The organism is Lactobacillus sp. WILCCON 0058 (genome assembly GCF_057198005.1).
In genome coordinates this window covers 57,066-287,107 of sequence record NZ_JBUBHM010000001.1, presented here as the reverse complement: position 1 = coordinate 287,107, position 230,042 = coordinate 57,066, and the positions used below count along the sequence as shown (strand labels likewise).

Sequence of the window (230,042 nt, the reverse complement as noted above, 5' to 3'; positions counted from 1 at the left end):
CAGACTTGATACCCGGGACAGACGGGTCTTGAATGGCACGTTGGAAACTTCGACCTTCATGCCCAGGGTTGATTCCAGGGCACTTTGGATGAATTCGGTAACCTTCTTGGCGTCATCAGTGTCATCCCCAAGCAGGTTGATCGTGATCTGCTTCTTGCCCAGTTCCTTCAGAGCCTTCTTGTAGTATTCCTTGGCCTTGGCCTTGTCGTAGCCTTGAACTGCCTTAGTAGCAGCGGTTTGCACTTCGCTTGAGAAGTCCTTGCCAGTGCTTGAGTCAGTAATGCCGGCAGCCGTGAAGGAAACAGCCGGGTTGTTGGCGGCACCAACAGTCGTTGCCAGTTCCTTCTTGTTGATAGCCAGGGAGATGGCCTTACGCAGGTTGGCGTTAGCTAAGTTCTTGTCCTTGGCGATATTGTATTGCAGGTACTTGGTTGAAGCAAACTTTCTTACAGTCCAGCCGGTTGAACCCTTAAGCTGCTTGCTTTGCTGGGCGTTCAAGTTGGTTTCGTCCAGCTTGCCGCTTTGGTAGAGGTTGTAGCTGGTTGACTGGGTCTTTTGGACGCTCATGCTGATCTGGTCCAGCTTGACGTTCTTCTTGTCCCAGTAGCTGTTGTTCTTAACCAGCTTCCAGGAGAGGTTGGTCCCAGTCCACCCGGTCATCTTGAATGGACCGTTGGACAGAACGTACTTGGCAGCCGTACCGTACTTGTCCCCGCACTTTTCCACGAACTTTTGGTTTTGTGGGAAGAAGATGTAGAAGCCCATCAGCAGCTTGAAGTATGGGATTCTCCGGTCCAGGGTCACCGTCAGCTTGTACTTGCCGTCAGCCTTGATACCCAAAGTGTTGACTGCCTTCTTGCCGGCAACGATCGCGTCAGCGTTCTTGATGCCTGAGAAAAGGTAGGCGTATTCAGAAGCAGTCTTTGGATTGACCGTTCTTCTCCAGGAGTAGACGAAGTCCTGGGCGGTAACTTCATCCCCGTTGGCCCATTTAGCGCCCTTGCGGAGGTTGAAGGTCCAGGTCTTGCCGTCAGAGCTTTCCTTCCAGCTCTTGGCGATGCCTGGAGTGGCCTTGGCATTGTTGCTAAGCCTGATCAAGCCTTCCATGACGTTGTTGAATTGGTCAGCGTCGTAACGGTCGGTGGCCTTGGACGGGTCCATGGTCGTCAGTTCGGCAGCTTCAGTCCAGGACAGCTTTTGCGCCTTGGATGATGAGCTTGACTTGCTTGATGAGCTGCCACAGGCTGCCAGAAGCGCAGCTGAGGCGAGCAAAACTGAGCCGGTAGCGAATAACTTCTCTTTTCTCATAATTGCACCTCGTTTAATTAAAAAACAAACATAAATTAGACTAGAATTAAAAGCTATAACTTAAGTCTAATTATAACGGGGATTTTTTAATTTTCAACCCCTTTTTTAAAAATAAAAGCAGACAAAAAAGAAAACGCCTTCCGGCGTTCTCTTCTAAGCTTTAACTTGCTTGTTTTTACTTGATGTAGGCGTCCTTGAAGTTCCAAGTACCACGGTTTTGGATGACGTTCTTGACGCTTGGACGGATCATCCAGACATTAGTGTCGTAGTACAATGGTGAGATCCCGGCATCCTTCAGCAGGATGGTTTCAGCCTTGCTCAGATCGCTCCAGCGCTTGCTTGCGGAAGCAGTGGTCTTGGAGTCGGCAACCAGCTTGTCGTAAGTTGCGTTCTTCCACTTACCGTTGTTTTCAGAGTTGGTTGAAGTGAACAGGTCCAGGAAGGAGATTGGGTCGGCGAAGTCGGCGCTCCAGCCGGAGACAACGATGTCGAAGTTGCCAGCAGTTGACCGGGACAGACGGGTCTTGAACGGCAGGTTTTGCACGCTGACGCTGACCTTGTCGCCGAAGGTTGATTCAAAGTTGGACTGCAGGGCTTCAGTGGTCTTGTTGCCGGCGTCAGTGTCGTCAGACAGGATCTTGAAGCTGAACTTGCTTACGCCAAGTTCCTTCAAGCCCTTGTTCATGTACTTCACAGCTTCCTTCTTGTTCGGGTTAGCTGGGTACAGAGTTTCAGCTGAGCTTGGGATCAGCTTGGTGTAATCTTCCCCGTTGACGCTAGTCAATTGGGTTGGAGTCAAAGTGTTGGCCGGTTGGTTGTTGCCGCCCAGAGTAGTAGTCAAGCCCTTCCGGTTGACCGCCAGTGACAAGGCCTTGCGGACGTTGGCGTTGGCCAGGTACTTGTTCTTGGCAATGTTGAATTGCAGGTAGAAGGTAGCACCTTGGTTAAGTTCGGTATAACCCTTTTGGTTCTTCAATTGCTTGGTTTGTGAAGAGTCCAGGGCCGTAGCGTCCAGCTTGTTTGACTGGTAAAGGTTGTAGGCGGTTGATGGAGTCTTTTGAACAGTCCACTTGATAGTGTCGAGCTTGACGCTCTTCTTGTCCCAGTAGTATGGGTTCTTAACCATCTTCCAAGACAGGTTGGACCCGGTCCAGCCAACGTGCTTGAACGGACCGTTGTAGAGCATGTACTTAGAAGCCGTGCCGTACTTAGAACCGTACTTGGTTACGGCCTTTTCTGACTGCGGGAAGAAGACGGCAAAGCCCATCAGCTTGTCAAAGTATGAGATCCGCCGTTCCAAAGTCACGACCAGCTTGTACTTGCCAACTGCCTTGATCCCCAAGGAGCTGACTGGCTTCTTGCCAGCTACGATGGCATCAGCATTCTTGATCCCGGAGAAGAGGTAGGAATATTGGGAAGCGGTCTTTGGGTTAACGGTCCGGCGCCAGGAGTAAACAAAGTCCTTGGCGGTCAATTCACTGCCGTCGCTCCACTTAGACTTGCGCAAGGTATAAGTGTAAGTCTTCCCGTCCTTAGAAACCTTTTCGCTGGTTGCCAAGCCCTTTTCCAGCTTGGAGTTCTTGCCTAAACGGTAGAGACCTTCCATAGTGTTGGAAATCTGGTTGAAGGAAGCCGCGTCGGTGGCCTTTGAAAGGTCCATCGTTGGAATTTCGGCTGAATCCATCCAGGTCAAGGTCTTCTTGCTGCTGGATGATGAAGAACTGCTATTGCTGCCACAAGCAGCAAGCAATGCTGCTGAAGCCAGAACCGTGGCTCCCAGGCTTAAACTCTTAGATAATTTCATCTTTTTCTCCTTGCTTTTACTGACTGTTCCAGCGCCTCGCTAGTTAAGACTCCACAGCAGTCTTTAATGATATTTTCATTATAATTCTCTGTTTGATCAGCTTCAAGCGTTTTTAAGAAAAAATGTCATATTATTTCATCAATCTAAATATACCAAAGCAAATACAAGTCAATTAAACATATATCAAAATAAGCAGACAAAAAAGAAGAGGCAGAGCCTCTTCTTTTTGCTTGATTACTTGATGTAAGTGTCCTTGAAGTTCCAAGTACCACGGTTTTGGTAAACGTCCTTAACAGTTGGACGGATCAAAGCAGCATTAGTGTTGTAGTAAAGTGGAGCAACACCGACATTGTTCAGCAGGATGTCTTCTGCCTTGGTCAGGTCGTCCCAACGCTTGCTGGTTGAAGCAGTAGTCTTGGAGTCAGCGATCAGCTTGTCGTAGCTTGAGTTCTTCCACTTACCGTTGTTTTCTGGGTTAGTTGAAGTGAACAGGTCCAAGAAGGAGATCGGGTCAGCGAAGTCGGCACTCCAGCCGGAGATTACGACATCGAAGTTACCTGCAGTTGACCGTGACAGACGGGTCTTGAATGGCAGGTTTTGAACTGAAACGCTGACCTTGCTGCCGAAGGTTGATTCAAAGACTGATTGCAGGAATTCAGTAGTCTTCTTGCCTGAGTCAGTGTCGTCGGACAAGATCTTGAAGCTGAACTTGCTTACGCCCAGTTCCTTCAAGCCCTTGTTCATGTACTTGACAGCTTCCTTCTTGTTGGTTGAAGCTGGGTAGTAGCTTTCAGCAGACTTGGAGATCCGCTTGGTGTAGTCTTCACCGTTAACTTCAGTCAATTGAGTTGGAGTCAAAGTGTTGGCTGGAACACTGTTGCCGCCAAGTGATGAAGTCAAGCCCTTACGGTCGATAGCCAATGACAAGGCTTTGCGGACGTTAGTGTTAGCCAGGTACTTGTTCTTGGCTTGGTTGAACTGCATGTAGAAGGTAGCACCTTGGTTCAAGGTTACGTAGCCCTTCTGGTTCTTCAGCTGCTTGGTTTGTGAAGCGTCCAGGCCAGTGTAGTCCAGCTTGTTTGATTGGTAAAGGTTGTAAGAAGTTGATGGAGTCTTTTGCACGCTCCAAGTGATAGTGTCAAGCTTGACGTTCTTCTTGTCCCAGTAGTATGGGTTCTTGACCATCTTCCAGGACAGGTTTGAGCCAGTCCAGCCAGTTTGCTTGAACGGACCGTTGTACAGCATGTACTTAGAAGCAGTACCGTACTTAGAACCGTACTTGGTTACAGCCTTTTCTGATTGTGGGAAGAAGACGGCAAAGCCCATCAGCTTGTCGAAGTAAGCGATCCGGCGTTCCAAAGTAACAACCAGCTTGTACTTGCCAACAGCCTTAACGCCCAAAGTGTTGGCCTTCTTCTTGCCGGCTACGATCGCGTCAGCGTTCTTGATCCCACTGAAGAGGTAGGAATATTGTGAAGCAGTCTTTGGGTCAATAGTTCTGCGCCATGAGTAGACGAAGTCTTGGGCAGTAACGTCGCTGCCATCGCTCCACTTGGACTTGCGCAGAGTGTAAGTGTAGGTCTTCCCGTCCTTAGAAACCTTTTCGCTGGTTGCCAAAGCCTTTTCCAACTTGGAGTTCTTGCCCAAACGGTACAGACCTTCCATAGTGTTTGACAACTGGTTGAAGGAAGTAGCGTCAGTGGCTTTGGACATGTCCATGGTTGGGATTTCAGAAGCAACCGTCCAGTTCAAAGTCTTCTTTGAAGAAGAGGATTCCTTACTGCTGTTGCCGCCGCAGGCAGCCAAGAGAGCAGCTGATGCCAGCACAGTTGCACCAACGCTCAAAGTCTTAGATAACTTCATCTTTTTTCTCCTTATAACACATATTTGTTTGCGCTGAAAAGATGGCCAACACAGCTTTAAGCCGTCTCTCAGTCAACATGATAAATTGATTATAATTCTAAGTTAGACTCTTTTCAAGGGCTAACTTAAAGAAAAATAAATTTTTGCCGAAAAATAAGCGAAAAATGTCAAGAAAAAGATAAAAAAGAAGCGACCACCTGGTCGCTTCTTGTCAAATTCTTTTAATTTTGTTGTTATTGTTGTGATTTGCTCGGAATTACTTGCTGCTGCTGATGTAGGCATTCTTGAAGTTCCAAGTCCCCCGGTTCTGGATGACGCCCTTGACGCTCGGCCGGATCAAGGAAGCGGTCGTGCTGTAGTAGAGCGGAGCCACACCGGCATCATTAAGCAGGATGTTTTCAGCCTTGCTCAAGTCGCTCCAGCGCTTGCTGGTTGAAGCCGTGGTCTTGGAGTCGGCAATCAGCTTGTCGTAAGTCGAGTTCTTCCACTTCCCGTTGTTTTCAGAATTAGTGGAAGTAAACAGGTCCAGGAAGGAGATCGGGTCGGCAAAGTCGGCACTCCAGCCGGAGATGACAACGTCAAAGTTGCCGGAAGTTGACCGGGAAAGCCGGGTCTTGAATGGCAGGTTCTGAACAGTGACGCTGACCTTGCTGCCGAAGGTGGCTTCGATGTTGGACTGCAGCAATTCTGCCGTCTTCTTGCCGGAGTCAGTGTCGTCAGCCAGGATCTTGAAGCTGAACTTGCTTACGCCCAGTTGCTTTAAGCCCTTGTTCAAGTACTTGACTGCCTCGCTCTTCTTGGTTGAGGACGGGTAGAGGCTTTCAGCTGATGATGAAAGCAGCTTGGTGTAGTCCTTGCCATTGACTTCGGTTAAGCCAGTTGGAGTCAGAGTGTTGGCCGCCACGTTGTTGCCGCCAAGTGATGAGACCAGGCCCTTCCGGTTGACAGCCAGGGACAGAGCCTTGCGAATGTTGGCGTTGGCCAGGTACTTGTTCTTGGCAATGTTGAACTGCATGTAGAAGGTTGCCCCCTGGTTCAAGGTGGTGTAACCCTTAGTCGTCTTCAGCTGCTTGGTTTGTGATGAGTCCAGGCTGGTGTAGTCAAGCTTGCCGCTTTGGTAAAGGTTGTAGGAAGTTGATGGCGTCTTCTGCACGCTCCAAGTGATCGTGTTCAGCTTGACATTCTTCTTGTCCCAGTAGTACTTGTTCTTAACCATCTTCCAGGAGAGGTTGGACCCGGTCCAGCCTTTTTGCACGAACGGACCGTTGTAGACCATGTACTTGGAAGCCGTCCCGTACTTAGAGCCATACTTCTTGACCGCCTTTTCAGACTGCGGGAAGAAGACCGCGAAGCCCATCAGCTTGTCAAAGTAAGGAATCCGCCGCTCCAAAGTAACAACCAGCTTGTACTTGCCGACAGCCTTGATCCCCAAACTGTTGACAGACTTCTTGCCGGCCACGATGGCGTCGGCATTTTTAATCCCGGAGAAAAGGTAAGAATACTGGGAAGCCGTCTTTGGGTTGACCGTTCTTCTCCAAGAGTAAACGAAGTCCTTAGCCGTAACTTCTGTCCCGTCGCTCCACTTGGACTTGCGCAGGGTATAAGTGTAGGTCAAGCCGTCTTTAGAAACCTTCTCGCTGGTTGCCAGCCCTTTTTCGAGCTTTGAGTTCTTGCCTAAGCGGTAGAGACCTTCCATGGTGTTGGAGAGTTGGTTGAAGGAAGTAGAGTCAGTGGCCTTGGACAAGTCCATGGTCGGAATTTCTGACGCGACCGTCCAGTTCAAGGTCTTTCTGGTCGACTTGGAAGACGAGGAACTTGAGCCGCAAGCAGCTAGCATTAAAGCAGATAATGTTACCGCTGCTCCAGCTCCTAAAAACTTGGAAACTTTCATAGTGTTTTCTCCTTACTTATCTATACTGATGATTGACTCACATGTCTAACCAAAAGTTTAATGTTTACGTTAGAGAAAAGCAAGGATAGTTTCATTTAAAGTTCATTTGCAAATCGGCTGAGCAATTGGTATAACAATGATCCAACGGATTGTTTAAATGTTTCTGTATTTCCTTAAGAAGAGGTAAACTTCATTAAAATTAATCTAAATCCCATTCATGTCTAAATTCCTGGACAAAATCTCGCATGTATTCTGTCCGCCGGCGGGCTTCCTTTTGGGCAGCCTGGCTGTTCATCAGCCCTTCCAGCTTAAAAAGCTTTTCATAAAAATGATTGATCGTAGTTTCTTCATGATTCCGGTATTGATCATGACTGACCAATTCCATCGGCGGAATTTCCGGGTCGTAGATCTTGTCATCGTGCTTGCCGCTGTAAACGAAAGCTCGGGCAATTCCCATCGCCCCCAGAGACTCCAGCCGGTCGGCATCCTGGACGTACTCTCCTTCTAAAGAAAGCTGGTAGTGGCGGTCAATGTTTTTGGAAAAAGACATGTGCTCGATCGTGAAAAAGACGTTTTCCTGGTCCTCTCGGCTTAAGCCGGCTGCCGTGAAGACTTTCCGTAATTTAGCCAAAACTTCACTTGGGTTTGGGCAGACCTTCTCATCGATCGTATCGTGAACAAAGCCCGCCGTATAAGCAATGTCCCGGCTCTTTTGGCTAGACTCCGGGTGATCCGCCAGCAGCATTCTTTCAGCTAAAACCGCCACCCGCTGGCCGTGGTAATAATCATGCCCCGTTCTTTCTTCGGCCAGGTTTTCTTTGACAAAATCCGCAATCAGTTTCCGTTCCATTTTTACCTCCGTGTTTGCTTTAATTATTTTTTCAATTATAGCGGATCGCTCTAAAATTGCAAGCAAAAAAGAGAACTAGAGTTCCTAGTTCTCTTTTAGAATCTTATAGTCATTCTGCAATGACAAGGTGACATAAAAGACCTTGCCATAGCGGGCGTCTTCAACTAGCCGGGTCTTGCTGAAGACCTTCTCGCAGCCGCCATCCTTGGTTAGCAGGCGGCAAGACAAGCAGCGAGGCCGGTCAGGTACCCGTCTTACATCCTCACCGGCCACCAAGTCAAGCAATGCCCGGTCAGAAGGGTAGATTAAAGCCAGCAGCTTGCCAGCCGTAAAGGCAATTAAATCCGCGAAACCCTTGAAGCCCAGCATGTCCAGAAGGGACTGGTTGGCAAAAAGAATTTCCCTCTCCCCTTCTGCCTGGCAAATGAAGAAAGAAACCGGCAGGTTGTCGGCCACCTCCCTTAAGGTAAAGCCAAACTGCTTCCGGTCAGTTCGCGTCATTGCATCGTTGTACTCCCGCCAGCCATGCTTGCCATCGTCCTTGACCACGTAAAGGGCCAGGTCTGCCTTAGCCAGGGCATCAGCCACCGAGATGGCCTGCTGGGGGTAGTGAACATAGCCCAGGGAAATGGAAAAAGGATACTGCTGCTCTTTAGCGGAAAAAACCTGGTCCAGCTTGGCCAGATTGGCGACCTGGTCGTCGCTTGTGTCCGGAACGAACGCGCAGAATTCATCACCCCCGTTGCGGCAGATGATTGCCTCGCTGCCCAGGGTACTCTCCATGTTGAGGGCCAAAGTCACCAGAACCTGGTCACCCACATTGTGACCATGGACGTCATTGATCAGCTTGAAATTGTCGATATCCAGCATGACGAAGCTGCCCTGGGCAGCCGGATGCTGGCGAAGGTAGTCATTGACCCGGTCATCAAAGGCCGCCCGGTTCAAAAGGGTGGTCAAGTCGTCCCGGCTGGACATGTATTCCAGCTGCTTCTGCCTTTGCAAAAAATAGCGGAGCAAAACCAGCAAAGCCGTCAGCAGCCCGGCGATCAAAAGATGGGCCAACAAATATTTTCCGTCCAGCAGGTAAAACTTCCCGTCATCAGCTATGAAGTCCCGTGACCGGGTTTCTATCGCGGCTAAAGCAACTGTAAAAATAACCAGAACAATGGCCGTCGTATTGGCAAAATTGGCGAATCGCCGCCGAATGACCAAGAGCCGGGTCGAAAATTTCTGCATGCGATCCCCTCCAAAATAACAATTGACTAATAATTCTTAGTATATCAGTATTTTGAAGAGCGATGCAAATAATTTAATCACTTTTGCTGATCATAAGCTGCTAGCCAGATTTGAACTGGCGACCTCCTCCTTACCACGGCGGTGCTCTACCTCCTGAGCTACAGCAGCGCCTTAATTGTAACATGCCGGCTTCTTTTCGGCAAAAAGATAAAAGCGAGAAAAAAGAAAAAGAAAGCTTCCAGTTTGGAAACTTTCTTAAAATCTTTTTAGCCCTTGATGTGCACCAAGGTGTACTTCTTCTTTCCCTTGCGGATGATGACGAACTTGCCGTCAAAAGCAGCTGCCGGGTCAACTTCAAAGTCAGTGTCCTGGATCCGGTCACCGTTGACGTAGATGGCACCGTTGTTAACGTCTTCTCTGGCCTGCCGCTTGGATGATTCGATCTTGGTGTCAACCAGGAAGTCCACCAGATTCTTCTTTTCTGCCCCGCTCTCAGCACTTGGCGCCTTGGCCAGGGCGATTTCTACCTGCTTGGTGGGCAAGTCCTTCACGTTGCCGGAGAAGAGGGCCTCAGTGACCGTTTGGGCTTCCTTCAAGCCGCTTTCGCCGTGAACGAACTTAGTCACTTCTTCCGCCAGCCGCTTTTGGGCTTCCCGCTTCCAAGGTTCAGTCTTGACCTTTTCTTCCAAGGCGTCGATTTCTTCATGGCTGAGGAAGGTGAAGTACTTAAGGTACTTGATGACGTCCCGGTCATCCTGGTTGATCCAGAATTGGTAGAATTCGTAAGGACTGGTCTTTTCCGGGTCCAGCCAGACAGCGCCGCCGGCAGACTTGCCGAACTTGGTCCCGTCAGCCTTCAGCATCAATGGAATAGTCAAGCCAAAGGCTGGCCGGTCTGCCCCTTCCAAACGGTGGATCAAGTCGATCCCGGCCGTGATGTTGCCCCATTGGTCAGCCCCGCCGATCTGCATTTGAACGCCGTGGTCCCGGTTCAAGATGTAGAAGTCGATGGCCTGCAGAATCTGGTAGGAGAATTCAGTGAAGGAGATCCCGTTTTCCAGCCGGCTGGCAACGACTTCCTTGTTCAGCATGTTGTTGACCTGGAAGAGCTTGCCGTAGTCGCGGAGGAATTCCAGCAGGGTCATCTTGCCCAGCCAGTCGCGGTTGTTGACGATGCGGAAGTTTTCCGTGCCAAAAAGCTTGACCATCTGCGCCGTCAGCGCTTCTTCATTGTGCTTGATCGTTTCTTCAGACTGCAGGACCCGTTCAGTTGACCGGCCAGATGGGTCACCGATTGACCCGGTACCCCCGCCGATAACGATGACTGGCTTGTAGCCGGCCAGTTGGAATCTCTTCAAGATCATGAAAGGAATCAAGTGACCGATGTGCAGGGAGTCACCAGTCGGGTCAGTCCCGCAGTAAAGAGCCAGGTCGTCATGCTTGGCCAGGTAATCCCGCAAGCCTTCCTCGTCAGTTTCCTGGTTGATGGCGCCGCGCCATTTCAAATCTTCCAAAATGTCAAAATTTGCCATTTCTGCCTCCGGATAAAAAAAGTCCCTGGATCAAAAGATCCAGGGACGACTAAATTCTGTCTTAGCCGTGGTACCACCCACGTTCGCACAAAGTGCCTCTTTGGAGCTTCTTAACGGGGCTCTCCTCCCCGCGCTGTATTTCGTCTGCCTGGCCTGTCTAGCTCGCACCAACCGCTAGTTCTCTGAACGCTGAACCAGGCAGCTACTTCGCTGTCGCGTTTTTATAAAAATAACATGATTTCGCCCCGGGGTCAAGCGCCTTTTTAAAAAGCAGCAGGAGGAGCAGCAGCCAGGAAAACCAGCACAGGTTAATCAGCAAGCTGCACCATAAAGGCTGTTTAAAGGTCATAATCACGGTATTCTTGCCCATTCTAGCCCGCACAACCGGGAAGCCGCCGCTTTTTCTTTTTAGATTATGGATCTTGCGGCCATTGAGCGTTAATTCTGTCTGCGAGTATGCAACAAGTGGCAAGGTTATTTTGCCGCCAGTACTTGTCCAGCTTAATTTAAGCCTGCCGCCAGTCATTACCTGGTGGTCAAACTTCTTCCAGCGTTTAATTACCAGCATATGGTATTTGTGGCCTAAGTTGTCTTCTTTCCCAACAACGGGCAAATAATCCGGCTGATTGCCATAACTCATCACAGAAATCAAGGGTTTAAGCCCTTTGCCCACTACCTGGGCCATTTTAGGCGTTCCATTAGCGTGAAAAGTATTTTTCCGATGGCTTTCCGCTACCGGGACAGCCGTATCTAGCAGCAAAGCCAGCAATAAAAGCAGCAAGAATGGCTTCCCGCCTTTAGCTGCAAGTTTCTGGATGCTTAAGCCAAAAGACAGAATCACCATTGGGTAGATTATAACCACCAAACGGAATGGAAATTGAAAGTTGCTGGCCAGAACTGGCCACTTATTTTGCACATACCCCCAGGGAAAGCGGTTGGATGCAATGAGCATAAGTACTAAAGACCACATTGCCAAAAGCTTTTCCACGCTTTTGGCAGCCCGGTTAAAAAAGATGTACAGGAAATTCAAAAGAATTATGGCCAAAAACATCGGCATCAACTGTCCATAGCTGCTTCCCAGGTCGTTTTGGTAACTTCCCAGCTTCAAGCCGCTTACTGCCATATTATAGGCATCCAAGTGGGCCATCTTGTTGCTGGCAGCCAGCCAAAAAACTGCAACAATCGTATTCAAGCCCAATGCGCTGGCCAATGCAACTGCCTTAAAGAAGTCTTTCCAAACATTTCTCTTTTTAAAAAGCGCCAGCAAGAAAAACGGGGCCAAAAGCACGCATGCCAATAGGGCGCTGAGCAGGTGAACCTGCAAAAGCAAACCCATCGTTGCCCCAAGGATGACCCAATCGATCGGCTTTTCCTGGTCTTTAACCATTCGCACCCCATTAAGCAGGACCAAGGGCATGAAGGCCTGCCCCCAGCCGCTAAAGGAACTGGCGTTGATAAAAGCGGGTATCATGCCGATATTGATGTACACCAAGCTTAAGAGCAAACTGGCGATTTTGCTGACGCCGCTATAGCGTAAAAGATGCATCATATTTCCCGCGGCTAACAGGCAAAGCAGGTAAATACTGATGATTTGAAAAGTAAACCAATTTCCGCACAGCAGAAGCAAGGCACCATTAAAATAGGCAAACAATGGCCCATAGCAGGCGTTAATGATCCGGCCGCTTTGCTGGAAACCATAGTTTGTTTGAAAAAAGCTGTAATGGCCAGTCTTAATCTGCATGGCCGCATCATAAAAGCGGCCAAAGTGAAAGCGGGCATCTCCAGCAATAATTACCCTTTTAGCCTGCAGCTGCGGCCAAATAACCACCGTTGTTACCAAAGCAACTGCCAAAAGCGGCCAAAGATAAGCCCAAAGATTTTTTACTTGTTTTTTCATTAGTTTTATATTTACAATCCTCTATTTTTTTCAAGAGCTAGAAAAATTGTAACATACCAATCAAATACGTTTTAACAAAAAAGCAGGCTAACCTACTAAGTTAGTCTGCTTTTGCCAGGTATTCTGGCTGTTTAAACTATTTCTTCATGGTATAGAAGCCCTTGATCTTCAAGGCATAGGCTGAACCAGCCGTCATGTCGTATTGGATCATTTCGTAGTCCTTGAGCAGAGCTTGCTGTGAGCTGGTCAAGGTCTTCGGGTCAACTTCCTTGCCCTTTTGGTCGACCAGGGTAAAGCCAGTGTCATCGCTGTAGCTGATAGTCAAGGCTGGCAGCTTCTTGTGCACTTCAGTCAAAAGTGCCTGGTAAGCCGTCACCTTGCTGTTGGTCTGTTCCAGCATCATGGCGATGAAGTCACTGGTGTTGACGTAGTTGGTCTTGGAAGTCAGTTTCGCCTTAGCCCCATGCTGACGAGCGTACTTGTTAGAGTAGATGAAGTAGCGGGTCGAGTGCATTTGAACCGGGTACTTAGACGTGTATGACTGGGAAACGATTGACGGGTAGTGGTCCCCGTAGAAGACCAGGGTGATCGGCTTCTTGATCTTGTCGATCTGCTTGATGAACTTCTTGACCGCCTGGTCAGTGTAGTGGGTCCCCATAATGTAGGTTGCCGCTTGCGTTCTGATGCTGCCGTCGTCAAAAAGATCACCGGAAATCTTGCCAGCATAGTAGTTCTTCGGGTACCAGTTGTTGTACGGCATGTGGTTCTGAATTGAAATCAAGTTGATAAACTGGCCGCCCTTGCGGGAGTTGATCTGCCGCAAGCCGTTGGCGTAAGTCGTGAAGTCAGAGTTGTAGGAACTGGTCCCCAGCTTCTTTTGGTCCACGATCTTGTACTTGGAACCCAAGTAAACGAACTTGTTGAACTTGAAACGCTTGTAGTCTTCAATTCTTGAGTAGTAAGTCCCGATGAACGGGTGAACTGCTGAAGAGTAGCTGAAGTTAGCCCCAATAGTCGGGTAGTACTGGTATTGCGGAACGACTTGAACATAAGGCGTCAAAGTAGTGCTGAAGGCCCCCATGTTGAAGCCAGTCAGTGATTCCCATTCCATGTTGGCCGTACCACCGCCGTAGCCGGCACTCAGCATGCTGCCGTAAGTGGTAGTCTTCTGCAATGAGTGAATGTAAGGAATCGGGTCCTTGGTCCCCTTGGCGAACTTGATCGTCGGGAAAGTAGTCGGATCGATAAAACTTTCACTCAAGTTAAAGATGACGGTCTGCTTGGACAGGTCGTTGGTCCGGGTCTTGTTGATCTGGTCAGCCACCTTTTGGTACTTCTCATAGAGCTTTTGAATCTGGCTCTTGGAGTAGTTGCTTGGCTTGTCCATGATCTGCAGGTCGATGTAGTTGAGGAAGTTCAAGATCGGCCCGTTGACCTGGATGTCTCTTTCCGGGTTCCGGAAGGACTGCTTGTTGTCAAAAGCCCGGTTCAAGCGGTAGATGGCTGACCCCTGGTGGTTGAACCACATTGGCGTCATGAAGAGGGCCAGGCTGGCCAGGGCCCACATCCCCCGCCGCTTCCAATTGCCGCGCTTCTTGACCTTGAACTTGATCTCACAGAAGACCATCAAGGCAATAACAGCAGCTAAAGCCAGCAGGATCATGATCAAGGTCTTCTGTCCCCCGATCATGCTCAACAGACTGTCAGCGTTGGTTACTTCAGACAGTTCACTCGGGTAGATCGGCTCGCCCCGGAGGTCAAGCTTGATCTTGTTGGCAACCGCCCAGCCGATAACGACCGTGGAAGTCGTAATAAGTGAAACCCAGTATCTGGTCGTGACGAAGTAAAGGATCGTGAAGAAGGCGTCGATAAAGATCGTCGTCAAAATCAAGGCCCCAAGCTTGGTCCCAACCAGCCAGACTACGGCGTTAACGTTGGAAGCAGTCGTGATCTGGATCCGCATATTGTCGGATTCGATCAAGAAGGAGGCAAAGGACAGGATAAAGAAGAAGGTCCAGGTCAAAAGGTTGGTCCGGTGGTACTTCATCCAGCCCCACAGGCGGTTAAAGGCTCCTTCAGCCGCTGCCCCGAAGCTCTTGCTTTCGTACAAGAAACGGTTAGCCCGCTTAACCGGCTTGAAGCGCCACAAGTAGCGCTCAATCAGCCAGTGCCAGACAATGGCGATGGCCAGCATGATCAAAATCGTGATCATTCGGTTCAATTGCCGGCTGCCGGTGCCGTACTTAAAGGACGACATGAAGGAGTTGGCGTCTGGTACCTGCATGAAGACGATCAGCGGAACCAGGAAGTCCAGGTCCCTTTCTTCCAAAGCCTTGATCGCCGGCCGGGCAAAAGCAAAGGCCGCCAAAGCGATGATGAAGATGAATGGTGAGGTCACGTTGATCAGGAACTGGTAGTTCCATGATGACGGGTTGGCCCGCCAAGACATGATCTGTGACCAGTAAACGGCGTTAAAGCCGGCTACCCCGACAATTACCATCCCCAAGGAGAGAATGCCGGCCACAATAAAGATGGCCGTTTGCTTGACAGAGAAGTCAACCTTCCCTAAGAACATCCCCCAGGCAAATGGCAGGGCCAGGTAGAGACCATAGATGGAGTAATTCATCTCGAAAGTCCCAGCCGACAGGGTAAAGCCCAGCAAAGTCAAGGCGATCAAAATGATCAAACTCTGCTTCTTGCTGAACTTCTCCTGCCAGTCATAGATGACCGGCTGCACCAGCAAACTGAAGACCAGACCCGTCATTAAAACGGAAGTCGAGGTCAAAATCGGGAAAAGGATGCCCCAGAAGCGCCAGGCATTTAAGTGCCATGGCTTGGAGATAAAGAAGACAAGGTAGTAGGCCAGGAGGGTCACTTCCATAATGGCCCAGGCCTTAAAGCCTTGGTTAAAACGCAGCTTGCGCTTGCTGTAAACTGCCCCGAAGACCATTGGAATAAACCAATAGGTCACGCTTTCCACGATTAGCGGCAGGTGGCGCAGATAGGTAATTGAGCTTTTCAGCATGCTGGTTTTGAAATTAAACATCTGCAGCAAAAGCACCAGAGCCGCCAGTACGAGAAAGCCGTACTTCAGCAGATTATGAGTTTTTCTGGATTGTGTTTGTTCACTCATCGATATCGGAATAATTCTCTTTCTTTTGCAAATTCATTATCCATTATACCCAGCTTTTTTTAAAAAAAGGCCAAGAAATTATTTCAAAATTCCCAATTTCTTCTTGATCGTATACAAAATATCGACCCGTTTGCCATGACCCGTGAAAAAGTCCCGGATATCGTAGCGGAACTTGAAGGCCATGATCCCCGTGATAATCAAGAAGATCACGCCAGCTTCCAGCGACTTGGTTATTTCATAAATGCTGAAAGACAGCATGAAAACCAGCGGCGGGATAGTCAGATTCTGCATGATGCAGGTCAAAACCAGAGCCACCAGCAAGGTGATAAGACCGGCCCGCCAGTCATAGAGAACCGTAGTCATGGCCATGACTGCCACCGCCTTGCCCCCCTTAAAGTGGTTGAAGACCGGGAAACAGTGGCCTAAAACCACGCCTAAGCCCGTGTAGGCTGTCAGCAAGTGCTGATGGTAGATGGCATAGACCAGGCCGATGGCCAGCAGGGTTTTAAGCAGGTCGCCGATGCAGGTCAAAATCCCCGCCTTCTTGCCAAAAACCGCCCCCATATTGGCCGTACCTGGGTTGCCCGACCCGTACTTGGTCGGATCCTTGTGCAGGTAATACTTGCCCACGAACATGGCACTCATGAAGTTGCCAAACAAATAGCCAATGACTACTGCCAAAAATTTGCTAAGCACCTTTAATAGCCCCCTGAAAACGGATTGGTATTGTAGTTGTAATTATAACTGTAACTATAAGTCGTATCGTAGTTCGTGCTGCTTGAGTAGCTTGTGCTGGCACTTGTGCTGTAAGCAGTATTACTGCTGGAAGCCTGACTGCTGGACTTAGAACTTGTCTTGGTCTTGCCGCTCTTGACGCTGTCAGTCGTCGTGCCAGGATCATAAATCGTGTAATTCTGGGTCTCGCCGCTGCCAAACTTGAAGCCGCTGGCCTCGTTCAAGGTATTCAGCTCAGTTTCCCGGTTGGAAACAGTAGCCGTCTTGAGGCCCAGCAATTTTCTAATCTTGTTGGAGATCCGCTGCAGTTCACTGGTTGACGCGATCTGGTAGGCCGCGTCGCCAACATAAGCACTATAGCCATGCAGGTAGTCGCTGTCACTGGAAGAAGTACAGTCTGAGTAGTTAGCCAGGATTGACTTCAAAGCCTGGAAGCTCAAGTTAGTCTTCACGTTGGTCGACAGGTTATTGGCGATCTTGCTGAAGTTCGTCAGTGAATCTGCCGTGGCCAATTTCTGGACCAGCTTGGTGATGACTTCTCTTTGCCGTTTCTGCCGGCCGTAGTCGCCTTGCGGGTCATCATAGCGCATCCGGCTGTAGGCCAGAGCAGCCTGTCCGTTTAAGTGCTGGCGGACTCCCTTTTTGAAGACTATTGTATTGTAAGTAAATGACAATGGCGGCGTCACGTAAATCCCGCCAACATAATCAACCAGCTTCATCAGCCCGCCCATGTTGACCAAGGCGTAGTACTTGACCGGAATGTTCAAGAGGTTAGAGACAGTCTTCATGGCCATCTTAGCCCCGCCAATCGAGTAAGCCGCGTTGATCTTCTGCACGTCATTGGAATCATCGCCAACCATGTCAGCCATAGTATCCCGCGGGATCGAGACCATCGTATAGTTCTTCTTCTTAGGGTTGACCACGACAACGATGATCGTGTCCGTATTCCCGCGCTTTTCAGTTCTGTTCAAAGCCCCGGTGTCGGTCCCTAAGAGCATGACGGCAAAAGGCTTCTTGCCGTTGAATTCGCCATAAGTCGTCTTGACCGCGTTTTCCGAGTCATAAGCCTTGTTGGCCGCCTGCTCAGCCGTTTTGTACAGATGTGCCGCGTACAAGCCCACTCCGGCAGCAATCGCGCAAACGACCGCCAAAACGCCGATGATCCAGTTGCGGACCGTCTTTTGCTTGCGTTTTCTGGCATGTTGCCGAGTTTCGGGCAAGGCCCGTTTGTCTTCTTTCTTCATATAGTTGATACCCACTTAAAAAATCACATTAGTCTGTATTATAGCAAAAAAGCCCCGCCAACTTTTGCCTGCTGTTTTTTCTTATTGAAATTGTAAAAAATCAGCCGGCATTTTCAGTAGAGCAGGCTTACGATATTTTCCGGTAAGTATCCCTGTGCACAACTTTCCTATCTAAGCTATCATCTTAGCAAGTCATCTGTCAATCCTTAATCAGTTCAACAAAAAAAGCGAAGCCGGAGCTTCGCTTTAATTAAGGAAAGAGGACTTAGTCCAGCTTTTCCTTGCTTACAACGTTCAACTTGTCGTCGAAAGTGTAAACAACTGGTTCACCAGTCTTCATTTCAACATCCATGATGTCTTCGTCAGAGATGTTTTCGATGTACTTAGTCAAGGCACGCAGTGAGTTGCCGTGGGCAGCGATGATCACGTTCTTGCCAGCCAGCAGGTCTGGAGCAATGTGGTCTTCCCAGAATGGCATAACTCTGTCCAGAGTAACCTTCAGGTTTTCTGCCTTAGGAACGATGTGTGGGTCCAAGTTTGCGTAACGACGGTCGTTAGCTTGGCTGAATTCTGAGTCGTCAGCCAAAACTGGTGGCAAAACGTCGTATGAACGACGCCAAATGTGAACTTGTTCGTCGCCGTACTTTTCAGCAGTTTCAGCCTTGTTCAAGCCTTGCAGAGCGCCGTAGTGACGTTCGTTCAGTCTCCAGGTCTTAGTTTCTGGAACCCAGAGTTGGCCGCTTTCTTCCAAAGCGAAGTGCAAAGTCTTGATCGCACGGGTCAAAACTGAAGTGTAAGCTTGGTCAAATTCCAAGCCGGCTTCCTTGATCAAACGACCAGCCTTCTTGGCTTCTTCAACACCCTTGTCTGACAAGTTAACGTCAACCCAACCAGTAAATTGGTTTGAAAGGTTCCATTCACTTTGACCGTGACGGATTAAAACTAATTTAGACATTAAAAAATCTCCTTTAGCAAATTAAACGTTTCACTAATTATTATACGGCCTCTCGCGGCCTTTTCAAAGTCCTAAAGGCAAAAAAAGCACTTTTTCTGAGTGCAATCGCTAACAATCAATCAGTGATTTGTTAGAATTGAAGAATAAGGATGTGATTCATACTATGCCGTCAAAGAAAAAGAAATTTCACCTGCTCGCCCTCCTGACCCTGGTCAGCCTTTTTCTAGCTGCCTGCTCCAAACCCAGCCCCCAGAGCTTGATCAAAAAGGCCCAGCAGAGCAAGATCAGCAATTTCCAGCTGAAGGTTGACGAACGCTATTACGAGAACGCCAAGCCGGTCCGTTTCTACGGCCAGATCAACTACCAGCGGTCTCCTTTCGTCATGCAGACCGACTTGACCCAGAGCGGGGACCAGAATGTCAAGATGTGGGTAGGCCAGCGCTATGCCTACGTCAAGTTCTATAAAGGCCAGCAGGCTGCTTGGTACAAGGCCAAGCTCAGCCAGTTCACGACCATCTCCCACTTCCAGCAAGTGGTCAAGGACATGGACACCCTGACCCTCAGCCAAAAGAGTGCCAAGCTCTTCACCGTCAGCCAGGCCAAAAGCGGCTGGCGGCTCAGCTACACGGGCAAGAGCCAGCGCTTATGGAAAGAGATCACGGAAACTAACGGCCTGGCCAGCCTGTCAAACGACAGCCAGATGGCCAAGGCCAAGCTCCAGCAGATTAAAATGACCATCGATCTCAATCAGAAAAAGCAGCTGACCGGCCTGGCGATTTACGCCAAATACAAGGTCAAGGGGCAGACCAGCTCAACCAAGCTGTCCATGCTCAAGGTCAACCAGCAAAAGAAGCTGGCCATTCCCAAGACGGTCAGCAAGAATTCCGTTGACGTCAGCAAGCTGAATAAATAAGGAGGCAAAAAATGCAACTCGGAATCATCGGCAGCGGCAAGATCGTCAAAGACTTTCTCACTGCCCTTCCCCTGCCCGGCTTAAGTTTAGCCGCTATCGCTACGACCAAGCGGTCGCTAGCCACTGGCCAAGCCTTGGCTGAGCAATACGGCATCAGCCGCGTTTACGACGACTATCTGGCCATGCTCAAAGACGACCAGGTCGACACGGTTTACGTGGCTACCCCTTCTTCCATGCACTATCAGATGTGCCTGGACTCCCTGGAAGCCGGCAAAAACGTGATCTGTGAAAAGCCCTTTGTCTTCACTACTGAAGAAGCCTTAGAGCTCAAGCAATTAGCTGACCAAAAAGGCTGCCTCATCACCGAAGCCATCACCAACCGCTACCTGCCAGCCTTTAAGTCTTTGGCAGGCGACTTACAGCTTTTAGGCCCGGTTCACGTAGTCAGCCTCAACTACACCCAGTATTCTTCCCGCTACGACCGCTTCTTAGCTGGCGACATTGCCCCGGCCTTCAATCCGCGCCTGGGCGGCGGGGCCCTTTTGGACTTGAACGTCTACAATATCCACTTAGCCGTCAGCCTTTTCGGGGCACCTTTGGACGTTCACTACTTCCCTAACCTGCAAAAAGGCGTCGACACTTCTGGCGTTTTGGTCCTGGGCTACGACGACAAGCAGGCCAGCTTGACCGCGGCCAAGGACTCCCAGGCTTTTGCCCACAATCCGTCAATGATTGCCGGGGAAAAAGGGGCCATCAGCTTTAGCGGCAGCCCAGGTGACCTCAGAAGCTACCGGCTGGAAACAGCAGGCGGGCAGACTGACAAGAACTTTGACCAAGACCTGCACCGGATGATCCCGGAATTTACCGAATTCATCCGGATCTTTGACCAAAAAGACAAGACCGCCGCTGACCGGGCCTTCGCCCACAGCCTGCAGGTCATCGCCGTCCTGGAAGCTGCCAGGGACTGCATGCCTTAAGCAAAAAAGCAAAAACAGATAAAATAAAGAACTAGAGCACTAAACAAGAAAAATCGCTTTGCCGTTTGGCAGAGCGATTTTTTGGCATATAATCTTTTTTCTATTCCCGGCTCAAAAGCTGGTGAATCCGGTCGGCTTCCCGCCAAGGACCGCTGTAGATCAGTTCGTCGCCTGGCTCGATCACGGTTGACCCATGCGGGGAAATCCACTTGTCCCCCCGCCGGATCCGGGAAACGGTGATCTGGTCGACGAAGTCCCAGTCCATCAGCTGGCGGCCGGTGTAGGCTGAGTTTTTGACGACCACGTCGTAGAGGGCATTGTTGGTGTCCGTGATGATCCGGTAGACGGCCGGCGATTCGATCAAGGCCCGGAGCATGGCCCCATGCAGGTTGTTGAAGGCAAAAAGCTCGATGCCTTCCTCTCTGAGCTGATCGACCGTGTCGGCCACGACCTGGCTCTGGCTGACGATGACCCGCTTGACCCCAGCCTGCTTAGCCGCCCGGCCAACTTCCAAATTGGCCTGGTCATCAGTGAAGGTGGCCACGAAGATATCGGTATCAAAGGCCCCGGCTTCTTCCAAAGTATCCAACTTTTTATCTGGCAGCAGTTTCAGATTCTTGACCTTGCTCTTGTAGGTGTCGTATTTTTCCTTCCGGCAGGTCAAGACCTGGACTGAGTACCAAGAGTCGTGCAGGTCCTGGTAGACCGTCATGGTCACGGCATTGAGGCCGAAGATCACGACTTTTTCCTTGATCTTGTCTTCTGGCGTCAAGGCAAAAGTTGAATTGAAGACGATTGGGCAGGCAATGCAGACGATGACCGCCGCCAAGATGAAGGCACTGGACTGGGTAGCCGTAATTGCGTTCAGCTTCCGGGCTACCTGCAGGGTTGGCAGAACGATCGTGATCGTCGTTGCCGTCAGGAAGCCCCCGGCAAAAGCATTCCGCTTGTTAAAGGCCCGCATGTAGGTCAAGGTAACCGGCAGCTTGGCTAAGAAGAAGCAGATGACCAAAACCGGCAGCAGCATCAGGGCTTGCGGGTTGGCAAAGAGCAGCTTCAAGTTGAGGTTGACCCCGGTCCGGATGAAGAAGATCGGGATAAAGAAGCCATAGCCGATGGAAGTCAGCTTGTCCTTGGTGGCTTGGGTTGGCTCCAGCAGCTTCATGACCATCCCAGCCAAGAAGGCCCCCAGGATGTTTTCCGCCCCAACCTGTTCCGCCACCGTCACCAGAGCAAAGATCAAGAAGAAGGCCAGGCGGACGTCCAGCTGGGTCGTGGCCTTGGTGATCTTGGCAAACCACAGGTAAGGCCGCTTGAAGCGCCGCAAAAGGATAATCGCGGCCACAAACAAGAGGATGATCAGCCAGAGCTTACCGGCATCCCCGCCGTTAACGGAAGAATAGATAGTCAATAAAAGCAGGGGAATAACTTCTCCCATGACCGCCGTCAGCAAAATCGTCTGCCCGATCGGCCGGCCCAGGATTTCTTTTTCCTTTAAAGTAGCGATGACCACGCCCAAGGCCACGGTCATAAAGATGATCGAAGCCAGGGCCACATCGTTAAAGAGGCCCAGGGCCTTCATCCCCAAAGCCAGCAAAACTGAAGCCACCGCTACCCCGCCAAAGGCGACGGCAGCCACAACCATAGGCTTGACCTGCTTGCCGCTCTCTGACTTCCGGGCCCGGGTGTGCTTTTTCGGGCTGAGCAAGTCAAAATCGATTTCCATCCCTGACAAAAACATCAAGACGATGACCCCCAGGTTGGACAAAAAAGTCAACTGAGAAGTCTGGGTAATCAGGTTTAGGCAGCTCTTGCCCATTAGGATCCCGACAATAATCTCGGCCACGGCGGTCGGCACCGTGGTCACCCGCAGGCGGGCCATGACGATCGGAATCACCAGGGCCAAGAAGACCGTTAAAAACAGTGATAGTCCTTCCATGCTAAAAAGTATCTCCTCACTAATTACAGTTTTTCTAATTATACAATAATCGCCAGATTAAGAAAGAAAAACGGACCCAGGCTAAACCTGAATCCGTTCCTTGTCTTCAATTAAAAGTTGCCGGCCTTGAGGTAAAGGGCGGTTTGGCCGGAGAAGCCGACCATGTAGTAGTATTTGCCGCTAAGCTTGACCCGGCTGCCGTAAGTTACGACGGCCGTGCCTTTAAGGCGCTTGGCTTCGTTCCAGTTCCGGGCTCCCTTGACCGTGTACACGTAAGCGTTGTGGGTCAAAGTCCGGCTGGTCCCGTCGATGTTGCCAGCCTTCACGTACTTGTTAGTACCGTACTTGTAGTACTTGGCATTGCCGATCGTTACAGCTGAACCGTAGACCTTAAGGTAAGTACCCGCGGTCAGCTTGGCGTTTGACAACTTTTTACCAGAAGCATCGTAGCTGTAGGAGTTCCGCATCAAGCGCTTGGTCGTGGTAGTTTCCACTGGCTTGGCTTGGAAATTGCTTGCCTTAACGTACTTAGCCACGTTCTTGCTGGTAAAGCCAGTCATGTAGTAGGCCTTGCCCTTGATCTTGACCTGGCCGCCGTAAGTCGTCACCTTGGTCCCCTTAAGCAGCTTGGCCGTTGATGTCTCCCGGCTGCCAGTGCTGGTGTAAGTCCAAGCATTGGCCGTCAAAGTCCGGCTAGTCCCGTCAATGTTGCCGGCCTTGACATACTTGCCATCTGCGTACTTGTAGTACTTGGCATTGCCAATCGTTACGGCTGAACCATAAACCTTCAAAGAAGAGCCAGCCTTCAGCGCCGCGATTGACAATTTCTTGCCAGAAGCGTCATAGCTGTAGGAGTTACGCATCAACTTGACCGTCTTGGTTGATACCGGCTGGGTAGCTGGTGCTTGGCTTGAGCTGCTTGAACCACTATTGTTTGTATTATTGCTAGTGTTGCTGCTGGTCCCCAGCTTGTTGTAATAGTAAGTGATCAAGCTGTAGAAGTCGCTCATGGAGTAGCCCCATTTAGCAAAGTAGCTGTCCGGGTCCCCGTGGTCGGTCCCGCCCAGGTACTGGGAAACTTCGTTGTGGGACCAAATAGTGCCTGACCCGTCCTTGCTTGCCCGGGATGGGGTCAAGTTGTATTGGTGCAAAAGAGTGGCGATGTAGTAAGCATCGTTGGCCACGCTCTGCACGAACTGGGACCGGCTTGAGACTTCACAGAGTTCGATCTGGATGTAGCGGACGTTGGCGATTGGGCCTGCCCCCCAGGTACCATAGTCAGTCGACATCAGCTGGATGGTCTGGCTGTTGTCAACCACAGCGTGGACGTAAGAGTAGACGCTGGTCCAGTTGTTGTTGAAGTAGCGCCCTTCATCCCAGGCCGTAGCGCTAGGGGTCGCCGTTTCGTGAACAACGATCCCTTCCGGTTTGCCGACCCCATTCCGGTAGCCAAAGCGGCTGCCATATTTCTTGCCGTTGGCCACGCTGTTGAACTGGTTGTAAGACAAGCCTGCTGCCTTGAGCAGGGTTTCCAGTGACTTGGTGCCGCTGTAAGTCGTCTTCTTGGCATCACTGTTGATTGAAGCTTGGGCTGCCTGCCCTTGGCCAAAAGTAAAGGCCAGGCCGAAAGCCGCGGTTGCCGCCGCCGCGGCAAAAAATCTTCTAAATCTCATTCAGTTTTCTTCCCCGTCTCCTTAAAAGTTGCCCTTCTTGACATACTGGTTCAGGCCAACAATGTAGTACTGCTTGCCCTTGATCTTCACGCTGCCGCCATAGACGGTGTGGGTGCTACCCTTGAGCCACTTGGTCTTGCCAACCCGCTTGCCCGCTTTGTTGTAGATGTAGGCGTTGTGCTTGAGCTTGCGGCTTGCGCCGTCAAAGTTGCTTGCCTTGATGAACTGGTCAGCGCTGGCTGAGTTAACCCGGTAGTACTTAGCCCCGTTGATCGTGACTGACCCGTAAGTCGTCACGCTCTTGCCGGCCTTGACAGACTTGGCCGTGCTTCTCTCCCCAGTGCTAGTGTAGACAGCAGCTGAGTGCATCAACACCTTCATTTGCCCGGAAACGCTAGCGGCATTGTCCGCACTTGGCGCTTGTGAAGTGCCAGTGTTCAAGTCTTCGCCGTTGATCCAGCCCAGGCCCTTGAGGTACATCCGCTTCTTGCCATTGTAGTAAGTGTAGGTCTTGGTAACCGTTACGCTTTGCCCGGCAGTCACGTAAGACTTCTTCGGTGAAACAGAGTGGTCAGTTGGGTAAAGGTAAGTTGCCCCGGACTTGGCTACCTTGGCCGTATAAGTAGTGCCGGAGTAAACCGGGTCATACTTGGTCAAGTTGTAGGTCGCGATGTGGTTGATCAGCTTGGTCGCGTAATTCTTGTCGGTCGCGTAGCCGGCAGCCTTGATGGCCTTAGCGGCAGCTGAGGCACTTGAGGCGTTTTCCAGCCAGGTCTTGCTGTAGCGCAGACCCCCGTTGCCCAAAGTCGTCCGCATCTTCAAGCCGTAGTCGTCAAAAGAGGCCTGGTAGCTGCTGTACTTTCTAAAAGCAGCCGTGATGTAGTAAGTCTTGCCGCTGGAAGTCTGTTCAGCCGTCTTAACGCTGTAGGTTGCCCCGGTCCAAGTATCAGCAGCCTTCATCCCAAAGAAGTTGTTGGCCTGGGTGGACAAGGTTGAAGTCCCCCAGCCGGATTCCAGAGCAGCCTGGGCCAGCATCAAAGAGGCGTAGACGCCGTACTTCTTGGACGTCTTCTGCGCCTGCAGGCTGACCTTGCTTAAAAAGGCATCACTGGTGGCTGATGCCTGAACTGCCTGATTTGAGAGAAACATGTTGTTGGTCACTGGAACGGCGACGGAAGTCAGCATCGCTGCGGTAGCAAGTCCAGTCAAAAATCTTCTCTTCATTAATTTCCTCCTAATAATTTCAATCGTAACCTCTATTGTATGTGCTCAGCGCTCTAGTTACAATCGAACGCATATTCTGTAAAGCAAAAGTAACAATTTACTTAAGCAATTACATTTTTTAAAGGAAAAAACCGCTTTTTCCAAAGCTTTTGCCTTAAAAAGCAAAGGACAAAAAACATGTATTATGTGAATAAAAACACGAAAACAAGCAAAAATGAAAAAGAAAAGAGGCGGCCAAGGCCGCCTCTCGGGTACAAATTTTGCAGCCGGCTAAAGAGGCCAGATCTGCCTAATGATTACTATCGTCAAACACACCCGTAACAGTACGTTCAATATAGTTTGCAGCCAGCGGCTGAGCATAAAGGACCTCCCCTTCCTTGACGAACACGCCCTCGCCGGCGATGGCTGCCGCGGCCTCCCGGACCACGTCCGCGCTCAAGCCCTTGACCGCGTATGGCAGGTTCAGGCTCTTCTTTTTGCCGGCACTGGACTTAAAGGTTAATTGCAATTCGGTAGTCGTAGTCATGATTTTTTCTCCTGTTTCTTACTCAAAAATTCTTTTTCTGTCAGTTTCCGCGTCAAAGAGTTAGGCCAAGGTCAAATTCTGCTTTTGGACCAGGGTCAAGGCAGCCAGTTCATCGCCCTGCAGCTTGCTGATAGCCTGGCCCACCTTGACCAGGCTTTCCGGGCTGGCATCTTTCTTGACGTTTTGCAGGCTGCGCTGCATCTGTCCCTTGTCGTACTTGTCGGCCTTGAAGGTGTATTGAATGCTTTGATCAGCTAAAGTAAAGTTCATTTTTTCTCTCCTGTTTCTGTTAAAAAATCCAATCTTTCCGCGAAGCTGCGGGCTTCGCTCCGGCCGGCCCCGGCGCCTCGGGCCTGCACTGATACTAACGTTTTAGGAGGCTCAAGTCGGCCACTTTTTGTTAAAGAACAATTACAAGTTGGACCAGCTGGCTAAAGGGAGGGGCGATTCTGGTATAATTGAGGATATTAACGAGGAGGTTATTTATGAAAAAATCGACTATCTGGTCCATCATCGTGGTGGCCGTGCTCGCCTTGGGCGGGGCTGGCGTCTACTTCTACTCCAGCCAGCAAAAGCAGAGCCAGGAGCAGACGGCAAGTTCCAGCTACTCCAGCCACATGCAGGCCGGCAAAGAGGCCGTAAAGGCCAAGAAATACAGCCAGGCCGCTGATGAATTTGACCAGGCCTACCAGGCTAAGGCAACTGCCCAAGCCAAAAACTACAAGGCCCAAGCGGAGAACCTGGCCGACTCCATCAAGTTAGCCAAGACGACAGTCAAGTATGCCAGCGCCTTGAACCTGGCCCAAAAGGCGCAAGAACAAAATGGCGGCTACAGCGTCATGACCAGCCAGGCCAAGAAGCTGGTCAAGAAGCTTAAGGCCGTTAAGGACAACTACGACAGTGAAATCAAGCCGCTCTTAAAGAAGGCCGCCCAGGCCATGGAAGACGGCGACTACGACAGCGCCGTTTCCACTTACAGCAGCATCTTAGACTTGCCTTACATCAACGGGGCTTACTACGCCAAGGTCCGGTCTAACGTCAAGGACCTGCTCAAGGAAGCCAAGAGCAAGCAGGCTGACTCCAGTTCCAGTTCTGAAAGCTCAAGCTCATCCAGCTCTTCTGACTCTTCCAGCAAGTCCAGCAGCCAGGAATCCAGTTCCAGCTCATCTTCTGCTGCTTCAAGCTCATCCAGCTCTTCCAGCAACCAAGCTGAAGGGTCCGGGACCAGCAACAACGACAAGGTCGGCGGCAGCACCGTGACCAGCCGGGACGTCCAACAGATCAGAAACCAACTGGACAACCTGGGCGAAAGCACGGCCGGCTGGAGCCCGCAGGACTTGATCAACCTGTTCAACTACGCCTACCAGCAGGGCCACACCACTATCGACTCCATCACCAAGGATGACGTCGAAGGCTACCTGAAGTCAGGCAAATAAGAAATAATTCAGCGCCAGGTCTTGATTTATGGGGGCCTGGCGCTTGCTTTCTGGCCTTAAAGCCGTTAAAATTACTATTGACTTTATGGACTTTTATTTAAAAAGGAGCTACAACTTTGGCAGAAGAAGAAAAGAAACACCGCAGCAATGAAGACATGTTCAAGATCGTGATGCCTGAACCAGAACGCGTAACCATGCCAGCACGCGAAGTTGCCGACCAGCCGGCTTACCTGGTCAACTTCGCCAACTTCTACGTTTCTTCTTTCGAACGCGACGACCTGGAAATCATCAGTGAATTTGACGAAGACCACAACATGGTCAACATCAACCACTACCTCCTGCTTAACCAGCCATTCTCCCGCAAGAACCTGGTCAAGCACGTGCTGATCGACCACGCCCACAATTTCCAAGCCATCCTCGACAAGATGAGCGAAGAAACCGGCGTTGACCCGGAAGCAATGACCACTTACGAAGACTGGAGCGACTGGTACGAAGGCATTCGCGCGACGATCGAAAGCAGTTTGTCCTAAAAGACTTGAAACTTTACTCTAAATATAAGAAAATTACAGTAAAAAGAATGTCTCCTGGCATTCTTTTTTTACTTGTTAAATTTAAGCACAGCTTTAAATTTGTTTTTTAGTGTATCACAGGCTTTTTTAAAGTTTGAGGAGTATTTAATTGCTATGGAAGCAGAAAATAAACGCAATCGCATGACGGCCGCCGGCCTCTTGATCGCGATTGGGATTGTTTACGGCGACATCGGGACCAGTCCCCTCTATGTCATGAAATCCGTAATCGCCGGCAACGGCGGTATCAACACGGTCAGCCGCGACTTGATCATCGGGACCATTTCCTTGATCCTGTGGACCGTGACTGTACTCACGACGGTGCAGACCGTGATTATTGCCTTGAAGGCGACCAACCACGGCGAAGGTGGTATCTTCGCCCTCTACGCCTTGATCAGAAAGAAGGCTGCCTGGCTGGTCTGGCCGGCTTTGATCGGCGGGGCCGCCATCCTGGCCGACGGGACTCTGACCCCGGCCGTGACGGTTACGACCGCCATTGAAGGGCTGAAGGGCCTGGAATTCGGCAAGGGCAATGTCCCGGTTAGCAACCAGACCACGGTCTTAATCATTACTATTGTTATTTTGCTGGTGCTTTTCTCCATCCAGCGGATGGGGACCAGCATCATCGGGAAGGCTTTCGGCCCGGTTATGTTTATCTGGTTCGCCTTCCTGGGCGCCATGGGTTTGATCAACATTGGCGGCAACTGGTGGATTCTCCAGTCCTTGAACCCTTACTACGCGATCAAATTGCTCTTTAGTCCTTACAACAAGGCGGGCTTCGCGATCTTAGGGTCCATCTTCCTGGCCACTACTGGTGCTGAAGCCCTCTACTCCGACGTCGGCCACGTCGGCAAGGGGAACATCATTGGCTCCTGGCCATTTGTTTTCGTCTGCCTCTCCCTGAACTACTTCGGGCAAGGGGTCTGGATCTTAAACAACACCAACATGCGCTCAGCTACTGAAATCAACCCCTTCTACGCCATGATTCCGGAAAACATCCGGCTGGCCTCAATCGTTCTGGCCACCTTGGCCGCGATCATCGCTTCCCAGGCCTTGATCACGGGTTCCTTCACCCTGGTGGCTGAATCAATCAACCTGAAGTTCCTGCCGCGGATGAACATCCTCTACCCATCTGATGAAAGAGGGCAGATCTACATCCCGGCTATCAACAGAATGCTGGGCATTACTACCATCGCCCTGGTTCTCTTCTTCAGAACCTCAGCCCACATGGAAGCAGCCTACGGTCTGTCAATCACGATTTCCATGCTGACGACCACTATCCTGCTTTACGAATGGCTGGTGCTCAAGCAGGGCCACAACCTGGCCAACCTGCTCTTCGTGATCTTCTTCAGCACGATCAACATCCTCTTCATGGGGTCAAGTCTGAGCAAGTTCACCCACGGCGGTTACGTATCACTGTTGATCACCCTCTTGATCGCTTCAGTCATGGTTGTTTGGTACTTCGGCAACAAGGTCCGGGACCAAAACGAAGCCGGCAATGCCTATGTCCGCTTGGATGAATACACGGACATGCTGACCGACCTCAGCCACGACGACAACTACCCGACTTACGCCGACAACTTGGTTTACATGGCCAACGTCAAGTACAACAAGTTCATCAAGCGTGAAGTCCTCTACTCAATTCTGGACAAGCGGCCTAAGCGGGCCCGGGCTTACTGGTTCGTCACGGTCAACGTGACCAACGAGCCGTTTACCGCTGAATACGCGGTCAACACTTTTGGTACCAAGAACGTGATCAACATCCAGCTCTACCTCGGTTTCAAGAAGCAAACCAGCGTCAACGTCTACCTGCGTCAAATCGTCCACGACCTGATCAAAGACAACACGATCGAGGCCCAGCCACAGGAATACACGACTACTCCTGGCCGGGATGTCGGCGACTTCAAGTTCGTCATCGTCAACGACGTCATCTCACCTTCGACCACCCTGTCTTCTTACAAGAAGTGGCTGGTCAAGGCCCGGGTCCAGCTGCAGAACCTGTCGCCTAACCCGGCTCAATGGTTCGGCCTGGAATTCGCGGACACGGTTATCGAACGCGTGCCTTTGATCCTGGGCAAGCAAGAGCCTGAAAGAATCAAGCGGGTTGCCCCAGTCGACTACAGCAAGACCATGCTGAACAAGAACGCGGGCAAAACCAAGAAAGAAAAGAACAAGTAATTAAGCAAATAAAGAAACGGCAAGGCGCGAAAGCTTGCCGTTTTTGCTTTTAGAAAGTCTTAAATACTCTAGAAAATTACAAACTTTTTTTCATTGAAGCAAAGCAGATTGATCACAGCTTTTTTACAAAGGGCCGTTATTATATAACCATAGTCAGAAGCAAGAAATTGCTTCTCCTATAGGAATTAATTTTTCTTTTTCTTTTCCTCTTTTACACACACATATATTAGACAAACACACAGCAGCAGAAAAGCAGTCATTGATGGAATGACTGCTTTTTTGTTGCTTATGAAATTTTATGAAAAACTACCAGATCTTGACCCGGTCTTCCGGAGCCAGATACATCCCGTCGCCTGGCTTGACGTCGAAGGTCTCGTAGAATTCGTCCTGGCACTGGGCCTGGACATTTGCCCGCAACGGGCCCGGCGCGTGCACGTCAACTGAAACGATCATCTTGATGGCTGCTTCCAGGGACTTTTGCGCCCAGACTCTGGCCCAGTTGGCGTAGAAGTCTTCCAGGCCCTGGCCTTCTTCCTTGCAGGCGGTCATGGCCGCGGTCAAGCCGCCCTGGTCAGCGATGTTTTCTGACACGATCTGCTTGCCGTTAAGAGTGGTCGGGCCGAACTTGAGCCCGTCAAAGAGGGCGATTTCCGCCTTGGTCCGGTCAGCAAATTCCTTGTAGTCAGCTTCGGTCCACCAGTTCTTCATGTTGCCGAATTCGTCGAACTGGGCCCCGTTGTTGTCGAAGGCGTGGGAAACTTCGTGGGCAATCACGGCCCCGATCCCGCCGTAGTTGGCTGCCCGGCTCTGGTCAGCGTTGTAGAACGGTGCCTGCAGGATAGCTGCTGGGAAGGTGATGTCGTTTCTTTGCGGGTCGTAGCAGGCGTTGACCAAGTTGCCTGGCATCAGCCAAACAGTCCGGTCAACCGGCTGGTGGAGCTTCTCCAGGCTGTACTTGATGCTTTCCTGGCTGGCGGCCTGCAGGTTGCTGTAAAGGCTGCCGCCGGCTGAAGCTGGAGTAACTTGAAGCCGGTTGTAGATGTCTTCAATCTTGTCCGGGTAGCCGACCTTCAAGATCAAAGCCTGCAGCTTGGTGATGGCCTTGTCCTTAGTCGCCTGGGAGAGCCAATCGTTCTTGGCCAGCCGGTCCTCGTAGACCTTCAGCATCCGCTTGATCATGCCCAAAACGTCTTCTTTGGCAGCTGCCCCGAAGTAGGTCTGCCCGTAGTAGACGCCGACAACTTCACTGAAAGTGCTGTTGGCAATCCGGTAAGCCTGCTTGATCCCGCTGGCCAGTTGCGGCTGGCCGGTCAAAGCCTGGCTGAACGGGAAGGCAGCTTCTCTGAATTCTTGGGACAGGGATGAAGCCACGTCGTTGATGAACTTGACCAGCATCCAGCCCTTGATTTCGCTGAAGCTTGCTTCGTTTAAAAGACCTTCCGCCTGGTCCAGGTAGCGGGGCTCAGTGTTGATCAAAACTTCTGGTTCTTCGCCCAGGAACTCTTCCAAGAACTGGCTCATGTCAAAGCTGCTGAACTTGCCCTTGAAGTCAGCCAGGGAAATCGGGTTGTACATAGCCGGGTAGTCAGCCCATTCTTCGCTGGACTTAACCACCTTGGCCAGGCGCTGGTCGTAAGCCAGGGCCCCGTCCACGTATTCGTTTGCTTTTTCTTCGCTGACCCCAGCCATTTGGAAGAGCTTGAGGGATTGCTCTTTTAAAACGCCCAGCAATTTTTCCGCGTCTGGGCTTTCGTAAGTGGTCGTGTCTGGCAAAAAGATGTGGGGACCGCCGAAGTAGACCGTGTTGACCTTGGTGTTCTTCATGTCCGCGTCAACGGAGAAGGAGAATGGCAAGTCAAAGCCTTCCTTAGCCAAATCAGCTGCTGCGCCTTGCAGGTCAGCCCAATCCTCCAGACCTTCCAGCTTCTTTAAGTCAGCCTGGATTGGCTTGGCCCCGTCAGCGTTCCGCTTGTCAAAGTCCTTGGCCAGCTTGTAGAGTTCAACAGCCTTGGCCAGGTTCGGCACGGCCGGGACTTCCTTTTCCCCGCTGGCAAAAGCCGCGAAGTCAGCCATCAGGCTCTTTTCAACGTTTTCAGCGATTTGGTCAAAGCTCCCCATCCGGGACCGGTCAGCCGGAATTTCCAGCTTGTCCAAATAGTCAGAGTTAACGGCCAAATACAGGTTGTCCTGCGGGCGGGCAGTCTTGTCAACGACGGTCGTGTCGCCGCTGCCGCCGCGGACGGCAAATTTATTGTTCAATATTTTTTCCTCCTTGTTTTTCAGCTAACAGTTGTGCTGACGCAGGTCGCACTGGGCCTTGATTTCTGCCTTGGCCTGGTCGGCTGCTTCCGGCCAGATTGGCTCTAAGCCCTGGTCCTTTAAGAAGCCTTCCCAGTCAGTAAAAATTTCTCCGTCTTCCTTGACGCAGGCCGGAATCCCCGCGTTGCCCTGCTCTTTAGCGTGAGCAAAGGCGGGACTGGCATCCCGCAAGCGCAAAAATTCCTTGAAATCCGGCATGGTGGCGAAAATATTGATAAATTCGTAGTCAATGCCATACTTTTTAAAACTGGCCTCACAGGCGATGCAGTCTGGACAGATCTTTGTCCCGTAAACTTTAAGCATGTTTTTTCCTCCTTTTCTCACTATCTTCTTATTTTACACATTAACTGCTTCCCTGTTCAATCAAAGTGCAAAAAAATAAGGCTGGTTGGCAAAACCTGCCTTATTTTTCAAAAATGCTAAAAATATCCTACTTGAAGAACTGCACCTGGTCCTTCAACTTGGCTCTCAGCGGCAAGAGGGCCAAAAGGCACAGGAAGATGCCGCAGCTGGCGACCACGAACATGGTCTTGTAGCCGAAGAGGTCGATCAAGGTCCCGCCGAAGAGCGGACCAAAGGCCCGGCCGACCCCGCTGGCCACCAGAGTCATCCCCTGATACTTGCCCTTGCTGGAATACGGCGACATGTCATTGACATAGGCCGGGATAGCGGAAAAAGCCGTTGATTCACCCAAGGTCAAGATCGACATGGACAAGACGAAGCCCGGGTAGGTCTTGGCAAAAATCAAGGTCAGCCAGGACACGGCAAACATGAAGATCCCAAAATAGATCTGCTGGTAGATGCTCTTGAATATCCGCGGGAAGCGGGCCAGAATGAGCTGGACAACCACGATGATGCTGGCGTTGATCGTCCACAGGGTTGAATAAAGGTGGAAAGGAATCCCCAGGCTGACCATGTAGACGGACAGGTTGGACTCCCAGTTCATGTACATCAGCCAGGTCACGCCCAAGGTGATGAAGAAGCCCATGGTCATCCAGAAGTTGGCCTTAGGCATCTTTTCCGCCTTCAGCGGCGCCTGGCCGGTCTTCTTTTGTTCCAGCCGGCGGGCATGGTAGGCCACGATTGGCTTGAACTTGAAAAAGGCAACCAAGGCCCCGATCAAGAACAGGCAGCTGGCAATGATAAAGAGCAGCTCAATTGAATAGTCATAGAGGTAGCCGACGATCAAGGTCCCGATAACCACCCCCAGGTTCTGGGAGAAGTAAAGAATGTTGAAGACGTAACGGCCAGGATACTTGCGCAGACTGGTGGCGATGGAATTGACCAGGGCGCCGTTCCAGCCCCCTAAAAAGCCCGTACAGATCAGCCAGAACCAGTAGATCGGCCAGCCGTGGAAGAAGGCCATGGCTAAAAGAACCAAAGCATCCAGCAGCATCCCGCCCGTGATCAAAGGATAAGGGTTAAGGCGGTCAAAGAGCCGGCCGCTGATGGTTGACCCCAGCATGTTGGCCGCGCAGTTGCAGAAGAGGACGATCCCGATTACCGACAGGCTGATCCCCAGCCGCTTGTTCAAGTAAACGGAAGTCAGTGGCCAAATGAAGCTGGCCCCGATCCAAGTAGCCAGTTCGGCCACGACCAGCCAGGGCAGCGCGATTTCCGGCAACTGGCTCTGTCCGTGTTTAGTTTTCATTTTTCCATTACCTCCCTACATTCAGCAAAAAATAACAGTAAAAATTATCCAGGCAATAAGAAAACCACGACTCAGCAAGTCATGGCTTCTCTCTTTATTACAATTCTACAACTCTTTCTTCTTTCCTTGCAAGGCGCGCAGGTCGGTAATATCCTGCAGGACTTCCAAAACGCCCAGATACTCCCCGGCCTTGTTTCTGACCGCCAAGTATTGGATGTAGACGAAGCGGCCCCGGACTTCAAACCAGAAAGCATGCTTGTCTTTTCTCCCGCTTCTGAGGTCGTCCACGATGGCCTTGACCTTAGGCACGCTTTTTGGCATGTGAATGCTAAAAAGGTTCATCCCCAGGTCATTTTTCGAGTGGGGATAAAAGCCGCAGCTGCCGCCAAAATAGCGGATGACGTCGTCCTTGTCCACAAAGACCAGGTCCAGGGGCAAAAGGTCCAGGACGGCAGAAAGCTGCTCATAGCTGAGGCCGCCTTCCGCGAACTCAATGAAAGAGTCAGTCAAGGCCGGCCGGGCTTTTTCTTCCGGCCGGCTGACTTCCACCATCTTTTGGTAGTTTTCGGCTTCATTGCCGCCAAGCTGGCCGGCAAAAGCCCCGATCTGGTCATTCCATTTGGCGATCGCTGCCGGGTCAGCTTCCTTTTTCTCAGCAAGTTCAGCAGCCGACGGCCGCCAGGCTGGCGGATCAGGGATCAGGCAGTAGCCTACCCGGACCTCGTCTTCCTTGACTCTGAGCCAATCGGCCGGCGTCGCCACTTCTGTCAAGAGCGGCAGCATGATTGCCTCTTCCTTAAAGATCATTTCGGTGACTTCCTTAGCCGCCTGCTTGACCTTTTTGGCCAAAAATTTTGGATCACCTGCTTCCGCCGCCTGCCGGGCCTCCTTGATCCAGCCCCGGATGTCGTCGTCTACCCCCCACATGACCTGGGGCGGGGCGGTAATGCCGTACTTGGTCATCAAGGGAAACATGGAGATTTCTTTTCTGGTGTAGTGCTTGTCCACTTGGGCCAGGTCAGCCAGCTCCTGCTTGATTTTTGCCAAAAGTTCCGGCTCTTCCTTCTCTTCATACTTGGCCAGGTCTGGCAAAAGGGCATCGTTGACCAAAGAGGTCAAAACGACATTCTCCTGCTTCAAGGTCTGGACCGGGTGGCCGGGCCGGGCAAAGGCATCCCCCACTTCCTGCTCGCCGATCGACCCCCGGAAGACTTCCGCGTGAACCGTGCACAAGTTCTGGATTTCCTGGGGGTCGAGGCCGCCGGCGATCAAGGCCCGCTCAGCTTCCGTGATTTCCTTGACCGAGACTGAGGAAAAAGCTTCATTGAACATAGCCTTGGCCTGGTCAAAGTCCCCTTTTTCCTGCAAAAGGCGCAAGATCTCCAGCAGCTTCTCCTGCCGCTCTTTTAAAGACATGGTCATTACTCAGTCACCTCGTATCCCTTCAAGCGCAGCTTCTCCTTGACCTCTTCCAAGTCAAAGCCCATGGCCCGGCAACCCATTGGCAGGGTCATCAGCCGGCCCACCGTGTCCAGCATGCTTGGAATCTTGATCCGGTTGAAGCCAATCTCGGCCATGTCCTCAATAAATTCCGGATACTGGTCAGCGAAAGTCTTGATCGGCTGGTGGAGGTTGATCTCCTTAGCCGCCGGAGCCGGCTCTTCCTTGATGCCCAGCTGCTTTTTCGCTTGCTCGCTTAAGCGGTCCGGGGTCCAGACCGGGTACCAGACCAGCTTGATGTCCACCTGCTTGATGGCGTCCAGCTGGCCTACGGCCTGGCGGATTTCCCGGTTGAGGTAGTCGTTTAAGGGGCAGCCGGCCGTCGTCAAGGTCATGGTCACCAGGCAGTTGCCCTCATCATCGATGTCGACTCCGTAGATAAGGCCCAGGTCGACCACATTGACCAGGAGCTCCGGATCGATGACGGTCTGCAGCTGGCCGATAACCTGGTTAACCAAAGCGCGTTTTTCTTCGTCCATTTTTTCCTCGCTAAAAAACTATCTCTGCAGCTTGTCCCAGATGACCGGATGCAGGTCCGGGGTCTTGAGGGACTTCTGCACGTCGATGATCCGCTGGTTGCTGGACCCTCTGAACTGCAGGGTCAAGTCCTTCAAGTTGTCCATGAAGCGGCCGTCGACCAGGATGTCCAGCTTCTTGAGCATTTCCACCTTGTCCGGCGTCTCCTTTAAAAGTTCCTCCCAGGTATAGCCGGACCAGGACCAGATGTCCTTGCTGTGGCCGTATTCAGCCCGGACCCGGTCGATGATCCGGTTGCAGACCCAGGTGTTCAAAAAGGGCTCCCCGCCAAGCAAGGTCAGCCCTTGGACATAGGACTGGCCGATGTCTGCAATGATCTGGTCTTCCAATTCCTGGGTATATGGCCGGCCGTAGTTGAAGTTCTGGGCAGCCAGGTTGTAGCAGCCCGGGCAGTCAAAGAGGCAGCCGGACACGTACAAGGAGCAGCGGACCCCTTCCCCGTCAACGAAGTTGAAGGGCTTGTAGTCGGCAATCTTGTGCTTGCTGTAGTCTTCTGAGATCCATTCGCCCGGCTTGGGATTCTTGGGCTGGCGCTTCATCTTCCGGGGCTTGGCCGTCTGGCCGGCATTTTTAGCCTTGTACTGGTTGGCGTCCACAAAGACCGTTTCCCCGCCGACGCTGATCCGGATCAGGTTGTCCCGGACGTCAGGGCCTTCTTGCTGATTCTTGTCTTTCTCTGGCATCGTGCTTCTCCTTTGCTCTCGATAAAAAATAGGCAGGAAAGATTCCTGCCTATTAGTATAATTCTTTTCGTTTAGTATTGGCTGTTCTTCTGCTTTTCCAGGCTGGCTTCCTCGCTGACCATGCCCAAGCTCATGTGCTTGGCCCGGTGGGCGATTTCTTCGTGCCGGCCGTGGACCATTGGCCGCTTCAATGGGTTGCCCAGGTAGCCGCAGGTCCGCTTGACGCAGTCACAGGTTTCCGGGTTGTGGTTGCCGCATTGCGGGCATTCAAAGCCCTTGGCGGTTGACTTGAACTCGCCGGCAAAGCCGCATTCGTAGCACTTGTCGATTGGCGTGTTGGTACCCAGGTAGCCGACTCTGTCGTAAGCCCAGTCCCAGACAGCTTCCAAGGCGGCCGGGTTTTGCTTCAAGTTCGGGTATTCGCAGTAGTGGATGAAGCCGCCAGCAGCGTAGTATGGGTAGTCCTTTTCAAAGTCCAGCTTTTCAAATGGGGTCGGGTGCTTGCGGACGTCGTAGTGGAAGGAGTTGGTGTAGTATTCCTTGTCCGTGATGTCCTTGACCTTGCCGAACTTTTTCGTGTCCAGGCGGCAGAAGCGGTCAGTCAGACTTTCGCTTGGGGTGGAGTAGACGCTGTAGTGGTAGTGGTTCGGGTCTTCCTTTTCCCACTTGGCGCAGGCATCATGCATCTTTTTGACCACTTCCAAAGTGAAGGCCTTGGCTTCCGGGTTCTTTTCCCAGTTTGGCCCGTAGAAGACCGTGCCGACTTCGTAAAGGCCGATGTAGCCCAGGGAAACCGTGGCCCGGCCGTTCTTGAAGAAGTCGTTGACGTCACCGTCATCGCCAACACCTTTGCCAAATGCACCGTATTCGTACAGGGTCGGAGCGTTGACGGGCTTAGCTTCAGTGACCTTCTTGGCCTTGTATTCGCAGGCTTGCCGGCCCAGTTCCAGGCGGTCATTGAAGATTTCCCAGAAGCGGTCCATGTCGCCCTGGCTTTCCATGGCGATTCTTGGCAGGTTCAAGGTAACCACGCCCAGGTTCATCCGCCCGGAGTTGACTTCCTGGCCATTTTCATCCTTCCAGCCCTGCAGGAAGGACCGGCAGCCCATTGGGGCCTTGAAGGAGCCGGTGATGTCGATGATCTTGTCATAGCTCAAAACGTCTGGGTACATCCGCTTGGTAGCACATTCCAGGGCCAATTCCTTAACGTCGTAGTTCGGGTCGCCTGGGTGCAGGTTCAGCCCCTTCTTCAAAGTGAAGACCAGCTTCGGGAAGATGGCCGTCCGGTGTTCCCGGCCCAGGCCTTCGATGCGGACCTTCAGGATGTCCTTTTGGATTTCCTTTTCAATCCAGTTGGTCCCCAGACCGAAGCCCAAGGTGGTAAAAGGCGTCTGCCCCTGGCTGGAGAACATGGTGTTGATCTCGTATTCCAGGCTCTGCATCGCGTCGTAGATGTCCTTTTGGGTCCGCTTCTTGGCAAAAGCCTGCACCTTGTCTTCGTCGTCGATGAATTCGCGCCCTTCTTCCAGGTGCTTTTCGTAGTTCTTTTCAGCAAAAGGCGCCAGAACTTCGTCGCAGCGGTCAAAGGAGCAGCCGCCGTATTGGCTGGAAGCAACGCTGGTGATGATCTGGGCTACCTGGCTGGTGGCCACCCGGATGGAGTTCGGCACTTCCACGAAGGCATTGCCGATCTTGAAGCCGTGGTTGAGCATGTAGTCAAAGTCGATTAAACAGCAGTTGGACATTGGTGAAAGGGGCGTGTAGTCCAGGTCGTGCCAGTGAATGTCCCCGCGCAGGTGGGCCTTGGCGATGTGCTGGGGCATCAAGGTCAGACCAACCGTCTTGCCCACAGTCCCGGCCGTCAGGTCACGCTGGGTGGCAAAGACGTCAGAGTCCTTGTTGGCATTTTCGTGGACGATGCTTGGGTCCTTGTCGACCAGCTTGGCCAGGCGCTGCTTGGTGTCAGTTTCTGCCTTCCAGTCAGCTTCGTCTTCCTGCCGCTTGGCTTCGTATTCCTTGGCTTCATTCAAGTAGCCCAGCTCGTTCAAGCTGGCCTTAAAAGCATCATGAACTTGAACGGCGTCAACCGTGTAGGCGGCCAGCTTGGCGTAAACCTTGCTCAAAACGGCAGCCTTGATTTCGCTGTCTTCCAGGCCAAGTTCGTCCAGAACCATTTCCAGCTTGAACTGCTCAAATTTAAATGGGGCACCGTCGCGCTTGATGAACTTCTTTGGCGCATTGGCAAAATCCAGGCTCACGGCTTCTGCTGCTGGCTTTAACATGACAATCAACCTCTTATCTCTCAAAAATACTTTACATTTTTTACATCCAGCCCCTGGGGCCGGTTAAGCGAGTTACCCACAAGCAGTAGACTATCTTGTGGATTAAGTGTGGATAACCACCACATCTTGTTTTGTTTATGAGATAAGCATAGCACAAAATACCAGATCTTGTGGTCTATACAAAGACGCATTTGTGTTAAATGACAGAGCAGAATTCAGTTGCCACGGGACTTTGGGCCCGTATATTTTTAAAAAAAGAATATTTTGTTCGGACAAATATTTTTGTCCTTTTGCCAAAGTCCTTCGAAAATTTCAAAAAGATAAAAAAACGTCTAGAGAAAATCAAGAAATTCCAGAATACAACTGTTCTATGTTTCGCCAACTGAGCCAGCAGAGTCTTAGATATTTCAACACAGTCGATTAGCAAACGAAAGTCTCTCACCGCGGGAGACTTTCGCAGTGAGTCCGTATAGACTATTTTTTAGTACAGTACCCTCATCCTCAAATTTTTTGAGACTGGCGGGCAATCTTTTTTAGTGACAATATTTGACAATAACGACATAAAGTGATAATCTGTTTTATGTCGATAACAACATTTATGAAAGGTGGAAAATAATTATGGCAAATTTAAATCACATGGACAAGCAATTCAAAACATTGGATGACTTTTTAGGAACGCATTTCATTTATACGTATGATAATGGCTGGGAATATGAGTGGTACGCTAAGAATGATCACACGGTCGATTATCGAATTCATGGCGGAATGGTTGCTGGACGTTGGGTTAAGGATCAGCCTGCGCATATTCATCAATTAACTGAGGGCATTTATAAAGTTGCTTGGACCGAGCCAACGGGAACCGATGTTGCCTTGGATTTCGTTCCTAATGAACATAAGCTTAACGGTACGATCTTCTTTCCAAAATGGGTACAAGAACATCCAGAGATTACGGTCTGCTTCCAAAATGAACATATTGATTTAATGCATGAATCACGTGAAAAGTATGAGACTTATCCAAAATTGGTGGTTCCTGAATTTGCAACAATTACCTATATGGGCGATGCTGGTCAAGATAATGATGAAGTTATCAACGAAGCTCCTTATGCCGGTATGACCGACGATATCCGCAATGGTAGCTTCTTTGATGAAAATTATCATCGCTTGGCTAAATAGCTTGTTATATAATATTTTGCAGAATCAGATCGGAAAGGATGCTGCAAAATGCCGCAAAAAAGGATACTCCCTTATGTTATTATGGGGATTCTGCTTAATAAGGACTGTACTGGAAAGCAGATTATGGATGAGTTTCGCTTTGACATTGGAGAATTCTGGCAATCATCACATAGTCAGGTTTATCCAGAGCTAAAACGCATGGAACAAGATCATTGGATTGAAAGCTATTCAATGAAAGGTAATGATAAAGAGATACATTATCATTTAACAGCTAATGGTTATGAAGTTATTAATAGTTGGTTGATGGAACCTGTTGATAAGCTGCCGGTATCCAAAGACCTATTTTCCTTAAAGATATTTTTCATCAATGACTGTAATGATCCGAGACTAGAAAAACTGTTTGACCACCAGATTCAATTGGTCAGCGACAGTCTTAATCATCTGCGCAAGCGTCAGCAAGCATTATTCAGCAGCCAAGAACAGATTGATCAACAATATGGACATTATTTGATTTTAACTCGCGCGATCAGCCGGCAAGAAAATCAATTGGCCTGGTTGGAAGATAAATTGAATAATCGGTAATGAAAAGAGCAATCGCGGTATGAGTCTGGGAAAAACTAGGCTCTAGATAAATAAAAAAGGTGAAACTCGATGTAATATTTCGAGCTTCACCTTTTTTGCTTGCTGGACAGCTAATATTTTTATTCGTTAGAGTCTTTTTCTCCAGACTCTTGTAACATCATTTCTTATTTGTCGAAGTACTGGCCCTTGTTGACCTGGAAGTAGGTCTTGAAGCGCTTGTAGTAGTTGTGGAACATGTACTTCATCAAAAGCCAGCGCTTAAAGGAGCTGTCCTGGTCGTAGAAGACGGTCGTCCCTACCTGGCCGGCGTCGATCAATTTTAAGGCCGCCTGCTTGGCCTCGTTGTCAACGGCGTATTCCTTGAAGATCTTCTCCGGCACGCCCAGCCAAAGCATGTGGCTGCTTTCCAGTTTGTTGGCGTAGACGGTCTCCTGGCCGGCCAAGGAGTCTTCAGCGTAGTCTTCCACGTACCACTTGGCCAGGTTGTAGCCGTTCAAGGTCACGTAGAAGCTGGACCGGCCTTGGCGGAGGTTGATTTCAAAGAACTTGTACTGGCCGTCGCGGGCATCGTACTTGATGTCGAAGTTGGCCATGCCGACATAGTTGATCTTCTCCAGGAAGGTCTGGACGGTCTCGTAGAGCTTTTCATCATAGGCAGGCAAAATAGCCATGTAGTTACCGATTGACTGCGGAGTCGGGTCTTCCAAGAGTGGGTGGCCCAGGCACATCATCTTGACCTGGTGGTGCTTGTCCACGTAGGCGTTCAAGACCCGCATGTTGGAGTCATCGCCCGGGATAAAGTCCTGCAGGATCAAGTCTTCCTTGTAGCCGTTGGTGTAGATCTTGCCCACGATGTCCTTGAATTCATCCAGGTCCTTGATGACAAAAGCCTTCTTCCGGCCTTCAAACTGGACGTCCAGCCAAGAAACCGGGTCTTCCGGCTTTAAGGCAACCGGAAAGGCAAAAGGCACGTCGGCGTATGAGCCGTCCTGGTAGTCAGCCAGCTTGATGATCTTGGTCTTCGGGTAAGGCAGGCCGTATTCTTCACAGACCTCGTAGAAGCCTTCCTTGGAGATCAGCTTTTCCAAAAGCTGGTAGTCGATGTAAGGAACAACGAAGGTCCCTTCCAGCTCTTGCTTGTGCTTAGCCAGCAGTTCCGCGTAGCCGTCCCCACAGGCAATCAGAATGACTGGCTCTTCATGATTCTGGTATTCCTTGATTTTTTCCTGCATGACTTCCATGAAGCCCGGGTCTTCGGAAAAACCAGGGTGCACTTCAACGTCCACGATCTTGGAGTAGCGGGTTGCCGCCAATTGCGTTGCCGCCCAAGCCTGGACCTTGATGCCGTAAGCTTCGTTAAAAGACCGCGCCATCCCATAGACGTTGATGTCGCTGCCCAGCAAAATTGGTGTAAATTTAGCCATTAGTAATTAAATTCTCTCTCTTCTTTTTGGATTAGAGCAGCTTGCCTTGAGCAATCAGGCTGGCCACTTCTGGCTGCACGTGTTGGTACTTGCGCACAGTTCCCTCGTAGTCAACGAAGAAGAGCTTGTACCAAACCAGGAAGGTGTAAATTGCCCAGATCTGCCGGCGGTGAGAACCGTCCCCATTGTAGTTCTCGTCCAGCAGGTCCAGGATCTTCTTTTGTTCAAAAATATCATTGACGAAATCTTCGCTGAAGAGGTCTCTGACCTGCTTGTAGAAACGCTCTTCCTGCAGCCACTGCTTGATTGGCGTCGGGAAGCCCAGCTTCGGCCGCTTGGCCCATTCATCCGGCAGAACCTGTTCTGAGGCCTTGCGCAGGGCATACTTGGTGTCGTACTTGTTGACCAGGTACTTGCTTGGAATGGAGTTGGCCAGTTCGGCAATCTTCACGTCCAGGTAAGGCACCCGGAGTTCCAGGGAGTGGGCCATGGAAATCTTGTCGGCCTTCTGCTCGATGTCGTTGAGCATGAAGTGGTGCAGGTCAATGTACTGCATCTGCTTGACATTGTCCAGGTCCTTGACCTTCTTGAAGTCTTCCTGGTAGTTGCCGTTGACCGTCAATTTGTTCCGGTAGCTTGGCTGCAAGACGGCGTTAGCATCCTTGGAAGTGAAGATGGTCGGGTAGTCCATGTCGTAGATGACTGACTGGCCCACGTAGAATTCACTTGGTTCAGCCAGGTTGGTGTAAAGGTGCACCTTGCCCGGGAAGTTCGGCATCTTCTTGATCTTGTGAGCCAGCTTGACCCGCTTGCCCTTTGGCAGCTTCTTCAGCTTGTCGGTAAAGACCTTGATGACATTGTTGTGGGTGTGCATCCCGTAGTTTACGTAGCCGGCAAAAAGTTCATCGGCCCCTTCCCCAGACAGGGCAACGGTCACGTGCTTTCTGGCCAGTTTGCACAGGTACCACAAAGGAATGATTGACGGGTTGGCGTCTGGTTCGTCCATGTGATACTGCATTTCCGGGAAGTCCCGCATGGCTTCTTCTGAGTAGACCTTGTCGGCGTAGAAGTGCCAGCCGTTGATGTCCGCCAGGGCCTTGGCCTTGGAGGCTTCGTCGTAGGTGTTGTCGTCAAAGCCGATGGAGAAGACTTCGTCCGGGTCCAAAAGGGCCGTCAGGAAGCTGGAGTCAACCCCTTCGCTGAGGAAGGCCCCGACCTTAACGTCGGCGTTGCGGTAAAGGTCAACCGTTTCCTTCAAGTCTTCGTTGATCTTCTTGACCGTTTCTTCAAAGGAAAGGTTGTTGTCCTTGTATTCGGCATCCCAGTACTGGTGGGTCTTCATCTTGCCGTCCTTGTATTCAAACCAGTGACCTGGCTGGAAGCGGTAGACGCCCTTGAAGAAGGTCTCCTTGAGGTCGTTGTACTGGTTCATCAGGTATGGCTTGACGGCTTCGGTGTTCAGTTCCTTTTTAAAATGAGGGAAGGCCAAAAAGCTCTTCAGTTCTGAGCCGACCAAGAGGTGGCCGTCCACGTCCTGGTAGTACATCGGCTTGATCCCGAAGAAGTCCCGGGCCCCGTACATGGTCTGGGTGTTGCCGTCCCAGATGATGAAGGCGAACATCCCCCGGACCCGCTTGAGGATCCCGTCCATCCCCCATTCTTCATAGCCGTGCAGGATGACTTCAGTGTCGGCCTTGGTGGTAAAGGTGTGGCCTGCCTTGATCAGTTCTTCTCTCAAAGGCTTGAAGTTGTAGATTTCCCCGTTAAAAATGATCGCCCGGCTGCGGTCTTCGTTGTAGATTGGCTGACTACCGCCCCGCAGGTCGATAATCGACAGTCTTCTGAAGCCCAGGGCCACCTTGTCGTTGGTGTACATCCCATCGCTGCTTGGTCCCCGGTGTTCAATGGTAGCCATCATCTTGCCGATGGCCGCCTGCTTGTCATTGATTTCTGGATCGTAAAAGGCGACAATTCCGCACATATTTTCTCTTCCTTAATTCTAGTTAGTTTCTATAAAGTCAACTTCTTATTATAAAACAAGGGCTCTAATGTTTACAGAGTCCTTGTCAATCTTTACTTAAATGAAAAAAATTCTCCGTCTGGTCGCGGCCCCATAGCCAAAGACCTTGATCCGCCGCCGAAAAAGGTCCACGTTGACGATGTAGCCGGCAAATTCATTCTGGTGGTCCATCTTTCGGTTTAAGTTCTTGTTATACTTGGTCGTCAGCTGGTGGCTTGGGCCCATCAAGGCTGAGCAGTTGAACAGAACGTACTGGATCCCGTTGATCCGGTACTGGTCTTCCACATGCCGGTGGCCGCAGAAGTAGGCGATGATCCGGGCGTCCTTGACCTTGGTGAAGTCAAAGTCATTGCTTAAGCGGAATTCCGCTGGCACGTCCTTGCTGGAGTGCATCCGGCCCTTTTCCTTCTGGTTGAAGGCCACTAAGAGCTCATGCAGGGACCGCCCGTTGTACTTCAAGGCATTGCCGCCCTTTCGGTTGATCGGGTTGGCGTGGCTGAGCAGGATGACCTGCTTGCCGCTTGACTGCTGCAGGATTTCGATCAATTCCTGCACTTGGTCTTCCCGTACCCCCAGGGTCAATTTGACGTCGTACTTTTTCTGTCCTTTTTCATCCAAAATGTAGGGAATGTCTGACGTGTTCAGACTGATCACCCGGACATGGCCCTGGTCAAACCAGGCCACCCCGTGCTGGCGGGAAACATAGCCCAATTCCCGCTGCCGGTACATCTCCGGCCACATGATCTTCTCAAACTCCCGCTCCGGGAAGCTGGCCTTTAAGTCATGGTGCTCGTCAAACTTGTCGTTTTCATCATGGTTGCCCTTGATCATGAGGTAAGGCACCTGGCTGGACTTAAAGGAGTCCCGCAGCTTCATCAGCTCGCTTTCGCTGATGAGGCCGGCATCAGAACCGTCGATCCAGTCGCCCAAGTGGCATTTGAGGTCCAGGATGTCCAGCTGGTCCAGGTAGGAAAACTCTCTGACATGCATCAAGCCGTTCCAGCCATAGAAGTCCAGACTGTCGACGTTCTTGAAGTGGGTGTCGGTAATGACCCCGATATTGACGGAGTCGTCGCCTTCCCTGATTTCCTTTTTCACGTCGGAGGCAAAGCGGGTCAGGTAGTCTTCCACGACATAGCGCCGGCCCGTTTCCCGGCTGCGGAAAGCCTTGAAGCGATTCAGTTCCGGCACGAATTTCCGGTCGTATTCAGCAGCCAGGCTGTCGGTGTTTTCCGGACTGAGCGCCTGGTGCAGGATGCCCTGGTCATCTTGGTAGACCGTCAAGGTAAACGGCCGGCCGTCAGGCGTTGCGTCGCGAGCATCGACATGGTACTCCCCTACCGTCAGATACTTCTGCATGGGATCCAGGAGCTCGCCGCCATTCTTTTGCACGGCGCGCAATTTGGAAGCCCCAACTGCCTTGTCAATAATTCCCTTTGTGTATTTAAACAGGTCCATTTCTACCCTTCCAAAAAGCCTAAAATCACAAAAAGCCGGGCCTCCCCCGGCTCTCAATTATAGATTTTCTGCTAAAGCGTGTGCCGCCAAGCCCAGGGAAAGCACGGCATCCTTGGACAAGACGTTGCGCAGGTCGGCAGCGGCGATGGCTTCAACCGCCCCGATGACCTTGAGCCCGTAGACCAAAACGTGCATGTCGGTTCTTGGCACGTAGTTGCCTTCGACATAAACGTTTTCGTGGTTGTAGGTCAGGTTGATTTCGTCCTTGTCAACGAAACCATCCACGTGGTTGGTCAAGATGCGGTCATGCAGGTCGCCCAGCTTGCCGGTCAGATTAGTTAGGGCCAGGTAGTGGTCACTTTCAGTTTCATAGTATTCATCTTCGGTCCGGTCGAAGTAATTGCTGATGGGATCGTTCAAGACGCCCAAATCATCGATGGCCTGGTAAACCCGGCCGGTATCCAGCTTTGCTTCACCGTTAAGAATCTTGTCTTGAGCTTCAGCCAACTCGTCAGCCAGCTCCATGGTAGTTAATTTTTCCATGTTGTCCTCCTTGCAATCTTACCCTAATTATAGCAAAAAGTCGGTCTGGAATAGCTTTTTGATGTGACCCCCAAAATTGGGACAATTTAGTATTACGCCGTTAAGGTTGTTAAAACATGATTCCGATATTCAATCGGGGTCATGTTTTTTCGTCCTGTCTTGATTCTTACGTTGTTGTAGTAATCGATGTATTTGTGAATAGCTTGTTCAAGCTCATTTAAGTCCTTGTATTTATGTTCTTGGCCGTAGAACATCTCCCGCTTAAGAATGCCGAAGAAGCCCTCCATTAAGCCGTCATCAAGAGAATTACCCAACCTGGACATGCTCTGATCGATCCCTCTGTTAGCCAGAGCCGCTTGATATGCTTGGTGCTGATATTGCCAGCCACGGTCTGAGTGGAAAATAAGCCCGTTAAGAGCCGGGTGCTTCTCAAATGCGTCATCTAGCATAGTCATCACTTGCTTAAGGTCTGGGTGCCTAGAAATGTTGTAGGAGATGATTTCTTGGGTACAACCATCGATAATTGGAGAAAGGTAGAGCTTTTGATCTTTAAGATGGAATTCAGTCACGTCGGTAAACCAATGTCTGTCCGGAATAATTGCGTAAAAATTGCGCTTGATTAAGTCTGGCTTGATCTTGCCTTGAACGCCGTAATAGCTGCTGTATTTACGTTTCTTGCGGATTGCGATGGCGAATAAGCCCATCTTTTGCATGAGCCTCTGCACCTTCTTATGGTTGATCTCATAGCCTTCCCGGCGAAGCTGTCCGTAAATTCGCCGGTACCCATAGCGTCGGCTGTGTTCAAGAAAGATCTCTTTGATTCTATCCATCAGCTTCTGGTTACCAGAATCCTTATCAGGCTTATGGATTTGGTAGTAGTAGTTACTTCTTGAGATATGAGGCAATCCAGGGTTGGCATTGATAACGTCGATAATGTACTTAACGCTAAGCCGCAATTCTTGCCTTAATTCAGTGATTGCACGAGCTAATTTTTCTTTTCTTGGCTCTTCCGTTCTTGAATTAAGGCCTCCAATTTTTTTATGTATGCAAGCTCGACTGTAAGCCTCTTTACCTGCTCTTCCAGCTCTTTGATCCGTTGTTTGTCCTTGCTTTTGGGCATTCTTGGGTGGTCTACCTTTCTTCTTGGTAATGACAGTATACCCGTTTTCTTTGAAAGAGCGAAGCCAATTTGCAAGAATTCCTGTATTTGTAAGCCCTAAGTCTAAGGAAACCTGCCTAAGAGCTTCACCACCTAGCAGAACTCTATCAATGGCAGCAAGCTTGAAATCAGCAGTATATTTCTGTTGTGGGCGATCCAAAATGTCTTCGCCATGCTTTTGGATCAAGTCTACCAAATATTGGATTCCTCCGCGCTCCATCCCATATTTTCGGCTGAGGTAGGTGCCTCTTCTATGATCGTCTACCCATTCGTGGTAAATAGCGAGTTTGATTTCTTTAGTGTATTTAGTCATGAAAATAACCCCCGAAATTAGTGTCCTAATTTCGGGGGTCATATCATTTTTTACTTGGGCAAAGCGCTTTTTTAAGGATAAAAAGAGTTTCCTAAAAATAATGACAAAAAAATTAAAGTCCATCTGGTATTTTTTAAGTTATTTGCTATAATTAGTAATATCTCTTAGATCAGTAGTTTAGCTGCATCTATCTGGCTGTGTCGTAATATATGAGTTTTATAAGAAAAAGAAGGCAAAAAAATATGAGAAGCAAGAAACTTTTAGCCAGCTCAGCCGTAATCTTAGCCAGCGCGGCCACCTTAGCCGCCTGCGGGTCAAACAGCTCACAAACCAGCGCCAAGAAGCAGACCCTTACTTGGATGAACACCGCGGAAATGGCGACTTTGGACGCCTCCAAGGCAACCGACCAAGCATCTTATGAACAAATCAACAACGTTGAAGAAGGGCTCTACCTTTTGGGCAAGAACGCCAAGGTGCAAAACGCCCTGGCCACTTCCACCAAGAACAGCGCTGACGGGAAGACCTGGACCTTTACTTTGAGGAAGAACGCCAAGTGGTCCAACGGGGACCCGGTTACGGCCCAGGACTTCGTCTATTCCTGGCGCAGAACCATCGACCCGAAGACCGCGTCTGAATATGCCTATTTGTTCTCCGGCATCAAGAACGCTGACGCGATCGCGGCTGGCAAGAAGAAGCCAACTGCTTTGGGGATCAAGGCTGACGGCAAGTACAAGCTGACGGTTACTTTGGAAAAGCGGATCCCTTACTTCAAATTGCTGATGGCCTTCCCGCTCTTCTTCCCGCAAAACCAGAAGTTCATTGAAAAGGCGGGCTCTAAGTACGCAACCTCATCCAAGTACATGATCTACAACGGGCCATACAAGCAAGTCGGCTGGACTGGGTCCAACCTGACCTGGAAACTGGTCAAGAACGACAAGTACTGGGACAAGAAGAGCGTCAAACTCGACACGGTCAAGTTCAGCGTGCAGAAGACTCCTTCAACTGACTACAACCTTTACCAAAGTGGCAAGCTTGACGCCGCCTTCCTGGATGCCCAAGCCACCAAGTCTTTGAAGGGCAAGACCGGCTACACCCAGCGCAAGATGTCCACGACCCAGTACCTGTCCTACAACACCAAGAAGCACCCGGAATTCAAGAACAAGAATCTCCGCTTGGCTATTTCCATGGCCATCAACCGGAAGGAACTGGCTTCAACTCTGGGCGGGGCAGCTACTCCGGCGACGACTTTTGACCCAGAAGGCATGACGACTGTTAACGGCAAGGACTACACTGACACGGTCAAGAACGCCGCTACTGAAAAGGCAACGACTTACAATGTCACTGAAGCCAAGAAGCTCTACAAGCAAGCTTTGAAGGAAACCGGCAAGAAGAAGATCTCCTTCACTCTCCTTGGCGACGACGACGATACGGCCAAGAAGGCAGCGGAATTCGTCCAAAGCCAACTGGAAAACAACCTGGGCATCGACGTGCAAGTTCAGAGCATCCCGAAGAAGACCCGGCTGACCAGAATGATGAGTGGCAACTTTGATGTTGTTTCAACTGGCTGGAACGCCGACTTCTCCGACCCAATCTCCTTCCTTGACCTGCAGACTACTGGTGCTTCATACAACTACGGCAAGTGGTCAAACAAGACTTACGACAAGTACGTGGCTGCTTCTAAGACGACTGGTTCAGATGCTGACCGCTTCAAGGACCTGGCCAAGGCTGAACAAGTTCTGCTGGAAGAACAAGGGGTTACCCCACTCTACCACCCAATCGAAGCCTGGATGGTCAAGCCTAGCGTTAAGGGCGTGATCTACAACGGCGCCGGGGCAAACTACAGCTTCAAGTACGCTTACCTGAAGTAACAAGCAGCAATAGCGATAGAAAACAAACACTAGATTACAGACAACAGACTAGAAACAAAGAAAAGAGGCTCGCGTTACGCGAGTCTCTTTCTTTTGCCTAAGGAAGGCAACAATAGTAAGAAGCAAGTAATGATGATTGTCACTGTTAAAGTAATAACGCCATGGTTAAAGTCGATGGCTTGATTGTTTACCTGCTGGGCCAAGCTGTTTGAGCTGACGCTCAAGCAGTTAAGATAAGTGCTTGGCAGCCATTGAGCAACTTTAGTCACTGGCACAATAACATATACACACAGGTTCAAACCGACCGTCAGCAAGAGCACGATCAGTAAAGTCGGGAACTTGTCGCGGATGATTTTGGCAATAAGTTCCGTCAAGCTGGCCAGCTGGAGGAGCAGCAAGAGCTGCAGGCAAAGAGCCGGAGCCAGCAAGCGCCAGCTGGCAATGTAAGCCGGATAGCTTTTTCCGCCATGCCAGTGGTAGACCAAGTATGGGTAGTCCCAGCTGCCCAGGCCGTAGAAGAGGCTGGCCAGAATAAAAGCCAGAAGGTTGATCAGCAAAAACATGCCAAGCAAGGTCAAGAAGTTGGCAGCAATTTTTTCACCCAGGCCGGCCAAGCGGCTGCCTGGCAAAAGGCTGGTCAAATCATATCTCTGCCGGTAAGAATCAGTCGCCAGCTGAGACAAGATAAAGACACCAATCAAGGCAAAAACGATTGGCAAGTAGGTTTCGTTCAAGTTAAACAGGAACTGAATGCCTTTTGAAGGCTGCTCAGTCTGATAAGGCTGGGGATGCTTCTTTAAATAGGAAAACAAGAGAGTTTCCTTATTTAGTTCTGCAATTAGCTCTTGATCTTGTCCTTGATCCGAATCCACAGATTGCTTAATTTCTTGTACATCAACAAGTTTATGTTCATAAACTTGCTGCCATTTTTTCTCTTTGAGCAAGCTCATCAGTTCTTGATTTCGACGAATCTTTTGCTGGTTTACTGTTATGTCTCCCTTAATCTGCCGATATTTAGCACTTGATTTCGCAGATTTTTCTAGACTCTTTTGCTGTTTGCTCACAATATTGTTTCCTTGAGCAATGCTTTCAGCTGTCTGTGCCTCCAAAGTCAGTGTCCGTGAATTTCTGGCATTCAGATACAAGACGCCAAAAGACAGGGCCAGAGCCAAAGTCATGCAGATTAGGGTCAAGTTGCTTTTAACTGCCTTCTGCAGTCTAAAAATCATGTACGACATCAGACTCAACTTCTTTCAAGCTTCCATTCATCAGCTGCAGGCGCTGACTTTGAAAAGCACGAACCTCACTTGCATAGTGGGAAGTCAGCAGAATTGTCTTTCCCTGCTCAGCTTCCTGGGCCAAGCGTTGGTAGAGCTGCTGGCGGCTGGATTCATCCAAACCATTGGATATTTCATCCATCAGCAGGTATTTGGCCCCGCTGGTAAAATACATCGCGATTATCAGCTTTTGCTTCATCCCGAGAGAGTATTTCTTGATTGGCAGTTTGGCAAACGCACCCACGCCCATAAAGTCCAATTCTTTTGCTATATCCACGTTAGAATGCCACTTTTTCTGCACCAATTTTAAGTAGTCCAGGGCATTCAAGCTAGGATTCAGCCAGTCATTGCTCTCAAAAAAGAAGATCTGGTCGCGGACCTGCTCGTAAGGCCGACCATCAAATTCAATCTGCCCTTGAAAAGGAATCAGATTTGTCATCGCTCTCAGCAAACTAGTTTTACCAGCCCCATTTTCAGCCGTAATCTGATAGAAGGCTCCATCAGCAAAGCTGTAGTTGCAGTTGGTCAGGATCGGCTGCCTGGTTTGCAGAGTCAAATTCTGCAGCTTCAACATTTTGTTTCCCTCCAAAACTTAATAATCCGTTTAATATATTATAAGGTTAAGTCACTTGGTAAATCAATTAATTATGTAAAAAAGTTGAAGCTTATGAATTAACTATTAACTTTTTTGCCCTCTCTTAAAAAATAAAAAAAGCCGTGGCAATCGCCACAGCTTTTCAAAGAGTTATTATTCAGTATTTTTTAGACCAGCTTCTTCCGGATAGCACCAGAGATCCAGTCGATGACCACAACCATAACGATGATCCCCAAAAGGATGATCCCGACCCGGCTCCATTGCCGGTAGTTCAAGGCGATGATCAAAGGATAGCCGATACCACCGGCACCAACCAGACCCAAAACGGAAGCGGACCGGACGGACACGTCAAAACGGTAAAGGGTGTTGGAAACGATGGCTGGCATCAAGTCAGGCAGGGTTGCAAAAACTGCAACGTTGAACTTGGACCCGCCGACCGCCGTAATAGCTTCAGCTGGACCATCATCCAAGCTTTCAATCGCTTCTGAGAACAGCATGGCCAACATCCCGACTGAGTGGAAACCCAAGGCCAGGGCACCGGCTGGAGCGCCTGGGCCAACGGCCTTAATGAACATCAAGGCCAGAACGATTTCCGGGAAGGATCTGATGAAAGTCAAAACGATCTTCCCACTTTCAGATACCCAAAACTTCTTGTGCCGGGTGTTGGCAGCCCAGAAAGCAAAAGGAACTGAAATGATGGCGGAGATGAAAGTACCCAGGAAGGCAATACACAAGGTCTGCCACAATTGGGAAACCAAGTCTTCCCCGCTGCCGTTATAAACATATGACCAGTCCGGGTGGAAAAGACCATTGAAGATCGCCCCGGTAATCTGGCCGGCAGTTGGCTTGATCCCGCCGAAGTCGATGCCCGTGCAGGACCAAATGATGATGGCGATGGAAATGATCCAGCCGCCCCACTTCATGGCTCTGGACTTGGCCGTCACTGGTTTTGGTGGTAATTTCTTCATTGTCGTATCCATTAGCGCATCAAAGCCTCCCTTGCTTTAGTTGAAACAAAGTCGATGACCAAAACAACCAGGAAGACAACCAGGATGATCATCCCCGTTTGGTTGTAGCTGAACATGTCCAAAGTGTTCTTCAGCTGCAGACCGATACCACCGGCACCGATGTAACCGAGGATCGTAGATGCCCGGACGTTGATTTCAAAAGCATACAGGGCGTAGCTGATGAAGTAAGGCAAAATCTGCGGCATAACGGCAAACATGATGTTGTTCATCCCGTTGCCCCCGACTGCCTTGATGGCTTCACTTGGACCTGGATCAATAGTTTCGATGGCTTCGTAGAAGAGCTTGACCACAACACCGAAGGTGAAGACGATCAAGGCCAAGATACCGGCAACAGGGCCGATACCAACGATGGCAACGAAGATTGAACCCAAGAGCAGGTCTGGGATAGTTCTGATGATGTTCATAATGAAACGCAGAACACCGGTAATTACCCGGTTGTGGACAATGTTTCTGGCAATCAAGAGTGAGTAAACGAAGGCCAAAAGGGACCCGATAACCGTACTGATGATGGCCATCTTGATCGTTTCCACCAGGTAAGGAATGGCAGTGCCGGCGTATGACCAGTCCGGCTGGGCCATCTGCACGAAGATTTCCGCGAACTGGTCAAAGTTGGCGAAAAATTCCGGCAGACTTGTCTGCGTGTTGTTAACAGATAAAACCAGACCCAGGATCATCAAGATGACCCAGACCCAGTTCCACATCTTAAACTTCTTTTTTGGAAGTTTTAACATGTCGCGGTCAGTTGCTGACATTGTTAGTCTTCCTCCTTACCCTTGCCGCCATTGTAGATGTTGTCGAAGACGCTTTGCGGCGTGTCTTCCATCTTGCCGTCATATACGATTTCCCCGGCCCGGACACCGATGACCCGGTGGCCGAATTCCTTGGCCAATTCAATTGAGTGCAGGTTAGCCACGACCGTCATATCATACTTTTCGTTCAGCATCTTCAAGTCTTCCATAACCTGGCGGGAAGTCTTCGGGTCCAAAGAAGCAGTTGGTTCGTCGGCTAAAATAATTTCCGGTCTTTGGGTCAAAACCCGGGCAATAGCCACCCGCTGCTGCTGACCACCGGACAACTCGTCAGCCCGAGAGTAGACCTTTTCAGCCATACCAACGCTTTGCAGGGCTTCATAAGCTCTTTGCTTGTCTTCGTCAGTAAAGAGGTTGAAAGTCGTCTTCCAGGTTGGGTAGTAAGCCAGCCGGCCAGCCAAAACGTTCCGCAAAACGCTGGAACGCTTGACCAGGTTGAAGCTTTGGAAGATCATCCCGATCTTGCGCCGCATAAGGCGCAGGTTCTTGCCCTTGGCCTTGGTGATTGACTCACCGTCAATCAAGATGTCACCTTCAGAAATGTCGTGCAGGCGGTTGATGGCCCGGAGCAGAGTAGACTTGCCGGCACCGGAAAGACCAACGATTACCACGAACTCACCCTTGTTGATTTCCAGGTTGATGTTCTTCAAACCAACGGTACCATTGTCGTAGACCTTGGTAACGTTCTTCATTTCGATCATCGGCTGTTCTGCCATGAATAATAACTCCTTAAATAACTAAATTTGCTTTTTCATTGAAAATCGTGTCCTACGTAAAGCGGGGCACGATTTCACTATAGTATTCAGTTGATAGTCTTTGTGATATCAATGACTACTTGGTAGCAGCCATCTTGTCGTACTTGCGGACGATGTCGAAGTTTGAGTCCTTTGAAGGGGTGTAGCCTTCGTGGCTGTAGATGCTTTCGATAATCTTCAAGCTCTTCTTGTCATCGCGCAGAGATTCGAAGGCCTTGGACAGCTTCTTGCGGAAGGAGCTGCTCATGTCTGAACGAACTGAGATAGTGTCGTTAGGGATGCCCTTAGTGAAGTAGATTGGAACAACCTTCTTCATGATGTTTGGTTGGTCTGCCAAAACAGTGTTACGTGCGTCTTCGAAAGTGAAGGCAGCGTCGACGTCCCCGTTAAGAACGTCAAGCACGGCTTGGTCGTGGCCAGTTACAGTTACCAGGTTGGCGTTGCCCTTCTTAGTCAAGTCCAGGCCCTTTTCCTTCAATTCAGCGATTGGGAAGATGTAGCCGGCTGAAGAAGTAGCGTTTTGAACGGCAATCTTCTTGCCCTTCAAGTCCTTCCAGCTCTTGATCTTTGAGCCCTTCTTAACCAGGATTTCTGCCCGGTAGAACTTAACCAGCTTGTTGGTTGCCTTACCGCCTGGTTGCTTTACCCCGTAACGGAGAGCTTGCAGCAGAACGTCAGCAGCCTTTTGCTTGTGGGCCAAAACGTAACCATCTGGTGGCAGGAAGCCAACGTCAACCTTCTTTGACTTCATGGCTTCGACAACCGTGTTGTAGTCGGTTGACATTGAGATCTTAACCGGAACGCCAAGCTTCTTGGAAAGGATCTTTTCAAGCGGCTTAGCCTTGGCTTCCAAAGTGGAAGCAGCTTGACTAGGAACAAATTGGATCGTCAAAGGGTGTGACTTTGATGGAGTGTAGCCCTTTGATGAAGAAGATGATGACTTGCTTGAAGAGCAAGCAGTTGCCAGCACGGCAGCAGCAACAGTTAAAGCACCAAACAATGCTTTCTTGAACTTTTTCATTATTTCCCCCTGAAAAATGGTTAATGAAAGTTAAAACAGTACAACAGCAGCATAAGGGATGAGCCTGAAAGCAGCCAGAGGAAGGCACACACAAAAGCTTCCTCTATCGGCGGCTCTCACACTCATGCATCTCATCGGAACGACAGCTAGGCGAATCTCGCTTCTGTGTTCTGGAACAATTCTACCAGAAATATTCGGGTTTTAGCAAGCTTTTTTCGGTTTTTTTACCCAAACTAATTGATCCGGTCCAATTTTGTAAACAAAAAGTTAATGAAATAGCGAAAAATTACACAAACTACTAACTTAATCGGCTGAAATCCGAACAAAAGTAAAATTCTAGTTAAATAAACAAGAAATAAAAGAACGTTTGGAAATTGTTCCAAACGTTCTCTTTTTAAGCTATACTTTTATCAGCCAGCTTACTTGGCAGGCATGTTGTTGACGTCAGTTCTGACGATCAAGACATCGGCCATGGCGTGCTGGTTGACGTATTCGGTAACTGACCCCATCAGCATCCGCTCAACAGCGTTCAAACCGGTGGCGCCCATCACGATCAAGTTGTTGCCGTGGTCCTTGACGAAGTCGTAAGAGATGATTCTCTTCGGGCTGCCGTAACGGATGTGGTAGTCAAGGTCGTCAAAGGCCAGGTTGTCGTGGGCCCATTGCTTAAGGCTCTTGAGGTATTCCTCTGAGTCTTGGGTCATTTGGTAGATCGTGTCGCCTGAGATCAAGGTGTCCTGCATTTCGCCCATGAACTGCCGGGTGTCGATCACGTTCAAAACATCAACGTGGTAGCCGTTGTTGGCGGCAATCTTCACGGCCTTGTCAAAAGCACGTTCAGCGGATTCAGATCCATCGACAGGTACCAAAATTTTGATTTTTTCTTCAGTCATAGTGCTCATCTCCCGTACTATCTACGTATTTCGCTTATCTATATTTTAACATAAGTCACGGTTTAGTAATGCGCTTTCGCAAAATTGTTACATCTTAAACTTGCAAGGGAGCATTTTTTAAGCGGGATGAAAAAATCAGTCAATTGAAAAACAATTGAAAGAAAACAGAAAAGACAGATATATATAAATAAGAAAGGATTTAACCATGACTTCATTAAAGCAGCAATTGCTGGCCGTTAAAGCCGGCCGGAACTTCCGTGAACTGGGCGGCTACCAGACCGTTTCCGGCAAAAAGATCAAGATGCACAAGCTGATCCGGAGCGGGCACTTGGCCGACCTGCTGGCCGAAGACCAGGAATACCTGCGCCGCTACGGGCTCAAGTATGACATCGACCTCAGAACCAGTTTTGAAAGAAAGAAGCAGCCGGACCGGAAGATCGCAGGTGTTGAGTACTTTGCCGACCCCGTTTTCGATGAGGACTTGACCAACTCCACCATGAGTATTTCAGACATGGCAAGAGAAAGCCAGGATCCAGGCTGGGGCTACCAGCGGATGCTGTGGGCCTACAAGAACATGGCGACCGGGAAGAACGCCAACAAGGCCTACCAGCACTTGTTTGAAGTTCTCCTGGCTAATGAGAAAGACGGTGAGAGCGTGCTTTTCCACTGCACGGCCGGGAAAGACCGGACCGGTTTCGGGGCAATCTTGATCTTGACAGCCTTGGGCGTGCCGATGAAAACGATTGAAAAGGACTACCTCTTTACTAATGAAGTAATCAAGGACTTTGTCAGCCAGCTTTTGGCCAAGGAAAAGGCCGCCGGAGCTGATGACAGCCTCCTGGCGACCTTCCGCGATTTGCAGACCGTGCAGCCAGCCTACTTCAAGTACCTGCTGGACGTCATCAACCGGGACTACGGCAGCATCAATGCCTACCTTCACCAGCAGATCGGCCTCTCTAATGCTGACCTGTTGGATTTGCGGACGATATACCTGGAGAAATAAGCTAAATAAAATTTAGATTGACATGCCTTTTTTGAAATGCTATTATTGCACATAGTCTAGATTACTTATACACATTAGTATTAAAAATAAGGGAAAACAAAAAGTAATTACCAAGCATCTGGCAAGCCAGATGCTTTTTTAGGAGGAGCAACATGATAAAACAACAGCTTATCCGGCTCAGCAAGCGCTGGCAGGGCTGGCTTGCCCTGGCCATTGGCTTTGCCATAATTTTCCTGCAGGCCCGGACTATCTCATCTGCAAATGCGCATTTTATCAACAGTGCCTATGTCCATTTAACTGGTTTTGACTATACCGGGCTCGGCAGCCGCAGCTACTATGTTATTCTGCCTTTAACTGCTGCCTTAGCCGCCGGCAGCACCATTGCTGAAGATAAAAAGCAGCACTTTCGCGAAATGCAGCTCAGCCGATTTCCATTAAATAAATACTTTGCCAGCTGTTCAGCAAGTTCTTTTATTTTTGCTGGTTTAATCGCGGTTTTGCCGCTCATTTGTGAGGGGATCTTTTTCTTTAGTCAATACTCCCTGGCTCCCTTATCCCGAAAATATGAACTAACGCCAATCAACCCTGGCGGCTGGAGCGCAGGTCTGTTCTACTCTCATCCAATTGTTTTCTGGCTGCTTGGCTTGCTTATCGTCTTCATTTTTGCAGGTCTCTTGAGTCAGCTATCACTCATTGCTTCAGCTTTTGGTCTGCGCAATGGATTGGAAGTCATCGTTCCTTTTGCCATCACGCTGACCAGCAGTATTCTGCGCGACTTCAGCGGTTTTGAACCGCTCTCTATTCCCAGCATTATCACCCCAACATTCAGCAATGAATATCCCTTCACGGTCTTTGGACTTATTGTTTATTCCATCTTAATCCTCGCTGTAGTTTGGGGTGGTTTCCTAATAAAGGAAAGAAACGATGTTCTTGATTAAACAGCTCTTAATCATTCAAAAAAGGCGGCTGCTGATCATCGCGGCCGTCTTTTCGCTTCTCCTGCTTGCCCTCCTGTTTGCCGAACCAGCCGGCTCTGCTGCCAGCCTTCAGCTACTGGAAGCCAACCTGCTTTTTCCAGTAATTTCTTTATTCAGCGGTTTAACAGCAGCATTTTTCCCATCAAAAAATGACCCATTGGCCCGGGTTCGCTGGAAAAGTCCTAAACGCTGGCTGACCTGGAAGCTGACTTGGCAGTTGCTCATATCATTTGCTTGTGCAATTTGGTCAGCCTTCCTGGCAGCCATTGTTTTTTCCAGTAGCGGCAAGATCGAATTAGCTAGCAGCCTGCTTTCCATCTGGCTGCTGTTGCAAAATCTTTGTTTAACGCAAAGCATAGTTCTTGTCATCTGGCTGCTCATGCCACACGGCAATTTATACCTGCTGACTTGCCTATGCTATCTGGCAGCCTGGCTTTTCTTCATGTCAGCCTTCTCCAAAAACTGGCTGAGCCTGTTGACCGGAACTGCCTTTGCTGGCCAGCCACAAATTTTGTTCTACTTTAGTCGCTTGGTCTGGGGCGTAATTTTGCTGCTATGGTTCTTAGCTGACTGTCTGCTTAGCCAGGAGGAAATCAAATGAGACTTCATTTTCATAATCTGAAGCGGCGGCAACTCTTTTGGGCAGGCATTTTGTTTGCCTGCCTAGTCTGGAATTTAGCCAATCCATTTTCCGGCAACCGCAATCCATTTGATGTAATGCAGCTGCCCGATCTGACCGTTATCAGCGCTAATCTGGCTTGGATCTGCTACTATGCCCTGGCTGAATTGCTGCTCTTGCCGGAAATGAAGAGCAGCCTGCTGATACTTAATCCTTTTGTTTATGTCAGGCAGGCTGACCGACGGCGTCTTTTTCGAGCCAGTCTAATTAAAATGCTGCTGTTTACAGTTAGCTACAATATCCTGTTTTCACTAGCCCTGCTGTTCTGTTTCGGTTTTACCGCTTGGATGCTGCTTTTGCGGATTTTGGCGCCAGCTAGTTTGAGCCTTTTGGCTTTCAACCTGCTCTTAACCAGTCTATTGCTGCTTGGCAGGGACTATGCCCTGCCGGTCGTCATTGGCTGCGGACTGGCTATCCTGGATCTTGTAAGTAAGAAAAACTTAATTTTGCTCGCCAATATCGCTGCTTTTTCCTACTTCTTAGAATTAATCGTGATATTAACCTTGGCTGCTGTTCTTTATTACATTAACCTGCAAACAGAACTTCTGTAAATCAAACGAAAGGGAAAAATATGTCATACCTTACTCTCAATCATGTTTCCAAGACAATTAAGGGCCAGCCGGTCTTAAACGATATCAATTTATCTGTCGAAAAAGGCGAAGTTGTTGCTTTCACTGGCGACAACGGTTCTGGCAAAACCATGCTTTTACGCGCCATCTTAGGCTTTGTCAAAACTAGCGGTGAAATCAAGCTAGCCGGGCAATCGGTTCGTTTTAATCAACAGTTGCCAGTAAACTGCGGCACAATCATCGAAACCCCAAATTTTATTCCTTACTTGACAGCACTCGAGAACCTAAAGAACCTCGCGGCCATCAACAATACCATCAATGAAGCTGAAATTATTGAAAGCATGAAGATTTTCGCCTTGGATCAAAAAAAGGACTCTAAAGTAAAGTCCTTTTCCTTAGGCATGCGGCAAAAACTGGCCATTATTCAAGCTGTTATGGAGAAGCCTGATCTGCTGCTTCTGGACGAACCAACGAATGGTTTGGATGCTAAAGCTATCCAACTTTTTATCTCTTTGATCAAAGAAATGCAAAAGCAAGGAACGACTACCCTTTTGGTTAGTCATGATCCTCTGCTATTGCAGAATTTACCGCAAAAAATTTACCATTTGACGGATGGGCAATTAGACCAAAGTCAGAATTAAAATCCCGCATCCCACAGGGCAGAGTACAAGCCGGCAGGATCAGTCTGGGCAAAAATCCGGCTGAGGGCTTCTGGTTCAGCCTGGCTGAGGAAGGTCATGGTTCTGGCCAAAAGTTCAGCTTGGCCGTCCGCCTTTTGGTCCAGCAGCATGAAGCAAAAGCCAACTGGCAATTCACGGCTGGGATCGACCATGCTCTTGAAGCTGACCGGGTCCAGCAGCTTAATGGGAACGACCCGCTGCTGCTTGACGAAGCAGCCTTCCGTATGCGGAAAAGCCAGGTTGGGGAGACCCGGGGCCAGATTGCAGCTGGCCAGGCCAGTCGGAAAATCCTCTTCCCTGTCCACCACCTGGTCTAAAAAGCCGGCCGCTACCAGCCCCTGCTCCAGCAGCTTTTTGTAGACTTGGGCAAACATGTCGGCCCGGTCTTCGGCCCGCAAAACAAAACAGCTTTCCGCTTTTAAGAGTTCTTCAGTCACTTTTTCCACCCCTTTTTAAAAATACAACTACCCTTATTATAAGCTATATAGCGCTGGCCAACTTGACTGGCGCTTAATTTTTGACTAGTCAGCCGGGGCGGAAAATGGTAAAGTTATTCTAGAAAAAGAAACACAATATCTCGCAACAGACATGAAAGGAATACAAGATATGCCAAAAAAGACGATCTACTTCGGTGCCGGCTGGTTCACTGACCGCCAAAACAAAGCCTACAAGGAAGCCATGGAAGCCCTCAAGGAAAACCCAACGATTGACCTGGAAAACAGCTACGTTCCCCTGGACAACCAGTACAAGGGTATCCGGGTCGACGAACACCCGGAATACCTACACGACAAGGTTTGGGCTACAGCCACCTACAACAACGACTTGAACGGGATCAAGACCAACGATGTCATGCTGGGCGTCTACATCCCTGACGAAGAAGACGTCGGCCTGGGCATGGAACTGGGTTACGCCTTGAGCCAAGGCAAGTACGTCCTTTTGGTTATCCCAGATGAAGACTACGGCAAGCCGATCAACCTCATGAGTTGGGGCGTCAGCGACAACGTGATCAAGATGAGCCAGCTGAAGGACTTCAACTTCAACAAGCTGCGCTTCGACTTCTACGAAGGTGCCGTATATTAAAAAAGCTACATCTAACAAAAAGCCTGCCTTCCGCAATCTTGGAAGACAGGCTTTTTCTCTTTTCTAAAACTCCCGGGGGGCTTTTAAAGCATTTGGCACAAAGACTTCGGCTCTAAATTCTCCCCCGCCGCTGGCGAGCGCGATTTTCGGGCTAAAAGTTAACCGCAGGCGGCCGTGGTAAGGCTCCAAAAAGGATTTGACCTTGCCTAAGCCAATCCCCGTCCGTCCGTTTGCCGCAACACTATCCCCTTCTGGCCCGACCTTGACCCCCTTATCCGTTTGATTGGCTACGGTCAAAAGCATGGTTTTCCCGGAAAATTTCAGCACTGCCTTAACCTGGTGGTCTGCCGCCAGTGAGGCTGCCTGGCAGGCATTTTTCAAAAGATTGCCGGCAATAATGCACAGATCCAGCTGCCGCAAGGCTAAGTTGCCGGGAATCACCCCAGTCCAGCTGATTTCAACCTGCGGATACCGGGCGGCCAGGTCACCAATCACGGCATTGATTCCGCTGTTACCAGTATCGATCAATTGCCGGGTCATCTGGCTGCTACCAACCAAGTCGTCAATATAGGCAGTCAGTTCCTGATACTGGCCGGCATGAGCCAGGCCCTGCAGGCTGACCAAGTGCTGGCGGGCATCGTGGCGGAACTTCTTGGTTTCTTTCTCCCGGGCCAAAAGCGATTCATAATAGTTTTCCTCAGCTTGGAGCAGCTGCTCTTGTTCACTCATCTCGCCTTTTAATTTCCAAACCCTAAACTGTCCTTGTAAAAGAGCCATGTCCAGCCAGACGGCAGCTCCAGCCAAGCAGGCCTCTAGCACTGGCAGCTGCTTTTGCAGGCGAAGATAGGCTTGAAAACGACCTGCTGTCAGACTCGCCGCGCCCAAAGCCAGAATTTCCAGGAAAACAAACAGCCACTTGGCCTTGTCCGGCCAGCTGGCAAAAACATTTTTGACCTTAGGCGCCAAAAACAGGTAAACGAAAGTCAAAGCTATGGCAGCTTCAAAAATAAGATCAGCCGCGCCAACTTCTTGACGGCGGAGCAGCTGCTTTAGACTCAGATCCAGCAGGCTTAAAACCGCATAGCTGCCCAGCTGGCTGAGGTCTTTTTCCTTTAATGGCCCCAGCAAAGTCCGTCCCAAAGCAAGCAGGGCATAGATCAAAGCTTCATTCAAAAGTCCCAGCTGGGGACCGGCCAGGCAGTAGGCCACCAAACCAAAAAAGTAAATCCCCAGCAACCAGGCCGGCCTGATTTTCTCGGCAAAGAGATAGGCAAAAGCCAGATAAAGCTTGCTGAACTGCAGCAGGATAAAAGCCGTGTTCAAAAGCGTCACGGCATCGATAGACAAATTCATATTATGCTCCAAAATCACAGCGGCTGGGCATAAAAGCGCAGGTAGTCAAGCCAGGCAGCTTCAACAGCTTTGACCTGGCGGCGGGGAAGCAGGATTGGCTGCTTAAGGCCGGCAAGGTAGAGCTGATTATGCTTCAGATCACTGATATGCTGGTAAGCCACGATGTATTGCCTGCTCACCCGGCCAAACAAGGCGCTGTCCAGTTGTTTTTCCCAATACTTCAAGGGTTCTGGGCTGATTACTTTTTTGTCAGCCATATAGATGCAGCTCTGGTCTCCCAAACTTTCCAGCAGGCGGATTTCATTTAAGGGCAGAGCAGTCATTGCCTTGTCCGGCAAAGGAACTGCCAAGAGCTGCCTGGCCAGGATTTCCTGGTAAGCAGCCCGCAAAACCAAGGCAATATCCTCCTTCTTCCAGGGCTTGAGCAAGTAGCGGAAGGCCTTCACTTCGAAGGCGGAAGGCATATAGCGGTCATAAGCAGTTAAAAAGACCAGCAAATCGCCGCGCTTATCACGGCGCAGGCGGCGGGCCGTCTCCATTCCGCTTGTGCCAGGCATTTCGATGTCCAGGAAAATCAAGTTGTACTTTTTCCCTGCTTCAAGCAGGTCATCCCCGCTCGCGTAGCAGTCGACATGTGCGGCGTTTAGCTCCATGACCAGCAACTGCCGCAAACTCGCGCGTTCTTTTTCCTCATCGTCGCAAACCGCTATCCGCAGGCCCAGTTCCTCTTTCATCCTCTTCTACCCTTTCCGGCCAATCATCCGTTTAACTTCTGTTTTGCTCTTTTTGCTCAAGAGCTTTCCATATACCAAAGTATACAGCAGGATAAAGGAAAACTGGCAGATCAAAAGCCCAGCAGGACTTGCAGCGTAAAGGACAAGCAAGATAGCCGTGACCAGAAAACAAACAAGCAGCGCTAAGGCAGCCGCCACCGCGGCAGGCGGGAAGATTATTCTCCACTTGTGCCCACTGGTAAACAAGGCGAAAACCTTGGTCCGGTTGAGCTGAACCCAGGCAGCAGCTTGATAGTTCAAGATGCTGGCCAGCAAAAACAAGAGCAAGGCGCTGTTCAGCAACTCCCACAAGCAGCTCTTTAAGTAGAGCTTGGCCAACTCCAACTTGCTTTGGGCGAGCTGCTTCAAGCGGAAAGGCTCTGGCGAGTAAATTTTTGTCAAGCCGCGCCGCTTTAAGGCAGGAATAAGCTTATCTGACCGGATAAAGAAGAGATTGCCCGTCGACAAAGCTGGATATAAAAAGCCATGCATGTCATAAATCTGGCTGGGCCATTTGCTGTAGATGATCAAGGGATTGCGGCAAAGTTGAAAATCTTGCGTTTCATTTAAAGCGGCCAGCTTTTTCCGGCTGGTCAACAAGTGCATCCCTTTCGGCACGGTTTGCCGCTTTGCGGTATTAAGTGGCAAGATTCTGCGCAAGAAATTCCGGCTTTCTGCTGGCAAGTCGGCCAGGGCAACTTCCTTTAGGTCTTGGCGGCTGATACCGGCCAGCTTTAAAGCCTGGTCATTGACAAAAACGATGTGGTCATATCCCCCTAATTCAGCTTTTGACGTTTGCATTTGGTCATCCATGATTAGGGACAAAACCGCGTTGCCTTGCCGCTCTTCATCTTTGATGAGCGCGAGTTCAGCCGGGTAATGATCTCTTTGGTCCAAGCGGCCATCATCATCAAAACTGACGGCTGCTGGAACTTGCTGCCATTTTTCCTTTGACTGGTAATTTTCATAGGCACTCTTGGCCAGTAAGGCCGCTTGCGGCAGGGACCAGGCTAACAGCAGCAAGGCTGATACTTGCAGGCAACGCAGGGCGATTTTTCCTTGATTTTTTCCAGAACCGCGGCTGACGCGAAATTTGTCCGGCAGCTTCATCAGCAGCAGTGAACAGAAAATCAAGACCAGTTCAATCAACAGTAAAAGAGCAGAATTGCCTAAAAAACTTTTTTCACGAAAAATCAGACCAAACAACAAAATACCAAGCAGGCTGCCATCAAGGCTCCAAACAAAGAGACAGGTAAAATTATCCAGACAGATTTCCAACCTGCTGATTCCGGCCAGCAGGCGAATAGTATCTTTGCGATAGCCAAGCTGCAAAGGCAAAAGCAGGCTTGTGACGTATAAAAGCAGGCTGCAGATCAAAGGCAGCCGGTCTACTGCATCGCGGCCGGGTCCAAGAGAATACAGAAAGACAAGGGCGAAGAGCAAACTGGAAGCGGCAATGTTGATTCTATTACGCATGGTCATTCTCCCAGACAAATTCGCGCGTCACACTTTTGCGCCAGGTCTTCATCGTGGGTGGCGATAAAGACGAGCGCGCCTGCCTGTGCCTGTTTTAAAAGCAAATCAGTGACCAGCCGGCGGTTGGCCGCGTCCAAAGAAGCGGTCGGTTCATCCGCGTAAATCACCTGACCCTGTTTGTATAAAAGGCGGGCCAGACCCAGACGCCGCTTTTCCCCGCCAGAAAGCACGGCTGCTTTTTCATGAGCTTGCGTTAAACCAAGCATTTTCAAGCAATGCAAGGCTTGTTCCTGGCTCTTTTTCGCCTTAGTCAAAGAAACGTTGTACAGCAGGCTTTCTTCATCGATGATTCCAGCATCTTGATAGAGAAAGGCCGCCTTTTCCCGCCAAAATTTCTCCCTTTTCCCTTCCGGCCAGCTGCTGGCATTCTCGCCATTGATCAGAATTTTTCCCTTGCTTGGCAGGCTTAACAAGCCGAGCAGGTTGAGCAAAGTGGTTTTGCCAGCGCCGGACCGGCCAACCAGGGCAACTGCTTGCCCGCCATTTGCTTGAAAAGATAAATCTTGAAAAAGCAGCTTGTCTCCTGTTTGCGCCGTAATCTGATCGGCAGAAACACTTATTCCTTTCATCGCGCTACATCCTCCTTTGTTTCAACACCGTAATTCTATCCCTAAAAAAAGTTCCAAAACCGCAAATGCCGTTGAATGGTCATCTGCGCCGGTGAATGGCAGCAAAAAAGCCCGCTGACCAGCAGCGAGCTTCGCTATTATTCTTCCCAGCGAATTTCCCCATTCAAGTAGGTCTTCGCCAGGGACATGTCATCCTTCAAAATCAAAAAGTCAGCAGGCAGGCCCGGACGAATTGCCCCGCACTTGTCCAGCAGGCCTTGGCTGCGGGCCGGGTTATAGCTGGCCATCAAAACAGCCTCTTCCTTGCCGGCCAGCCCCCAGTCAACCAGGTTCTTTACCCCGTCCTTCAGCTGCAAGACGCTGCCGGCCAAGTTGTCGCCATCCTTCAAGCGCGCCATCCCGTCCTTGACGTATACCGGCAGTTCCCCCAGCATGTAGTCGCCATCCGGCATCATCCCGGCTTCCATGCAGTCAGTGATCAAAACGATATGATCCTTGCCTTTTGCCGCCAGTAGGGCCTTGATGGCGCTAGGCGTGACGTGGTGACCATCCGCAATCAGTTCGTTATCCATGTTCTCTAAGGCCATGGCCGCGTTGGCGATATTTGGCCGGTTGTGGGAAAAGTCCGGCATCCCGTTAAAGGTGTGGGTAAAAATCGTTGCCCCAGCCTGAGCAGCTGCCTTAGTCTGGTCGTAGCTGGCACTAGAGTGACCCAAGGCCACCTTGACTCCCCGGCTGACAGCATAGCTTACGAATGCTGGCGTTCCCGGACGTTCTGGCGCAAGAGAGATCTTCTTCAGCATCCCCTTTGACGCTTCCAGCCACTTGTCCAGTTCTGCCGGGCTTGGGTCCATCATGTATTTTTGATTTTCCGCCCCCGCGTGTTCTTCCGTGAAAAATGGGCCTTCAAAGTGAATCCCTTGAATCTTAGCTCCGCTTTCTTCTCCCTGGTGAGCAGCCAGCATCCGGCAGACTTCAGCCAATTGCTCACTGGACGCGGTCACTGTCGTTGGCAGCCAGCTGGTTACCCCGGCACTCAGCAAGGCTTCAGACAGACGGTTGATCCCCTCCCAGTCGCTCTTCATCACGTCTTCTTTAACAGAGCCGTGGATGTGAGTATCGACATAGCCCGGTGCCACGCTAAAGCCAGTGTAGTCCACCGCGTCCGGCACTTGGCTGCCTTCTGGCAGGTAGGCCCCGAATTTACCATCAACAATCTCTAAATAGCCGCCTTTTTCCCGGCCATTTGGCAGGTAAAACTGATCAGCATGAATGTAATAGCGCATTTTTTCTCCTTAGTAAAACAATCTTTTTCTTCTATTATTCTTAACTCTGTAAGCCTTTTAGTCAATGCTTTGCTAAAAAATGAGCAAAAATAAAACTGCCTGTCTTAGGCAGTTAAAGATCAGCTATTGGATTTTTTGAAGAAAAAGCCCTGCGACCGGACCAGGTCTTCAGCAACTTTCTTCTGCTCATCCGTCAAATTGTAAAAACTTAGCCGCAAGCCGCCTTCAAAGAGCATCAATGCCAAATTGTCATGATCCTGCAAGGCAATTTTTAAACCAAGTGTTTCGTTCACACAAAAACGCTTGATGAGCTTGCTCAAGTCCGGGTATTCTAATTGGCTTAGAAGATCTTGATGACGCAAGGCGTTCAGCCGGTCATCACCGTAATCCACATCATGCAAATAGATTTCCGCGTCATAATAGCTGACCAGGCCCAAAATAATGAAAGAAAGCTTTTTAGAAAAAGATTTATAGTACTTTTCTTGAATAAATGACTCAAACTCATCAAATTTATCATTTCCAGCTTGAAAGGTTACAGGGAAGAAATCAAGGTAATACCATTTGCCTTCATTCTCTTCGTCATCTTTCGCCAGAATATCATCTAGTTTATTTTCCAACAATTCTACCCCTAAATCTGCCTTCATCTAACCCAAAGATAAACACAGGCAAAAGCCCAGCCGAATCAAAGTTAAAAGCAGGATGATCAGCCAGCTCTTCTGCAGCTTCATCCCTGCCCAAGCGGCTAAGCCTGTTAACACAACATACACCAGCAATCCGAGCAAAAGCTGCCAGCTGAAGGCCAAGAATAAAATAAGGAGGTTGGGCCAATAAGCTGTTGCCAAACCTGGACTAAGCAATTGCCAGATGGCGCGGTTTTCTTCTTTCGCTGACAATCGCCGCACCTTCATGAAGACCCACACTTCCTGCAAGTCTTGCTGGCAGGAAACAAAGATCCACAGCTGCATGGCCAAAAGGCCAAGGCCACACAAGATAGTGACTGGGGTGAGCAGGTAGATCCCATAGCTGATCTGCCCTGCCGCTGCTGCTTTCTGCGGCCCCTGGACTTCTAAAAGCCAGACCTCCAGCAGACTGACGACCGCGCTTAATTGCAGAAATTGTTTGTTAATTTTCATTTTGAGTCAGCACGCCTTGCTCTAAGACATAATGCTTGTTGTAGTTGATGCCTGGCACTTGATCGTGGGACGCGATCACCACGCTCCGCCCTTCTTTAGCCAGGTCATTGACCAAGTCCGCGAAAGCCAGCAAAGAATCCGCGTCCAAGCCTCTTGACGGTTCATCCAGCAGAATCACGTTCTGCTTTTCCATGATGGCCTGGATGATCCCGGCCTTCTGCCGCATCCCAATTGAATACTTGCTCATGCGCTGCTTGCTGGCTAAATCCAAGCCCAGTCTTTGACAAAAAGTCTGCGTGTAGTCATAGTCAAATTCATGCTTGAGCTTGGCCAGAAAACTCAAATTGCTCTTCAAGTCAGCAAATTCCAAGAAACCAGGGTTTTCAATCAAGGCGCCAATTTCATCTTTTTTGCCCAAAGTGCACTTCCCGCCAGTTGCCTGGTAGATGCCGGTAATTGCTTTAAATAAGGTAGATTTTCCGCAACCGTTTGGCCCAGTGATGTGGGCCAGGTCGCCTGGCTCAAGGGTAAAGGTCGCGTCCTTGATTACTTCCTGCCCTTGAAAAGACATCTGCAAGTGGTCAACTTCTAACATTTCTTTCCTCCAAAAATTATCAGCTTAATCGTCCTACAAACTGCCAATAGCTCTAAGCGCACCATAAAGAGGCCCAAGCTCAATTAAGTAGTGATATAAAAGTGGCAACAAAGTAGCTGCCGCTAAAAGCGGCCAGCCATTTGGCAACGTAAAGCTATAGGCATACAAGGACATTGTCAGCAGCAGAATCAAAAACTTAGCCAGCAGAATGATGATCGTCAGCCGAAACTCAGCTGGTCCTGCAATGCGGGCTCCAAACAAAAAACAAATCGCAAGTTGGCTTACGTAAAAGAGACTAGCAGTCAGCAGATTAAACTGAAGAATTTTTACATAAACCTTAGCAAGCGACTGACGTAATTCGACTAGCTCCCGGCTCTTTCTAAGAGCCAAGTCATAGCCCAAAATGATCAAGCAAGCCGGTAGCTGGATTAAGTAGGTGTAAAAGCCCGCCAAACCAATTCCAAACAGATTTTTTATCGGTGAGATGACAGGAGCAATAAGCGCTAAAAAGAGCATCATCCCCCAGACAGTCTTGGCTTTCGGATTCCAAAAAATCAGCTTCATTAATCCAGCAGTCCTTGCCCTGCTCTATGCATATAAAGACGCGCAAACAAAACAGAAAGGCCAGCATAAAAAATCAGGCTGACAAGCGGATATACAATTGTAACTCCCATTAGTTTTCCATTAACAGTCATGACACCTGGAGCCTGTATATTGCCAAAAAGCAGCGCGTATGCAAAATCATAGAGAACCGGAATATTCGTTTGAGCAATGACTATTGGAAGAACTGAACCAGCAAAACTGACCAGCAAGGCTACAGGAATCACCAAAATCGTCCGTTTGACAAAGAGACAAGTACTATAAGTCAATAAAGCCCAAATTCCCCAGCCCAGTGCTGAAATAACAGTATAAATCAAAAATTGTAAGCTTGCATTTTGGTTAAAAAGCGTAAAAGAAGTTTCTGATTGCTTAAAAGTAAGAGAAAAATCCAGATATCCGAACTTGACTGATACAAGCAAAAGTTCCATAGCGGTCAGCAATAAGCGGTACACGGCAGCTAGCACAAAAAGCTGCAGCCCCTGCTTGGCCCAATAGTTTCTCCTATTTACACGGGTCAAAGCGCTGCTGTCCAAGTTGCTGTTCTTTTGATAGATTAGCATCCAGCTGACGATTGCTGGGAATAAGGCCAAAAATAATACAAAGTGAATTATCGACTCATATCCACCCGCGAGCTGCGAGTTATAAAACAGTTGCCAAGCCAAATTCGAACTAGGCTTAAGCATCTTATTTGCCTCAATAGCGCCAAGCTGGTTCTGTGCATCAACCAGTGTCAATAAGGCTAATCCACCGAAAACATAGCGATTCTTTACTAAGTTCATCCCTTTCACCTACTTTTTATCCGCACTAAAGTGCAGTCTTACATTGCTGTAGTTGGGTTCGAAATTAGAAGATCTCACTGCCGCACGATAATGCTTATTTTTCACGCCAGTGTTATTGCCCCCTCTAGTTGTTTTATTTTTTTGCAAATTAGTTTCCGCTGATCGTGTTTCACCAACATTATTCACTAATTTAACTTTATAGCCAAAAGAATTTGGCATAGCATCACCATTAAATGACGCGTACTGGCTATTAGTTGTCTTCAAATTTGACTTTTGAGTTACACCCCATTGCCCCCAGCCGGGTACTCCAGTTGTTCCAGCGGTCCATGTTGCAGCACCAACTAACCCAGTTACTGATAATAGTGACATTGCAATTAACCCTGCCGTCAATAATTTTGCTTTTTTCATTACATTTTCCTCCTTGTTTTATAAAAAATAACCTATTTTTTCTTTTTGATTATATCATTATTTGTTTTTTTGCGTCAATGTGAAAAAGAGTTTTTTGTTATATATTATGCTTAACAAGCGCTAAGTATTTTCAGCTTTTTGCTAAATATTGTTAGACAGGTACTTCCTTTTTTATGAATAAAATATGTCTGCAGCTTATCCGGCAACCCATCCTGGCAACCCAAACTGGTATAGGCTATTTTTTCCAATTTATCGGCTTTTTGGCTATAATTAGATTAGATATTTCATGACATAAAGGAAAAAGATTATGACTGCAGACCTGCAAAATTCAAGACATCAATTAGGAAGACTGGTTGGCGTCAATAAGCGTGAAAATTACTATGAGCTTCATTACGCGACCGGCGAGATCGCCCGCGTCTACTTGATCGCAAGCGGCATCTTCCGCTACTGGCTGGATCCAAGTCAAGAATTTGCCGAAACAGATGACATGCTGGTCAAAGGCATCGAGCCCGACCCGCAATGTTTCGCCCGGGCCACGGCCCACGCGACCAGCGACATGTTCATCATCACCGCTGGCAGCTGCAAGTTGATTTTCCAGCAGAAAACCGGCACCTTCAGCATCTTTGACGAATCCGTCCACCGGCCGCGGATGGTCCAAGCTTCTGCCCTCGAACTGAGCGGCAAGCACAGCATCGAAATTCTGAAACAAGGGCAAAACGAATACTACTACGGCGGCGGAGTTCAAAACGGCCACTTCAGCCACAAGGGCGAAAAAATCACCATCAAGACCGATGGCATCACCGGGGCTGACGGCGTTCTGGCTGCCGTGCCTTTCTTCTGGACCAACGCTGGCTTTGCCGAACTGCGCAACACGACCGCGACTGGCCACTACGACTTCGGCCGGCAAAATTCCCAGCTCACCATCCTCAGCCACCGGACCCCGGTCTTTGACAGCTACTATATAATAGGAAACTCTCCGCAAGAATTGCTGTCCAGCTTCTATTATTTGACGGGCAAACCCTTCATGCTGCCCAGCTACGCCCTCTCCTTCGGCCACCTGGGCAACTTCCTTGATGGCTCCTGGCAAGAAGCTGACGGCAAGGGCCATGAAGCAGTCCGCTTTGAAGACAACCGCTACTACTCAAGAAAGGCTGAAACCGGCGCTCGCCTGCCTAGCCTGAACGGGGAAAAGGACTACCAGTTCTCCGCCCGGGCCATGCTGGACCGCTACCAGCGCTGGGGCTTCCCATTATCCTGGATCATCCCCAACTATGAAAGCCAAACCGCGGCCAAGCCTGATGACTTTGCCGCCTTTGCCAGCTATGCCCAAAATCGCAACTGCCATCCAGGCTTCTGGAGTGAAAAAGGCCAGCCTTTAGCCCGGCACAGCGAATTTGCCGCGGTCGACGACCCAAGCAGCGACTTGACTGCCGTCAATTCCGACCTGGCTAAGGAAAATCCGAAAGCCAAGCCCCTCACCCTGGTCCGCGACAGCCTCCTTCCTTACCAAGGCCAGGCTGCCCTGGCCTTCGGCGATGTCAGCGGCGACTGGTCCAGCATCAAAACGCAAATCTCTACCTTATTAGGTGCTGGTTTGTCCGGCCTGCCCTTCATTGGGGCAGCGGCTGGTGGCAAGCACGGGCAAGAAAACGCCCAAGTCGCCGTCCGCGACCTGGAATGGAAGACCTTTACCCCGCTTTTCTTCGTCATCGACGACCAAAGTCCCCTCAGCAAGACCCCTTTCGCCTTCAACAATAAGGTCTCCCGGATCATGAAGGCCTACCTTGGCTTGCGCGAGCAGCTAAAGCCTTACCTTTATGCCCTCAGCCGCCAGGCCCAAGACGGCCTGCCCCTGGTCCGGCCGCTCTTGATGGCCTTTCCGCATGAACAGGTTGGCTACGGCCGGGACTTTGCCGATGAATTCATGCTGGGCGACCAATTGCTTGTCGCGCCAATCGTCAACGGCAAGTCTGACAATCAAGGCATGAGCGTCCGCGACCGGATCTACCTGCCCGACAAGCAGACTGTCTGGATCGACCTCTTTACCGGCGACCGTTTGATGGGCGGCCGGGTCTACAACCGGCGCAAGTACCCTCTTTGGCAATTGCCCGTCTTCGTCAGAGGCGGCAGCATCTTTGACCTGGGCAACCGGCGCTTCGTTTTCTACCCGCAAGGCGACGCCTCCATCAGCACTTACAGCGACAACGACCAAAGCGACTACAAGCACAACAGCGCTCAAACCGTCATCCGCACCCATGTGGCCGACAGCAAGCTGCGCGTGATCATCGAACCAACCACCGGCTACTACCCGAACATGGCCATTAAAGAGAAAACCTTCCTTTATATATACTGTGACCAGCACCCAGATGAAATCCAGCTCCGGGCCGGCGACAATGAAGTCATCACCTTGACCGAATACGGCACGCCGGAAACCCTGCAAAGAGCCAAGGAAGGCTTCTACTACGACAACAAGTTCTGCTGGCCGGAAGGCTTCAAGGACTTGGGTTCAACCCCTCGCCCAGCTTTGATCATCAAGTTGCAGGAGCGGGACATCAAGCAGGAAAAGCTGGAAATCCTGGTCAACAACTTCCGCTTCGCCAATGAGCAACTGGTTCACCAGATCACCGACGCCGCCCTGCCCCTGCCGGGCAAGGTCGAAGTCGACCGAGATAAAATCAGCGCTCACTCTTTGACGGTCAAGTGGGCCCAGCGGACGCCTAGTGTCCAGATCGAATTGAACGGCCTGCTCTACACCGGGATCAGCGGGAACATCTTCACCTTCACCGACCTGGCCGCCAACACTGGCTACCGGCTGCGCCTCCGCTATGAAGCTGGCTACAAGGTATCCGAATGGTCCGACCTCTTGCAGGTCAAGACCAAGCGGGACCCGCGGGACTTTATCATTTCCAATGTCAAAGTCACTTCCAGCCAAGAAAGTGAACGTGGCCACCAGCTGAAAAACCTCCTGGACCGGCGACTGGCAACCGACTGGCAAAGCGTGGGCAAGCCAAGTGAGGACCAGCCACTGACTTTGACCTTCAGCTTCCCGGACCAAACGGAATTAAACAAGCTGATCTACCTGCCAAGAGCCAGCAGCCGGGATGGCCGGCCTTTGAAGATGCGGGTTGAAATCTCCACCGACGGTGAAAACTTCACCAGCTACGGATCTGACTACCAGTTCAACAGTGACTGCAAGAACAAGGTCATCGGTCTCAGAGGGGTCAGCGCCAAGGCTGTCCGCCTCAGCATCCTGGAAACGACCGGCGATTACGCTGCCGCCAGCGGCATCGACTTCTACCGGCCCCTTAAATAAGCAGTAGTTTTTAGACAATTTTAGACAAAAAAACAGTGGAAAGCTTCGCTATGAAGCTTCCACTGTTTTTCTTTAATCGAATCCGAGATATTCTCAGATTCTTTTCGCTGAGAAGGCAAGGATTGAATGAAATGTTGTTTGGATTTGTGTGTTAACCCTTGTCAGCACCTGCAGTAATCCCACTGACGTAGAACTTCTGCATGATGATGAAGAGGATCGTGATTGGGATAGCAATGATGACACAGCCAGCCACGAATTGGGCGAAGTAGGTCGTCGCGCTCCCCTTTGAAGAAGAAAGCATGTTGTACAGACCGTACGCGATCGTGTAGGTCTTTGGGTCACCTGAAGTAGAGAGGATGATCCCGGAGAAGATGAAGTCTACCCATGGTGCCATGAAAGTCGTTAAAGCTGTGTAGACGATCATTGGCTTGGAGAGCGGCAGGCCGATCTTAGTGAAGACCTGCCATTTGGTTGCACCATCCAGTTCAGCTGCTTCATCCAGTGACCGCGGGATAGTGTCGAAGAAACCCTTGGCAACGTAGAAGCCAAGGCCGGCACCACCGACGTAAACCATGATCAAGCCGCCCAGGTTCAGCATGTTCAGCCCCTTCAAGATGTAGTAAAGGGCGATCATGGACATGAAGCCAGGGAACATGCCCAAAACCAGGGCAATCTGCAGGAATGGCTTGCGGAATTTAAAGCGTAAGCGGGACAGAACGTAAGCAACTGAGATTTGGATAAAGGTTGACAGAGTAGCGGAAATAATCGCTACGATCAAAGTGTTGATAATCCAGTGCAGGTACGGGAACTGGGAGTTGGTAAAGATCCCGATGTAGTTCTGCAAAGTCCATTTTTCAGGGAAGAAGGTTGAGATAAAGCCAGTGTCATTGTATGAGAAGCTGGCCAAAACGATCCAAAGAATGGGGATCAGCCATAAGATTGCCAAAATCGTCAGCAATAAATATCTGAAGAAAAGGGATACTTTTCTCTGGTTAGAGTAAGACTTCAATTTTATCCCTCCTTAAACGCGGTGGTGTGACGGTAAGCGATCAAGGAAATCGTCGCACTCAAGATGAAGATCAAGATGCCCAGAACGGCTGAGGCGTTGTAGCGCTGCTGCTGACCGAAGGTCAAGTTGTAGAGCCAGTTGACCAGAAGGTCGGTTGAGCCGGCACCGTTGTAGTTGTTGTTCATTGGCTTACCACCAGTCAACAGGAAGATAACGTTGAAGTTGTTGATGTTGCCGATGAACTGCTGAATCAAGGACGGACCCATGACAAAGAGGATCTGCGGGAAGGTAATGTTGTGGAAAATCTGGAAGGAGTTAGCCCCGTCGATTCTCGCTGCTTCAATCTGGTCTTGTGGCAGGTTTTGGATAATTGCCATGGAAACCAGCATTGAAACCGGAATACCAATCCACATGTTGACGATGATGACCGTCAGCCGGGCTACCCAAGGGGCAGCTTCATTGTCGATGAAGTGAATCGGTCCTGAAATCCAGCCCCAGTTCTGCAGCAGGGTGTTCAAAGGCCCCTGCGCGTCCAGGAATTGCGCGATCAACAGCAAGGAAACGAATTGCGGTACAGCGTAAGCAATGATGAAGATCGTCCGCCATACTTTCCGGTGCTTGATCCCCTTGGATTCAATCAAGAGGGCCAGGAGCACCCCACCTAAGAAAGTGGTTGCCGTGGCAGCTACGGCCCAGATCAAGGTCCAGCCCAGGACAGGGAAGAAGGTCCCGGCCAGGTCCCCGCTCAAAACATTGCCGAAGGCTTGGAAACCAGTCCAGGAGAAGCCGATCGGGTGTTGGCGGTCGTAGTTGGTAAAGGCCATGGAAATCATGAAGACAGTTGGCAAAACAGTGAAGAGGATAATCCCCAGCAAAGGTACGAACATTAAGGTCGCGTGCAGGCGGGAGTCCAGCAGGCTGGCCAGTTCTTCCTTGTTGGTGGCAATGTGCTTGCCATCACGCTTCTTGATGTAGTTGGCCCGGGTTGAGCGCAAGTTGGTAATGTAGAGGCAGATGAAACCGATGACCAAGAAGAGAGCCATAATCCCGAAGAGGAGGATCAGGACTGAATTATCTGGCTGTTTAGTCACGTAAACGCCTTGAGCTTGGTCAAAGACGACTCTCTTGGTCTTGTTTTCCCCAAGGTTGCTCAGCATGCTGAGGGCACTGGCCCCGCTAAAGATGAACCAGACCAGGAAAACAATTTCACTGATCAGCAGGCTGAGGCCCTTGGCCCACTGCTTATTCTTCAGGGCGCTGGCGCCCATGAAGAAGAAGGACAGCTTGTCAGCCGCGTCCCCCTTGGACCAGACTTCTTTGTAGCTGGCTGCCGGAGGAACATGTCCTTTTCTTTTAAACATTTTTCATTACTCTCCTTCTCAAGCTTAATTAAAGTTGTTGCTGCTTAATTAAATTACTTTTGAGAAATCTTCTTTGAGAACTTGGCAAGTTGAGCCTTGTATTGGCTGGCCTTGATCTTGCCGTCGTAAGTACCGCTGATCAGAGGAGCTGCACCGTCCCAGAAGGTTGCCATTTGTGGCAGCTTTGGCTGCAGAACTGAGTTGCCTGGTTGCGCCATTTCGATAACTGACTTGGCAACTGGGTCGTTTTGTACGGCACTTGAGTTAACAGCGCTCTTCAAAACTGGGATTTGACCAGCCTTTTCGTGGGCGATCAATTGTGACTTCTTGTTGGTGATGTAAGCAGCCAGTTGTGAAGCGGCCTTGGCATTTGAAGTGTGGGAGTTAACCGCGAACCCTTCGATACCCAAGAAGGCTTCCAATTGCTTCTTCTTGCCGCCAACAGTTACAGTTGGGTACTTGGCAACAGCAAAGTTCTTGCCCAAGATCTTCTTGATGTTGGCAGCGTTCCATGGACCGTCCATGATGGCGTCAGCATTGCCCTTCTTCAGCTGGTTCAAAGCGTTTGAAGTCTGCATTACACCCTTGTTGCTCTTTTGCTTGGCAATCCAGGTCAAAGCGTTGACACCGTTTTGGCTGTTGAAGGTTGACCCCTTCAAGCTTTCACCGTTTTCCCCGTACAGGGTAGTGCCAGCTGAGAAGAAGATTGGCCACATGGTGTAAGCGTTGGTGAAGTCAGTTGCCAGAACGCCCTTGGAAGTCAAAGTGTCCCAGTCCTTAACATCGCTGGCTGACAGCTTGGACTTGTTGTAGTAGATCGTGTCGGCTTGTTGAGCGTATGGGTAAGCGTAAACCTTGCCCTTCCAGGTAACGCCCTTGTATGCCTGGGTGACATAGTTCTTCTTGATGTTGGCAGTGTCACTTGGTGACAGCGGGTTGATGTAACCTGCGTTTGCCATTTGGCCTAATTGGTCGTTTGGAACTTCAAAGACGTCGGCTGCTTTGGAAGCGTCCTTGCCAACGTCAGTCTTGGCGTTAGCTGAACCGTTAGGACTTTGGGTAACCTTAACAGTAATGTTTGGATACTTCTTGTGGAAGTCCTTAACAATGTCCTTGTAGTATGATACTTGTTCAGTGTCTACCCACAAGGTAAGTGATGCCTTCTTGTCGGCAGTTGATGAACTGCTGTTGCTGCTCTTGGAGCATGCTGACAAACTCAAGGCAGCCAATACTGCCGCGCTGCTCAAAGCAGCCTTCTTAAAGAAACTCATTTTTTCCTCCTAAACAAACAATTGTTTATTTTTTCATCATCTTGCAGCTCGAGCTGCAAGTTGATTAGCTGAATTAATTATTCTTAAGCGTCCGATATTTGATGGAATTAATCGGTAATCGTTACTTGCGTTTCCTTGTCAAAGAAGTGGGCGTTGTTCAAGTTGAAGCCCGCCTTGACGCTGTCGCCTGGCTTATGGAAGTCACGGGCGTTGACAACGCCGACGAATTCGGTCTTGTCAACGTTCATGTACAGCTGGCTGGTTGCACCCAGCAATTCGGAAACGACAACCTTGGCGGAAACGACCGCTTCCGGCCAGGTTTCCAGGAAGGCTTCTTCCATGTGGATGTCTTCTGGCCGCAGGCCCATTACGACCGGCTTGCCGTTGTAGCCCTTGGCGTCCAGCGTCTTGGCCCGGCCTTCCGGCACCTTAAGCTTGATGCCTTGACCATCGTCAATGTAGCCGTCCTTGTAGGTCACGTTGAAGAAGTTCATCTGCGGTGACCCGATGAAGCCGGCAACGAACTGGTTGGCTGGCTTGTTGTAGACTTCCTTTGGCGTGCCGATCTGCTGGATCCGGCCGGCGTTCATGACAACGATCCGGTCAGCCAAGGTCATGGCTTCGGTCTGGTCGTGGGTAACGTAGATGGTGGTCGTCTTCAAGTTCTGGTGCAGCTTGGCGATTTCCGCCCGCATGGAGACACGGAGCTTGGCGTCAAGGTTGGACAGAGGCTCGTCCATCAGGAAGATCGGGGCGTCACGCACGATCGCTCTACCCAAGGCAACCCGCTGTCTTTGCCCACCGGACAGGTCGGCTGGGCGCCGTTCCAAAAGGTGGGCCAGGCCCAGGACTTCAGCGGCATTCTTGACCCGCTTGTCGATTTCATTCTTGTCATAGTGGCGCAGCTTCAAGCTGAAGGCCATGTTGTCGTAAACCGTCATGTGCGGATAAAGGGCGTAGTTCTGGAAAACCATGGCGATGTGGCGGTCGCGGGGAGCCACGTCGTTCATGACCTTGCCACCGATTTCCAAAGTCCCTTCAGTGATGTCTTCCAAGCCGGCAACCATCCGTAAGGTCGTTGACTTACCACAGCCAGACGGGCCGACAAAGACGATAAATTCGTGATCGCCAATGTGCAGGTCGAAGTCTGACACTGAGTAGTCGTCAGCGTTTGGATACTTCTTGTAGATGTGATTTAAGTTGATTTTTACCATTTTTCCTTACCTAATTCCCTGCTTCAAAAACTTTCTCAATCTCGGTCAAATCCAAGGCGCTGGTTGAACCAACGATGTAGTCGGCCCCTTTCAAAACGATCGGATCGCCAATCCCGACCGCGAACTGGCCGGCCGCCTTGATGGCCGCTACGCCTGCTGGCGCGTCTTCGAAAGAAATTACTTCATTCTTCTCCAAACCAAGCAGTTCCTGGGCCCGGATGTAGATTTCCGGATCCGGCTTGCCGTGCTTGAGGGTGGCCGGGTCAACCCGGGCGTCAAACATGTCTTCCAAATCCAGCTGCTTCAAAATCAAAGGAGCGTTCTTGGAAGCTGAGGCCAGGCCCATCTTTAAGCCTTGAGCCTTGGCCTGCTTGAGCAGGTCGTCCATCTTTGGCAAGATGTCGGCCCGGGTCATGTCCTTGACCGCGTTCACGTAAGCCTCGTTCTTCTTGGCCGCCAGGGCTTCTTTTTCTTCCTGGCTGTAGTCGTTTTCCTTGTGCCCGTATTCCAGGATGATTTCCAAAGAATCCATTCTGGACAAGCCGCGCAGCTTGTCGCCGAATTCTTCCGGCAGTTCAATCCCGATGCCGCGGGCCAGGTCTTGCCAAGCCTTGAGGTGGTAGACGGCCGTGTCAGTGATGACCCCGTCCAGGTCAAAAATTAATCCTTTAAGCATTGGCTTTGTCCTTCTTTCAAAGTTACTTCCTGGTCCCAAACCTTGACTGGCAAGTCTTCACCAGACAGAAGGGTCAGCTTGACTTCCTTGTCCTTTTCAACTGCCAAAGCCAAGATGCGGCCGCGGTAGTTGATCTTGAAGCTGTAGCTGGACCACTTCTTTGGCAGGAATGGGGCAAAGCTGATGCCGTCTTCGTTGTAGCGCATGCCGGCAAAGCCTTGCACGATGGCCAGCCAGCTCCCGCTCATGGAAGTGATGTGCAAGCCGTCAACCGTGTCGTTGTTGTAGTTGTCCAGGTCCAGGCGGGCAGTCCGTTCATAGAATTCAACCGCCTTGTCCTGCTTGCCCAGTTCAGCAGCCAGAATGGCGTGAATTGACGGACTCAGGGAACTTTCGTGAACCGTCATCGGTTCGTAGAAGTCGTAGTTTCTTTCCTTCTCTTCCTTGGTGTAGTGGTCATTCAAGAAGTAGATCCCTTGCAAAACGTCGGCTTGCTTGATGAATGGGGACCGCAGGATCTTGTCCCAGGACCAGTGCTGGTTCAGCGGCAGTTGGTCAGCCGGGATGGTGTCCTTGCTTCTGAGGTCCTTGTCCAGGTAAGTGTCATGTTGGACGAAGATGCCCAGTTCCTTGTCTTCTGGCAGGTACATCCGGTCGACAATGTCTTGCCACTTGGCCAGTTCCTCGTCAGTTACCTGCAGGCGCTTCTTGGCTGCTTCCGTTGCCAATGGCCAGCGCTCGATCGTGTAGCCCAGAAGCCACTTGGCCATGGTATTGGTGAACCAGTTGTTGTTGACGTTGTTTTCGTATTCGTTCGGGCCGGTTACCCCGTGGATCATGTATTGGCCCTTGCGCTTGGAGAAGTGGACCCGGTCAGCCCAGAAGCGGGCAGTTGAAACCAAGACGTCCATGCCTTCGTCCTTGACGTAGGAGTCATCACCCGTGTAACGGGTGTATTGGTAAATAGCGAATGGAATGTCCGCGTTCCGGTGGATTTCTTCAAAAGTGATTTCCCATTCGTTGTGGCATTCAATCCCGTTGAAGGTAACCATTGGGAAGAGGGCACCCTTGAGGCCTTGCTGGCGGGCGTTGTGGAAGGCACCTGGCAATTGTTCATGCCGGTATTCCAAGAGGGACTTGGTAACTTCCTTAGGCGCAACGGCCAGGTACATCGGCACGATGAAGGCTTCAGTGTCCCAGTAAGTGGCACCGCCGTACTTTTCACCGGTAAAGCCCTTCGGCCCGATGTTAAGGCGTGGGTCTTGGCCGTAGTAGGTCATGAAGAGCTGGAGGATGTTGAAGCGGATCCCCTGCTGAGCAGCCGGATCACCTTCAATCGTCACGTCGCAGCTTGCCCAGCGCTTTTCCCAGACAGCTTCATGGTCGGCCAGGTTCTGGTCAAAAGTCTTGCTGGTCAATTTGGCCATCAGTTCATCGGCCTTGGCTGCTTGTTCTTCATCAGCCACGTCCCGGCTGGTGATGACGATGACGTCCTTTTCCAGTTCCCAGCTTTGGCCGGCCGCCAAAGTCTTGGCGAAGTGCTCGCTGACTTCGCCGCTGGCGGTAGTCACGTCGCCGGAAAGGATTTGACCGTCTTCCCGGGTAACTTCCTTCAAGAGAACCGTGAATTGTGGGGTGCCGAAGTTGTTTGGCTTGGTCCGCAGCTGGATGCTGCGGCCGTCAGCATCTTCGCTTAAGGCATCCCAGAAGCCTTCTTCGTAGTTGCTGTCTTCGTTGACCACGTTCCCGTTCAAGCGGCTGGCAATTTGCAGGTCAGCTTCACCGCTGAGGACAGTGGCCTTGACCTTGATCAAAGCAGCTTCCTTGATGACGGAGCTAAGGAAGCGGGTGAAAGTAAATTGAACCCGGCAGTCCTTGCCTTCATAAATAAAACTTCTGGTAAGCAGGCCTTGGTGCATGTCCAGGCTAAGACTGAAATCACTGATTTCATCAGTTGCCAGGTCCAGCTTGTGACCGTTGATGGTCACCGGCAGGTCAATGAAGCTTGGGGCGTTCAAGGTCTTGCCGAAGTAGTCCGGGTAACCGTTCTTCCACCAGCCGACCCGGGTCTTGTCCGGGAACCAGACACCGGCGTAGTAGGTACCCTTCAAACTGTCGCCGCTGTAGCCTTCTTCAAAGTTGCCGCGCAGACCCATGTATTCGTTGCCGATTGAAGTCATGCTTTCCTGAAGGCGCTTGTCTTCTTTTGAAAAGGTATGACTGGTCAATTTCCAGGGATCAATTTCAAAAATTCTTTTCATCGCTGTTCTTCCTCGCTCAAATCATTCTGTAATCATTATCAGCTAATATGCAAACGCTAACAAGCTTTATTTTTATGTTACCGTTAACAGCTTCTATTTCACACTCAGAACATAGCCCTTGTCAGCCAGCTGGCCAGCTTCCAAGCCCCGGCTCAAAGCGGCTTTCGCGCTTAGGCTGACAGCTTGGCCGGTCGTGTTGAACCAGCCTTCGATAGTTTCCTTGCCGGTCCGCTTGACGTGAATTAAACCGTTTTCGGCAACTTCCAGCCAGGTCTGCCCCTTGCTCAGGCTTTCCCAGTGCTGGCGGCGGAAGGCGATGATCGCCTGAACTGCCTGCCAGACCGGACTGCCCTTTTGGCTCCAGTCCATTGGCTTGCGGCAGTCAGGGTCATTGTCCCCGCTCATGCCCATTTCCGTCCCGTAGTAGATGCATGGAGAACCGGTTTGAATGAAGGTGAAGGCCAAAGCCTGCAGGGCCTTGTCTTCATCTTCACCGGCCACCGTCTTGATCCGGGCAGTGTCGTGTGAGTCCAAAACGTTCAGCATGGCTGAGTTGCTCTGCTCTCTGTAGAGGAAGAGCTGGTCAGTCAAGAGTTCAGTCATGGTCTTGGCATCTTGCGTCCCCTTGAGGAAGTGGTCGGCAATCTGGCCAGTGAATGGGTAGTTCATGGTACCGGAGAATTCATCCCCATTCAGCCAGGATTGGCTGGAGTGCCAGGATTCGCCCAGGACGTAGAAGTCAGGCTTGATGGCCGTAACAGCTGCCTTGAACTTCTTCCAGAATTGGTGGTCAACTTCGTCAGCCACGTCAAGCCGCCAGGCATCGATGTCGAATTCCTTGACCCAGTAGGTCGCGATCGTCAAAAGGTAGTCCACGACTTCCGGGTTGGCGGTGTTCAATTTCGGCATATGCTTTTCAAAGGCAAAAGTCTCATAGCTTGGGTCGGCCGGGTCATATGGTTCAACCGGGAAACGGTTGATGTGGAACCAGCTGGCAAAGCGGGATTCCGGCCCATTTTTGACAACATCCTGCCACTGCATGGAGGAGTCGCCCATGTGGTTAAAGACCGCATCCAGCATGACCTTCATCCCCCGGGCGTGGGCTTCGTTGACCAAGCGGGCAAAAAGCTGCTTGTCCCCAAAGTCCGGGTCGATTTCCAGGTAGTCAATCGTGTCGTACTTGTGGTTGGAGCTGGCCTTGAAGATCGGGCAGAAGTACAGGCCGTTGATCCCCAATTCTTGCAAGTAGTCCAAGTGGTCCAGCACCCCTTGCAGGTCACCGCCGTAGTAGTCTTCCCGGCCTGGGTGGTCGCTTGGATTCCAAGCCTTGACGCCCTCTGGGTCATTGCTCTTGTCCCCGTTGGCAAAGCGTTCCGGGAAGATCTGGTACCAAACTGTCTCCTTGACCCAGTCCGGGCTCTTGGTCATGTCGACTGCATGGAAGTAAGGGAGCTTGAAGTAGTTGTTCGGGTCCTCGTAGCTTTCCTTTTCGTTCTTTCTAAAGCCACGGTCGCCGTAAACCCATTCCTCGCCATCTTCGCCGTGAATTTCAAAGACATACTGGGCCCGGTGCAAAGGCAAAGTCACTTCCGTTTCCCAGTAGTCGTTTACTTGGCCGCGTCCGGCCAGGTCCATGGCCTGCTTCTTCAAGTTGGTCAAGGGTTCGTGAACGTCACAATAGTGGACGTAGACTGCCTTGACGTCGCGGCCCGTGTGCAGGCGCAGCTTCATGGTCTCCGTCGTCACCAGGTAGCAATCTTCGCTTTCAGGTCTGTGTCTAACTGCTGCTGTTTGCATTTTTGTTTCCTCGCTAAAAAATCATCATCACGTTTGTTATTTGCTTCTTGCTTTATTGCTTATTTTTTCTTTTGCAAAACTGCCCCGGCAAAAGGCATCAAGGTCAGTTCCTTGCCTTGCAGGTTGATGCTGCCAGCCGTCAAGACGGAAGTCATCTCTTCTGGCAGGGTCAAGTGCTCCTTCTTGGCGCTGAGGGAAACGACCACTAAAGCCCGGTCATCCCCTAAATCCCGCTGGTAGACCAGGAGGTCTGCTTTGGTATCCAGCAGGTAGTAGCTGCCCTTGGTAAACAAAGGCGTTTGCTTCAATTTCAGCAGCTGCCGGTAGAAGTTGAGCATGCTGGATGGGTCAGCATCTTCGCTGGCCACGCTGACCTTGTCCCGGCTTCTGCCAGTCAGCCAAGGCTTGGCAGTGCTAAAGCCGCCATACTGGCTGTCGTCCCAAGGCATTGGTCCCCGGGCCGGCAATTTATGGGTCTGGCTGGCCATTTCCAGAGCCGCTTTTTCATCGACTCCGGCTTCGCCAGCTTCCTTGACAAAGTCAGCCACCGTTTCATCAGCAAACTGCTCTACATTGTCAAATTCCAGGTTGTGCAGGCCTAATTCTTCTCCGTAGTAAATCACCGGGATCCCCCGCTCCAGGTACATGGCCATGGCCAAAGACCGCTGCTGAACCGGAGTCTTGGCGATCCGGGTCGCCAGGCGGGCCATGTCATGGTTGCTCCAGTACAAGGTTGGCGCGGCCGACAAAGTCTGCTGCCAGACGGTCTGGTTTTGCTTGAAGGCCAGCCAGTCAAACTCTTTTGGCTGGTATTGGCCGCTGAAGTCGGGGTTGACGGAATCTTCTTTTTCCGTAAAGTAGCGGAAGGTAATGACTGAGTCCATCAAATTCCGCTGAGGGTCGGTGTAGTCGGCCGCCAGGTTGATGCTGGCGCTGGCCGCTTCCCCCAAAAGCAGGAGATTAGGAAATTCTTCCCGCAGGCGAGCACAGAAAGGAGCCAGCCATTCCTGCACTTCCGGCCGGTTGGCGAAAAAGTCTTCCGCGATGACCGGCTTGTCGTCCTCACTTGGGTAGGACTGGCGCAGGTCAGCCTTGGCGATGTGGATGAAGGCATCCAGGCGCAGGCCGTCGACCCCCTTCTTGAGCCAGAACTCAGCCGCCTTGAACATTTCCTCGCGGACAGCCGGATTCTTCCAGTTAAGATCTGGCATTTCCTTGGCAAAAAGGTGGAAGTAGGACTGGCCCGTTCCGGCCGGGTCAGCTGCCCAGCAGCTGCCGCCAAAGAAGCTGCCCCAGTTGTTTGGCCGGATCCCGTCTTTACCGGCAAAAATGTAGTAGTCCCGGTAAGGGCTGGCCGGATCACTAACCGCGGCCTTAAACCATGGATGCTGATCAGAAGTGTGGTTTAAAACAAAGTCCATGATCAGCTTGATCCCGGCCTGGTGCAGGTCGGTGACCAGCGCTTCAAAGTCTGCCATGGTCCCCATGACCGGGTCGATCTTGTAGTAGTCGCTGACGTCATAGCCATTGTCGACGCCCGGTGACTGGTAGATCGGGTTGAGCCAGACAGCGGTGATGCCCAGCTGCTTTAAGTAGGGAATCCGCTGGCGGACGCCGTTTAAGTCGCCGATGCCGTCGCCGTTGCTGTCTTGAAATGATTTCGGGTAAATCTGGTAAATAATGGCATTCTTTTGCCATGCATCCTGCTTAGTCATGTTTCTTTTTCCTCCAGTAAAAATTTAACCAAATTTGTTGTAGCGCTTACAAGCATAGCCTGTCTGTTATCGGTAACAAAAGGCAATGAAAAAAGCATCCCTAAGGATGCTTCAGTCACTATTTGGTTGATTCGGCCTCGCTCAAGCTTGGTTCGATAAAGACCTCCCCTTGCGGAGCGCCATTTTGGGAAATTTTTCTTAAAATGAGTTCCGCCAGCTTCTCGCCAATCAGCCACAGGTTCTGCTTGACAGTCGTGATCGTCGGCGATGACACCCGGTCTAAAAGGACCCCGTCATAGCCGATCACGCCAAAGTCTTCCGGAATCTTGGCTTCTGCCTCTACCAGGGCCTGGATAACCCCCATGGCAATCCGGTCGCTGGCGCAGGCAAAGCAGGTGTTCTTGGGAAATTCACCCAAGTGTTCCTGGATAAATTCGCGGGCCGCGGCTGAGCTGTTTTCCACCCGGAAGACACTGGGAATCTTCTTGTTTTGCTGCATGGTGTTGACATAGCCGGCTTCTCTGGAAAATTCAAAGGCTTCACGGACATCGATGCCGATAAAGACCACGTTCCGGTAGCCAGCCTTCAAGGCGTACTTGGTTGCCATGGTCTCACCGGCCAGGTTGTTGGTGTCAACAAAGTCGTAGCCGCCCCGGTTCTCGCCAAACAAAACAAAGGGCTGCTTGAGCTCATTGAGCATGCCGTAGTCACTGGTTCTGGCCCCGGTGATCACGTAGCCGTCGGCTGCCCCCTGGTCCAGCTGGCTCCCCTTCAAGAGCAGCTGGAGAGAATAGTTTTTCTTCTTCAATTCCGTCGCCATGCCAAACAAGACATTGGTAAAGTAGGGGTCAGTCTCATCGATGTCTTCCAAAATCACGAACTTCACCACGCTGGTCTGGTTCTTGGCCAGGGCCCGGGCAGCGTTGTTGGGGTGGTAGTTCAACTTGTGCATGGCATCTTCAACGACCACCTGCAGTTCCGGGGCGACCAATTCGGGGTGGTTGATCACCCGCGAAACGGTCATTTTCGACACGTGGGCCTTGCGAGCCACATCTTCTAAAGTAGCGGTTCTCTTCAAGCAAATTTCCTCCCATCAAGGATTCATAGTCTAACTTTTTCCTTCTTCACTTCCTACGCTAGATTCTAACACAAAATAGTATATTTTTTGTAAGTTTAAAAATTCGCTTTCAAAAAATTAGATTATCTATTCAACTAATCAGATAAATGACTTATTTTTCCACCCGGCAAAGAAAGGCCGCGTAAGGAGGTAACAGAGACTTGGACAGGTCTTCCGGAACGGGAACGTTGGCCAGGAGGACTTCCTTGACCTTATCCGGCAAGGAGACTTCCTGCTCCTCGCCAGTCAAGTTGCAGACCAGCAGCCACTTGTCTTCGGCGTTTTCCCGGTGGTAGGCCATGACGCCATCTGCCGTGTCCAAAAGTTCAAAGGACCCATCGGTCAAGATCCGCTCCTGGTGGCGGAGGGCAATCAGCTTCTTATAGAAATAATAAATTGAATCAGGATCATTCACTGCATTTTGAACGTTTATTTTCTGGTAGTTGGGGTTGACCGCCAGCCAAGGCCGGCCACTGGTAAAGCCGGCCGAGCTTGAATCATCCCACTGCATTGGGGTCCGGGCATTGTCCCGGCCGCGAGCATTGATGGCCTTGATCAGGTCCTCCTTCTTCCAGCCCTCTGCCAGCCGCTCTTGATACATCCGCCGAGCTTCGATGTCTTCTACCTCGTCGATAGCAGAAACCGGGCAGTTGGTCATCCCGATTTCCTCGCCCTGGTAAATGTAAGGTGTCCCCCGCAAGCCGTGCAGGAGCAGTGCCAGCATCTTGGCGCTGCGCTCACGGTACTGCTGGTCATTGCCGAAGCGGGACACGATCCGCGGCAGGTCGTGGTTGTTCCAAAAGAGGCTGTTCCAGCTGTGGTTGAAGTCCAGCTTTTGCCACTTGGCCAAGACATTCTTCAAATCGCCGTAATTAAGGGGCTTGGTGTCCCACTTTTCCTTGCCGGCCTGCTTGTCCAGTTCCGTGAATTCAAACTGGAAGACCATGGACAGCTCTTTTCTGTCCGGGTCGCTGTAAAGGGGAGCGTTGGCCAAAGTTGCCCCCCAGGTTTCCCCGACCGTCAAAAAGTCCCGGTCGCCAAAAGTCTTCCGGTGCATCTCCTGCAGGTAGTCGTGCAGCTTAGGGCCGTTGGCGGTGATCTCTTCTTCTGGCACCTTGCCGATCAGTTCGATTACGTCCATCCGGAAGCCCCCGATCCCCTTGTCGATCCAGAAGTTCATCAAGTCGTAGACCTTCTGCCGCAGGGCCGGGTTCTTCCAGTTCAAATCCGGCTGCTCTTTGGCAAAAAGGTGGAGGTAGTACTGGCCGACCTGGCCGTCATATTCCCAGGCGCTGCCGGAAAAAGCCGACTTGAGCTCATTGGCCTTGTCCGCCCAGACATAGTAGTCGTGTTCCGGGGAGGATGGATTTTTCCGGGCTTCAATAAACCAAGGGTGCTGGTCAGAAGTGTGGTTGACCACCAGGTCCATCACGATCCGGATCCCCCGCTTCTTGGCCTCACTGATTAATTCCTCCATGTCCGCCATGCTTCCGTACTTAGGATCAATCGCTTCGTAGTCGGCGATGTCATAGCCATTGTCAACGCCTGGTGACTTGTAGACCGGGCAGAGCCAGATAGCATCGATGCCCAATCCTTGCAGATAGTCCAGCCGCTTGATGATCCCCTGCAAGTCGCCGACCCCGTCACCGTTAGTGTCCTGGAAGGACTTGGGATAAATCTGGTAAATCACGGCCTGCTTCCACCATGGTTCTTGCTTTTCTGTTGTCATTTTATTTCCTCAAACTCTCATCTAAATTCAGCTGAAGCGCTGTCATTTTTCTACAAGTTTAGTATAGGAAAAACAGGCGCGGATGCAAGCAGTTACCGCTAACCAAATGAAAAAGAGCTGCCAGGGCAGCTCTCATAAATACATTATCGTGCTATTGGTAAAGCTGGGTCAGCTTGTCCTTGTTTTCGTCATAGTTGATCCCGGAGAAAAGATGGTCCAGCCACTCCAGGCTCAATTTAAACCAGCGGGCCGTGTGGGGATTGCCCTGCCAAAAGATGTCTTCCGTGGACAGTTCCGGCGTGGCCAAGGAGTAGCCGTGATAGCCGATGTCAAACATGTGTGCCTCGCACTTGACCTTGTTTTTGAACAAGGCTTCCTCGTAGGCCATGGCATTGGTTGGCAGGCAGATCGGGTCATTCCAGGACTGAAAGATGAAAGTCGGCGGCGTCTTGGGAGTTACCCCCAAGGCCGTGTCGATCAACTTCGGGTCATCCGGCAAGGCCCCGTCAGCCCGGCCGCCAATTTCAAAGGCCACCTTGTGGACATCAGTCAAAGGATAACCCAGAATCGTGGCATTTGGCCGGACCTGGTCCCCCTTATAGCCATACTTTTCCTGGTATTCAGCTTCGTCAGCCAGGTAGTTGGCCGCGCTGACGATATGGCCGCCGGCAGAAAAGCCGATGGTCATGATCTTGTCTGGGTCAATCTGGTATTCAGCCGCGCGTTCGCGGTAGTAGCTGACCGTGCTGAGGACGTCCAGGCCGGCGTCAGGGTAGATCTTGCCTTCATCCTGCAAAAGATTGTAGCTGACCACGCAGGCGTTGAAGCCCCGGCTGACATAGGCCAGAGCCACCGGCTCACCTTCCTTGACTGACAGGTGGGTGAAGGAGCCGCCCGGCACCACGATAGCCAGGGGGCGGAGCTTGTTTAAGGGAGCATGGCTGCTTTTGACCGTATAGGTCTGCAGCTGGTAGGTCCGGCCGTTAAAGTTCTTGATCTCTAGTTTTTTCGTTTCCATTTTTTGCCTCACTTTGCCGGCTCATTCCCTTGGCCAGCAAAAAAGTCGCCAAAGGAACCGTCAGCAGCACACCGAGCAGAGAATACATGATAATCAGTGCTTCATTTACAAAAAGTTTATCATTAATCACCTCACTAAAGGAATAGTGCAGGCGGTAATACCATAAAAAGAGGGACAAAAAACTGCCAAACATCCCGTAGATGATGGTGTTCATGGCCGTGCCCAAAACGTCGTAGCCAATCGCTGCCCCGCTCTTCATCAGCTGTTCTTCCGTAATCTCCGGCTTGGCCTTCTTCAATTCCAAAATCCCCGAGCTCATCGATACGGCAGCTTCCGCCACCGCCCCAAGGGCTGAGAAAATGGCCACGGTAACGGCGATCTGCCCGTAGCTGATCCCCGGCATCTGGGAGTGGCCCAAGAGAATTTCCCCGGCTTCCGGCCCCAGACCGGCGGCTTGCGCCAGATATTGGATGCCTAAGATCAAAACGCTGACCAAGCCTAGGACGATCAAAGAGGCATAGAAGGAATTTTTGGCCACGGTATAGTCATGGGTGCCCAGGAAGATGATCGTGACCAGCTTGAGGGGCACGAAGATCGCGGTGATAACGGGGATGCTCAAGCCCCAGGAGATGAGCATGGCCACCAGGACCAGCAAGAGGCTGTTGATCAATACGCTGAAGAAGCTGCGGATCCCGGTCTCCCCGCCGATGACGGTCATCAAGATGGCCAAAACAATGATTAAAGCACCAAGGCTGCTCATTATTGCTTACCTCCTTTCTCCGGCTTTTTTAAAAAGAGAAGGCTGCAGAGGCTGGCAAAAACGATGGTCAAAACGATCCCGATCGCTGAAACCGCGCTCTGCGTTGCCCCCAAGGACATGGTGAAGTTAAAAGTCGTCCCGATAGTATTGTTGTCCCGGAAGTACAGGATGCTTTCAGGCAGGGCTTCAGAAATGAAGATCAAAACCAAGACGTTGATCAAGGGTCCCATGATCTCCTGCCCCATCGTCCGTCCGCTGGCCAAAAGCTCCTTGACGGTGATATCGGGCTTGTGCTGGATCAATTCATACAGGCTGGAAACAATGTCCGTTGCCTCGTCCATCACTGCCCCAAGTACCCCCAGCAGGGCCTGGGCCATGAAGATCCCCCGCGTGTCCTGGGTAGCGTAGTCGCCCATTTCATAGTTGAGGTAGGTCTCCCCGGTCAGTTTAATAACGGCGTAACAGAGAGCAAAAGAGACGAAGACCCCGAGCAAGGTCGCCAGCCAGGTGACCAACATCTTTTTATTAATCCCCTGCACGATCGCCAGGCTGAAGAAGGAGAAGACGATATCAGCCACAGAGAACATCCAGATGATCCCGGCCCCGTTGACTGCCACGTCCCAGAGAATCAAGCAGTAAAACAGGATCCAGCTGATGGCCATGGAGACGATCAAGTGCCAGCTCCGCCGGCCGACCACGGCCACCATCAAGGACAAAGTAATGGCCAAGGTCATGACCAGAATCCAGTCTCTTTTCGGCGAAACCAAGGCCAGGCTGCCGTCGGTTACAGTCACGAAGACCCGCTCGCCGGCCCGGTACTTCTGGGTGACCAGCTGGGAAGGATAGTAGGTATTGACCGTTTCAAAGGTCTGCCCCTTGTACTTGCCGGTTAAGACCTGGACATGGAGGTACTGCCGGCGTTCTTCATCCTTGTTGCCGTAAATATCAGTTTCTTTTTTCAGCAGCCGTTCCTTGATCTTCGTGTCCGTGATCACCGCCACTGGGTTCTTGTAGCCAGTCGTCTTAAAATAGGTCAGCGCGGCCAGGCCCAGACCCACGGCCAGCAGAACCAGGGCGGCCAAGAAGCGCTGCTTTTTCGTTTCCATCCTCTTCGCGTTTGCCTTTCTGTTTTTTGTTTTAGTTTTCAGCACTTTTTATTTTAGTGCAAAAAAAGGACCGCTTTCGCGGTCCCCCTTAATATTTAAGCTTAATTTAGCAATTTGCGCCATTATTTAAAAATTTTCTTCCACCAGGGAGTCTTCTTAGGCGCCAGCTGCATGTCGGCCAGGGTCCGGTAAGTTGGTGCCCCTTTGGCCGCGTTCTCCTGGGCCCGGCTGAGCAGTTCCCGGTGGACTTCCTGGTCGCTCTTGGCCATGTCAGCCACGACCTGGGCCCTTTTTTGTTCCGGGGTGACTGGCTCTTCTTCCAAAAAGCCGTCATCAAAATCGGGCAGGTCCAGGACATCGTCGGCTGCCTGCTCTTCAGCAGTTTTTTCTGCCTTATCCGCTTTCAGCTGGGCCAGCTGCTCTTTCAGCTCGGCAATTTCCTGGTCCTTAGCGGCCAGGGCGGCTTCCAGCTGGTCTTCCCTGGCGGTTTTTACCGGCTCTTCTTTCTTTTCGCTGGCAAAAAGTTCCCGGGCAGCTTGGTCGACCTTCTGGCCCTTCTTGACCAGGTCCTGCATTTGCTTCAGCTTTTCCAAGTCTGCTGGCCGGTAGCGGCGGGCATTCTTGACCCGGGGAAAGTAAGCGGGTGATGTGGCCTTTTCCACCGCCTGCGAATACTTGCGCAGGGTGTTTTCGCTGACCCCAAGGGCCTGGGCGGCTTCACTGGTCTTCATCTGCTCACTTATCTCACTCATGTTCTGACTTTCTTTCGCAAAAAACTAAATTTTCAAAGAACTTTTCCCTTAGTCGTGCTTGTGCAGGAGGGTCTTCTTGTGGGCGTAGCGCTCTTCAGCCAGCTTGATCAAGCGGGTGATCAAGTCTGGGTAAGAAATCCCAGCTTCTTCAAACAGCTTCGGGTACATGCTGATGTTGGTAAAGCCTGGCAGGGCGTTCAATTCGTTGAAGATGACTTCCCCGTCGCTTTCTCTAAGCATGGAGTCAACCCGGGCCATGCCGCTGCATTCAGTGATCTGGTAGATCTTCAAGGCGTTTTCCCGGACCTTTTCCGCGGTTTCTGCCGGGATCTGGGCTGGGATCTGCAGGGTCGTGGTTGATTCTTCGCTGTACTTGTTTTCGTAGCTGTACCAAGTGTTATCGGCGTTGATGATCCGGCCGACCCCGGAAACTACCGGGTGGTCATTGCCCAAAACGGCAGTTTCAACTTCAGTGCCGACGATCCCTTCTTCAACCAAAACCTTGTCATCGTACTTGAAGGCTTCAGCCAAAGCTTCAGCGTAATTGCTGTCGTCAACTACGTGGGTGATGCCGACGGAAGAACCCTGGTTGGACGGCTTGACGAAGAGGTTGCTGGTGCCCAGCTGGCCGCTGACCCAGTCGTAGCTGAGCTTTTGGTTCTTGGCGTCTTCGTATTCGTAGCGCTTGATGGATACCCACTTGGCTACCGGCACGCCGGCTCTTTGGGCCAGGATCTTGGTGAATTCCTTGTCCATGGTTACGGCTGCCGCCAAAACGTCGACCCCGACGAAAGGCTTGTCGATCAGGCGGAAGAGGCCTTGCAGAACCCCGTCTTCGCCCAGGTTGCCGTGGACGATTGGGAAAAGCACGTCCAGTTCCGGCCGGGAAGCCAGCTCGATCAAGTTGGAAAGGTTGGCCGTCTTATCGGTCTTTTCCACCATGTAGTCTGGCTCTTCCAGGACCTTGTATGAATCAGCTTCACTGGCCACATAGCCGGAGTTCGTGATCCAGATCGGGTGCACGTCAAACTTGTCCTTGTCGATTGCCTTGTAGATGTTGCCGGCTGAAGTGATTGAAACTTCGTATTCGGAGGAGTTCCCACCAAAAATCAAACCAACTTGTGTTTTTTTCGTCATTGTTTCGTCTCCTTTTATCAACTCTGTATTATACCGAAAACTCGGGCTTTTGGCGCACTTTCCCGGCAAATTTTAAGCTTTTTTAGCGAAAGCGCTTAATGGCGAAAAAAGAAAAAAATCAGCTATAATATAAACTAGAAAGGGGTTGATGAAGATGCGTCATAAACCAGTACTGTTTTTGCTGCCGACAATCTTTTTGGCAGTGGGGCCTACGACTGTCCAGGCAGCGGAATTCACGCCGCAGGAACAGGCAGAGGTGCTTCGTTTTCAAAGAGAATACCAGGCCTTGAGCAAGGCCGTCTACACCCAGCAGAATATCTATGCCAGCAAGCCTTCCTTGAAGAAGAAGTTCAAGGCGGGCAGCTTAAAGACCAGCTACATCAACGAGCAAGTCGCCTACATCAACTACTACCGTGACCTCTTCGGCTTAACCGCCGTCAAGACGACCAGCCAGGGCAACAAGAATGCCCAGACGACAGCCGCCGTCATGGCCGCCATCAATGCCAACCCGTTCGTCAACCAGCACGGGCTGCCAAACGAGAAGCGGCCAAGCTACATTTCAAAAAAGAACTGGCTTTTGGCCCAGGATATTTCCAACTCGGCCAACCTTAACTTCAATGCCAGCCCGCAGACAGCCGGGGATGTCGTGACCGACCTCTTGACCGACCGCTACAACCTGTCAGGTTCTGACACCGGCCACCGGGCTTGGCTTTTGTCCACCCGCCTCAGCAAGATCTCAGTTGGGGCAGCCTACGGGACCAATGGCTACCGCTACTCAGTCAATCAGGTTTTGAACGTAGGCGACAGCTCAAGAACTGCCAGCCGGGAAATGGTGGCCTATCCAAACGCCGGGGTCTTCCCCCTGGAGCTTTTAAATGGACAAAACATCGCCTGGTCTTTGTACTTCTCAAACAAGATCGTGACCTCAACGCCAAAGATCACCGTTACTGACGATGATACCGGTAAGACAGTCACGGCCAGCCAGGTAGCCAACTACAGCGAATACGGCTTCGGCAACTTCCAGACCGTGATCACCTACTACCCAAGCAAGCTGCAGCTGACAGCCGGCCACAAATATACGGTCAGAGCCGGTAACCTGGCTACTTACAGCTTCAAGCTCTTCAAGCAGAGCAGCAGCCAGACTTATTCCAGCAAGGTCTCCTCTTCCAGCACCCAAAGCAAGAACAAGGTCAGCCAGCAGGATCTGCAAAACAAGGGCCTGGCCAAGTACCTCTACAAGGTCGGCAAGAAGATCTCCACCGTCAAGAGCAAGAAGATCACCAATGCCAAGGCGGTCAAGAAGACCAGCAAGGCTAAGAAGACTACTAAGAAATCCAGCAAGAAGTCTAGTAAAAAGTCCACGAAAAAGTCTGGTAAGAAATCTAAGCCTAAGGCTAAATCTAAAAAATCTAGCAAGAAATCCAAGTCTAAAGCTAAAAAGACCAGTAAGAAATCTGCTAAAAAATCCAGTAAGAAGAAGTAAACAAGTAAGTGTATAAATTAAAGCAAAACAGACAACTATGCAGCAACACGACGAGTTAAATTGCATCAGCCACGTGCCGATTTTCAAGAACCTCCCCCTGGACCTGCGCCAGGACTTGGTTCACATTTCGACCCACCAGCAGTTTTTTAAAAAAGGGAGCTTGATCCATGCCCCGGGCGATGGCCGCTTATCGGTCATGTCCCTGGACTCAGGCCGGGCCAAGGTCTACAGCCTCAGCCCCGACGGCCATGAGCAGGTCCTCAGCCTAATGCAAAAGGGCGACATCAACGGGGAAGAAAACCTCTTTGACACGGAAAACGACGACCTCTTCATCGAAGCCCTGGAAGACAGCACGGCCTGCTCCATCAACTATTCCGACTTCCAGGACCTTCTGCTCAAGTCACCAGAGCTGTCCTTGCACCTCTTAAACGAGTTCGGCAAGCGCCTGGTCAGTGCCCAGAAGAACGCCATGCGCCGCAACAGCCTGGAAGCTGGCCCCCGCCTCTACGCCAGTCTTAAAGACTACGCTGATGAAGCCGGATCAAGCACCTTCACCCTGCCCCTAAAGAAGAAAGACCTGGCCAGCCTGCTGGGCATCACCCCCGAAACTCTCAGCCGGGAGTTCTCCAAATTAAAAAAGGATGGCTACATCGCCGCCAAAGGCAAGCAGATCACCATTCTCAAATAGAGTAAATAGCAAACTAAAAAGGCAAAGCCGCTGGCTTTGCCTTTTTGCTATGTTAATTTGAAGTTGCCTGCCATGGAATGGCGCTGACAACATATAAAATGACGCCGGCGATCACGAAGTCCAGGAAGACCCCGCTGGCGATTTCCAGCCAGTAGCCCAGGTCGGCCACGGTAATCACCGAGGTATCCATAAAGATCGGCACCATGGCCAAGATCCCGTAAACCAGGATGAACCAAAAGGCGGTCCACATCAGCCCGGCTGTCATGTCGTGAATCACTGCCCGCTTGGTGTGACTGGCGAAAGCCTCCCGCAAAATCGAGACTAATGCCACCAGGCAAAGCAGAATCACCAGCAGGTTGACGATCCGGATGATCGTGATCAAGTTGGCCTCCAGCATGACCGTGGCCAGGTCAAAGGCGTTGCTGACAATATAGACTGAAGAATTGCTCTGCTTCTTCAGCTTCTTGCGGATGGCGGTCACCTGGTCGGTGTCCGTCTGCTCCTTCTTCAAGATCACGGCCTTGATATCCTTGGCCAGATCAAGATTGCTGGTATGGATAAAGTGCCAGCCGTACTTGTAGTCAATGATCAAGTCGGCAACTTCTCTGGCCTGGTCGTCAGAGATCAGGTTCTTTTCATCGCTGGACCCGTTGACGATCGTGGCCAGGCGGTTAAAGTGGCTGTTGACCTGCTGACTGACCACAACCGTATTGCTGTCGGTCTTGATGGTTTCCTTCATGAAAGCAGGATTCAGAAAAGTTCCCGTGGCCAGCAATAAGCTGAGCAATAAGAAAGCTATAAAGGCCAAGGGACGCTTGTATTCTAACGCGTTGTCCGCGATTTCATAGTTGTTCCTTCGTCTGCGCGTTCCGGAACTTTCTGCCATGCGCTCGCTCCTAACTGTAAATTTCCTTGCCTTCGTCAAACATAGTGTCGATCTCGTTGTGGACCTCACCGATGTTGCTGTCGTCAATGATTCCGTGACCTTCTTCCAGCACGGCCGTAATTTCTTCCGGATCCGCGTGCAAAAAGCTGTACATCAGGGAACTGGTTGAGTAGTCGGCCAGCTGGGTCGCGTTAAGACCGTGCTTTTCCCGGTCCCGGTACAAACGGCCGACCCCCGTAACGATAAAGGCAATCCCGGTCCGGATTTCCTGGTAGTTGCTGTATTCAGAAAAAGCATGGTGGGACTTCATCCACTCATCCAGCATCCGGCTCCAGTTGTCCAAAGAAGTCTGGTCAGTAAAGGCCTCCGTAATTACCCGGTCCAAGCCCTTGTCCGTCATCCCCAAAGTCGCGATCGTGTAGATCAAAGCATCCACCCGGGCAAAGGGGTTCTTCTTGGGCACGTGATAGTTTGCTTCTACCTGGTCCCACATGGTGTTGAACAGGTTTCTGACGATATCTGTCATCAATCTTGCCTTGTGTGGGTAGTAGGACTGCAGCAGGGACTTGGAAATACCCGAGTTCTCCGCGATCATCTGCAGGGAAACATGGTCAAAGCCATTGGCTCTGATCAAGCGGAAGGTGTTGTCCAAAATCTCCCGCCTTCTCTGCATGTTCTTTCTTCTTGCCATCGATCATCTCATCCTCTCTGTAAAGTTAATAAAATTATAGCAAGATTTCCTTGCCTAATCACAGCGATAACGCTTGATTTTACCCAAATCTGTTATTTTTCCCGCTTTCTTCAGTCACATTCCCAAAAATAATCTAAAAAACAAGAGCAAAATAAGAGAAAAATCAACATAAACAAAAAAGGAGACCGCTAGCGGTCTCCCGTTTGATCGCGCCTTAGTCTTTGGTGAAGCGGTTTTGTTCATCAAAAATGTCGTGAATTGAGCGATCGTTGTAAATATGGTCAATCCCCTTGGCCAGGAGGCGGTCAACTGAGATCCGGACCATCCGGTCAGGATACTTTTCATGCTTGATGGTATCCGTAACCACGATTTGTTCCAGCGGCAAGCCGTTCAAGATCTTGATCGCGTCTTGTGACAGCAAGGCGTGGGTGGCAGCCGCGTAGACCTTGGTCGCGCCGGCAGCGAAGACTGACCGGGTTGATGAAGCCAGGCGGGTGCCAGTGTCGATCAAGTCGTCAACGATGATGCACTTCTTGCCCTTGACGTCACCGATCATGTCGTGGACGCTGTCATCGTAGCGGGCCCCGCGCTGGTCAACGATGGCGATCGGCGCGTTGAAGTACTGGCCGAAGACCCGGGCCAACTTAGTGCCGCTGTGGTCTGGTGAAACAACGACCACGTCGTCGTCATCCTTGGCCGCGATCCCGTTGTCCAGGAAGTACTGGCCCAAAAGCGGCATCGCGTGCAGGTGGTCAACCGGCACGTTGTAGAAGCCCTGGATTTGAGAAGCGTGCAAGTCGATGGTCAATACCCGGTCGATCCCGGTCAGCTGGAGCAGGTTGGCAATCAGCTTGGCCGTGATTGGTTCCCGGGACCGGGTCTTGGTGTCAGAGCGAGAGTAGGCCAGGTACGGAATCACGCAGTTGACCGTGTGGGCTGAAGCCCGGTGGAGGGCATCCAGGACGATTTCCAGTTCCATGAAGTTTTCATTGACCGGATCTTGAATTGACTGGATGACGAAGACGTCGCAGCCCCGGACGCTTTCCGCGATGTTGACCTGGATTTCACCATCGCTGAAGTGGTGAACCGTCGTTTCGATCAAAGGAACGCCCAGCGTGCTGGCTACCTTTTCGTTCAATTGCGGATTGCCGCCGAGCCCGATCAGCTTCATCGGGTTGAGCAGCTTATGAATTTCTTCTTTTGTAATTGATGTCATCATGAGCCCCTTAGAAACACTCTCATTAATTGAATCTATTGTATCTACAGTAACATTATAGCAAAGGTTCGGCTTTGATCGGCCGTTTTCTCATTATTCCTTGCAAAAATCTTTGATCAGGTCCAAAATCTTCAAGCTGTCCACCACGTAGGAATCATGGGTCTGCCGCGGCATCAAGGCCAGGCGGCCGTTTGGAATCAAGCTGCTGTACCAGCGGACATGTTCGACTTTGACCCAGTCGTTTTCCCCGACCACGCAGAGAACGGGAATCTTGATCTGCTCCAGGCTTTCCGGCTCCATATAAGATTCAGTAAGTTCCACCCGGCTGTCGCGGTCAAAGCGGAGAAAACGCCGGACACCTTCAGTCAGATAGTGGTACTTGTGGATTCCCCGGCCATCAATGAAGACCCCGGCCACGATCGCCTTGCCCAAAATATCGGGCTGCTGGCTGGCCAGCATCAAGGTCACTAAACCGCCGGAGTCGTAGCCAAAGACGTATGGCTGCTCCAAACCAAGCTCTTTGATGAAGACGGCCAGGTCTTCAACTTCGGTCTGGTAGTGTTCAGCCCCGTCGCCGCCACTTAAGCCGTGCCCCCGCATGTCCAGGGTATAGACCGTGTAGTACAGTGACAAAGGAGCAATCACCTTGCTGTACATCCCCCCGTCCAAGTGGTGGCCGTGCAGCAGGATCAGGGGGTGGCCCTGACCGAGCTTTTGGTAGTAAAGATCGACTCCATTAACTTTGATGATCATCTTTGATCCTTTCCCTTACATAACTGCCTTGGTATTCCGAAGTCTGCGGCCGCTTGCTGAGGAGCTTCTTCCACAAGTGGGAAAAAATGCTCTTGTAGATCGAAATGTTGGCCCCCACGATGCTCCAGAAGTGATCCCAGCTGACTGTATGAACCGCGCTGTCGGCCCTTTGCCAGTAATGGTAAAGCGGCACGGAGCTGTAGTAGCAGCCTTCAGTCTGCATGAGATAGTCAATATTGAAAACCTGGTCTTCCATTAGGTCCAAGTCTTCGTTAAAGCGCAGGTGCAGGCGGCGGACCAGCTGGGTCTTGTAGCACTTGTTCCAGGTATAGCCCTTCACCGGCGAGTGGGCACTGCCCAAGACCTTTAAAACAGCCTCAAGCCGGGTCAATTCACCTTCAACTGGCTTAGTAATCGGCACGGACGGCTCCCCTGCTTGATCGACGTAGTAGCCGCAGGTCACCATGTCATCATCCGGGTGGCGGTCAAAAGCCTTGATGAAGTAGTCAGTGTAGTCCGGCTCAACCCAGTCGTCTCCATCATGAAAAATAAAGTACGGCGTGTCGACCATGTCCAGGCCCAGGTTCCGGGCGGCAGCTACCCCTTCATTAGCCTTGCTGACCAGGTCAAAATACTGGAAGCGGTCCTGGTAGCTGGCCGCGATTTCCGCCGTCGAATCAGTCGAGCCATCGTCAATGACCAGCAGCTTGAACTGCTGGTTCTTCTGCTCAAGCAAATAGTCCAAGGCCCGAGCCAGGTATTTCTCTTGGTTGTAGACAGTCATGATGACTGTCAGCTTCAAGTCGGCATTTGCTGGCAAAGCCGCATCCCCCTCTCCAAATCTATCCTTTACATTATATCATCTTCGCCGCGAATCTGCCGCTGGCCCGGGCTTGCTTAAATTTTTGCTAAGAGAGATATCCCCAAAACAAACTCTAGTATAATTATAGGCGGAGCATGAAAACAAAAAACAAGGAGACTTAGCAAAATGAACATGAAAATCAAGAAAATCATTACGGCCTGCGCCCTCTTTTTGGGCTTGGGCCTAGCGGCTGGCAGGGTCTCTGCCGCCGAAGACACCACCCCGGTCATTACCCTGGGGACGTCATTAACTGAAAGCCAAAAGCAAGGCACCTTGGACGTTTTAAAAGGCGCCCTCAGCGACTCCAGCAGCTACAACACCTTGACGGTAACGGGCAGCGACCTGGTTACCTACCTGAACCCGTCCGGCAGCTCCTTTACCTCCTCTTCGGGGGTCTGGTCCAGCGCTGCCATTGAAAAAACCAGCTCCGGCAGCGGGATCAACGTCCGCATCCTCAACTACAACGGGCAAAACAACATCACTACCATTACCGCCAACCAGTACAGAAACGCGGCGGTAACGGCCGGGATCACTGACGCCAACATCTACGTCACTTCCGCGACCCCGATCGACGGTTCCGGCGCCCTGGCTGGGATCTACAAGGCCTACGCCAAGAGCGGGGAGAAGCTGAACCAGAAGCAGATCACCGCGGCCCAGGACGAATTGAACACCTTAAGCGGCATCACCAAGGAAAACAAGGGCAAGGACGGCTACTCCGACGCCCAGCTCAACAATGCCGTGGCCGGGGCCAAGAAGGAAATGGCCCAAAAGGGCTCAAGCATCACGAAGAACCAGATCGTTACGATCGTCAACAACCAGATCAAAAACAACAATCTGACCAACGTGATCACCAACGAACAGAAGCAGCAGATCGTCAACATCCTGGTTGAAATCCGCGACTCTGGTGCCCTCAACTCCTCTTCCTTCAAGCAGCAGGCCAGCCAGGCCATGAGCGCTATCCAGAAGAGCGCCAAGGGGATCTTCGCCAAACTGAATACCAGCGAAAACCGCAACGCCCTGCAGAAGCTCTGGGACGCCATCGTCAACTTCTTTACCAGCCTCTTCTCCAGTTTTGGCAAGTAATGAAGCAATAAAAGTTGGACAATATCTAAAAATTAAAATATTCATGCAAAAAGCCCGCGCCAAGCGCGGGCTTTTTCTGTCTCTGCCTTACATCTGGTCCATGTACTTGTTGAGCAGACCGTCGACAAAGTTGTTGCCGGCACTGTTGGCGTGCCCCTTGACCCATTCAAATTCCGGCTGGGCAAACTTGGCCATTTCCCCGGCGATTTCCTGCCAGAGCTCGCGGTTGGCAACTGCCGACCCATCTGCCTTCTTCCAGCCCCGTCTCTGCCAGCTCTTGATCCAGGCCGGGCCTTGCTCTGTGTCGCTGACGGCCTTGATGACATACTGGGAGTCTAAAGAGAACAAGAGAGGCTGGTTATTTAAGCCCAGTTCTTCCAGCTTCTTCAAGCTTTCCAAAAAAGCAGTCATTTCCATTTCGTTGTTGGTGGCCCCAAAGCGACCGCCGCTGGCGGACAATTTCTGGCCGCCATATTCGATCAAATAAGCCCAGGCTGCCTTGTCGTCTGCCTGTACGTGCCCGCCCTTGTGGGTCCCGTTGTTCCGGCAGCCCCCGTCGGTAAAAATATGGGCGACGTACTTAGAAGCTGACGTAAATTCTTTTTTGCTCTTATTTTCAGCTTGTTTATTTTGCCTTCCGCCCTGTCTGACCCGGGAAATAGCGGCCTGCAGGTCGTCCTCAGCCCCCTGCAGGGCCTTGAGCGAGTCTTCCGGGTCCATCTGCAGGTAGTCCAGGGCCTCCATCATATTGCTGAAGGACTTGTATTCCGCCCCGGAAAAGCCCTTGACCTGCTCCTCTGCCTCCGGCCAACTGTGGTAGATTCCTGGCCGGTAGCCTTTTTTAACAACGTAAAATTTCATCTGCTCCCTCTCTTCTGCTAAAATGGTATGATGTTTACAAAGCAATTGTATCAGAGAAATGATGTGACCCCCAAAATTGGGACAATTTAGTATTACGCCGTTAAGGTTGTTAAAACATGATTCCGATATTCAATCGGGGTCATGTTTTTTCGTCCTGTCTTGATTCTTACGTTGTTGTAGTAATCGATGTATTTGTGAATAGCTTGTTCAAGCTCATTTAAGTCCTTGTATTTATGTTCTTGGCCGTAGAACATCTCCCGCTTAAGAATGCCGAAGAAGCCCTCCATTAAGCCGTCATCAAGAGAATTACCCAACCTGGACATGCTCTGATCGATCCCTCTGTTAGCCAGAGCCGCTTGATATGCTTGGTGCTGATATTGCCAGCCACGGTCTGAGTGGAAAATAAGCCCGTTAAGAGCCGGGTGCTTCTCAAATGCGTCATCTAGCATAGTCATCACTTGCTTAAGGTCTGGGTGCCTAGAAATGTTGTAGGAGATGATTTCTTGGGTACAACCATCGATAATTGGAGAAAGGTAGAGCTTTTGATCTTTAAGATGGAATTCAGTCACGTCGGTAAACCAATGTCTGTCCGGAATAATTGCGTAAAAATTGCGCTTGATTAAGTCTGGCTTGATCTTGCCTTGAACGCCGTAATAGCTGCTGTATTTACGTTTCTTGCGGATTGCGATGGCGAATAAGCCCATCTTTTGCATGAGCCTCTGCACCTTCTTATGGTTGATCTCATAGCCTTCCCGGCGAAGCTGTCCGTAAATTCGCCGGTACCCATAGCGTCGGCTGTGTTCAAGAAAGATCTCTTTGATTCTATCCATCAGCTTCTGGTTACCAGAATCCTTATCAGGCTTATGGATTTGGTAGTAGTAGTTACTTCTTGAGATATGAGGCAATCCAGGGTTGGCATTGATAACGTCGATAATGTACTTAACGCTAAGCCGCAATTCTTGCCTTAATTCAGTGATTGCACGAGCTAATTTTTCTTTTCTTGGCTCTTCCGTTCTTGAATTAAGGCCTCCAATTTTTTTATGTATGCAAGCTCGACTGTAAGCCTCTTTACCTGCTCTTCCAGCTCTTTGATCCGTTGTTTGTCCTTGCTTTTGGGCATTCTTGGGTGGTCTACCTTTCTTCTTGGTAATGACAGTATACCCGTTTTCTTTGAAAGAGCGAAGCCAATTTGCAAGAATTCCTGTATTTGTAAGCCCTAAGTCTAAGGAAACCTGCCTAAGAGCTTCACCACCTAGCAGAACTCTATCAATGGCAGCAAGCTTGAAATCAGCAGTATATTTCTGTTGTGGGCGATCCAAAATGTCTTCGCCATGCTTTTGGATCAAGTCTACCAAATATTGGATTCCTCCGCGCTCCATCCCATATTTTCGGCTGAGGTAGGTGCCTCTTCTATGATCGTCTACCCATTCGTGGTAAATAGCGAGTTTGATTTCTTTAGTGTATTTAGTCATGAAAATAACCCCCGAAATTAGTGTCCTAATTTCGGGGGTCATATCAAAAGGCGGGACAACTGTGCTCTTTTTTAATTCCAAAAAGTATGCTGAAGAAACTGAAAAAAAGCGCGGCAAAAATCCCGACCCCCGGGACCACTCCCTGGCCATGATGTTCTTCTTGGGCATCCTGGCGACCTTTCCGCCTTGCCGGATCTTGCTGAAGCTGCGGGGCAAGCGGGTCAGCGACCTGGCTGAAAACCAGGCAAGCGGCTCTGACCAGGTTCCGATCATCTACGTCCACGGCTTCCGCGGCGGGGACTACACCACTAAGGTGATGGTTGAAGATGCCCTCAAGCAAAAGGGCGACTCCCGCTTCTTGAAAGTAGAAGCTGACTTGACTGGCCGGATCAAGCTGACTGGCTGCTACACTGGTGACAAGCAGCCAATCATCCAGCTGGCCTTCAAGGACCGGATTGCCGGCTACCAGGCCATCAACTACTACCTCAGCTTCATCCTGCCTTTTCTGAGCAAAAAATACGGCTTTACCCGCTACAGCGCCGTGGCCCATTCTTTGGGCTCGCCTTGCGTGGTCGCTACGGAAATGCGCTATGCCAAGCGGAAAAACTTCCCCCACCTGGCCAGCTGCGCTTTGATCGCCGGCCCCTTCAACGGTGTCATGTATTTAGGCGACATCCCCAATGTCAACCGCTTGACTGAAAATGGCCGGCCCAGCGTAATGACCCCGCACTATTCCTATATGCTCCGCCACCGGCGGGACTTCAGCCCCAGCATCCGGGTTTTGAACATCTACGGCAACGTCTTGGACACGACCAATTCCGACCGCTTCATCTCCGTGGTTTCCGCCAAAAGCATCCGCTATATCCTGGCCCCGGACGCGGTCTACTACCAGGAAGTCGAGGTCCGCGGCGACAATGCCGAGCACTCGCAGATGCATGACGAGCCCTTCGTCATCGGCATCCTGGACCGTTTTTTAGGCTTAGACAAAATCAAGAAAGGACTTTAAAAGTGACTGCCATCTCTTGGATCGATATTTGGCACATCATCTTCTTCGCCAACGCCATCCTGGCCCTCTGGACCGTCTTCCACAGAAAACGGTCGGTCGCCACCTCCTGGGCCTGGCTGATCGTCTTGATCATCCTGCCGGTTGTTGGCTTCATCATCTACGGCTTCGTCGGCCGGGGGATTTCCCAGGAAAACCTTTTTGCCATCAACCGGCAAAAGCACATCGGCCTCTCCAACGTGCAAAAAATGATCACCGAGGCCCCGGCTAAAATTGACCAAAATGACACCTCCCCTAGCGCCCACATCTTGATCAAGTACCTGGACAAGGACCAAGAGTCCCCCATCACCAAAAACAACAAGCTTAAGCTTTACACTGACGGGCATGCCAAGTTCCGGGACCTTTTTGCCGACATCAGACAAGCAAAATCCAGCATCAACGTTGAATACTACACCATCTATAACGACGCCATCGGCAACGAATTCCTCAAGCTTTTGATCCAGAAAGCCCAAGAGGGCGTCCAGGTCCGGGTCCTCTACGACGCCTGGGGGTCATTCGGGGCCTCCAAGAGCTGGTTCAAGCAGCTGGTTGACGCCGGCGGGGACGTTTTGCCCTTCATCACTTCAAGGAACATGATTTCCCGGAACCGGATCAACTACCACCTCCACCGGAAGATCGTGGTCATCGACGGGGTTACCTCCTGGACCGGGGGCTTCAACGTCGGCGACCAGTACTTGGGCCGGAAGAAAAAATTCGGCTACTGGCGGGACACCCACCTCCGCCTGGTCGGGTCAGCCTCCCTGCTTTTGCAGGAAAGATTCGTGATGGACTGGAACGCTTCCGCCGTCCGGGAAGAAGAACTGATCAGCTTTGACGAGAAGCTCTTCCCCGATTTGGATGAAAACGACATCTCTAAAGGCGATATGGCTGTCCAGGTTGTTTCCGACGGTCCCGACAATGACGAGCCATACATGAGAAACGGCCTGGTCCGCTTGATGATGCTGGCCAGAAAGCGGGTCTGGATCCAGACCCCTTACTTGATTCCGGACGAAGCCATGATTGCCGCCTGGCAGATCCTGGCCAGCTCAGGGGTTGATCTGAGGATCATGATCCCCTGCATGCCGGACCACCCCTTCATCTACCGGGCAACCCAATGGTACGCCAACCAACTGGTCAAGATCGGGGTCAAGGTCTACACCTACAACAACGGCTTCATGCACGCCAAGACCATCATCGTCGACGACAAGTACGCGACTGTCGGCAGCGTCAACCAGGACTACCGGTCTTATGACCTCAATTTTGAAGACAATGTCTTCGTTTACGACCGGGCCTTCAACAAGGAGATGTCCGACCAGTTTGAAAAGGACATGGAGCAGTCAACCCTTCTGACGCCGGAAATAATCAAGAAGCAGTCCCGCTGGCTGCACGCCTTGCAGAACTTCTCCCGCCTTTTATCACCAATTCTGTAAAAAATAAGAAACAAGAAAACAAGAGAAGATAAAACAAGAACAATTTAGAACAAAAAACGGGTTAGTCAGTTGACTAACCCATTTTTCTTACGTCAATATTTACCCCGCGTTCCAGGCGCTGCATCAAAAAAGAGACCACGTCGCTGGCCTGCTTGTTGAAGCGGAGGTAGTAGATCTGGTGGCGGCTGGTTTCCAGGGCCGCGATCGACAGGTCGCCCACTTCCGGCGGCGCCGCGGTCAGGATCACCTGGCTGATTTCACTGTATTTCAAGGTCCGGCGGAAGTAGCCGCTCAAAACGACCCGCTTGTCGGCCAAGCCTGACGTGGCTTCCAGAATCCCCGTCAAAATAAAGAGGGCCAGGAAGATGATAAAGCCAGGAGTGCCCATGTCCGAATAGCCCCAGCTGGTGGCCCCCAGCCAGACCAGCAGGATTGGCATGATCACCGCCGTCATCCGCCAGCGGGCCCGCATGATCACCGAAGCCTGGCAGTACCAGCTGTAGCCGGCATAGGCCGCCAGCAGGGTGTCGGCGACCAAGTAAAATAACGTGTCCATGGATTCACCTCAAATATAATATCTTCTGAAACTAGTAGCTTAATTATAGCAAATCAAGCGCTTATAATAGAATCAAAAGGCATTAAGCCGATTTTTCTTAAGAAAGAGGCAAAAAAATGGACCAAGCAAAACTTGCTGAATTTAAAGCAGACCTGAAAAAGGCCAAGCACCCCGTCTTTTTGACCGGGGCTGGCGTGTCAACCCACTCCGGCATCCCCGACTACCGGTCCAAAACTGGCATCTACAACGGGGTCAGCGAACCCCCGGAAGTCATCTTGAGCGAGGAGACCCTCTATGACCGGCCCCAGCTTTTTTACGACTTCGTCATGCAAAACATGTACTTCCCGGACGCCAAGCCGAACCTGATCCACCAAAAGATCGCGGCCATCTGCAATGAAAAAGGGGCCCTCATCACCCAAAACATCGACACCCTGGACCGGCAGGCCGGCAACCAGCACGTGACCGAATTTCATGGCAACCTCTACGACATCTACTGCTCCAAGTGCAAGCAAAAGGTCAGCTATGAGGAATACGCCAAGGGCTACAAGCACGAGTGCGGCGGCATCATCCGGCCCGGCATCGTCCTTTACGGGGAAGGCATCAACCCGGACAATGTCAACCAGTCCATCCTGGAAATGCGGCAAAGTGACCTGGTCGTGATCGTCGGCACCAGCTTCGTCGTCTACCCCTTCGCCGGCCTCTTAGGCTACGCGCCAAAAGACGCCAAAATTTGGGCGGTCAACCTGACTGAGATCCCGGCACAAGGGATCAAGCAGCTGATCGGCGACGCCTTGGAAGTTTTTAAGGAAGTTTAGCCAGAGCAGCTTCAGCTGCTTCTTTTAAGACAATGGCCTGGTTGTGCTCTTCATCTTTAGCCCCGTACAAAAAGAGGACATCTTCTTTTTGCAAGAGCTCTTGCAAATGTTCCACGAAAGCCGGCCATTCCGGATTGTCCGCTAATTCTTCCAAGTAATATTGACGGAAGTCCGGATACCGGTCCGGGTCATGCTTGAACCAGCTCCGCAATTCCCGGCTGGGAGCCAGCTCTTTCTCCCACTCGTCCAAATTGGCGGCTTCTTTTTTGACCCCCCGGGGCCAGAGCCGGTCGACTAAGATCCGGTAGCCAGCTGGCTGCTCTTTGGCATAGATACGGACAGTTTTGATCGTTGACATAGATGCACGCTTTCTCTTAAAGATGTTTTTTATTACGGCTTTTACTGTATTTCTTATTTTAGTTAGAAAGATTGATTAAGCAATGGACTACAGGAATTTTTTCACCGGCCGGCCCACCAGCGAGATCTGCCAGGACTTGATCGGCCGCCCTTTTTACTATCAAGCCGGCGGGGAAAAAATCGGCGGCTATATCGTTGAAGCCGAAGCCTACCTGGGGGTAAAGGACCGGGCCGCCCACTCCTTTGGGGGAAGAAGAAGCCAGGCCAACGAGGGCCTGTGGCGGGCAGGCGGGACAATTTACATCTATGCCCAGCGGCAGTACGTCTTTTTCGACGTGGCCTGCCAGGAGGAAGGCAACCCCCAGGGGGTCTTAATCCGGGCCATTGAGCCAGTCTGGGGCATCGACGAAATGACCAAAAACCGGGGCGGCAAAAACGGGGTCCTTTTGACCAACGGACCAGCCAAATTAATGCAGGCCATGGGTATCAAGTCAAGAAAATGGGACCTGGCCCCTTTGGCGGACAGTCCTTTCACCATTGATTTGACTGAGAAAAAAGCGGCTAAAGAGATCGCCGCTTCCCCTAGAATCGGGATCGTCCAAGCTGACCCGGAATGGGCCCAGGCGCCTCTTCGCTATTACCTGGCCGGCAACCCCTACGTTTCTGGCATGAAGAAGCGGGACTGGGCGGAAGATCATGGCTGGGCGTGAATAAGAAAAGCGCTGACAATCGCCAAAAATTCAAAAAGCTAATTTTTTCTTGACATTTTCTTAAAAGTAATTTAGCCTAAATGTAGTTAAAAAATTATCCAATACAATAGAGGTCGCGATCGTTCACAAAAGCAAGGGGAGCTCACTGACAGTGCTGAGCCTTGTCACTAAGGGATATCGCCGAAATCAGCAGGGTAGTCGTGCGCGCTGTTGGTTGGGCTGCAGGAGAAAATTCTGCAGACTGTCCTAGTTTTCTAGGGAGCGCTATAATTTTTGGTATTCATACTGAATTTTACAGAAACAAAGCAAGCCTCATTGTACACGCAATGGGGCTTTTTTGCCGCTTTTTATTGTATTTCATAACTTGCAAAAAGCATATCGGAGGTTTATTCAGATGAAAAAGCACAGCAGCTGGATCAGCGCCTTAATGGCGGCGGTCCTGACGCTTGTCTTAGCTGTCAGTTGGAGCCAGCCGGCGCAAGCCAGCGGCACCTTGAAGATTGGGATGGAAGCCAACTACGCTCCATACAACTGGACCCAGACCACGTCCGCTAACGGCGCGGTCAAGATCGACGGGACCAGCTCCTACGCCAATGGTTACGACGTCAAGATCGCCAAGATCATTGCCAAGAAGCTGGGCAAGAAGGTCATCGTGGAAAAGACCCAGTGGGACGGGCTTTTGCCAGCCCTGACCAGTGGCAAGATCGACTTGATCATTGCCGGGATGAGCCCAACGGCTGAAAGACGGAAGGCCATCAACTTTACCACTCCATACCGGACCACCAACTTCGTGGTCATCGTCAACAAGCAGAGCAAGTACGCCAAGGCCAAGTACCTGACTGACTTCAAGGGGGCCAAGCTGACCGCCCAGCAAGGGACTCTGCACTATGACCTGATCAAGCAGCTGCCAGGCGCTACGCGTGAGCCAGCCTCCAAGGACTTCGCCGCCATGCGGGAATCCCTGGAAGCAGGGACGATCGACGGTTACGTGGCTGAAGACACGGAACTGACCTCCTTCAAGATGGTCGACTCCAACATCACCGGGGTCAACCTGTCCAAGATGAAGGGCTTCAAGGTCTCCTCTTCTGACGCTGAAGTTTCCATCGGGGTCAAGAAGGGCAACGACCAGCTGCTCAGTCAGGTCAACAAGGTTTTGGCCGGCATTTCCACTTCAGAAAGAAACAAGCTGATGAAGGAAGCTGTTCAGCAGCAGCCGCAGACCAACACCAAGAAGGAAAACTGGCTGGTCTCCATGCTGAAGAACTACGGGCAGATGATCCTGGAAGGGATCGGGATGACTCTCTTGATCTCCTTGATCGGTACCATTGCCGGTTTCTTCATCGGTTTATTGGTCGGGATCGTGCGGACTATTCCAGAGCCAAAGAACAAGTTCAAGAAGGGCCTTTTAGCCTTCTGCAAGTGGCTTTTGTCAGTCTACGTTGAAATCTTCCGCGGTACGCCAATGATGGTTCAAGCCGCGGTTATCTACTACGGGATTGCCCAGTTCTGGCACATCAACTTGAACAGAACGGTTGCCGCTTTGATCATCGTCTCCATCAACACCGGGGCCTACCTGGCCGAAGTCATCCGCGGGGGGATCATCTCCACGCCGAAGGGGCAGTTTGAAGCCGCCAGTGCTTTGGGGATGACCCACAACCAGAGAATGTGGAACATCATCCTGCCACAGGCCATCCGGAACTGTCTGCCGTCAATCACCAACGAATTTATCGTCAACATCAAGGACACTTCAGTATTGAGCATCATTTCAGTATCAGAACTGTTCTTCGTTGGTTCAACGATTGCCAGCCAGAGCTTCCAGTTCTTCCAAACCTACCTGGTCATCTCGGTCATCTACCTCTTCTTGACCTTTACGATCACCCGGATCTTCAACTTGATTGAAAAGCACATCGAAGGTCCTGAAAACTACAATATGATGGCCAACCAAGTTCAAGTCGGCAAGCAGGAAGGAGACAAGTAAAAGATGGCTGATTACAAGGACAATGAAACTATTTTAAACGTTCAGCACCTGCAAAAGGCTTACGGTGAACACCAGGTTTTGAAGGACATTTCTTTTGAAGTCCACAAGGGCGAGGTTATGACGGTCATCGGTCCTTCCGGTGGCGGTAAGTCAACCATGCTCCGCTGCATCAACTTGCTGGAAGATCCAACTGGCGGGAAAATTCTTTTCCATGACCAAAACATCCTGGATGAAAACTTCAACATCCCCCACTACCGGTCCAAGGTCGGCATGGTTTTCCAGCAGTTTGAGCTTTTTGAAAACAAGAACGTCTTGCAAAACTGCATGATCGGCCAGGAACTGGTTCTGAAGCGGTCAAAGGAAGAAGCCAAGAAGATTGCCTTGGAGAACCTGAAGACCGTTGGGATGGACCCCTACGTCGACGCTAAGCCCCGTCAACTGTCTGGTGGGCAGAAGCAGAGAGTAGCGATTGCCAGAGCCATCTCCATGAACCCGGAAATCCTCCTCTTCGACGAACCGACTAGTGCCCTTGACCCGGAAATGGTCGGAGAAGTTTTGGAAACCATGAAGAAGCTGGCCAAGACCGGTTTGACCATGATCGTGGTTACCCACGAAATGGCCTTCGCCAAGGAAGTTTCCGACCAGGTCCTCTTCATGAGCGATGGTTACGTGGCTGAACAAGGCAGTCCGGATGAAATCTTCAACCATCCGCAAAGCGAAAAGACCCAGAAGTTCTTAGCCAACTTCCGTGGCCCGCAAATTTAATGAATGCATAGAAAAAGCAGCCTCACGGCTGCTTTTCTGTTTGCGGAAAATAACGCGATTTAAATTCTTGCGAAGTTCATCGAAAAATTTCAAAAAAACTTTTTTAAACAAATAAGTAAAAATCAAAGAAAAAACAGCTAAATTTATGTTTCAATGCCAAATCAAAGTACTTTAAGAGTATAATTAACTATATGAAAAGTTTGTGAGATGATGAGCTTTTCTTGTTGTGCTAGTGTATTGCTGCGATAGTGCTGAAGAATGATAGGAGTATATGTTTCTTGTGCACGTTTCTTCATTACTAAAAATACTGTAGTGCTATTACACTAACGAGAAAGATGGACTTTGTGAGGTGGAAAGGATGAAAAGAAAAATTGTATTTGGTCTGCAATTAATCGTTAACGTGTATTTTGCTACTTGGCCTTTGCGGTTGATTGTAGATAATTCAGCTAAGTGGCGCTTGTCTGGACCAGCCAATGGCTTTTTTGGCTTCATGGACCGGGTCGCCAAAAGTATTTCTTGGCCGCTCTTTTTAGTCTACCTGCTATTGCTGGTAATGATTGCAGTGGCCGCTCTTTGGACTTGGTTCTTTGAGTGCAAACAAGACACGATAAAACAAGGTTGGCAGAAGATTATCTGGTTTTTGCAATTGATCATTAATGAGCTGGGTTGTCTGGGTTTGACCTCATCATGGACTATGATGCTAGAGTACGACAGTGATCCAGGATGGGCCATTATTGTTGACCTGTTCATGCTTTTTATCATAATTATTTTCGCTTTTGCCTTAACTGAAAAGTTTACTAATCGTGGAGGAGATAATTCTGGATCATATCCATCGTAGCACTAACAACTAAATCACAAATACAAGAAAAGGCTTCCGCGACGCGGAAGCCTTTTGCTTATCTTCTTTCTACCCTACTTGGCCAAGCCTTCAAAGGTGTAGACGAAGGCGTCGCGCTGACTCTTTTGGTCGTGGGCCAGGTAGCGGACCTCCAACAAGTACTGCTTGCCCTTGAAGTTATAGACGCGGCCTACTTGCTCTTTTTCTTTAAGGCTCTCATCCATCAGTTCCAAAAGCGTCTGCTTGAATGGATAATCCTGACTGAGTTGCTCAATGGCGCCTTCAGACGGTTCACCATAGCGGCCCAAGGCCCGCCGGCAGCTCTCATTCATGAAGCTGGCCCGCACCTTATGGTCAGTGCCGCGCTCCAGGATGCAGATCGGCAACTTGATGCCAACAGCTGACTGACCGGTCTGATCAATCATCGGGTCAAACAGCACATTAACCTGGCTGATTTGGTCATAGTAGTGGTTGCTGCAAGGATCCTCCAGTTGGCCGGCCTCCAGCTTTGCCAAAAATTCTTCTTCCGGAATCGGCTTGGAGAACAAGTAGCCCTGCTGGCGCTCGCAGCCAATTTCTCTGAGGAAATCCGACTGCTCCTGGGTTTCCACCCCTTCACAAAGGGTGTGCATCCCCAGCTTTTTGGCCATGTCAACCACAATGGCCAGCAAGGTCTTGACCTTGGACCGGCTGTTAAAGTCCCGCAAAAAGACCATATCGATCTTCAAAAGGTCAAAATCATATTCATCCAAATTATTGAAGTTGGAATAGCCGCTGCCGAAGTCGTCCATCCAGACCTCATAACCGCTCTTATGGAAATTGGCGATAGCCTGCCGCAATTCCTGCGGTTTGCTGGTCACGGTCGATTCCAGGATTTCGATTTTCAGCAGACTGGACGGCAAGTTGAAGTGCTGACGGATTTTTTCAATCTCGGCAAAAATGTCGCAGACCTGGAAGTCCACCCGGGAGAGGTTGACCGAGATCGGCACCAAAGGCTTCTTTTCCTCTCTTCTTCTGGCCAGCATAGCGCAGACTTGGCGGATGATGGATAAGTCCAGCTTGTGCACCAGGTGGGCCTCTTCCAGAACCTCAATAAAGAAATTCGGTCCCAAAACCCCGTACTTTGGGTCAACCCAGCGGGCCAGGGCTTCTGCCCCGCAGATCCGCCCGGTCAAGCTGCGGCTCTCCAGCTGGAAGTAAGGCCGGATCCAGCCCTCGTCCAAGGCTTTTTGGAAGTTCTCCAGGACATAGCCCCGTCTTTCAAATTCTTCCCGGACTTCCCTGTTGTAGACCTGGCAGACAACAGCCCGGTTGTTGTTGAGGTAGCGCAAAGCCCGCTTGGCCTTGTCGACCGCCGTCATCAAACCCTCGCTGACGTCTTTATAGTGGTAGACCCCGGCCCGGATGCTGGCGTCTGTCTCCTTGTTAACCTCATCTGCCGCCTCTTCCAGGCTCTTTACCAGGTCGGGCGCGTCCGTGGCCAAGAGGAAGTTGTCTTCCGCGAAGCGGACCAATACTCCATCCTTAAAAAACTTCTGCAGAATTTGGGCAATCTGCAAGAGAAGCTGGTCGCCCTTCTCAAAGCCATAGCGATTGTTGTAGGCCTGCATGTTACTGACATTGATCAAAACAACAGCAGGCGTATCCCCTTTTTCCAGGCAAGACTTAAGGTAGGAGCGGGCAAAACTGTGGAAGTAGTTGGTGTTGGGCAGGCCAGTCACCTTGTCGACGAAGAAGTTGTTTTCCCGGATTTCCCCATCCAGGTCCCGCTTTTGGTGGTAGACCTTTTCTTCCGCGATCCGCAATTGCGCCGCCAGATCCCCGTCAGCCATGTCCAAGCGGACAGCAGAAGTCACCAGCTGGGGCGAAACAGACAGGCCATGCACATCAGACAGATGCTTGACCTCTTCCTGCATGTCGTCAAAAAAGCTTTTGACCGCGGCGTCATCAGCCAGCTTCACCACGGCCAAAAATTCATCCCCGCCATAGTGGCAGCTGAAGCCGTGCATTTTTTCCGACAATTTCTCAACCGCCTGGCTGACCACAAACAAGACCCGGTCGCCTTCTGACCGGCCATAGATGTCATTGATCGACCTGAGGCCGTTCATATCGATTAAAAGCAGGTAGTATTCACGGCTGCTTCCCCGTCTTTGAATGCTTCTTAGGTGGGTTCTCAGCTTTTCCCGGCCCTTGATGTTGCTCAAGCTGCCCAAAGACACGGTGTCAACCAGAGTTCTAAACTGGTAAACCGCCAAGAACAAGAGGCAAGCCGTGGCCACGTAGGCGTAAAATGGAAAGGTATCAACGTAGATGTCCAGGCCACCGAAGATGACCAGGAGCATCGGCCAGCTGGCCGTGGTCAGGTAAAATTGCCGGATATTTTTGGAAGGGCTCTGCCGGATCCCATTGATGGCCAGACCAATCGCGGCCAAAGAATACAGGAGGGGAACCAGCAAAAGCAGGAGGTTGTAAAGGAGGGTTGGCTGAAGCTTGGCCGTTAAGAGCCTGCCAGGGTTGATCAAGAGAACGAACAGTTCAAAGATCCCATTAAGCAGGGCAACTGAGCAGACCAGCATCCGCTTGGACCGGCTGTCGGCCAGGCTGAATTCCCCACATTGATCGATGTAGAAAAAGACTGCCAGACTGACAAAGTCCAGCATCCACAGCTTATACGTCCCGGTAAAAAGCAGACCTGCCTGGCTGGCTGGCAGAACCCCGCCCGTTTGCAGCTTGTCCAGGGCGTCGCCTAAAAAATAAAGGGTTTCACTGACCAGCGATACCGCCAGCCACTTTTCTCTTTTGCCATAGTTCGTAATTGGCTTTAAAGCGCCGGTCAAGATCAGCATGATTGCCATGCAGAAGAATTCCCCCAGCGCGTAAAGCAGAGCCGTATTTGTCATTTTCCCGCGATCCCCTTTAATCTAAAAGTTGCCTACCTTAATTTGTCCTTTTTACCTTTAGATTATAGCCCATATTTGCTTGAAAAAAAGTTTTTTTGAGCTGATAGCTTATTAAATTATAGCTGCAACGCTATCTAGTTATAAAAGTAATTTTAACAGCGTTTTCCGAACAATTATTTTATTATCTGTCTAAATCCCGTTATAGCGGCTTTTATTCAAAAGTTTCAGTAGATATTATAATAAAAGCAAAATTAAAAAGCTGACAATTATAAACAAAATAGTACACCCTTGCTTGTGGCCCAGAAAACGAAACAACGCCAGCCGGCTGGCTGACGCTGCTTGAGAACTGTTTGCTATCAATGAGTATTTTAGCCTAAAACGCGAACGGCAAAGCTTGGCGTGTAGGAGGACACGCTGCCGACCATCACGTTTTGGCCTGGGGCTGGAGCCATGACATATTGGCCGCCGCCCAAGGCGATGGCTACGTGGTAGGCTGAACCGTATGAACCCCAGAAGTAAAGGTCACCGGCTTGGGCGCTGGCTACGCTGATCTTGGTGCCGGCGTATTGCTGGGTGTAAGTAGTCCGGCCCAGGTTGATGCCGAAGTGGCTGTAAACGTATTGTACCAAGCCAGAGCAGTCAAAGCCGCTTGGCGTGGTCCCGCCCCAAACGTAAGGCACGCCCAGGAAGGTCAAAGCGTATGAAGTAATCGCGCTGGCACTGGCTGATGCGGTTGAAGTTGAAGTTGAGCTAGAAGTTGAACCAGTTGGTGCCTGGCTGACTGCTTGACTGCTGCTTGCTGCAGTATTGGTATTTGAAGCCGTCGTGTTAGTGCTTGACGCGGTGTTGTTAGTTGCTGCCGTGTTAGTGCTTGAAGTGGTACTTGAAGCAGTGCTTGCTGCAGTATTAGTGTTGGTCGTGGTGGCCGCACTGGTGTTAGAAGCAGTTGACTGGCTCTGAGCCTTGGCACTAGTGCTGGTGTTAGTAGTGGTACTCTTCGTCTTAGTAGTAGTCTTCTTTGCCTTGGGTGCCTGGCTGGAAGCAGTCGTGCTGGCTGATGCAGTGTTAGTGCTTGCAGCAGTTGAGCTTGAGCCAGTAGTTACGCCGCCCACCCCGTAAGTAGTCATGCCGGCCCGCAGGTTCAAGCTTTGGCCGATCAAGATGGTGCTGCTTGATAAGTTGTTGGCCTTCATCAAGGCACTCACGGAAACGCCGTACTTCTTAGCCAGGCTCCACAAAGTGTCGCCCTTTACAACCGTGTGGGTAGTTGCAGTAGTGTTTACGCTAGTTGCAGCAGACGTGCTAGTCTTGGCAGCCTTGACTGCCTTAGTTGACTTGGCTGGGATCTGCAGCTTCTGACCCACATAGATCAAATGGCCGGAAACGCCGTTAGCCTTCTTCAAGTCGCTTACTGAAACGCCGTACTTCTTTGACAAGCCCCACAGGGTGTCGTTCTTAACAACAGTGTAGCTGTCAGCCAAAGCGTTGGCACCCGTGGTCAAAAGGGCGCCGGAAGCACTCAGCGTTGCCAAAGCAGTCATCAACAGATTCTTTTTCTTCATGAAACTTCTTTTCTCCTTTAACATGTGGTTTGTTTGCTAACAATCTATAGTATAACTTTCAATTGTTACAAGAATGTATCGGTCTGATTACAAAACGAAAAAGCGCTGCAGGTTGTTCTGTAGCGCTTTTGTAAATTTTGTAAGCCTGTACATTCTGGAGTTTTTTTCTGCAAAAAGCTTTCCGGTCTAACTTTTAGTGCTCTCTTCATAAGGCTTAAGTTATCCAAACTAGATGATTTCCTTGTCCTGCTGGGCCAAATAGAGCTTCCAGCCCAACTTGAAGTGGTCCTCGCGCAAGTGGCGAGCCGCGTCATAGTCGCTCTCCAAGCTGTCGATAGCATCCCGCAGGCGCTTGTTTTGCTTGCGGATAGCGGCCAGTTCCGGGTCATTCACCACGCCCTTTAAATGCACCTTGGCCGCCAGCAGATTCCGCCGGTCCTGGAATTCTTTTTCCAAAGGGCCCAGGGCATTCTCGTACTTGACCAGCTTCTTGTTTAAAGGCTGCAATTCTTCGTTCAGCTTAACGAAAAGGTCATAGGGCATGTTGGACTTGATCCGGTTGCACTCGCTGCAAGACAGGGTCAGATTGTCCAGGCTGTTATCGTGTGAAACAGAAACAGGGTCCTTATGGTCCACGCTCCGCCCCCGCCGGCCGCAATACTGGCAGCGGTACTTATACTTGGCCCGGATCCGCTCCCGGTCGATGTAGTCAACCTCGTTTAACTGGAAGTCAACGCTGAGGCCTAAAGCTTGGAGTTTTTCCGCGAAAGGCAGTTTCCCTGGTAAAAAGAAGCTGGGATCATCCTCTGCCTTGATCACGGCCTGGTTGAAGTCTGATCTGGAGAGCTGCTGCTTGGCCAGGACATTGCCGTCATAGTCCTGCATGAGGGCCTCGTAGGACCGGCGGATTTTTAAATCCGGCAGGGTAAAGTCATCAGCAGCTTCCCCGTCCTTGCCCACAAAGGCATAGAGGAGGTTGGCCGCGAAGAGCTTGACCACGGGATTAGGGTAAGCTGCCGGATCCAGCCCCCGCTGCCGGCAGATGTCACACAGGCTGGTCAGGCGGTCGTTGACCAGGCCGGGCAGCTTGAAATGCAGGGATTCCAGTCTTAAGCCGCAGCTGCTGCACTGAAACTTCATTATTGCATCCTCTTTTCTTACTTACTTGTCTCTTAGCTTTTCCTATCATAAGGCAAAAAGCGGGCGAAAAAAAGACCCCAGCGCTAAGCCGGGGCCTTTATTGTCTGTTCAAAAACAAATTACTTGTTTTCGTCCTTAGCAGCTTGGTTCAAGTAGTTTACAACTGCAGCTGCGTGAGCAACGCGTTCCTTAGCGTTAGAAGCGTTACGTGGACGACGGTGTGGGTTGATACCCGTGTGGATATTTCTTGACATGTCTCTTCATCCTTTCATCGATTTTCGAAAATCAGTAGTAATTATACCCCTCTTCCCCTATGTTAGGCAAGCCTTTTCGGCATTTCTTTGCCCCCAGGCCCTTTTTCGGCAAAAAACTGCGGAGCTGTCTTCAGTCAGAAATGTTAAATGGATTTAACAAAAACGTCTAAGGCGGATTTTTAGCAGCTCACTGCTTCTCTTTTTCACTTTCGACACCGCTTACATTATTTCAGAAACCAAAAGCATGCTTTTGACTTTTTTGTGGCCTTGTAAAAAGTCGACACGTTTTAATCGCTTAAAAAAGGCAGCAAAGTCCATTTTTTGCCTTCCGGCATAAATCCCGTATTACCAGTAACTAAACCGCTTTCTTAAAACTTTTCTGTTTTTTCAAGCAGCTAAAAAAGCCGGGTTTTTGGTCTAGTGCGTTTTGCCAACATCCTTTCAATAACATCTGTTCGTTAATTTTGAACTATTGAGATTTAGCGAAAAATGGTTGACAATGGAACTACACGAAAGTAAAGTCCGTTTTCGCTTTTCGTTAACTTTACGTAAATTTTGTAAGCATGATTCTGAGTAGAGGAATTTATATGGAAGCCGCCAAAAGCAAAAGTTCAAATAATTTTTTGACCGTCTTAAAGAAAATTTTTAGCGACCGAATTCTGCAGATCACCATCGTGATCACCATCATCAGTCTCTTCTTTGCCCGGCCGCGCAGCGCCGACATGAACTGGCACACGATTGAGTCCGTCACGACCATGCTGGTCTTGATCCAGGTCTACAGCTACCTGCACGTCTTGGATATTATTGCCTATAAACTGACGGCGATCGCTGACTCCACCCGGAAACTGATCCTCCTTTTTACTCTCTTGTCCGTCTTCTCGGGCATGTTCCTGGGCAACGACATCACCTGCTTGACTATGATTCCCCTGTACTTGAACATCGCCAAGAAGTACAAGTTGCCGGAAATCCTGCCAGCCACCTTGATCGGGATGGGGGCCAACATCGGGGCGGCCTTCACCCCATGGGGCAACCCCCACAACATCTTCGTGGTCTCCAACTACCACTTGATGCCAGCCACCTTCTTTAAGTGGACCCTGCCTTACTTGATCGCGGCCATGGTTGTCTTTCTCTGCGTCTTCTTCTTTATTCCAAAGAAGGACATCCCAACCCAGGAAGTGGTTGAAATCGACGTCAGCTGGCCAATGACGATGATCACCACGGTCATCTTCGCCTTCTTCTTCGTCGGCGTCTTCAAGTTCGTTCCCATCTGGATGCCAATGCTGGCTTCCATCATCTGGGCCTTGATCGTCAACTGGAAGATCCTGCTCCACATTGACTACTCACTCTTGCTGACCTTTACCCTGTTCTTCGTCTTCATCAGCGACATCCAGCAGATTCCTTTTGTCGTGACCTTGATCCACGGCCTGGTCGGCACTGAAATGAGCACTTACTGGACGGCCATCCTGTCCAGCCAGGTCATGAGCAACGTCCCGTCCACCATCCTGGTCGGCAAGTTCTCCAAGTACGCTGAAGCCTTGACTTTAGGTTCCAACATTGGTGGCTTCGGGTCACCAATCGGGTCCATGGCCAACATGCTGGTTATGCGGACCTTCTACGCCCACGCTTCCAAGGATGCTAAGAAGAAGTTCTTCCCGAAGTGGCTGGGCTACCAGATCGCCGGCTTGATCATCCTCTCCCTTATCGGCTGGGTCATCGTCAAGCTGAACCTGTAGCAACATTTCAAATCTCTCAAGCGTCTCCTTAGGAGGCGTTTTTTGTTTAAAAACTAGTGCTCAGTTAGCTTTTAATATATAATCTTATTAAAACGGCCGGAAGCATCTGGCCAAAGTGAATTCACGCCCCTCTGGGGCCTAGAAAGGGAGGCAAAAAATGGCAGTCTGGATTATTGCTATTTTAGTCGTATTAATCGTTATTTTTTACATTTCAGCCTACAACGGCCTGCAAAAGGCCAAGGTTAACACTGAAGAGGCCTGGAGTCAGATCAGCGTTCAGCTCAAGCGGCGGAACGACTTGATCCCTAACCTGGTGGAAACCGTCAAGGGCTACGCCAAGCACGAAAAGGAAACTTTGAGCAAGGTGGTTGAACTCAGAAACCAGCTGACCCAAATTCCGGCTGACGACCACGAAGGGGCCATGAAGGTCTCCAACCAAATCACTGACAGCTTGAAGACCATCTTCGCCTTGTCTGAAAGCTACCCGGACCTGAAGGCCAACACCAACTTCGCCAACCTGCAGGAAGAACTGACCAACACGGAAAACAAGATTGCCTACTCACGGCAATTGTTCAACTCCAGCGCGGCTGTCTACAACAAGATGCTGGTGGTCTTCCCATCCAACATCGTAGCCAACATCCACCACTTCACCAAGGTTGACTACCTGGACATCCCTGAAGAAGAAACCAAGGTACCAAAGGTATCCTTTTAAAGATTAAGGGATCGCCATGCTATATCAACAAATTGCCCAAAACAAGCGGAAAACGGCCGGGGTCCTGGTCGTTTTCGTTTTGATCTTTGCCCTGGTGGGCGCTGGGTTAGGCCAGCTGCTGTGGGACAAGCCCCTGCCAGGCGTTTTGACCGCCGGCGTCATTGCCTTGATTTACTCTTTCCTGGTCTTCCAGGATCCGGTCAATGTCGTCATGAGCATGAACCATGCCCAGCATTTAAATAAAGAGGACAATCCCCAGCTTTTTCACATCGTGGAAGACATGGCCTTAGTAGCCAATATTCCCATGCCTGAGGTCTACTTGATTCCGGACAAGAGCCCCAACGCTTTCGCAACCGGCCTGTCCCCGGACAAGTCAGCCATCGCTGTTACCCAGGGTCTCTTAGACATGATGAACAGAGAAGAGCTGGAAGGGGTCCTGGGCCACGAGATTTCCCATATCCGCAACTATGACATCCGCCTGTCCATGGTGGCCCTGGTTTTGGTCAGCGCCATCAGCTTTATCGCCGACTTTGCCCAAAACTGGGTCTGGTTCGGCTTTGGCATTGACAGGGACGATGACGACGACCGGGAAGGCGGAACGCTTGGGATGATCATCGGCGTGATCGGGGTTATTTTCGTTCTGATCCTGGGACCGCTGGCAGCCAGCCTGGCTCAGATGGCTTTGTCCAGAAACCGGGAATACCTGGCTGACGCCAGTTCAGTTGAATTGACCCGGAACCCGCACGGCTTGATCAGCGCCTTGACCAAGATTGAGAACAGCCAGCCCATGCAGGCGGCCAGCAGCGCCAGCGCGTCCTTGTACATCGAGGACCCGATCAGACGGCACAGCTTAAGCCACTTGTTTGACACCCACCCGCCAACGGCTGACCGGATCAAGCGCTTGGAAAAAATGTAATTTCAACACAAAAGCTTCCAGATTTTTCTGGAAGCTTTTTTGCTCTACCTAAATTTAAGTTATATTTATCTTCCGTCTTCTATTTGTTATAATGCACGTATTAAATTGCTACCTTTTTCAAAAATGTGTATTAGATGAAAGAAAAAATGTACGGACAATATTTTAAAAGGCTACGGAATTATAAGAAGATGACGCTGCAGAAAGCAGCGAAAGATATCACTTCAAGCCCTGCCTTGTCACGCTGGGAAAATGATGTCGACGATATTCGGCTCAAAAAGTTTTTAGCCTTATTAGACCGGGTGGGAGTCACCCCCCGGGAGTTTTTTGCGTATACGGAAGTCCAAGGATATCTAGACAACTCCTACTATGATGAGCTGCAATTGCTCATCCAGCAAAAAGACAGCCGGAGGCTTCATCAGATCTTTTTACGGCAAATCAGCAGCTTTCATCAAACAAAAGATCCAGATATTTTAGGAAAGGCAGTCGCCGCGGCCAACAGCTATTTTACTTTGACTAAAATAAATTGTTTAACAGAAGCTGACCTAGAGATTTTTAAAGATTTACTGCTTGATAGCGAGTACTTAGATTTCAAAAGCCTACGTTTTCTTGAGAATTCTGTTTATTTGCTTGACTCTGACCTACTCATTTCATACAGCAGTAAAATCATCCACCAACTCAACCACTTAGAACAGGTAGACTATGAACTGTATTTGAATGCCTGGACGGCTCTGACCAATATTGTTTTCAGCTTGATCCAACAAAAACAAAACTCTGTCGCAAGCCACGTTTTGAATCAGCTTCTGACAATTGATTTGCCACAGCAAATGGCCGCTTTTAAAATCAGAATCGTTTTTTTAAAAAAATTGCTGGCTTACCGGGAAAGCGGCGATGACCGGGAAATCAATGCTTATTTAAAATCTCTAACTGAAATTGGCTTAAGCAATTTGGTAAGTGAACTATTGGATTATTGGGGTAGCGTTTACTGATAGCCGTTGCTACTCAGCCTAGGCGTTACAATTTGACCTTCAAAAACCAGATTGAAGCGTTCAAAATGAGGTATTAACGACTGAACGAGTACAAAGCCCGGATCTTCTTTCACCACTCGATAATAAATTTTCCTGCCTTCTTGTTTAAGCCTCTCCCTCTCATAGCTGATCATCTGGTCAACTTCTTTTGCATATATATCATATTGACGATATCTCACGCTAGCCAACTTTTTTGTAAAAGTTAGAGACAGCATCTTCTTCATAGGAGAGATTTCAGACCATATCAAGTTCAAACGTTTCCGTAATTGTTGACTTTCGCTTTCTTTTTTTACGGATACTAATTGGTATGCCTCCGTGAGCGATCTCATTATAGCGTATCGCTCATCTACTGAGCTCCCTGAACCGTAAATTGGGAGAATATCGCTACCTTGAGATAGAACAGCGGTAAAATAGGTCGGTATTTGATAGCTATTAATTACTTTTACCAGTATTACTTCTGTATCTGCCGTATCTTTTAGTCCTAGATAGATTTTATACAAATCTTTAGGCAAGGATTTAGGAATTATCTTAAATGCAGTTACCGAGTTTTCCTTAAGACCTAAGCCATACTTGATGATGAACCTTGAAATACTGTCTCTTTCAATCAATTCGTTAATGGAATGAAGCAAAGCTTCATTTACAGTTGATCCACTTGCATAACCACTATCAGAAGCATACTGGTAGGCATGATTGTTTATCGAAACACCATCGTCTATGAAATTAACGTCGCTTAAAAAGGATGGATAATAGACTTCTTTTGAGCTTTCGATATCGACAAAAGAATCTACTGTCAGCTTTGTGCTTTTTGAAAGCTGATTTAAAGCTGGATCATCCAAAAAATCAAGATCTTGTTCCATAATCTGCGACACAAGCACTCGTTGCTTAGCCGAATGTATCTGCGAGTTATAAAACAAATGCTCTATACTCTCGAATTCAGCTCCTAATACGGGCATATGACTCATCCCTTTGCCCATTCCAACGGAAACTTGTTTCTTTTTTGAGTCCCTTAAAATACACTGAACGGTTTGCAAGGCTAGATTAGCAGAAACCCACATTCTATAGTCAGCAGTTAAATGCAGTCGATTGATTAACTCAAGCCAATTAGTGTGTGCATCAGTATCTGGCACTTCTCTCTCAATTTGCAAATCTTTCCCTCCATAAAATAAAAGATCACGCAATATTGGCTTTCCTAAAAGATGCCATTAGCCGTGATCTTTTCTACTCTACTTAACTACTTCTGTTTTAACATTGTTTAATTGGTCAGATAATTCTTTCGGACTGCTCATTAAAGCGTTGAAGAAGTTTAATTCTTCATCATTTAAGCCTTCCACAAGAAATGGTCCGCCTTTCGTTAATTCAGTTCTAGTACGTCCCATATCGCAACACCTCCTTTCTAGATAATCATTTCTCAATTAGCCGATGAATAACGCCTCAGCCCCCGCTGCCAAAACTTAACCGAGAGCCAGTAAAGGATGGGCAAAAAAACGAGCAGATACAAGAGCAGGATTTTTCCCCGTCCTAGCAGCCAGTCCACTGGCAAATTGCTGACTAGCAAAAGTGGAATGATCCATGTAAAAAACTGCTGAATAACTCGGGGGAAAATCTGTTTTGGCCGTCCGGCCAAACTGACCAGGTCCTCTACAATACCCCCCAAGGCCGTTAAGCCCTCAAACCAAAAAAGCAAAGTTAAGCACAATTGGTTCAAAATGAAAATCAAGGCTGCGGGTAAAACGATCATGCAATTGATCAGCATGATCTGGCCAAAACTTGCCCCTTCATGAGTAAGGTAATAAGCCAGTAATCCAAGCGAAAGCAGCAAGTTGAAAAAACTTGGAATATCCAAACTTCTGCCAACTGCCAGCCAGTAACTCGAACTGGGCCTAACCAACAGATAGTCGAGATTACCTTCAAGGATGTCTTCACCCAGTCCTTCATGGCCTAAAATGAAAAACAAATTGTAAAGATAGGTCGCGCTATTCATGAAACTGATCATGACGTAGTAGCGGTTCGCTGTCCAGCCAGCCAAGTTCTCACGCTGACTAAAATAAACTTGCCCCGCAAGCAGCTCAATCAACAGAAAGACAGTTGCCAAAAGAAAAGTAATAATGCTAGTACCACGGTAGATCATAAACTCAGCTAAGCTTTGCCGCCAAATAGCCTTGACCTTTCTCATGCTCCTGCCCCCTCAAAAGTTTTAATGCCTTTTTTGAACAACGCTTTTCCTAGCAGCACGCTAAGAAGCAGCCAGCAGCAAACGGCTAGGCAATTTGCGAAAAAATCGCGCTGGCTTATTGTTCCCGTCAACAAGCGCGCTGGAAAATCCGTCACCAAGGAAAAAGGGTTGTATTTCAAATACTGGTAAACCGGGCCCAATAAATTCAAAGGAAAATATAATCCTCCTAGCAAGAGGTAAACTGCGTTAATTCCGCTTCTAAGCGGCCACATATTGATCAACCAAAAGCTGAGCATAGCCAGGACCATCATCAAACTGAAAAACATCAGACTGCTCAAAAGAAGGTAGATCAAGAGCAAAAACACTGGTCCAGCGCTTTTTACCAAGAACAGAAGCAAGATAAAATACAACAGCAATAGTGGCGTCTGCAGGCCTAAATTGTAATTGAACAGGTACCAGTACAAGGATAAAGGTCTCGTTAAATAGAGGGAAAGATTCCCAGATTCGACCATGTCCGCGAATTGAAAAACCGGCCCGGTTGTAAAAATTAAACTAATCAAATTGGTTGCCAGCAGATAACGGGCCATTTGCTGAAAGTTGCCGGACTCTGCCAAGATAAACTTCCACATTAAAACTGTAACCAGCAGACTCGCCAATTGCAGGACCAGCTTCATGATCATATTAGCCCGGTAGATCAAACTGTTCTTCAAGCCAAGATAATAAACAGGCAGATATCTTTTCATTGTTTCTCTCTTTGATATATTTTCAAGATGACCTCTTCGGCTGATATTCCACTTTTGCTTAAAGAAATGATCTGTTCCGGCTGGAATTTTTCCATCTTCACAAAAAGCTGCTGAGGATCATGAATGATTTCTTCCCGCACGTCAGTCTGGTCATTGATCCAATACTTCAAGCAATAGCTATCGGATTGATCGATCTGAAGAGGCAACTTATTCAAGCTGTCATTAAAAATCAACTCTCCTTTGCTCAAAATCAGCAAACGCTGGGCTAAGGCCTCAATATCACGGACATTGTGCGAAGTTAAAATAATCGTCGTCTGATGCAGTCTGTTTTCAGTTTTTAAAAAATTGTAGATTTTTTCCTGCGTTAATAGGTCCAGGCCAATGGTTGGTTCATCCAGAAACAGGTAGCTTGGTTCATGGATCAAGGAACAAGCAAGTTCACAGCGGATCCGCTGGCCCAAAGACAATTTGCGGACCGGCGTTTTTACGATCTCGCCAATATCCAGTAAATCGCTCAACTCCCGCAATCTGGCTTGATAACGGTCTGGCTTTAATTGATAAATGGCCGCCAGCATATTCAAAGTGTCAACAGCAGGCAAGTTCCAAGACAGCTGCGACTTTTGCCCAAACATGACCCCAATTTGCCGCAACAGCTTCTTTTGACGACTTCCTGGAATAAGCCCAGCTACTTTCACGCTGCCACTGCTTGGCTGAATAATCCCCGTCAGCAGTTTGGTCAATGTCGTCTTCCCTGCTCCATTTGGTCCAATCAAGCCAATAATTTCACCATCTTTTATAGTCAAATTCAGATCTTTCAAGGCAGGCACCAGCTGGTATTTCCGGTGGAAGATATCCTGCAGAGCTCCCTTTAATCCCGGTTCCTTGCTAAAAGTCCGATAATCAAAAGAAAGCTGGTTGATTTCAATCATTCTTTCTTCTCCTCATATTTAGTTAATAATTGTCTAATATTCTAACACTCAAACTGTTCCTGCATCCTTACTTTTCATATTTGAAAATTTCTATTTCTTTTCATGCAAAAACCGCTGAACTTACAGTTCAGCGGTTTTCTCTCTTTATAAATTGATGCCCTGCTGGCGGAAGAGCTCCTTGCGCTTGGCCGCCGGTGACATCCCATAGTACTTGCCGAATTTTTCATAAAAGAAGGACTTGCCCCGGTAGCCAACCAGGCCGATGATCTGCTTGATCGACAGGTCTGGCCGGGCCAAAAGGCGGACGGCCGCCTCCATCTTCTGTTCGTCAACCAACTCAATGAAGCTCTGCCCGGTCTTCTTCTTGACCAGGTCGGAAAAATAGTTGGGACTGAGCTGGTAGTAATCCGCGGCCGCCTTCAAGCTGGTCGAGACGTAGTTTTCACTAATATAGCGGCGGATCTCCCGCTCGCTCAAGCTGCCCGCTTCATTTAGTGCTCGCTGGGCCAAGGCCAAGGCAGTCAGCAGCTGGCTTTTGAGCAAGACTGAAGATAAAAAAACGCTGGTCTGGTACTCAGTCAAGGCCGCCAGGAAAGCCTCCCCAGCCGGCCCGTCAACCGCCACCCGGCCGTGAGTCCCTACTTCTTCAGCTTCTCCCAGCATAAGCTCCTTTTTCAAGTCCTGCATGGCAAAAGCTTTTGGCAAGACAAGCTGGACCAAGAGCCCCTCTTTTAAACTGGCCTGGCAAGATTGGCCAGCTGCCAGGAGAAACCAGTCGCCGGGCTTGACCTGCCACTTTTGCTGGCCAGCCCGGAAGCGCCCCGTCCCCGCGAGCAGCAGCAAGGCAGTCAAAGAGTCAGTCTTCCAGCCTTCAGCTTTGTCGCCTAGTAAAACAAACTGACAATCAGCGGTCTGACCTTTTCCTTTGTTCAGCGGCAGGGCGGCATCCCCTGCCTCCAGCAATTTTTTCCGCAGCTTGGCAATTTCAGTCATCGGCTCTCTCCTTTCTAAAAAATCACCGTAACTTGGCCATTTTTTTCTCCCGCCAGCGGGCCCAGATGGCGATAAGCAAAGACAAGAAGACCAGGATAAAGGCGGCCCAGAAAATCGCGTGAATAGCCCCGTAGAGGATGTTCTCCATCTGGCCCAAGTCCTGCTTAGGCAGATTGACCCGGGTCTTGGCGTCTGACAGGTGGTTGAGCATGGACAAAGTGATCTTGCCCCCGCTAGCCTTGACCCCTTTAGCCAGGTGCTCATTCAAAATGACCCCGAAGACGCTGGAGGAAACAGCCATGGCCAGCATCCGGATCAAGTAAGAGAAGGAAGTCGCGACCGGCACGTCCTTGCTTTCCGCGTCTTCTTGCACCTTAACCTGAAGCTGGTTGAACATGACCCCGTTGCCCCAGCCCTGCAGCATCCCGGCGATTAAAATCCCCCAGTAAGGGAAGTAGCGCGGAGCCACCGCCATCATCAGGTAGCCCGCCGCCAAAATCCAGCAGGTGGCCAGCATGACCTGGTAGGCCGACCAGCGCCGGCGCATTTTTTCCACTGACAAGGAGCCCAGCATGTCGGTAAAGGCCCCAGGGATCTGGGTCATCCCCCCGACCAGGGCAGTCGTGGCCATCAAGCCTTCCGCCCACATCGGCGCGTAGACGCTGTAAGCCGACATGGCAGCCCAGATCAAGACAAACAAGGTGAAGTCGACGACCAGGGGGATATTTTTGAACAAGCGGCCCGGGATAATCGGGTCCTCCGCCCGGCGCTCAATAATGACCAAGAGGCCGATGAAAATCAAGGCCGCCGCGAAGATCAACAGAGCCGTGGCGATTCCCGCCGATTCTACCAGCTGGGTCCCGAGCAAAAGGGCCACCACCCCAAAGGACAGGCAGATAGCCCCGCCCAAGTCGACCTTGTGGACTGACCGAGCTTTTTCCTCTTCCTGGAAAAAGATTTGGATCAAGACGATGGAAATCAAGGCAAAGGGGATATTGATGTAAAAGACCCAGCGCCAAGACAAGACGTCAACGATCCAGCCCCCGAAAAGCGGCCCTAAGATGGTGGCCGTGGTGAAGAAGGCGGACACCATACCCAGCACCTTTAAGCGCTTGTGGGCATTTGGATAAAGGTCAGAGTAGATAATATAAGGAAGCGACACCATTCCCCCGTTGCCAATCCCGGCCAAAAGGCGGAAGGTCAAGAGAAAAGACATCTGCTGGGCGCAGCCTTGGAGCAGCGCCCCCAGCAAAAAGCAGGCGGCTGACAACTGGTAGGCCAGTTTATTCCCCCGCCGCTCGCCCAACTTGCTCCACAGAGGCGTAGAAACAGCCGTCCCCAATAAGAAGATGGCTACCAGCCAGCCGGTATATTCAATCCCGTGCAAATCAGCAATGATCCGCGACAAGGCCGTGTTGATGATCGTGTTGTCCAAACCGGACATGACGTTTGACAGCATCAAGGCCACGGTAATTATTCGTCTTCGTTGATCTGACATTTTTTCGCTCCCACTAAATTCTAAAAGTCCTTAATTTTAGGATACAGCTAAAAAATTGCCAGTAAAAGCTTCTTCCAAGATTATTTTAAGAAAAGTGCTATAAATCGGCTTTTTCAATCAGTTTGGACAAAGTTTGAATTAGACAGGCTTTAGCAGATCCAATATAATAAAATAAGAATCAATTAGACGAATCAACGGGGTGCCGGAAGGCTGAGATGATACCCATGGAACCTGGCCAGGTAATGCTGGCAAGGGAAAATGAAACTTTACTTCTGGTCACCCTGCTTTTGAGGTGACTTTTTATTTTGCAAGCAGAACTGACAATTGACCACTTAACTTTTTCCTACGGGGACCGGGAGGTTATCCGCGACCTGTCCTTGACCCTGCCGGCGGGGACTTTTTCCCTCTTGATCGGGCCAACTGGCTGCGGCAAGTCGACCCTCTTGAAGATCATGGCCGGCCTCTACCCGAAATACGGAGGCCAGCTGACCAGCGGACAGATCGATTTGGGCGGACGGAGTCAGGCCATGATGTTCCAGGAAGCTGGCGAGCAGTTTACCATGGCCACGCCCAGAGAAGAGATTATTTTTGCCATGGAAAACCTGGGGAAAAATAAAGAAGAATTTGAAAACCGGCTGCAAAAGGCCAGCGAGTTCGCGGAAATCGATTCCCTTTTGGACCAGAAGATCGTGACCATGTCTGGCGGGGAAAAGCAGCGGGTAGCCTTAGCTGTCCTGGTCGCCATGGACGTGGATCTCTTTTTGCTGGATGAGCCTTTTGCCAGCGTGGACCCAGCAGCCCGCCGCTTCTTGATCGGCCGCTTAGCCAAGCTGAAAGAACAGGGCAAGACCATCATCATTACCGACCACCTTTTTGACGACTACCAGGGCAAGGTGGACGGGGTCTACCGCTTTGAAGGCGGGCAGGTGGAACTCTTGAGCCAGGATGAACAAGCCCTTCTCCTGGCTACTGAGCCAATCGGCCTGCATTTTGCCCTGCCAGAGAACGAGCCAGCGGCTTTTGTCATGAAAAATTTCACCATCAAGCAGGGCCGGCCTTTAATTGAGCAAAAGGAATTAGCCATCCCCAAGGGGAAGGTGACCTTGATCACGGGGCCAAACGGCAGCGGGAAGAGCTCCCTGTTTAAGGCCATGACCAAGCTGCTGGACTACCAGGGCTCCTTAACCTGGGAGGGCAAGGAAGTGGCCAAGCTCAAGGAGCGGACCTACTTCCAGCATGTGGCGCAAATTTTTCAAAATGCAAGTGACCAGTTCATGGCGATTACTGTCAAAGAGGAGCTGGATTTGAGCCAAAAGCACCCTTCGCCCTACTTCAGCCCGGAAGTTTTGGACCAAGCCTTGGCTGATCTGGGTTTGGCGGACCACTTAGACCAGGTAGTCTACTCCTTGTCGGGCGGGCAGAAAAAGAAGCTGCAGATCCTCTTGATGCTTCTGTCGGGCCAGGAAGTGCTTTTGATCGATGAGCCCTTGAGCGGCCTGGACCAGAAGTCGATTGAGCAAGTCGTGAAGCTTTTGCAAGAGTGCCAGGAAAAGAGCAAGCAGACGATCCTGCTGATCAGCCACCAGTTTTACGGAATCAGCGATTGGTGTGACTATCACCTGCGCCTGGCTGACAAAAAACTGGCTTTTGTAGAAGACTAGGGGGAGGAGAAAATGACTAAAAGCAAAATGAATCCCAGCTTGAAGTTCTTGCTGACCTTGATCATTTCACTGGAGTTATCTTTTAGGGTCAGCCTCATCAGCAACATCATCGTTATTGTCCTGGCCTTTGCCTACCTTTTATACCGGCGGATCAAGCCCAAGGCCCTGGGCGGGATGCTTTTGGCGGCGGGCCTGGCGGCAATTACCGTCTTTTCTTCTGGCTACATCTTCAGTGACCACCGCGACCTCTGGTATGCTTTGGACATTTCCAGCCGGGTGCTCGTATATACCTTTACCACGGCCTGCCTGACCATTTCGACCACGGCCGAAGAGATGGCCCGGTCACTGGAACAGAACCTGCACCTGCCAAGCAAGTTTGCCTACGGGACCTTGGCGGCTTTGAACATCATTCCCCGCATGCAGGCCGCGGTCAAGCAGATCCGGGTGGCCGGGATGATGCGGGGAGTCTACCTCTCCTTTTGGTCCCCGGTTCTCTACTTTAAGGCAATTTTGGTGGCTTTAAACAGCGCCGACAACCTGGCCCAAGGGATGGAGTCCCATGGCTACCGGGAAGGCGCCCCGCGGTCGGTGATCGTTGAAGTGCCGCTGACTGGTAAGGACTGGCTGCTCTTTGTTATTGCCATTCTTCTTTTGAATCTGGGAGCTTTTTTACTGCCATAAAAGTTGCAAAAAAATTTTAGTAAAAAAGTTATAAAATTGACCTAGATCAATTTCTTTTGCCTGGGGAGGTCCTATAATACTAAGTATCAAGAGAAAAAATTGCTACTTAAGTAAAAAGAAGGGAAATTACTATTATGAAGAAATTAGACGCTACTACTTTGACTGCTGACCAACAAAAGTTCTTTAACGACGCTTTGGCATTCGTTGCTTCCGTTGACAAGGACGGCAACCCACAAGTTGGTCCTAAGGGTTCCGTAACTGCTTTGGACGACAAGCACCTGGTCTGGAGCGAAGTTACCTTCTCACACTTGTGGGAAAACATCAAGAACGGCAGCAAGGTTGCTGTTGTAGTTGCTGACGTGCCAAGCCACACTAACGTGCGCGTGGTCGGCAGCGTGACTATCCACGAAGGCGACGACTTCGCCAAGGAATACGCTGCTAAGGTTGGCAAGCCGGAAACTGCTGCTGCCGTAGTAGTTGAAGTTGAAGAAATCTTCGCTTAATCAAATCCGCATAATGAAAATGGCTTCTGGGAGAAAATCCCGGAAGCCATTTTTCTGTCTATCTATTATTTTTTAGCCCGTAAAAGGCCACAGGCCAGGGCCGCGTAGATTAGGTACAAAATGCCGATTGAGATGTATTCATGAATATTGAAGACAAAAATCAAGACGATAACTGCTAATGCTGCAACAGTTACGTAGCCTACTGCCGGGCTGAGCTTGGTCAAGGGCGTGAGACCCAGAAATAGGGTCAGCAGGGTGATCGCGATCATGCCAGCGATTGTCCATGAAACTGGACCTGGGTCGCCCAAGGCTAAGATCCACTGAACCGCCATAAACAAGGCCAAACAGATACCAGCCAGCAGAAAGACGGTTTTGACGGCTGGCTTAGTTGCAAAGTTTTTCATCATAATCACGCTCCTATTTCCAAAAAACTATTCACTTATATTATAAACCTAAGCTAAATTTTGGAGCAGTGATTTTTGCGGCAGCCGTCATTTTTTGCTTTTGTTAAAAATTACAGCAACCAGATTTACATATGTTAACGCGTGGTTCTTGCTAAGTTTAATAACTTTTTCTCTTCACAACGTTCTCTTCTGAGCTATGTTTTCTTGCAAAAAGCGGCTAACAGCCAATAACACTAAGGCCAAGAAGTTAAGTGGTAAATTGCCCGGACCAAAAGCGATTGGCGTAATCAGTCCTATCAACGTCAAGGCGATGCAAACTAGGCCAATAATCAAGAACGGCTTACGGGGAATTTTTTGGCTGAATACAGCTAAGGATAATTCTGCCAACAAGACCAAGATAAAAACCACATGGCCCAAAACCGTTACCTTTAAATCCGTCCCTTTGATCGTTCTTAGGGCATTGATGTAATCCTTTAAATTTGAGCAAACTACCACAGTCAAAAAGCATAGTAAGATTACATCAACCACTTTGACTAAAATCTTTAAGAATTTCATCTCTGTCACCTTCGTTTTTACCCAACCCAGGCCATCACGCAGCTGATTAGGCTGACGGCCAAGAGGATGCCGGCCAGCCAATAGTTAAAGACTGCCTTCCCCCGCCAGCGGTAGCTGGCCAGAACCAGACTGACCGCCAAAGCAACAACAGCCGAAGTCCAGTACCAGGTCAAGCCGAAATACAGGCCTACCACCCGGTCAATTACAAGGCCCAGCAAAAGGCAGGCGCCAATCACCCAAGCCGCTGCAGGAGCCAACCACTTGCTCAGCCATACTCCCAAAGCAGCCACGGCAACGAGCAAAATAAAGGCATCATAAAGCAGTTCTGTTGCCTGCCCATGACTGCCACTGAAGGCATAACCGGAAGCCGTCTGGCCGACTAAATTAATGATCAGCGACACTGCAGCTGCCGTCAAAAGCAGGTCATTAGCCAGCCACATGTAATGCTCTGTTTTAGTCATTTAAATCGTCCCTTTCATGACTCATAATCCGTTTACATGGCTATTCTACATCGCTTTTTCCAGCTAGAGAGCAAAATTGCAGATATGAATCAGCATTTGCAGATCTGCAAATCTTCACAAGAGAAAATGATCGACAAATCTTTCCAGTCCAGATTCTCTGAGTATCCCCTTGATTCTTTCCGCCTCCTCATCTTGCCCTGAAAAAAGCCCCGCGTAATACTTGCCAAGCAAGCGGTAGGCTACAAACTCCAGGCAAGGAGACAGCTGTCCTAGAACTTCTATGGCCGGCTTGGCCGCCTTGGCAATGCCTTCTTTCCTGCAGCGCTGACAGAAGCTGACACAGGCCTTGCCTACCGCTTCCTGCTGGTCTCTAGAAAAATTATCGATCTGTTGATACTTGTCTAGCAGTTCACTCAGCCAAAAGTAGGCAATATCAAACTTCATCAACTGAATCGCCGCGGCAAAAACAACAATTGCTTCCGTATCGTCCATCCAATTGTCCAGACTGAAGAAATAATCCGATACCTCGTTTTTTAGCTGCTCATGATCTTTAAGGTCTGGATCCAGCAGATAAGCCACCAGGTCCCCGCCAACCCGCAGGGCTGTCTTCCCCGTCAGATTGGCCGCCTGCTCTTTCAAAAAGCTCATCTTTTTCCAGTTCCAATCATAAAAGGCGCTCTTCACCCGGAACTCGATATTGATCCAGTCAGCCTCTTTTTCCTCTCGCCGGCTATAAATCATTTTGGTGAAAAAGTAGCCCAAATCATAGTTGTGGCTTTCCAAAAGCTCCAGCAGATCCTCAGCCTTGATCCGCTGCTCTCCGCTCTCAATCCGAGAGTACTGGGCCACTGACATGACTTCTCCCGCCATTCCCTGCTGGGTCAAGCCCAAATCTATTCTCGTCTGCTTGAGCAAATCACAGATCTCCATTTTTTATTCAGCTCCCCCTAATAAAACACTTTCACCTTAGATTCTAGCACTAGACTAATTCGTATACAAAAAGCCTCTCCTGCGTATTTCCCAGGAGAGGCTAAAAAATCTATTCTACTTGTGGTAAGGACTGCCGGAGTTGATCATAAAGGCCCGGTAAATCTGCTCAATCAAAACCAGCCGCATCAATTGGTGGGGCATGGTCAGCTTGCCGAAACTGAAGAGATCGTTGGCCCGCTTGTTGACCGCGTCACTGGTCCCCAGGCTCCCCCCGATCACGAAAGTAATGTCGGAATGCCCGTAGGTTCCCAGATCCTTCAGTTCCTTGGCGAACTCTTCGCTAGCCCGCTCTTTGCCCTTAATGGCTAGGACGTAGACATATTCTTTGTCCTTGATCTTGCTCAGGATCCGCTCGCCTTCCCGCTTCTTGACTTCTTCCATCTGGGCCGGGCTGAGGCTTTCCGGCGCCTTCTCATCCGGCACCTGCACGATCTCCACCTTGGCAAAGCGGCTCAGCCGCTTCTGGTACTCCGCGATCCCATCCTTAAAATACTTCTCTTTTAATTTTCCAACGCAAACAATTTTGATATTCATAATGCACCTATTTTACCATTTTTGCTTCTATCCCCACAATTAACAATTTATCAACCGCCTTTTTCCACAGCTGTGGAAAGGCCTTTTCTAGATCTAGTGGACTAGAGCAGAATTCTATCTAGGTCTAGCTTTTTGCCAAAAAATTTCTAAAATTCCGTGTAACCATTCCACAAGCCGCCTGTGGACTGGACATTTTCACAAACAATCACCGAAAAAGCCCGGCCTGCCGCCTTGAACAGACGTTTTAACATGACTTTTGCCCGTGGAACTTACACACAATCCACAGCTTATCCACAGCTTTTCAGGAGCTTTTTACCCCATTTTTTGCACAATTCACAGTCTTTTCCACAGGATTGGGGATAAAGTTTCCCTAAAAATTTTCCTTGACAAGAAATATTTCCGAACTTTACCTTGGCTTTACCCCGCTTTTGTTTTGAAAAAAACAAAAAATCCAACAGATCTGCTGATCCACTGGATTATTTGTTCTTAAATTAGTTGCTTGCCTGCAGGGTTACCGTGAAGGTCATGGTCTTGCCGTTCCGGTTGACCGTGATCTTGACCTTGTCGCCAACATTGTGGCTGTACAAGATGCTGTGCAGGGTGGCCACGTCGTTGACCGTCTTGCCGTCAGCAGCCGTAATCACGTCGCCCTTCTTGATCCCGGCACTGGCTGCCGCGCTGCCTGAAGTTACGCTAGCCACGTACAGGCCCTTCTTCAGACTGGTTGAAATGCCCAGCTGCTTCTTGTAGTAGCTGTTCAGTTCAGCAATCGCCGCAACCTTGATGCCCAATTGCGGCCGGGTGATCTTCCCCTTCTTGACCAATTGGTTGACGATCGTCACAACTTCGTTTGACGGGATCGCGAAGCCCATCCCTTCAACTGAGTCGCCGCTGCTGGAGCTGGACAGCTTCATGGAGTTAATCCCGATAACTTGACCATCTGAGTTGACCAATGGACCACCGGAGTTACCGGAGTTGATGGCCGCGTCCGTCTGGATGACCGTCATCTGGTTGGAGTTGTAAGTGATCGTCCGGCTTGGTGAGGAAATGATCCCTTGCGTTACCGTAGACGCATATTCAGACCCTTCTGGTGAACCGATGGCAATCACCGTCTGCCCAGACTGCAGGCTGCTGGAGTCGCCAAATGAAGCGGTTTGGGTCACGTACTTGGAGTCGATTGACAGGACAGCCAAGTCACTGGTTGAGTCCTTGCCGACAACCTTAGCGGAAATCGTCTTCCCGGAAGCCAGGATGACCTTCACCTTGGCTGCCCCGGAAATAACGTGGTTGTTAGTGACGATGTAGCCCTTGCCGTTGGCCGTCGTGTAGATGACCCCGGAACCTTCAGAGTACAAAGTCAAAGACTTCTTGGAGCTGGATGAATCTGAGCTGGAATCTGAATCGCCATAGCCGAACATGCTGTAGATGTCAGAGCTTGATGATGAACTGGAAGTGTACTTGTAGTTCAAGACTGAAACAACCGCGTTCTGGACCTTCTTGTAAGCGGAAGTCATCGTCCCGCTGGTGGTCGTTGACTTGTTGACCTTAGTAGTGCCGCTGGATGAAGTCGTCACTGACCCGGTTTCACCAGTGTTGCTGCTGCTTGAGCTGGCCGTGGATGATGAAGAATTGCTGTTCAAATTGGCTGCTGACAAGCCGCCGTAAGCAATCCCACCGCCCAAAAGACCGGCAACGACCCCAATGATGGCCGCTTTAGTTAACAAACGGTTATTTTCCTTCTTGCGCGTGTTTCTTTGCTTATCTTGTTCTTCAGACATGGTTATCACTCCTTATCGTTGTCATTATCATATCCAAGCTTTTTGAAGTATATATGAACAAAACGTATTAAAAGCTTTAAAGCCCTCGTATTATAAATTAATTAAAGAACTCGGCGTCATCGGCTCGGTATCGTGCAATTCCAGGTCACTGGAGACGTCGGCATCTTTTTCCGCCAGAACCTGCTCCGCCACGTCCCGGGCCAAATAGTTCAAATTGTTCTGCTGGCTGCGGTGGGCCATGAAAACATGCTTGGTTTTAGAACTGATAACCCTGGCCAGAGTCTCAGCCGCCTGCTCGTTTGACAGGTGGCCGTGATCTGACCGAACCCGCTGCTGCAGGCTCCAGGGATAGGGGCCGCTTCTCAGCATCAAGTCGTCATAGTTGAACTCGAGCAAATAGGCATCCGCGTCTTGAATCTCATATTCGACTTCTTCAGACACGTAGCCCGTGTCCGTCAAGCAGGCCAGGCGCTTGCCCCCGCTGGAAAAAACGTAGTACTGGGGCTGAGCCGCGTCATGGCTGGTGGCAAAAGCCGTCACTTCTAAGTCCCCATAGCACTTGGTCTGGCCCGGCTCAATCACATTGATCTGCTCTTCCGGCAGGCGGCCGATCTTGCCGGTCTCCTCCAGGTACTTCCAGGTGCCCGTGTTGCTGAAGGCGTTCAGCTGGGGATAGCGGCGCATGAGGACCCCCATTCCTCCGCTGTGGTCGCCATGGTCGTGACTTAAAAAGACCATGTCCAGGTCTTCAATCGCCACGCCTACCTTGGCTAAAAGCTCCTTGGTCTTCTTGCCCGAAAGCCCGGCGTCCATCAAAATCTTGTGCTGGTCAGTCATCAGCAAGCTGCAGTTGCCCGCTGATCCGCTTGATAATACCGCGAATTGCAAATTTGTCCCTTCCTGCCCTTAATCATCCAATGTACTGTTTTGCAAAAGCTGGCCATTAAAGGCGTTGACCCGCTTCAAACTGCTGCTCTTGCTGCTCTTGTTTTCGATCCAGACCAGCCAGGTCGGGACAAAGATCACGCTGCCCCGGACCTCGGTCAATTTGGTGTAGCCCAGCTTGACCTGCATCACCCGGGAGTTGTCGGCCAGTTCCCGGGTGGTATAGAGGTTAGTGACTGCCCGCCAGGGGCTGATGGTGGCCTGCAATTCCCGCACGCTGGTCAAGTCACTCAAATAGGTCTGGTAGTAGCCCGTGATCTTCTTGTCCTTGACGTTGACCACCAGCTGGGCCAGGCTGCTGTAGACCTGCCCGTACTGGGACTTCTGCACGTAAACGTAGCTGCTGTTGCTGGAAAGGTTCTTGGCATAAACATACTGCTTGCCATGCAGCACGTAATTTTTGTCATTCTTGAATTCACTTACCGTCATCCGCTCCAGCGAAATCGCGTTTTTCATAGTCGCGTACAGGGTCTTGTCCCCTTCAGCATAGCTGGTGGACACGTCGCTGCTGAGCTTCTTGGCGGCTTCTTTCAAGTCGCTCTTGCTTCTTGTGGCCAGGTAGTAGCCCGAGTCCCCCTTCCTGGACAGGGAGGGAACCGTGATATTGTCCGACTTCATTTCAGCCTTCAAGCTGGTCGAGGTCGTCACTGAGCTGGTTGAAGAAGTCAAAGTGACCGGTGCCCGCCAGAGCTCAATCAAAAGGTAAATGTCGACCAGGCAGAAGAGGATCAGAAAAAGCCATTCAATTTTGCGATGATCCATTAGTTTTCTTCCTCCTCTGAGCTGACTGAACTTGATGATACGGCTGAACTTGAGCTGGAGCTGCTGGAACTTGAGCTGGATTCAGACACTGATTGGCTGCGGCTGCTGGAAGACGCTTCCTGACTGCTTTCCGGAGCCTGGCTGCCCGCTTGGCTGCCGCTTGAGCTGGAAGCTGAGCTTGCCTCACTGCTGGACTGGCTGGAGCTAGTTGAAGACGAGTAACTGCTGGAACTGGATCCGTCAATCAAAAGATCAGCATTTTCGGCCTTAGCCTTCTTCCAGCCAGCGAGGCTGTTCCAGCTGCCGCCTACCTTGATAAAGTAGGTTGGCACCAGAGTGATCAAGTCGCTGCGCTTCTTGTCGGCCTTGATATGGTAGCCGATGGTGATCCTCTCGATTTCGCTTTCTTTGATGCCGATGCTGTCCAGCTCTTTAAGCAAGGTCGCGGTCTTAGGCAGGGTCTTGGCCTGCCCGTCATAAGGGATCGGGATCTGCAGGTTCATGCTGCTGAAAGCCACGCTGACCGTTTCCGTTCCCATGGTCACCTGGGTTTGGGCCAGGGTGTCATTGGCAAAAATCGGATAACCTTCAATATAGTTGATATAAGCCACCGTCTTGCCGCTGCTTTCAAAAAAGCGGAGGTCCTGCTCAGCCAGGCCCAGCTGCTTGACATAAGCGGCACTTTCCAGCATTCGCTGCGTGGCCGTCCGCTCTTGGCCGGTCAGATAGTTTTGGTAAAGATACTGGTGGTCACTGCTTTTGCCTTCCTTAGGAATCTGCAGGCGCTTGGAATAGCCGGCCGTGTAGACCGTACGGCCATTCTTGGCCACCGACTTGCGGTAGCTGCTGCCCAGAAGCCTGGAGGCATAGTAGCTGCTGGACTGGTAGCTGATGAGATAGCTGTATTCCTTAACTTTAACTGCTTGAGCATAAAAAGGCACATAAAGCTTCTTCAAATGCAGGAAGCTGACCTCCTGTTTGTCTTGAGCACTCTTTACGTACTTGACCAGCTGCTGAAAAGAGCCAGACTTGATCTTCACCCGGTAAACCCGGCTGCCGCTGTCGTTGCCAAAGTAAAGATAGCGAATCTTGCTCTTGGCCGGGACAAAGACCCGGTTGAACTGCAGGCTGGAATTGGCTTGCTTCTTGCCTAAAAGCACCGTGAAATTGATCTGGTCCGGGTAGGCAAACATGATATAGTTCTGGTCATCCAGCAGTTTCTTGTAATCGGCAGAATCATCCGATACCTTCTCAATTACCCCCAGCTTGACCTTTTCCAAGTACTGGACGAACTTCAAAGGCAGGTTCCGCTTGGCGTCATGCACCTGGTAGCGGACCCCGTCTTGAAAGACATAGGTCTGGCCCGGCGCGTAAAAAGTCTGGATATTCCGGTAGTGGGTCGTCAAAGAGGCCGAACTCTGCGAAGAAGACTCATTGCTGATCCGGCTGAAGCGCTGGTCACTGGTCATCACCGTGACCCAGAGGCCGATTGAGATCAAAATCACGGTCAAGGTCGCCAGGTGGAGGAGAAAATCATTGAATTTGAACTTGAATTTAAACTTCATCCCATTCATCCTCCTCATCCATTGGTTCATATGGCAGGGCAATGTAGAAGGTTGACCCATGCCCTTCCCGGCTGTCAGCCCAGATCCGGCCGCCATGGGCCGTCACGATTTCCTTGGCGATGGCCAGGCCCAAGCCGGTCCCGCCTTGGGCCCGGGACCGGGCCTTGTCTGCCCGGTAGAAGCGGTCAAAGATCTTGCCCAGGTCCTTTCTCGGAATCCCCAGCCCCTGGTCGCTGATGCTAAGCAGGATCTGGTTCTGGTTCTGGGTCAAGCGGACCGTAATGGTCCCCCCGTCAGGGGAATACTTGATGGCGTTGTTCATGATATTGTCGATCACCCGCATCATCTGGTCGGTGTCGATTTCCACCCACAGGGCCTGGTTGCCCAGGTCCCGCTTGATCACGTATTCCTTGGTATCGCTTTGGGCCTCGCCCTGGTCATGCTCGACAATCATGTCAAAGCGGTTGAGCAGGTGGGCAACAAAGTCGGTAAAGTTGACCCATTCCGGTTCCAGCTTGGTGGCCCCCCGGTCCATTCTGGACAAGACCAAAAGGTCATTGACCATCCGGATCATCCGTTCAGTTTCCTTTTGCGTGACTTCCAAAAACTGCGGGGCAATCTCTGGATCTTTCCAGGCCCCCTCATTCAAGGCTTCAATATAAGCCCGGACGCTGGTCAAAGGAGTCCGCAATTCGTGGGAAACGTTGGAAACGAACTGCCGCTGCTCATCTTCATTTTTGATCTGCTCAGTCACGTCGTGCAAGACGCAGACGGCCCCGGACACAAAGCCCGTTACCCGCTTGATCAAGGTAAAGCTGGCGTGCAGGATCATTTCATCATCCGTACCGGCATTGACCGTGACCTGCATGTCGCTTTGGTTGGAGATCAAGTCCTGGGAAGTGTATTCGTCCCCCAGGCCCAGAACTTGGGAAATCGGCTTGTTGATCGCGTCTTCGGCCTTGATGTCCAGGAAGTCCTGGGCCATCTGGTTCATGATCGACACGTTCCCGTGCCGGTCAGTCGCGATCACCCCGTCGGTCATGTGGGACAGGACGCTGTCCAGCCGCCGGCGCTCAGATTCTGACTGCTCATTGGACCGCTCGATCTTGGCTGAGAGGGTGTTAAAGGCCGCCCCCAGCTGGCCCAGTTCGTCATTTGAGTAGATCTTGACCTGGGTCGAGTAGTCCCCGTCAGCCACTTGGATGGCCTGCTGGCGGAGCTCTTCAATCGGCCGGGTTATTGCCCGGGAAATAAACATGGAGGCAATCGCCGCCACGATTACGGCAATAAGCGAGGCCGTCAAAAACATCATCGAGACGTTGCGCAAGTTGTTGAAGACGTCAGCCATGCTGGCCCGGACATAGACTGCCCCAACGATGTTGGTCCCGCTGGTCAGGGGCACGATTTGAACCATGAAGCTGCCCTTCTGGCCGCTAGTGATCTGGGTCTTCTGCTGGCCGGAGTTGATCACTTCCCGGATATCGCCATTGTTGGACAATTGCCCCACCCGGTTTTTGTCATTTAGGTTGGACACGGCCCGGATCACGTTTTTATTGTCCACGACCTGGATCTCAGAAATCGCGTCATTGCTGTAGTCGGTGATGATCTGATTCATCTTCCGGTCAGCGCTTTTGCCATTCTTGACCAGCTGGGTAGTCAACTGGTCGGTCACGATCGACTGCAGCTGAATCGTGGTTTGAAAGTTGTCAATGCTGGTCTGCTCCATCTGCCGGGTAAAGTAGGCCCCGATGATTTCAATCGTGGCCAGCAAAAGGAGCATGAAGATAAGGGCGATCTTGGTCTGGATCGAGCTGACCAGGCGTTTAAGCCGGTGGGTCTTCTCTCTCTTCACTTTCTCTTTGCGTGCTTTTTTATCTTTCTTCATTAATCCATCCACATAAAGAAAGCCACCTCAAACAGTGGCTCTGGAAAATTATTCTTCTGTTTGCTGCTTGACGAAGTAGCCGACACCCCGCCGGGTGACCAAAATTTTCGGCCGGACCGGGTTGTCTTCAATCTTTTCCCGCAAGCGGTGAACCGTTACATCGACCGTCCGGACGTCGCCGAAGTAGTCGTAGCCCCAGACCGTCTGCAAGAGGTGCTCTCTGGTCATGACCTGGTCCATATGCTGGGCCATGTAATAGAGCAGCTCAAACTCCCGGTGGGTCAGTTCGATTTTTTCCCCATTCTTTTCGACCAGGTAGGCATCCGGCTTGATCAGCAGGTTGCCGATCTGGATATCATTGCTTTCCTGTTCTTTTTCCTTTTGCTGGTTGACTTCCACTGCCTTCTTGACGATGTCCCGGCGGCGCAAATTAGCCTTGACCCGGGCCACCAGCTCACGGTTGGAGAAAGGCTTGGTCACGTAGTCGTCCGCCCCCATTTCCAGGCCGAGGACCTTGTCAATCTCGCCGCCCTTGGCGGTAACCATGATGATCGGCATGTCGTGGGTCTGGCGGACTTCCCGGGCTACTTCCAGCCCGTCTTTCTTCGGAAGCATTAAGTCTAAAATCATTAAGTCAGGGTTGTATTCTTCAACCTTCTCGACAGCTTCCTCGCCGTCATAAGCGGTCTCTACATCAAAACCCTCTTTGGTCAAGTTAAACTTGATAATATCGGAAATCGGCTTTTCGTCGTCAACGACGAGAATTTTTTTAGGCATCATAGACCTCCTTCACTGTCCCTATTATACTTGATTTGTTCGCGAAATTAAAAAAATTACAATTAATGTAAAAAAGGAGATTGCTTTTGCTGAGATTTATGGCATAATAAAAGTGTTGGTTGACACGGGTCGTTAGCTCAGCTGGCAGAGCACCGGACTCTTAATCCGGGTGTCCAGGGTTCGATCCCCTGACGACCCATCATCCCTAAGCACTGCACTCGCAGTGCTTTTTTTATTTTACAGCAAGCGGGGACTTTTTATGAGTAAAAAGACTTACTACTACCACAGCGAAAGCGAGGACCTGGTCAGTTCTGCCCAGCAGGACTTCCAACTCCCAGACGACTATCAGGTCTTCCGGAAGGGATTTGGCTGGCGAATCTGGAATGGTTTAGTCCGCAGCCTGGCCTGCGCCTTTGCCTGGCTCTACTCCCGCCTCTTTTTATTGGTCAGAGTCAAAGGCAAGGAAAAATTGCGCCCCTTTAAAAAGCAGGGCTACTTTGTCTACGGCAACCACACCCAGATGCTGGGTGACCCCTTCACCCCCATGACCATCGTCAACCCCTACCGCTACTATGCCCTGGCTGCCCAGGCCAACTGGGGTATTCCTTTTTTAGGCAAGTACGTAATTCCCGTGGCCGGCCTGCCGGTCGGGAAAAACATCAAGCAGTCCATCAGCCTGCTCAAGGACGTCAAGTACGCCTATGAAGAAAAGAAGGCGGCTATCGTCATCTACCCGGAAGCCCACCTTTGGCCCTACTACACCAAGATCCGCCCCTTCCCGGCGACCAGCTTCAACTTCCCGGTCAGCTTAAAGGCCCCGGCTTTTGCCATGACGACCACCTACCAGCCCTGCCGCTGGAGAAAACGGCCGAAAATCACGGTCTACATCGACGGTCCCTTTTACCCGGACAAGAATTTGGGCAAGAAGGCGGCCCAGGAAAAGCTGCATGATGAAATTGCTCAAAGCATGCGGGAGCGGGCAAAACTGAGCACTTGCGAGTATTGCTCGTATGTTAAAATTGACAGTAGGAAATAGGATTTTTTCTACTAAAAAAGGAGGCAGAATCATGAACTTTCTTTTTTGCGGTGACCACAACGCTGAAAGAGGCGTGCTGATTGCCGTTTTATCACTGCTGAAAGCCGAGCGCGGCGAGGAAATTCACGTCTACATCCTGACCATGAAGGCCCACAGCAAACACCGGTCCTTTAAGCCCTTCAGCCAGCACGCGGCTGACTTCATCCGTTCTCTCATCGTGGCTGACAATCCTAACAGCAGCCTGGAACTGATCGACTGCACCGAAAACTTCATCAAGGAGCCGCCGACGGCCAACATGGGCACCCGCTTCACCCCATATGCCATGCTCCGGCTTTTTGCCGACGAGCTGCCGCAGATTCCCGACCGCATCCTCTACCTGGATGACGACGTGATCATCCGCCGGCCGGTTGACCAGTTCTACACTCAGGACTTGGCCGGGACGGAACTGGTTGGGGTTCTGGACTACTTCGGCCGCTTCTTCTTCCACAATCAAAAGAAGCTTTTTGACTATCTAAATTCCGGGGTCCTCCTTTTGAACATGCCGGAAATCAAGCGGACTGGCCTCTTTAAACGTGTCCGGCACTTGATGCAGGTCCAGAAAATGTTCCTGCCTGACCAGACGGCCATCAACAAATTGGCCAAGGAAAAGCGGATTGCCCCGCGCAAGTACAATGAGCAATACGCCCTCCAGGACGACACGGTCATCCAGCACTTTACCACCAGCTTCCGCTTCTTCCCTTACTTCAGAACCCAGACGGTCAAGCCTTGGGACGTGAAACGGGTCCACAGCGTGCTCAACCTGCACGAATATGACGACCTGCTCAATGAATACCTGCAGCTGAAGGACCAGCTGTAAGACAAAAAGAGCAAGACTGCTTTCGGAGGAAAGAAATGACGATTCCAATTTTTTACACCATCAGCGACGACTTTACCCCCTACCTGGCCGTATCTTTGAGCTCTTTGGCGAAAAACGCCGGAAGTCAAAACGACTACACAATCATCATCCTGCACCAGGGGTTGAGCCCAGCCAACCAGCAAGCCCTGGCTGCTTTTGAAAAAGACAATGTCAAGATCATCTTCCGGCAGCTGGATGACCAGCTTTTTGCCCAAATCCAAAATAAAAAAGGCAACTATCTCCGGGCTGACTTCTTTACCCTGTCGATCTTCTACCGCCTTTTCATCCCGGACCTCTTCCCCGAATACGACAAGGCTGTTTATATCGATGCTGACACGGTCGTGAACGCCGACATCGCCGGCCTCTACCAGACGGAATTGGGAAACAACCTGGTCGCTGCCTGCCATGACCAGTCGGTCCACTACATTGAGCCCTTGCAGACCTACATCAGAGACTGCCTGGGGATCGATCCGGACAAATACGTCAACTCCGGCGTTTTGGTCATGAACTGCCAGGCCATGCGGGAAGAAGGCTTTTTAGACAAGTTCCTGCAGCTACTGTCGACCTACCAGTTCAACTCGATCGCCCCTGACCAGGACTACTTAAACGAGATCTGCTCTGGCCGGATCAAATTGCTGGACCCACGCTGGGACGCCATGCCTAACGACTTTGACCAGGAAATGGCCGGCCCTTACTTGATCCACTACAACCTCTTCTACAAGCCTTGGCACTTTGAAGAAGTCAAGTACGGCAGCTACTTCTGGCAGGCTGCAAAAGAGACGCCTTTTTACGAAGAATTGCAAAAGCAGCTGGCTGCTTTCAGCGACCAGGACCGGAAGGACGAACTGGCCAAGATGCAGGGCATGGTCGACATGGTCGGCCAGATTTTGCAGGATCCGCAAAACTGGTTCCACGTGAAACAGAAAGTCAAGGTTACCCTGTAAGGAACTAAGGAGAATAAGATGATTATCGGTGACAAGCGCCTGGACGTGATTCACAATATCAAGCAGGCCGCGAACGAACGGAACTTTACCGCCAAGACAGAAATCGGCGATCCAATGATGACCAGCGAGGAAAAGCTGGCTCTGGTGGAAGACTTTTGGCAAAAGCAAGACAAGGTCAAGACAAAATTTGACGGGGCCGTGGGCCACGAGCTGCTGCAGGCTTTGACCAAGACGATTTCTGGTTCAACCAAGGTAACTGGTATAGATAAGCTGAGTGGCCTGCCAAAAGGCGGGGCCATCGTGACCGCCAACCACTTCAACCAGATCGACGCTTTGGCTGTTAACCGCCTGGCTCAAAAGGCCCACCGGCGGATGGACATCGTGATTGAGGAGACCAACTTGAAGCTGCCGGGCTTCTTCTCCTACATCATGAACAATATGGGTTCAATTCCTTTGACCCAGAGTCCCAACTACCTGGGCCGGGAATTCATCCAGCACTTGAACCACGCCTTTAATCAGGATCACTGGGTCCTGATCTTCCCGGAGCAGGAGATGTGGTGGAACTACCGCAAGCCCCGCAAGCCGCAGCGCGGAGCCTACTACTTCGCGGCCAAGTGCAACGTGCCGGTGATTTCGACTTTTGTGGAAATCCAGGACCTGCCAAAATTGGAAAAGAAGAACGAGCACTTCTACCAGACCCGGTACACCGTACATGTTCTGGACGTGCTTTACCCGGACCCGACCAAGACGGCCAGCGAGAATGCCAGCCGCTTGATGGAAGAAGATTACAAGCTGAAGGTCCAGGCCTACGAAAGAATCTACAAGAAGAAACTGGACTATGACTTCACCAGCTGGGATATTGCCGGCTGGCGGGGAGAATAATTTTTGCCAGAGACAAAAAGATCATGAAGGAAAATTGCTCCTTCATGATCTTATTTTTTATTGGCAATTACTTGACGTATTTTTCCGCAACTTTCTTGCCCAGCCAGACAGCCGCGAAAGAAGCGATGTAGGATACGATGAAGCATGGGATCCAGGCTTCCTTGCAGCCGTTAAGGTAGGCGGTCATCCGCGCTGCCTTAGGGATAGACTCGTTGTAAAAAATGCTGGCACCAGTACAGATAAAGGTGTTGAGCGTGTTCAAAACGGCGGAAGGGATAATCCCTTGGACCAGCTTGAAGGCAACCGTGCCTTCTTTTAAGTGGAAGAGGCCGGCAAACCAGTCACCCCAGGCGTTGTAAGGGATGAACAAGCTGAAGAAAAAGACAATCAAGTTGATTTCCGCAGTCAATTCAAACAGGTTAACCCAGTTGAATGGCAGGTGGTTCAAGATGATGATAAAGATGGCCATCACCAGGCCCATGAACATGGACAATACAGAAGTCAAAATGGTGCCAAAGTGGCTTTTGTAGAACATAGTATTACTCCGATCCTAAAATATTTTTTGTGTCTGTTTTACAACAGGTGGTACAAGTTATTCTCACTGAGCCAGCCCAAGTAGAGTTTTGTCCAAGAAGCAGCTTGCGGGTCGCTAAGAGAATGATCTGGCCGGCCATCAGTCCGCTTGTCTGCCAAGGACATTCCGTGATTGCCCTTTTGATACATATGGAACTCAAACGGAACTTTATTTTTGGCTAGGTCACCGGCAAAGTTAATCGCATCCCCAACATGACAGTTTAAATCTTCCGTCGTTCCCCAAATGAAGGTCCGCGGAAACTGGCTGGTCACTGCCTGATCCAAGTTGATCATGGCAATTCTTTCAGCTGACTGGTCCAAGCCAGTTGCCGCGTAATTGATCAAGTCCACGCTAACCTTGACCTTGTTCAAAACTGCAATATTATGATTATTCAAATCGACCATCTTGATAGCCGGGTAGCAAAGGCCTACTGAATCTGGCCGCATCTGTTCTGCTTTCAAGCCTGTCAGCTTGGCCAGCCAAGGAGTCTGCCAGTAGGCAGCCAGCTGAGCCGTTAAGTTACCACCGGCTGAAAAGCCAATCACATTTATGCTTTCCGGATCGAGTTGCCATTCTTCAGCATGTCTTCTGACTTCAGCAACCAGCTTTGCCAAGTCAATCAAGGGATTGGGAAATGCACTGACTGGATCGCGGCTATAGTCATGATTTCCATCAAAAAATTCTGCTCCCTCAGTCGCGTAGTCAAAAATGGCACATGAGAAACCTGTGCTGATGAACTCAAAGGCGATTGGTTCTCTCTCCCGCCAGGCCGTGTAGCAGTAAGCCCCGCCCGGCACGATGATTAGGAAAGGCGCTTTGCGTTTTTCATCAACTGACGCGTCGGCTTCTTGGATGTAGTAACTGGCCTTGGCGCCCCGGTCGCCGATTTTTTTAGTAAAAATTTTCATTGCTCTCACCCATTTTTTCAAAAATAATAGGCTGCCAAACAGCAGCCTACATAATTCAAAGGATTAATCAGTCAAAAAGTTCAAAACGCGATCATAGACTTCATCGCGGTTTTGGTGCAAGCCGTGGTCGCTGCCCGAGATCAAGTGGAATTCGCAGTTATCATAGATGGCCTGGTAGTGACGGCCTGCGTAGTTATTGACGATCTTGTCATCTTCGCCGTGCAGAACCAGGACTGGTCCGCGGTAGGCAGCCGCGGTGTTATAAATGTTGATGAACTTGGCGGTTCTGAAGTACCAGCCGTTAAGCTTGAAGTCGCCAAAGTCCAGCTTGTCCGGTACGACGTTAGGGTCATACTCTTCACCCATGCAGGTGCCGATTCTTGCATCGTCAACCAGGGTTGCGGCCGGTGACATCAGCACCAGCTTGGAGATCTTATCGGCGTAAAAGCCGGCCATCATTGATGACAAAACCGCGCCTTGGGAGTGGCCGATCAGGTAGATCTTCTTGATGCCCTTCAAGCCCGAAACATACTTCATGACTGCTTCGTAGTCTTCCAGTTCGTTGAAGATCGACATATTGTCCAGAGGACCTTCGCTTAAGCCGTGGCCGTTGAAGTCAAAGCGGACCGTAGCCAGGCCCTTTTCCTGCAGCTTTTCCGCAATCACTGGCAGCAAATCGTTGACCTTCGGGTCCATCATGCCCACAAAACCGTAAGCCAGGATGGCCAGGTCGTATTCTTCACTGTCTGGAATTGATACCTTAGCGGCCAACTTGAGGCCGTCCCGCATGATCGTTACGTCTTTTTCACTCATTTTTTTATTCTCCTGTTCTTAGCTTTCCAAGTTGGTAATGTTCTTTTTTGCCCGCTTGTTTTGGCTGATGCGAACGATGATGCCGAAGACAACCCCAATAACTGCGATGACCATGTTCATCAGCAGGATTACTCTAGGAGCGTTGCTGCCGGCAGTTGCGGTGATTGAACCGCAAGCCCGGATAACCAGCCAGTTGGACAAAGCGTTGCCCAAGCCGACGATTGAGATGGCAGTGGCCTTGTGAGCTGGGTAAAGGCCAGCCAGCAATGCGACTGCCAGCTGCATCAAACCACCGGCTGCAAACCAACCCATGATTGCGGCCAAAACATACAGAAGCGGACCGCTTTGTACAAAGTAGGACAAGAGCAGGCCAGCGGCACAAACTGCCGGGTAGACAATCAAAATCGTTGATTCACGGACACCCTTAGCCACCATTGCTGAAGTAGTCAAAACTGAGACCAGAGAGGCAATTGCGTAAACTGATTGCAGCATCGCCGGGTTAGATAAGCCGTACAGCTTGCCCAGTTCTTGATTGGTGTTGGTCCACACCATAAAGACAGCAGTAGTACTGAAACCCATCAGCCCCAAAATTACAGCTTCCAGAGTTACTTTCATCTTTGGCTTGGCAACATCTGCCGAAGCAATTTGCTCAGCAGCAGCTTGCTTGTCACCACCAACTTCCGGAAATGGCAGGAAAAAGCAAGCTACGCCAATCACTGCATAAACAATTGCAATGCCCCAGAAAGCAACTTGGAAAGGAATATGTTGGGCGTTAAAAGCAACAATGACGAATGGCAGAATGAATTGCCCGAAGCTGACAAAGAATTTTGTCAAAACAGTCAGCATTGACCGCTTATCTGGGTAAGCGTCCTGCATTGATGGGGTCAAGCCAGCATTCATGAATGAGTTGCCGATCCCGCCAATCAAAGAGCAGACGTACGCTACTGTTACGTTAGGTGCCAGCATGAAACCGGCAAAGTTGATGACCGTGCACAGGCAAGCCATGATAGCCGCAAACCGGCGACCAAACTTGTCGGAAATCGGGCCTGCCAGAGTACCAATGATCCCCCCGACCCCAACAGCCGAGCTTACCGAGAGTACTGCGGCGATATTGCCTTTCTGGCCCCAAAGTGCGGCCAGTTGTGGCTTGTATTGAGCGGAGATTGACATGATAATCCCGCACATTAAAAACGTGGTGTAAACGGCTACGGCCGTGGACAAATAGCTGCGCTTTTTGCCACTTGTTACAGTTGCATCCAACTTTCTTCTCCTAAAAAATAATCGTATTTTTATTACTTTTTACTCGTTTATTAGTGCTGGGATGCCCCGCTGACCGCGTCAGCCGCTGGAGCTTCTTCGTTGGCCGTGTCGGCAGCGATCCGGCCAAAGGTAAAGATGTCAGCCAGGGAGTTCCCGCCCAAACGGTTGCCGGCGTGCAGGCCGCCCGCGTTTTCACCAGCTGAGTACAAGCCCGCGATGACGTGGCCTTCTTCGTCCAATACGTGGGCTTTGGTATCGATGACCAGACCGCCCATAGTGTGGTGGATGGCCGGCTTCCGCGGAGTTGCGTAGAATGGTGCGACTTCGCACTTCAGGTGGAAGGCGCTCTTGCCGAATTCCGGGTCGTGGCCGGCATCAACGTAAGAGTTGTACTTCTTGATAGTGTCGGTCAATACTGCTGGGTCCATCCCCACCTTTTCAGCCAGTTCTTCCAGAGTATCAGCTCTGAACAAAGTGCCGGCTTCAACTTGTGCGTCGATTGATTCTTGCGTGGTGTTGTAGGCCGTTTCCTTGATCTTGTCGTCGGCAATCAGGTAGAAGAGGCCACCGTTGTCGATCGCTGCCTTGGCCAGAGTGTCACGTTCCGCAAATTCGTTAACGAAGCGTTTACCCTTTTGGTTGACCATGATGAAGTTTTCTGGCGGAGTTTGCAAGCCAGTGAAAAGTTCCCCGGTTACCGGGTCAGAAACTGGCATGAGTTGAATGAAGCCCATCCCAGTCAAAGCAGCACCTGCTTCTTGGCCCAGAGCGATACCGTCACCGGTGATGGCTGGTGAGTTGGTCGTGGCGATGTCGTCAGCAATTTCACTCCAGTAAGTGTTGTACTTTTGCACCATCTTGGTGTTGGCACCGAAGCCGCCGGCAGTCAAAATCACGCTCTTGGCGTGGACAGTTACCTTGGAGCCGTCAGTCTTTTCGGCAATCACGCCGGTAACCTTGCCGCCTTCAATGATCAAGTGCTTGGCCCGGGTTTCAGTCAAAACGGTTGCCCCATGTGCCTTGACCCAGTCGCCCAAAACGTGGATGAAGGCAAAGCCCATTGGTTCAACCGGCTTGTGGCCTCTGCGCCATAAAGCACCAACTGGCATGGTTACGTCGCTGCGGTCAAACTTCACGCCCAAGTCGGTCAGCCAGTTGACTGAGTCCAGGACATTGTTGACCAAGGTCGTTACCAGTTCGTACTTGCCGTGGATTTCGTTGCCCTTCAGGTCTACCCGCTTGCCGCCGAGGTAGGTTTGAATTTCGTGCAAAAGAACTGAGTCAAAGAGGTAGTCTTCACCTGAGTCAAGGTAAGCCTTGATTTGGTCACGCAGCTTTTCGAAGTCTTCCACGTATTCTGGGTCGATTTCGCTGGTTGGCGTTTCAGCCAGTTCCTGTAAGGTTTCCTTTTCACCAGGCAGAGCCTTGAAGCCCTTTTGCCATTCAGGTTCAGCCGCGTTCATTGGACCACCGGCCCGGGCAGTGTTGCCGCCCAGTTGCGGGAACTTTTCCAGAATAACAACTTTCTTATCATGTTGCAGAGACCGGGTAGCAGCGGCCAGACCAGCCCCGCCAGCACCGATGACAACCACGTCAGTGTCGTATTCTTCATCCTTGGCTGCTGAAGAAGCTGGCTTGTCGCGCTTCTTCCATTCTTCAGCATCCCCGCCGGCTTCATTGATCGCTTCGGCGACCCCGTCGATCACCCCTTGTGAGGAGATTGAAGCCCCGGAAACGGCGTCGACGTTCAAGGTTTGCCCGTCGATGATGGCCTTTGGCAGGCGCTTGAAGACTTCATCAGCGATCCCGCTGGTTTCTCCGGCTGAGTCAACCGTGATGTCCGCCACCTTGTCGTTTTCAATAGTGACTTCCATTGGCATGAATGATGAGCCGTGGCCTTTGGCCTTAACCTTGTAGGTACCTGATTTCATTGACATGATTTTTGCTCCTTTGTTTATATTTTTATCAGCTTGTTAGCGTTTTCTTTACTTGATAAGTCAATTCTAATATTTTCCCGATAAAAAATGAACGACTTTTAATATTATCAACCGATAACATCTGTGTTATCGTAAAAACAAGACTTTTTTAGCAAAAAATGGAGACAAAAGAAAATGAACGATCCCGACATCATGCTCAACTACCTGGAAGTCCTGCTCAAGGAAAGCAACTTCACCCGGGCTGCCGAAAACCTCTACATTTCCCAGCCCTACCTGACCCAGCTGATCAAGCGGGTGGAAAAGAAGCTGGGAACCACCATCATCAACCGGGACAAGGTTCCCTTTACCCTGACTGAATCCGGCCAGATCTACTACCAGTACCTGGAAAACATTTCTGCCCAGCGCCACCAGCTGGCCAACGCCCTGGAGCGCTTCAGCAACCACAAGGAAGAAGTCATCCGGATCGCCATTCTGGAAAGCCTGGGCACCTTCCTTTTGCCTAAAATCCTGCCCGCCTTCTTGGACAAGCACCCCCAGGTCAAGATCCAGATCGCTGAAGGCTTCCCCCACACCAGCGAAGACCGGCTCTTGGGCGGGGACGTCGACTGCTATATGGGGCAAACGCCGGAAACTGTCGCGCAAGGAATTGACACTTATATCAATGGCGGGGAGGTCTACTATATTGTGATCCCGGAAAATTCCAAATACTATCTCAAGGACCGCTTCATCCTCGATCCAGCTGATTATGATCCCAAAGAGCTGCTCCAGCAGCCTTTTGTCTTAAGCAACGGCGAATCCGCCATCCGCCACCAGGTCAATGGGCTCTTTCATTATTTCCGCGTCCGGCCAAATGTCCGGATGACCTCCAACAGCGTCATCACCGCCACCAACCTGGCTGTCAATGGGGTCGGCTTTACGGTCTCCTCAGCCAGCATCTTGAAGCGGCTGGAGCACCTGCCAATCAACCTCTACCCCCTTGATCCCAAGCAGATCAAGCTGACCTATTTTATCGGCGTCCGCCGCGGGGCTGACCTCTCGCCAGCCTTAAAGGACCTGGTCGAGGCCTTCCAAGCGGCCGAGCTGCAGGAAGAGATCAGCTAATTCAAATATTTTTTGGAGAAAATAAAACCCTCTACCCCGTGCTCACGCTGGTGGTATACTACGGGAAAGAAGGCTTTTGACGAGTTAATCAAGGAATTGGAAAAAAGAGATGAGAACGAGGTGACCACCATAACTGAAGTAATGCCACAATTTATCCAGGTCAAGCTTGACCAGGCCAAGAAGGAAACGACTGAGGAAGTAACTAAAGAAGTTACTAAAGAAACGACCGAGAAGGTGACGCAAGACTACTTGCGCAACATTCTGAACACCACCAACTTAACTCCAGATGGAGCCATGGACCTGCTGGGCATCCCCGAGGCAGACCGGCCGATGTACAAGGACCTGCTCAAGAAAAAATAAGCAGCAAAAAAGCGGACAAGTTTAACTTGTCCGCTTTTCTTACGCCTTAGCGACGATTTCCTTGATGTAGTCAACCGGCATCTCCTTGCCAGTCCAGAGCTTGAAGGACTCTGCTCCCTGGCCGACCACCATGCCCAGACCGTTATAGATGTGCTTAACGCCGGCCTCTTTGGCGATCCGCATCAGTTTGGTTTCCCGCGGTTCATAAACCGTGTCGCTGACAACCATGTCCTCATGCAGCCAGGATGGATCTTCCACCAGTGACAGGTCGTCCAGCGGCGGCATCCCTACCCCGGTCGCGTCGCAATAGATCCCAGATTCCGCGATCGACTGCTTGAAAGCTTCCTTGTCTTCCATCGGGTTCAAGCTGCAGACACAGTCAGTCGCCTCATTAATCGCGGCTACCTTGCCTTTGGCCGGTTCCCAGTTGCGGTCGTGGATATTAAAAATTCTGATTTCCTTGGCTCCGCCCATAGCCGCGGCTACAGCAATCGGGATCGCCGCCCCGCCGGCACCAGCTAAAGTCATAACCTGCCCCTTCACGTCCTGGCCGTCTTCTTGCAAAGACCGCAGCCAGCCTGTCCCGTCAGTGGTATAGCCCGTCAAAAAGCCATGGTCATTGACCACCGTGTTGACCGCCCCGCAGATTTTTGCTGCCGGATCCAGCTTGTCCAGGTAGGGGATGATTGCCTGCTTGTTTGGCATAGATACATTGGCTCCCCGCATGTCCAAAGTCCGCAGAGCCTTGACCGCGTCCTCAATCCGGTCCGGCCCGATCTCAAAGCAGAGATAGGCCCCATTCAAGCCCAGCTTAGCCATGGCATTGTTGTGCATGGTCGGTGAAACTGAGTGTCTGATTGGATTCGCGAACAGGCCCAACAAGATGGTGTGCCCGTCCAGCCAGCCGGTTACTGGTCCGGTAATCCCGTTGATTTTTACCGGTAAAATGTCATTGCTTCTTTCGTCAGTCATCTTTTCAGTCCTTTGTTTTTATCTCTAAAAAATATGCTAGCGCTTGCCACTCTATAAAGAAAGGCAATCTGCCACTTTTATCAATCTATTTTTTCTATTGTTTTACCAATAATTTCAAAAATACCCACTAAACTCTCTATGTAAAAAGCGGATTGACAAATTATCTCTGTTAACGCTAACATTGAATAATGACGCGATTATGATTTGTTAACGAGGACTTGCTATGGAATTTATCAAAAACTACAACAACAACGCTGCCCTTGTCAAAGACTCAGCTGGCAAAGACTGGGTCGTCATTGGCAAGGGGATTGGCTTTGGGCTTAAACCAGGGATGCCTGTCGATGAAAGCAAAATCGAACGCCGCTTTAAAGCTCAAGACGAAATCGACCAGGTCGAACCGGACATCGTCAAGGGCATTGATCCCCAGTCCTTTGCCGCCACTGACCAGGTCTGCGAAATGCTGGAAAGCAAGTACGGCATCTCCTTTACCGGCTACCAGTACTTTGCCCTGGCTGACCACATCGACTTCATGATCAAGCGGACCCTGGACGGAGCGGAACTCAACCCCATGAGCGGCAGCTGGGAAACCAAGACCCTCTTTCCAAAAGAATACGCCGCGGCTAAAGAAGCCCTAAAGATCATCTCTGACACTGTCCACCTAACCTTCGACTGTTCTGAAGCCGTATCTTTAACCTACCACTTCATCAATGCCGAATCCGACGGTTCCAAACTGCAAGACACCATGCGGATGACCCGCTACTTGGGCGGGATTGTCAATATTGTCCAATACCAATACGGGATCACCCTGGATACCGACAGCTTCAATTACGAGCGCTTCATTACCCACCTCCGGGCCCTGATCATCCGCCACTTGACCGGCAAGGAAAATAGCGCCGAACTGGACCCAGCCCTCCTGCAGCTGATGGTTGCCAAGTACCCAAAGGAAAAAGACACCGTCGACCGGATTGCCCAGTATCTCAAGCGGGAAGATGACTGGACCCTGTCAGCCGATGACCAGACCTACTTGATTCTTCACATCTGGCGGGTGACTCACCGCTAAAAAATAAAAAATTCCGCATTTTCTGTTGACAGCGCTTTTATGAAGCGCTATCATGACAAATGTCTTAAGCGTGTTACTGTTAAATCAGGCATGAACCTATCACGAAATCAGCCGCTGGCAATATCATTTGTCAGTCTTACTTGATTTACCGATAGGTTCTTTTTTTCGCTTAAACCAGGTGTGTTACTAGTTCGACTAGGCATGAACCCGCAAGCTTATACAGGACTCTTTCTATCTTTTCCACGTGAAGAATCCTGGCTTGCGGGTTTTTATTTTGACAAATTGTAAAAGTGAGGATAACGATTATGGCAAAAAATTACGATGAACTAGCCAAAGACATCGTTGCGCACGTCGGCGGGGAAGAGAACGTCTCCTCCCTCAAGCACTGCGTGACCAGACTGCGCTTTGTGTTAAAAGACGAATCCAAGGCTGATACCGACTACCTGAAGAAGCGCGACGGGGTCATCACCGTTGCTAAAGCCGGCGGCCAATACCAAGTGGTTATCGGCAACGAAGTCGCCGACGTTTACGACGCGGTTCTCAGAAACTCCCACATCAAGGGGGTTGGGGAAGTCGCTGAAGACGACGCGGAAGACGCGCCTAAGGGCAACCTCTTCGACCGCTTCGTCGACTTGATCTCCAGCATCTTCCAGCCTTTCCTGGGCGTCCTCTGTGCCGCCGGTATGCTTAAGGGTCTGACTGCCCTCCTGGCTGCCACTGGGATGGCTTCCACTAACGGTATTTACATCATCTTCAATGCCATGGGCGATGGGATGTTCCAATACCTGCCATTCTTCCTGGCCTTGACTGCTGCCCGGAAGTTCAAGCTTGACCAGTTCACTGGCCTGGCACTGGCTGGGGCTATGCTCTACCCGACCTTGAGCACGACCGTTAAGGCGACTACTACCTTTTTCGGCCTGCCGATCAAGCTGCCGAGCGGCGGCTACTTCCAAACGGTGATTCCAATTATCCTGGCCGTTTGGTTTGCCTCCCTGGTTGAAAAGCGGATGAAGAAATGGATGCCAACTGACATCAAGATGTTCGCTGTTCCATTCTTCACCCTTCTGATCTCAGTACCTTTGTCCATACTCTTGATTGGGCCGGTAGCCAACACCCTGTCAAACTGGGTTGGGGTTGCCTTCCAGGCTATTTACAAGTTCAGCCCGATGCTTTACGGGGCAGTTCTTGGTGGGCTCTGGCAGGTACTGGTTATGTTCGGCCTGCACTGGGGTCTGGTTCCTCTGGCTATCATGGACTTTGCCCAAAAGGGCTGGTCAGTTCTCCTGAACCCGTCAGTTGCCGTCTGCTTCGCCCAAACTGGGGCTTTGGCAGCCATCATGATCAAGACCAAGGAAAAGAAAGTCAAAGAACTCGCTACCCCGGCCTTGATTTCCTCAATCTTCGGGGTTACTGAACCAGCTATCTACGGTGTTACCCTGCCGATGAAGACTCCATTCATCATGACTTGTATCGCTGGTGCCATCCAAGGTATCTACTGCGGTCTGACCAACGTTACCGGCTACGCTATGGGTGGTATGGGGATCTTCGCCTTCCCTTCATACATCAACCCTAAGACTGGTTCATTCGCCAGTGTGATCAACCTGGCTATCTGCGCGGTCATCTCACTGATCCTGGGCTTTGCCTTGACCATGATGACCAAGGTTCCTCGCCTTTACGGGGAAGAAGAAACTACTCAAACTACTGAAGCTGCTCCAGCAGAAGCTCCTTCAGTAACTGTTGCCGGTGAAACTATCCTGGCCCCAGTTGCCGGTGAAGTTTGCCCGCTGAGCGAAGTAAAAGACGAAGTCTTCTCTTCCGGCGCTATGGGCGATGGCATTGCCATCAAGCCAAGCGAAGGGCTCTTGAAGTCACCAGTTGACGGCACGGTCAGCCTGGTCTTCCCAACTGGCCACGCTATTGGCCTGAAGAGCAAGAACGGCGCGGAAATCTTGATCCACATCGGCATGGACACGGTTGAACTTAACGGCGAAGGCTTCGAAGTCCTGGTCTCCAAGGGCCAAGAAGTCAAAGCCGGCCAGCCACTGGTTAAGTTTGACCTGGACGCTATCAAGGCCAAGGGCTACGACTTGACCACGCCAGTCATCATCACCAATTCCAAGTCCTACCATGAAATTGGCGACAGCAAACTTAGCGCGGTTAAGGCCGGCGACCAGCTGCTGGCCCTGTCCTAGCGGCAAAACACTAATACATATTTCTCTCAAAAACGTTCATGGAAAGATTTGCCTCCGGCAAATCTTTTCGTGCATTAAACACAGGTAATATAGCTAGTAAAAATTAAAGCAATAACAGATAAGGAGACAAATCATGGCAAAATTTCCAAAAGACTTCCTTTGGGGCGGGGCCACTGCCGCCAACCAGTATGAAGGCGCCTATTTAGAAGACGGCAAAGGCCTCAGCACGGCCGACGTAATGACCAACGGCTCCCACACTGAAGCCAGAAAGATCACTTGGAAGAACCCGCAGACCGGGGAAAGCGGCTATGTGCCAATGGCCTTTGGCCAGTCAATGACCTTCCCGGAAGGAGCAGAACCGGCTGTTTTGGACGGCTACTACTACCCAAGCCATACGGCAACTGACTTCTACCACCACTACCAGGAAGATATCAAGCTGATGAGTGAGATGGGCTTCAAGTGCTTCCGCCTCTCCATCAACTGGGCCCGGATCTTCCCGAATGGTGACGACACTGAGCCAAACGAAAAGGGCTTGGAATTCTACGAAAAAGTTTTCCAGGAATGCCGCAAGTACGGCATTGAACCTTTGGTGACCCTGTCTCACTACGAAACTCCGCTCAACCTCTCTATCAAGTACAATGGCTGGACCAGCCGCAAGCTAATCGACTTCTTCGTCAACTACGCCAAGACGGTCATGCAGCGCTACAAGGGCCTGGTTAAGTACTACCTGACCTTCAACGAAATCAACATGATGAGCCTCAGCCCTTACATGGCAGCTGGTATTTTGACCGATGATGCCCAAAGCAAGGCCCAAGGCGCCCACAACCAATTCGTGGCCAGCGCTTTGACGGTCAAGGCGGCCCGGGAAATCGACCCGGAAATCAAGGTCGGCCAGATGCTGGCTTACGGCCCGGTCTACGCCTTGACGGCTGACCCGAAGGACCAATTGAAGGCCCTCAAGCAAAGCGACGCTACCCTCTTTTACAGTGACGTCCAGACCGGCGGCCGCTACCCAGACTGGATCTTGAAGAAATACGAAGCTGAAGGGATCAAGCTGGACGATGAAGACAGCGACTACGAGCTCCTGGCCCAGTACCCGGCTGACTTCCTCAGCTTCTCCTGCTACTCTTCATCCGTAACGACTACCCATGAAACTGGCGACACAGCTGGCGGCAACCTGGCTATGGGGGTCAAGAACCCTTACCTTAAGACCAATGACTGGGGCTGGACGATCGACCCTGACGTATTGCGGATCGCCTTGAACCAGCTCTGGGACCGTTACCACAAGCCGCTCTGGATCGTGGAAAACGGCATCGGGGTCAAGGACCAGATCAGTGAAGACGGCAAGATCCACGACCCGGAAAGAATCTCCTACCTGCAGCAGTGCATCTCTTCCATGCGCGACGCCATCAACCTCGATGGCGTTGATCTAATGGGTTACGAAATGTGGGGCTGCATTGACCTGGTTTCCGCCGGGACCGGTGAAATGCGCAAGCGCTACGGCTTTGTCTACGTTGACCGCGATGACAAGGGCGAAGGCAGCCTCAAGCGGATTCCAAAGGACTCCTTCTACTGGTACAAGAAGGTTATCGCCAGTGACGGCGAAGACCTAAGCGACTAAACAATCTCTCCCCACCAAAAAAGCTCCCGTATCGCGAGTGATACGGGAGCTTTATTTTCAAGAAAAGCGTTTCTCTTGGTTATTAGTGCAGTTCCAAGTAATTTTCAGCGTTTCTCAAGTCTTCGATTGACAATTGGCCAGGTGCTGAAGTCTTGCCAACGGCACCGAATGACAGGCAGGAGCCGAAGACTTGGCCGGCAATCCGGCTGACCTTGCCCAAGTCAGCCATTGCCATGGTGATGATTGGCGTTGAGAGTGCCTTGCGGGCGTCGTTAGTAGCGCTTAACAGAGTCAAAACGTCGTCAGCGCTGTGCGGCATGCAGGCCAGTTTTGGCACGTCAGCACCCAATTCAGCCATCTTCTTCAAACGGAATTCGATGACGTCCTTGGCTGGCACCTTTTCAAAGTCGTGGTTGCTCATGATAACTACCACGTTGTAGTTGTGAGCTTGCTTAACCAGGTCCTTGACTCTTTCTTCATCGTGGAAAAGTTCGATGTCGACCGCGTCACCCAAACGGTTGGTTACTACAGTAGCCACCAGGTCCAGGTATTCGTCTTCACCCAGTTCCAGGACGCCGCCTTCGTTCTTGGTTCTGAAAGTAACCAGGATCGGCAGTTCGCCGACTACGTCCCGCAAAGCCTTGGCCGTAGCGATCAGCTTTTCATTGTCCTTGATGCCGGCTTCGTAGTAGTCGATCCGCCATTCCATGATGTCCGGCTTGGCAGCCGCGATTTCCTTGGCGGAAGCCAGAATTTCTTCTTCAGTCACGCCAACGTTTGGCACGGCAATCTTTGGCAGGCCTTCGCCCAAAACAATGTTTCTAACTTTTACAGTAGTCATATTAATACCTTCTGTTTTTTGCTTTTTTAAAAAAATTACTTCTTCAGTGAACCAAACAGGTGCTTGTAACGGATAGCAATGATGGTCGTGTCCACGAAGCCCAGCAGGGCAACGATCACGTCAAAGAACATAACTTCTCTCATCCCTGGCAAAGCGTTGATGACCAAAGGAATAGTGAAGGAAGCGATTGAACCGGCAGTGTAGAAGAAACCAGTAACCGTCCCCTTGCCAGCTGGGAAGAAGTCGGCCATAACCGTCAAGCCCAGCTGCATTACGCCACCAGCGGCAAAGAAACCAACGGCGAAGGCCAGAATGCCCATCAAAACCGCGCTGGCTGGGTATGCCCACATCAAGAAGATGGCGATAAAGGCACCCAAAGTGTAGATTGGCACCAATTGCACTTCCTTGAACTTGCGGCCGATCACTGCAGTAAACAGGACGCAGCAGATTGAACCAAGTGAGTACCAGGAAACCAGGGCGTGGGCAGCGCTGTCGCTCATGTGGCTGATTGACTGCCCGTATTGGGTCAGCATTTGGCTGACCATGTAGAAGGTAGCTTGGGAAATGTAGCCATAAAGGATGAACAGGGTACCGTCCAGCCACTTGTTGGACTTGACTGCCGGCTTGTCGCTGTCAGCAGCTGCTGCTGCTTCAGCTTCTTCAGCCTTCTTTTCTTCAGCTTCAGCAACTGCCTTGGAGTCTGGGAAGGCACCCTTAAGGAAGTAGATGAAGGTGATAACCAGGATGGCAGCTGGAATCACGATTGACCAGCCGTACCATGCGCCGGCACTTGCCAGGCCACTGACGATGAATGGCAAGAGGAACTGAGCACCAGAGATGAAGGCCTTCAAAACAACGTTGGAAGTCCCCTTGGCATCTGGGAAGATTTCCATCAGGGCTGGGTAAGTACCAGTGTCCAGGAAGGAGTTGGCCATCCCGGCGCAGATCCCCAAGATGTAGGCCACAGTCACGCTCTTAGAGAAGAGCAGGCCGACGAAGAAGATCAGGTAGAAGACAATCCCCAGTTGCACGAATGGCTTTCTGCCGAACTTGTCAGACAGGATACCTGAGATCAAAAGGTTGATGATTCTCCCAACCCCCAAAGAGGAGACTACGGCAATGGCGCCGGTCGCGGTCGTGCCCCATTGGTGAGCCAAATTGGTGGCGTTTTGTGAGATGATGATAACGCCCATCCCGTGCACGAAGTAGTTCATGTACAGCATGAAGGCAGTCATCATGTACTTGTTCTTTTTCATGATTTTGTCCTTCCAAAAATACCTTCTGTCGGCGAGTATTCAGCTGCAGAAGGTATTGATTTAAACCAATTTCTATTAAATTTGCAGGTTAAAAATTACAGATTACTTGTTGGCATCCATGATTTCCTGGATGTAGTCGGTTGGCATTTCCTTGCCAGTCCACAGCTTGAAGGCAGCAGCGCCTTGTTCGATCATCATGCCGATCCCGTTGTAGATGTGCTTTACGCCAGCCTTTTCAGCGACTTCCATCAGCTTGGTCTTGCGTGGTGCGTAAACAGTGTCGGAAACAACCATGTCTTCGTGGAACCATGATGGGTCTTCAACCAAAGTCTGGTCTTGCAATGGGTTCATCCCTACGCTGGTAGCGTCGCAGTAGATGTCTGATTCAGCGATTGACTTCTTGAAGTCTTCCTTGTCTTCCAGGTGGTGAACGCTGGCCACGCAGTCAGTTTCCTTGTTGATGGTTTCAACGTTCTTGACTGCTTGTGCCCACTTGTCGTCGTCCTGGTTGAAGATGCGGATTTCCTTGGCGCCTTCCAGAGAAGCAGTAACAGCGATTGGAGTAGCGGCACCGCCGGCACCGGCCAAAGTGATAACCTTGCCCTTAACGTCTTGGCCGTCCTTCTTCAAGGCCCGCAGCCAGCCCATGCCGTCAGTGGTGTAGCCGGTCAAAACGCCGTGTTCGTTGACGATGGTGTTAACGGCGTCACACATTTGTGAAGTCTTGTCCAGCTTGTCCAGGTAAGGGATGACCTTCTTCTTGTTTGGCATTGAGACGTTTGACCCCCGCATGTCCAAGGTCCGGATAGCGTCGATAGCGCCTGGCAGCTTTTCGTTGTCGATTTCAAAGCAAAGGTAAGCCCCGTTCAAGCCCAACTTGGCAAAAGCGTTGTTGTGCATGGTTGGTGACATGGTGTGGCGGATCGGGTAAGCCATCAAGCCGACCAAAATCGTGTGCCCGTCAAGCCAGCCGGTGATTGGGCCGCTTACGCCTTGAATCTTCGTTTCTTCAATCTCGTTGTTTCTTTCGTCTGCCATTTCTGGAATCTCCTTTAAACTTTTAACAAGTTACTTTTTTCTCAATTCACTATTATGTTATCGTTTTCAGCCTTCGTGATAAATAAGGCAAAGCAAAATTATTGATAAAAGCATTTTATCAGTTCTTGTTTAACGGTATAATATAGGCATGGAAAAACTGTTGTGATGATTTGGAGGCAAATATGAACATTCGACATCTGCGTTTCTTCGTCGAGCTGGCCAAGACGGAGCACATGGCCAAGGCCGCTGAAAAGCTGGGCATCTCCCAGCCTTCCCTCTCCTACGCCATCAGCAGCATTGAGGAAGAACTCGGCGTACCCCTTTTTGAAAAAGAAGGCCGGAACATCCGCTTAACCAACTATGGCAAGATCTACCTGGAATACGTCAAGAGCGGTTTAAGCGACCTGGACCGGGGCGGCGAATACATTGCCGAATTGCTGGACGTCAACCGGGGTCATATCCGGGTCGGCTTCACCTTTACCATGGGCCAGGACTTGATTCCCCAGCTGATCTACAAGTTTAAGCAGGAAAAAGACACCAAGGACATTTCCTTCTCCTTCGTGCAGGGGACAACTGACGATTTGGTTGAACAGCTGGTCAATGATGACCTGGACCTGGTCGTCTCATCCGCTCCTGACCTGCCTGGCCTGGAGGACAAGGTCGACATCTCCCACCTGGTTGACCAGGAAATGCTGGCTGTCGTCCCCTTCTCCAATCCTCTAGCCAAAAAGGACTCTGTCTCCCTGGCTGATTTGGCCAAGTTCCCGATGATCTACTACAGCAAGCAAAGCGGCCTGCGCCAGCGCCTGGACAAGATGTTCGCTGAAGCCGGCGTGAAGCCGAAGATCGTCATGGAATCCATGGAAGACCACACTATCATCGGCTTCGTTCACTGGGGCTACGGGGTAGCTATCGTGCCGCATTTGCCCCAGCTGGACCCGCAGACGGTCAAGCTTTTGCATATTGAAAACAATGTCGGCGTTCACCCGATCTTTGTCGTGAAAAAGTCCGACCACTTCTTGACCCCGGCCGTAACCAGATTCGAACAATTTATCAAGTCTTACTGCCGGAAGCATTACAATAACGAACATAAACTCGTTTAACAAGAAAAAGCCCAAGCATCAGCTTGGGCTTTTTTAGCAAGTTTTTGTAAGGAAGATGGTTCCCGCGGCAAAAAAGGACAAAGTGTATATTTTCACATAGCCCCTTTTTGCCTTAGGAGGAAATTTGTGAATAGTTAGCAATGCTAGTGGCTGGCGCCGGAAGTTGCTTCTGGCTTAGGAGCCGGAGCGTGGCTGGCGCTGGTCACGGCGTCAAGCACGTAGTTGTTGGCATTGTCAGCTGCGGCCGTACCAGCAACGAAACCGGAAGCGTAGGACCAGGAGTTCATCATTGACGGCATTGAGTCCTTGCCGTTAGCCCCGCCAACCAGTTCACCAGCAGCGTAGAAGTTGGCAACTGGCTTAAAGTCATTGTCCAAAAGCTGCATGTCCTTAGTGGCTTCGTAGCCGCCCATGGTGGTGCAGAAACGGAGCTTTTGTTCAATGACGTAGTAAGTGTCGCCTTCAAGTTCGTGCAGGAACTTGGCATCGCGGCCGAATTCCGGATCGCGGCCAGCCTTGGCGTATTCCTGGTAGTGGTCGAAGGTTTCCTTCAAGTTGCCGTAGTCGATGCCAGCCTTTTGCGCTACAGTGGCCAGGTCACCCTTGACCAGAACTGGGCTCTTTTTGCCATCATTGGCAAAGAAGCCTTGGACTTCTTCAGCAGTGAAGCCGTACTTAAGCATCAGTTCGTAGTAGCGGTCCCAAATCCGCTGGTCCATCAAGACAAAGCAAGTCTTGTCCTTTTCATTGGCGATCGCGTCACGGAAGTGGGTGTAAGGCAGGCTTTCGTTGACTACCCGCTTGCCGGCCCGGTTGACAAAAATTGCCCCCATGTCGCTGGCTTCCTTGGTTGAGTAAGTAGTCAATTTGGCAATGCCAGGTTCAACTTCCAAGCCGTGCGGGTAGACCTTGTACCAGTCCAGGTTCCGGGTAACCAGGTTCATGCCCTTGGCAAAGCCGAAGTAGTCACCGGTTGAGGTCATTGGCCCGTAGTAAGGAATATCAGTCTTGTGTTCCTTGAAGTCCTTGGCGCCCCAGCCACCGGCTGCTAAAACCAGAGACTTGAAGTTGACCGTGGTAGTTTGGTGCTTGCCTTCAGCAACCAGGCTGGTCAAGACGCCGGCAGGGTTCTTCTTCAATTCTTCAACCCGGGCGTCGGTCAACAGGATCCCGCCCTTGGCCTTGAAGGCGTCAGCCACCTTGGTTACGACTTCGTAAGAACTTTGGCTTGGCATTTCCACTTGCCGGTTGACGCTGTGTTCAATGGTCTGGGTTTCCGCCTTTTGGTAGGTCAAGCCAGCAAAGTCAGTGATAAAGTCGATGGCCTTGCCGATGTTGTCGGCCAGCAGATGGGACATTTCCGGGTAGTTGGTCCCCCGGCATTCTCTGGTAATATCGTCAAAAAGGCGCTGGGCTGAGTCTTCTTCAGCTAAAGAGCCAAAGATTTTCTTGGCCAGTTTTGACCCGGTAGCGGTCACGTTGGACCCGTTTAAGATTGAAGCCCCGCCGACATAGCCGTTCTTTTCCAAAACGACGACCTTCTTGCCCATGGACAAGGCCCGGCAGGCAGCGATGAGGCCGGCCATACCGGAGCCGACAACGGCCACGTCAACGTCCAAAGTAACAGCCTTGTGGCTTCTGTCAACTGGGCGGGGAGCTGGCTCAAGACCTGCTTCGTCCAGCGCCTTTTGGCCGGATTCCAGGATGGCCTTGGTCATGATGGTGGCCCCGGAAACAGCGTCAACGTTGAAGCTGTTGGCAGCCAGAACGTTGTCGCGGAGCTGGCCGAAGGCCTGGTTGAAGACAGCCTTGGTTTCTGAACTCTTGGTTACCTTGATATCGGCGATTTCCCGGTTTTCGATTTCGATGTCAAAGTCGATTTCCCCGTTACGGCCTTGTGCTTGCGCTTTAAGTGTTTCTTTGCTCATGAGATCTTCTCCTGCTAATCATTTTTCTACAATCGCTTTCATTATAAAAAGACCGGAAACTTAAAAAAATAAGTCCCGGTCTTTTTATTAATAGATCGTCTTTATTGAAAGTAGTATATTAATTAGTCTTGCCCTGCTTTTTCTGCCCAACCCGCTTAACCACGAAGGCCAAAGCCGTGCCAAGCAACATGTTGGCCACGTTCAAAAGCAGGATCAAACGCGGGGCAGCCGCGCCGGTCCGGGCCGTAATGGAAGCCGCCAGCTGGATGATGGCGAAATTGGCGAAGGCAGAGAAGAAACCGCCCCAAGACTGGACAGTCGCCTTCATGTCCGGGTACATCTGACCCAGGACGCTTTGGCCCAGCTGATAAAGGCCGCTGGCCGCGAAGAAGCCTACCGCCAGACTGGTCAGGTAGAGAATCTGCGGGGCCTTGATGAAGTAGGCCAAAAGCAGGCCAGCCGCGCTGAGCAGGGGGTACCAGATCAAAATGTCGATTTCCTTGACCCCTTTTTTAATGATAAAGGAGTTGAAGAGGACGGCAATTGAGGCCCCGACCGCGTAGACTGACTGCAAAGAGCTGGGGTTGGCGATCCCGTAGGACTTGGCCAGTTCCTGGTAGGTGTTGATCCAGAGCAGGAAGGCAGCCGTGGAGGTGAAGCCCATCAGAACCAGGCTCCAGACGCCCAGGTTGAAATCGTGCTTGGCTTTTTCCTGCTTTTTTGGACCGCTGACCTGGTCTGGATATGGTGAAAAGGCCAGAATCAAGGCCATGACGATGTACAAGATACCAGCCAGCATGAAGACGGTCCGGTAGCCAGAACCCAGGGCCGTCCCCAGCAAAATGGCTAAAGGCAGGCAGAATTGGCCGATATTGATGGCAAACTTGGACATCAGGCCCGCTACTGAGGCGCTTTCTGGGAAAATTTCCATCAAGGCCGGGAAGTTGGACGCGTTCAAGAAGGAATTGGCGATCCCGCCCAGGATCCCGATAATGTAGGCAACAGCAAAATTCGGAGCGTAAAGCAGGCCGATGTAGTAGACCGCCCAGAGCAAGTGGCCGATAACGGCTGAAGCCCGGCGGCCAAAGTGGTCTGAAATAGGGCCAGTGATCAAGATGGAGACGATCCCCCCGATCCCAACAGCGCTGACCACGCTTAGGACTCCGGAAATTGAAGAGTGCCAGAGGGAGGCAAACTGGGGCTTGAACTGGGCCAGAAGGGACATCCCAATCCCCATCATAAAGTATGAAAAGTAAACAGTAGAGGCCGTGGCGGCATACCGGTGCTTCTTAGCTGACATAGCTTTCACTCCTTTTGTTGTTTTTCTCACTTTTCAGTATACCGTAAACCGCTTACATTTAATAATAAGCAATTTTATTTTATTGATAGATTCGTCCTATTGAAAATGTTTCTAAGCTTGCACTCACTTTTATAGATAAATTCTATTGGATATATGGTAATCAATAGACTAAAATTGTTAATACTAAATCAGTTGACTTTTTTCATTGAGGCATATTTTGGATATCAGCAAATCTCACTTTTCTCTCCATACTCTTTTGTCTTCCTTTAAGCCAAAAACAGGTGAAGGCTTTGACCCTCTGCCCCGCCGCCTGGCAGCTTTGGCGATCGGCCTGGTCTTGAACGCTTTTGGCAACGGGATCACCATTTCCAGCAATATCGGCACGGCTCCCTGGGGGGCGTCAGAGGTCAACCTGGCCCATATTTTCCACACCAGCATTGCCCTGGCCATGTTTTTGACCGGCTGCCTGGTAGCTCTGGTCAACCAGCTGCTCTTGCGGCGCTTCGACCTGCCCCGCTTTTTGGGTGAGGTCGTCTTTATCGCCTGCTTCAGCTACTTCATCAATTTGTTCACCAGCCTCTTTTCCGCCCTTGGCCTGCCGGGACTTCCTTTGCCTTGGCGGCTGGCGGCCGGGCTTTTTGGCATCATGACTTTAGGCTGCTCCATTTCCTTTTATCAAAGGGCAAACTTGATCATGCACCCCAATGACGACACAACCAACATTCTCCGCTTTCTCTACTGCAGAAACAAGGTCGTCCGGGCCCAGCTGATCAACTTCAGCGTACCGCTTTTGCTCACTGGCATCTGCTGGCTGATTACTGGCAAAATCTATGCTGTCAATATTGGCACCATCCTTTGCCTCCTGGTCAACGGGCCGATGATTGCTTTAGCTGACCGGCATCTTTGGCCCAGCCTCCACCACAATATCGCCCTGCCAAAGGCCATCAGCGACCGGACCGAGTGATTAAATAACGATTGTTTTTCAATAGTCCTTGACAATCTTAAGAAAAACGCAAATAATTGGTAACGATACAAAATAAGTAATGTCCGTGAGCATTAATTTTGGAGGTACAAGTTAATAATGGATAATACCAGCTCAATGTCCACTAACCAAAAGTGGGTTTTGGCCTCCATGTCTTCCGGCTTCCTGCTGGAAAACATGGACGTCATGTTCCTGTCATTCTCCCTGTCGGAAATCATCGCGCAGATGCACATCAGCTCCGCGGCCGGCGGCTGGATCGGAACCTTTACCAACCTCGGAATGTTCTTCGGTGGCGCGCTCTTTGGGCTGCTAGGAGATCGTATCGGCCGGGTCAAGACTTTCAGCTATACGATCTTTCTTTTTGCCATCGCGACTGGCTTAACCTACTTTGCCCACAACATCACCGCCCTCTATGCCCTCCGCTTCTTGGCCGGGATCGGGGCCGGGGGTGAATACGGGGTCGGGATTGCCTTGATCGCGGAAAACTTCCAGGCTAACCAAATCGGCCGGGCCAGCTCAGTGGCGGCCATCGGAGGCCAAATCGGGTCTATCGTGGCTGCTCTTCTGGCTGCCTGGATCATTCCGGCATATGGCTGGAATACTCTCTTCCTCTTTGGGGTAGTGCCGGTTGTCTTGACCTACTTTGTCCGCCGCCACGTCAAGGAAAGCGATGAATTTTTGGCCGCTCACAAAAAGGCGGAAGAAACGAGTGAAAAGATCTCCTTCGGCCGCTTGTTTGAAACGCCCCGCCTGGCTTTGCAGACCTTGGGCCTGATGGTTATGACGATCGTACAGATCGCCGGCTACTTTGGCTTGATGAACTGGCTGCCATCAATCGTGCAACAAAAGCAGGGCTTGTCAGTTTCTGGCTCTTCTTACTGGATGATCGCTACTATCATCGGCATGAGCATTGGGATGATGGTCTTCGGCACCATCATGGACAAGATCGGTCCCCGATGGGCTTTTGGCATCTTCCTTTTGGGCAGCGCGGTCGTGGTCTTTGCCATCGTCAATGTAACCAGCTACTGGGCCATGCTTTTGGCCGGAGCCTTGACCGGCTTCTTCTCCAACGGGATGTTCGGCGGCTACGGGGCGGTAATCAGCCAACTCTACCCGACTGAAATCCGGTCCACTGCCAACAACTTGATCATGAACACCGGCCGGGCCATTGGGGGCTTCTCTTCCGTCATCATCGGCGCCCTGATGGACCACTACAACCTGTACGTGGTTATGGGCTTCTTGTCCGCCCTCTACATCATCAGTTTCTTGGTCATGATCACCCTGCCAGGCCTCAAAGAAATCCAGGCCAAGAAGCGGGCTGCTTAAGGCAGGAAATACAAAAACTAGTAAGCAAACTAGAAAACAAACAAGAATTAGAATATCTACCATGTCACGGCTCCCATCTTGCTGGAGCCGTTTTCCTTTTGGTACCTACCTTTTAGAAAAGTTGACCAGATCACAAGCTTAATTATCTGCAGTTTTTCTTCTCTCCCAACCGCTTACAAAAAGCCCGCTTTTTTAATAATCAAAAAAGTAGGCATTTTTTTTGATTATTGAGATAAACCGTAGTACTATATTCTTCGAAAGTTATGCGGCTAGTTATTTTTCTCATTTTTTCTCCTTCAGTCGTTATAATTTTCGGTACTACTGACGGGTGGCGATCCGAGCATGCCACCGGTTGGTAAAACCTCTTAACAGGTTCTGGAGCGGCTGTTGCCATGCTTTTGCTTTTCTATTATGTTACTTGTTTTTTACAGGCAAGAGCCGGCTCTGAACTCAGATATGTATTTCAACATTTTTCGGTTCCTGTCTCTTACAGACAGACAAACTTATTTTTTCCTTACTCATCACATGCGGCGCCTCTACTCCTATCACTAACAGGCGCCGCCAAGCAAACTACTTTGTCGTAGCAAGCTTAAGTTTTATCACATCACATCACATTTCTAAGAAACGCAGTCCTCTGGGCCGCGTTTTTTATTTCCCGGGAAATATTTGACCCGAATTCAGTTATAATAAGGTTAACGAATTTCCTTGAGGGAGGAACAAATATGAATAGAAAAGTCCTGCTGGTTGGCGATGGTGCTGTCGGCTCCAACTTTGCCAACGATTTATTGCAAACGACGCGGGTGGACGAACTGGTCATCTGCGACTTGAATAAGGACCGGGCCGCGGGCGACTGCCTGGACCTGGAAGACTTGACCTACTTCACGGGCCAAACCAAGCTCAGAGCTGGCGACTACAGCGACGCGGCTGACGCTGACGTGGTAGTTATCACGGCTGGCGTGCCCCGCAAGCCAGGTGAAAGCCGCCTTGACTTGATCAAGAAGAATGAAGCCATCTTGAGGAGCATCGTTGATCCAGTCGTGGCTTCTGGCTTCAGCGGCATCTTCGTCGTTTCCGCCAACCCGGTCGACATCTTGACTACTTTGACCCAGAAATTGTCCGGCTTCCCGAAGAAGCGGGTCATCGGGACCGGGACTTCCCTGGACTCAGCCCGTTTGCGGGTGGAGCTGGCCAAGCGGCTGCAAGTGCCAATTGAATCAGTCAACGCCTGGGTTCTGGGCGAACATGGCGACAGCAGCTTTGAGAACTTCTCAAGCGCCGTGGTCAACGGCAAACCCTTGCTTGAATATCCGGGCATGACGGAAGAAGCCTTGGATGAGATTGAAGCCCACGTCCGGGAAAAGGGCGGCGAGATCATCGGCAAAAAAGGCGCGACCTACTATGGCGTAGCTATGATGCTGGCCAAGATCGTAGCTGCCATTTTGGAAAACAACGACCTGGCCCTGCCTCTTTCTGCTCCATTACATGGGGAATACGGGATCAAGGATGAGATCTACCTGGGCACCCTGGCCATCATCAACGGGCAAGGGATTAGCCACGTGCTGGAATTGCCGTTAAATGACAGCGAATTGGCCAAGATGCAGGCTTCAGCCGCGACAATGAAGGCTACCCTGGACTCTTTAGAATAAACAAAATAAGCGTGAAGCAAGTTTTAACTTGTTTCATGCTTTTTATTTTGTATGCTATTTTTTCTTTTCCATCTCTCTTTCAAATGAGTATAAGCTCCTGGGCGTGTACTAATTGGGCCAACAATTTTAAGTTCACTGTTGACATTATAAAGAGACAGACCAATAATAGAGGCAAATCAGAAAGGATAAACACCTTTTTATACATTTTCTGTTGCTTCAGATATTATTTGGAGGGAATATCATGAGATTACAGCATAAGAAGTTTATACTACTTTTTTGTGTTACTTTGCTTTGCTGTATAAATATGACTAAAACAACTCTTGCAGAAACAAGTGATACTTCTAGTCAACAAAATAGCGAATTTGTACAAGCATACAATGAGGGACGCCAGAAAGGAATATTAACTGATAATAATATGCCTAAAAGCGATTTTATACAGCTTTGTAAAAAATCTGTCTTTCCTGCATATTTAACTTATGTTCAAGATAACCCGACTATATCTTTCTCGCAGTATATTGCAGAAGACAATTATGAAGTTCCAGAACTGAGCCCAAAAGATAATCCTACCACGGTTAGTGCACATAACGACAGTCATTCCTCTGCATTTTCAAGCTTATTTACCAATCTCATAGCTGCTCACAGCGGTTATAACATGAAGGCCGGAGATATTCTAATATGCTATGGAACTAACTCAATGGGCAAATATGTGGGGCATGCTGCAATTGCAACGTCATCAAAGTATGTTCTTGAGATGCCTGGTTACCTACACCGTGCTGAGCACCACACAAAAGAATATTTCTTTAAGCACCATTCAGGCGGATCCAATTATGTTCTTGTATACAGAATTAAAGCCCATCCAAAATATGCAGATGCTGCTTCCACATATGCTTATAACCATATGTACAAAAAAGACAACCCTTTATATGCGATAACTTCTAACTTAATCCATAAATCACCAAGTTACTGTTCAAAGTATGTCTTATTGTCATATTATTGGGGAGCGACAAAGTCTTCTGTACGTACCTCCTATAATGATAGTACGATTGTCCGCCCACACGATCTTGCTACACACTGGTTTAAAGGCACGTTTAAGCCAACTTGCATACATAAAGTAACAAAGTATTAACGAGGTGCTCATATGAAAAGATCAACCCAAAAAGCACTCAACTTGCTACTTTTGTTATGTGGCCTTGCTTGCTCACTTTTCTTATTGATCGAGGCGGTACCAAGTTTTCCAAACCTTACAGAACCTGGCGATACATTTATCAAGTTTTTGGTTATCGTAGAGGCAATTTTACTGATAGTTCTGCCAATTTTGTCCTACTTCCCCAACCTAAGAACGGCCGATATCGTTTTAGCGATCATTTTGGTCGCCCTACTGTTGCTTAAGTGGCAGCACCTATTTTCGATAATTTTTATTATCTATTCCTTGCTGATTATTGGATTTAATATCTACCTTAAACAGAAAAAAGCATAAACTACAAACGAAACAGGAGAGAACCATAGCTCTGGTTCAATGTCATTAAGTTAAGGGATTGACATTGACCATAGATCGGTTCTAAATAAAAACTTGTTCAATATCACGCCGTTTTGGTGTGATCCTTGAACAAGTTTTTTTGTTTCTACGCATGACAAAATAGTCCTTAGTAGGACTTGAAAGCTATGCAAACCTTACAAAATTAGAGCCGGTAATTGAAAACTACTGCACTTCTTGGATGTATATTTCGATTGTAACTTCGGTTTGGCCTAATCATCCCGATATACATCGAAATCATATACAGTAACTCCTCATAATTCTTCTTTAGCCATCCAGCACCTAGTAAATAATGTGCTAAAAAGAACGCCATGGATAGGTTTATCTGGTATGGGCTGTCAGATTTTGACTTAGGATGCGGAGCATAAGCCTGGTTCACCATGGTCATTATCACATTGTAGGCAATCAGATGGGCATACAGCTCCATCTTTACAAACTCGTCTTTCTTGGAATGGAACTGGATTCCGCAGTCATCGTACTTAAGTGTCTTGAAAGACTTCTCAATTCCCCAGCGTAAATTGTATAGTTCTTTCATTCTGTCGAGCGGAAACTTATCTGCGTCAAGATTAGTTACCAGGACTTCCCACTGCTCCTTATTCGGAGCATCATCAGGGTTGATTCTGAACTTGCATACACGGAATCTCACATGACAAAACTGTTTAAAGTCCCAGCTGTTGTCCTTACTATTCTTGGATTTGAACTTCTTGTACTGATGATTTACATGGTTTACCAGATGTATATTGAGATGATCTTTGTTTTGGGTATAGAAATGGTTAGATGTAGTTACCCAGCAGTCAAGGATACCGTCATATTCTTCATCGGGCAGCTGGCTGATTTCCTTGATCGCAGTGAAACCCGTTTTTGACCTTATCACGTAGTAGCAGTCTTTGTTTACGTTGCAGTGCTGAATCATATTGAAGGATAGATATCCGCGATCCATCAAGACGATATATTTTCCGCAATCAAGCCTAGAAAGCATCTCAACGGCTGCCTTTCGTTCATCCATCCTGTTCTTAGGTTGAATCACACAATCTTGATAGATCTTATTTTCAAGATCGTACAGGGCATTAAGATGAACCTGGCAGTAAGGTTTGCGATTGGCGCCTTCAAAACGGACGATATTTTCAGATTTAGGATTCCATACTTGATTAAAGTCTGAGCCGTCAATGGCAAACAGTCTATATTCATCATTGTATAGTTTTAGACTCGTAAGATTCATATTAAGCTGGTCAAAAATGTATCTGAATATGTCAGGTTTAAGCTTAGCTTTGGCTTGTACAAAAGCGGAAGCTGTAATACTACAGCCAGAAAGCGATATGTTCTTGAACAGCTCCTTCTGAATGCTCTCGGACTGCATATTGATGATCAACATAATCAGCTTAGAAACGTCAATCACACGGTGTCTGCTAAAAGCAGTTGGTTTGGTGGTAAATTCCGAAATTTTGGATACCGCTTCATTGATAATAGAATCAAGTAGAGCTAAAATATTTACAGGTAGAGATTGAGATTTCATAGTTTACACAGCTTTCAATATATTTCTACTGTTTACGAAAAACGTGGGAGTGCTAATGACACTTCCACGTTTATTTTTATTCCGAATCCTACAAAAGTCAAAAGAACCGTACTACCCAAATTTTGGATAATACGGTTCTTTCTTGTTGTCAATCCCTTAACTTAATGACATTGGCTCTGGTTCTCTCCTATTTTTTCTCCCGGTCAGCGACGATGCTGGCAGTAAACTTTTTCAAAGCCGGAGACTGGTCATCAGCTCTGAAGACTAATTGCATAGTATAGTTCTGGCTGATCCGGGCCGAGTGAAATCTCTTGAAGACAAGGCTGTCATCCGGCTGGCTGAACTTGTCCAGCAGGTCCTTAGGCAGATAGGCCAGGCCCTGGTCCAAGGAGCAAGCCAAAAGCAGGTTTTCCAAAGACGCGACCCGCTTAATCTGGTATTGGCCGACATCGCTGCCCAACGTCGCCAAAAAAGTATCCTGCATGTACTGGGAATTTTCACTGCTGTAGTAAAGCAGGTCCTTGCCCACGAGATCTTTTTCCTCAAGATAAGGCTTTTTAGCCAAAGGGTTCTGCCGGCTGAGCGCCAGCATCATCTCCCCTTGATAGACATCGATAAAGTCGTAAAGGCGGCGGTTGAGCTTGGTGTAGCGGCCATAGTTGTTGATGAAGCCGCAGTCCAGCTTTTTCAAAGCCAGGTCAGACAAGATATGCTCCACCGATTCCTCGACGATATTGAACTTGATCTCATCCTTGCCTTTTTTCTGGTAATTCAAGACCTGCTCACGCAGCAAGACCCCGTCAAAAGCTGAGAAAAAGCCAATATTCAAGTGGCTGACCTCTTCCTGGCCGATCTTCTGGGCCAGAGTCACCATATCTGAAAACCTGGTCAAATAGTCTTCCACTTCTTTAGCAAAATATTCACCGGCTGGGGTGAGCTTGATCCGGTTGCTGCCCCGGGAAAAAAGCTGCATCCCCAGTTCCTCCTCCAGCCGCTTGATCAAGCGGGAAACCGCCCGCTGACTGACGTAATTCTCCTCTGCCACGCGGTCGAAGCTGCCTGCCTGGGCGACTTTTACAAACATCTGCAATTGGTTCAAATCCATTTACCCGTACCTCAATGTTCACCTGGTGACCTATTTACACCTACAATTCTACTACAAAGCCAGTCTATAATGTAAGCGAAAACATGAAGGAGGAAATACAGATGACTTTGAAGAAGCAATACGATTTGGTAATTGTCGGCGGCGGGGCTTCCGGTTTCGCAGCAGGTTATGAAGCAGCCCACAACGGCCTGGACACGGTGATCCTGGAAAAGGGCCACTCAATCGGTGGCAGCGGCAACCACGTTGAAGGTATTTTCGCGGTCAACTCATTCATGCAAAAGAAGCATGACGACTACAAGCTGACTGAAGAAGACGCCTTGAACGAAGAATTGAGCTATTCCCACTACAAGGCTGACACCAACACCTGGAAGCAATACATCGCCGGTTCAGCCGACATCATCCAATGGTTGGACGACTTGGGCGTTAAGTGGTTGGACGTTGAACCACTGGGCAGCGGTGAAAGAACTTGGCACTTGTTTGACGGCCGCTGTGAAGCTGTCATTCACCAAGTTATGGCACCTAAGTTCCAAGAACTTGGCGGGGAAATCGCTACTCAACACGAAGTCGAAGAACTTTTGACCGAAGGCGGCAAGGTTGTCGGCGTCCGCGTCAAGAACCTGGCTGACCAAACCGTTAGCGACATCAAGGCCAAGAACGTCATCCTGGCAACTGGCGGCTACTTGAACAACAAGGACTTGATCGCCAAGTACACCAACTACAACGCTGACCAATTGATCCCATGCAACTCCGGCAAGAACACTGGTGACGGCCTGGAACTGGCTTGGAACGTTGGCGCTCAACGTTACGCTATGGGCATGGCCATGCTGTTTGGTGGCTACATCAAGGACCCAGACAAGCCAAGCTACATCTACCGTTACGACGAAATGAACGGTGCAGCCAACCAGCAATCACTGCTTTGGGTCAACGAAAAGGGTCAACGTTTCGTTAACGAAGAAGTTGTTGACAACTTCTCAGAAGCCGGCAACGCCCTCTTCACCCAAAACAAGTTCTACACTATCGTTGACCAAAAGACGATTGACCACCTGCAAAACGAAGGTCTCTACAAGGCAATGGGGACTTACGACTACCACGACACCAAGCTTCCACACCTGCAAGCAGAACTTGATGAAGCTTTGGGCCGGAACGCTAAGTTCTTGACCAAGGCTGACAGCATTGAAGAACTGGCTGAAAAGCTGAACCTGCCAGAACTTAAGGCAACTGTTGACCGTTACAACGAACTGGCAGCCAAGGGCGAAGACGTTGACTTCGGCAAGAGCAAGGACTTCATGATTCCAGTTGCTGAAGGTCCATTCTACGCTATTGAACAAGGTATCGGTGCCTTCTGTACGATGGGTGGCTTGAAGGTCAACTTGGAAAACCAAGTTCTTGACCAACAAGGTGCAGCTATCGAAGGCTTGTACGCTATCGGTAACGACGCTGCCGGCATGCTGATCGGTGACACTTACGGCCCGAACATGCCAGGTACTGAAGGTGGCTACTGCTTCTACTCAGGCAAGCACGTTGCTGACCTCCTGTCCAAGTAAAGCAAATCTGTTTCTGGTTTCAATACTAAGCAATATACCCTTGATAAAACTTAAGCAAGCAAAAAACGAGACAAGCCGAAAGGCCTGCCTCGTTTTTCGCGTGTTATGGAATTTTAAGATTTTTTCTTCTTTATCTTACAGAACCATCTTAACGGCACCGTACATGCCGGCATCGTTGCCCAGTTGGGCCAGGGCAATTTCCGTGCCTTCAGAAGCGTGGAAGGCTGCTTCAACGAAGTACTTTTGCACCGTGTCGATCAAGATTTGACCTGCCTTGGAGACCCCGCCGCCGATAACGTAGACTTCTGGATCAAAGACGCAGGAGATGGAAGCCAAAGCCGCGCCCAGGGTCTGGCCGACAAAGTCAACGATTTCCAAAGCCAGCTTGTCGCCTTCCTTAGCCGCGTCAAAGACGGCCTTGGCGTCAAGTTCTTCAACTTCGCGCAGGCTGGATTCTTCATTGCTTTCCATCAAAAGTTCCTTGGCCTTGCGGGCAATACCAGTCGCGGAAACGTATTGTTCCAGGTGGCCCTTCTTGCCGCAGCCACAAAGCTGGGTTTCATCCTTGTTGACCAAAAGGTGGCCGATTTCCCCGGCAGCACCGAAGGCACCAGCAACGATCTTGCCTTCAGAGATGATCCCGCCGCCGACGCCGGTACCCAGGGTAACCATGACAACGTTTTGGTGGCTTTCACCGCCGCCTTGCCACATTTCACCCAAAGCGGCAGCGTTGGCGTCGTTGGCTACCTTGACTTCGTCCAGGCCAGTCAGCTTGCGGACCTTTTCAGCCACGTTGAAGACGCCCCAACCCAGGTTGACGCAGCGGTTGACGATTTCATCATCCAGGATTGGACCTGGCACGTCAATGCCGATCCCGGCTACTTCTTCCTTAGGAATGTCCAGTTCCTTCAGCTTGTCGTTCAGAGAAGCCGCGATGTCAGGCAGGATCTTGGCCCCGTTGCCTTCTTTTCTGGTTGGGATTTCCCACTTTTGTGACAATTCACCGTTGGTTTCAAACAAACCAATCTTTACAGTGGTACCACCGATGTCAACACCAAATGCATATTTCTTCAAAGTAGTTGCCTCATTTCTTCAATGTTCTCTTTTTGCTAGTCCTATTATAAAGAAGAATTCAGCTTTGCGAAAGCGCTTCGGCTGACTTTTTGAAAAAATTATCAGACATGTGACACTTTTTCCAAGTATCAAAAAGATGCCCCGTGTAAGGAGGCATCTAATCTTGTTTGTTTAGTTATGGAAACTGATATATAAGAGCACGCCGGCAATGGCTAAAGCGGCCACTCCCAAGACCACGTTTACAATTGTGTGGACTCTCTTTGGTACGGATTCGCTCATTTGGAACTCATAGGCCCCATAGAAGGCTAGGAAAGGAAGAATCCCCCAAAAAGTGCTCTGTCTGTGGACTAATTTGTCGATCAGCAAACAGGCAGCCACGATCAACAGCATGTTCACCGAAATTGCTAAGATACTTTTTCTCGCTCTCATTCTAATTTTTCCTCCAGCAAAAATTGAAATTCACATATACGAATACAAGAAAATGATACCATAGCATACGCATAAAGGAAATATCAAAAAGATGCCCCGCGCAAGGAGGCATCCCTATTGATTATTCAGCGTCTGGCCAAACTTCCTTAGCCGTGTCGATGACCAGCTTGATCTTGGCCCATTGTTCTTCATCAGTCAAGTGGTTGCCTTCTTCAGTTGAGGCAAAGCCGCACTGGGTGCTGAGAGCCGTAGTAGCCAATGGGTGGTACTGGCCTGCTTCCTTGATCCGGGCCTTCAAAGCTTCCGGGTCTTCCAATTCCGGCTTCTTGCTGGTTACCAGGCCCAAAACAACTACCTTGTCAGCCGGCACTTCAGCCAAAGGAGCGAAGTCGCCTGACCGGTCGTCGTCAAATTCCAGGTAGAAGGCGTCCACCCCTTTTTCCTTGAAGACGTAAGGAGCAGCTGGGCCGTAGCCACCTTCTGAAGCCCAAGTTGAGTCGTAGTTGCCCCGGCAGATGTGGGTCGTGATCCGCAAATCCTCTGGCAGGTCAACCAAGGCATTTTCATTGATTTCCTTGTAAAGCTGCAGGATTTCTTCGCGCTTAAGGTGGCCTTCGTCAAAAGCATGCCAGAAACTGTCGTTGACCAAGACGCCCCAAGTACAGTCGTCCAGCTTGATGTCGCGGGCACCATGCTTGTACAAGTCCAAAATCAATTCCCGGTAGACCTTGGAAACGTCCTTGGCCAGTTCTGCCCGGTCTGGGTAAACGGCATCAGTAGCCGCGATCAATTCATCGTTGCGGCAGATCAATTCACAGTAGAGCTGAGCTGGGGCAGGGATACTCTGCCGGGCTTCAACGCCAGCCGCATCCGCCAAAGGCTTGAGGAAGTCAAAAGCTGCTACGTCCGGGTGGCCGGCTTCATAAGTCAATTTGCCAACCAACTTGGCGGCGTCTGGCCGGGTTTCTTCATCATGGAAGAAGTAGCCATGATCAGCCCGCACGTGTTCTACCCCGCCAAAGCCCCAGAAGGTATCCAAGTGCCAATAGCTGCGGCGGAATTCCCCATCAGAAACCACCTTCAAGCCGGCAGCGACTTCTTTTTGCACCAGGTCTTTGATTTCCTGGTCTTCTACGGCCGTAAGCTCGGCCTGGCTGATTTCGCCGCGGGCAAATTTTTCCCGGGCTTCCTTTAATGCTGCTGGACGCAAGAAACTGCCGACAATATCGTAACGTGGAAATGACATCTGAATTACCTCCGAAGTTTTTAAATCGTATTTTTAATTTGCTCTTAATGCTTGTTATTATAGCCAGATCTCGTTATGATTGAAAATAGCTATTTTTATCACTTATCGATAGATTTAAGCTATGGATGGTTAAAAGAAAGAGCCAGCCGATCCAAAAGTGGGTCAGCTGGCCCGCACAGCTAGACAAACCTCGTGGAGTGGTGCCGCCAGTTTTCGTCAAAATCGATGATTGTCACTTCCGCGTAACGGTGGTCACCACCGCCAAAGGCAAAGTAACCGCCAATAGCTCCCATAAAGGTCATCAAGGTCTTAAACTCAGATGAGGTTGGGCATCTCACGTAAAAAGAGTGGGTGTCCTCAAGGATGGTATAAGTGATTCTAGGCGCGACTCTCTTCATGAGCTTGAACAGTTCCTGTAAGTCAGCAACTTTTTTATCTTCCATCGTTATTCGCCTCCGATTTTATGTCATGCACATAACTTATTACGCGTATTCTAAGGCCATTTATCAGACAAAACAAGTACCAGTTTATTTTTATTCCAGAAAGCAAGAGGTTCAACCATGCGCATCCAGCAACTGCTCTATCTGCAAAAAGTCGTCGCCCTCGGCAACATGACCGAGGCAGCCAAAGAGCTTTTCATCGCCCAGCCCACCCTGTCCAGCGCCATCAAGCAGCTGGAAAAAGAAATGGGGATCACCATCCTGATCCGGGGCAAAAAAGGGGTTAGCTTGACTGAAGATGGCCGGGAGTTCATGCAGTACGCCCAGCAGATCCTGGACCAGGTCCAGCTGCTTGAGCGCCGCTACGGTGACCAGGCCAGCGCGCCAAAGATTTTTTCCGTGGCAGCCCAGCACTATGCTTTCGCCGTTGACGCTTTCGTCCAGCTGTTAAAAGAAATCGGCCAGAGCGACTACCAGGCCAGCCTCAAAGAAATGCGGACCTATGAAGTCATCGAAGACGTGGCCAACCTCCACAGCGAGATCGGCATCGTCTACCTCAGCCGCTACAACCGCCAGGTCATGGAAAACAGCTTCCAGGAAAAGGAGCTCAGCTTTACCCCCCTTTTTAAGGCCCGCCCCCACGTCTTTTTATACAGAAACCATCCCCTGGCCGGCAAAAAATCTATCTCTTTAGCCGACCTCTTGCCCTACCCCAAGCTCAGCTACGACCAGGGCCAGCACAATTCCTTCTATTACTGGGAAGAAACCCTGGCTGACCAGCACTCACCAAAATCCATTATTGTCAGCGACCGGGCCACCCTGTTTAACCTGGCAATCGGCTTAAACGGCTATACCATCTCTTCAGGGATCATCAACGCTGACTTAAACGGGGACGACATCATCGCCCGGCCTTTGATCAGCGATGAATACATTGAAATCGGCTACCTGACCAACCGCCTGCACCAGCTCTCTTCCATCGGGCAAAAGTACCTGGGCTACTTAAGAGAAAGCATTGCAAAGAATGCTAAAAACTAACTTAATTTATTTCTAATAAGGGTCAGCTGCTATTTTCTTAAAAAATCCCGTCTCCGCTTAATTTAAATAACTTTGCGGCCTATACAAGGTTTGCCAAACGGCTATTTTGTAGTAAAATTAAAAGATATAAGCGGGCTTAGCGTTTTGCTTTGAGCCAGATAAATTTTAACTTAGCATTAATCAAGCATTTTTTCAGCTCGGAAGAAATGCCAACACTGGAGGTTTAGACAACTATGGGTTGGATACTTTTAATTTTAATCATCATCATCTGCGTCGGTACCTACATCAACTCCCGCAATGAAAAGAAGAAGCAATCCCAGCTGTGGGCACAGCGTCAAAAGGACAGCTATGTTCCGCCAATGCCGATCATCAGTCTGGAGACCGTTGACGGTGCAAACAAGCTGGTTGTCAAGAACGACTCAAGCGTCTACTTCACTCAATATGAAAAGGGCAAGGCTCCTTGGCCAGGCGGCGTTGAAAACTTCAGCGTCTACTACGACAAGGATACTAAGCACTTGTTGATCTTGTCATTGGTACAAGAAAACGACAACATCGACTTCGGTGAAGTTGACCCTGAAGCAACTGAAAAGTTCCTGGCTGTCTTCCAAAGCGTTGGCGGTCACCTGGCTCAGCACTACGAATTGCTGACCTTGAACAAGGTTGACTCCAGCGACCTCAACCTGGCAGTCAAGTCCAGCCCGGCCAAGGTTTACTTCTACACTGAAAAGTCAGTAACTGACGGCAAGAAGCGCCTGTACTTCTCACCAGACCCGACTTCAACCGCCTACAAGCTTTTGGGCGTGGCAGTCAGCGATGGCAGCAATGGTGAAAAGAGCATCGACCTCAGCCTGGAAACCTTCAAAGGCGTTAAGGGCTCAATCTACACCACCCTGTCAGATGCCGGCGTGAAGGACCTGCAGGAAAACTTTGCCTAATTAAAGCAGAATAATATCAACCGGTCTCCAACTTTTTTGGAGACCGGTTTTTTTACGCATATCAGATTAAAGGAAAATTAGATGACTGAATTTTTTGAAAACGACCAATTGCAATTTGTACAAGTCCTTACCCAAGTAGCGTCTTACGCCAAGTCCCACGAAGCTAAAAACTTGCTTCTGCAAGCCCAGCCATTGACCAAGCCGGCAGCCGTTGTCCACTTACTCGACGAAACAGAAGAAGGTACGCGGCTCTTAGAGCGGCGCTTGCAGCTGCCGTTTGTTTCTTCAGATTCCCTTTTGCCATTGATCAATCGCGCTCAGAGGGGACTCCTTCTATCAGCAGATGATTTGGAAAAAGTTGCTGATTATCTCCGGGTCTGTGAATTGCTGCAACGCTTTTTGTGCAGAGAAAAAGATCTGGTTCCAATCCTTAATTCCTATGGTGAAGAGCTCCAGCTTTTTCCAAAACTGGTTGAACAGATTTATCAGTCAATAGAACATGGTCAAGTTGCCGACAGCGCTGACCGCGACTTGAGGCGGCTGCGGCGACAAGAACGGGAACTGAACCAGGAAATAAAAGACGCCGCTGGTAAGTTGCTGCAAAGCAAGAAAGTCAGCCAAAGTTTGCAAGAACAGCGGCTGGTAGAAAAAGATGGCCACTTGACTCTGCCCGTCAAAAGCAGCTTTAAAAAGGCAATCGCTGGACGAATCATCGCTTATTCGGCCAATGGGCAGACTGCCTTCATTCTTCCACGCAAGCTGGACCAACTAAGCAGCGAAAAGATTGCTGTCAAGGGACAAATTGAAGCTATTGAAGCGATGATACTCGGACAACTGACCGCTGCCGTCTATGAAGAAAGCCACGACCTATTACGTAACATTGATATCGTCGCGGCAATTGATCAAATTATGGCCCGGGCACGGTATAGCCGGGAGCTAAATGGCAAGCGGGCCAGATTAAATCAGACAAATCAGCTGCTTTTACGGGGGATGCGGCATCCCCTGCTTAAAAATCCCGTTCCACTTGACCTGGAAATCGAGTCACCAGTTCGCGGCTTGATCATTACTGGACCAAATGCCGGTGGCAAAACCGCCACTTTAAAAACCTGCGGCCTGGCTATCATGATGACAGAGATTGGGCTTTATCTGCCTAGCCGGGAAATCTGCGACATTCCTGTCAGCCAGCAAATTTTCAGCCAAATTGGTGACCAACAGGACCTAGATAACTCCCTGTCGACCTTCTCAGCAGAAATGACCAATATTGCCGAAATTGTCACTCACGCTCAAAGCCGCAGTCTGGTTTTGCTCGATGAACTGGGAAGTGGCACTGACCCTGATGAGGGAGCTGCTATTGCTATTTCCGTCTTGCAAGCCCTGCAACTTAAGGGATGCTTGGTTTTAGCCACGACCCACTACAGTAAGATCAAGGACTATGCCGTTAAGCATCCAAATTACCGGACCGCGTCAATGGACTTCAATGCTGACACTCTCACCCCAACATACCGTCTGCTCTTAGACCAAGTCGGCCAGAGCCGGGCTTTTTGGATCGCTCAAAAAGTAGGGATGCCAAAAGAAATTATCGACCAGGCGCAAAAAGTTTTAGCCGGTCAATTGCCACTCAACAGCAGCACGGTCGTTTTGAAAGAAAAAGCCACTGGCAAAATAGTCAAAACACATTTTTGCAAAGGAGACGTGGTCTACGCGGGCAATCTGGAAAAAGAGGGTATTTTCTACGCTTTGGAAGCAGACCGAACCTTAGCCAAAATTTTTATCAACAAACAATTTTATGTCGTTCCCGTTAAGCGGCTGAAATTACGGCGAAAAGCTGCCGACCTTTATCCAGAGGGTTATAACCTGGACCTGCTCTTCATAAGCGACTGGCAAGAATATAAATTTAACAAGGACTTGAACCGCGGGAGCAAAAAAGCTTATAAGAAATTAACAAAGTATGAGCAAGAAGTGAAAAGCAATAGTAATGAAAATAGTTAATGTTTTCTGCTTATACCGGTTGAACAGGCTATAGAATTGGATTAAAATTACTAAAAAATGATAAAGAGGTGATAACAATGGATTTGGAACAAGTAATTGAAGATTTAGACAACAACACGATTTCTTATTTTTCAGATATCGTGCTTTCATGGAATCACAATGTAATTACTAAGGGAAGAGCATGAAATTTGAATCATTTTTAAGTTCTTTCAAGTCAGGAGATTCTTCATGGCAAGAATCTCCTGTTTTGTTTGAAAGAATACAATACGCAAAAGAAACAGTTTTACAAAACAAACCCGCTCACAGCAGAAGTCTAAAAGCACCTGAATTCTTAACGGACTTCGGGCTGCGTAAATCGACATCACAATTCTACTTTATTGAACAAGTCAGCAAAAAGCTTGGGATAACTTTGCCAACCGAAGAAGAGATCGTAGCCCAGCTCATGACAATTGATATCTTCGACCTGGCAACTTGGATTGATTCTATCGTAATGATCCTCGGCTACTATTCGTCTTGTCACTCAGTGGTCACACTCCGGCAAGATGAATTATGTCAGATAGATTCCCCAGCCGATTTGGTAAAACTCGCTACGCTTTGCGGTATTGAGAGGGATGCCAGATTAGCAGAAATAATTTTTAACTTAGCTTTAGATAAAGCAGAGGAACCTGAAATTCAAAGACTGATACTTCATCGCTTGTGCGTCTTAAAACTAAAACGTACTAATAATACTGAGGATTTTTATAAAACGATGTCAGTCTTGACCTCTAAAATGATTCTTCAAGATCAAACTGAGGAATCTTTAGTTCTTATTGACAACTTACTTGCGCTAGCTCTAATTTCTACCGCCGATAATCACTATCAGCATCTGCAAGACGCCCGTCTTCTGTTGCTTAGTGCCAGTACAATTCTAAGCAGCTGTATTACCACAAGCGATGCTGCCAACACTACATTGATTTCTGAGCTTGTTCGTTATTATAGTCAAGTTTCAATTAATCAAGTTCAATTAGAACTAGAGTTGCAAAACTATGATCTTGCCAAAGAAATCATAAAAAACAGCATCAAACTGACTTCTGCGTATAACAGTGAGTATTTAGCTGAAGAATTTGCTACAGCTGCTTATATTGACTACAAGACCGAAGATTTTTCACTTGCCATATCTGGCAGCATAGATGCTCTATCAGAATACCGGCAGTTGGGCGATGTTTTAGGTATAAAAAGAATGAAACAAATCTTAGCAGCCTCTCTAGCAAAACTAGGTCTAAAAAAAGATGCCGAAACCGTTATGCAACTCATATCCCAAGATCCTTTAGGAGAAAAAGACTACACCATTTTTACTCATGACTTTACGTAAACTAATCAACAGCAACCGGGGCCGCTTCGCCATAATCTTTGCCCTGCTGGTCATGACCCAGGTCATCGACGTTACTTCAACTTACCTGTTCTCGCCAATGGTCAACCAAGTTTCCGCCGGCCGTTTTAACATTTTTTGTAGCCTGCTTCTGATTCAGTTTGCCCTGGCCTTAGTACTGAACTTGGCTTTCAACGGGGCCAACTACCTCTTCAGCAAGCAGACCCAGCAGTATCTGCACGGCGTCAGAGACAGACTGGCTGACCACTATTACCAACAGCCTGCCGGCGTCTCCGAAATGACCAACCACTTTAGCCAAGACCTTGACACCTTGACTTACGATTACGCGACTGTTCTCTTTTACTTGATCTGTGACGTTATCAACGCGCTTATGGTTGTCGCCAGCCTCTTGTCTTTTCACTGGCTCCTGCTCCTGGCCAGCCTCTTAACTACCGTGACTTCCTTCGCGATTGCCCGCTTATTGGAAAAATACAGCAACCAGGCCACTGATCAATTGTCAGTTGCCAACCAGCACTTTTTAGCGACTATTGCCCAATGGACTGCCGGCCTGGCAGAACTTCGCCGCTATTTTGCCAAAAGCCCTTATCAAAAAGCCTTGCTTAAGTCCGGCCAAGAGCTGGCCGACCGGCAAGTCAGCCGCCGCAAGATCAACAGCCAGATCCAGTGCCTGCAAAGCCTTAGCAACGCCTTAGGCACAGTCAGCATCCCCCTCATCGCCGGCTTCCTCTTCTTTAAAGGACAAATGTCCTTAGGCGGCGTCATTGCGGCTGGTTATTTCGCCAGCAGTATTTTTTCCGTCCTGGAAAACATCGCCGGCAGCTATTCTTATCTGAACTCGACCAAAAGCCTGCGCCAGCGGCTTAGCCGCCTGCAGGAAAGCAAGAAAAATGACAATCTGCAGCCGGTCAGCTTGATGGCCCAAATCGAGATTAACCAGGTCTCCCTAACCCGCAGCAAGCAGCTTCTGTCCTACCCCGATTTGACCATCCATGCTGGTGAAAAAATCCTCATCACTGGCGACAGCGGCAGTGGTAAAAGCACCCTGCTAAAACTGCTTTTAGGTGATTTACAAGCTGAAAGAGGCCAGATCGTTTTTAAAGACGCTGCTGGCCAAGCCTTCCAGCCGGATCCTTACTCAATCGGCTATCTGGCCCAGGACCTGGTCCTGTTCCCCGCGACTTTGGCGGAAAACGTGACCATGCATACCCCTGGCCTAAGTGCTGATCCAAAAGATTACCTGGAAGAAGTCGGCCTCAAGCTTGATCCCCAGCGCCAGATTACTTCAGACGATTTGACCCTGTCCGGCGGTCAAAAGCAAAAACTGGCTCTTGCCCGGACTTTAAGCCATAACTTTCCCCTGCTTTTGCTGGATGAGTCACTCAGCGCGGTTGACCGGACTGGCCAGGACCAAATCTTGCAGACTCTTTGCCAATTGCCGGCAACCGTCATCTTCGTTGCCCACAATTTAAGCCCTGAACAAAAAGCCCGCTTTGACCGGGAAATCAGCTTAGCTAGAAAGAAGCATGTATGACTTTTAAAGAATTTTACCTCCGCAAACCAGTCAAAAGCAGCCTGCTCTTCCTGGCCGCGGCTTTAAGCTCCTTGCTGCTGGTCGGGTCTTCTTACGCCTTGACCCTGGAATTCAATGCTTTAAGAAACCGGCAGCCCGTGCTTTTTGCCCAAATGCTGGCCCTGCAGCTGGCCTGCTTGGCCTTCAGTGCCCTGCTCACCTACTACGGCAACCTGGCCCTGGAAAAGCTGATCCAAAGCTACCTGCAGCAGATCCGGCAAGAGCTTGCCCTGCATATATTCAATGATGGCCAAGCAAACGATCCAGCCCAGGCGCAAAACCAGCTGCTTAAGGAAGGAGACCTGCTAACTGTCAGCTACCTTCGCAATATTTACAGCAGCTTTAAGGCCGGCATGACGGTCCTGGCTGCCGGCGGCGCTCTGCTCAGTTTTCACTGGAGCCTCTTCATCGCCTGCCTCATCTTTGCCTTGATGCAGATCTACCTTCCCCGCCTGCTTGACCGCCAGCTCAACCATGCCAATCAAAGACTGGCCGCGCAGAACCAGGCCTATCTCAAGCTTCTTGGCGACTGGCTGCTCGGCCTTGGCGACTTGCACCGCTGCCTATCCTTAGCCTGGTTTAAGGAAAAAGCCGGCCTGGCCGCCAAGGAGCTAGAAGATGCTCATGTGCACAAAAGCGCCGTCTCTGCCCTCTTGGATTACCTCAATCAGCTGGCATATTCTCTTGGCAGCAGCTTGATCCTGCTCTTGACCGCCTTTTTGGTCATCCAACACTGGACGGCTTTTGGCCTGCTCAGCAGCATTGCTTCTTTTAACAGTGACTTTTTTGGCAATCTGCAGAACGCGGCTGACTACTTAGGCGAAATTTCCGGCAGCCGCCAGCTGCGGCAAGACCTGCTTAAGCAAAGAGAAGCTGTCCCGGAGAAAAAAGAGACCGGCCAAGCTCCAGCTGCTTTTGCCAGCAGTCCTTTAACCGTTGACTTTAACGGCCTCACCCTGGTTTACCCGGCCATCAAGCTGCAGCCTGGAGAAAAAGTTTTGCTGACCGGCGCCAGCGGCCGGGGGAAAAGTACTTTTTTCAAGCTGCTCTTAGGTGAAGTCAAGGCAGCCAGTGGAGAAATTCACTATCTGGACCAGAAGGGGCAGGCCATTCAGCCCAACTTGAGTCAAATCGGCTATCTCCCCCAGGATCCCCAGCTTTTCCCCGGCAGCGTTGCCGAAAACATGACCATGTTCAATCCAGATTTAAGCGATCAAGACTTGCTCCGCCAAACAGCAGACCAGGTGAACTTAAGTGAGGACCTGCATCTTTGGCCGGCCGGGCTTGATACAAGAGTTGCCGTAGAAAACAGCAATGTTTCTGGCGGCCAGCGGCAAAAAATCGTTCTGGCCCGCAGCTATCTTTACCACAGCCAGCTGCTTTTGATCGATGAAGGCACCAGCGCTATTGACCAGGCCGCCACGCGGGAGATTATTGCCCGCTTGCTCAAGACGGATAAAACGATCATGTTCGTCGCCCACAATCTGACCGCGGAAAGCCGCCAGCTTTTTGACCGCGAAATTCAACTTGATTAACCTGGAAAGGTTCACGAAAGTGAGCCTTTTTTATTCTCCTATTGCGCATTGCTACTAGTTCGTGATAGTATATTAACTATAAAAGCGTTTTCTTTATTTTGACTGCACAAAATAAAAATTACTACTTTTCTATATAATAAAAGAATGATGAGGATACTAGCATGACTAACGAAACCGAACTTTTGCAAGCCGTTCAGCAATTGGCAGACAAGGACGTAGCGCCTTTTGACCTGCAGATCGACCGCCAGGCCAAGCTGCCAAACGGCCTTTTCCAGAAGATCGTTGACCTGGGCCTTTTGCGGGCAAAAATTCCCAAGGAATATGGCGGACTGGACGTCTCTGCCATGACCGCCGGCAAGATCGTCAACATCCTGGCCAAGGCCAACGCCAGTGTCGGCGTAATGCTGGAAGGCCACTACAAGAGCTGTGACCAGCTGGCTAAGTACGGCACTGACGCTGCTAAGGAGCGCTACTTTGCCTGGGGTGCCCAAGCCATCCTTGGCTTCTCCAACACTGAACCAGAAGGCGGCTCAGACCCAAGCAAGCACCAGTCCTACGCGGTTGAAAAGGACGGCCGCTGGATCATCAACGGCGACAAGGTCATGATTACCAACGGGACCCTGGCTCAAGTCTACTCAGTCAATGTGAAGACCGGTCCTGACGAATACTCTGTCTTTATCGTGGACAAGGGGATGCCAGGCTTCTCCTTCGGCTATGTTGAAAAGTTTATCGGCTTGCGGGGGATTCCTTGCGGTGAAGTTGTCATGAACCAGATCGAAGTTGGTCCAGAAAACATGCTGGGCAAGCGGGGGCAAGGTTTGGAAATTGCCAACAACGCCCACGATGATGCCCGCTACTTGATGGGGGCCGTTTTGACTGGGATCCAGGAACACGCCCTTGATATTGCCAAAAACTACGCGGCTAAGCGCAAGTCAGGCAATACCCTGCTTAAGGACATGCAAGTTACTCAATACAAGATCAGCAAGATTGCAACCAACAAGGAACTGACCCGTTTGGTTTACGAGGAAGCTGCCCGCCGTAAGGATGCCGGCCTGCCATACATGGAACAATCCGCTATGGCCAAGTGCTTCGGCAGCAAGGCAGCGGTTGAATCCTGCGACTTGACCCTGCAAATCATGGGCGGCTACGGCTACAGCGCTGAATTTGCCCCAGAACACCTGGTAAGAGACGCCAGAGCCATGGAAATCGCTGAAGGCACGATCGAAAAGATGTACACGGAAATCAGCAATGCTGAAATGGCTGATGTACCAAGCCAGGAAGTGGCAAGAAAGCAGGCTGACTTGACTGACCTTGACCAGATCCTGCCGCTTTTAGAAGCAGCCAAGACTCCAGCCGGCGCGGTTGACGCGGTAAGCAGCCCATCACAAGCAGCCGGCCTGCCAAAGGCCAAGATCGTTCTGGCTCTGGGCCGCGGTGCCAACCAACCAGAAACTATCGCTCTGGCCAAGCAAGTAGCTGAAAAGCTGGGCGCTGAAATCGGGGTTACCAGACCAATGGTCGGCTCAGACTTCAACCGTGGCCAGCAACTCGGCGTCAACGGCCACAAGATCAAGCCACAAGTTTTGATCAACCTGGGGATTGCCGGCGCGCCGCAATACACCTTTACTGTTGACCATGCTGAAAACATCATCTCCGTCAACACTAACCCGAACGCTATCGTCTTCGAAGACTCAGACTACCGCTACGTCGGCAGCACTTACGACTTCTTGAAGGAACTGCTCAACCGTTTGGGCTAAAAATTAATAACCGCCAGCCGCTGGTATTTAACCGCGGCTGGCGGTTTTTTCTTTACTCTGAGCAAGTAGTGTAAAGAGTTTTGGGACTTTTTCGCCATTTCCTTCAAATAAATTGAATTTGTCAGAAAATTTTTGCCGAAAAAACGTACTAGTAAATGGAGGGGGAAAAATAGCTTACTAGTGAAAGGATGTTTTATAATATGAGCAAGGAAAATAATTTGAACCAGTACGAACCGATTGGCATTACTGACGATTTTATGTTTTTCGCGGTGATGAGCGATGAACAGATCTGCACCCGGCTCTTGCAAGAATTGCTGCCAGAACTCAAGATTAAAAAGGTAACGACAAAAGCCCAGTCACAAATCAAGGGTGGCCGTGAAGATAAGGCTATCCGGTTGGATATCCAGGCTTTTGACGAACAAGGGCGAATCTACGACATCGAAATGCAGCTGTCGCGGGATTTTCAACCAAAACGGAGCCGCTATTACAAGGCTTTGGTTGACATGACCACTTTGCTGGCCGGGACTGACTATGATGATTTGCCACCGATGTTCGTAATTATCTTCTCTCCCTTTGACCAGTTCGGGGACAAGGAGCGTGTTTCAGATTACATCGTGTATTGTCCGAAAACACACCGGGCACTTGGCGATGGCACTCACGTCGTCTACGTCAACTCAAAGGGAGTGAACGGCAAAGTCAGTCCGACCATGCAGAAGTTCTTGGATCTGATGAATGGACAAGTTGACCGCAAGAATGCTCTGATTAATGACATCGCCAAGAAGATGGATTACTACAATCATAATCAAGAATGGAGGGCGAACAGATTGGAATACGAGACAACTTTACGCCATGAGCACAAGCTCGGAGTTGATGAAGGTCGCAAGCAAGGAATTGATGAAGGTGTTGACAAAGCAAAAGTAGCTGATGCTCTGAGCGTAATGGTAAAGTTTAATGTATCAGCTGAGCAGGCCTTGGATGCATTGGGCGTTCCAAAGTCTGACCAACCCAAGTACTTACAGATGATGAAAGAAAAAGCTTAATCATTCAAAAACGAAGCCGCACATTAAAGCGGCTTCGTTTTTTGTTTTGATATATAGTGTGAAAAACTTATACACAATTAAGATATAGAGTTATAATTGTCTTGACGTCAAAAGTAAAAAACATATTTTTTGAAATGGAGTGAGAAAAAATGATTTTAGCTGAGGTAGCTTACAACATCTGGCCAGTCCTGCTTGCCCAACTGGTTGGCATCATCATCTTCTTCGTGATTACCTACTACTTTGCCAAGTTCCTGGTTATCAAACTGACCCCCTTAGTCCTCAAGATCAAGCGCGAGGAAGAAGCCAAGCAGGACCACGGCCAAGACGATTAGCTGGCTTGGATAATTTCCACTTGTATGCCGTTAGAAACAGAACTATAATTCCAGGTATTAATCCCGTATTTGTTGTTTTCTAGGAAAGTAAATTTTTGAGGTATTATCATGGTTCCAAACAGTTTGTTAATCAGCATCTTCGCGTCAGGGCTGCTGCTTGGCTTTATTTTGGCTGTACCTTTTGCGCCAAAACTGCAAGAAATTAGAGACTTCTTCCGTTACCGGATTGGTTATTGGAACATGCTGATTCCTATCGGAATCATCGTAGTTACCAACGCGGCAGCCTATAGCATGTTGAACATCGCCGGACTGGCTCTTCTAGGCCCCTTTGACTTGATCTTCATTGGCGCGACGATTGCCGACTATTTGCGGGACCGGAAATTTAATTCCGGCAAGCAAAAACAAGACGATTAGCCGGCTTAGACAATTTTTGCCGCGAAAGGTTGACAAGCGGCCATCGTTATTATATTATGATTAAAAAATGAAAACACGTTGACAAGGAAAAGATAAGTAGCTGGTCAAATCTTCTTTCAGAGAGGCGCGGTGGCTGAAAAGCGCTGAAGAGGCCCCGGCGAACATGGTCTTTGAGTCATACGGGAGGCGAGCACTAGCAAGCTTCCCGCGGGAGGCGCCCGATACCGCGCCCGAGTATAACTCCGCCCAGGCGGAGCGTACTTAAAGGCGGTCTTTTTTAGACCGTGAAGATGGGTGGTAACACGCTAATACGTCCCTGAGCGAAAGCATTTTCGTTCAGGGACTTTTTTTGTCACGTTTTTTCAAGTAATTTAGTCAACCAGTATTTTTTAGAAAAAAGGAGATTATCATCATGGCTAAAGTAGAAAGTTTTGAATTGGATCACACTAAAGTTAAGGCACCTTACGTCCGCTTGATCACCGTTGAAGAAGGCCCTAATGGCGACAAGATCTCCAACTTCGACCTCCGCCTGGTGCAGCCTAACGAAAACGCCATCCCAACTGGCGGCCTGCACACCATTGAACACCTCCTGGCCAGCCTCCTGCGCGACCGCTTAGACGGCGTCATCGACTGCTCCCCATTCGGCTGCCGGACCGGTTTCCACTTGATTACCTGGGGTGAACACACGACCACTGAAGTAGCCAAGGCCCTGCGCGACTCCCTCAAGGCCATCAGAGACGACATCACTTGGGAAGACGTGCCTGGCACCACCATCGAAAGCTGCGGCAACTACCGCGACCACTCCCTCTTCAGCGCCAAGGAATGGTGCAATGATATCCTGAAGAAGGGCATCAGCGACGACCCATTTAACCGCCACGTGGTTGAAGACTAGTTTTTATTTTTAGGAGCAAAAATCATGAGAAGAAAGAAAAAGCAGCAACGGCTCATCGCCGCCGCCATCGCCCTCGTCGTCATCATTGCCGCCTTCTTCGCCCTGCGCCTGACTTCTTCCCGGCAAACGGCCAAGAGCCAGACGACTACCGTCACTGTCGGCTCCATCGGCCCCGACGTCCAAGTCTGGCAGCACATCGCCAAGAGCAGCCAGGCCAAAAAGCTGGGCCTTAAGATCAAGGTGAAGGCTTTTACCGACGGGCCCAGCCTCCTGCGGGCAACCTCTGACGGCAGCATCAACGTCAGTGCCTTTGCTTCCTGGGCCTACCTGGAAGCCTACAACAAGTCCAAGAGCAATACCGGCCAGCAAGTAGCCTTGGCCACAACCTACCTGGAGCCAATGGGTATCTACTCATCCAAGTACAAGAAGCTCTCCGACCTGCCTAAAGGCGCGACCATTGCCCTGGCCAACAACGCCGCCAACGAAGCCAGAGGGCTCCTGCTTTTGCAAAGCGCCGGCCTGATTAAGCTGAAGAAAAACTTTGACTCAGCCAGCGGCAACACCAACGACATTGTTTCCAACCCCAAGAAGTTCAAGTTCAAGCTGATCGATGATACCACCGGCCCCCGGGTCATCAAGTCCGTCGACGCCGTCCTCATCGGCAACACCATCGCCCTGGCCGGCAACTTGAACGTGCTGAAGGACTCCCTTTACCACGAAAAGATCGACCAGAGCACCAAGAACAACATCAATGTCCTGGCCACCGCTAAGAAAAGCAAGAACAATGCCGCTTACAAGAAGCTGGGCAAGCTCTACCATAACAAGCAGATCCAGAAGTGGATCGCCAAGAAATACTCCGGCACCAAGGTCGAAGTCAACAAGCCGGTTTCCTACTTGACCGATTAAAAAAGCTGAGCCGTTTGGCCCAGCTTTTTGCTTTCCTGCCTTAATTAAATTAATTTGCCCTTGCAGTGGTCGACTTCATGTTGGATGGTTTCCGCCACAAAGCCTGTAAAGGCCTGCCCATGCTCTTTTAAATCCATGTCCTGGTACTTGACCGTGATTTCTTCATAGCGGTCAACTGACCGCTCTCCCGTCAAAGACAGGCAGCCTTCTTTTGCCAGGTAGTGGCCGGATCTTTTAACGATCTTAGGGTTGAGCATAACTATAGGTAAAAAGCCGGCGTTTACCGCGATAATCGCCTTGTTTACCCCAATCATGTTGGCAGCCAGGCCAGCGGCGGGCGGCAGGCCGTCAACGCTTTCCCGGTGGGCCAGCAGGGTGTCCAGCAGGTCCTGGGCCGCTTGCCGGTCACTGGCAGCTGCTTTAGCTGCCGGCTGACTTAAACGGAGGGGGTCGTGGATGATTTTTTGCACTGTCATTTTTCTTGCTCCTTTATTTGCTAAAACCAGTTTAAAGGGTCTGGAGCTTTTTGACAAATATAGTTTGTGAAAAACGTTCACGTTCACGAACTAGCGGCAAGCTATTCGCTTAGTATAGCGCTTACAATAAAAATATTTGCTCAAATACTCACATTTTAGTTTTTTACCCGGCGATTTTGTGCTAAGATTATCAATGTAAGAGCAAGAATAACGGAGGGACAATTAATGACTAAAATTTTTGCTTACGCAATTCGTGAAGATGAAAAGCCATTCTTGAAGGAATGGGAAGACGCTCACAAGGACGTCGAAGTTGAATACACTGACAAGCTTTTGACTCCAGAAACTGCTGCTTTGGCAAAGGGTGCTGACGGTGTTGTTGTTTACCAACAACTTGACTACACCGCTGAAACTCTGCAAGCTTTGGCAGACAACGGCATCACTAAGATGAGCCTGCGTAACGTTGGTGTTGACAACATCGACATGGCTAAGGCTAAGGAACTTGGCTTCCAAATCACCAACGTTCCAGTTTACTCACCAGACGCTATCGCAGAACACGCTGCTATCCAAGCTGCCCGCATCCTGCGTCAAGACAAGCGTATGGACGAAAAGGTTGCCCGTCACGACCTGCGTTGGGCACCAACTATCGGCCGTGAAGTTCGCGACCAAGTTGTCGGTGTTGTAGGTACTGGCCACATCGGTCAAGTTTTCATGCAAATCATGGAAGGCTTCGGCGCTAAGGTTATCGCTTACGACATCTTCCGCAACCCAGAATTGGAAAAGAAGGGCTACTACGTAGACTCACTTGACGACCTGTACAAGCAAGCTGACGTTATTTCCCTGCACGTTCCTGACGTTCCAGCTAACGTTCACATGATCAACGACAAGTCAATTGCTGAAATGAAGCAAGACGTAGTTATCGTTAACGTATCACGTGGTCCATTGGTTGACACTGACGCTGTTATCCGTGGTTTGGACTCAGGCAAGGTCTTCGGTTACGTAATGGACGTTTACGAAGGTGAAGTTGGCGTCTTCAACGAAGACTGGGAAGGCAAGGAATTCCCAGACGCACGTTTGGCTGACTTGATCGCTCGTCCAAACGTTCTGGTAACTCCACACACTGCTTTCTACACTACTCACGCTGTTCGCAACATGGTAGTTAAGGCCTTCGACAACAACCTTGAATTGGTTGAAGGCAAGGAAGCTGAAACTCCAGTTAAGGTTGGCTAATCTAGCCGCTTAGAAATCCCTTTTTTAAAACTTACAGATTTTCTTACAACAATCTACTTAAAAATTACTTACATTACTTTACAAACACATACTTTTAAACTTATCCATTAAAAGCTAAAACGAAAACCCGCGGGGCCTTCTCACCCGCGGGTTTTTGCTTGCTGATTTGTAGAAGAAAAAGTGTTGGATGCTTGCTCTCTAAGTCATCCAACACTTTTTAATTTGCTTGCTTATTTTTTCGGACGTCGGGCAGGCTTGCTCTTAACGTCAGCCACGCCCTCTAAAAGGTTGGCATAGCGAGCCATGACGAACAGGTAGTCTGACAGGCGGTTTAGATACTTGAGGCTGTCGCTCTTGACCTCCCCGCTTTCGTCCGCATACAGCACGCAGACCCGCTCGCTGGTCCGGGCCAGTGCCCGGGCATACTGGAGGTTGGCGCTGGTCTTTGACCCGCCAGGCAGGATGAATTCCTTCATTTCCGGCAATTCTTCCGTCCAGGCATCAATCTGCTCTTCCATGTAAGTCACTTCAGCCAAAGTAATCGTATGGTGCCGCTTGACCACCAGGTCAGCCTGCAATTCATACAGTTCCCGCTCCAGCTTGATCAGCTTTTCTTCCAATCTCTGGCAGGCCGGAGAAAGGTTGGCCACCGTAACCCCCAGCCAGGACTGCAGCTCATCGAGAGCTCCCAGTGTCTGGATCTGCGGGGTGTATTTGGCAACCATCTTGCCGGTAACCTGCTTGGTTTTCCCCTGGTCGCCGACTTTAGTGTAGACTTTGAGCATTTTGCTTCCACCCTGCTTTCTTTTTAAACCGGTCCAGGCCCAAAATCAATGGCAGATAAAGGATAGGATAAAAGGCCAGGTTGCCGGCGGCGTGATACAAGTCAAAGGTCAGGCCGCTGACCCAGTAGGCGATGAAAGCTGCCCAGCCGCCCCAGCCAGCCATGCCCAGGCTGACGAAGAAGCCGTATTCCAGGCCCAGAAAGCCGACCAGGAGCTCCTGCAGCCAGTAGAATTTCCGGCTTTTCAGCGGCAAAAGCCTGGCAAATAATGCCACGGTCAAGGCGCAGGCCGCGTAGGCAAAAATCTGCGGCAAGGTCCAAATTCCAAAGCCCAGGAAGATGTTGGAGATCACCATGACCAAAACGGCCAGGAGAATCCCCGTCCCTGCCCCCAGTTCCAGCGTGGCTAGCATGATAATATCAGTCACTGGCTGGACATTGGGGATATCGATAATTTTAAAGATCCGCAAAACCACGCACATCGCCGTTAGCAGGGCCAGCAGGGTCAGCCTTTGCAGCTGGTAGCGTTCCTTGGTCTGCATCTTAGTATTGCTTCAGAGTGAAGACAACCTTGGACTTGTTCTTGGTCAGCTTGTCCTTGTCAGCCGCTACCTTGGCCATCTTGCCGTTAACTGTGTAAGTCCAGTAGAGCTTCTTCTTTTCGTCGCCCAGCCCCTTGATCTTGGTGATGAAGACGCCGTATGAAGATTTAGTGTAGCTGACCTTCCAGGCCTTTTTCAAAACAGTGAAGACGCTCGTCCCTTTCTTGACCTTGAAGGTCTTCTTGGCTACAGTCTGCTTGTTCTTGGCCTTGGTCGTGTCCTTCAAAGTGTAGGTCACGCTGATTTGCTTGGCCTTAGCCGTCTTGGTGGTCTTAGCTGCTTGCACGCTTTGCCTTTGGACAGGCTGGCTGGCAAAAAGGCCCACGAAGGCTGCCAAGGCAACTACGACTGCTAAAATCTTCTTTTTCATCTTTTGTTTCTCCCGTTTTTTATTTCAGTTTTATTTTTGTCTTTTATTTTTTCTTTATCTGCCTTACTTAACTGGGCAGGCGCCGCCTTCACAGTCAGTCTGGTCGACCAGTTCCAGGTCCTTGACGTCGCTATTCAGCTGGCTGAAGACCTCTTCCACGTCGCCGGTGATTTCCCGGCTGCGCTTTTCATAAGTCTCCTTGTCGATCGGTTCCTTTGGCGCTTGCTGGAGCGATCCGCCAAAGTATGGCAAAAGCGAGGTCGACTTGGTGATGAAGCGGTACTGGCGGAGCAAGGATTCAACCTGGTCTGCTTCAGAATCCTGGAAAGTAATCGTGCAGGAAACCGCGTTGTCCGACCAGTAAGTCTGCAAGAAGGCCTGGGTAGCAAATTGTTCCGCGATTGAAACCGTGCCGGCTGAAGCAAAGTTAGGGTTATCCGCCCCTACCGCCTTGATCGGAAATTCCACGCAGGTCGTGTTTTCCGTGTAGATATCTGCTTCCGTCCGGTAGCCGCAGGCCTTCAAGGCTGGCAAAAGCGGGTCAGAATCCTGGAAACGGATCCGCTGGATCAAGTAAGCACCGTAGTGGAAGTGCATGCCTTCACTGGCCCCGGCCAGCTTAGCCACCGTGCCTGACGGCTTGACCGTGGTGTGCTTGATTGATTCATTGCAGCCCAAAGTCTTGCTGTAGGCCTGATCAGCCTTGACCACTGCCTTGTAAAGGTGATCAACCGCCTTGATGGCCCGCTTGTCGTAGACTGGCACCTTAATGGCTTCATGGGTTTCCGGGTCAAAGTCATCCTTGAAGCCAGTGACCACCCGGTTGCCCAGTCTGGTCAAGAGCCAGTCCTGGATCCCGGACATGGAGATCCCGATCCGGCGGTTCTTTTGAATTATTTCCCGGGAAATTTCCCAGTCATAAGGACTAAAAGTTACCCGCTTGGTGTAGCGGGCCGCCAAGGCAAAGACTTCCTGCAGGTCCCAGCCCTGTTCTTCCGCGATCAGCGGGAAGACTTCAAAGAGGTTGCAAGGTTCCCCGTTGGCCAGGGAGATCTCCCCGCAAGGGTTGGTCCCTTCCACGTCCCCGTCAATTCCGGCCTGGTAGCCATCAATGATCCGGCCATAGTTCTTGGACAAGTCCAGGTTCACGATCCCCGGCTCCCCGTTTTCCCGGATCCCGGCAGCGATTGGCTGGTAGCCGCTGAAGGCTGAGTCAACCGCCACGCTGTTGTTGGATGCCCAGCGGTGGTGCATCAGCTTCTCCTGGTCCTGCTTCATGGAAATGAAGTCCTGGTCGTCGTTTGAGCCCAGGGCCAGTTCGGCTGACCGGCGGACATTGCCAGCCACGACTGCCTTGCCGATCAAGTTGCAGATGTCAGTGGCATCGACAGCCGTAAGACGGCCGCCGGCCTTATTGTTCAAGACTTCGTTGACGTCCAGCAGCATGGAGATCAAAGGCATTGGGCCGGAAGCCGTGCCGCCGAAACCGTGGATCTCTGCCCCGTAAGGACGGATGTCAGACAAGTCCAGGATCAGCTTTTGCTTGCGGTCCGGGTTGGTTTGGGCAAAGTGGAGGTCGATCAAGAGGGCATTAGCCAAAACCCAGCCTTCCCGGGTGTCCGGCAGGCGGTAGTAGATGCTGTCAGAATCTTGGACCAATTCATTTTTGCCAACGGCCCCAACCTTGACGGAAGCATCGTAAGATTCACTGGTCTCGTCGATTACCAGCTGCAGGTCGATGGCAAAATCGACCCGGGGGATCTGGCTGATGTTGGATCTGGCAACTGAGAAGCCAACCCCGCCCCCCTTCATCAGTTCGTCAAAGAGGAAGGAGAAAGGCATGGAGACAGCCTTTTCCTGCTTGCTAAGATAGCTGGGCACAATCTTGCTGTCCCCGTACTTTTGCGGGCGGATAGCCACAAACCAGCAGTTGTTCAAGGAATCCCCGGTCCGTCTTTGGTAGTCGGTCCCGGAAATCCACAAGTTCCGGCCAGATGGCGTCGCACCCAAACCGTAGATCAGCTTGTAGAGCCGTTCAGCTTCTTCAGTCAGGCTCTGCTTCAGTTCCAGACTTGGGGAGTCCTTGAGCCGGGGATCCAGGTTGATGTTTCCTTCAACCACCCGCTTGACGGTTTCATCCCAGTTTTCACTCCGCCCCTTTTCCGGCAGCCAGCGGGCATAGGTCCGCTTGTAGGTTACCCAGCCCAGCTTGCCCCAGTGGGGTTTTACACTCTTTTTCACCCGGTCGACAAATTCAGCCGAGAGCGATATTTCTTCACTCATCTTCTCAGATCCTTTCTGCTTGTCTCATTATTTTCTAAGCACTCCATATGTTAGCAGTCTTCCTGTGAAACACAATATCTAGTATCGTGTAACCAGGCGAACACGAGAAAATGTATGTCGGTTCAATTCAAACCCCGTAAGCCTTCAGCCACCGAAAAAATTTTTTCAAAAAAATTTTTGCAATTTTCGTTCGGCTTTTGCGAATATATACAAAAACACTGCATAAATACCAGACAGGTTTCTGGTACGTTGTGCAGTCTTTTTCATAAAAATTTTCAGTTTTTCGCTAAAATTCAGCTTGGTCCGGATCCAAAACCGGCTGCCCGATCCCTTGCAGGCCATCCAGCTTGGTCATGTCGTCTTCGGTAAGTTCAAAGTCAAAGACTTCGGCGTTGGCCTCGATGTAGTCCGGGTGGACTGACTTTGGCAACGGCAAGAAGCCATGCTGCAGGGACCAGCGGATCAAAACCTGGGCGCTGGACTTGCCATACTTGGCCCCAACTGCCTTGATGGTCTCATTGCCCAAAAGGCCACCCGTCCCCAAAGGACTGTAAGCCTCGCTCAAAAGGCCATATTCCTTGTTAGCGGCCGTTACTTCCGCTTGCAGGTCATTTGGGTTAAGGCAGATCTGGTTGACCACAGGCTTGATTTCTGCCGTCTTCAAGAGGGCTTCCAGGTGGTGGCGGCGGAAGTTGGAAACACCGATCGCCCGGATCTTGCCAGCCTGAACAGCTTCTTCCATGGCCCGCCAGGCTTCCGCGTTGGCTTCTGCCCAGTGGTCCCGGACAGCAACCGGATTTGGCCAGTGGATCAAGTACAGGTCCAGGTAGTCCGTGTCTAGTTTGAGCAGGCTGTCGTCAATAGCGGCCTTGGCTCCTTCATAGCTGTGGGACCCGTTCCAGAGCTTGCTGGTCACGAACAAGTCGCCCCTCTTAACCCCGCTCTTCTTGATGGCCCGGCCCACGCTCGCCTCATTGCCATAAGCCGCGGCCGTGTCGATATGCCGGTAGCCGGCATTCAAGGCTGCTTCAACTGCTTCTTGAGCCACGTCGCCATCTGGCGTCTGCCAGGTCCCGAAACCAATCACGGGAATTTTGACCCCGTTGGCCAATTCGTAAGTATCTTCCAAACCGTGCAAAGTCATTTTTTGCCTCCTGTCAAACATGCTACTTACTTTTTGTAATTTAGTTTATTATAACAAAAATCCTCCCTGACGGGAGGATTTTCTAACATCTTGACTTTACTTTTAAAGTTTTTGTTTTTTTATTCCAAGCTGGCCAGACTGTCCTTCAGCTTCTTGGCAGAAGCTTCCAATTTGGCCTGTTCATCAGCTGGCAAATCCAAAACTGGTACTTCTTCTACCCCATGCTTGCCAACGATTGAAGGGTAGCCGATGTAGGTCCCCAAGGATTCAACGTAGCAGCTGGTTGGGCCGTAGAACTTGGCGTCAGAGAAGACTGCTCTGGCCAAACGAACCGCGCAGGTAGCAACAGCGTAGCAAGTGTAGCCCTTGCCCTTGCCAACCTTGAAAGCATTGTCCTTGCTCAAGCGGTCCATTTCTTCTTTCTCTTCTTCATTGAAGAGGTCCTTGGCTGGCCGGTTGTTGACCCAGACGGTTGACCAGGCCGTAAACTGGCTGGACCCGTGCTCGCCCAGGTTGAAGCCGGACACGTTTCTTGGGTCCTGGCCCAACTTTTCCCCGACGACCCGCTGCATTCTGGAAGTATCCAGGAAGGTCCCGGTCCCAAAGACTTGATTCTTTGGCAGGCCGGTCACCTTTTGCAAGATAGAAGTTACCACGTCGCAAGGATTGGAGATGTTGATGATGACGCCCTTGAAGCCGCTGTCCTTGATCTTCTGGCCAACTTCAACCGCGTTCTTGGTGTTGATCGGGAATTCCGCGAAACGGTCACCAGTCGTGATTGAGGCCGCCACGTCACCAAAAGCGGTGATGATCAAGTCGGTGTCCGCCAATTCCTTCCAGTCGCCCCACTTGACGTTGACGTAGAAGTCATTTCTGCCCAGGGTGTCGCGCAGGTCGCCCCATTCAGCCTGGCACTTGGTCTCATTCTTGTCCAGCAAGACCAATTCGTCTGCTACCCCGTGCGTAAAGAGAATAAAGGCCGCCGTGGCCCCAACGTGTCCCATGCCGATCACTGCTACTTTTCTCATCAAAGATTCCTCCTTGCTTTTTAATATATCGTCAATTATTTTTTCATAATTAACAATAAAACAAGTTTGGCCAAAGTGCAAGCTTTACTTAATTAAAAAAGTTTGAACCTGGTTAAAAATTATGAAAAGAAAGTCACGGCAAAAGAAAAAGGACTTCCATAAAAATGAAAGTCCTTCTGCTTAATCTGTAAAACTGAATTCCAGCGGATCCTGGCCAGCGCTCAAAGATACTGAGCTTGGGCCGTTTCTCTTCAAGCGGCCCAGGGGGTAGAAGCCCTGGCTGTAGTTCTTGTCGCTGGCAAAAATCAGCAGCTTGTCACTGGCTGGATCATAGCCGATCTCGCCCGTAATGGCATGGGTCAATTCCTGCCCCTTAGGGGTTGGCAGGTTAACCTTCTGCGTGCTGACGAGCAAGCCGTCCTTCTTGCTGGCCTTGAAATTCAAGTCAACCTTCTTCTTCTTCCACTGCTTGAGCAGGCTGATCGTGGTTGGTGACTTGGGCAGGATGCCAGTAATCTTGCTCTTCTTGCCGGTCAATTCCACCTTCAAGTTCTTGAAGTGGTGGTTGTCCGTTGACTTGACTGCCTTCTGGTACTCTGAGGTATCGAAGGCGTCTGAACTGCTTTCTGCTTTCTGGCCACCGCTGCTGAAGGCCATAATCGCCGTGCCGGCAAAAATGACCAGGATCAGACCGATGACCCCTTTTTCTAATCTCTTCATATACACATACGCCTCATATACTAATACTAAAATTCTTTGCTAAAAGTTCTTTGTTTTTTCATCCTCTAACTTCTAATTGTAACCGAATTATAGATTAATTTCCAATAAAATTGGACAATGATCCGCTCTTTCCCCAGTCGCGATCATTTCCGACTTCTCCACCTGGTCGGCCAGGCGGTTGGAGACCAGCCAGTAGTCGATTCTCCAGCCGGAATTATTGGCCTTGGCCGTCCGCACCCGCTGGGCCCACCAGGAGTAGACCCCTTCAACCTGGCCATGGATCTGGCGGAAGGTATCCGTGAAGCCCGCTGCTAAAAGCTGGCCAAAGCCGGCTCTTTCTTCATCCGTAAAGCCGGCTGAATGGTGGTTTGACTCCGGATGCTTCAAGTCGATTTCCTGGTAGGCGGCATTGAAGTCCCCGCTGGCTAAAACCGGCTTCTTTTTGTCCAATTCTTCAAGGTAGGCCCGGTAGCACTTATCCCATTCCTGCCGGTCGCCCAAGCGGACCAAGCCGTTGCCGGCATTTGGCGTGTAGACCTGGGTCACGTAAAAGTCCGGGAATTCCAGGGTCAGGATCCGGCCCTCAAAGTCCATCGGCTCCGGGGCCCCGATTTCCGGCCGGGTCACCACCGGATCCAGGCCCTTTTTGTATAAAAACATCGTGCCCGCGTAACCCTTCCGGGCTGGCTCCACGCTGGAGCGCCAAACGAAGTCATATTCCGGGAAAAGGTCAGCCAGGGCAGCCTGGTGCTTCTTGCTTGGCCCGCTGGCTGGCAGCTTGGTTTCCTGCAGGGCCAGGACGTCTGGATCCAGGTCATGCAAGTTCTTCAAGACCCCCCGGGTCATTTCCGCCCGCGGGGAGGTCCCCGTCAAGGCCGCGTTCAATGAGTCGATGTTCCAAGAAATCAGTCGCATTTTATCTTCACTTTCTGTTTTTCTTTACTCTCTGTTGCTTTTTACGCTTTATTTTTCTTAAATATTCAAAATTTCCAGGGGATAGTCGACCGTATAGTCAGCCTTTTCTTTTTTGAGGCTGGCCGGGTCAAAGGCGCCCCAGGTGCAGGCACAGGTCGCGCAGCCGGCGTTCTTTCCCATCCGAATGTCGTACTTGGCATCCCCCAGCATAATCGATTCCTTCAAATCCAAGCCATGCCGCTTGGCCAACAGGTCGATCTCATCGCTGGCCGGCTTATGGTTGACCACCTCATCGGCCCCGACAAAATCAACAAACAGATCCAGCAGGCCCAGATTTTCCAGATTGTGGGCAATTTCCGGGTGGGTCTTGCTGGAGCAGACGAAGAGCTGCTTGCCGGCCAGTTTCAGCTGGGTCAAGGTCTTCACGATCCCTGGAAAAAGGCGGACCTGGTCGTCCTCCAGCAGGGCATATTCCGCCATGCTTTCCTCAAACAGGGTCTGGGCCAGGTCGCTTCTGTGCCCTTCCTGGGCCCAGCGGGCAATTGAGACATCGATCGGAATCCCCATGGCCTGGTAAATATCTTCGGTGCTTGGCACCTTGACTCCCCGGGCCTCAAAGGCCTTCTGCACGCTGGCCGCGTAGATGTGGCGCGATTCGCAGATCGTGCCGTCGAAATCAAAAAAGTAATTTTCCATTTTTCCCCAAGTCCTTCTTAAAGTTTACTTACTTTAAGTATACACGGAAACTAACGCAAAGCGGTCGGGGCGAAGTCTTTTTTCAAGATCCGCTGGAACTGGGCGTAGTTGTCCACCTCAAAGAGGGGATGGACCGGCAGGGTCTTTTGCCGGTGGCGGTGGTTGTACCAGATGCTGTCAAAGCCGTAGTTTTCCGCCCCCATGATGTCAGAGGACAGGCCATCGCCGAAGAAGACCGTCTGGTTGGGGCTGTAGCCGCTTCTGGCGAAAAAGTAGTCAAAAATTTCCGCGTTTGGCTTCTGCACCCCGGCTTCCTGGCTGGTCACGACCAGGTCAAAGTAGTGCCTAATCCCGGCTAATTCCAGCCGGTGCTCCTGGCCAAACTGTTCCCCGTTGCTCAAAACCGCCAGGCTGTAGCCCAGTCTTTTGGCATAGCGGAGGGTGTCCTTGACTCCAGGCAGGAGCTTGTGGCCGGTATGGAAGTAACTGTGGAATTCGTCAGCCGTCTCCATCCCGTCGACTTCGACCCCGCAATACTTTTTAATAATGTCCGGGAACATGATCTCATAGAGCTGGTCCAAGGTCAGCTCGCCCTTTTCCAGCCGGCGCCAGAGACCCTGGTTATAGGCGTGGAATTCTTTTTCAAATTCGTCACTGATCTCCCAGCCATGGGATTTAAAGAGCTGAACCAGGGAATCGTGCACCGTTGCTTCAGTGTCGAGCAAGGTGTCGTCAACGTCCAGGATAATTTGCTGATAGCGCATGTGGCCTCCTTATTTTCTGTTACATTACTTGTTTCTATTAGGCGTATTAAGTTTCCATTATAGACAAAAAGCTGGGCCAGTGCAAAAAATTGTCTTCAACTTATCTTACCCCCATTTTTTCTTTTTCCACATCTTGGGCCTTACTCCGACAAGCAACTACGATATCTTGTGGATAACTTCTGTGGAAGTTGTGTATATCTAGTAGCATCCTCGGCACTTAGCCACTAGACTTAGTTTTCTCGTAATAATTACTATACGTGTACTCAATAAAATATCTTATTGACAAAAAGCTCCAGTAAAACTATATTAATCAAGTAAGCAATAGTTTTACTGGATTGGAGGAGAAACATGTCCAGAAAAAATACTTTTCAGCTTTGTCTTTTAGCCTTGTCCACGGCCCTGATCATTGTCGGCAGCCAGCTGGCGGTCCCCTTGCCGGGCGGGGTCCCTTTTACCCTGCAGACCCTGGTGATTCCTTTGATCGCGGCTGCCTTTGGCTGGCAGCTGGGAACCGGCGCCGTCGCCCTCTACCTGCTCTTAGGAGCCACCGGCCTCCCCGTCTTCAGCGGGGCCAGTGGCGGCATCGCCGTTCTTTTCGGGCCTAACGGGGGCTTTCTCTGGGGCTTCTTGCCCCTGGCCCTGATCACGGGTCTGGCTAAAGGAAACAGATTTTATTTGACCCTGGCTGCCGGGATTGCCCTCTTTTTGCAGCTGCTCTTGGGCGCGGCCTGGCTAGCCTGGATCAGCCACTTACCATTTACGGCCGCGGCTAGCGCTGCTATCTGGCCTTTTTTGCCAACGACTTTGGCCAAACTGGCCCTGGTTGTCGCCCTGGCCCCGCGCCTGCGAGCGATTTTTGCCACTTACGCCGGCAAGGTCAGCCGCGGCTATCAAAAATAAGCTGTCAGAAAGCATGCAAAAAGACGAAGTTCTTCTTAGAGCTTCGTCTTTTACTTTCTTCAATTTCGCCTTACTGCTGGTAAAGCGTGACCAGCTGCTGGGCCAGGTCAGGCTGCTTGAGCTCGATCTGTGGAACCAACTCCATGGCGTCGATCTTCCCGCTGTGGATCCGGGAGATGTTTTCCGGCGTCAAGCCTTCCGTTTCGATGATTTCCAAGGTAGTCGGCAGCTTGTGGTACTTGTACATCTTCCCTCGCAAAGCTTCCTGCCGGGTCCCGTCCAGCATCCGTCTGAGCAGGTCCCGCAGCTCGTCTTCCTGCTCATCAGTGACAGTAAAGCCGATCAAGCGCAAAGACCGGGGCACGGCGTTGATGGTCTCTTCCACCGTCTTGCCGTAGCTGACCGAGTGCAGCTGGGTCAGCGCCTCAAAGAAGGCTTCTTCCAGCCGGTCGTCGCTGAGGCCAGGATTGCTGTCTTTCAGATACTGGCGGTACTCTTCCGTCGCCGTGGTCCGTTCATAGTACCATTCATTTTCCCGGCGCAAAAATTCATCCTTCTCCGGCACGTAATAAAGGCGGTTGTGCTGGAGCTTTTTGATCTGCTTGAAATCCTGCGGCAGGTCCATCAAGACCCAGTCGCCGTAAAGGTAGAATTCCTCATCCTCGTCTTCGCCGCGGTCTTCAACCAGCAGCTCCCCTTCACCAGCGATATTGTAGTCCTGGTCGCTCTGGTCCAGCATGGTGAATTCCCAGAAGTCGTCCTCGTCAATATTGAGCAAGGGGTTCTGGTGGCTGAAAATGTGGTACGCGTGTCTGAGCGGAATAATGCCGTACATGTTGATCATGGCGTAAAGATAGCGCCGGATCAGCAACTTGTTTTCTTTACTAATCATCTGTCTCACCTACCATTTTCGATAGATCTTTCCCTGTTTTTTCTACATCCTATTATAGGCCTGCTGGCAAAAAATCAGTACATCGGCCGACCAAATTCTTCCAGGCTGACCTGGCCGTTGTCATCGACATTCAAGACCGTCATCTCGTTGTGCTTAGGCAATTCCGTTCTAAGGTGCTTGCCCCCGTAGATGCAGGCCAGGCAGTGAATGACGCAGGCATGGCCAACCAAAAGGATCCGTTCTGACTCATCATAGTTGACCAGATAGTCGATCCCGCGCTTCAGGCGCTCTTCAAACTCGCTCCCGCTTTCAGCATCCCCTTCCGGGTCAGCCGCGTGGAACAAGTCCCCGATTTCCCGCCAGGTGTAGCCGTCCTTGACCGCGTCGACCAGGCGGGGGTACTTGGTGGACTTAAAGGCTGCCGCTACCCCTTCCGTGTCATGGAAGGCCTCGTAGTAGCCGAAAAAGAGCTCCCGCAAGTCAGCGGTCTGGGTCATCTTGGTTGACTCCCAGTTGTCATTTTCTGAAACGATGATCTTCCGGGTGTCAGCGGCCCGCTTCAAGTCACTGGAGGCCACCAGGTCAAAATGCTGGTCCTTCAAGGCCTTTCCCAGCTGGTGGGCACCTTCGATCCCTTCTTCAGTCAAAGGGGCGTCAGACCAGCCCTGCAGGCGCTGGTACTTGTTCAAATAGGTCCGGCCATGGCGAACCACATAGATCTTCTTCATTGTTCAACCTCTTCCTTGGGCAGCTGCTTCATCATTTCCGCTGCCAGCAATTGATAACCGCGCGAGCCAAAATGCAGGCCATCATCGAGTTCTCCCCGGCACAAGTCTGCAAGGTCCCCCTCCTTCAGCATGGCCGTGAAAAAGTCGGCGTAGGCGACCTGGTATTCAGCCGCGACTTCCCCCATTACTTTAGCATACTTTGCCAATTTTGCGTTGGTCCGCCCCCGCTGCTTGCTTTCATCTACTGCCGGCCCGGAGACCAGGACAGTTTTGACCCCTGGATAAAAACAGACCAGGGCGGAGACAATGGCCTGGAGGTTCTGCCGGTACTGATTGAGTGGTACTTGCTTATGGCTGGCCGCGTCATTGATCCCCACCATTAAGAAAAGCTGGTCAGCCCGGGGCCGCTTTAAGGCCAGGTCGCCTAATAAGGCCAGCAGGGCGCCGGAATTGATGCCGGACACCGCCGTATTGTCGATTTCCAGGTCAGATTTTCTCTCTTTCAAGGTCCAGTTGATCCGGGGCTGGTCCAGGCCTTCTTTTCGGGCGAAGATGCTGTCGCCAAGTAATATAATTCGCATTTTTACCTTTCTATGCCATTAAAGCATTTGTTATTTTTTACCACTAATATTATTTTGAAAGCAATCCCTGAAAAGGCTTAACAAACAAGGGGAACGAGTGCTAATATGGTACTAGCCTAGTTTATAGTTTTTAGCTTATAATTAACAAAAATCATCGTACAGTTTTTTATTTATATTCCGCCAGTTGCTCCATGAGGATCGAGACATGACAGAACTTTACCACTTTTCCGCGGCAAACCGCGAAAGCTATGAACAACTGAATTTCGCCCTGGCCGTCTTTCAAGAGTACGAAGGCAAGCTTATTCCCCTCCTGGTTTCTGACGGCCTTTGCCGGCTTTACCAGTTAAGCCGGGAAGACCTGCTGAACCACCTGCGAGACATCAGCTACATCACCAGCAACATGCTCAAGGCCAAACAAGATCTTTTGACCTGCAGGATCAAGCTGACCGAAAGCTACCAAACCGTTCTCCTGCACTTAAGCAGGCAGGATTTTTCCGGCCAAGGCCTGCTTTTCGTGGAGTATTTGAACATTGGGGAAGATGCGGTCGACACCCAGCCAATTCAAATCAGCCATATTCCTTCCAATGAACAGTATGAGGACAATTTGACCGGTCTGCTCAACGGGGCTTATTTGACTAGTTTCGGCAAGGACTATCTGGTCAGCAAGCTGCGGGCCGGCGACCAGCCCAGGGTCATTCTTTTTAACGTTATTGGGATGCACGGCTACAATGAGCACTTCGGCTATCTGGCAGGCGACCGCTTCTTGGTCAAGATCAGCAAGCAACTCTTAAACCTCTTCCCCGACGGCCTGGTCATCCGCTACAATGACGACCGTTTCGTGGTTTTGTCGACCGATACCGATTATATCGCCAAAATCAAAGAGCTGCAGAAATTCGTTCTCCGCAACTACTCCGTCGGCGGAATCAAGGCCGGAATCTGCTACTACACTGATCCCAGAGAAAGCATCAAGTCGGCCATCGACAAGGCCAGGAAGGCCCTCCAGTATACCGGAGATGACTTGACCCAACTGTATCATGTTTTTGACGAAAGCGTCCGGGAGAAGTACGTCAACCGCGACTACGTCTTGACCCACTTCCAGGAAGCCCTGGACAAGCGCTGGATCAAGCCTTACTACCAGATGGAAATCCGCAGCTTGACCGGCAAGGTTTGCGGCTATGAGGCCCTGGCCCGGTGGATCGATCCTAAGGAAGGCGTCCTCAGCCCGGCGACTTTTATCGGTATTCTGGAAGATACCCACTTGATCAACCGCCTGGATTTGTCGATCATCGACCAAGTTTGTGAGATGCTGTCCTCCTGCTACAAGCGGGGGATCCCGATCCAGCCCGTCTCTGTCAACCTCTCCCGGGTCGACTTCCAGGTCTGTGATATTTTTGCGGAAGTCGATGCTATCAGGAGAAAGCACAAGATCCCGACCTCCTACTTGAAGATCGAGATCCTGGAATCAACCTTGACCACGGTGCCGGAACAGCTGCACAAGGCTATGGACAAGTTCCACGCTGCTGGCTACCAGATCTGGATGGATGACTTCGGCAGCGGCTACTCCAGTCTGAACAACTTGAAGGACTTCGACTTTGACCTCTTGAAGATCGATATGATTTTTTTGAAGAACTTCAAGACCAACTCCCGCAGCCATATTATTTTGCGGGAAATCGTCGACATGGCCAAGCATCTGGGCATCCATACCCTTTGCGAAGGGGTCGAGACCAAAGACCAGGCCGACTTCCTCAAAGCCATCGGCTGCGACCGCCTGCAGGGTTTCCACTTCTCCAAGCCCCTGCCAGAGGAAGAAATGCTGGCCTTGATCGAAAAGAATGGCGCGGACCACTACGAGCCGCAAGAGATGAACAACTACTATGATACGATCGGTGAAACCAACATTTTGGTCAACCCGATGGTCAGTCATATTTCCCAGGGAATAAAGCACCTGGAAATGCCCCTGGCCTTGATCGAGCGGCGGAGCGGCGACCAGCTGATCTACTACTTCACCAATTTTGCCTACAAGGACGAATTGACCCGTCGCCACCTGGATCAAGAAGAATGGCAGGAAATCGTCAATGATTCGGCTTTTTATAAGAATCTCCTGCTCAATCTGATGGGCAGAAGCAAGAAGGCCAAGGCTGCCGTCAACGGCATGCTGGACAACTACAGCTCTATCGAGGTCCGCCATTTGGCCAACTACCAGGACCGGGACATGTACGTCTGCGCGATCAACAACTTTGGCCATTACTTAGACAAGACAAGACAAGACAAGACAAGACAAGACAAGACAAGACAAGACAAGACAAGACAAGAAGTAAAAACTCAGCACCCGGACCGGTGCTGAGTTTTTACTTGCTAAATTTCAATCCCAATCATCAGCCCGCCCTCTTCAGCGTAGAAGCTGCATAGAGCATGGCAGTTGCCCAGGTCAACCTTGGCCTCTGGATGCTTTTTTCTGATCTGGTCGTGGAGCTCAGCCGCGCTGTCGAAGTTGTCAGCGTGGTCAATCTTGACCCGGCCGCCCGTATAGCCTTTCTCTTCCAAAGTTTTCAGCAGGGCAGCCAGGGTCTTCTTCTCCCCTCTGGCCTTGCCCAAAGGCTTGATTTCGCCTTCCTCTGCCCAGCCGTAGATCCATATTTTCAAAAGGCCGGCAATCTTGGCTACTGCCGGACTGACCCGGCCGTTATTGGCTAAGTTGGTCATCGACTTTAAGGCGAAAAAGAGGCGGATATGGTTTTCCAGGTAGTCGCTCACGGTCTCTACCAGGTTAGGAAACTGCATCCCTTTTTCTTTCAGTTCCGCGATCTTTTCTGCCGCCAAAAACTGGGCCGGACCCGCGCTTTTGCTGTCAAAAACGTGAATCAAGACGTTTGGATGCTCTTCTTGGTAGATCTTTGCCGCCTGGACAGCAGAATTGTAGCTGCCGGACAAGACTGAAGAGATGGTCAAAACATAGATTTCACTGCCCCCGGCGTAAGCATCCAGCCAGGCAGCGATACTAGGACAGGCTGAAGAAGCCGCGATCCCGCTTTTAGCCCTTTCATTGAATTCCACCTGGTCAAAGCTGGCGTCGTCCGCCCAGGTCTTGTCCCCTTGAATCAAGCTCAAGGCCGCTACTTCCAACTGGCAGCCGCCCAAATTCCCCGCCGTCATGTTGGCCCCGGAATCAGTCACTATCTTAATCGTCATATTTTATAATCCTCGTCATCGGTTTCTTAAAAACTTTTGCTTAAGTCTATAGCAGGAAAGTCCCTATGTCAAGTTTTTTGAAAACCGCTAAGCCGATTTGCTATAATGTGGATGATTGAATTTCATTTTGCCTGTATCTTTTGTATCAGCTGACAGGAGGTTTTTATGGAAAAAATTGCCCGTTCCCTGGCCGGCCTGCACCTGCCCCGCTACCAAGACTTGCCCCAGATGGGCCTGTACCTGGAGCAGACCGCGACCTATATCAATGAGGCCCTGGCCCCCTTGGAAAACGTCCACCTGACCAGTTCCATGGTCAGCAACTATGTCAAGCACGACTTGATTGCCTCGCCTAAAAAGAAGCTCTACAGCCGCCAGCAGATTGCCGAGCTGACTTTCATTGCCATTTCTAAAAACGTCCTCTCCCTGGCTGACCTGCGCGAAGCCTTAAAGCTGCAGCGGTCCAGCTACGACACCGAGACGGCCTACAACTACATGGTTGATGAGCTGGAAAACGTCCTGGCCTACGTCTTCGGTTTTAAAGACGAACTGGCCGACATCGGCCACGAGCACGGGGAATACAAGACCATGCTCCGCAACGTCATCATGACCGTCAGCTACAAGGTCTACCTGGACAAATACTTCGCCCAGTTTACCGGCCAGGAAGAAAAGTAAAAGAGCACGAAAAAAGGACATCCGCCGGGATGTCCTTTTGACTATTTCTTCTGATTTTTCTGAATAAATTCAAACAGATTTACACTTTCATTGGACGCATTAGCCATTAACCATCCAGTCATGAAACTCTGGTGACTTCTTAGGATCATAATGGCCATTTTCGTCAAAGTCAACGCCTTCTTCTGGAATTTGATCGATCAAATCGGCCCAATCTAAAGCACTTGGCAGCTTTTTAATCATGATTTTATCATCTTGAACCTCAAAGGTGACTTCACTACCTTTGGTCAAGTTCAATTCCTTTCGAATTGAAGCCGGAATAACAACTTGTCCCTTTTGAGAGACACGGCCAACCATTGTTTGCATCGTTTTCTCCTACTCTCCTCAAGCCGTTGTCAGCGTTTGGTAGACCAGCTTCCCGTAATGGGGATTGTCGACCATGCTGAAGTTGGACTTGACAGCAATTTCCTGCCCGCTCTGACTGATGACGTGATAGTTCAGCTTATGGATATCGCCAATCTCAGCTTCAGCCGTAAATTTCTTCAGCCAAACCTCGACCAAATCCATGTCCCGCGGAGCCACGACATGTCCGGCTTGGGTGTTCACCCGGCCAAAAAAGTCCCACAGATTGTCATAGCCTAAAAGGCGCAGGGTTCCTTGATTGACGAAAAGAATATGGCCGTTTTCCGGCTTGTAGATCATCAGAGCAGTAGGAATATTGGCCGCGATGTCATGCAGGGTGAAGCCCAGCTGGGATCTAAGGGGCTTGCTGGTTTCCCCGGAATAGTACTGGGCCCCGCTCTTGCCGCTCAATTTGACCTCATAGAGAGCTTCGTCAGCCCGGCTGATCAAGCCTTCCAGCTTCTTCCCCTGCCGCGGGCTGTCCGCGTAGCCGATCGACAAGCTGTACTTGACTTTGTGGCCAAAATAAGTGATCTGATGGTCGGCCGTCAGAATCCGCTGGATCACCGTCTGGCAGTCATCCGCGTCCAGCCCCAGCAAGGCCAGCATGAATTCGTCCCCGCCAGTCCGGCCCACCACGCCGCGGCTTCCCACAGCCTCTTGCAGCCCTCTGGCCACCTGCTTCAAGACTTCATCCCCGATCTGGTGGCCGTATAAGTCGTTGAAAAGCTTGAAGTCGTCAACATCGACCATGACCAGGGTAAACTTGCCACCTTCCTGCCCCTTTAAACAGCGCTTCAGCTGCTCATTGAAGCCCAGGCGGTTGTTGATCTGGGTCAAGGGGTCAACGGTCGCTTCTTCTTTTAACAGCCTCGTGCGGGCCTGGTGCCTGACCAAGGCTACCGCCAGGCAAAAGATCCCAAGCGCCAGCAAACTGAATAAGACCATCACCCGGCTGCTTCTTTGCTCATAAGTCCAACCGCCTTTTGGTGAAACGTAGATCTTCCAGCTGCCACTTGAACTGCTGGGCTTGAAGCTGTATGCCACTGGACTGACGACAGCCGCCTTTGATCTGGACATCAGACTGTACTTCTTGCTGTCAACCGGACTTCTCAAGAGGCGGTAGTTGTAGTCCCCATGCTTCAAATTGCCTAAACTGGCCTTTAGCAGCTGCTTGGCATTGACCGCTACGACCGCGAAGCCCCACAGCTGTCCTTTGACGAAAACCGGCCGGTAAAAAATCATCCCGCTTTCTCCGCCCTTGAGGGTGACAGGTCCTTGCATGATGGTTTTCTTCTTGCTCACGGCATATGCCCGGCAATGTCCGCGGCTGAACTGCTGATAAGCCTGCTTAAGTTCATTCGTCAGCCCGGGGTTGGCCTGCCAGTTTCCCTGCACGGTAACCAGATAGCTGCCCTGTACATAACCTGTTGCCAATATTTCCCGGCTTCTTTTGGCAAAATTGGTCACCTGACCATTGTCATCAATAGTCGTCTGTGCTAATTCCCGGCTAAAGTCTTCAGCCTGTTCCAGAGCTGGAGAAAAAGACCTGCCCACCAGTTCAGCTGTCTGCAGGGCCCGGTTTTCCTCTGTACTCTTAAATTGCTGGTAGCTCCACTTTCCCATGGAAGAAAGCACCAGAATCAAGCCGATAAAGACGGTCGTTAAAAAGATGTAATCCCCACGGCGCATTTTGTACTTGCTGCTCATTAACTGCTCCTTATTTTCAGTGTTACTAATTATGACACAAAAGTTATAACAATAACACTGAAAGGTCTTTTTATCCCAAAGAATAATTGCTATGGAATTATAACTTTAAAAAACAGGCAAAAATAAAAGACCGACCTTAGTCGATCTTTTTAACATCTTTAATATTTGATTCACTGGAAATGTAGTGGGGCCGGTGCTTGCTTTCCATGTAAATCTTGGCCAGGTACTGACCCATCACGCCGAGGCTGAGCATGACCAGACCCCCGATAAAGATCACCACGCAGATCAAGGAGGCCCAGCCGGCTACCGGGTCGCCCTTGATCAACTTGCGCAGAACAATTACGATCAGCATGATAAAGGACACCCCGGTCATGAGGAAGCCCATCCAGGAAGACAGGTTCAGCGGCACCAGAGAAAAGTTGATAATCCCGTCAATGGCGTACTTGAACAGCTTCCAGAAGTTCCACTTGCTTTCCCCGGCCACTCTTTCCACGTTTTCATAAGGGAGCCAGTAGGTCTTGAAGCCGACCCAGCCAAAAATCCCCTTGGAGAAACGGTTGTACTCACTCATTTCCACGATCGCGTCAACCATATCCCGCTTCATCAAGCGGAAGTCCCGGGCCCCGTCGACCACATCAGCGTCAGAGATCTTGTTGATGATCTGGTAGAACTTGCGGGCAAACCAGCTTCTGATCGGCGGCTCACCCTTCCGGTCCTCCCGTCTGGTGGCCACGCTGTCGTATTCACCGGAGTCCAGAATCTTGATCATTTCCGGCAAAAGGGCCGGCGGATCCTGCAAGTCGGCGTCCATCACAGCCACGTAGTCCCCGCTGGCGTTGACAAAGCCCGCGTACATGGCGGATTCTTTGCCGAAGTTTCTTGAAAATGAAATGTAAAAGACATGGGGATCCTTAGCGGCCAGGTCGCGCAGGATGTCCAAAGTCTTGTCCTTGGACCCGTCATTGACAAAAATCAGCTCGTAGTCGTCGGGCAGTTTTTCCAGCACCTCATGAGCTACAGGATAAAAAAGGGGCAAAGCCGCTTCTTCGTTGTAGCAAGGCACGATAATTGAAATCTTTTTCATGTTTTTACTTCTTTTCTTCCCTTTCTGCTTGCTTACTCTTAAGTTTAACCCCTAAGCCGGCACAAATAAAGCCAGGCCAGGAAAGCAGGGAAATTGCTAAAAGCAGCTTCATCCAGAAAGGAGTCACGAATTCCAGGTAGGCCACGTTCTTGCCCTTTTGGCTGGCCACCAAGGGAGCGCCGATCCGGCTTCTTTCATACTTATGCAAAACTTTGCCGTTGACCGTCAGCTTGGACTGGGCATAAGTCACGACTGGCAGCCGCTTATTTTTGCCCTTGCTCTTCCAGGTCAGCTTGATTTTTCCGCCCTTGACGGCCTTGATCTTGAGCGGCTTTCTGACCTTGTGATTCAAAACCGTCTTATTGTAGGAACTGGCCGCCTTGTCGGTCTGCTCTTGCCAATATTGCTTGTTCTTATAAGCATCTGACCAGCCGGTAATGACCGGCTTAGGGTCAAATTTGTAAACTGGCAGGTAGTCGGCGATTGGCTTTTTGGTCAAGGTCAAAAACTTATGCAGGTCTTTAGAGTGCGTGGCCGCGTTAGCCTGCCGCATGGCCTCTTTGCGGGCGGGAGTCAAAGCGATCAAGCCCTTCTTGGTCTTCTTGATCTTGTGCCTGCCCGGATCAGTGACTTCATGGCCAAAATTGGTGATGGCATTGTGACCGACATTGGTCAAATAGCCATTCCAAGCATCAACATTCATGTAGTAGACCAGGCTGTTCACGCTGATGACCAGAGACAGGCCAGCCAGCCCGTAGATCAGCCAGGCGAAGTGCTTGGACTTCTTCAGCATGATTTCCGCCGACATCCCTATCCCCAGCAAAATCAAAGGATAAGCCAGGCAGATAAAGCGGGACGGGAACTGGAGGAAGCGGGCCAGGACCGGCAAGCGGTTGGAAATATGGCCCCAAGGCAGCATCCGGGAGGAGACCAGCAGCCAGAAGCAGCCATAGAGGCTGACCCAGCAGTTGAGCCGGTTTTCCTTCCGCCGCCAAAGGGCATAGACCAGCTGGCCAATAAAGATGTAGGCCAGCCAGTAAGGCAGGCTGCCCCGCATACTGTAATTGACGATGTTTAAAGGATTGTGTCTGATATAAATGTGTCTGAGATGCAAGGACTGATCCATCATGTCCATCGTCGACGGGGCGGCCAGCTTATTGGTCTTGGATATCCAGAGAAGCGGGGCCAGGGTGTTCAAAGACAGCAAGACGGCCAGGCCGACCGCTTTAAAAGTCTCCAGCCAAAGCTGGCGGGACCACTTGTTTTGGACCATGGCATAAAGCCAGGCTGGAAGCAAGAGGGCCACGTACATCACGGCCGTCAGCAGGTGCACTTCCAAGGCGATAGCCATCAAAAGGCCCAGCTTGACCCAGTGAATTGGCTTTTCCTTGTCCAGAATCATGTCCGCGGCCACCAAGATGGCGTAAGGCATCATCGCCGCCCCAATGCCGGAGAAGTTGGTCCCTTCCTGCCAGCGGGGCAGCCAGCCGATCGTCATGTAAAACGCGGCCAAAAGCGTGGCAACTGACCGCCGGCTGTCAAAGCGGCGCAGGGCCCAGTACATGCTGGTCCCCCCAACCGCGTAGACGATAAAGGAGCTGACCAGCTGATACCGGTACCAGCTTTTAACAAGCAATAAGAGCAAGCCATTGGCATAAGCAAAAAGCGGCCCGTACAATGCGTTGATCACCCGGCCTGAGTGGCTGAAACCATACATGGTCATGAACCAGTTGAAGTTGCCGTGCTTGATCTGCTCAGCCGCTTCATAGAAGCGGTTATAGTGGAAAATCGTATCCGACCCGATGATGACGTTCCCCGTCCGCATCTGCCGGTAACAGAAATACGCCGCTAGCAAAAGCAGGGCGGCGTAGGGCAAAAAAGCTTGGTATTCAAGCTTGCGTTTATTATTGTCTTCTTGCATCTCTCTTTCTTTCCCTTTCATTTCCAAAAAATGGCCTGGATTATACACTCTTGACCCAGTCCACTACTAACTGGTACAACTTTCACTAATTCTAGGATAATCATTTTCATTTTCATGTGCAAGCCTTTTTAACATCTTTTAATGTCCTTTTTCAAAAGCTTTACGCATATATATTACGAAAAAGCCATAACAGCCATTTTGGACTTATGAAAACAAAAAATATCCCTGGACACCAAAAAAGCAGCTGCTTATGGCTAGCTGCTTCTTAGGTAGTGTATATGTATGTTGTGTATATCAGGGAAAGAAAAATATAAGAAATATGAGTTATAGACAAGTTCTTTCAGCTCGTCTACGATTCTTATAGTACACAGTAAATTTGAACAAACTATGATGCTAATTCTTCCCTTCAGTGAAATTTCCATCGGCAAAAAGACCAGGCACTTTTGTTTTTCAGCAGCTGGCCCGGTTTTGTGAACAATTCACTTACTTTTCCCTAGAAAGTTTGTTAAATCTAGCTAAAAAAGCGCATTCATGTTCAAAAAATCACGATTCCCTATATCTTTTTGCCGGCTATAGGTATATAATTATTAGCTGTTATGTACCTTAAAAATTATCTACTGCAAGGAGAACAGAATTTTGATGCACAACTTGTTAAATGAGTTCCTGTCTACCGGGCTCATGATTCTTTTCGGTGTTGGCGTGCACTGCGATGACGTTTTGAACAAGACCAAGTACCACGGCTCAGGCCACATTTTCGCCATTACTACCTGGTCATTCGGGATCACTGCCTGCCTCTTCATCTTCGGCGGCGTCTGCATGAACCCAGCCATGGCTCTCTGCCAGGCTATCCTGGGTCTGATCCCATGGTCCAGCTTCATCCCTTACACTCTGGCTGAATTCGCCGGTGCCTTTGCCGGGGCTCTTCTGGCTTACTTCATGTACGCTGACCACTTCAAGGCTTCCGAAGACACCATCGACGGCGTGGCCACCCGGAACATCTTCTCCACCAACCCTAACCTGCGCAACCTGCCACGGAACTGGATGGTCGAAATGATCGCCACTACCATCTTCTTGAGCGGTATCCTGGCTATCGTTGCCAAGTTTGAAAAGCTCGGCTGGACTCCACTTCTGGTTGGTCTGCTGGTTTGGGCGATCGGTATGGGCCTGGGCGGTACTACTGGCTTCGCCATGAACCAAGCCCGGGACTTGGGGCCACGTCTGGCTTACCAAATCCTGCCAATCAAGAACAAGGCCAACAACGACTGGCAATACGGCTTGATCGTGCCAGGTACCGCGCCATTTGCCGGTGCCGTTTTGGCTGCCCTGTTCGTCAAGTACTTCTTGAAGCTGACTTTCTAATTAAGCTAAATTCTTGAGAAGAGAAGAATACTGAACACAAAAGAAAAAAGCGCTGGACCGCGACGTCCAGCGCTTTTTCGCGTAAAAAAATAGATATAGATGCGGCCCGGAGGCCACGTAATTGCTTGTCTTGGAAAGAATAAAAAAAGGTATGGAATCATAGATCAAGATCTCTTGATCTATGGCTCAAATGATACGGGGGAAGTATGAATGATCTATGACGACTTTCTTGCTTTTCTCCTAGGAAAAGTTTTATTTTTTACCTGGATTCAACCCCTAAACTTGCCCTTAAACAGCCGTTCTTACATTTCCTTCAAAGTATAAAGAGCGGAAAAACGGGCTTTTTGCCCCCTCGCTCCCGGTCAGCACTCCTTTGGCAAAGCCCTTAAGCTAATACTTGCAAGGCGCCAAGCAAGAAAATAATTAAGGAGTGCGAAAAAATGAACATGCAAATCAATCAAGCAATGGACCAAGCCTGGGAAAACCGGAAATTAGTTGCCGGAGCCTTGAAAACGGCCCATGTCTACCGGAAGTGTGCCGATTACGAGGACCTTTTTCAAGAAGGCTTGATCGTCTACGCCCAATGCCTGCGGGAAATGGCTGACCAGCCGCGGGAAGAAGCAGACAAATTGGCCTTCCGCAAGGTCTACTGGCGGGTCCTTGACCTGCTCCGGCAGAGAAAGCGGCAAAGAGACCACGATGAACCGCTGCTGGCCGCCGCCTTTGTTGGCCAGGCCGACCAGCACAATCTGCTTCTTAAGGAAGCCTGGAAGAAGCTGTCGACTAGCGAAAAGCTGCTTTTAGGCCAGAACCTCCTGGCTGGACGCAGCCTTAAGGAAACGGCCGACTTGATGAACATCCCCTACCGGACGGCCAGCCGGATCAAGAAGCAGGCCCTGGAGAAACTCCGCCGGCAGTTAGTCTGAATTATTATAAGGAAGCAAAGCCCCCGCGAGTGCGGGGGCTTTTCGTTATATTCTGAACAAGAACTTTTTCTCTGCCTGCTTTAAGGCATAGTCTAAATCGTCTGGCAAAACAGGCAGGCCGAGTTCATCCAGCAGGACCTTTTTAAAAGCCTGCCTTTCTTCTGCCCGGATCTCAGCCAAAAGCTGCCTTAAAGACGGAAGCTTGCCGGCCAAGTCTGCCTCAACCGCCTGCTGGTAGCTGGGTCCGTAGAGCAGGTTCCAGTCACCTTGCCGGCAGACCGGGCAGCCTACTTGACCAGCCAGACCATGAAAAAGGCTGCAGTAGAGGGCATTGTGCTCAACTGCTTCTTCCACTTGCCGGCTGGCGTTGGCATAGCCGCGCTTCAGCTGAAAGAAATAGCAGTTGACCCCGGCCAAATCGGTCATGAGCATCCCGCCTTGGCAGGCTTCCATCCCCCGCATCCGCTGCAGGGCGATTAGATCGACCAAGCCGGCGTGAAAGGATTCCGGAGAAAAAAGCGCCCCGTGCCCCGCTGAAATCACGTGCTGCTCCCGGATCTCCAGGAGCTGGTAGAGCTTTTCCTGCAAAGGATAGCCGCCAGGCAGGTCTTCGTTGACGAAGTGAGCCAGCAGGGTCTTGGTCGTGGCTTTTAAGACGATCTCCCCCTGCTTCCGGTCGACCAGCAAGGTCCGGTAAGGGGCGGCCGGGCCCAGGTCATAAGCCATAACAAAGTCCGGCCCCAGCCGGTAGCTGTCCAGCTTCTTGGCCTTGATTTTTCCTTCGGCTAATCCTGCCCGGTAGTACTCCCGGCTGTAGACCGTCATCATTTGAAGGCCTCATGGCAGATTAAATTCCGCCTTAGAATCGTCTTTAAAGGAATTGCAGCCAGACTTTTTGCTTTTGACTCTGGCTCTTTATCCTTGAGCAGGTAGCGCAGGACATAATAGATCCGGGGATCTTTTCTCCCGCTAGAGATTTGAAATCCCGCCAGTTCCACGCCCGGGCCGTAGTGTTTGCCGAAGTACTTTTCTTCATACAGGGGGCCAAAAAGGTCAAACCAGCTTCTGAGTTCTTCTCCGTCCACTTCTTCGCCCTGCAGCAGGCAGGAAAAAGCTGCTGGCTGCTTTTTTAGGCCGGCAAGTTCACTGATGTGGACCAGGTCTGCCGGGAAAATATTAGTCGAAAAGCAGGCGTTGTTGCGGAAATAGATCCGCGGCCCATGAAAAAAGACGTATTTCTCAGCTTCCTCAGTCTGCAGGAGAGCCAGCTGGTCAACCGTCAGGTCCCGGACTCTTTTCCTTTTCTTGGCAAAAAGCTGCAGGAGCAGCCAGGCCAGCCGGTCCGCGTCAGAAGCAGCTTCTATTTCAGTTTGCAGAACCTGCTTGACTGCCTCGCGGAAATTCTGTTGCAATTCGTCCAGGGCCTGGCGGATTAAAGGGACGTCAGCTGACTTGATTACGTTCAGTCTTTGCTTGTCCAGCAGCAAATCGCTTAAACAAATATCCTTGCTTTCCAGCTGGCGGCGCAAGCCGGCAGACCAAACCCGGCCCGCCAGCTGCCGCTTAAGCGCCTCTTCAATTTCTCCCATTTTCCTTGTCCTGTATTCAAAACATCCTGATTAACTGTGGATAATACTTATATTATGAAGAATTAAGACTATCCATTCCAAGTTAAAAATATAACATATTCGCGCGTGAATTAAAAGCGCTAACATCTAATTTTTTAATCAATTGTTTTGAACCCTCCAGTCCCTTTTGTTAAGGCAAATGAGTTATTATATTAATTAAGGAACATATCATATTTTATAGGGAGCATGCCATGCAAATTACTCGAGCATTTGCCTACGCGGTCTCGGAATATTTCTGTGTCATTATAATCTCATTACTGCTTCGCTCATCGTTGCAAATCAAACGGCACAACCGCCAGCATCACTGGTTCAATATCAGTTTGGGCCTCCAGGCCGCTTACCTCTTTTTAGACGGAACCCGGACCCTGTTGATGAACCATATCCTGCCCAGCAACCAATTTCTGGTCAATTTTACCAGTCTTTGTTTGTCGATCACTCTGAACATCCTCAGCTATACCACTTTGATGTTCGTGGCTTACAAGATTGAGCTGCCCTTGACCACTGACAAAAGGCAAAGCCGGTTCGTCCTGGCCCTGCCGATCGCGATCTCAGCCGTGGACTTGATCTGCGCTATTTTCGCGCCCCAGCTGATGTTCTCTACCAATAATATCAATGCTTTTACGCCATTTTTCTCAGGCCTTTTCCTTTTCCTGCCGATCAGTTATTCTGCCTTCGTCTTTGTGATTACGGCTTATAATGCCATAATCAACCGGAAAAACGGCCTGGGCCACTACTACCTGGTCTTGACCTTCTATCCAGTTCTGATGACGGTCTTCGGCTTCATCGAAGTCATGCTGTCCACGGCCCTGCCCCTTTACTCTTACGCGGTAACTTTTTATTTCACCTTCAACTTCCTTTACCAGCTGAACTCCTCTATTAAGGAAGCAACTATCGACAGTCTGACGGGCTTGAGAAACCGAGAAAACCTCAGGGAATACATCGACGATATCTGGAAGCAGGGTACAAGTGACCAGTACTACCTCTTCATGATTGACATGAACGGACTTAAATCAGTCAACGACGTCTACGGGCACGTGGAAGGCGACCATGCCATCCGGGCCATCGGCCAGGCCCTGGACGACGTCCTGCAGACAGGCAATGATGGGATTGTCTGCCGTTACGGGGGCGACGAATTTTTGGCAGTCATTACGGTCACTGACGACAAGCAGGCTGACAAGCTGGTGCAGCTGACCAGAGAAAGGATCAGCTACTACAGTCAGGTCGACAAGCTGCAATCCGCCCCGCAAGTAGCTACCGGCTACATCCACCTGCCTAAAGAAAAAACTCCCCTGGCTGACCTCTTGAAACAGGCTGACAGCAAGATGTACGCTGAGAAGCAGGCCATGAAGACCGGGGACCGGGCAGCCAACTTCTTTACCGACGAAATCACCGGCCTGCCAAATGCCAACTACTTCCATAATTTCGCGGGAAACTTCCTTAAGAAGCTGGCAAAAAAAGACCAGCATCCCCTGGTTATCCTGTTCAACATTTCCGGCATGCACAGCTACAACGACCGCTTTGGCTACCAAGGCGGCGACGACCTGCTCCGGACTGTCTCCCGGGTTTTGCGGGACTTTTTTGACCAGGAAGATGACATCTTAGTCCGCTACACGGAAGACAACTTCGTCCTTTTAACTTGCACGCCCTTGACTGAGGCCAAGCAAAAGATCCGGGACATCTCCAAAAAGGTAACGGCAATTGATTCGATTGGGATCAAGGCCGGGATCTACCAGACCAAAGATGGCAAAGAGGACGTCATCGCCACGGTCGACCGGGCCCGGCGGGCCATGCGCCTGATCGGGTCCGACCGCCAGCGGGTCTACTGCGTTTATGGGCCGGAAGTTCAGGCAGTTTACGACAGCCGGGACTTCGTCTTGATCAACTTCAAGCAGGCCTTGGAAAATGGCGACATCAAGCCCTTCTTCCAGCCAGTCATCCGCAGCTTGACCGGGCAGATCCGCAGCTTTGAGGCCCTGGCCCGGTGGAATGACCGTCAGCGGGGGGCAATTCCGCCCGACCAGTTCATTGGAATTCTGGAAGAGACCCGGCAAATCCACCTGCTGGATCTGGAGATTTTCCGCCAGGTCTGCCAACTGCAGCAGAGCTGCCAGCGGATGGGCCTGCCGATCCCGGTGATTTCCGTCAACATCTCACCAGTTGACTTCAACTCCTGTGATATTGTCGCGGAAATCGAGAAAATCAGGACCCAGTACCAGGTTCCAAGCAAGTATCTGAAGATTGAAGTTTTGGAATCAGTCATTGCCAGTGCCCCGGACCAGCTGAAGGAGATCATCGCCCAGCTGCATGATTTGGGCTATGAGATTTGGATGGACGACTTTGGCAGCGGCTACTCCAGCATGAACAACTTGAAGGACTTTGACTTTGACCTGCTGAAGATCGACATGGGCTTTTTGGAAAACTTTACCGCAAACTCCCAGAGCAAGATCATCATTTCAGAAATCGTCGACATGGCCAAACGGCTGGGGATCGAGACTTTATGCGAGGGGATCGAGAACCGGAGCCAGTCAGATTTCCTCAAGGAGATCGGCTGCCAGTACCAACAGGGCTATCTCTTCGCGGCTTCCATGGAGCCGGAGGAATTGCGGCAGTTCCTGGGCAAAGCTGGCGACCAGCTTGAAGATATCAGCTTAAGCGACTACTACAGCCAGATCGACCGGGTCAACGTTTTGTCCAACCCGACCCACAGCCTGGCAGAACAGAATTCCAGCCTGGGTGAAAATATCGACGTGCCGATGGCCATCATTGAAAAAGACGGGGATAACATAAGCTACCTTTACTTCAACCACGCCTTGAAACGTTTGCTGGCAATAGCAGAGAACGGGCAAGCTGTTTCGGCTGAGACTCTTGCTAAGCTGCCGGCCGTGGATAAATTCCTGTTAGAGCAGATGGACCGCTGCCAGGGGAAGGACCGGGCAATTTCGGCCAGTTATGAAAGCGGCGGCCTGGAATTCAAGATCAGAATGCGCTGGCTGGCCAGTCAGGAAAAGAGCTCGTTCGTGTATATCGTTACGTCGGAACATTATCAAGAATAAAGTATGACCAACTCAAGACATCTTGGGTTGGTCTTTTTATTCGCTGAAAATTCAAAAAAGTCACAAAAAACGCAATAAAGGTTGACAAAATATTCAACCGTGCTACCATTGAGTTGGTTTTAGGAAAGAATTAATTTTTAAGAAAGAAGATGTTTTGATTGAGTAAGCTTTTACTCAAAGTCTTAGTTCCTTTAACCACTGTCTTTGTATTAGGCGTTACTGTTGTTTCTGCCTCAGGCAAAGCATACTGGACAATCAGTTCAGAAACCGTTAGCGATCATGGTCGTTGGAGCTCTTATGGCAGTCCCAACAAGAAGATGACCAACTCCAATTACGCGTCATTCAATGGTGACGCATTACCGGCAAGCTTTGGCTATAAGGTTCACTTGATCAATAACAAGGCAGCCACAAGATCTGGTACAGTTCCATTGGAACTGAATCATACTACTAGAGCTCATGATAATTCAGGGAAAAAGGGCTACCACTATTACGCCGATGTTCGCTCTAAAAAGTATGAGCCAAATACGACCAGAGTAAAGCTGCACTTTAGTTCCGATTACAAGTAATGCACGGGAGGCGCTCAGCCTCCCTTTTATTTTTGGAAGGAGTTAAAAAATTGAGTCGTTCAAGGAAAATCGCCATCTCTCTGGTTTGCCTTTATCTAATATTGGTAACCTGGCAGATTTTTTATGAAATCAATCAAAATAAGATTGTCCGTTTTGATCCTGATAATTTTCTGTATATGTTTTTCGGTATTCAGTTTGGCGGCGTGTTAGACGATGCCTTCTCTCTATACCTACTTGAATTTTCATTGATACCTGTAATAGGATCAGCGCTCGCCGTCTTTACCAAAAACAATAATTCGTTTTCAAATTACCAGCAGCGGTCGGGCTATCATGGCTATCTTAAAACTGCCTGCTTAAGAGCTTTTGGCACCGGCTTTGGTCTGGCTGTGCTGATCAATATCTATCAAATGATTATTATCAGCCTCTTTTACAGTCCTTTTGTCTACCAAAATCCCAGTTTTTTCCTTTGGGACAATTCCGGTGGCGTTTCTCTTTCACAGAATAGCTTGGTAGCTTTAATTCTGTATGTTTTAATGTCTGCCATCGGCTGGGGCAGTTTTTCCTTACTTATCCTTGCAGTTGGCCTTTTGATCACCAAAAACAGCCTGTATCTGGTAAGCGGTACTATTATTATGTTGATCTGTATCTTAACTCCTACACTTATAACTGCCAACAGTGGTCCTTTGTTGATCTTGTCAGATATGTTCTTCCTGCCAAACATCATGTCTCCAGGCCTGTTATCATTCGTGAATGCTCACCAGCCTGTCAATGTCTACGGTCTTTACTTCCTGACCCTGGCCACCTGCCTGCTGATAGTTGCCGGTCTAATCAGATTTTGGTATCTGAAGAAGGTGCAAAATGGCTGATATTGACCTCGAGCTTCTGCCGCAAACCAAACGCTTCCGCGAACTTAGCCTGGCCTTGATCTTCATCCTGTCTGCTGCTGCCAGCATCTATACACTGCACGCCATAAAGGAAAGAGACATTGTCTACTTCTTCTTATACAACAATCTGCTTTCCCTATATCTGCAGACCTTCGTCCTCTTGATCATTTTCGGCCAGATCCTTAAAGTCCGCCCCATTGCTGTCTTTCTTGGCATCCGCCAGGCTGGAACTGGACTGGTAAAGAAGCTGCTCCAGCTGATCTTGCTGGATATCCTGGTCATGACGGTTGGCTTGGCTATCCCCTACCTGCTGGGCGTTCGCCACTACTTTAGATGGGGCAGTCCGCCCATGGGCATTCAGCTCCTCTTCTTGCACCTGCTCTGCTTTGCCTTATGTGCCCTCTTCATGCTTTTAAGCTTAAAAGTCAGCCACCCTTGGCTGATCTTCATCATCGCCATAGCCGTGATCATGCTCTACCACTACAATCTGGAGCAGTCCACCCTTTTGTCCAAGTACAGTATTATCTTTGACCCCTTATACCGGGCCACTCACCATATATACTTCTGATTTTTGCTTTTGGAGGAAAAATGTTACAGGTTACTCATGTCAGCAAGAAATTTAAAGACGCCGACGTTCTCAAAGATGTTTCTTTAACTGTCAAGCCGGGCGAATTGATCCACATCGTTGGGGTCAACGGGTCTGGCAAGTCAACTTTATTCAAGATCATCACTGGCCTGCTTAAGGCCGACAGCGGCACGGTCAGTCTGGACTCCGGCGATGTGATCGGGGCCTTGATCGAAAACCCGGGCTTTCTGGAATATGAAACCGCCTGGGCCAATCTGCGTTTCTTGGCCAATGTCCACCATAAGTTCCAGGAAGACAAGGTCAGAAAGCTGCTCACCGACTTTGACCTGGACCCAGACAGCCGGCAAGCCGTTGGCAAATACTCTATTGGCATGCGGCAGAAAGTTGGCATCATCCAGGCCATCATGGAAGACCAAAACATCATTCTTTTGGACGAACCAACCCGGGGCATCGACAAAAAAGGGGTCAAGCAGTTTGTCGACCTGCTTGAGCGGCTGAAAACTGAAGGCAAGTCCGTCGTCGTTGCCAGCCACGATGACATCCCCGGCCTAGTCTATGACCGGACCTTGACCCTGGAAAACGGGGAACTGAAATAACACTCTTTAAAAGACCAACTCAAGACATCTTGGGTTGGTCTTTTTGCATTTTTTTCAAAATCGTCAAGAAAAAGTCAAATTTCTATTGACACACCGTTTTCACATTGCTATCATAAAAAACATCAAATTGTATGAAAGGGAAGGATATTCGAAATGAATAAGCTTTTAGTAAAAATTTTAGTTCCTTTAACCACCATTTTTGCATTAGGCGTTACTGTTGTTTCAGCCTCTGGAAAGCCTTACTGGACTATCAGTGAAGAAACTGTCAGTGACCATGGCCGCTGGAGCTCTTATGGCAGTCCCAACAAGAAAATGACCAATTCTAATTATGCATCATTTAATGGAGATGCCTTGCCAGCTACCTTTGGTTATAAAGTTCATTTGATCAACAGCAACGCCGCGACTAGATCTAACACTGTGCCATTGAAATTAAATCAAACGACACGGGCAGGCAACAACTCCGGGAAAAAGAACTATTACTATTACGCAGACGTTCGTTCTCAAAGTTATGAGCTAAGTACGACCAGAGTAAAGTTGCACTTTAGTTCCGATTACAAGTAATGCACGGGAGGCGCTCAGCCTCCCTTTTATTTTTGGAAGGAATCAAAAAATTGAGTCGTTCAAGAAAAATCGCTATCTCTCTGGTTTGTCTTTATCTGTTATTGATAACTGGCCAGCTTTTTTACCAAATCAATCAAAATAAGATTGTCCGTTTTGATCCTGATAATTTTCTGTATATGTTTTTCGGTATTCAGTTTGGCGGCGTATTAGACGATCCCTTTTATTTATACCTATTTGGATTTTCACTGATACCTGTAATAGGATCAACGCTCGCCGTCTTTACCAAAAACAACAATTCGTTTTCAAACTACCAGCAGCGGTCGGGCTATCACGGCTATCTTAAAACTGCCTGCCTAAGAGCCTTTGTCACTGGCTTTGGTCTGGCTATTCTGATCAACGTCTATCAGATGATCATCATCAGTCTCTTTTACAGTCCTTTTGTCTACCAAAATCCTAGTTTTTACCTTTGGGACAAATCCAGCGTTTCTCTTTCACAGAACAGCTTGCTAGCTTTAATTCTGTATGTCTCAATGTCTGCCATCGGCTGGGGCAGCTTCTCTCTGCTTATCCTCGCAGTGGGCCTTTGGATCAAGAAAAACAGCCTGTATCTGATAAGTGGATCAATCATCATGCTACTATGCATCTTGTTGCCAACGGTTTTTGTTGCTATGGGATGGCCTTTGTTGATCTTGTCAGATATGTTTTTCCTGCCAAATATCATGTCTCCAGGCCTGTTATCATTCGTAAATGCTCACCAGCCCGTCAATGTCTATGGTCTTTACTTCTTGACCCTGGCCACTTGCCTGCTGATAGCTGCCGGCCTAATCAGATTCTGGTATCTGAAGAAGGTGCAAAATGGCTGATATTGACCTCGAGCTTCTGCCACAAACTAAACGCTTCCGCGAACTTAGCCTGGCCTTGATCTTCATCCTGTCTGCTGCTGCCAGCATCTATACACTGCACGCTATAAAGGAAAGAGATATTGTCTACTTCTTCTTATACAACAACCTGCTTTCCCTATATCTGCAGACCTTTGTCCTCTTGATCATTTTCAGCCAGATCCTTAAAGTCCGCCCCATCGCTGTCTTTCTTGGCATCCGCCAGGCTGAAACTGGACTGGTAAAGAAGCTGCTCCAGCTGATTTTGCTGGACATCCTGGTCATGACGGTTGGCTTGGCCATCCCCTACCTGCTGGGCGTTCGCCACTACTTCAGATGGGGCAGTCCGGCCTTGGGCAGTCTGCTCCTCTTCTTGCACCTGCTCTGCTTTACCCTGTGTGTCCTTTTCATGATTTTGAGCTTAAGAGTCAGCCACCCCTGGCTGATCTTCATCATCGCCATTGCCGTGATCATGCTCTATCACTACAATCTGGAGCAGTCCACCCTTTTGTCCAAGTACAGTATTATCTTTGACCCCTTATACCGGGCCACTCACTATATCTACTTCTGATTTTTGCTTTTGGAGGAAAAATGTTACAGGTTACTCATGTCAGCAAAAAATTCAAAGACGTCGACGTCCTAAAAGACGTTTCTTTAACTGTCAAGCCGGGCGAATTGATCCACATCGTCGGGGTCAACGGATCCGGCAAGTCAACTTTATTCAAGATCATCACTGGTCTGCTTAAGGCCGACAGCGGCACGGTCAGCCTGGACTCCGGCGACGTGATCGGGGCCTTGATCGAAAACCCGGGCTTTTTGGAATATGAAACCGCCTGGGCCAACCTGCGTTTCTTGGCCAATGTCCACCACAAGTTCCAGGAAGACAAGGTCAAAAAGCTGCTCACCGACTTTGACCTGGACCCAGACAGCCGGCAAGCCGTTGGCAAATACTCTATTGGCATGCGGCAGAAAGTCGGCATCATCCAGGCTATCATGGAAGACCAAAACATCATTCTTTTGGACGAACCAACCCGGGGCATCGACAAGAAAGGGGTCAAGCAGTTTGTCGACCTGCTTGAGCGGCTGAAAACTGAAGGCAAGTCCGTCGTCGTTGCCAGCCACGATGACATCCCCGGCCTAGTCTATGACCGGACCTTGACCCTGGAAAATGGGGAACTGAAATAAAAATCAATCCATAACAAAACCAGCCCAAGCTTTCGCTTGAGCTGGTTTTTTAGTGCTATTATCTTGTTTTTCCGCTTGTTACTTAAGCAGGTCCTTGGCCATTTCAAAGCAGCCCAGGGTAGCTGAACCGTTGTTGGCAACGATTGGCCGCACGATCAGTTCGTCCAAGTCCGGCAAGGCAACGTAGTCGTTGTTCATTTCCGCGAAGTACTTTCTGACCGTTGGCATGTCGCCTTCGTTCAAAACTGACCCGCCGACAACCATGACGTCTGGCCGGATGGTCAGGTAGATGTTGTAGAGCATCTCCGCCACGTAGTAGGAAATCAAGTCAAAGACTGGGTGGCTGCGGTCCAGGTCTTCACCAGGAATCCCGGTTCTGCCCTTGATGGTCGGACCAGCCGTCAGGCCTTCCCCACAGGCGTCGTGGTGGAAAGGACAACCGCCTTCATACTTGTCGTCCGCCCGCTTAGGAATGCGCATGTGGCCCATTTCTGAGTGGTTGGTGTAGCCGATGAAGTGGCCTTGCTGGATGGCACCAGCCCCAACGCCAGTACCGATGGTGATGTAAAGGTAGGTCTTTTCATCATCCCGGCCGCGGGCAATGTATTCCCCGTAGCAGGAAGCGTTGACGTCAGTCGTCAAAACGGCTGGTACGCCCAGTTCCTTTTCAAAGTAGCCCTTCAATTCAGTATTTGACCAGCCTGGCTTTGGGGTCTTGGAAATGTAGCCAAAAGTCTCTGACTTCGGGTCGATGTCGATCGGGCCAAAAGAGCCGATCCCGATGGCCTTGACTGGGTTCTCCTTGAAGAAGTCCCGGCAGGCTGCCAAAGTTTCCGCCGGAGTCGTGGTTGGCACCCGCTTGGTTGCCGTCGTTTCCCCAGTTTCCACGTTTTGCACGCCTAAGATGAACTTGGTGCCGCCGGCTTCAATGCTGCCTACAAAAGTATCTGTCATGTTCTCACCTATGCTTCTGTTAACTTTCGATTTTGTCTTTTAAGCTTCATCGCCTGGTTTGGAAGCGATAATCGTTGCTTGACCATCTAAAGTATAACAGGAAATCGTCGTTGGCAAAATCAGATGATCACCTTTTTTCAGCGGGTAAGTCTGCCCGTCGACCGTCAAGTCGCAAGCTCCGTCCAAAACTGACAGCAAGCGGTACTTGCCGTCCTTGATCTCAAAGTCGCCCTTGCCGTGAACATCCAGCTTGAAGACGCCGAAGTATTCCGCCATAACGAACTGGGTCACGTGAACGTCGCCAACATCCCATTCTTCATGGTTGAGCTTTGGCATCTCAAACGGCACTTGCACCGTGTCGATTGACTGCTGCAGGTGAAGTTCCCGCAGCTTGCCGGTCTTCTTGTCCACCCGGTCAAAGTCGTACATCCGGTAGGTGGTGTCGCTGGACTGCTGGGTTTCCAAAACCATGATGCCGCTGCCGACAGCGTGCACCATGCCATGCGGCACGTAGAAGAAGTCACCTTCGTGCACCGGAACGGTCCGCAAGAGCTTCTTCCATTCCCCGTTTTTCACCATTTCGGCGAATTCTTCCCGGGTCTGGGCATTGTGGCCGTAGTAGAGCTTAGCGCCTGGCTTGGCCTTGATCACGTACCAGGATTCAGTCTTGCCCAATTCCCCTTCGTGGATTCTGGCGTATTCATTGTCCGGGTGCACTTGCACGGACAGGTCTTGGTTGGCATCCAAAATCTTGGTCAGAAGCGGGAAGACATCCCCTTTGGCATTGCCAAAAAGTTCCCGGTGCTGGTCCCAAAGCTCATTCAGCTTCATCCCCTTGTAAGGGCCGTTCTTGATGGTCGCCGGGCCGTGCGGGTGGGCGGAAATTGCCCAAGCTTCACCGGTGTGGTCACTGGGAATCTGGTAGCCAAATTCGTCTTTTAAGCCAGTGCCGCCCCAAATTTTTTCATGAAAAACTGGTTCCAAAAATAATGGTTCTGCCATTTGTTTTGCTTCTCCTTAAAAAACATGTTTTTTCTTTACAGCTTCCATTGTAAACCTTTCCGGCAAGGCTTGTCGACCGCTTTCTTAATCAGCGTCGAGTTCGTTAGTATCGCTCAGCTTCCGGTACCAGTAAGCGGACTTCTTCAAAGTCTTCTTTTGGGTGTGGATGTCGTCGCGGATCAAGCCGTAGCGGTTCCGGTAGGCGTTCATCCAGGACCAGTTGTCAATGGCAGTCCAGAGGAAGTAGCCCTTGCAGTTGCTGCCTTCGCTGATCCCCTTGTGGAGCCACTTCAAGTGGTCGCGGATAAAGTTGATCCGGTAGTCGTCTTGGACTTCACCCTTGTCGTCCAGGAAGCGTTCTTCTCTGGAAACACCCATGCCGTTTTCTGAAACAAACCACGGGAAGTTATCATAGTTTTCACGCAGGTTGACGGAGATGTCGTAGAGGGCCTTCGGGTAGATTTCCCAGCCCTTGTCGACGTTCATGATCCGGCCTGGCATCTCGTAGTTGTCGAAGTGGATGTCCGGCATCCAGTCTTGCAGGCTCTTTGGAGAGATGGCTGGTGCTTGAACCCGCATTGGCTGGTAGTAGTTGACGCCCAGCAGGTCGATCGTGCTTTCCTTGATCAAGTCCAGTTCTTCTTGAGTAGCATCCCAGAGAACGCCATCATCAGCCAGGATCTTGACGATTTTTTCCGGGAAGGTCCCCTTGATGGCGGCCTCAAGCCAAAGGTCAACGCACCAAAGGTTGGCAAATTCCGCTGCTTCCAGGTCAGCTGGCTCGTTTGATCTTGGGTAAGCCGGGGTCAGGTTCAAGATGATCCCAACCGTGTGCTCGTCGTCATTGAAGCGGGTGTGGAACTTTTGAATAGCCTTGGCGGAAGCCAGGTTGATGTTGTAAGTTACCTGGACAGCCAGCGGGCCGTCAACTTTGAGCGGGTAGTGGAACTTGTACAGGTAAGCCCCGTCAACGATAACCTTAGGCTCGTTGAAGGTGAACCAGTGCTTGACCCGGTCGCCGTAGAGCTCGAAGCACTTGTCAGCAAACTTGGCGAACAAGTCGCCGACGTGCTTGTCTTCCCAGCCGCCGTACTTCTTTTGCAGTTCGTAAGGCATGTCGAAGTGGCAGAGGTTCATGTAAGGTTCAATGCCGTTTTCCAGCATGCAGTCGATCAGGTCGCTGTAGAACTTGGCCCCGTCCGGGTCAACTTCGCCCGTCTCAAAGTCAGCAATCAAGCGGGACCACTGGATTGAGGTCCGCAGGTGCTTGATGCCGGCTTCCTTCATCAAAGGCAGGTCCTTCTTGTAGTCATTGTAAAAGTTGGACGCCGTGTCCGGCCCGACCCCATTGTAAAAAGCTTGCGGGTCAGTGTCGTACCAATAGTCAAAAACGTTACGGTGACGCTTGTTAAAGCGGCCTTCAGTCTGCGGGCCTGAGCAGGCAGCACCCCAGGCAAAATCATCTGGAAACTTCAGCATTATTCTTCTCCATGTTCTTGTTCAAAATCATATACGCAGCCGCGCAAGTTGGCTTCACCGCGGTATTCACACACG

The 230,042-nt window shown here is 50.3% G+C and carries 211 protein-coding genes, 2 tRNA genes and 1 riboswitch (2 of these 214 cut by a window edge); of the genes, 76 read left to right on the top strand and 137 right to left on the bottom strand.

Annotated features, from left to right (window positions below; translation table 11 throughout):
• From ACYVUU_RS01345 to ACYVUU_RS01285, 13 genes are all read right to left on the bottom strand, one after another.
• On the bottom strand, positions 1-1,308 hold the 5' portion of the coding sequence (locus ACYVUU_RS01345; protein ID WP_484499738.1) for a peptide ABC transporter substrate-binding protein. Its footprint begins 327 nt before the window's first position; 1,308 of the gene's 1,635 nt are visible here — the first part of the coding sequence; its start codon is at positions 1,306-1,308; the stop codon falls past the left edge of the window.
• Positions 1,309-1,483: 175 nt separating this feature from the next.
• Positions 1,484-3,112 carry a peptide ABC transporter substrate-binding protein gene (locus tag ACYVUU_RS01340; protein WP_484499285.1) on the bottom strand — a complete coding sequence of 543 codons (1,629 nt, stop codon included), beginning with the start codon at positions 3,110-3,112 and terminating at the stop codon, positions 1,484-1,486.
• 234 nt (positions 3,113-3,346) lie between these two features.
• Positions 3,347-4,975 carry a peptide ABC transporter substrate-binding protein gene (locus ACYVUU_RS01335; RefSeq protein ID WP_484499286.1) on the bottom strand — a complete coding sequence of 543 codons (1,629 nt, stop codon included), beginning with the start codon at positions 4,973-4,975 and terminating at the stop codon, positions 3,347-3,349.
• Between the two features lie 256 nt (positions 4,976-5,231).
• Positions 5,232-6,866 carry a peptide ABC transporter substrate-binding protein gene (locus ACYVUU_RS01330; RefSeq protein WP_484499737.1) on the bottom strand — a complete coding sequence of 545 codons (1,635 nt, stop codon included), beginning with the start codon at positions 6,864-6,866 and terminating at the stop codon, positions 5,232-5,234.
• A 199-nt stretch (positions 6,867-7,065) separates the two neighbouring features.
• Positions 7,066-7,716 carry an HD domain-containing protein gene (locus ACYVUU_RS01325; RefSeq protein WP_484499736.1) on the bottom strand — a complete coding sequence of 217 codons (651 nt, stop codon included), beginning with the start codon at positions 7,714-7,716 and terminating at the stop codon, positions 7,066-7,068.
• An 84-nt stretch (positions 7,717-7,800) separates the two neighbouring features.
• Entirely contained in the window at positions 7,801-8,952 is a 1,152-nt protein-coding gene (locus ACYVUU_RS01320; RefSeq protein WP_484499735.1) for a diguanylate cyclase domain-containing protein, read from the bottom strand.
• Between the two features lie 95 nt (positions 8,953-9,047).
• Positions 9,048-9,120: transfer RNA gene (locus tag ACYVUU_RS01315), tRNA-Thr, on the bottom strand.
• 98 nt (positions 9,121-9,218) lie between these two features.
• On the bottom strand, positions 9,219-10,484 hold the full coding sequence (gene tyrS / locus ACYVUU_RS01310) for a tyrosine--tRNA ligase (RefSeq protein ID WP_484499734.1): 1,266 nt from the start codon (positions 10,482-10,484) through the stop codon (positions 9,219-9,221).
• Between the two features lie 202 nt (positions 10,485-10,686).
• Positions 10,687-12,381 (bottom strand): hypothetical protein, encoded by a 1,695-nt coding sequence (locus ACYVUU_RS01305; RefSeq protein ID WP_484499732.1) that lies wholly within the window; start codon positions 12,379-12,381, stop codon positions 10,687-10,689.
• A gap of 136 nt (positions 12,382-12,517) precedes the next feature.
• On the bottom strand, positions 12,518-15,514 hold the full coding sequence (locus tag ACYVUU_RS01300; protein ID WP_484499731.1) for an LTA synthase family protein: 2,997 nt from the start codon (positions 15,512-15,514) through the stop codon (positions 12,518-12,520).
• A gap of 78 nt (positions 15,515-15,592) precedes the next feature.
• The gene (locus ACYVUU_RS01295) at positions 15,593-16,210 is read right to left on the bottom strand and encodes a glycerol-3-phosphate acyltransferase (protein WP_484499730.1); all 618 of its coding nucleotides are present in this window, start codon (positions 16,208-16,210) and stop codon (positions 15,593-15,595) included.
• Positions 16,211-16,212: 2 nt separating this feature from the next.
• Positions 16,213-17,493 carry an LCP family glycopolymer transferase gene (locus ACYVUU_RS01290; RefSeq protein WP_484499729.1) on the bottom strand — a complete coding sequence of 427 codons (1,281 nt, stop codon included), beginning with the start codon at positions 17,491-17,493 and terminating at the stop codon, positions 16,213-16,215.
• 265 nt (positions 17,494-17,758) lie between these two features.
• Complete coding sequence (locus ACYVUU_RS01285; protein ID WP_008461910.1) at positions 17,759-18,448, bottom strand: 2,3-diphosphoglycerate-dependent phosphoglycerate mutase; 690 nt, start codon at positions 18,446-18,448, stop codon at positions 17,759-17,761.
• A gap of 163 nt (positions 18,449-18,611) precedes the next feature.
• Here ACYVUU_RS01285 and ACYVUU_RS01280 point away from each other — a divergent pair, with 163 nt between their 5' ends.
• Complete coding sequence (locus tag ACYVUU_RS01280) at positions 18,612-19,361, top strand: hypothetical protein (protein ID WP_484499728.1); 750 nt, start codon at positions 18,612-18,614, stop codon at positions 19,359-19,361.
• A gap of 11 nt (positions 19,362-19,372) precedes the next feature.
• Positions 19,373-20,338, top strand: coding sequence for a Gfo/Idh/MocA family protein (locus ACYVUU_RS01275; RefSeq protein ID WP_484499727.1), 966 nt, complete (start codon positions 19,373-19,375; stop codon positions 20,336-20,338).
• A gap of 100 nt (positions 20,339-20,438) precedes the next feature.
• On the opposite strand, the gene ACYVUU_RS01270 is transcribed toward ACYVUU_RS01275, so the two are convergent.
• The 5 genes from ACYVUU_RS01270 to ACYVUU_RS01250 all read right to left on the bottom strand — a co-directional run bounded on the left by ACYVUU_RS01270 (position 20,439) and on the right by ACYVUU_RS01250 (position 25,970).
• The gene (locus tag ACYVUU_RS01270) at positions 20,439-22,277 is read right to left on the bottom strand and encodes a monovalent cation:proton antiporter family protein (RefSeq protein ID WP_484499726.1); all 1,839 of its coding nucleotides are present in this window, start codon (positions 22,275-22,277) and stop codon (positions 20,439-20,441) included.
• A gap of 110 nt (positions 22,278-22,387) precedes the next feature.
• Positions 22,388-23,950, bottom strand: a complete 1,563-nt coding sequence (locus tag ACYVUU_RS01265) for an SLAP domain-containing protein (protein ID WP_484499725.1) — start codon at positions 23,948-23,950, stop codon at positions 22,388-22,390.
• Between the two features lie 21 nt (positions 23,951-23,971).
• Entirely contained in the window at positions 23,972-25,174 is a 1,203-nt protein-coding gene (locus ACYVUU_RS01260) for an SLAP domain-containing protein (protein WP_484499724.1), read from the bottom strand.
• A gap of 289 nt (positions 25,175-25,463) precedes the next feature.
• Positions 25,464-25,700, bottom strand: coding sequence for a DUF2922 domain-containing protein (locus tag ACYVUU_RS01255; RefSeq protein WP_439776267.1), 237 nt, complete (start codon positions 25,698-25,700; stop codon positions 25,464-25,466).
• Positions 25,701-25,760: 60 nt separating this feature from the next.
• Positions 25,761-25,970 carry a DUF1659 domain-containing protein gene (locus ACYVUU_RS01250; protein WP_484499723.1) on the bottom strand — a complete coding sequence of 70 codons (210 nt, stop codon included), beginning with the start codon at positions 25,968-25,970 and terminating at the stop codon, positions 25,761-25,763.
• 215 nt (positions 25,971-26,185) lie between these two features.
• Here ACYVUU_RS01250 and ACYVUU_RS01245 point away from each other — a divergent pair, with 215 nt between their 5' ends.
• The 3 genes from ACYVUU_RS01245 (at position 26,186) to ACYVUU_RS01235 (ending at position 29,880) form a co-directional block, all read left to right on the top strand.
• Positions 26,186-27,136, top strand: coding sequence for a hypothetical protein (locus ACYVUU_RS01245; RefSeq protein WP_439776265.1), 951 nt, complete (start codon positions 26,186-26,188; stop codon positions 27,134-27,136).
• A 116-nt stretch (positions 27,137-27,252) separates the two neighbouring features.
• Positions 27,253-27,666 carry a hypothetical protein gene (locus ACYVUU_RS01240; RefSeq protein WP_484499722.1) on the top strand — a complete coding sequence of 138 codons (414 nt, stop codon included), beginning with the start codon at positions 27,253-27,255 and terminating at the stop codon, positions 27,664-27,666.
• Positions 27,667-27,819: 153 nt separating this feature from the next.
• A complete protein-coding gene (locus tag ACYVUU_RS01235; RefSeq protein WP_484499721.1) occupies positions 27,820-29,880 on the top strand; it encodes a KUP/HAK/KT family potassium transporter in 2,061 nt (686 codons plus the stop codon).
• A gap of 306 nt (positions 29,881-30,186) precedes the next feature.
• Here the strand turns inward: ACYVUU_RS01235 and ACYVUU_RS01230 are convergent, their stop codons facing one another.
• The 7 genes from ACYVUU_RS01230 to nrdD all read right to left on the bottom strand — a co-directional run bounded on the left by ACYVUU_RS01230 (position 30,187) and on the right by nrdD (position 38,852).
• Complete coding sequence (locus ACYVUU_RS01230; RefSeq protein ID WP_484499720.1) at positions 30,187-32,139, bottom strand: M13 family metallopeptidase; 1,953 nt, start codon at positions 32,137-32,139, stop codon at positions 30,187-30,189.
• 24 nt (positions 32,140-32,163) lie between these two features.
• On the bottom strand, positions 32,164-32,502 hold the full coding sequence (locus ACYVUU_RS01225) for a glutaredoxin (protein WP_439776261.1): 339 nt from the start codon (positions 32,500-32,502) through the stop codon (positions 32,164-32,166).
• Between the two features lie 127 nt (positions 32,503-32,629).
• Positions 32,630-33,850: an MDR family MFS transporter gene (locus ACYVUU_RS01220; RefSeq protein ID WP_484499719.1), complete on the bottom strand. Its 1,221-nt coding sequence runs from the start codon at positions 33,848-33,850 to the stop codon at positions 32,630-32,632.
• A gap of 105 nt (positions 33,851-33,955) precedes the next feature.
• On the bottom strand, positions 33,956-35,272 hold the full coding sequence (locus ACYVUU_RS01215) for a DUF438 domain-containing protein (protein ID WP_484499718.1): 1,317 nt from the start codon (positions 35,270-35,272) through the stop codon (positions 33,956-33,958).
• Positions 35,272-35,829 carry an iron-sulfur cluster assembly protein gene (locus ACYVUU_RS01210; RefSeq protein ID WP_484499717.1) on the bottom strand — a complete coding sequence of 186 codons (558 nt, stop codon included), beginning with the start codon at positions 35,827-35,829 and terminating at the stop codon, positions 35,272-35,274. Before ACYVUU_RS01210 ends, ACYVUU_RS01215 begins: the two co-directional genes overlap by 1 nt.
• Positions 35,830-35,847: 18 nt before the next feature.
• Positions 35,848-36,570: an anaerobic ribonucleoside-triphosphate reductase activating protein gene (nrdG, locus tag ACYVUU_RS01205; protein ID WP_003614463.1), complete on the bottom strand. Its 723-nt coding sequence runs from the start codon at positions 36,568-36,570 to the stop codon at positions 35,848-35,850.
• A gap of 71 nt (positions 36,571-36,641) precedes the next feature.
• Entirely contained in the window at positions 36,642-38,852 is a 2,211-nt protein-coding gene (nrdD, locus tag ACYVUU_RS01200; protein ID WP_484499716.1) for an anaerobic ribonucleoside-triphosphate reductase, read from the bottom strand.
• A gap of 636 nt (positions 38,853-39,488) precedes the next feature.
• On the opposite strand from nrdD, the gene ACYVUU_RS01195 reads away from it, so the two are divergent.
• Positions 39,489-40,025 carry a phenolic acid decarboxylase gene (locus ACYVUU_RS01195; protein ID WP_274606154.1) on the top strand — a complete coding sequence of 179 codons (537 nt, stop codon included), beginning with the start codon at positions 39,489-39,491 and terminating at the stop codon, positions 40,023-40,025.
• A gap of 48 nt (positions 40,026-40,073) precedes the next feature.
• Positions 40,074-40,607, top strand: coding sequence for a PadR family transcriptional regulator (locus ACYVUU_RS01190; RefSeq protein WP_484499715.1), 534 nt, complete (start codon positions 40,074-40,076; stop codon positions 40,605-40,607).
• 164 nt (positions 40,608-40,771) lie between these two features.
• Here the strand turns inward: ACYVUU_RS01190 and ACYVUU_RS01185 are convergent, their stop codons facing one another.
• The 5 genes from ACYVUU_RS01185 to ACYVUU_RS01165 all read right to left on the bottom strand — a co-directional run bounded on the left by ACYVUU_RS01185 (position 40,772) and on the right by ACYVUU_RS01165 (position 47,524).
• Positions 40,772-42,031 (bottom strand): carboxylate--amine ligase, encoded by a 1,260-nt coding sequence (locus ACYVUU_RS01185; RefSeq protein ID WP_439774779.1) that lies wholly within the window; start codon positions 42,029-42,031, stop codon positions 40,772-40,774.
• Between the two features lie 31 nt (positions 42,032-42,062).
• Positions 42,063-44,012 carry an asparagine synthase (glutamine-hydrolyzing) gene (gene asnB / locus ACYVUU_RS01180; RefSeq protein WP_439774780.1) on the bottom strand — a complete coding sequence of 650 codons (1,950 nt, stop codon included), beginning with the start codon at positions 44,010-44,012 and terminating at the stop codon, positions 42,063-42,065.
• Positions 44,013-44,108: 96 nt separating this feature from the next.
• Positions 44,109-45,509, bottom strand: a complete 1,401-nt coding sequence (locus ACYVUU_RS01175; RefSeq protein ID WP_484499714.1) for a metallophosphoesterase family protein — start codon at positions 45,507-45,509, stop codon at positions 44,109-44,111.
• A gap of 57 nt (positions 45,510-45,566) precedes the next feature.
• Positions 45,567-46,052 (bottom strand): hypothetical protein, encoded by a 486-nt coding sequence (locus ACYVUU_RS01170; RefSeq protein WP_416721351.1) that lies wholly within the window; start codon positions 46,050-46,052, stop codon positions 45,567-45,569.
• Between the two features lie 92 nt (positions 46,053-46,144).
• Entirely contained in the window at positions 46,145-47,524 is a 1,380-nt protein-coding gene (locus ACYVUU_RS01165) for an IS3 family transposase (RefSeq protein ID WP_484499678.1), read from the bottom strand.
• 242 nt (positions 47,525-47,766) lie between these two features.
• Here ACYVUU_RS01165 and ACYVUU_RS01160 point away from each other — a divergent pair, with 242 nt between their 5' ends.
• Positions 47,767-49,392 (top strand): peptide ABC transporter substrate-binding protein, encoded by a 1,626-nt coding sequence (locus ACYVUU_RS01160; protein ID WP_439774782.1) that lies wholly within the window; start codon positions 47,767-47,769, stop codon positions 49,390-49,392.
• Positions 49,393-49,466: 74 nt separating this feature from the next.
• On the opposite strand, the gene ACYVUU_RS01155 is transcribed toward ACYVUU_RS01160, so the two are convergent.
• The 7 genes from ACYVUU_RS01155 to ACYVUU_RS01125 all read right to left on the bottom strand — a co-directional run bounded on the left by ACYVUU_RS01155 (position 49,467) and on the right by ACYVUU_RS01125 (position 55,770).
• Complete coding sequence (locus tag ACYVUU_RS01155; protein WP_484499713.1) at positions 49,467-50,204, bottom strand: hypothetical protein; 738 nt, start codon at positions 50,202-50,204, stop codon at positions 49,467-49,469.
• 406 nt (positions 50,205-50,610) lie between these two features.
• The gene (locus ACYVUU_RS01150; RefSeq protein WP_484499712.1) at positions 50,611-51,243 is read right to left on the bottom strand and encodes an ABC transporter ATP-binding protein; all 633 of its coding nucleotides are present in this window, start codon (positions 51,241-51,243) and stop codon (positions 50,611-50,613) included.
• A gap of 188 nt (positions 51,244-51,431) precedes the next feature.
• Positions 51,432-52,244: a phosphonate ABC transporter, permease protein PhnE gene (gene phnE / locus ACYVUU_RS01145; protein ID WP_484499711.1), complete on the bottom strand. Its 813-nt coding sequence runs from the start codon at positions 52,242-52,244 to the stop codon at positions 51,432-51,434.
• Positions 52,244-53,044: a phosphonate ABC transporter, permease protein PhnE gene (gene phnE / locus ACYVUU_RS01140; protein WP_439776191.1), complete on the bottom strand. Its 801-nt coding sequence runs from the start codon at positions 53,042-53,044 to the stop codon at positions 52,244-52,246. Before phnE (ACYVUU_RS01140) ends, phnE (ACYVUU_RS01145) begins: the two co-directional genes overlap by 1 nt.
• Positions 53,045-53,046: 2 nt before the next feature.
• Positions 53,047-53,817, bottom strand: a complete 771-nt coding sequence (gene phnC, locus ACYVUU_RS01135) for a phosphonate ABC transporter ATP-binding protein (protein WP_484499295.1) — start codon at positions 53,815-53,817, stop codon at positions 53,047-53,049.
• Positions 53,818-53,932: 115 nt separating this feature from the next.
• On the bottom strand, positions 53,933-54,877 hold the full coding sequence (locus tag ACYVUU_RS01130) for a phosphate/phosphite/phosphonate ABC transporter substrate-binding protein (RefSeq protein ID WP_439776189.1): 945 nt from the start codon (positions 54,875-54,877) through the stop codon (positions 53,933-53,935).
• 419 nt (positions 54,878-55,296) lie between these two features.
• Positions 55,297-55,770 (bottom strand): universal stress protein, encoded by a 474-nt coding sequence (locus ACYVUU_RS01125; protein WP_439776188.1) that lies wholly within the window; start codon positions 55,768-55,770, stop codon positions 55,297-55,299.
• Positions 55,771-55,975: 205 nt separating this feature from the next.
• Between ACYVUU_RS01125 and ACYVUU_RS01120 the strand changes: the two genes are divergently transcribed.
• The 5 genes from ACYVUU_RS01120 (at position 55,976) to ACYVUU_RS01100 (ending at position 59,639) form a co-directional block, all read left to right on the top strand.
• A complete protein-coding gene (locus ACYVUU_RS01120; RefSeq protein ID WP_484499710.1) occupies positions 55,976-56,773 on the top strand; it encodes a tyrosine-protein phosphatase in 798 nt (265 codons plus the stop codon).
• A 152-nt stretch (positions 56,774-56,925) separates the two neighbouring features.
• On the top strand, positions 56,926-57,711 hold the full coding sequence (locus tag ACYVUU_RS01115) for a hypothetical protein (protein ID WP_484499709.1): 786 nt from the start codon (positions 56,926-56,928) through the stop codon (positions 57,709-57,711).
• On the top strand, positions 57,698-58,351 hold the full coding sequence (locus tag ACYVUU_RS01110; protein WP_484499708.1) for a hypothetical protein: 654 nt from the start codon (positions 57,698-57,700) through the stop codon (positions 58,349-58,351). The genes ACYVUU_RS01115 and ACYVUU_RS01110 overlap by 14 nt, the downstream gene beginning before the upstream one ends.
• Positions 58,348-58,980 (top strand): hypothetical protein, encoded by a 633-nt coding sequence (locus ACYVUU_RS01105; RefSeq protein ID WP_439774970.1) that lies wholly within the window; start codon positions 58,348-58,350, stop codon positions 58,978-58,980. Before ACYVUU_RS01110 ends, ACYVUU_RS01105 begins: the two co-directional genes overlap by 4 nt.
• A 20-nt stretch (positions 58,981-59,000) precedes the next feature.
• Positions 59,001-59,639 carry an ABC transporter ATP-binding protein gene (locus ACYVUU_RS01100; RefSeq protein WP_484499707.1) on the top strand — a complete coding sequence of 213 codons (639 nt, stop codon included), beginning with the start codon at positions 59,001-59,003 and terminating at the stop codon, positions 59,637-59,639.
• Here the strand turns inward: ACYVUU_RS01100 and ACYVUU_RS01095 are convergent.
• Positions 59,636-60,115, bottom strand: coding sequence for a PTS sugar transporter subunit IIA (locus ACYVUU_RS01095; RefSeq protein ID WP_484499705.1), 480 nt, complete (start codon positions 60,113-60,115; stop codon positions 59,636-59,638). The two genes, ACYVUU_RS01100 and ACYVUU_RS01095, sit on opposite strands and share 4 nt — an antisense overlap.
• Before the next feature lie 169 nt (positions 60,116-60,284).
• Between ACYVUU_RS01095 and ACYVUU_RS01090 the strand changes: the two genes are divergently transcribed.
• Positions 60,285-60,758 (top strand): nucleoside 2-deoxyribosyltransferase, encoded by a 474-nt coding sequence (locus tag ACYVUU_RS01090; RefSeq protein WP_201330142.1) that lies wholly within the window; start codon positions 60,285-60,287, stop codon positions 60,756-60,758.
• Between the two features lie 63 nt (positions 60,759-60,821).
• Here the strand turns inward: ACYVUU_RS01090 and ACYVUU_RS01085 are convergent, their stop codons facing one another.
• From ACYVUU_RS01085 to ACYVUU_RS01035, 11 genes are all read right to left on the bottom strand, one after another.
• Positions 60,822-62,111, bottom strand: a complete 1,290-nt coding sequence (locus ACYVUU_RS01085; RefSeq protein WP_484499704.1) for a GHKL domain-containing protein — start codon at positions 62,109-62,111, stop codon at positions 60,822-60,824.
• 14 nt (positions 62,112-62,125) lie between these two features.
• Positions 62,126-62,845, bottom strand: a complete 720-nt coding sequence (locus tag ACYVUU_RS01080; RefSeq protein ID WP_484499703.1) for a LytR/AlgR family response regulator transcription factor — start codon at positions 62,843-62,845, stop codon at positions 62,126-62,128.
• 6 nt (positions 62,846-62,851) lie between these two features.
• Complete coding sequence (locus ACYVUU_RS01075; protein ID WP_484499702.1) at positions 62,852-64,360, bottom strand: hypothetical protein; 1,509 nt, start codon at positions 64,358-64,360, stop codon at positions 62,852-62,854.
• Between the two features lie 2 nt (positions 64,361-64,362).
• A complete protein-coding gene (locus tag ACYVUU_RS01070; protein WP_484499701.1) occupies positions 64,363-64,989 on the bottom strand; it encodes an ATP-binding cassette domain-containing protein in 627 nt (208 codons plus the stop codon).
• A 137-nt stretch (positions 64,990-65,126) separates the two neighbouring features.
• Positions 65,127-66,275, bottom strand: a complete 1,149-nt coding sequence (gene nagA / locus ACYVUU_RS01065) for an N-acetylglucosamine-6-phosphate deacetylase (RefSeq protein WP_484499699.1) — start codon at positions 66,273-66,275, stop codon at positions 65,127-65,129.
• A 119-nt stretch (positions 66,276-66,394) separates the two neighbouring features.
• Positions 66,395-66,892: a hypothetical protein gene (locus tag ACYVUU_RS01060; RefSeq protein WP_484499698.1), complete on the bottom strand. Its 498-nt coding sequence runs from the start codon at positions 66,890-66,892 to the stop codon at positions 66,395-66,397.
• A gap of 27 nt (positions 66,893-66,919) precedes the next feature.
• Complete coding sequence (locus ACYVUU_RS01055) at positions 66,920-67,408, bottom strand: hypothetical protein (RefSeq protein WP_484499697.1); 489 nt, start codon at positions 67,406-67,408, stop codon at positions 66,920-66,922.
• Complete coding sequence (locus ACYVUU_RS01050) at positions 67,398-68,003, bottom strand: ATP-binding cassette domain-containing protein (RefSeq protein WP_484499696.1); 606 nt, start codon at positions 68,001-68,003, stop codon at positions 67,398-67,400. The genes ACYVUU_RS01055 and ACYVUU_RS01050 overlap by 11 nt, the downstream gene beginning before the upstream one ends.
• Positions 68,004-68,036: 33 nt before the next feature.
• The gene (locus ACYVUU_RS01045) at positions 68,037-68,567 is read right to left on the bottom strand and encodes a hypothetical protein (protein ID WP_484499695.1); all 531 of its coding nucleotides are present in this window, start codon (positions 68,565-68,567) and stop codon (positions 68,037-68,039) included.
• Positions 68,567-69,382: a hypothetical protein gene (locus ACYVUU_RS01040; RefSeq protein WP_484499694.1), complete on the bottom strand. Its 816-nt coding sequence runs from the start codon at positions 69,380-69,382 to the stop codon at positions 68,567-68,569. Before ACYVUU_RS01040 ends, ACYVUU_RS01045 begins: the two co-directional genes overlap by 1 nt.
• A gap of 9 nt (positions 69,383-69,391) precedes the next feature.
• A complete protein-coding gene (locus ACYVUU_RS01035) occupies positions 69,392-69,790 on the bottom strand; it encodes a choline-binding protein (protein WP_439776097.1) in 399 nt (132 codons plus the stop codon).
• Between the two features lie 307 nt (positions 69,791-70,097).
• Here ACYVUU_RS01035 and ACYVUU_RS01030 point away from each other — a divergent pair, with 307 nt between their 5' ends.
• Entirely contained in the window at positions 70,098-73,103 is a 3,006-nt protein-coding gene (locus tag ACYVUU_RS01030; protein ID WP_484499693.1) for a TIM-barrel domain-containing protein, read from the top strand.
• 151 nt (positions 73,104-73,254) lie between these two features.
• On the opposite strand, the gene ACYVUU_RS01025 is transcribed toward ACYVUU_RS01030, so the two are convergent.
• The 15 genes from ACYVUU_RS01025 to ACYVUU_RS00955 all read right to left on the bottom strand — a co-directional run bounded on the left by ACYVUU_RS01025 (position 73,255) and on the right by ACYVUU_RS00955 (position 92,026).
• The gene (locus ACYVUU_RS01025; protein ID WP_484499692.1) at positions 73,255-74,112 is read right to left on the bottom strand and encodes a sugar ABC transporter permease; all 858 of its coding nucleotides are present in this window, start codon (positions 74,110-74,112) and stop codon (positions 73,255-73,257) included.
• Positions 74,113-74,114: 2 nt separating this feature from the next.
• Positions 74,115-75,473 carry a carbohydrate ABC transporter permease gene (locus ACYVUU_RS01020; RefSeq protein ID WP_439776100.1) on the bottom strand — a complete coding sequence of 453 codons (1,359 nt, stop codon included), beginning with the start codon at positions 75,471-75,473 and terminating at the stop codon, positions 74,115-74,117.
• A 53-nt stretch (positions 75,474-75,526) separates the two neighbouring features.
• Entirely contained in the window at positions 75,527-76,744 is a 1,218-nt protein-coding gene (locus ACYVUU_RS01015) for an extracellular solute-binding protein (protein ID WP_439776101.1), read from the bottom strand.
• 107 nt (positions 76,745-76,851) lie between these two features.
• The gene (locus ACYVUU_RS01010) at positions 76,852-77,958 is read right to left on the bottom strand and encodes an ABC transporter ATP-binding protein (protein WP_439776102.1); all 1,107 of its coding nucleotides are present in this window, start codon (positions 77,956-77,958) and stop codon (positions 76,852-76,854) included.
• 10 nt (positions 77,959-77,968) lie between these two features.
• Positions 77,969-78,634: a beta-phosphoglucomutase gene (pgmB, locus tag ACYVUU_RS01005; RefSeq protein WP_439776103.1), complete on the bottom strand. Its 666-nt coding sequence runs from the start codon at positions 78,632-78,634 to the stop codon at positions 77,969-77,971.
• The gene (locus ACYVUU_RS01000; RefSeq protein WP_484499691.1) at positions 78,619-80,895 is read right to left on the bottom strand and encodes a glycoside hydrolase family 65 protein; all 2,277 of its coding nucleotides are present in this window, start codon (positions 80,893-80,895) and stop codon (positions 78,619-78,621) included. The genes pgmB and ACYVUU_RS01000 overlap by 16 nt, the downstream gene beginning before the upstream one ends.
• 93 nt (positions 80,896-80,988) lie before the next feature.
• Positions 80,989-82,692, bottom strand: coding sequence for a glycoside hydrolase family 13 protein (locus ACYVUU_RS00995; protein WP_484499690.1), 1,704 nt, complete (start codon positions 82,690-82,692; stop codon positions 80,989-80,991).
• Positions 82,693-82,751: 59 nt separating this feature from the next.
• Positions 82,752-84,407 (bottom strand): alpha-glucosidase, encoded by a 1,656-nt coding sequence (locus tag ACYVUU_RS00990; protein WP_484499689.1) that lies wholly within the window; start codon positions 84,405-84,407, stop codon positions 82,752-82,754.
• A 118-nt stretch (positions 84,408-84,525) separates the two neighbouring features.
• Positions 84,526-85,485: a LacI family DNA-binding transcriptional regulator gene (locus ACYVUU_RS00985; RefSeq protein ID WP_484499688.1), complete on the bottom strand. Its 960-nt coding sequence runs from the start codon at positions 85,483-85,485 to the stop codon at positions 84,526-84,528.
• 151 nt (positions 85,486-85,636) lie between these two features.
• Positions 85,637-87,253: an alpha-glucosidase gene (locus ACYVUU_RS00980; protein ID WP_484499687.1), complete on the bottom strand. Its 1,617-nt coding sequence runs from the start codon at positions 87,251-87,253 to the stop codon at positions 85,637-85,639.
• 151 nt (positions 87,254-87,404) lie between these two features.
• A complete protein-coding gene (locus ACYVUU_RS00975) occupies positions 87,405-88,271 on the bottom strand; it encodes an alpha/beta hydrolase (protein WP_484499686.1) in 867 nt (288 codons plus the stop codon).
• On the bottom strand, positions 88,237-89,031 hold the full coding sequence (locus ACYVUU_RS00970) for a YibE/F family protein (protein ID WP_439776110.1): 795 nt from the start codon (positions 89,029-89,031) through the stop codon (positions 88,237-88,239). Before ACYVUU_RS00970 ends, ACYVUU_RS00975 begins: the two co-directional genes overlap by 35 nt.
• Positions 89,031-90,137, bottom strand: coding sequence for a YibE/F family protein (locus ACYVUU_RS00965; RefSeq protein WP_484499685.1), 1,107 nt, complete (start codon positions 90,135-90,137; stop codon positions 89,031-89,033). Before ACYVUU_RS00965 ends, ACYVUU_RS00970 begins: the two co-directional genes overlap by 1 nt.
• 122 nt (positions 90,138-90,259) lie before the next feature.
• The gene (locus tag ACYVUU_RS00960) at positions 90,260-90,889 is read right to left on the bottom strand and encodes a helix-turn-helix domain-containing protein (RefSeq protein WP_484499684.1); all 630 of its coding nucleotides are present in this window, start codon (positions 90,887-90,889) and stop codon (positions 90,260-90,262) included.
• A gap of 48 nt (positions 90,890-90,937) precedes the next feature.
• A complete protein-coding gene (locus tag ACYVUU_RS00955; protein WP_484499683.1) occupies positions 90,938-92,026 on the bottom strand; it encodes a D-alanine--D-alanine ligase family protein in 1,089 nt (362 codons plus the stop codon).
• A gap of 148 nt (positions 92,027-92,174) precedes the next feature.
• On the opposite strand from ACYVUU_RS00955, the gene ACYVUU_RS00950 reads away from it, so the two are divergent.
• Complete coding sequence (locus tag ACYVUU_RS00950) at positions 92,175-93,509, top strand: CAP domain-containing protein (RefSeq protein ID WP_484499682.1); 1,335 nt, start codon at positions 92,175-92,177, stop codon at positions 93,507-93,509.
• A 37-nt stretch (positions 93,510-93,546) separates the two neighbouring features.
• Positions 93,547-94,197, top strand: coding sequence for a Crp/Fnr family transcriptional regulator (locus ACYVUU_RS00945; RefSeq protein ID WP_439776115.1), 651 nt, complete (start codon positions 93,547-93,549; stop codon positions 94,195-94,197).
• Positions 94,198-94,249: 52 nt separating this feature from the next.
• On the opposite strand, the gene ACYVUU_RS00940 is transcribed toward ACYVUU_RS00945, so the two are convergent.
• From ACYVUU_RS00940 to ACYVUU_RS00920, 5 genes are all read right to left on the bottom strand, one after another.
• Positions 94,250-95,083: a hypothetical protein gene (locus ACYVUU_RS00940; protein WP_484499681.1), complete on the bottom strand. Its 834-nt coding sequence runs from the start codon at positions 95,081-95,083 to the stop codon at positions 94,250-94,252.
• A gap of 10 nt (positions 95,084-95,093) precedes the next feature.
• Complete coding sequence (locus ACYVUU_RS00935) at positions 95,094-95,774, bottom strand: TetR/AcrR family transcriptional regulator (protein WP_439776117.1); 681 nt, start codon at positions 95,772-95,774, stop codon at positions 95,094-95,096.
• 214 nt (positions 95,775-95,988) lie between these two features.
• A complete protein-coding gene (locus ACYVUU_RS00930) occupies positions 95,989-96,981 on the bottom strand; it encodes a ribose-phosphate diphosphokinase (protein WP_484500878.1) in 993 nt (330 codons plus the stop codon).
• 102 nt (positions 96,982-97,083) lie between these two features.
• Positions 97,084-97,743, bottom strand: coding sequence for an alpha/beta fold hydrolase (locus ACYVUU_RS00925; protein ID WP_439776119.1), 660 nt, complete (start codon positions 97,741-97,743; stop codon positions 97,084-97,086).
• On the bottom strand, positions 97,727-98,563 hold the full coding sequence (locus ACYVUU_RS00920; protein ID WP_484499680.1) for a glycosyltransferase family 2 protein: 837 nt from the start codon (positions 98,561-98,563) through the stop codon (positions 97,727-97,729). Before ACYVUU_RS00920 ends, ACYVUU_RS00925 begins: the two co-directional genes overlap by 17 nt.
• A 168-nt stretch (positions 98,564-98,731) precedes the next feature.
• On the opposite strand from ACYVUU_RS00920, the gene ACYVUU_RS00915 reads away from it, so the two are divergent.
• Complete coding sequence (locus tag ACYVUU_RS00915; RefSeq protein WP_439776120.1) at positions 98,732-99,688, top strand: DUF1002 domain-containing protein; 957 nt, start codon at positions 98,732-98,734, stop codon at positions 99,686-99,688.
• 87 nt (positions 99,689-99,775) lie between these two features.
• On the opposite strand, the gene ACYVUU_RS00910 is transcribed toward ACYVUU_RS00915, so the two are convergent.
• Both ACYVUU_RS00910 and ACYVUU_RS00905 read right to left on the bottom strand, forming a co-directional pair.
• On the bottom strand, positions 99,776-100,549 hold the full coding sequence (locus ACYVUU_RS00910; RefSeq protein WP_484499679.1) for a ribonuclease H family protein: 774 nt from the start codon (positions 100,547-100,549) through the stop codon (positions 99,776-99,778).
• A gap of 92 nt (positions 100,550-100,641) precedes the next feature.
• A complete protein-coding gene (locus tag ACYVUU_RS00905) occupies positions 100,642-102,021 on the bottom strand; it encodes an IS3 family transposase (RefSeq protein WP_484499678.1) in 1,380 nt (459 codons plus the stop codon).
• A gap of 61 nt (positions 102,022-102,082) precedes the next feature.
• On the opposite strand from ACYVUU_RS00905, the gene ACYVUU_RS00900 reads away from it, so the two are divergent.
• Positions 102,083-103,027, top strand: a complete 945-nt coding sequence (locus ACYVUU_RS00900; protein ID WP_484499677.1) for an alpha/beta hydrolase — start codon at positions 102,083-102,085, stop codon at positions 103,025-103,027.
• A 2-nt stretch (positions 103,028-103,029) separates the two neighbouring features.
• Positions 103,030-104,493, top strand: coding sequence for a cardiolipin synthase (gene cls, locus ACYVUU_RS00895; RefSeq protein WP_484499676.1), 1,464 nt, complete (start codon positions 103,030-103,032; stop codon positions 104,491-104,493).
• A 73-nt stretch (positions 104,494-104,566) separates the two neighbouring features.
• Here the strand turns inward: cls and ACYVUU_RS00890 are convergent, their stop codons facing one another.
• On the bottom strand, positions 104,567-105,049 hold the full coding sequence (locus ACYVUU_RS00890) for a hypothetical protein (protein WP_484499675.1): 483 nt from the start codon (positions 105,047-105,049) through the stop codon (positions 104,567-104,569).
• Positions 105,050-105,165: 116 nt separating this feature from the next.
• Between ACYVUU_RS00890 and ACYVUU_RS00885 the strand changes: the two genes are divergently transcribed.
• The gene (locus ACYVUU_RS00885; protein WP_439776125.1) at positions 105,166-105,864 is read left to right on the top strand and encodes an NAD-dependent protein deacylase; all 699 of its coding nucleotides are present in this window, start codon (positions 105,166-105,168) and stop codon (positions 105,862-105,864) included.
• Here the strand turns inward: ACYVUU_RS00885 and ACYVUU_RS00880 are convergent.
• Positions 105,851-106,222, bottom strand: coding sequence for a DUF488 domain-containing protein (locus ACYVUU_RS00880; RefSeq protein WP_484499674.1), 372 nt, complete (start codon positions 106,220-106,222; stop codon positions 105,851-105,853). The two genes, ACYVUU_RS00885 and ACYVUU_RS00880, sit on opposite strands and share 14 nt — an antisense overlap.
• Before the next feature lie 82 nt (positions 106,223-106,304).
• On the opposite strand from ACYVUU_RS00880, the gene ACYVUU_RS00875 reads away from it, so the two are divergent.
• From ACYVUU_RS00875 to ACYVUU_RS00860, 4 genes are all read left to right on the top strand, one after another.
• Positions 106,305-106,931 (top strand): DNA-3-methyladenine glycosylase, encoded by a 627-nt coding sequence (locus ACYVUU_RS00875; RefSeq protein WP_484499673.1) that lies wholly within the window; start codon positions 106,305-106,307, stop codon positions 106,929-106,931.
• 99 nt (positions 106,932-107,030) lie between these two features.
• A riboswitch (Lysine riboswitch) is annotated at positions 107,031-107,206 on the top strand.
• Between the two features lie 119 nt (positions 107,207-107,325).
• Positions 107,326-108,909 carry an ABC transporter substrate-binding protein/permease gene (locus ACYVUU_RS00870; protein WP_439776128.1) on the top strand — a complete coding sequence of 528 codons (1,584 nt, stop codon included), beginning with the start codon at positions 107,326-107,328 and terminating at the stop codon, positions 108,907-108,909.
• Between the two features lie 3 nt (positions 108,910-108,912).
• Positions 108,913-109,674 carry an amino acid ABC transporter ATP-binding protein gene (locus ACYVUU_RS00865; protein ID WP_439776129.1) on the top strand — a complete coding sequence of 254 codons (762 nt, stop codon included), beginning with the start codon at positions 108,913-108,915 and terminating at the stop codon, positions 109,672-109,674.
• 358 nt (positions 109,675-110,032) lie between these two features.
• Positions 110,033-110,512, top strand: coding sequence for a hypothetical protein (locus tag ACYVUU_RS00860; protein ID WP_484499672.1), 480 nt, complete (start codon positions 110,033-110,035; stop codon positions 110,510-110,512).
• 74 nt (positions 110,513-110,586) lie between these two features.
• Here the strand turns inward: ACYVUU_RS00860 and ACYVUU_RS00855 are convergent, their stop codons facing one another.
• The 4 genes from ACYVUU_RS00855 to ACYVUU_RS00840 all read right to left on the bottom strand — a co-directional run bounded on the left by ACYVUU_RS00855 (position 110,587) and on the right by ACYVUU_RS00840 (position 116,368).
• Complete coding sequence (locus ACYVUU_RS00855) at positions 110,587-113,412, bottom strand: EAL domain-containing protein (RefSeq protein WP_484499671.1); 2,826 nt, start codon at positions 113,410-113,412, stop codon at positions 110,587-110,589.
• Positions 113,413-113,780: 368 nt separating this feature from the next.
• Complete coding sequence (locus ACYVUU_RS00850) at positions 113,781-114,974, bottom strand: C40 family peptidase (RefSeq protein WP_484499670.1); 1,194 nt, start codon at positions 114,972-114,974, stop codon at positions 113,781-113,783.
• 228 nt (positions 114,975-115,202) lie between these two features.
• On the bottom strand, positions 115,203-116,114 hold the full coding sequence (locus ACYVUU_RS00845) for an HNH endonuclease (RefSeq protein ID WP_484499669.1): 912 nt from the start codon (positions 116,112-116,114) through the stop codon (positions 115,203-115,205).
• A 119-nt stretch (positions 116,115-116,233) separates the two neighbouring features.
• On the bottom strand, positions 116,234-116,368 hold the full coding sequence (locus ACYVUU_RS00840) for a hypothetical protein (protein WP_270448365.1): 135 nt from the start codon (positions 116,366-116,368) through the stop codon (positions 116,234-116,236).
• A gap of 587 nt (positions 116,369-116,955) precedes the next feature.
• Between ACYVUU_RS00840 and ACYVUU_RS00835 the strand changes: the two genes are divergently transcribed.
• From ACYVUU_RS00835 to ACYVUU_RS00820, 4 genes are all read left to right on the top strand, one after another.
• Positions 116,956-118,101, top strand: a complete 1,146-nt coding sequence (locus tag ACYVUU_RS00835; RefSeq protein WP_484499668.1) for an SLC13 family permease — start codon at positions 116,956-116,958, stop codon at positions 118,099-118,101.
• A 157-nt stretch (positions 118,102-118,258) separates the two neighbouring features.
• Positions 118,259-118,813: a LemA family protein gene (locus tag ACYVUU_RS00830; protein ID WP_484499667.1), complete on the top strand. Its 555-nt coding sequence runs from the start codon at positions 118,259-118,261 to the stop codon at positions 118,811-118,813.
• 16 nt (positions 118,814-118,829) lie between these two features.
• The gene (gene htpX / locus ACYVUU_RS00825; RefSeq protein ID WP_484499666.1) at positions 118,830-119,729 is read left to right on the top strand and encodes a zinc metalloprotease HtpX; all 900 of its coding nucleotides are present in this window, start codon (positions 118,830-118,832) and stop codon (positions 119,727-119,729) included.
• Positions 119,730-119,863: 134 nt separating this feature from the next.
• Positions 119,864-120,715 (top strand): Rgg/GadR/MutR family transcriptional regulator, encoded by an 852-nt coding sequence (locus ACYVUU_RS00820; protein ID WP_484499304.1) that lies wholly within the window; start codon positions 119,864-119,866, stop codon positions 120,713-120,715.
• On the opposite strand, the gene ACYVUU_RS00815 is transcribed toward ACYVUU_RS00820, so the two are convergent.
• From ACYVUU_RS00815 to ACYVUU_RS00785, 7 genes are all read right to left on the bottom strand, one after another.
• Positions 120,709-121,932, bottom strand: a complete 1,224-nt coding sequence (locus ACYVUU_RS00815; RefSeq protein WP_439776139.1) for a YcaO-like family protein — start codon at positions 121,930-121,932, stop codon at positions 120,709-120,711. The two genes, ACYVUU_RS00820 and ACYVUU_RS00815, sit on opposite strands and share 7 nt — an antisense overlap.
• Positions 121,933-121,977: 45 nt before the next feature.
• A complete protein-coding gene (locus ACYVUU_RS00810; protein ID WP_296227086.1) occupies positions 121,978-122,130 on the bottom strand; it encodes a hypothetical protein in 153 nt (50 codons plus the stop codon).
• Between the two features lie 32 nt (positions 122,131-122,162).
• Entirely contained in the window at positions 122,163-122,927 is a 765-nt protein-coding gene (locus ACYVUU_RS00805; protein ID WP_439776140.1) for an ABC-2 family transporter protein, read from the bottom strand.
• Positions 122,924-123,670: an ABC-2 family transporter protein gene (locus tag ACYVUU_RS00800; RefSeq protein WP_439776141.1), complete on the bottom strand. Its 747-nt coding sequence runs from the start codon at positions 123,668-123,670 to the stop codon at positions 122,924-122,926. Before ACYVUU_RS00800 ends, ACYVUU_RS00805 begins: the two co-directional genes overlap by 4 nt.
• A complete protein-coding gene (locus ACYVUU_RS00795) occupies positions 123,667-124,599 on the bottom strand; it encodes an ABC transporter ATP-binding protein (RefSeq protein WP_439776142.1) in 933 nt (310 codons plus the stop codon). The genes ACYVUU_RS00800 and ACYVUU_RS00795 overlap by 4 nt, the downstream gene beginning before the upstream one ends.
• Before the next feature lie 144 nt (positions 124,600-124,743).
• Positions 124,744-125,592 (bottom strand): helix-turn-helix domain-containing protein, encoded by an 849-nt coding sequence (locus ACYVUU_RS00790; protein ID WP_484499665.1) that lies wholly within the window; start codon positions 125,590-125,592, stop codon positions 124,744-124,746.
• Between the two features lie 22 nt (positions 125,593-125,614).
• Positions 125,615-127,090: an MFS transporter gene (locus tag ACYVUU_RS00785; RefSeq protein ID WP_484499664.1), complete on the bottom strand. Its 1,476-nt coding sequence runs from the start codon at positions 127,088-127,090 to the stop codon at positions 125,615-125,617.
• A gap of 305 nt (positions 127,091-127,395) precedes the next feature.
• Here ACYVUU_RS00785 and ACYVUU_RS00780 point away from each other — a divergent pair, with 305 nt between their 5' ends.
• The 3 genes from ACYVUU_RS00780 (at position 127,396) to ACYVUU_RS00770 (ending at position 129,935) form a co-directional block, all read left to right on the top strand.
• Positions 127,396-128,751 (top strand): ATP-binding cassette domain-containing protein, encoded by a 1,356-nt coding sequence (locus tag ACYVUU_RS00780; protein WP_484499663.1) that lies wholly within the window; start codon positions 127,396-127,398, stop codon positions 128,749-128,751.
• A gap of 12 nt (positions 128,752-128,763) precedes the next feature.
• Positions 128,764-129,432: an energy-coupling factor transporter transmembrane component T family protein gene (locus tag ACYVUU_RS00775; RefSeq protein ID WP_484499306.1), complete on the top strand. Its 669-nt coding sequence runs from the start codon at positions 128,764-128,766 to the stop codon at positions 129,430-129,432.
• A 134-nt stretch (positions 129,433-129,566) separates the two neighbouring features.
• The gene (locus ACYVUU_RS00770; RefSeq protein ID WP_439776147.1) at positions 129,567-129,935 is read left to right on the top strand and encodes a pyridoxamine 5'-phosphate oxidase family protein; all 369 of its coding nucleotides are present in this window, start codon (positions 129,567-129,569) and stop codon (positions 129,933-129,935) included.
• Positions 129,936-130,000: 65 nt separating this feature from the next.
• On the opposite strand, the gene ACYVUU_RS00765 is transcribed toward ACYVUU_RS00770, so the two are convergent.
• The 11 genes from ACYVUU_RS00765 to yycF all read right to left on the bottom strand — a co-directional run bounded on the left by ACYVUU_RS00765 (position 130,001) and on the right by yycF (position 140,591).
• Entirely contained in the window at positions 130,001-130,342 is a 342-nt protein-coding gene (locus ACYVUU_RS00765; RefSeq protein WP_484499662.1) for a hypothetical protein, read from the bottom strand.
• A gap of 171 nt (positions 130,343-130,513) precedes the next feature.
• Complete coding sequence (locus ACYVUU_RS00760) at positions 130,514-130,894, bottom strand: hypothetical protein (RefSeq protein WP_484499661.1); 381 nt, start codon at positions 130,892-130,894, stop codon at positions 130,514-130,516.
• Positions 130,895-130,911: 17 nt separating this feature from the next.
• Positions 130,912-131,355 (bottom strand): hypothetical protein, encoded by a 444-nt coding sequence (locus ACYVUU_RS00755; protein WP_484499660.1) that lies wholly within the window; start codon positions 131,353-131,355, stop codon positions 130,912-130,914.
• 114 nt (positions 131,356-131,469) lie between these two features.
• Complete coding sequence (locus tag ACYVUU_RS00750) at positions 131,470-132,285, bottom strand: helix-turn-helix domain-containing protein (protein WP_484499659.1); 816 nt, start codon at positions 132,283-132,285, stop codon at positions 131,470-131,472.
• Positions 132,286-132,399: 114 nt separating this feature from the next.
• On the bottom strand, positions 132,400-132,879 hold the full coding sequence (rlmH, locus tag ACYVUU_RS00745; RefSeq protein WP_003620648.1) for a 23S rRNA (pseudouridine(1915)-N(3))-methyltransferase RlmH: 480 nt from the start codon (positions 132,877-132,879) through the stop codon (positions 132,400-132,402).
• A 491-nt stretch (positions 132,880-133,370) separates the two neighbouring features.
• Positions 133,371-134,657 carry a S1C family serine protease gene (locus ACYVUU_RS00740; protein ID WP_484499657.1) on the bottom strand — a complete coding sequence of 429 codons (1,287 nt, stop codon included), beginning with the start codon at positions 134,655-134,657 and terminating at the stop codon, positions 133,371-133,373.
• Between the two features lie 90 nt (positions 134,658-134,747).
• Positions 134,748-135,545, bottom strand: a complete 798-nt coding sequence (locus tag ACYVUU_RS00735) for an MBL fold metallo-hydrolase (protein WP_439776163.1) — start codon at positions 135,543-135,545, stop codon at positions 134,748-134,750.
• 18 nt (positions 135,546-135,563) lie between these two features.
• Positions 135,564-136,364: a two-component system regulatory protein YycI gene (locus ACYVUU_RS00730; protein WP_439776153.1), complete on the bottom strand. Its 801-nt coding sequence runs from the start codon at positions 136,362-136,364 to the stop codon at positions 135,564-135,566.
• The gene (yycH, locus tag ACYVUU_RS00725; protein ID WP_484499656.1) at positions 136,364-137,929 is read right to left on the bottom strand and encodes a two-component system activity regulator YycH; all 1,566 of its coding nucleotides are present in this window, start codon (positions 137,927-137,929) and stop codon (positions 136,364-136,366) included. Before yycH ends, ACYVUU_RS00730 begins: the two co-directional genes overlap by 1 nt.
• The gene (gene walK / locus ACYVUU_RS00720; RefSeq protein ID WP_484499655.1) at positions 137,919-139,814 is read right to left on the bottom strand and encodes a cell wall metabolism sensor histidine kinase WalK; all 1,896 of its coding nucleotides are present in this window, start codon (positions 139,812-139,814) and stop codon (positions 137,919-137,921) included. Before walK ends, yycH begins: the two co-directional genes overlap by 11 nt.
• Before the next feature lie 48 nt (positions 139,815-139,862).
• Complete coding sequence (yycF, locus tag ACYVUU_RS00715; protein ID WP_270448343.1) at positions 139,863-140,591, bottom strand: response regulator YycF; 729 nt, start codon at positions 140,589-140,591, stop codon at positions 139,863-139,865.
• A 126-nt stretch (positions 140,592-140,717) separates the two neighbouring features.
• On the opposite strand from yycF, the gene ACYVUU_RS00710 reads away from it, so the two are divergent.
• The 5 genes from ACYVUU_RS00710 (at position 140,718) to ACYVUU_RS00690 (ending at position 144,348) form a co-directional block, all read left to right on the top strand.
• Positions 140,718-140,790, top strand: a tRNA-Lys gene (locus ACYVUU_RS00710).
• Positions 140,791-140,850: 60 nt separating this feature from the next.
• A complete protein-coding gene (locus ACYVUU_RS00705; RefSeq protein WP_484499654.1) occupies positions 140,851-141,627 on the top strand; it encodes a lysophospholipid acyltransferase family protein in 777 nt (258 codons plus the stop codon).
• 31 nt (positions 141,628-141,658) lie between these two features.
• Positions 141,659-142,483, top strand: coding sequence for a glycosyltransferase (locus tag ACYVUU_RS00700; RefSeq protein WP_484499653.1), 825 nt, complete (start codon positions 141,659-141,661; stop codon positions 142,481-142,483).
• A gap of 35 nt (positions 142,484-142,518) precedes the next feature.
• Positions 142,519-143,466, top strand: a complete 948-nt coding sequence (locus ACYVUU_RS00695; RefSeq protein WP_484499652.1) for a glycosyltransferase family 8 protein — start codon at positions 142,519-142,521, stop codon at positions 143,464-143,466.
• 18 nt (positions 143,467-143,484) lie between these two features.
• The gene (locus ACYVUU_RS00690) at positions 143,485-144,348 is read left to right on the top strand and encodes a lysophospholipid acyltransferase family protein (protein WP_484499651.1); all 864 of its coding nucleotides are present in this window, start codon (positions 143,485-143,487) and stop codon (positions 144,346-144,348) included.
• 67 nt (positions 144,349-144,415) lie between these two features.
• Here ACYVUU_RS00690 and ACYVUU_RS00685 read toward each other — a convergent pair whose 3' ends face one another.
• The 5 genes from ACYVUU_RS00685 to ACYVUU_RS00665 form a co-directional block, all read right to left on the bottom strand.
• Positions 144,416-144,883 (bottom strand): hypothetical protein, encoded by a 468-nt coding sequence (locus tag ACYVUU_RS00685; protein ID WP_484499650.1) that lies wholly within the window; start codon positions 144,881-144,883, stop codon positions 144,416-144,418.
• 38 nt (positions 144,884-144,921) lie between these two features.
• Complete coding sequence (locus ACYVUU_RS00680) at positions 144,922-145,830, bottom strand: alpha/beta hydrolase (protein ID WP_484499649.1); 909 nt, start codon at positions 145,828-145,830, stop codon at positions 144,922-144,924.
• Between the two features lie 63 nt (positions 145,831-145,893).
• Complete coding sequence (locus ACYVUU_RS00675; protein ID WP_484499648.1) at positions 145,894-146,643, bottom strand: alpha/beta hydrolase; 750 nt, start codon at positions 146,641-146,643, stop codon at positions 145,894-145,896.
• An 18-nt stretch (positions 146,644-146,661) separates the two neighbouring features.
• On the bottom strand, positions 146,662-147,903 hold the full coding sequence (locus tag ACYVUU_RS00670) for an MFS transporter (protein WP_484499647.1): 1,242 nt from the start codon (positions 147,901-147,903) through the stop codon (positions 146,662-146,664).
• Positions 147,904-147,953: 50 nt separating this feature from the next.
• A complete protein-coding gene (locus ACYVUU_RS00665; protein ID WP_484500877.1) occupies positions 147,954-149,834 on the bottom strand; it encodes a flavocytochrome c in 1,881 nt (626 codons plus the stop codon).
• Positions 149,835-150,014: 180 nt separating this feature from the next.
• Here ACYVUU_RS00665 and ACYVUU_RS00660 point away from each other — a divergent pair, with 180 nt between their 5' ends.
• Complete coding sequence (locus tag ACYVUU_RS00660) at positions 150,015-150,941, top strand: LysR family transcriptional regulator (protein WP_484499646.1); 927 nt, start codon at positions 150,015-150,017, stop codon at positions 150,939-150,941.
• A gap of 120 nt (positions 150,942-151,061) precedes the next feature.
• On the top strand, positions 151,062-151,301 hold the full coding sequence (locus tag ACYVUU_RS00655; RefSeq protein ID WP_484499645.1) for a hypothetical protein: 240 nt from the start codon (positions 151,062-151,064) through the stop codon (positions 151,299-151,301).
• Positions 151,302-151,340: 39 nt separating this feature from the next.
• On the opposite strand, the gene ACYVUU_RS00650 is transcribed toward ACYVUU_RS00655, so the two are convergent.
• Positions 151,341-152,273, bottom strand: coding sequence for a shikimate dehydrogenase (locus ACYVUU_RS00650; protein WP_484499644.1), 933 nt, complete (start codon positions 152,271-152,273; stop codon positions 151,341-151,343).
• A 223-nt stretch (positions 152,274-152,496) separates the two neighbouring features.
• On the opposite strand from ACYVUU_RS00650, the gene ACYVUU_RS00645 reads away from it, so the two are divergent.
• The 3 genes from ACYVUU_RS00645 to ACYVUU_RS00635 all read left to right on the top strand — a co-directional run bounded on the left by ACYVUU_RS00645 (position 152,497) and on the right by ACYVUU_RS00635 (position 157,146).
• Positions 152,497-153,333 carry a PRD domain-containing protein gene (locus ACYVUU_RS00645; protein ID WP_439774695.1) on the top strand — a complete coding sequence of 279 codons (837 nt, stop codon included), beginning with the start codon at positions 152,497-152,499 and terminating at the stop codon, positions 153,331-153,333.
• Between the two features lie 305 nt (positions 153,334-153,638).
• Complete coding sequence (locus ACYVUU_RS00640; protein WP_484499643.1) at positions 153,639-155,525, top strand: beta-glucoside-specific PTS transporter subunit IIABC; 1,887 nt, start codon at positions 153,639-153,641, stop codon at positions 155,523-155,525.
• A 133-nt stretch (positions 155,526-155,658) separates the two neighbouring features.
• The gene (locus ACYVUU_RS00635) at positions 155,659-157,146 is read left to right on the top strand and encodes a glycoside hydrolase family 1 protein (RefSeq protein ID WP_484499642.1); all 1,488 of its coding nucleotides are present in this window, start codon (positions 155,659-155,661) and stop codon (positions 157,144-157,146) included.
• 82 nt (positions 157,147-157,228) lie between these two features.
• On the opposite strand, the gene aroD is transcribed toward ACYVUU_RS00635, so the two are convergent.
• The 3 genes from aroD to ACYVUU_RS00620 all read right to left on the bottom strand — a co-directional run bounded on the left by aroD (position 157,229) and on the right by ACYVUU_RS00620 (position 160,281).
• Entirely contained in the window at positions 157,229-157,987 is a 759-nt protein-coding gene (gene aroD, locus ACYVUU_RS00630; protein WP_412136795.1) for a type I 3-dehydroquinate dehydratase, read from the bottom strand.
• Positions 157,988-158,022: 35 nt separating this feature from the next.
• The gene (locus ACYVUU_RS00625; RefSeq protein WP_484499641.1) at positions 158,023-159,243 is read right to left on the bottom strand and encodes an MFS transporter; all 1,221 of its coding nucleotides are present in this window, start codon (positions 159,241-159,243) and stop codon (positions 158,023-158,025) included.
• A gap of 102 nt (positions 159,244-159,345) precedes the next feature.
• Entirely contained in the window at positions 159,346-160,281 is a 936-nt protein-coding gene (locus ACYVUU_RS00620; RefSeq protein ID WP_484499640.1) for a shikimate dehydrogenase, read from the bottom strand.
• 182 nt (positions 160,282-160,463) lie between these two features.
• On the opposite strand from ACYVUU_RS00620, the gene ACYVUU_RS00615 reads away from it, so the two are divergent.
• Positions 160,464-161,384, top strand: a complete 921-nt coding sequence (locus ACYVUU_RS00615; protein WP_484499639.1) for a LysR family transcriptional regulator — start codon at positions 160,464-160,466, stop codon at positions 161,382-161,384.
• Between the two features lie 143 nt (positions 161,385-161,527).
• Here the strand turns inward: ACYVUU_RS00615 and ACYVUU_RS00610 are convergent, their stop codons facing one another.
• Positions 161,528-163,312 carry an FAD-dependent oxidoreductase gene (locus ACYVUU_RS00610; protein WP_439774688.1) on the bottom strand — a complete coding sequence of 595 codons (1,785 nt, stop codon included), beginning with the start codon at positions 163,310-163,312 and terminating at the stop codon, positions 161,528-161,530.
• A 118-nt stretch (positions 163,313-163,430) separates the two neighbouring features.
• Positions 163,431-164,612 carry an MFS transporter gene (locus ACYVUU_RS00605; protein ID WP_439774687.1) on the bottom strand — a complete coding sequence of 394 codons (1,182 nt, stop codon included), beginning with the start codon at positions 164,610-164,612 and terminating at the stop codon, positions 163,431-163,433.
• 217 nt (positions 164,613-164,829) lie between these two features.
• Between ACYVUU_RS00605 and ACYVUU_RS00600 the strand changes: the two genes are divergently transcribed.
• From ACYVUU_RS00600 to ACYVUU_RS00580, 5 genes are all read left to right on the top strand, one after another.
• Complete coding sequence (locus ACYVUU_RS00600; protein WP_484499638.1) at positions 164,830-165,576, top strand: YczE/YyaS/YitT family protein; 747 nt, start codon at positions 164,830-164,832, stop codon at positions 165,574-165,576.
• Between the two features lie 117 nt (positions 165,577-165,693).
• Positions 165,694-166,920, top strand: a complete 1,227-nt coding sequence (locus ACYVUU_RS00595; protein ID WP_484499636.1) for an MFS transporter — start codon at positions 165,694-165,696, stop codon at positions 166,918-166,920.
• A 722-nt stretch (positions 166,921-167,642) separates the two neighbouring features.
• A complete protein-coding gene (locus ACYVUU_RS00590; RefSeq protein WP_484499635.1) occupies positions 167,643-168,566 on the top strand; it encodes an L-lactate dehydrogenase in 924 nt (307 codons plus the stop codon).
• 241 nt (positions 168,567-168,807) lie between these two features.
• Positions 168,808-169,692 carry a hypothetical protein gene (locus ACYVUU_RS00585; RefSeq protein WP_484499634.1) on the top strand — a complete coding sequence of 295 codons (885 nt, stop codon included), beginning with the start codon at positions 168,808-168,810 and terminating at the stop codon, positions 169,690-169,692.
• 12 nt (positions 169,693-169,704) lie between these two features.
• On the top strand, positions 169,705-170,043 hold the full coding sequence (locus ACYVUU_RS00580; RefSeq protein ID WP_484499633.1) for a hypothetical protein: 339 nt from the start codon (positions 169,705-169,707) through the stop codon (positions 170,041-170,043).
• Positions 170,044-170,245: 202 nt separating this feature from the next.
• Here the strand turns inward: ACYVUU_RS00580 and ACYVUU_RS00575 are convergent, their stop codons facing one another.
• Together ACYVUU_RS00575 and ACYVUU_RS00570 are read right to left on the bottom strand one after the other, a co-directional pair.
• The gene (locus ACYVUU_RS00575; RefSeq protein ID WP_484499632.1) at positions 170,246-171,613 is read right to left on the bottom strand and encodes an IS4 family transposase; all 1,368 of its coding nucleotides are present in this window, start codon (positions 171,611-171,613) and stop codon (positions 170,246-170,248) included.
• A 187-nt stretch (positions 171,614-171,800) separates the two neighbouring features.
• Positions 171,801-172,718: a LysR family transcriptional regulator gene (locus ACYVUU_RS00570; protein WP_484499631.1), complete on the bottom strand. Its 918-nt coding sequence runs from the start codon at positions 172,716-172,718 to the stop codon at positions 171,801-171,803.
• Between the two features lie 101 nt (positions 172,719-172,819).
• On the opposite strand from ACYVUU_RS00570, the gene vprA reads away from it, so the two are divergent.
• Positions 172,820-174,262 (top strand): vinyl phenol reductase, encoded by a 1,443-nt coding sequence (gene vprA / locus ACYVUU_RS00565; protein ID WP_439775095.1) that lies wholly within the window; start codon positions 172,820-172,822, stop codon positions 174,260-174,262.
• 135 nt (positions 174,263-174,397) lie between these two features.
• Here vprA and ACYVUU_RS00560 read toward each other — a convergent pair whose 3' ends face one another.
• The 4 genes from ACYVUU_RS00560 to ACYVUU_RS00545 form a co-directional block, all read right to left on the bottom strand.
• Positions 174,398-175,336, bottom strand: coding sequence for an ROK family glucokinase (locus ACYVUU_RS00560; RefSeq protein WP_484499629.1), 939 nt, complete (start codon positions 175,334-175,336; stop codon positions 174,398-174,400).
• 171 nt (positions 175,337-175,507) lie between these two features.
• Positions 175,508-175,765, bottom strand: a complete 258-nt coding sequence (locus tag ACYVUU_RS00555) for a hypothetical protein (protein ID WP_484499628.1) — start codon at positions 175,763-175,765, stop codon at positions 175,508-175,510.
• 121 nt (positions 175,766-175,886) lie between these two features.
• Complete coding sequence (locus ACYVUU_RS00550; RefSeq protein WP_484499627.1) at positions 175,887-177,011, bottom strand: 5-methyltetrahydropteroyltriglutamate--homocysteine S-methyltransferase; 1,125 nt, start codon at positions 177,009-177,011, stop codon at positions 175,887-175,889.
• Between the two features lie 179 nt (positions 177,012-177,190).
• Complete coding sequence (locus ACYVUU_RS00545; protein WP_484499626.1) at positions 177,191-177,454, bottom strand: hypothetical protein; 264 nt, start codon at positions 177,452-177,454, stop codon at positions 177,191-177,193.
• Between the two features lie 117 nt (positions 177,455-177,571).
• Here ACYVUU_RS00545 and ACYVUU_RS00540 point away from each other — a divergent pair, with 117 nt between their 5' ends.
• The 12 genes from ACYVUU_RS00540 to ACYVUU_RS00485 all read left to right on the top strand — a co-directional run bounded on the left by ACYVUU_RS00540 (position 177,572) and on the right by ACYVUU_RS00485 (position 191,225).
• On the top strand, positions 177,572-178,486 hold the full coding sequence (locus ACYVUU_RS00540) for a LysR family transcriptional regulator (protein ID WP_439775098.1): 915 nt from the start codon (positions 177,572-177,574) through the stop codon (positions 178,484-178,486).
• Positions 178,487-178,719: 233 nt separating this feature from the next.
• Positions 178,720-179,421: a hypothetical protein gene (locus ACYVUU_RS00535; RefSeq protein ID WP_484499625.1), complete on the top strand. Its 702-nt coding sequence runs from the start codon at positions 178,720-178,722 to the stop codon at positions 179,419-179,421.
• An 81-nt stretch (positions 179,422-179,502) separates the two neighbouring features.
• Positions 179,503-181,410, top strand: coding sequence for an endonuclease MutS2 (locus ACYVUU_RS00530; protein ID WP_484499624.1), 1,908 nt, complete (start codon positions 179,503-179,505; stop codon positions 181,408-181,410).
• 181 nt (positions 181,411-181,591) lie between these two features.
• Positions 181,592-182,761, top strand: a complete 1,170-nt coding sequence (locus tag ACYVUU_RS00525) for a hypothetical protein (RefSeq protein WP_484499312.1) — start codon at positions 181,592-181,594, stop codon at positions 182,759-182,761.
• On the top strand, positions 182,748-184,310 hold the full coding sequence (locus ACYVUU_RS00520) for an ATP-binding cassette domain-containing protein (RefSeq protein ID WP_484499313.1): 1,563 nt from the start codon (positions 182,748-182,750) through the stop codon (positions 184,308-184,310). The genes ACYVUU_RS00525 and ACYVUU_RS00520 overlap by 14 nt, the downstream gene beginning before the upstream one ends.
• On the top strand, positions 184,307-185,884 hold the full coding sequence (locus tag ACYVUU_RS00515) for an ATP-binding cassette domain-containing protein (protein ID WP_439775218.1): 1,578 nt from the start codon (positions 184,307-184,309) through the stop codon (positions 185,882-185,884). The genes ACYVUU_RS00520 and ACYVUU_RS00515 overlap by 4 nt, the downstream gene beginning before the upstream one ends.
• A gap of 161 nt (positions 185,885-186,045) precedes the next feature.
• The gene (locus ACYVUU_RS00510; protein WP_439775219.1) at positions 186,046-187,641 is read left to right on the top strand and encodes an acyl-CoA dehydrogenase family protein; all 1,596 of its coding nucleotides are present in this window, start codon (positions 186,046-186,048) and stop codon (positions 187,639-187,641) included.
• Positions 187,642-187,841: 200 nt separating this feature from the next.
• On the top strand, positions 187,842-188,681 hold the full coding sequence (locus ACYVUU_RS00505; protein ID WP_484499314.1) for an Rpn family recombination-promoting nuclease/putative transposase: 840 nt from the start codon (positions 187,842-187,844) through the stop codon (positions 188,679-188,681).
• A gap of 149 nt (positions 188,682-188,830) precedes the next feature.
• A complete protein-coding gene (locus tag ACYVUU_RS00500; RefSeq protein WP_484499315.1) occupies positions 188,831-189,013 on the top strand; it encodes a hypothetical protein in 183 nt (60 codons plus the stop codon).
• 108 nt (positions 189,014-189,121) lie between these two features.
• Positions 189,122-189,427 carry a hypothetical protein gene (locus tag ACYVUU_RS00495; protein WP_484499623.1) on the top strand — a complete coding sequence of 102 codons (306 nt, stop codon included), beginning with the start codon at positions 189,122-189,124 and terminating at the stop codon, positions 189,425-189,427.
• A gap of 412 nt (positions 189,428-189,839) precedes the next feature.
• Positions 189,840-190,319 (top strand): S-ribosylhomocysteine lyase, encoded by a 480-nt coding sequence (locus ACYVUU_RS00490; RefSeq protein WP_484499622.1) that lies wholly within the window; start codon positions 189,840-189,842, stop codon positions 190,317-190,319.
• A 24-nt stretch (positions 190,320-190,343) separates the two neighbouring features.
• Positions 190,344-191,225 (top strand): MetQ/NlpA family ABC transporter substrate-binding protein, encoded by an 882-nt coding sequence (locus tag ACYVUU_RS00485; protein WP_484499621.1) that lies wholly within the window; start codon positions 190,344-190,346, stop codon positions 191,223-191,225.
• Positions 191,226-191,269: 44 nt separating this feature from the next.
• Here the strand turns inward: ACYVUU_RS00485 and ACYVUU_RS00480 are convergent, their stop codons facing one another.
• Positions 191,270-191,701, bottom strand: coding sequence for a peptide deformylase (locus ACYVUU_RS00480; protein WP_484499317.1), 432 nt, complete (start codon positions 191,699-191,701; stop codon positions 191,270-191,272).
• A gap of 225 nt (positions 191,702-191,926) precedes the next feature.
• On the opposite strand from ACYVUU_RS00480, the gene ACYVUU_RS00475 reads away from it, so the two are divergent.
• Positions 191,927-192,928, top strand: coding sequence for a D-2-hydroxyacid dehydrogenase (locus tag ACYVUU_RS00475; protein ID WP_439775227.1), 1,002 nt, complete (start codon positions 191,927-191,929; stop codon positions 192,926-192,928).
• Positions 192,929-193,158: 230 nt separating this feature from the next.
• On the opposite strand, the gene ACYVUU_RS00470 is transcribed toward ACYVUU_RS00475, so the two are convergent.
• The 10 genes from ACYVUU_RS00470 to ACYVUU_RS00425 all read right to left on the bottom strand — a co-directional run bounded on the left by ACYVUU_RS00470 (position 193,159) and on the right by ACYVUU_RS00425 (position 202,234).
• Positions 193,159-193,713: a cob(I)yrinic acid a,c-diamide adenosyltransferase gene (locus ACYVUU_RS00470; RefSeq protein WP_484499620.1), complete on the bottom strand. Its 555-nt coding sequence runs from the start codon at positions 193,711-193,713 to the stop codon at positions 193,159-193,161.
• Positions 193,694-194,254, bottom strand: a complete 561-nt coding sequence (locus ACYVUU_RS00465; RefSeq protein ID WP_484499619.1) for an ECF transporter S component — start codon at positions 194,252-194,254, stop codon at positions 193,694-193,696. The genes ACYVUU_RS00470 and ACYVUU_RS00465 overlap by 20 nt, the downstream gene beginning before the upstream one ends.
• 1 nt (position 194,255) lies before the next feature.
• Positions 194,256-194,684, bottom strand: coding sequence for a DUF4430 domain-containing protein (locus ACYVUU_RS00460; protein ID WP_439775230.1), 429 nt, complete (start codon positions 194,682-194,684; stop codon positions 194,256-194,258).
• Between the two features lie 63 nt (positions 194,685-194,747).
• Positions 194,748-196,967, bottom strand: coding sequence for a ribonucleoside-triphosphate reductase, adenosylcobalamin-dependent (nrdJ, locus tag ACYVUU_RS00455; RefSeq protein WP_484499618.1), 2,220 nt, complete (start codon positions 196,965-196,967; stop codon positions 194,748-194,750).
• Positions 196,968-197,253: 286 nt separating this feature from the next.
• A complete protein-coding gene (locus ACYVUU_RS00450) occupies positions 197,254-198,111 on the bottom strand; it encodes an aldo/keto reductase (RefSeq protein WP_484499617.1) in 858 nt (285 codons plus the stop codon).
• Between the two features lie 119 nt (positions 198,112-198,230).
• Positions 198,231-199,139, bottom strand: coding sequence for an L-lactate dehydrogenase (locus ACYVUU_RS00445; RefSeq protein WP_439775233.1), 909 nt, complete (start codon positions 199,137-199,139; stop codon positions 198,231-198,233).
• A gap of 180 nt (positions 199,140-199,319) precedes the next feature.
• A complete protein-coding gene (locus ACYVUU_RS00440) occupies positions 199,320-199,859 on the bottom strand; it encodes a hypothetical protein (protein WP_484499319.1) in 540 nt (179 codons plus the stop codon).
• Between the two features lie 87 nt (positions 199,860-199,946).
• A complete protein-coding gene (locus tag ACYVUU_RS00435) occupies positions 199,947-200,774 on the bottom strand; it encodes an exodeoxyribonuclease III (RefSeq protein WP_484499320.1) in 828 nt (275 codons plus the stop codon).
• A 57-nt stretch (positions 200,775-200,831) separates the two neighbouring features.
• Positions 200,832-201,470, bottom strand: coding sequence for an HAD family hydrolase (locus ACYVUU_RS00430; protein ID WP_484499321.1), 639 nt, complete (start codon positions 201,468-201,470; stop codon positions 200,832-200,834).
• Positions 201,471-201,520: 50 nt separating this feature from the next.
• Positions 201,521-202,234 carry a YjjG family noncanonical pyrimidine nucleotidase gene (locus tag ACYVUU_RS00425; RefSeq protein WP_439775237.1) on the bottom strand — a complete coding sequence of 238 codons (714 nt, stop codon included), beginning with the start codon at positions 202,232-202,234 and terminating at the stop codon, positions 201,521-201,523.
• A 348-nt stretch (positions 202,235-202,582) separates the two neighbouring features.
• On the opposite strand from ACYVUU_RS00425, the gene ACYVUU_RS00420 reads away from it, so the two are divergent.
• A complete protein-coding gene (locus ACYVUU_RS00420; RefSeq protein ID WP_439775238.1) occupies positions 202,583-203,134 on the top strand; it encodes a biotin transporter BioY in 552 nt (183 codons plus the stop codon).
• A gap of 70 nt (positions 203,135-203,204) precedes the next feature.
• Here ACYVUU_RS00420 and ACYVUU_RS00415 read toward each other — a convergent pair whose 3' ends face one another.
• From ACYVUU_RS00415 to ACYVUU_RS00405, 3 genes are all read right to left on the bottom strand, one after another.
• A complete protein-coding gene (locus ACYVUU_RS00415; protein WP_439775239.1) occupies positions 203,205-204,026 on the bottom strand; it encodes a hypothetical protein in 822 nt (273 codons plus the stop codon).
• A 74-nt stretch (positions 204,027-204,100) separates the two neighbouring features.
• Positions 204,101-204,754: a histidine phosphatase family protein gene (locus ACYVUU_RS00410; protein WP_439775240.1), complete on the bottom strand. Its 654-nt coding sequence runs from the start codon at positions 204,752-204,754 to the stop codon at positions 204,101-204,103.
• Positions 204,751-205,335 carry an SGNH/GDSL hydrolase family protein gene (locus ACYVUU_RS00405; RefSeq protein ID WP_439775241.1) on the bottom strand — a complete coding sequence of 195 codons (585 nt, stop codon included), beginning with the start codon at positions 205,333-205,335 and terminating at the stop codon, positions 204,751-204,753. Before ACYVUU_RS00405 ends, ACYVUU_RS00410 begins: the two co-directional genes overlap by 4 nt.
• 205 nt (positions 205,336-205,540) lie before the next feature.
• Here ACYVUU_RS00405 and ACYVUU_RS00400 point away from each other — a divergent pair, with 205 nt between their 5' ends.
• Positions 205,541-207,679: an EAL domain-containing protein gene (locus ACYVUU_RS00400; protein WP_484499616.1), complete on the top strand. Its 2,139-nt coding sequence runs from the start codon at positions 205,541-205,543 to the stop codon at positions 207,677-207,679.
• A gap of 11 nt (positions 207,680-207,690) precedes the next feature.
• Here the strand turns inward: ACYVUU_RS00400 and ACYVUU_RS00395 are convergent, their stop codons facing one another.
• Positions 207,691-208,524: a DegV family protein gene (locus tag ACYVUU_RS00395; RefSeq protein ID WP_439775243.1), complete on the bottom strand. Its 834-nt coding sequence runs from the start codon at positions 208,522-208,524 to the stop codon at positions 207,691-207,693.
• A 165-nt stretch (positions 208,525-208,689) separates the two neighbouring features.
• Between ACYVUU_RS00395 and ACYVUU_RS00390 the strand changes: the two genes are divergently transcribed.
• A complete protein-coding gene (locus ACYVUU_RS00390) occupies positions 208,690-209,196 on the top strand; it encodes a DUF1836 domain-containing protein (RefSeq protein WP_439775244.1) in 507 nt (168 codons plus the stop codon).
• A 99-nt stretch (positions 209,197-209,295) separates the two neighbouring features.
• Here ACYVUU_RS00390 and ACYVUU_RS00385 read toward each other — a convergent pair whose 3' ends face one another.
• From ACYVUU_RS00385 to ACYVUU_RS00370, 4 genes are all read right to left on the bottom strand, one after another.
• Positions 209,296-209,559: an AbrB/MazE/SpoVT family DNA-binding domain-containing protein gene (locus ACYVUU_RS00385; protein WP_439775245.1), complete on the bottom strand. Its 264-nt coding sequence runs from the start codon at positions 209,557-209,559 to the stop codon at positions 209,296-209,298.
• An 18-nt stretch (positions 209,560-209,577) separates the two neighbouring features.
• A complete protein-coding gene (locus ACYVUU_RS00380; protein WP_484499323.1) occupies positions 209,578-211,305 on the bottom strand; it encodes a sensor domain-containing diguanylate cyclase in 1,728 nt (575 codons plus the stop codon).
• Positions 211,306-211,441: 136 nt separating this feature from the next.
• Positions 211,442-212,389, bottom strand: coding sequence for a glycosyltransferase family 2 protein (locus ACYVUU_RS00375; RefSeq protein ID WP_439775247.1), 948 nt, complete (start codon positions 212,387-212,389; stop codon positions 211,442-211,444).
• Positions 212,390-212,393: 4 nt separating this feature from the next.
• Positions 212,394-214,310 carry a hypothetical protein gene (locus ACYVUU_RS00370; protein WP_439775248.1) on the bottom strand — a complete coding sequence of 639 codons (1,917 nt, stop codon included), beginning with the start codon at positions 214,308-214,310 and terminating at the stop codon, positions 212,394-212,396.
• 636 nt (positions 214,311-214,946) lie between these two features.
• Between ACYVUU_RS00370 and larD the strand changes: the two genes are divergently transcribed.
• Together larD and ACYVUU_RS00360 are read left to right on the top strand one after the other, a co-directional pair.
• Positions 214,947-215,669 carry a D/L-lactic acid transporter LarD gene (gene larD, locus ACYVUU_RS00365; RefSeq protein WP_439775249.1) on the top strand — a complete coding sequence of 241 codons (723 nt, stop codon included), beginning with the start codon at positions 214,947-214,949 and terminating at the stop codon, positions 215,667-215,669.
• A gap of 440 nt (positions 215,670-216,109) precedes the next feature.
• Positions 216,110-216,595: a sigma-70 family RNA polymerase sigma factor gene (locus tag ACYVUU_RS00360; protein ID WP_439775250.1), complete on the top strand. Its 486-nt coding sequence runs from the start codon at positions 216,110-216,112 to the stop codon at positions 216,593-216,595.
• Between the two features lie 45 nt (positions 216,596-216,640).
• Here ACYVUU_RS00360 and ACYVUU_RS00355 read toward each other — a convergent pair whose 3' ends face one another.
• Positions 216,641-217,423: a hypothetical protein gene (locus ACYVUU_RS00355; RefSeq protein ID WP_439775251.1), complete on the bottom strand. Its 783-nt coding sequence runs from the start codon at positions 217,421-217,423 to the stop codon at positions 216,641-216,643.
• Positions 217,420-218,184 (bottom strand): hypothetical protein, encoded by a 765-nt coding sequence (locus ACYVUU_RS00350; RefSeq protein ID WP_439775252.1) that lies wholly within the window; start codon positions 218,182-218,184, stop codon positions 217,420-217,422. Before ACYVUU_RS00350 ends, ACYVUU_RS00355 begins: the two co-directional genes overlap by 4 nt.
• Before the next feature lie 230 nt (positions 218,185-218,414).
• Between ACYVUU_RS00350 and ACYVUU_RS00345 the strand changes: the two genes are divergently transcribed.
• From ACYVUU_RS00345 to ACYVUU_RS00305, 9 genes are all read left to right on the top strand, one after another.
• Complete coding sequence (locus tag ACYVUU_RS00345) at positions 218,415-221,276, top strand: bifunctional diguanylate cyclase/phosphodiesterase (protein WP_484499615.1); 2,862 nt, start codon at positions 218,415-218,417, stop codon at positions 221,274-221,276.
• Between the two features lie 158 nt (positions 221,277-221,434).
• Positions 221,435-221,842, top strand: coding sequence for a choline-binding protein (locus ACYVUU_RS00340; protein ID WP_484499614.1), 408 nt, complete (start codon positions 221,435-221,437; stop codon positions 221,840-221,842).
• 50 nt (positions 221,843-221,892) lie between these two features.
• Positions 221,893-222,708 carry a hypothetical protein gene (locus ACYVUU_RS00335; protein ID WP_484499613.1) on the top strand — a complete coding sequence of 272 codons (816 nt, stop codon included), beginning with the start codon at positions 221,893-221,895 and terminating at the stop codon, positions 222,706-222,708.
• A complete protein-coding gene (locus ACYVUU_RS00330; RefSeq protein ID WP_484499612.1) occupies positions 222,701-223,294 on the top strand; it encodes a hypothetical protein in 594 nt (197 codons plus the stop codon). Before ACYVUU_RS00335 ends, ACYVUU_RS00330 begins: the two co-directional genes overlap by 8 nt.
• A 20-nt stretch (positions 223,295-223,314) precedes the next feature.
• Complete coding sequence (locus tag ACYVUU_RS00325) at positions 223,315-223,908, top strand: ABC transporter ATP-binding protein (RefSeq protein ID WP_484499328.1); 594 nt, start codon at positions 223,315-223,317, stop codon at positions 223,906-223,908.
• 153 nt (positions 223,909-224,061) lie between these two features.
• Positions 224,062-224,469, top strand: coding sequence for a choline-binding protein (locus ACYVUU_RS00320; RefSeq protein WP_484499329.1), 408 nt, complete (start codon positions 224,062-224,064; stop codon positions 224,467-224,469).
• A gap of 32 nt (positions 224,470-224,501) precedes the next feature.
• Entirely contained in the window at positions 224,502-225,332 is an 831-nt protein-coding gene (locus ACYVUU_RS00315) for a hypothetical protein (protein WP_484499611.1), read from the top strand.
• Positions 225,325-225,918, top strand: a complete 594-nt coding sequence (locus ACYVUU_RS00310) for a hypothetical protein (protein WP_484499327.1) — start codon at positions 225,325-225,327, stop codon at positions 225,916-225,918. The genes ACYVUU_RS00315 and ACYVUU_RS00310 overlap by 8 nt, the downstream gene beginning before the upstream one ends.
• Before the next feature lie 20 nt (positions 225,919-225,938).
• Positions 225,939-226,532 carry an ABC transporter ATP-binding protein gene (locus ACYVUU_RS00305; RefSeq protein ID WP_484499331.1) on the top strand — a complete coding sequence of 198 codons (594 nt, stop codon included), beginning with the start codon at positions 225,939-225,941 and terminating at the stop codon, positions 226,530-226,532.
• Between the two features lie 78 nt (positions 226,533-226,610).
• Here the strand turns inward: ACYVUU_RS00305 and ACYVUU_RS00300 are convergent, their stop codons facing one another.
• From ACYVUU_RS00300 to ACYVUU_RS00285, 4 genes are all read right to left on the bottom strand, one after another.
• A complete protein-coding gene (locus tag ACYVUU_RS00300; RefSeq protein WP_484499332.1) occupies positions 226,611-227,486 on the bottom strand; it encodes an ROK family protein in 876 nt (291 codons plus the stop codon).
• Between the two features lie 39 nt (positions 227,487-227,525).
• Complete coding sequence (manA, locus tag ACYVUU_RS00295; RefSeq protein WP_484499333.1) at positions 227,526-228,488, bottom strand: mannose-6-phosphate isomerase, class I; 963 nt, start codon at positions 228,486-228,488, stop codon at positions 227,526-227,528.
• Between the two features lie 84 nt (positions 228,489-228,572).
• Positions 228,573-229,967 (bottom strand): glycoside hydrolase family 1 protein, encoded by a 1,395-nt coding sequence (locus tag ACYVUU_RS00290; protein WP_484499334.1) that lies wholly within the window; start codon positions 229,965-229,967, stop codon positions 228,573-228,575.
• On the bottom strand, positions 229,967-230,042 hold the end of the coding sequence (locus ACYVUU_RS00285) for an ROK family protein (RefSeq protein ID WP_484499610.1). 800 nt of this gene lie beyond the right edge of the window; 76 of the gene's 876 nt are visible here — the last part of the coding sequence; its start codon lies off the right edge, out of view; the stop codon is at positions 229,967-229,969. The genes ACYVUU_RS00290 and ACYVUU_RS00285 overlap by 1 nt, the downstream gene beginning before the upstream one ends.

Bases quoted from the DNA above. Each gene is read 5' to 3' on its own strand.
- ACYVUU_RS01340 (WP_484499285.1), bottom strand. From the start codon at position 3,112: ATGAAATTATCTAAGAGTTTAAGCCTGGGAGCCACGGTTCTGGCTTCA.
- ACYVUU_RS01335 (WP_484499286.1), bottom strand. From the start codon at position 4,975: ATGAAGTTATCTAAGACTTTGAGCGTTGGTGCAACTGTGCTGGCATCA.
- ACYVUU_RS01330 (WP_484499737.1), bottom strand. From the start codon at position 6,866: ATGAAAGTTTCCAAGTTTTTAGGAGCTGGAGCAGCGGTAACATTATCT.
- ACYVUU_RS01325 (WP_484499736.1), bottom strand. From the start codon at position 7,716: ATGGAACGGAAACTGATTGCGGATTTTGTCAAAGAAAACCTGGCCGAA.
- ACYVUU_RS01320 (WP_484499735.1), bottom strand. From the start codon at position 8,952: ATGCAGAAATTTTCGACCCGGCTCTTGGTCATTCGGCGGCGATTCGCC.
- tyrS (WP_484499734.1), bottom strand. From the start codon at position 10,484: ATGGCAAATTTTGACATTTTGGAAGATTTGAAATGGCGCGGCGCCATC.
- ACYVUU_RS01305 (WP_484499732.1), bottom strand. From the start codon at position 12,381: ATGAAAAAACAAGTAAAAAATCTTTGGGCTTATCTTTGGCCGCTTTTG.
- ACYVUU_RS01300 (WP_484499731.1), bottom strand. From the start codon at position 15,514: ATGAGTGAACAAACACAATCCAGAAAAACTCATAATCTGCTGAAGTAC.
- ACYVUU_RS01290 (WP_484499729.1), bottom strand. From the start codon at position 17,493: ATGAAGAAAGAAGACAAACGGGCCTTGCCCGAAACTCGGCAACATGCC.
- ACYVUU_RS01285 (WP_008461910.1), bottom strand. From the start codon at position 18,448: ATGTCTAAATTAGTTTTAATCCGTCACGGTCAAAGTGAATGGAACCTT.
- ACYVUU_RS01280 (WP_484499728.1), top strand. From the start codon at position 18,612: ATGCCGTCAAAGAAAAAGAAATTTCACCTGCTCGCCCTCCTGACCCTG.
- ACYVUU_RS01275 (WP_484499727.1), top strand. From the start codon at position 19,373: ATGCAACTCGGAATCATCGGCAGCGGCAAGATCGTCAAAGACTTTCTC.
- ACYVUU_RS01270 (WP_484499726.1), bottom strand. From the start codon at position 22,277: ATGGAAGGACTATCACTGTTTTTAACGGTCTTCTTGGCCCTGGTGATT.
- ACYVUU_RS01265 (WP_484499725.1), bottom strand. From the start codon at position 23,950: ATGAGATTTAGAAGATTTTTTGCCGCGGCGGCGGCAACCGCGGCTTTC.
- ACYVUU_RS01260 (WP_484499724.1), bottom strand. From the start codon at position 25,174: ATGAAGAGAAGATTTTTGACTGGACTTGCTACCGCAGCGATGCTGACT.
- ACYVUU_RS01255 (WP_439776267.1), bottom strand. From the start codon at position 25,700: ATGACTACGACTACCGAATTGCAATTAACCTTTAAGTCCAGTGCCGGC.
- ACYVUU_RS01250 (WP_484499723.1), bottom strand. From the start codon at position 25,970: ATGAACTTTACTTTAGCTGATCAAAGCATTCAATACACCTTCAAGGCC.
- ACYVUU_RS01245 (WP_439776265.1), top strand. From the start codon at position 26,186: ATGAAAAAATCGACTATCTGGTCCATCATCGTGGTGGCCGTGCTCGCC.
- ACYVUU_RS01235 (WP_484499721.1), top strand. From the start codon at position 27,820: ATGGAAGCAGAAAATAAACGCAATCGCATGACGGCCGCCGGCCTCTTG.
- ACYVUU_RS01225 (WP_439776261.1), bottom strand. From the start codon at position 32,502: ATGCTTAAAGTTTACGGGACAAAGATCTGTCCAGACTGCATCGCCTGT.
- ACYVUU_RS01220 (WP_484499719.1), bottom strand. From the start codon at position 33,850: ATGAAAACTAAACACGGACAGAGCCAGTTGCCGGAAATCGCGCTGCCC.
- ACYVUU_RS01215 (WP_484499718.1), bottom strand. From the start codon at position 35,272: ATGACCATGTCTTTAAAAGAGCGGCAGGAGAAGCTGCTGGAGATCTTG.
- ACYVUU_RS01210 (WP_484499717.1), bottom strand. From the start codon at position 35,829: ATGGACGAAGAAAAACGCGCTTTGGTTAACCAGGTTATCGGCCAGCTG.
- nrdG (WP_003614463.1), bottom strand. From the start codon at position 36,570: ATGCCAGAGAAAGACAAGAATCAGCAAGAAGGCCCTGACGTCCGGGAC.
- nrdD (WP_484499716.1), bottom strand. From the start codon at position 38,852: ATGTTAAAGCCAGCAGCAGAAGCCGTGAGCCTGGATTTTGCCAATGCG.
- ACYVUU_RS01195 (WP_274606154.1), top strand. From the start codon at position 39,489: ATGGACAAGCAATTCAAAACATTGGATGACTTTTTAGGAACGCATTTC.
- ACYVUU_RS01190 (WP_484499715.1), top strand. From the start codon at position 40,074: ATGCCGCAAAAAAGGATACTCCCTTATGTTATTATGGGGATTCTGCTT.
- ACYVUU_RS01185 (WP_439774779.1), bottom strand. From the start codon at position 42,031: ATGGCTAAATTTACACCAATTTTGCTGGGCAGCGACATCAACGTCTAT.
- asnB (WP_439774780.1), bottom strand. From the start codon at position 44,012: ATGTGCGGAATTGTCGCCTTTTACGATCCAGAAATCAATGACAAGCAG.
- ACYVUU_RS01175 (WP_484499714.1), bottom strand. From the start codon at position 45,509: ATGGACCTGTTTAAATACACAAAGGGAATTATTGACAAGGCAGTTGGG.
- ACYVUU_RS01170 (WP_416721351.1), bottom strand. From the start codon at position 46,052: ATGGAAAAATTAACTACCATGGAGCTGGCTGACGAGTTGGCTGAAGCT.
- ACYVUU_RS01165 (WP_484499678.1), bottom strand. From the start codon at position 47,524: ATGACTAAATACACTAAAGAAATCAAACTCGCTATTTACCACGAATGG.
- ACYVUU_RS01160 (WP_439774782.1), top strand. From the start codon at position 47,767: ATGAGAAGCAAGAAACTTTTAGCCAGCTCAGCCGTAATCTTAGCCAGC.
- ACYVUU_RS01150 (WP_484499712.1), bottom strand. From the start codon at position 51,243: ATGTTGAAGCTGCAGAATTTGACTCTGCAAACCAGGCAGCCGATCCTG.
- phnE (WP_484499711.1), bottom strand. From the start codon at position 52,244: ATGGATACGACAATGAAGAAATTACCACCAAAACCAGTGACGGCCAAG.
- phnE (WP_439776191.1), bottom strand. From the start codon at position 53,044: ATGTCAGCAACTGACCGCGACATGTTAAAACTTCCAAAAAAGAAGTTT.
- phnC (WP_484499295.1), bottom strand. From the start codon at position 53,817: ATGGCAGAACAGCCGATGATCGAAATGAAGAACGTTACCAAGGTCTAC.
- ACYVUU_RS01130 (WP_439776189.1), bottom strand. From the start codon at position 54,877: ATGAAAAAGTTCAAGAAAGCATTGTTTGGTGCTTTAACTGTTGCTGCT.
- ACYVUU_RS01125 (WP_439776188.1), bottom strand. From the start codon at position 55,770: ATGACTGAAGAAAAAATCAAAATTTTGGTACCTGTCGATGGATCTGAA.
- ACYVUU_RS01120 (WP_484499710.1), top strand. From the start codon at position 55,976: ATGACTTCATTAAAGCAGCAATTGCTGGCCGTTAAAGCCGGCCGGAAC.
- ACYVUU_RS01115 (WP_484499709.1), top strand. From the start codon at position 56,926: ATGATAAAACAACAGCTTATCCGGCTCAGCAAGCGCTGGCAGGGCTGG.
- ACYVUU_RS01110 (WP_484499708.1), top strand. From the start codon at position 57,698: ATGTTCTTGATTAAACAGCTCTTAATCATTCAAAAAAGGCGGCTGCTG.
- ACYVUU_RS01105 (WP_439774970.1), top strand. From the start codon at position 58,348: ATGAGACTTCATTTTCATAATCTGAAGCGGCGGCAACTCTTTTGGGCA.
- ACYVUU_RS01100 (WP_484499707.1), top strand. From the start codon at position 59,001: ATGTCATACCTTACTCTCAATCATGTTTCCAAGACAATTAAGGGCCAG.
- ACYVUU_RS01090 (WP_201330142.1), top strand. From the start codon at position 60,285: ATGCCAAAAAAGACGATCTACTTCGGTGCCGGCTGGTTCACTGACCGC.
- ACYVUU_RS01085 (WP_484499704.1), bottom strand. From the start codon at position 62,111: ATGAATTTGTCTATCGATGCCGTGACGCTTTTGAACACGGCTTTTATC.
- ACYVUU_RS01080 (WP_484499703.1), bottom strand. From the start codon at position 62,845: ATGAAAGAGGAACTGGGCCTGCGGATAGCGGTTTGCGACGATGAGGAA.
- ACYVUU_RS01075 (WP_484499702.1), bottom strand. From the start codon at position 64,360: ATGCGTAATAGAATCAACATTGCCGCTTCCAGTTTGCTCTTCGCCCTT.
- ACYVUU_RS01070 (WP_484499701.1), bottom strand. From the start codon at position 64,989: ATGAAAGGAATAAGTGTTTCTGCCGATCAGATTACGGCGCAAACAGGA.
- nagA (WP_484499699.1), bottom strand. From the start codon at position 66,275: ATGCGCTATTACATTCATGCTGATCAGTTTTACCTGCCAAATGGCCGG.
- ACYVUU_RS01055 (WP_484499697.1), bottom strand. From the start codon at position 67,408: ATGAAAATTAACAAACAATTTCTGCAATTAAGCGCGGTCGTCAGTCTG.
- ACYVUU_RS01050 (WP_484499696.1), bottom strand. From the start codon at position 68,003: ATGTTAGAAGTTGACCACTTGCAGATGTCTTTTCAAGGGCAGGAAGTA.
- ACYVUU_RS01045 (WP_484499695.1), bottom strand. From the start codon at position 68,567: ATGAAGCTGATTTTTTGGAATCCGAAAGCCAAGACTGTCTGGGGGATG.
- ACYVUU_RS01040 (WP_484499694.1), bottom strand. From the start codon at position 69,382: ATGAACTTAGTAAAGAATCGCTATGTTTTCGGTGGATTAGCCTTATTG.
- ACYVUU_RS01035 (WP_439776097.1), bottom strand. From the start codon at position 69,790: ATGAAAAAAGCAAAATTATTGACGGCAGGGTTAATTGCAATGTCACTA.
- ACYVUU_RS01030 (WP_484499693.1), top strand. From the start codon at position 70,098: ATGACTGCAGACCTGCAAAATTCAAGACATCAATTAGGAAGACTGGTT.
- ACYVUU_RS01020 (WP_439776100.1), bottom strand. From the start codon at position 75,473: ATGTTTAAAAGAAAAGGACATGTTCCTCCGGCAGCCAGCTACAAAGAA.
- ACYVUU_RS01015 (WP_439776101.1), bottom strand. From the start codon at position 76,744: ATGAGTTTCTTTAAGAAGGCTGCTTTGAGCAGCGCGGCAGTATTGGCT.
- ACYVUU_RS01010 (WP_439776102.1), bottom strand. From the start codon at position 77,958: ATGGTAAAAATCAACTTAAATCACATCTACAAGAAGTATCCAAACGCT.
- pgmB (WP_439776103.1), bottom strand. From the start codon at position 78,634: ATGCTTAAAGGATTAATTTTTGACCTGGACGGGGTCATCACTGACACG.
- ACYVUU_RS01000 (WP_484499691.1), bottom strand. From the start codon at position 80,895: ATGAAAAGAATTTTTGAAATTGATCCCTGGAAATTGACCAGTCATACC.
- ACYVUU_RS00995 (WP_484499690.1), bottom strand. From the start codon at position 82,692: ATGCAAACAGCAGCAGTTAGACACAGACCTGAAAGCGAAGATTGCTAC.
- ACYVUU_RS00990 (WP_484499689.1), bottom strand. From the start codon at position 84,407: ATGACTAAGCAGGATGCATGGCAAAAGAATGCCATTATTTACCAGATT.
- ACYVUU_RS00980 (WP_484499687.1), bottom strand. From the start codon at position 87,253: ATGACAACAGAAAAGCAAGAACCATGGTGGAAGCAGGCCGTGATTTAC.
- ACYVUU_RS00975 (WP_484499686.1), bottom strand. From the start codon at position 88,271: ATGGAAACGAAAAAACTAGAGATCAAGAACTTTAACGGCCGGACCTAC.
- ACYVUU_RS00970 (WP_439776110.1), bottom strand. From the start codon at position 89,031: ATGAGCAGCCTTGGTGCTTTAATCATTGTTTTGGCCATCTTGATGACC.
- ACYVUU_RS00965 (WP_484499685.1), bottom strand. From the start codon at position 90,137: ATGGAAACGAAAAAGCAGCGCTTCTTGGCCGCCCTGGTTCTGCTGGCC.
- ACYVUU_RS00960 (WP_484499684.1), bottom strand. From the start codon at position 90,889: ATGAGTGAGATAAGTGAGCAGATGAAGACCAGTGAAGCCGCCCAGGCC.
- ACYVUU_RS00955 (WP_484499683.1), bottom strand. From the start codon at position 92,026: ATGACGAAAAAAACACAAGTTGGTTTGATTTTTGGTGGGAACTCCTCC.
- ACYVUU_RS00950 (WP_484499682.1), top strand. From the start codon at position 92,175: ATGAAGATGCGTCATAAACCAGTACTGTTTTTGCTGCCGACAATCTTT.
- ACYVUU_RS00945 (WP_439776115.1), top strand. From the start codon at position 93,547: ATGCAGCAACACGACGAGTTAAATTGCATCAGCCACGTGCCGATTTTC.
- ACYVUU_RS00940 (WP_484499681.1), bottom strand. From the start codon at position 95,083: ATGGCAGAAAGTTCCGGAACGCGCAGACGAAGGAACAACTATGAAATC.
- ACYVUU_RS00935 (WP_439776117.1), bottom strand. From the start codon at position 95,774: ATGGCAAGAAGAAAGAACATGCAGAGAAGGCGGGAGATTTTGGACAAC.
- ACYVUU_RS00925 (WP_439776119.1), bottom strand. From the start codon at position 97,743: ATGATCATCAAAGTTAATGGAGTCGATCTTTACTACCAAAAGCTCGGT.
- ACYVUU_RS00915 (WP_439776120.1), top strand. From the start codon at position 98,732: ATGAACATGAAAATCAAGAAAATCATTACGGCCTGCGCCCTCTTTTTG.
- ACYVUU_RS00910 (WP_484499679.1), bottom strand. From the start codon at position 100,549: ATGAAATTTTACGTTGTTAAAAAAGGCTACCGGCCAGGAATCTACCAC.
- ACYVUU_RS00905 (WP_484499678.1), bottom strand. From the start codon at position 102,021: ATGACTAAATACACTAAAGAAATCAAACTCGCTATTTACCACGAATGG.
- ACYVUU_RS00890 (WP_484499675.1), bottom strand. From the start codon at position 105,049: ATGGACACGTTATTTTACTTGGTCGCCGACACCCTGCTGGCGGCCTAT.
- ACYVUU_RS00885 (WP_439776125.1), top strand. From the start codon at position 105,166: ATGGACCAAGCAAAACTTGCTGAATTTAAAGCAGACCTGAAAAAGGCC.
- ACYVUU_RS00880 (WP_484499674.1), bottom strand. From the start codon at position 106,222: ATGTCAACGATCAAAACTGTCCGTATCTATGCCAAAGAGCAGCCAGCT.
- ACYVUU_RS00875 (WP_484499673.1), top strand. From the start codon at position 106,305: ATGGACTACAGGAATTTTTTCACCGGCCGGCCCACCAGCGAGATCTGC.
- ACYVUU_RS00870 (WP_439776128.1), top strand. From the start codon at position 107,326: ATGAAAAAGCACAGCAGCTGGATCAGCGCCTTAATGGCGGCGGTCCTG.
- ACYVUU_RS00865 (WP_439776129.1), top strand. From the start codon at position 108,913: ATGGCTGATTACAAGGACAATGAAACTATTTTAAACGTTCAGCACCTG.
- ACYVUU_RS00860 (WP_484499672.1), top strand. From the start codon at position 110,033: ATGAAAAGAAAAATTGTATTTGGTCTGCAATTAATCGTTAACGTGTAT.
- ACYVUU_RS00855 (WP_484499671.1), bottom strand. From the start codon at position 113,412: ATGACAAATACGGCTCTGCTTTACGCGCTGGGGGAATTCTTCTGCATG.
- ACYVUU_RS00850 (WP_484499670.1), bottom strand. From the start codon at position 114,974: ATGAAGAAAAAGAATCTGTTGATGACTGCTTTGGCAACGCTGAGTGCT.
- ACYVUU_RS00845 (WP_484499669.1), bottom strand. From the start codon at position 116,114: ATGAAGTTTCAGTGCAGCAGCTGCGGCTTAAGACTGGAATCCCTGCAT.
- ACYVUU_RS00840 (WP_270448365.1), bottom strand. From the start codon at position 116,368: ATGTCAAGAAATATCCACACGGGTATCAACCCACACCGTCGTCCACGT.
- ACYVUU_RS00835 (WP_484499668.1), top strand. From the start codon at position 116,956: ATGGAAGCCGCCAAAAGCAAAAGTTCAAATAATTTTTTGACCGTCTTA.
- ACYVUU_RS00830 (WP_484499667.1), top strand. From the start codon at position 118,259: ATGGCAGTCTGGATTATTGCTATTTTAGTCGTATTAATCGTTATTTTT.
- htpX (WP_484499666.1), top strand. From the start codon at position 118,830: ATGCTATATCAACAAATTGCCCAAAACAAGCGGAAAACGGCCGGGGTC.
- ACYVUU_RS00820 (WP_484499304.1), top strand. From the start codon at position 119,864: ATGAAAGAAAAAATGTACGGACAATATTTTAAAAGGCTACGGAATTAT.
- ACYVUU_RS00810 (WP_296227086.1), bottom strand. From the start codon at position 122,130: ATGGGACGTACTAGAACTGAATTAACGAAAGGCGGACCATTTCTTGTG.
- ACYVUU_RS00805 (WP_439776140.1), bottom strand. From the start codon at position 122,927: ATGAGAAAGGTCAAGGCTATTTGGCGGCAAAGCTTAGCTGAGTTTATG.
- ACYVUU_RS00800 (WP_439776141.1), bottom strand. From the start codon at position 123,670: ATGAAAAGATATCTGCCTGTTTATTATCTTGGCTTGAAGAACAGTTTG.
- ACYVUU_RS00795 (WP_439776142.1), bottom strand. From the start codon at position 124,599: ATGATTGAAATCAACCAGCTTTCTTTTGATTATCGGACTTTTAGCAAG.
- ACYVUU_RS00790 (WP_484499665.1), bottom strand. From the start codon at position 125,592: ATGACTGAAATTGCCAAGCTGCGGAAAAAATTGCTGGAGGCAGGGGAT.
- ACYVUU_RS00785 (WP_484499664.1), bottom strand. From the start codon at position 127,090: ATGTCAGATCAACGAAGACGAATAATTACCGTGGCCTTGATGCTGTCA.
- ACYVUU_RS00775 (WP_484499306.1), top strand. From the start codon at position 128,764: ATGACTAAAAGCAAAATGAATCCCAGCTTGAAGTTCTTGCTGACCTTG.
- ACYVUU_RS00770 (WP_439776147.1), top strand. From the start codon at position 129,567: ATGAAGAAATTAGACGCTACTACTTTGACTGCTGACCAACAAAAGTTC.
- ACYVUU_RS00765 (WP_484499662.1), bottom strand. From the start codon at position 130,342: ATGATGAAAAACTTTGCAACTAAGCCAGCCGTCAAAACCGTCTTTCTG.
- ACYVUU_RS00760 (WP_484499661.1), bottom strand. From the start codon at position 130,894: ATGAAATTCTTAAAGATTTTAGTCAAAGTGGTTGATGTAATCTTACTA.
- ACYVUU_RS00755 (WP_484499660.1), bottom strand. From the start codon at position 131,355: ATGACTAAAACAGAGCATTACATGTGGCTGGCTAATGACCTGCTTTTG.
- ACYVUU_RS00750 (WP_484499659.1), bottom strand. From the start codon at position 132,285: ATGGAGATCTGTGATTTGCTCAAGCAGACGAGAATAGATTTGGGCTTG.
- rlmH (WP_003620648.1), bottom strand. From the start codon at position 132,879: ATGAATATCAAAATTGTTTGCGTTGGAAAATTAAAAGAGAAGTATTTT.
- ACYVUU_RS00740 (WP_484499657.1), bottom strand. From the start codon at position 134,657: ATGTCTGAAGAACAAGATAAGCAAAGAAACACGCGCAAGAAGGAAAAT.
- ACYVUU_RS00730 (WP_439776153.1), bottom strand. From the start codon at position 136,364: ATGGATCATCGCAAAATTGAATGGCTTTTTCTGATCCTCTTCTGCCTG.
- yycH (WP_484499656.1), bottom strand. From the start codon at position 137,929: ATGAAGTTTAAATTCAAGTTCAAATTCAATGATTTTCTCCTCCACCTG.
- walK (WP_484499655.1), bottom strand. From the start codon at position 139,814: ATGAAGAAAGATAAAAAAGCACGCAAAGAGAAAGTGAAGAGAGAGAAG.
- yycF (WP_270448343.1), bottom strand. From the start codon at position 140,591: ATGCCTAAAAAAATTCTCGTCGTTGACGACGAAAAGCCGATTTCCGAT.
- ACYVUU_RS00705 (WP_484499654.1), top strand. From the start codon at position 140,851: ATGAGTAAAAAGACTTACTACTACCACAGCGAAAGCGAGGACCTGGTC.
- ACYVUU_RS00700 (WP_484499653.1), top strand. From the start codon at position 141,659: ATGAACTTTCTTTTTTGCGGTGACCACAACGCTGAAAGAGGCGTGCTG.
- ACYVUU_RS00695 (WP_484499652.1), top strand. From the start codon at position 142,519: ATGACGATTCCAATTTTTTACACCATCAGCGACGACTTTACCCCCTAC.
- ACYVUU_RS00690 (WP_484499651.1), top strand. From the start codon at position 143,485: ATGATTATCGGTGACAAGCGCCTGGACGTGATTCACAATATCAAGCAG.
- ACYVUU_RS00685 (WP_484499650.1), bottom strand. From the start codon at position 144,883: ATGTTCTACAAAAGCCACTTTGGCACCATTTTGACTTCTGTATTGTCC.
- ACYVUU_RS00680 (WP_484499649.1), bottom strand. From the start codon at position 145,830: ATGAAAATTTTTACTAAAAAAATCGGCGACCGGGGCGCCAAGGCCAGT.
- ACYVUU_RS00675 (WP_484499648.1), bottom strand. From the start codon at position 146,643: ATGAGTGAAAAAGACGTAACGATCATGCGGGACGGCCTCAAGTTGGCC.
- ACYVUU_RS00665 (WP_484500877.1), bottom strand. From the start codon at position 149,834: ATGAAATCAGGTACCTACAAGGTTAAGGCCAAAGGCCACGGCTCATCA.
- ACYVUU_RS00660 (WP_484499646.1), top strand. From the start codon at position 150,015: ATGAACGATCCCGACATCATGCTCAACTACCTGGAAGTCCTGCTCAAG.
- ACYVUU_RS00650 (WP_484499644.1), bottom strand. From the start codon at position 152,273: ATGACTGACGAAAGAAGCAATGACATTTTACCGGTAAAAATCAACGGG.
- ACYVUU_RS00645 (WP_439774695.1), top strand. From the start codon at position 152,497: ATGGAATTTATCAAAAACTACAACAACAACGCTGCCCTTGTCAAAGAC.
- ACYVUU_RS00640 (WP_484499643.1), top strand. From the start codon at position 153,639: ATGGCAAAAAATTACGATGAACTAGCCAAAGACATCGTTGCGCACGTC.
- ACYVUU_RS00635 (WP_484499642.1), top strand. From the start codon at position 155,659: ATGGCAAAATTTCCAAAAGACTTCCTTTGGGGCGGGGCCACTGCCGCC.
- aroD (WP_412136795.1), bottom strand. From the start codon at position 157,987: ATGACTACTGTAAAAGTTAGAAACATTGTTTTGGGCGAAGGCCTGCCA.
- ACYVUU_RS00625 (WP_484499641.1), bottom strand. From the start codon at position 159,243: ATGAAAAAGAACAAGTACATGATGACTGCCTTCATGCTGTACATGAAC.
- ACYVUU_RS00620 (WP_484499640.1), bottom strand. From the start codon at position 160,281: ATGGCAGACGAAAGAAACAACGAGATTGAAGAAACGAAGATTCAAGGC.
- ACYVUU_RS00615 (WP_484499639.1), top strand. From the start codon at position 160,464: ATGAACATTCGACATCTGCGTTTCTTCGTCGAGCTGGCCAAGACGGAG.
- ACYVUU_RS00610 (WP_439774688.1), bottom strand. From the start codon at position 163,312: ATGAGCAAAGAAACACTTAAAGCGCAAGCACAAGGCCGTAACGGGGAA.
- ACYVUU_RS00605 (WP_439774687.1), bottom strand. From the start codon at position 164,612: ATGTCAGCTAAGAAGCACCGGTATGCCGCCACGGCCTCTACTGTTTAC.
- ACYVUU_RS00595 (WP_484499636.1), top strand. From the start codon at position 165,694: ATGGATAATACCAGCTCAATGTCCACTAACCAAAAGTGGGTTTTGGCC.
- ACYVUU_RS00590 (WP_484499635.1), top strand. From the start codon at position 167,643: ATGAATAGAAAAGTCCTGCTGGTTGGCGATGGTGCTGTCGGCTCCAAC.
- ACYVUU_RS00585 (WP_484499634.1), top strand. From the start codon at position 168,808: ATGAGATTACAGCATAAGAAGTTTATACTACTTTTTTGTGTTACTTTG.
- ACYVUU_RS00580 (WP_484499633.1), top strand. From the start codon at position 169,705: ATGAAAAGATCAACCCAAAAAGCACTCAACTTGCTACTTTTGTTATGT.
- ACYVUU_RS00575 (WP_484499632.1), bottom strand. From the start codon at position 171,613: ATGAAATCTCAATCTCTACCTGTAAATATTTTAGCTCTACTTGATTCT.
- ACYVUU_RS00570 (WP_484499631.1), bottom strand. From the start codon at position 172,718: ATGGATTTGAACCAATTGCAGATGTTTGTAAAAGTCGCCCAGGCAGGC.
- vprA (WP_439775095.1), top strand. From the start codon at position 172,820: ATGACTTTGAAGAAGCAATACGATTTGGTAATTGTCGGCGGCGGGGCT.
- ACYVUU_RS00555 (WP_484499628.1), bottom strand. From the start codon at position 175,765: ATGAGAGCGAGAAAAAGTATCTTAGCAATTTCGGTGAACATGCTGTTG.
- ACYVUU_RS00550 (WP_484499627.1), bottom strand. From the start codon at position 177,011: ATGTCATTTCCACGTTACGATATTGTCGGCAGTTTCTTGCGTCCAGCA.
- ACYVUU_RS00545 (WP_484499626.1), bottom strand. From the start codon at position 177,454: ATGGAAGATAAAAAAGTTGCTGACTTACAGGAACTGTTCAAGCTCATG.
- ACYVUU_RS00540 (WP_439775098.1), top strand. From the start codon at position 177,572: ATGCGCATCCAGCAACTGCTCTATCTGCAAAAAGTCGTCGCCCTCGGC.
- ACYVUU_RS00535 (WP_484499625.1), top strand. From the start codon at position 178,720: ATGGGTTGGATACTTTTAATTTTAATCATCATCATCTGCGTCGGTACC.
- ACYVUU_RS00530 (WP_484499624.1), top strand. From the start codon at position 179,503: ATGACTGAATTTTTTGAAAACGACCAATTGCAATTTGTACAAGTCCTT.
- ACYVUU_RS00525 (WP_484499312.1), top strand. From the start codon at position 181,592: ATGAAATTTGAATCATTTTTAAGTTCTTTCAAGTCAGGAGATTCTTCA.
- ACYVUU_RS00520 (WP_484499313.1), top strand. From the start codon at position 182,748: ATGACTTTACGTAAACTAATCAACAGCAACCGGGGCCGCTTCGCCATA.
- ACYVUU_RS00515 (WP_439775218.1), top strand. From the start codon at position 184,307: ATGACTTTTAAAGAATTTTACCTCCGCAAACCAGTCAAAAGCAGCCTG.
- ACYVUU_RS00510 (WP_439775219.1), top strand. From the start codon at position 186,046: ATGACTAACGAAACCGAACTTTTGCAAGCCGTTCAGCAATTGGCAGAC.
- ACYVUU_RS00505 (WP_484499314.1), top strand. From the start codon at position 187,842: ATGAGCAAGGAAAATAATTTGAACCAGTACGAACCGATTGGCATTACT.
- ACYVUU_RS00500 (WP_484499315.1), top strand. From the start codon at position 188,831: ATGATTTTAGCTGAGGTAGCTTACAACATCTGGCCAGTCCTGCTTGCC.
- ACYVUU_RS00495 (WP_484499623.1), top strand. From the start codon at position 189,122: ATGGTTCCAAACAGTTTGTTAATCAGCATCTTCGCGTCAGGGCTGCTG.
- ACYVUU_RS00490 (WP_484499622.1), top strand. From the start codon at position 189,840: ATGGCTAAAGTAGAAAGTTTTGAATTGGATCACACTAAAGTTAAGGCA.
- ACYVUU_RS00485 (WP_484499621.1), top strand. From the start codon at position 190,344: ATGAGAAGAAAGAAAAAGCAGCAACGGCTCATCGCCGCCGCCATCGCC.
- ACYVUU_RS00480 (WP_484499317.1), bottom strand. From the start codon at position 191,701: ATGACAGTGCAAAAAATCATCCACGACCCCCTCCGTTTAAGTCAGCCG.
- ACYVUU_RS00475 (WP_439775227.1), top strand. From the start codon at position 191,927: ATGACTAAAATTTTTGCTTACGCAATTCGTGAAGATGAAAAGCCATTC.
- ACYVUU_RS00470 (WP_484499620.1), bottom strand. From the start codon at position 193,713: ATGCTCAAAGTCTACACTAAAGTCGGCGACCAGGGGAAAACCAAGCAG.
- ACYVUU_RS00465 (WP_484499619.1), bottom strand. From the start codon at position 194,254: ATGCAGACCAAGGAACGCTACCAGCTGCAAAGGCTGACCCTGCTGGCC.
- ACYVUU_RS00460 (WP_439775230.1), bottom strand. From the start codon at position 194,684: ATGAAAAAGAAGATTTTAGCAGTCGTAGTTGCCTTGGCAGCCTTCGTG.
- nrdJ (WP_484499618.1), bottom strand. From the start codon at position 196,967: ATGAGTGAAGAAATATCGCTCTCGGCTGAATTTGTCGACCGGGTGAAA.
- ACYVUU_RS00450 (WP_484499617.1), bottom strand. From the start codon at position 198,111: ATGACTTTGCACGGTTTGGAAGATACTTACGAATTGGCCAACGGGGTC.
- ACYVUU_RS00445 (WP_439775233.1), bottom strand. From the start codon at position 199,139: ATGAGAAAAGTAGCAGTGATCGGCATGGGACACGTTGGGGCCACGGCG.
- ACYVUU_RS00440 (WP_484499319.1), bottom strand. From the start codon at position 199,859: ATGAAGAGATTAGAAAAAGGGGTCATCGGTCTGATCCTGGTCATTTTT.
- ACYVUU_RS00435 (WP_484499320.1), bottom strand. From the start codon at position 200,774: ATGCGACTGATTTCTTGGAACATCGACTCATTGAACGCGGCCTTGACG.
- ACYVUU_RS00430 (WP_484499321.1), bottom strand. From the start codon at position 201,470: ATGGAAAATTACTTTTTTGATTTCGACGGCACGATCTGCGAATCGCGC.
- ACYVUU_RS00425 (WP_439775237.1), bottom strand. From the start codon at position 202,234: ATGCGCTATCAGCAAATTATCCTGGACGTTGACGACACCTTGCTCGAC.
- ACYVUU_RS00420 (WP_439775238.1), top strand. From the start codon at position 202,583: ATGTCCAGAAAAAATACTTTTCAGCTTTGTCTTTTAGCCTTGTCCACG.
- ACYVUU_RS00415 (WP_439775239.1), bottom strand. From the start codon at position 204,026: ATGATTAGTAAAGAAAACAAGTTGCTGATCCGGCGCTATCTTTACGCC.
- ACYVUU_RS00410 (WP_439775240.1), bottom strand. From the start codon at position 204,754: ATGAAGAAGATCTATGTGGTTCGCCATGGCCGGACCTATTTGAACAAG.
- ACYVUU_RS00405 (WP_439775241.1), bottom strand. From the start codon at position 205,335: ATGCGAATTATATTACTTGGCGACAGCATCTTCGCCCGAAAAGAAGGC.
- ACYVUU_RS00400 (WP_484499616.1), top strand. From the start codon at position 205,541: ATGACAGAACTTTACCACTTTTCCGCGGCAAACCGCGAAAGCTATGAA.
- ACYVUU_RS00395 (WP_439775243.1), bottom strand. From the start codon at position 208,524: ATGACGATTAAGATAGTGACTGATTCCGGGGCCAACATGACGGCGGGG.
- ACYVUU_RS00390 (WP_439775244.1), top strand. From the start codon at position 208,690: ATGGAAAAAATTGCCCGTTCCCTGGCCGGCCTGCACCTGCCCCGCTAC.
- ACYVUU_RS00385 (WP_439775245.1), bottom strand. From the start codon at position 209,559: ATGCAAACAATGGTTGGCCGTGTCTCTCAAAAGGGACAAGTTGTTATT.
- ACYVUU_RS00380 (WP_484499323.1), bottom strand. From the start codon at position 211,305: ATGAGCAGCAAGTACAAAATGCGCCGTGGGGATTACATCTTTTTAACG.
- ACYVUU_RS00375 (WP_439775247.1), bottom strand. From the start codon at position 212,389: ATGAAAAAGATTTCAATTATCGTGCCTTGCTACAACGAAGAAGCGGCT.
- ACYVUU_RS00370 (WP_439775248.1), bottom strand. From the start codon at position 214,310: ATGCAAGAAGACAATAATAAACGCAAGCTTGAATACCAAGCTTTTTTG.
- ACYVUU_RS00360 (WP_439775250.1), top strand. From the start codon at position 216,110: ATGAACATGCAAATCAATCAAGCAATGGACCAAGCCTGGGAAAACCGG.
- ACYVUU_RS00355 (WP_439775251.1), bottom strand. From the start codon at position 217,423: ATGATGACGGTCTACAGCCGGGAGTACTACCGGGCAGGATTAGCCGAA.
- ACYVUU_RS00350 (WP_439775252.1), bottom strand. From the start codon at position 218,184: ATGGGAGAAATTGAAGAGGCGCTTAAGCGGCAGCTGGCGGGCCGGGTT.
- ACYVUU_RS00345 (WP_484499615.1), top strand. From the start codon at position 218,415: ATGCAAATTACTCGAGCATTTGCCTACGCGGTCTCGGAATATTTCTGT.
- ACYVUU_RS00330 (WP_484499612.1), top strand. From the start codon at position 222,701: ATGGCTGATATTGACCTCGAGCTTCTGCCGCAAACCAAACGCTTCCGC.
- ACYVUU_RS00325 (WP_484499328.1), top strand. From the start codon at position 223,315: ATGTTACAGGTTACTCATGTCAGCAAGAAATTTAAAGACGCCGACGTT.
- ACYVUU_RS00320 (WP_484499329.1), top strand. From the start codon at position 224,062: ATGAATAAGCTTTTAGTAAAAATTTTAGTTCCTTTAACCACCATTTTT.
- ACYVUU_RS00310 (WP_484499327.1), top strand. From the start codon at position 225,325: ATGGCTGATATTGACCTCGAGCTTCTGCCACAAACTAAACGCTTCCGC.
- ACYVUU_RS00305 (WP_484499331.1), top strand. From the start codon at position 225,939: ATGTTACAGGTTACTCATGTCAGCAAAAAATTCAAAGACGTCGACGTC.
- ACYVUU_RS00300 (WP_484499332.1), bottom strand. From the start codon at position 227,486: ATGACAGATACTTTTGTAGGCAGCATTGAAGCCGGCGGCACCAAGTTC.
- manA (WP_484499333.1), bottom strand. From the start codon at position 228,488: ATGGCAGAACCATTATTTTTGGAACCAGTTTTTCATGAAAAAATTTGG.
- ACYVUU_RS00290 (WP_484499334.1), bottom strand. From the start codon at position 229,967: ATGCTGAAGTTTCCAGATGATTTTGCCTGGGGTGCTGCCTGCTCAGGC.